Source organism: Sphingomonas sp. 35-24ZXX (genome assembly GCF_000786215.1).
Taxonomy (GTDB): Bacteria; Pseudomonadota; Alphaproteobacteria; order Sphingomonadales; family Sphingomonadaceae; genus Blastomonas.
Genome location: NZ_JROG01000004.1, coordinates 57,143 through 287,828, shown reverse-complemented (window position 1 = coordinate 287,828; position 230,686 = coordinate 57,143). Strand labels below are relative to the sequence as shown.

207 protein-coding genes and 1 tRNA gene (2 of these 208 cut by a window edge) are annotated in these 230,686 nt (G+C 65.7%); 79 read left to right on the top strand and 129 right to left on the bottom strand.

The features are described from left to right. The 4 genes from LI72_RS09540 to LI72_RS09525 all read right to left on the bottom strand — a co-directional run. Positions 1-268, bottom strand: the 5' portion of a protein-coding gene (locus LI72_RS09540; RefSeq protein ID WP_033925660.1) for a hypothetical protein. 62 nt of this gene lie to the left of the window's left edge; the window shows 268 of its 330 coding nt (coding positions 1-268); it begins with the start codon at positions 266-268; its stop codon lies off the left edge, out of view. Between the two features lie 59 nt (positions 269-327). After that, positions 328-933, bottom strand: coding sequence for a DUF3501 family protein (locus LI72_RS09535; RefSeq protein ID WP_197051865.1), 606 nt, complete (start codon positions 931-933; stop codon positions 328-330). Positions 934-938: 5 nt separating this feature from the next. Beyond that, a complete protein-coding gene (locus tag LI72_RS09530; RefSeq protein ID WP_033925659.1) occupies positions 939-2,282 on the bottom strand; it encodes a heterodisulfide reductase-related iron-sulfur binding cluster in 1,344 nt (447 codons plus the stop codon). Positions 2,283-2,397: 115 nt separating this feature from the next. Continuing rightward, a complete protein-coding gene (locus LI72_RS09525) occupies positions 2,398-2,823 on the bottom strand; it encodes a rubrerythrin family protein (protein ID WP_033925658.1) in 426 nt (141 codons plus the stop codon). Between the two features lie 244 nt (positions 2,824-3,067). On the opposite strand from LI72_RS09525, the gene LI72_RS09520 reads away from it, so the two are divergent. Together LI72_RS09520 and LI72_RS09515 are read left to right on the top strand one after the other, a co-directional pair. Then, the gene (locus LI72_RS09520; protein ID WP_033925657.1) at positions 3,068-3,343 is read left to right on the top strand and encodes an HU family DNA-binding protein; all 276 of its coding nucleotides are present in this window, start codon (positions 3,068-3,070) and stop codon (positions 3,341-3,343) included. Positions 3,344-3,471: 128 nt separating this feature from the next. Then, positions 3,472-4,941, top strand: a complete 1,470-nt coding sequence (locus tag LI72_RS09515; RefSeq protein ID WP_033925656.1) for an ATP-binding protein — start codon at positions 3,472-3,474, stop codon at positions 4,939-4,941. A 55-nt stretch (positions 4,942-4,996) separates the two neighbouring features. Here LI72_RS09515 and LI72_RS09510 read toward each other — a convergent pair whose 3' ends face one another. Further along, positions 4,997-6,325 (bottom strand): dihydroorotase, encoded by a 1,329-nt coding sequence (locus tag LI72_RS09510; RefSeq protein ID WP_033925655.1) that lies wholly within the window; start codon positions 6,323-6,325, stop codon positions 4,997-4,999. Between the two features lie 47 nt (positions 6,326-6,372). Here LI72_RS09510 and ygfZ point away from each other — a divergent pair, with 47 nt between their 5' ends. From ygfZ to LI72_RS09495, 3 genes are all read left to right on the top strand, one after another. Beyond that, a complete protein-coding gene (gene ygfZ, locus LI72_RS09505) occupies positions 6,373-7,116 on the top strand; it encodes a CAF17-like 4Fe-4S cluster assembly/insertion protein YgfZ (protein ID WP_033925654.1) in 744 nt (247 codons plus the stop codon). 71 nt (positions 7,117-7,187) lie between these two features. Further along, positions 7,188-7,835 carry a TetR/AcrR family transcriptional regulator gene (locus tag LI72_RS09500; RefSeq protein ID WP_033925653.1) on the top strand — a complete coding sequence of 216 codons (648 nt, stop codon included), beginning with the start codon at positions 7,188-7,190 and terminating at the stop codon, positions 7,833-7,835. Positions 7,836-7,930: 95 nt separating this feature from the next. Then, positions 7,931-8,005, top strand: a tRNA-Val gene (locus LI72_RS09495). A gap of 46 nt (positions 8,006-8,051) precedes the next feature. Here the strand turns inward: LI72_RS09495 and LI72_RS09490 are convergent. The 10 genes from LI72_RS09490 to LI72_RS09445 form a co-directional block, all read right to left on the bottom strand. Next, complete coding sequence (locus LI72_RS09490) at positions 8,052-9,011, bottom strand: DMT family transporter (protein ID WP_081984816.1); 960 nt, start codon at positions 9,009-9,011, stop codon at positions 8,052-8,054. After that, on the bottom strand, positions 9,008-10,024 hold the full coding sequence (locus LI72_RS09485) for a threonine aldolase family protein (protein ID WP_033925652.1): 1,017 nt from the start codon (positions 10,022-10,024) through the stop codon (positions 9,008-9,010). The genes LI72_RS09490 and LI72_RS09485 overlap by 4 nt, the downstream gene beginning before the upstream one ends. Positions 10,025-10,087: 63 nt before the next feature. Continuing rightward, positions 10,088-11,830: a ShlB/FhaC/HecB family hemolysin secretion/activation protein gene (locus LI72_RS09480; protein WP_156139566.1), complete on the bottom strand. Its 1,743-nt coding sequence runs from the start codon at positions 11,828-11,830 to the stop codon at positions 10,088-10,090. Continuing rightward, positions 11,827-14,598 (bottom strand): two-partner secretion domain-containing protein, encoded by a 2,772-nt coding sequence (locus LI72_RS09475; protein ID WP_156139565.1) that lies wholly within the window; start codon positions 14,596-14,598, stop codon positions 11,827-11,829. The genes LI72_RS09480 and LI72_RS09475 overlap by 4 nt, the downstream gene beginning before the upstream one ends. Then, positions 14,595-16,892: a CHAT domain-containing protein gene (locus LI72_RS09470; RefSeq protein ID WP_081984814.1), complete on the bottom strand. Its 2,298-nt coding sequence runs from the start codon at positions 16,890-16,892 to the stop codon at positions 14,595-14,597. The genes LI72_RS09475 and LI72_RS09470 overlap by 4 nt, the downstream gene beginning before the upstream one ends. Before the next feature lie 59 nt (positions 16,893-16,951). Continuing rightward, on the bottom strand, positions 16,952-19,573 hold the full coding sequence (gene mutS / locus LI72_RS09465) for a DNA mismatch repair protein MutS (RefSeq protein ID WP_033925648.1): 2,622 nt from the start codon (positions 19,571-19,573) through the stop codon (positions 16,952-16,954). Positions 19,574-19,668: 95 nt separating this feature from the next. Beyond that, complete coding sequence (locus LI72_RS09460) at positions 19,669-21,291, bottom strand: GMC family oxidoreductase (protein WP_033925647.1); 1,623 nt, start codon at positions 21,289-21,291, stop codon at positions 19,669-19,671. Positions 21,292-21,311: 20 nt separating this feature from the next. Next, a complete protein-coding gene (locus LI72_RS09455; RefSeq protein ID WP_052129696.1) occupies positions 21,312-21,797 on the bottom strand; it encodes a GNAT family N-acetyltransferase in 486 nt (161 codons plus the stop codon). A gap of 4 nt (positions 21,798-21,801) precedes the next feature. Next, positions 21,802-22,749: a sterol desaturase family protein gene (locus LI72_RS09450; protein ID WP_033925646.1), complete on the bottom strand. Its 948-nt coding sequence runs from the start codon at positions 22,747-22,749 to the stop codon at positions 21,802-21,804. A 12-nt stretch (positions 22,750-22,761) separates the two neighbouring features. Then, a complete protein-coding gene (locus LI72_RS09445; RefSeq protein ID WP_156139564.1) occupies positions 22,762-23,331 on the bottom strand; it encodes a hypothetical protein in 570 nt (189 codons plus the stop codon). On the opposite strand from LI72_RS09445, the gene pheS reads away from it, so the two are divergent. The 5 genes from pheS (at position 23,314) to LI72_RS09420 (ending at position 30,232) form a co-directional block, all read left to right on the top strand. Then, positions 23,314-24,405: a phenylalanine--tRNA ligase subunit alpha gene (gene pheS, locus LI72_RS09440; protein WP_033926238.1), complete on the top strand. Its 1,092-nt coding sequence runs from the start codon at positions 23,314-23,316 to the stop codon at positions 24,403-24,405. The genes LI72_RS09445 and pheS overlap by 18 nt on opposite strands. Beyond that, complete coding sequence (gene pheT / locus LI72_RS09435) at positions 24,402-26,831, top strand: phenylalanine--tRNA ligase subunit beta (protein WP_033925645.1); 2,430 nt, start codon at positions 24,402-24,404, stop codon at positions 26,829-26,831. Before pheS ends, pheT begins: the two co-directional genes overlap by 4 nt. Beyond that, entirely contained in the window at positions 26,824-27,705 is an 882-nt protein-coding gene (locus LI72_RS09430; protein ID WP_033925644.1) for an aldose 1-epimerase family protein, read from the top strand. Before pheT ends, LI72_RS09430 begins: the two co-directional genes overlap by 8 nt. Before the next feature lie 118 nt (positions 27,706-27,823). Then, positions 27,824-29,389, top strand: coding sequence for a peptide chain release factor 3 (locus LI72_RS09425; protein ID WP_033925643.1), 1,566 nt, complete (start codon positions 27,824-27,826; stop codon positions 29,387-29,389). A 39-nt stretch (positions 29,390-29,428) separates the two neighbouring features. After that, complete coding sequence (locus LI72_RS09420) at positions 29,429-30,232, top strand: 3'(2'),5'-bisphosphate nucleotidase CysQ (protein WP_033925642.1); 804 nt, start codon at positions 29,429-29,431, stop codon at positions 30,230-30,232. Here LI72_RS09420 and LI72_RS09415 read toward each other — a convergent pair. Next, positions 30,229-30,588 carry a DMT family transporter gene (locus tag LI72_RS09415; protein WP_033925641.1) on the bottom strand — a complete coding sequence of 120 codons (360 nt, stop codon included), beginning with the start codon at positions 30,586-30,588 and terminating at the stop codon, positions 30,229-30,231. The two genes, LI72_RS09420 and LI72_RS09415, sit on opposite strands and share 4 nt — an antisense overlap. A 13-nt stretch (positions 30,589-30,601) precedes the next feature. Next, on the bottom strand, positions 30,602-31,405 hold the full coding sequence (locus LI72_RS09410; protein WP_033925640.1) for a MerR family transcriptional regulator: 804 nt from the start codon (positions 31,403-31,405) through the stop codon (positions 30,602-30,604). A 239-nt stretch (positions 31,406-31,644) separates the two neighbouring features. Here LI72_RS09410 and LI72_RS20675 point away from each other — a divergent pair, with 239 nt between their 5' ends. From LI72_RS20675 to nikE, 4 genes are all read left to right on the top strand, one after another. Next, positions 31,645-31,944 (top strand): excalibur calcium-binding domain-containing protein, encoded by a 300-nt coding sequence (locus LI72_RS20675; RefSeq protein ID WP_081984812.1) that lies wholly within the window; start codon positions 31,645-31,647, stop codon positions 31,942-31,944. 98 nt (positions 31,945-32,042) lie between these two features. Next, the gene (locus LI72_RS09405; protein ID WP_033925639.1) at positions 32,043-32,972 is read left to right on the top strand and encodes an ABC transporter permease; all 930 of its coding nucleotides are present in this window, start codon (positions 32,043-32,045) and stop codon (positions 32,970-32,972) included. 10 nt (positions 32,973-32,982) lie between these two features. Beyond that, positions 32,983-33,771, top strand: coding sequence for an ABC transporter permease (locus LI72_RS09400; RefSeq protein WP_033926237.1), 789 nt, complete (start codon positions 32,983-32,985; stop codon positions 33,769-33,771). Then, positions 33,768-35,312 (top strand): nickel ABC transporter ATP-binding protein NikE, encoded by a 1,545-nt coding sequence (gene nikE / locus LI72_RS09395; protein WP_033925638.1) that lies wholly within the window; start codon positions 33,768-33,770, stop codon positions 35,310-35,312. Before LI72_RS09400 ends, nikE begins: the two co-directional genes overlap by 4 nt. Positions 35,313-35,351: 39 nt before the next feature. Here the strand turns inward: nikE and LI72_RS09390 are convergent, their stop codons facing one another. Further along, on the bottom strand, positions 35,352-37,718 hold the full coding sequence (locus LI72_RS09390) for a TonB-dependent receptor (protein WP_052129694.1): 2,367 nt from the start codon (positions 37,716-37,718) through the stop codon (positions 35,352-35,354). A 197-nt stretch (positions 37,719-37,915) separates the two neighbouring features. On the opposite strand from LI72_RS09390, the gene LI72_RS09385 reads away from it, so the two are divergent. After that, positions 37,916-38,566 carry a TetR/AcrR family transcriptional regulator gene (locus LI72_RS09385; RefSeq protein ID WP_231562419.1) on the top strand — a complete coding sequence of 217 codons (651 nt, stop codon included), beginning with the start codon at positions 37,916-37,918 and terminating at the stop codon, positions 38,564-38,566. Between the two features lie 6 nt (positions 38,567-38,572). Here LI72_RS09385 and LI72_RS09380 read toward each other — a convergent pair whose 3' ends face one another. Next, a complete protein-coding gene (locus LI72_RS09380; protein WP_033925637.1) occupies positions 38,573-39,793 on the bottom strand; it encodes a UbiH/UbiF/VisC/COQ6 family ubiquinone biosynthesis hydroxylase in 1,221 nt (406 codons plus the stop codon). Between the two features lie 140 nt (positions 39,794-39,933). On the opposite strand from LI72_RS09380, the gene LI72_RS09375 reads away from it, so the two are divergent. After that, the gene (locus tag LI72_RS09375) at positions 39,934-42,270 is read left to right on the top strand and encodes a DNA translocase FtsK (protein ID WP_033925636.1); all 2,337 of its coding nucleotides are present in this window, start codon (positions 39,934-39,936) and stop codon (positions 42,268-42,270) included. 21 nt (positions 42,271-42,291) lie between these two features. Here the strand turns inward: LI72_RS09375 and LI72_RS09370 are convergent, their stop codons facing one another. The 26 genes from LI72_RS09370 to LI72_RS09250 form a co-directional block, all read right to left on the bottom strand. Further along, entirely contained in the window at positions 42,292-43,320 is a 1,029-nt protein-coding gene (locus LI72_RS09370) for an AI-2E family transporter (protein WP_033926234.1), read from the bottom strand. A gap of 278 nt (positions 43,321-43,598) precedes the next feature. Beyond that, on the bottom strand, positions 43,599-43,940 hold the full coding sequence (gene erpA / locus LI72_RS09365; RefSeq protein ID WP_033925635.1) for an iron-sulfur cluster insertion protein ErpA: 342 nt from the start codon (positions 43,938-43,940) through the stop codon (positions 43,599-43,601). A 141-nt stretch (positions 43,941-44,081) separates the two neighbouring features. Beyond that, positions 44,082-45,200: an OmpA family protein gene (locus LI72_RS09360; RefSeq protein WP_033925634.1), complete on the bottom strand. Its 1,119-nt coding sequence runs from the start codon at positions 45,198-45,200 to the stop codon at positions 44,082-44,084. Positions 45,201-45,421: 221 nt separating this feature from the next. Beyond that, a complete protein-coding gene (locus tag LI72_RS09355; RefSeq protein WP_033925633.1) occupies positions 45,422-45,865 on the bottom strand; it encodes a DUF2793 domain-containing protein in 444 nt (147 codons plus the stop codon). A gap of 34 nt (positions 45,866-45,899) precedes the next feature. Beyond that, positions 45,900-48,092 (bottom strand): phage tail protein, encoded by a 2,193-nt coding sequence (locus tag LI72_RS09350; RefSeq protein ID WP_033925632.1) that lies wholly within the window; start codon positions 48,090-48,092, stop codon positions 45,900-45,902. A gap of 2 nt (positions 48,093-48,094) precedes the next feature. Further along, positions 48,095-48,508 carry a C40 family peptidase gene (locus LI72_RS09345; RefSeq protein ID WP_033925631.1) on the bottom strand — a complete coding sequence of 138 codons (414 nt, stop codon included), beginning with the start codon at positions 48,506-48,508 and terminating at the stop codon, positions 48,095-48,097. A gap of 1 nt (position 48,509) precedes the next feature. Then, positions 48,510-49,331: a DUF2163 domain-containing protein gene (locus LI72_RS09340; RefSeq protein ID WP_033925630.1), complete on the bottom strand. Its 822-nt coding sequence runs from the start codon at positions 49,329-49,331 to the stop codon at positions 48,510-48,512. Then, positions 49,328-51,661, bottom strand: coding sequence for a DUF2460 domain-containing protein (locus LI72_RS09335; protein ID WP_033925629.1), 2,334 nt, complete (start codon positions 51,659-51,661; stop codon positions 49,328-49,330). The genes LI72_RS09340 and LI72_RS09335 overlap by 4 nt, the downstream gene beginning before the upstream one ends. A 4-nt stretch (positions 51,662-51,665) precedes the next feature. Continuing rightward, complete coding sequence (locus LI72_RS09330; RefSeq protein WP_033925628.1) at positions 51,666-52,232, bottom strand: hypothetical protein; 567 nt, start codon at positions 52,230-52,232, stop codon at positions 51,666-51,668. Continuing rightward, positions 52,232-52,444, bottom strand: a complete 213-nt coding sequence (locus LI72_RS09325; protein WP_033925627.1) for a phage tail assembly chaperone — start codon at positions 52,442-52,444, stop codon at positions 52,232-52,234. The genes LI72_RS09330 and LI72_RS09325 overlap by 1 nt, the downstream gene beginning before the upstream one ends. Beyond that, positions 52,441-52,761 (bottom strand): gene transfer agent family protein, encoded by a 321-nt coding sequence (locus LI72_RS09320; protein WP_033925626.1) that lies wholly within the window; start codon positions 52,759-52,761, stop codon positions 52,441-52,443. The genes LI72_RS09325 and LI72_RS09320 overlap by 4 nt, the downstream gene beginning before the upstream one ends. Continuing rightward, complete coding sequence (locus LI72_RS09315; protein ID WP_033925625.1) at positions 52,758-53,165, bottom strand: phage tail tube protein; 408 nt, start codon at positions 53,163-53,165, stop codon at positions 52,758-52,760. Before LI72_RS09315 ends, LI72_RS09320 begins: the two co-directional genes overlap by 4 nt. A 15-nt stretch (positions 53,166-53,180) precedes the next feature. Next, the gene (gene gp17, locus LI72_RS09310) at positions 53,181-53,573 is read right to left on the bottom strand and encodes a tail completion protein gp17 (RefSeq protein WP_033925624.1); all 393 of its coding nucleotides are present in this window, start codon (positions 53,571-53,573) and stop codon (positions 53,181-53,183) included. Continuing rightward, positions 53,570-53,791, bottom strand: coding sequence for a hypothetical protein (locus LI72_RS09305; RefSeq protein ID WP_156139563.1), 222 nt, complete (start codon positions 53,789-53,791; stop codon positions 53,570-53,572). Before LI72_RS09305 ends, gp17 begins: the two co-directional genes overlap by 4 nt. Continuing rightward, positions 53,788-54,327, bottom strand: coding sequence for a head-tail connector protein (locus LI72_RS09300; protein WP_052129691.1), 540 nt, complete (start codon positions 54,325-54,327; stop codon positions 53,788-53,790). The genes LI72_RS09305 and LI72_RS09300 overlap by 4 nt, the downstream gene beginning before the upstream one ends. After that, positions 54,327-54,608: a phage fiber-tail adaptor protein gene (locus LI72_RS09295; protein ID WP_033925623.1), complete on the bottom strand. Its 282-nt coding sequence runs from the start codon at positions 54,606-54,608 to the stop codon at positions 54,327-54,329. The genes LI72_RS09300 and LI72_RS09295 overlap by 1 nt, the downstream gene beginning before the upstream one ends. Before the next feature lie 41 nt (positions 54,609-54,649). Continuing rightward, positions 54,650-54,808, bottom strand: coding sequence for a hypothetical protein (locus tag LI72_RS20295; protein WP_197051864.1), 159 nt, complete (start codon positions 54,806-54,808; stop codon positions 54,650-54,652). After that, a complete protein-coding gene (locus LI72_RS09290; RefSeq protein WP_033925622.1) occupies positions 54,795-56,141 on the bottom strand; it encodes a tail fiber domain-containing protein in 1,347 nt (448 codons plus the stop codon). Before LI72_RS09290 ends, LI72_RS20295 begins: the two co-directional genes overlap by 14 nt. 130 nt (positions 56,142-56,271) lie before the next feature. After that, on the bottom strand, positions 56,272-57,477 hold the full coding sequence (locus tag LI72_RS09285; RefSeq protein WP_197051863.1) for a phage major capsid protein: 1,206 nt from the start codon (positions 57,475-57,477) through the stop codon (positions 56,272-56,274). 99 nt (positions 57,478-57,576) lie between these two features. Further along, complete coding sequence (locus tag LI72_RS09280; RefSeq protein ID WP_033925621.1) at positions 57,577-57,966, bottom strand: HK97 family phage prohead protease; 390 nt, start codon at positions 57,964-57,966, stop codon at positions 57,577-57,579. Continuing rightward, the gene (locus LI72_RS09275) at positions 57,963-58,271 is read right to left on the bottom strand and encodes a DUF6127 family protein (RefSeq protein WP_033925620.1); all 309 of its coding nucleotides are present in this window, start codon (positions 58,269-58,271) and stop codon (positions 57,963-57,965) included. Before LI72_RS09275 ends, LI72_RS09280 begins: the two co-directional genes overlap by 4 nt. Further along, positions 58,271-59,407 (bottom strand): phage portal protein, encoded by a 1,137-nt coding sequence (locus tag LI72_RS09270; protein ID WP_033925619.1) that lies wholly within the window; start codon positions 59,405-59,407, stop codon positions 58,271-58,273. Before LI72_RS09270 ends, LI72_RS09275 begins: the two co-directional genes overlap by 1 nt. A 1-nt stretch (position 59,408) precedes the next feature. Then, a complete protein-coding gene (locus LI72_RS09265) occupies positions 59,409-60,737 on the bottom strand; it encodes a DNA-packaging protein (protein WP_033925618.1) in 1,329 nt (442 codons plus the stop codon). Continuing rightward, positions 60,734-61,207: a hypothetical protein gene (locus LI72_RS19050; RefSeq protein ID WP_052129690.1), complete on the bottom strand. Its 474-nt coding sequence runs from the start codon at positions 61,205-61,207 to the stop codon at positions 60,734-60,736. Before LI72_RS19050 ends, LI72_RS09265 begins: the two co-directional genes overlap by 4 nt. A gap of 136 nt (positions 61,208-61,343) precedes the next feature. Next, positions 61,344-61,847, bottom strand: coding sequence for an MmcB family DNA repair protein (locus LI72_RS09255; RefSeq protein ID WP_033926229.1), 504 nt, complete (start codon positions 61,845-61,847; stop codon positions 61,344-61,346). An 87-nt stretch (positions 61,848-61,934) separates the two neighbouring features. Continuing rightward, the gene (locus tag LI72_RS09250) at positions 61,935-62,321 is read right to left on the bottom strand and encodes a hypothetical protein (protein WP_033925617.1); all 387 of its coding nucleotides are present in this window, start codon (positions 62,319-62,321) and stop codon (positions 61,935-61,937) included. 258 nt (positions 62,322-62,579) lie between these two features. On the opposite strand from LI72_RS09250, the gene LI72_RS09245 reads away from it, so the two are divergent. Beyond that, positions 62,580-63,419, top strand: coding sequence for a TorF family putative porin (locus tag LI72_RS09245; protein WP_033925616.1), 840 nt, complete (start codon positions 62,580-62,582; stop codon positions 63,417-63,419). A 101-nt stretch (positions 63,420-63,520) separates the two neighbouring features. Next, the gene (locus tag LI72_RS09240) at positions 63,521-64,261 is read left to right on the top strand and encodes a 7-carboxy-7-deazaguanine synthase QueE (RefSeq protein WP_033925615.1); all 741 of its coding nucleotides are present in this window, start codon (positions 63,521-63,523) and stop codon (positions 64,259-64,261) included. A gap of 55 nt (positions 64,262-64,316) precedes the next feature. Here the strand turns inward: LI72_RS09240 and LI72_RS09235 are convergent, their stop codons facing one another. From LI72_RS09235 to LI72_RS09210, 6 genes are all read right to left on the bottom strand, one after another. Beyond that, a complete protein-coding gene (locus LI72_RS09235) occupies positions 64,317-65,942 on the bottom strand; it encodes an ATP-binding protein (RefSeq protein WP_052129808.1) in 1,626 nt (541 codons plus the stop codon). A 185-nt stretch (positions 65,943-66,127) separates the two neighbouring features. Further along, positions 66,128-66,889, bottom strand: a complete 762-nt coding sequence (locus tag LI72_RS09230) for a TIGR02186 family protein (RefSeq protein ID WP_033925613.1) — start codon at positions 66,887-66,889, stop codon at positions 66,128-66,130. Next, complete coding sequence (locus LI72_RS09225) at positions 66,886-67,803, bottom strand: sulfite exporter TauE/SafE family protein (protein WP_033925612.1); 918 nt, start codon at positions 67,801-67,803, stop codon at positions 66,886-66,888. The genes LI72_RS09230 and LI72_RS09225 overlap by 4 nt, the downstream gene beginning before the upstream one ends. A 72-nt stretch (positions 67,804-67,875) precedes the next feature. Beyond that, positions 67,876-69,021 (bottom strand): hypothetical protein, encoded by a 1,146-nt coding sequence (locus LI72_RS19045; RefSeq protein WP_052129689.1) that lies wholly within the window; start codon positions 69,019-69,021, stop codon positions 67,876-67,878. After that, positions 69,011-70,495 (bottom strand): glycosyl transferase family protein, encoded by a 1,485-nt coding sequence (locus LI72_RS09215; protein WP_052129688.1) that lies wholly within the window; start codon positions 70,493-70,495, stop codon positions 69,011-69,013. Before LI72_RS09215 ends, LI72_RS19045 begins: the two co-directional genes overlap by 11 nt. A gap of 46 nt (positions 70,496-70,541) precedes the next feature. Then, complete coding sequence (locus LI72_RS09210; protein WP_033925611.1) at positions 70,542-72,086, bottom strand: DUF389 domain-containing protein; 1,545 nt, start codon at positions 72,084-72,086, stop codon at positions 70,542-70,544. Between the two features lie 209 nt (positions 72,087-72,295). Between LI72_RS09210 and nhaA the strand changes: the two genes are divergently transcribed. Further along, positions 72,296-73,600, top strand: a complete 1,305-nt coding sequence (gene nhaA / locus LI72_RS09205; protein WP_052129687.1) for a Na+/H+ antiporter NhaA — start codon at positions 72,296-72,298, stop codon at positions 73,598-73,600. After that, positions 73,597-74,910, top strand: a complete 1,314-nt coding sequence (locus LI72_RS09200) for a hypothetical protein (RefSeq protein ID WP_033925610.1) — start codon at positions 73,597-73,599, stop codon at positions 74,908-74,910. The genes nhaA and LI72_RS09200 overlap by 4 nt, the downstream gene beginning before the upstream one ends. Positions 74,911-74,916: 6 nt before the next feature. Here LI72_RS09200 and LI72_RS09195 read toward each other — a convergent pair whose 3' ends face one another. The 5 genes from LI72_RS09195 to LI72_RS19040 form a co-directional block, all read right to left on the bottom strand. After that, positions 74,917-75,339 carry a VOC family protein gene (locus LI72_RS09195; protein ID WP_033925609.1) on the bottom strand — a complete coding sequence of 141 codons (423 nt, stop codon included), beginning with the start codon at positions 75,337-75,339 and terminating at the stop codon, positions 74,917-74,919. 16 nt (positions 75,340-75,355) lie between these two features. After that, positions 75,356-75,883, bottom strand: a complete 528-nt coding sequence (locus LI72_RS09190; protein WP_197051862.1) for an invasion associated locus B family protein — start codon at positions 75,881-75,883, stop codon at positions 75,356-75,358. Positions 75,884-75,948: 65 nt separating this feature from the next. Continuing rightward, positions 75,949-92,577, bottom strand: a complete 16,629-nt coding sequence (locus LI72_RS20020; RefSeq protein WP_033925607.1) for an MBG domain-containing protein — start codon at positions 92,575-92,577, stop codon at positions 75,949-75,951. 50 nt (positions 92,578-92,627) lie between these two features. Then, the gene (locus LI72_RS09180; RefSeq protein WP_033925606.1) at positions 92,628-94,295 is read right to left on the bottom strand and encodes a ShlB/FhaC/HecB family hemolysin secretion/activation protein; all 1,668 of its coding nucleotides are present in this window, start codon (positions 94,293-94,295) and stop codon (positions 92,628-92,630) included. 404 nt (positions 94,296-94,699) lie between these two features. Further along, a complete protein-coding gene (locus LI72_RS19040) occupies positions 94,700-95,407 on the bottom strand; it encodes a class I SAM-dependent methyltransferase (RefSeq protein WP_052129686.1) in 708 nt (235 codons plus the stop codon). 160 nt (positions 95,408-95,567) lie between these two features. Between LI72_RS19040 and LI72_RS09170 the strand changes: the two genes are divergently transcribed. Continuing rightward, positions 95,568-96,362: an enoyl-CoA hydratase/isomerase family protein gene (locus LI72_RS09170; RefSeq protein ID WP_033925605.1), complete on the top strand. Its 795-nt coding sequence runs from the start codon at positions 95,568-95,570 to the stop codon at positions 96,360-96,362. Between the two features lie 48 nt (positions 96,363-96,410). Here the strand turns inward: LI72_RS09170 and LI72_RS09165 are convergent, their stop codons facing one another. Then, positions 96,411-98,075, bottom strand: coding sequence for an FAD-dependent oxidoreductase (locus LI72_RS09165; protein ID WP_033926224.1), 1,665 nt, complete (start codon positions 98,073-98,075; stop codon positions 96,411-96,413). 178 nt (positions 98,076-98,253) lie between these two features. On the opposite strand from LI72_RS09165, the gene LI72_RS09160 reads away from it, so the two are divergent. After that, positions 98,254-99,429: an acyl-CoA dehydrogenase family protein gene (locus LI72_RS09160; RefSeq protein WP_033926223.1), complete on the top strand. Its 1,176-nt coding sequence runs from the start codon at positions 98,254-98,256 to the stop codon at positions 99,427-99,429. Between the two features lie 111 nt (positions 99,430-99,540). Then, entirely contained in the window at positions 99,541-100,644 is a 1,104-nt protein-coding gene (locus LI72_RS09155) for an acyl-CoA dehydrogenase family protein (RefSeq protein ID WP_052129685.1), read from the top strand. Here the strand turns inward: LI72_RS09155 and LI72_RS09150 are convergent. From LI72_RS09150 to LI72_RS09140, 3 genes are all read right to left on the bottom strand, one after another. Further along, entirely contained in the window at positions 100,639-101,868 is a 1,230-nt protein-coding gene (locus tag LI72_RS09150) for a threonine synthase (protein ID WP_197051861.1), read from the bottom strand. The two genes, LI72_RS09155 and LI72_RS09150, sit on opposite strands and share 6 nt — an antisense overlap. Before the next feature lie 111 nt (positions 101,869-101,979). Beyond that, entirely contained in the window at positions 101,980-102,780 is an 801-nt protein-coding gene (locus tag LI72_RS09145; RefSeq protein WP_033925604.1) for a sterol desaturase family protein, read from the bottom strand. Then, positions 102,777-103,892 (bottom strand): alkene reductase, encoded by a 1,116-nt coding sequence (locus LI72_RS09140; RefSeq protein ID WP_033925603.1) that lies wholly within the window; start codon positions 103,890-103,892, stop codon positions 102,777-102,779. Before LI72_RS09140 ends, LI72_RS09145 begins: the two co-directional genes overlap by 4 nt. Before the next feature lie 75 nt (positions 103,893-103,967). Between LI72_RS09140 and LI72_RS09135 the strand changes: the two genes are divergently transcribed. The 3 genes from LI72_RS09135 to LI72_RS09125 all read left to right on the top strand — a co-directional run bounded on the left by LI72_RS09135 (position 103,968) and on the right by LI72_RS09125 (position 106,557). After that, on the top strand, positions 103,968-104,876 hold the full coding sequence (locus LI72_RS09135) for a DMT family transporter (RefSeq protein WP_033925602.1): 909 nt from the start codon (positions 103,968-103,970) through the stop codon (positions 104,874-104,876). Between the two features lie 29 nt (positions 104,877-104,905). After that, positions 104,906-105,583, top strand: a complete 678-nt coding sequence (locus tag LI72_RS09130) for a COQ9 family protein (protein ID WP_033925601.1) — start codon at positions 104,906-104,908, stop codon at positions 105,581-105,583. A gap of 149 nt (positions 105,584-105,732) precedes the next feature. Next, on the top strand, positions 105,733-106,557 hold the full coding sequence (locus tag LI72_RS09125) for a ParA family protein (RefSeq protein WP_197051860.1): 825 nt from the start codon (positions 105,733-105,735) through the stop codon (positions 106,555-106,557). 11 nt (positions 106,558-106,568) lie between these two features. Here the strand turns inward: LI72_RS09125 and LI72_RS09120 are convergent, their stop codons facing one another. The 18 genes from LI72_RS09120 to LI72_RS09035 all read right to left on the bottom strand — a co-directional run bounded on the left by LI72_RS09120 (position 106,569) and on the right by LI72_RS09035 (position 123,425). Then, positions 106,569-106,961: a flagellar export chaperone FliS gene (locus LI72_RS09120; RefSeq protein WP_033925600.1), complete on the bottom strand. Its 393-nt coding sequence runs from the start codon at positions 106,959-106,961 to the stop codon at positions 106,569-106,571. A gap of 28 nt (positions 106,962-106,989) precedes the next feature. Then, complete coding sequence (gene fliD / locus LI72_RS09115; protein WP_033925599.1) at positions 106,990-108,387, bottom strand: flagellar filament capping protein FliD; 1,398 nt, start codon at positions 108,385-108,387, stop codon at positions 106,990-106,992. Between the two features lie 60 nt (positions 108,388-108,447). Then, the gene (locus LI72_RS09110; protein WP_033925598.1) at positions 108,448-109,590 is read right to left on the bottom strand and encodes an EscU/YscU/HrcU family type III secretion system export apparatus switch protein; all 1,143 of its coding nucleotides are present in this window, start codon (positions 109,588-109,590) and stop codon (positions 108,448-108,450) included. 4 nt (positions 109,591-109,594) lie between these two features. Continuing rightward, positions 109,595-110,377, bottom strand: coding sequence for a flagellar biosynthetic protein FliR (gene fliR / locus LI72_RS09105; protein ID WP_033925597.1), 783 nt, complete (start codon positions 110,375-110,377; stop codon positions 109,595-109,597). Continuing rightward, positions 110,374-110,646: a flagellar biosynthetic protein FliQ gene (locus LI72_RS09100; RefSeq protein ID WP_033925596.1), complete on the bottom strand. Its 273-nt coding sequence runs from the start codon at positions 110,644-110,646 to the stop codon at positions 110,374-110,376. Before LI72_RS09100 ends, fliR begins: the two co-directional genes overlap by 4 nt. Before the next feature lie 126 nt (positions 110,647-110,772). Next, complete coding sequence (gene fliP / locus LI72_RS09095; protein WP_052129683.1) at positions 110,773-111,705, bottom strand: flagellar type III secretion system pore protein FliP; 933 nt, start codon at positions 111,703-111,705, stop codon at positions 110,773-110,775. Beyond that, a complete protein-coding gene (locus tag LI72_RS09090; protein ID WP_081984804.1) occupies positions 111,702-112,055 on the bottom strand; it encodes a flagellar biosynthetic protein FliO in 354 nt (117 codons plus the stop codon). The genes fliP and LI72_RS09090 overlap by 4 nt, the downstream gene beginning before the upstream one ends. A gap of 81 nt (positions 112,056-112,136) precedes the next feature. Then, positions 112,137-112,487: a flagellar motor switch protein FliN gene (gene fliN / locus LI72_RS09085; RefSeq protein WP_033925595.1), complete on the bottom strand. Its 351-nt coding sequence runs from the start codon at positions 112,485-112,487 to the stop codon at positions 112,137-112,139. Positions 112,488-112,494: 7 nt separating this feature from the next. Next, entirely contained in the window at positions 112,495-113,433 is a 939-nt protein-coding gene (locus tag LI72_RS09080) for a FliM/FliN family flagellar motor switch protein (protein ID WP_033925594.1), read from the bottom strand. A 19-nt stretch (positions 113,434-113,452) separates the two neighbouring features. Further along, a complete protein-coding gene (locus LI72_RS09075; RefSeq protein ID WP_033925593.1) occupies positions 113,453-114,019 on the bottom strand; it encodes a flagellar basal body-associated FliL family protein in 567 nt (188 codons plus the stop codon). A gap of 39 nt (positions 114,020-114,058) precedes the next feature. Next, entirely contained in the window at positions 114,059-116,422 is a 2,364-nt protein-coding gene (locus LI72_RS09070; RefSeq protein WP_156139560.1) for a flagellar hook-length control protein FliK, read from the bottom strand. Between the two features lie 80 nt (positions 116,423-116,502). Beyond that, complete coding sequence (locus LI72_RS09065) at positions 116,503-116,928, bottom strand: hypothetical protein (RefSeq protein WP_052129682.1); 426 nt, start codon at positions 116,926-116,928, stop codon at positions 116,503-116,505. Then, on the bottom strand, positions 116,925-118,256 hold the full coding sequence (locus LI72_RS09060; RefSeq protein ID WP_033925591.1) for a FliI/YscN family ATPase: 1,332 nt from the start codon (positions 118,254-118,256) through the stop codon (positions 116,925-116,927). The genes LI72_RS09065 and LI72_RS09060 overlap by 4 nt, the downstream gene beginning before the upstream one ends. Continuing rightward, positions 118,253-118,936 (bottom strand): FliH/SctL family protein, encoded by a 684-nt coding sequence (locus tag LI72_RS19035; RefSeq protein ID WP_052129681.1) that lies wholly within the window; start codon positions 118,934-118,936, stop codon positions 118,253-118,255. The genes LI72_RS09060 and LI72_RS19035 overlap by 4 nt, the downstream gene beginning before the upstream one ends. Continuing rightward, entirely contained in the window at positions 118,929-119,975 is a 1,047-nt protein-coding gene (gene fliG / locus LI72_RS09050) for a flagellar motor switch protein FliG (RefSeq protein ID WP_052129680.1), read from the bottom strand. Before fliG ends, LI72_RS19035 begins: the two co-directional genes overlap by 8 nt. Next, positions 119,968-121,734: a flagellar basal-body MS-ring/collar protein FliF gene (gene fliF / locus LI72_RS09045; RefSeq protein ID WP_033925590.1), complete on the bottom strand. Its 1,767-nt coding sequence runs from the start codon at positions 121,732-121,734 to the stop codon at positions 119,968-119,970. The genes fliG and fliF overlap by 8 nt, the downstream gene beginning before the upstream one ends. A 3-nt stretch (positions 121,735-121,737) precedes the next feature. Then, entirely contained in the window at positions 121,738-122,082 is a 345-nt protein-coding gene (fliE, locus tag LI72_RS09040) for a flagellar hook-basal body complex protein FliE (protein WP_033925589.1), read from the bottom strand. Positions 122,083-122,105: 23 nt separating this feature from the next. Continuing rightward, positions 122,106-123,425: a sigma-54 interaction domain-containing protein gene (locus LI72_RS09035; RefSeq protein WP_033925588.1), complete on the bottom strand. Its 1,320-nt coding sequence runs from the start codon at positions 123,423-123,425 to the stop codon at positions 122,106-122,108. Between the two features lie 351 nt (positions 123,426-123,776). On the opposite strand from LI72_RS09035, the gene LI72_RS09030 reads away from it, so the two are divergent. The 3 genes from LI72_RS09030 to LI72_RS09020 all read left to right on the top strand — a co-directional run bounded on the left by LI72_RS09030 (position 123,777) and on the right by LI72_RS09020 (position 126,705). Beyond that, positions 123,777-124,601, top strand: coding sequence for a flagellin N-terminal helical domain-containing protein (locus tag LI72_RS09030; RefSeq protein ID WP_033925587.1), 825 nt, complete (start codon positions 123,777-123,779; stop codon positions 124,599-124,601). 161 nt (positions 124,602-124,762) lie between these two features. Beyond that, positions 124,763-125,575 (top strand): flagellin N-terminal helical domain-containing protein, encoded by an 813-nt coding sequence (locus tag LI72_RS09025; protein WP_033925586.1) that lies wholly within the window; start codon positions 124,763-124,765, stop codon positions 125,573-125,575. A gap of 317 nt (positions 125,576-125,892) precedes the next feature. Continuing rightward, positions 125,893-126,705: a flagellin N-terminal helical domain-containing protein gene (locus LI72_RS09020; RefSeq protein WP_033925585.1), complete on the top strand. Its 813-nt coding sequence runs from the start codon at positions 125,893-125,895 to the stop codon at positions 126,703-126,705. Positions 126,706-126,899: 194 nt separating this feature from the next. Here the strand turns inward: LI72_RS09020 and LI72_RS09015 are convergent, their stop codons facing one another. The 8 genes from LI72_RS09015 to LI72_RS08980 form a co-directional block, all read right to left on the bottom strand. Next, on the bottom strand, positions 126,900-127,625 hold the full coding sequence (locus tag LI72_RS09015) for a sigma-70 family RNA polymerase sigma factor (protein WP_033925584.1): 726 nt from the start codon (positions 127,623-127,625) through the stop codon (positions 126,900-126,902). A gap of 44 nt (positions 127,626-127,669) precedes the next feature. Next, positions 127,670-129,781, bottom strand: coding sequence for a flagellar biosynthesis protein FlhA (gene flhA / locus LI72_RS09010; RefSeq protein ID WP_052129679.1), 2,112 nt, complete (start codon positions 129,779-129,781; stop codon positions 127,670-127,672). 5 nt (positions 129,782-129,786) lie between these two features. Continuing rightward, on the bottom strand, positions 129,787-130,581 hold the full coding sequence (locus tag LI72_RS09005; RefSeq protein WP_033925583.1) for a flagellar protein FlgJ: 795 nt from the start codon (positions 130,579-130,581) through the stop codon (positions 129,787-129,789). Positions 130,582-130,766: 185 nt separating this feature from the next. Beyond that, positions 130,767-131,075: a hypothetical protein gene (locus LI72_RS09000; RefSeq protein WP_033925582.1), complete on the bottom strand. Its 309-nt coding sequence runs from the start codon at positions 131,073-131,075 to the stop codon at positions 130,767-130,769. After that, positions 131,075-131,365, bottom strand: a complete 291-nt coding sequence (gene flgM / locus LI72_RS08995) for a flagellar biosynthesis anti-sigma factor FlgM (RefSeq protein ID WP_033925581.1) — start codon at positions 131,363-131,365, stop codon at positions 131,075-131,077. Before flgM ends, LI72_RS09000 begins: the two co-directional genes overlap by 1 nt. Positions 131,366-131,480: 115 nt before the next feature. Next, entirely contained in the window at positions 131,481-132,029 is a 549-nt protein-coding gene (locus tag LI72_RS08990; protein ID WP_231562417.1) for a flagellar protein, read from the bottom strand. 56 nt (positions 132,030-132,085) lie between these two features. Continuing rightward, positions 132,086-132,571: a hypothetical protein gene (locus LI72_RS19030; RefSeq protein ID WP_052129678.1), complete on the bottom strand. Its 486-nt coding sequence runs from the start codon at positions 132,569-132,571 to the stop codon at positions 132,086-132,088. Beyond that, positions 132,568-133,275: a MotA/TolQ/ExbB proton channel family protein gene (locus LI72_RS08980; protein ID WP_052129677.1), complete on the bottom strand. Its 708-nt coding sequence runs from the start codon at positions 133,273-133,275 to the stop codon at positions 132,568-132,570. The genes LI72_RS19030 and LI72_RS08980 overlap by 4 nt, the downstream gene beginning before the upstream one ends. A gap of 268 nt (positions 133,276-133,543) precedes the next feature. Here LI72_RS08980 and flgB point away from each other — a divergent pair, with 268 nt between their 5' ends. The 13 genes from flgB (at position 133,544) to LI72_RS08915 (ending at position 143,879) form a co-directional block, all read left to right on the top strand. After that, positions 133,544-133,870, top strand: coding sequence for a flagellar basal body rod protein FlgB (flgB, locus tag LI72_RS08975; protein ID WP_231562416.1), 327 nt, complete (start codon positions 133,544-133,546; stop codon positions 133,868-133,870). A gap of 3 nt (positions 133,871-133,873) precedes the next feature. After that, positions 133,874-134,278 carry a flagellar basal body rod protein FlgC gene (gene flgC, locus LI72_RS08970; protein ID WP_033925579.1) on the top strand — a complete coding sequence of 135 codons (405 nt, stop codon included), beginning with the start codon at positions 133,874-133,876 and terminating at the stop codon, positions 134,276-134,278. Next, positions 134,275-134,931 carry a flagellar hook assembly protein FlgD gene (locus LI72_RS08965; protein ID WP_033925578.1) on the top strand — a complete coding sequence of 219 codons (657 nt, stop codon included), beginning with the start codon at positions 134,275-134,277 and terminating at the stop codon, positions 134,929-134,931. Before flgC ends, LI72_RS08965 begins: the two co-directional genes overlap by 4 nt. A 53-nt stretch (positions 134,932-134,984) precedes the next feature. Then, positions 134,985-135,815, top strand: a complete 831-nt coding sequence (locus LI72_RS08960; RefSeq protein ID WP_033925577.1) for a flagellar hook-basal body complex protein — start codon at positions 134,985-134,987, stop codon at positions 135,813-135,815. Positions 135,816-135,864: 49 nt separating this feature from the next. Then, entirely contained in the window at positions 135,865-136,605 is a 741-nt protein-coding gene (locus tag LI72_RS08955) for a flagellar basal body rod protein FlgF (protein ID WP_033925576.1), read from the top strand. 24 nt (positions 136,606-136,629) lie between these two features. Further along, positions 136,630-137,421 (top strand): flagellar basal-body rod protein FlgG, encoded by a 792-nt coding sequence (gene flgG, locus LI72_RS08950; protein WP_033925575.1) that lies wholly within the window; start codon positions 136,630-136,632, stop codon positions 137,419-137,421. 15 nt (positions 137,422-137,436) lie between these two features. Next, positions 137,437-138,150 (top strand): flagellar basal body L-ring protein FlgH, encoded by a 714-nt coding sequence (locus LI72_RS08945; protein ID WP_052129805.1) that lies wholly within the window; start codon positions 137,437-137,439, stop codon positions 138,148-138,150. 11 nt (positions 138,151-138,161) lie between these two features. Next, positions 138,162-139,295, top strand: coding sequence for a flagellar basal body P-ring protein FlgI (locus tag LI72_RS08940; RefSeq protein ID WP_033925574.1), 1,134 nt, complete (start codon positions 138,162-138,164; stop codon positions 139,293-139,295). 5 nt (positions 139,296-139,300) lie between these two features. Continuing rightward, complete coding sequence (locus LI72_RS08935; protein WP_081984919.1) at positions 139,301-139,663, top strand: rod-binding protein; 363 nt, start codon at positions 139,301-139,303, stop codon at positions 139,661-139,663. After that, positions 139,660-140,991 carry a flagellar hook-associated protein FlgK gene (gene flgK, locus LI72_RS08930; RefSeq protein ID WP_033925573.1) on the top strand — a complete coding sequence of 444 codons (1,332 nt, stop codon included), beginning with the start codon at positions 139,660-139,662 and terminating at the stop codon, positions 140,989-140,991. Before LI72_RS08935 ends, flgK begins: the two co-directional genes overlap by 4 nt. A 16-nt stretch (positions 140,992-141,007) precedes the next feature. Further along, a complete protein-coding gene (locus LI72_RS08925) occupies positions 141,008-141,859 on the top strand; it encodes a flagellin (protein ID WP_033925572.1) in 852 nt (283 codons plus the stop codon). A 139-nt stretch (positions 141,860-141,998) separates the two neighbouring features. Further along, positions 141,999-142,862, top strand: a complete 864-nt coding sequence (motA, locus tag LI72_RS08920) for a flagellar motor stator protein MotA (RefSeq protein ID WP_033925571.1) — start codon at positions 141,999-142,001, stop codon at positions 142,860-142,862. Between the two features lie 3 nt (positions 142,863-142,865). Further along, positions 142,866-143,879 (top strand): flagellar motor protein MotB, encoded by a 1,014-nt coding sequence (locus tag LI72_RS08915; RefSeq protein ID WP_033925570.1) that lies wholly within the window; start codon positions 142,866-142,868, stop codon positions 143,877-143,879. A 21-nt stretch (positions 143,880-143,900) separates the two neighbouring features. Here the strand turns inward: LI72_RS08915 and ribH are convergent, their stop codons facing one another. The 5 genes from ribH to LI72_RS08890 form a co-directional block, all read right to left on the bottom strand. Then, positions 143,901-144,323 (bottom strand): 6,7-dimethyl-8-ribityllumazine synthase, encoded by a 423-nt coding sequence (gene ribH, locus LI72_RS08910; RefSeq protein WP_033925569.1) that lies wholly within the window; start codon positions 144,321-144,323, stop codon positions 143,901-143,903. A gap of 57 nt (positions 144,324-144,380) precedes the next feature. Then, a complete protein-coding gene (locus LI72_RS08905) occupies positions 144,381-144,974 on the bottom strand; it encodes an ABC-type transport auxiliary lipoprotein family protein (RefSeq protein WP_033925568.1) in 594 nt (197 codons plus the stop codon). A 40-nt stretch (positions 144,975-145,014) separates the two neighbouring features. After that, positions 145,015-145,962, bottom strand: coding sequence for an MlaD family protein (locus LI72_RS08900; RefSeq protein ID WP_033925567.1), 948 nt, complete (start codon positions 145,960-145,962; stop codon positions 145,015-145,017). Between the two features lie 79 nt (positions 145,963-146,041). Next, a complete protein-coding gene (locus LI72_RS08895; RefSeq protein WP_033925566.1) occupies positions 146,042-146,890 on the bottom strand; it encodes an ABC transporter ATP-binding protein in 849 nt (282 codons plus the stop codon). Next, entirely contained in the window at positions 146,887-147,999 is a 1,113-nt protein-coding gene (locus LI72_RS08890; protein ID WP_033925565.1) for an ABC transporter permease, read from the bottom strand. Before LI72_RS08890 ends, LI72_RS08895 begins: the two co-directional genes overlap by 4 nt. A gap of 155 nt (positions 148,000-148,154) precedes the next feature. On the opposite strand from LI72_RS08890, the gene LI72_RS08885 reads away from it, so the two are divergent. Both LI72_RS08885 and LI72_RS08880 read left to right on the top strand, forming a co-directional pair. Continuing rightward, complete coding sequence (locus LI72_RS08885) at positions 148,155-148,871, top strand: HAD family hydrolase (RefSeq protein ID WP_269429431.1); 717 nt, start codon at positions 148,155-148,157, stop codon at positions 148,869-148,871. A gap of 45 nt (positions 148,872-148,916) precedes the next feature. Further along, entirely contained in the window at positions 148,917-150,356 is a 1,440-nt protein-coding gene (locus tag LI72_RS08880; RefSeq protein ID WP_033925564.1) for a M24 family metallopeptidase, read from the top strand. 178 nt (positions 150,357-150,534) lie between these two features. Here LI72_RS08880 and LI72_RS08875 read toward each other — a convergent pair whose 3' ends face one another. After that, positions 150,535-151,446, bottom strand: a complete 912-nt coding sequence (locus LI72_RS08875; protein WP_033925563.1) for a prephenate/arogenate dehydrogenase family protein — start codon at positions 151,444-151,446, stop codon at positions 150,535-150,537. Continuing rightward, positions 151,443-152,543, bottom strand: coding sequence for a pyridoxal phosphate-dependent aminotransferase (locus tag LI72_RS08870; protein ID WP_033925562.1), 1,101 nt, complete (start codon positions 152,541-152,543; stop codon positions 151,443-151,445). The genes LI72_RS08875 and LI72_RS08870 overlap by 4 nt, the downstream gene beginning before the upstream one ends. Positions 152,544-152,986: 443 nt before the next feature. Between LI72_RS08870 and LI72_RS08865 the strand changes: the two genes are divergently transcribed. The 7 genes from LI72_RS08865 (at position 152,987) to ribB (ending at position 169,332) form a co-directional block, all read left to right on the top strand. Continuing rightward, positions 152,987-154,687: a ShlB/FhaC/HecB family hemolysin secretion/activation protein gene (locus LI72_RS08865; protein WP_052129675.1), complete on the top strand. Its 1,701-nt coding sequence runs from the start codon at positions 152,987-152,989 to the stop codon at positions 154,685-154,687. After that, a complete protein-coding gene (locus tag LI72_RS08860; RefSeq protein ID WP_033925560.1) occupies positions 154,687-162,867 on the top strand; it encodes a hypothetical protein in 8,181 nt (2,726 codons plus the stop codon). Before LI72_RS08865 ends, LI72_RS08860 begins: the two co-directional genes overlap by 1 nt. Beyond that, positions 162,864-165,950 carry a CHAT domain-containing protein gene (locus LI72_RS08855; protein WP_033925559.1) on the top strand — a complete coding sequence of 1,029 codons (3,087 nt, stop codon included), beginning with the start codon at positions 162,864-162,866 and terminating at the stop codon, positions 165,948-165,950. The genes LI72_RS08860 and LI72_RS08855 overlap by 4 nt, the downstream gene beginning before the upstream one ends. Before the next feature lie 65 nt (positions 165,951-166,015). Beyond that, positions 166,016-166,366 (top strand): hypothetical protein, encoded by a 351-nt coding sequence (locus LI72_RS08850; protein WP_033925558.1) that lies wholly within the window; start codon positions 166,016-166,018, stop codon positions 166,364-166,366. After that, entirely contained in the window at positions 166,363-167,346 is a 984-nt protein-coding gene (gene ribD, locus LI72_RS08845) for a bifunctional diaminohydroxyphosphoribosylaminopyrimidine deaminase/5-amino-6-(5-phosphoribosylamino)uracil reductase RibD (protein WP_269429430.1), read from the top strand. Before LI72_RS08850 ends, ribD begins: the two co-directional genes overlap by 4 nt. 32 nt (positions 167,347-167,378) lie before the next feature. Next, positions 167,379-167,993: a riboflavin synthase gene (locus tag LI72_RS08840; protein WP_033925557.1), complete on the top strand. Its 615-nt coding sequence runs from the start codon at positions 167,379-167,381 to the stop codon at positions 167,991-167,993. Positions 167,994-168,051: 58 nt separating this feature from the next. Then, positions 168,052-169,332 carry a 3,4-dihydroxy-2-butanone-4-phosphate synthase gene (gene ribB / locus LI72_RS08835; protein WP_033925556.1) on the top strand — a complete coding sequence of 427 codons (1,281 nt, stop codon included), beginning with the start codon at positions 168,052-168,054 and terminating at the stop codon, positions 169,330-169,332. 21 nt (positions 169,333-169,353) lie between these two features. On the opposite strand, the gene LI72_RS08830 is transcribed toward ribB, so the two are convergent. The 13 genes from LI72_RS08830 to LI72_RS08770 all read right to left on the bottom strand — a co-directional run bounded on the left by LI72_RS08830 (position 169,354) and on the right by LI72_RS08770 (position 179,034). After that, the gene (locus LI72_RS08830) at positions 169,354-169,710 is read right to left on the bottom strand and encodes a HesB/IscA family protein (RefSeq protein ID WP_033925555.1); all 357 of its coding nucleotides are present in this window, start codon (positions 169,708-169,710) and stop codon (positions 169,354-169,356) included. Beyond that, positions 169,707-170,180 (bottom strand): DUF59 domain-containing protein, encoded by a 474-nt coding sequence (locus LI72_RS08825; RefSeq protein ID WP_033926206.1) that lies wholly within the window; start codon positions 170,178-170,180, stop codon positions 169,707-169,709. Before LI72_RS08825 ends, LI72_RS08830 begins: the two co-directional genes overlap by 4 nt. 5 nt (positions 170,181-170,185) lie before the next feature. Continuing rightward, positions 170,186-171,409, bottom strand: coding sequence for an aminotransferase class V-fold PLP-dependent enzyme (locus LI72_RS08820; RefSeq protein WP_033925554.1), 1,224 nt, complete (start codon positions 171,407-171,409; stop codon positions 170,186-170,188). Beyond that, positions 171,409-172,167 carry a SufD family Fe-S cluster assembly protein gene (locus LI72_RS08815; RefSeq protein WP_443018119.1) on the bottom strand — a complete coding sequence of 253 codons (759 nt, stop codon included), beginning with the start codon at positions 172,165-172,167 and terminating at the stop codon, positions 171,409-171,411. The genes LI72_RS08820 and LI72_RS08815 overlap by 1 nt, the downstream gene beginning before the upstream one ends. Positions 172,168-172,175: 8 nt before the next feature. Continuing rightward, a complete protein-coding gene (locus LI72_RS08810; protein WP_033925552.1) occupies positions 172,176-172,727 on the bottom strand; it encodes a DUF7010 family protein in 552 nt (183 codons plus the stop codon). A gap of 13 nt (positions 172,728-172,740) precedes the next feature. After that, positions 172,741-173,481, bottom strand: coding sequence for a Fe-S cluster assembly ATPase SufC (gene sufC, locus LI72_RS08805; RefSeq protein WP_033925551.1), 741 nt, complete (start codon positions 173,479-173,481; stop codon positions 172,741-172,743). Continuing rightward, positions 173,468-173,704 (bottom strand): toxin-antitoxin system YwqK family antitoxin, encoded by a 237-nt coding sequence (locus LI72_RS08800; protein WP_033925550.1) that lies wholly within the window; start codon positions 173,702-173,704, stop codon positions 173,468-173,470. Before LI72_RS08800 ends, sufC begins: the two co-directional genes overlap by 14 nt. Positions 173,705-173,765: 61 nt before the next feature. Next, a complete protein-coding gene (locus LI72_RS08795; protein WP_052129674.1) occupies positions 173,766-174,077 on the bottom strand; it encodes a hypothetical protein in 312 nt (103 codons plus the stop codon). After that, complete coding sequence (gene sufB, locus LI72_RS08790; protein ID WP_033925549.1) at positions 174,074-175,570, bottom strand: Fe-S cluster assembly protein SufB; 1,497 nt, start codon at positions 175,568-175,570, stop codon at positions 174,074-174,076. Before sufB ends, LI72_RS08795 begins: the two co-directional genes overlap by 4 nt. Further along, positions 175,567-176,040 carry an SUF system Fe-S cluster assembly regulator gene (locus tag LI72_RS08785; RefSeq protein WP_033925548.1) on the bottom strand — a complete coding sequence of 158 codons (474 nt, stop codon included), beginning with the start codon at positions 176,038-176,040 and terminating at the stop codon, positions 175,567-175,569. The genes sufB and LI72_RS08785 overlap by 4 nt, the downstream gene beginning before the upstream one ends. Before the next feature lie 310 nt (positions 176,041-176,350). Then, positions 176,351-177,253, bottom strand: a complete 903-nt coding sequence (locus LI72_RS08780; RefSeq protein WP_033925547.1) for a hypothetical protein — start codon at positions 177,251-177,253, stop codon at positions 176,351-176,353. A 270-nt stretch (positions 177,254-177,523) separates the two neighbouring features. Continuing rightward, the gene (locus LI72_RS08775) at positions 177,524-178,501 is read right to left on the bottom strand and encodes a diacylglycerol/lipid kinase family protein (RefSeq protein ID WP_033925546.1); all 978 of its coding nucleotides are present in this window, start codon (positions 178,499-178,501) and stop codon (positions 177,524-177,526) included. A gap of 5 nt (positions 178,502-178,506) precedes the next feature. Continuing rightward, entirely contained in the window at positions 178,507-179,034 is a 528-nt protein-coding gene (locus LI72_RS08770) for a DUF2141 domain-containing protein (protein ID WP_033925545.1), read from the bottom strand. A gap of 134 nt (positions 179,035-179,168) precedes the next feature. Between LI72_RS08770 and lptF the strand changes: the two genes are divergently transcribed. The 4 genes from lptF to LI72_RS08750 all read left to right on the top strand — a co-directional run bounded on the left by lptF (position 179,169) and on the right by LI72_RS08750 (position 184,965). Next, complete coding sequence (gene lptF / locus LI72_RS08765) at positions 179,169-180,374, top strand: LPS export ABC transporter permease LptF (RefSeq protein WP_033926204.1); 1,206 nt, start codon at positions 179,169-179,171, stop codon at positions 180,372-180,374. A 9-nt stretch (positions 180,375-180,383) separates the two neighbouring features. Beyond that, positions 180,384-181,481: an LPS export ABC transporter permease LptG gene (gene lptG / locus LI72_RS08760; RefSeq protein WP_033925544.1), complete on the top strand. Its 1,098-nt coding sequence runs from the start codon at positions 180,384-180,386 to the stop codon at positions 181,479-181,481. 9 nt (positions 181,482-181,490) lie between these two features. After that, on the top strand, positions 181,491-183,038 hold the full coding sequence (locus tag LI72_RS08755; protein ID WP_156139558.1) for a lipopolysaccharide biosynthesis protein: 1,548 nt from the start codon (positions 181,491-181,493) through the stop codon (positions 183,036-183,038). A 103-nt stretch (positions 183,039-183,141) separates the two neighbouring features. Continuing rightward, the gene (locus LI72_RS08750) at positions 183,142-184,965 is read left to right on the top strand and encodes an AMP-dependent synthetase/ligase (protein WP_052129803.1); all 1,824 of its coding nucleotides are present in this window, start codon (positions 183,142-183,144) and stop codon (positions 184,963-184,965) included. Positions 184,966-184,972: 7 nt separating this feature from the next. Here LI72_RS08750 and LI72_RS19025 read toward each other — a convergent pair whose 3' ends face one another. The 5 genes from LI72_RS19025 to LI72_RS08725 form a co-directional block, all read right to left on the bottom strand. Beyond that, positions 184,973-185,599 (bottom strand): DUF2306 domain-containing protein, encoded by a 627-nt coding sequence (locus LI72_RS19025; RefSeq protein WP_052129672.1) that lies wholly within the window; start codon positions 185,597-185,599, stop codon positions 184,973-184,975. Between the two features lie 154 nt (positions 185,600-185,753). Then, on the bottom strand, positions 185,754-186,281 hold the full coding sequence (locus LI72_RS08740) for a CarD family transcriptional regulator (RefSeq protein WP_017672703.1): 528 nt from the start codon (positions 186,279-186,281) through the stop codon (positions 185,754-185,756). Positions 186,282-186,631: 350 nt separating this feature from the next. Continuing rightward, the gene (fdxA, locus tag LI72_RS08735) at positions 186,632-186,970 is read right to left on the bottom strand and encodes a ferredoxin FdxA (RefSeq protein ID WP_033925543.1); all 339 of its coding nucleotides are present in this window, start codon (positions 186,968-186,970) and stop codon (positions 186,632-186,634) included. Between the two features lie 131 nt (positions 186,971-187,101). Beyond that, positions 187,102-187,362: a S4 domain-containing protein gene (locus LI72_RS08730; RefSeq protein ID WP_231562414.1), complete on the bottom strand. Its 261-nt coding sequence runs from the start codon at positions 187,360-187,362 to the stop codon at positions 187,102-187,104. A 43-nt stretch (positions 187,363-187,405) separates the two neighbouring features. Continuing rightward, positions 187,406-189,952 carry a helicase-related protein gene (locus LI72_RS08725; RefSeq protein ID WP_033925542.1) on the bottom strand — a complete coding sequence of 849 codons (2,547 nt, stop codon included), beginning with the start codon at positions 189,950-189,952 and terminating at the stop codon, positions 187,406-187,408. A gap of 236 nt (positions 189,953-190,188) precedes the next feature. On the opposite strand from LI72_RS08725, the gene LI72_RS08720 reads away from it, so the two are divergent. Together LI72_RS08720 and LI72_RS08715 are read left to right on the top strand one after the other, a co-directional pair. Beyond that, positions 190,189-191,799 (top strand): M23 family metallopeptidase, encoded by a 1,611-nt coding sequence (locus LI72_RS08720; protein WP_033925541.1) that lies wholly within the window; start codon positions 190,189-190,191, stop codon positions 191,797-191,799. Between the two features lie 84 nt (positions 191,800-191,883). After that, positions 191,884-192,105 carry a hypothetical protein gene (locus tag LI72_RS08715; RefSeq protein WP_033925540.1) on the top strand — a complete coding sequence of 74 codons (222 nt, stop codon included), beginning with the start codon at positions 191,884-191,886 and terminating at the stop codon, positions 192,103-192,105. A 51-nt stretch (positions 192,106-192,156) separates the two neighbouring features. Here LI72_RS08715 and mtgA read toward each other — a convergent pair whose 3' ends face one another. Genes mtgA through LI72_RS08700 form a run of 3 tightly spaced genes read right to left on the bottom strand, consistent with a single transcriptional unit; the run spans position 192,157 to position 193,926 of the window. Next, positions 192,157-192,849, bottom strand: coding sequence for a monofunctional biosynthetic peptidoglycan transglycosylase (gene mtgA / locus LI72_RS08710; RefSeq protein WP_033925539.1), 693 nt, complete (start codon positions 192,847-192,849; stop codon positions 192,157-192,159). 7 nt (positions 192,850-192,856) lie between these two features. Next, entirely contained in the window at positions 192,857-193,363 is a 507-nt protein-coding gene (locus LI72_RS08705; RefSeq protein ID WP_033925538.1) for a DUF192 domain-containing protein, read from the bottom strand. Continuing rightward, a complete protein-coding gene (locus tag LI72_RS08700) occupies positions 193,360-193,926 on the bottom strand; it encodes a regulatory protein RecX (RefSeq protein WP_033925537.1) in 567 nt (188 codons plus the stop codon). The genes LI72_RS08705 and LI72_RS08700 overlap by 4 nt, the downstream gene beginning before the upstream one ends. 207 nt (positions 193,927-194,133) lie before the next feature. Between LI72_RS08700 and LI72_RS08695 the strand changes: the two genes are divergently transcribed. The 9 genes from LI72_RS08695 (at position 194,134) to LI72_RS08655 (ending at position 204,121) form a co-directional block, all read left to right on the top strand. After that, entirely contained in the window at positions 194,134-195,861 is a 1,728-nt protein-coding gene (locus LI72_RS08695; protein ID WP_033925536.1) for a fatty acyl-AMP ligase, read from the top strand. Between the two features lie 70 nt (positions 195,862-195,931). Then, a complete protein-coding gene (locus LI72_RS08690; protein WP_033925535.1) occupies positions 195,932-196,357 on the top strand; it encodes a hypothetical protein in 426 nt (141 codons plus the stop codon). 197 nt (positions 196,358-196,554) lie between these two features. Beyond that, entirely contained in the window at positions 196,555-196,884 is a 330-nt protein-coding gene (locus LI72_RS08685; RefSeq protein WP_156139557.1) for a hypothetical protein, read from the top strand. A 132-nt stretch (positions 196,885-197,016) separates the two neighbouring features. Continuing rightward, entirely contained in the window at positions 197,017-199,200 is a 2,184-nt protein-coding gene (locus LI72_RS08680; RefSeq protein ID WP_231562413.1) for a response regulator, read from the top strand. A 135-nt stretch (positions 199,201-199,335) separates the two neighbouring features. Continuing rightward, the gene (locus LI72_RS08675; RefSeq protein WP_033925533.1) at positions 199,336-200,547 is read left to right on the top strand and encodes a toxic anion resistance protein; all 1,212 of its coding nucleotides are present in this window, start codon (positions 199,336-199,338) and stop codon (positions 200,545-200,547) included. A 13-nt stretch (positions 200,548-200,560) separates the two neighbouring features. After that, complete coding sequence (locus tag LI72_RS08670; RefSeq protein ID WP_033925532.1) at positions 200,561-201,283, top strand: hypothetical protein; 723 nt, start codon at positions 200,561-200,563, stop codon at positions 201,281-201,283. Continuing rightward, complete coding sequence (locus LI72_RS08665) at positions 201,280-201,906, top strand: YqiJ family protein (RefSeq protein ID WP_331378202.1); 627 nt, start codon at positions 201,280-201,282, stop codon at positions 201,904-201,906. The genes LI72_RS08670 and LI72_RS08665 overlap by 4 nt, the downstream gene beginning before the upstream one ends. Before the next feature lie 115 nt (positions 201,907-202,021). Further along, entirely contained in the window at positions 202,022-202,288 is a 267-nt protein-coding gene (locus LI72_RS20715; RefSeq protein ID WP_443018116.1) for a DUF6959 family protein, read from the top strand. A gap of 192 nt (positions 202,289-202,480) precedes the next feature. Further along, positions 202,481-204,121, top strand: a complete 1,641-nt coding sequence (locus tag LI72_RS08655) for a flotillin family protein (protein WP_231562470.1) — start codon at positions 202,481-202,483, stop codon at positions 204,119-204,121. Here the strand turns inward: LI72_RS08655 and LI72_RS08650 are convergent. Next, positions 204,118-204,519: a gamma-glutamylcyclotransferase family protein gene (locus tag LI72_RS08650; RefSeq protein WP_033925528.1), complete on the bottom strand. Its 402-nt coding sequence runs from the start codon at positions 204,517-204,519 to the stop codon at positions 204,118-204,120. The genes LI72_RS08655 and LI72_RS08650 overlap by 4 nt on opposite strands. Before the next feature lie 36 nt (positions 204,520-204,555). Here LI72_RS08650 and LI72_RS08645 point away from each other — a divergent pair, with 36 nt between their 5' ends. Continuing rightward, on the top strand, positions 204,556-204,882 hold the full coding sequence (locus LI72_RS08645) for a DUF962 domain-containing protein (RefSeq protein ID WP_033925527.1): 327 nt from the start codon (positions 204,556-204,558) through the stop codon (positions 204,880-204,882). Between the two features lie 58 nt (positions 204,883-204,940). After that, positions 204,941-205,177, top strand: coding sequence for a hypothetical protein (locus tag LI72_RS08640; RefSeq protein WP_156139556.1), 237 nt, complete (start codon positions 204,941-204,943; stop codon positions 205,175-205,177). 16 nt (positions 205,178-205,193) lie between these two features. Here the strand turns inward: LI72_RS08640 and LI72_RS08635 are convergent, their stop codons facing one another. The 6 genes from LI72_RS08635 to LI72_RS08610 all read right to left on the bottom strand — a co-directional run bounded on the left by LI72_RS08635 (position 205,194) and on the right by LI72_RS08610 (position 211,910). Continuing rightward, positions 205,194-206,429, bottom strand: a complete 1,236-nt coding sequence (locus tag LI72_RS08635) for a NupC/NupG family nucleoside CNT transporter (RefSeq protein WP_033925525.1) — start codon at positions 206,427-206,429, stop codon at positions 205,194-205,196. 109 nt (positions 206,430-206,538) lie between these two features. Beyond that, on the bottom strand, positions 206,539-207,471 hold the full coding sequence (locus LI72_RS08630) for a DMT family transporter (protein WP_081984791.1): 933 nt from the start codon (positions 207,469-207,471) through the stop codon (positions 206,539-206,541). A 95-nt stretch (positions 207,472-207,566) separates the two neighbouring features. Next, positions 207,567-208,493 carry a hypothetical protein gene (locus tag LI72_RS08625; RefSeq protein WP_156139555.1) on the bottom strand — a complete coding sequence of 309 codons (927 nt, stop codon included), beginning with the start codon at positions 208,491-208,493 and terminating at the stop codon, positions 207,567-207,569. 54 nt (positions 208,494-208,547) lie between these two features. Further along, positions 208,548-209,180, bottom strand: coding sequence for a glutathione S-transferase (locus LI72_RS08620; RefSeq protein ID WP_033925523.1), 633 nt, complete (start codon positions 209,178-209,180; stop codon positions 208,548-208,550). Between the two features lie 9 nt (positions 209,181-209,189). After that, complete coding sequence (locus LI72_RS08615) at positions 209,190-210,026, bottom strand: ATP-binding protein (RefSeq protein WP_033925522.1); 837 nt, start codon at positions 210,024-210,026, stop codon at positions 209,190-209,192. Positions 210,027-210,173: 147 nt separating this feature from the next. Next, positions 210,174-211,910: an acyl-CoA dehydrogenase gene (locus LI72_RS08610; protein ID WP_033925521.1), complete on the bottom strand. Its 1,737-nt coding sequence runs from the start codon at positions 211,908-211,910 to the stop codon at positions 210,174-210,176. A gap of 49 nt (positions 211,911-211,959) precedes the next feature. Here LI72_RS08610 and LI72_RS08605 point away from each other — a divergent pair, with 49 nt between their 5' ends. Continuing rightward, positions 211,960-212,925, top strand: a complete 966-nt coding sequence (locus LI72_RS08605; RefSeq protein ID WP_033926197.1) for an L-threonylcarbamoyladenylate synthase — start codon at positions 211,960-211,962, stop codon at positions 212,923-212,925. A gap of 3 nt (positions 212,926-212,928) precedes the next feature. On the opposite strand, the gene LI72_RS08600 is transcribed toward LI72_RS08605, so the two are convergent. Then, positions 212,929-213,990: a class I SAM-dependent methyltransferase gene (locus LI72_RS08600; RefSeq protein ID WP_033925520.1), complete on the bottom strand. Its 1,062-nt coding sequence runs from the start codon at positions 213,988-213,990 to the stop codon at positions 212,929-212,931. Between the two features lie 5 nt (positions 213,991-213,995). Further along, the gene (lgt, locus tag LI72_RS08595) at positions 213,996-214,886 is read right to left on the bottom strand and encodes a prolipoprotein diacylglyceryl transferase (protein WP_081984790.1); all 891 of its coding nucleotides are present in this window, start codon (positions 214,884-214,886) and stop codon (positions 213,996-213,998) included. Positions 214,887-214,953: 67 nt separating this feature from the next. Here lgt and LI72_RS08590 point away from each other — a divergent pair, with 67 nt between their 5' ends. Next, entirely contained in the window at positions 214,954-216,672 is a 1,719-nt protein-coding gene (locus tag LI72_RS08590; RefSeq protein WP_033925519.1) for a class I adenylate-forming enzyme family protein, read from the top strand. Positions 216,673-216,703: 31 nt separating this feature from the next. Continuing rightward, positions 216,704-219,445, top strand: a complete 2,742-nt coding sequence (locus LI72_RS08585; protein ID WP_156139554.1) for a [protein-PII] uridylyltransferase — start codon at positions 216,704-216,706, stop codon at positions 219,443-219,445. Between the two features lie 25 nt (positions 219,446-219,470). On the opposite strand, the gene LI72_RS08580 is transcribed toward LI72_RS08585, so the two are convergent. Beyond that, positions 219,471-219,740, bottom strand: coding sequence for a hypothetical protein (locus tag LI72_RS08580; RefSeq protein ID WP_033925517.1), 270 nt, complete (start codon positions 219,738-219,740; stop codon positions 219,471-219,473). A gap of 84 nt (positions 219,741-219,824) precedes the next feature. Continuing rightward, entirely contained in the window at positions 219,825-221,177 is a 1,353-nt protein-coding gene (locus tag LI72_RS19020; RefSeq protein WP_052129670.1) for an adenylate/guanylate cyclase domain-containing protein, read from the bottom strand. A gap of 85 nt (positions 221,178-221,262) precedes the next feature. Between LI72_RS19020 and LI72_RS08570 the strand changes: the two genes are divergently transcribed. From LI72_RS08570 to LI72_RS08550, 5 genes are all read left to right on the top strand, one after another. Then, positions 221,263-222,441 carry an acyl-CoA dehydrogenase family protein gene (locus tag LI72_RS08570; protein ID WP_052129669.1) on the top strand — a complete coding sequence of 393 codons (1,179 nt, stop codon included), beginning with the start codon at positions 221,263-221,265 and terminating at the stop codon, positions 222,439-222,441. A gap of 109 nt (positions 222,442-222,550) precedes the next feature. After that, on the top strand, positions 222,551-223,669 hold the full coding sequence (locus LI72_RS08565; RefSeq protein ID WP_033925516.1) for a hypothetical protein: 1,119 nt from the start codon (positions 222,551-222,553) through the stop codon (positions 223,667-223,669). 102 nt (positions 223,670-223,771) lie between these two features. Then, entirely contained in the window at positions 223,772-225,010 is a 1,239-nt protein-coding gene (locus LI72_RS08560) for a hypothetical protein (RefSeq protein WP_231562412.1), read from the top strand. Positions 225,011-225,079: 69 nt separating this feature from the next. After that, on the top strand, positions 225,080-225,715 hold the full coding sequence (locus LI72_RS08555; RefSeq protein ID WP_033925514.1) for a glutathione S-transferase family protein: 636 nt from the start codon (positions 225,080-225,082) through the stop codon (positions 225,713-225,715). Continuing rightward, positions 225,712-226,131 carry a GFA family protein gene (locus tag LI72_RS08550; RefSeq protein WP_033925513.1) on the top strand — a complete coding sequence of 140 codons (420 nt, stop codon included), beginning with the start codon at positions 225,712-225,714 and terminating at the stop codon, positions 226,129-226,131. Before LI72_RS08555 ends, LI72_RS08550 begins: the two co-directional genes overlap by 4 nt. Positions 226,132-226,180: 49 nt before the next feature. On the opposite strand, the gene LI72_RS08545 is transcribed toward LI72_RS08550, so the two are convergent. After that, positions 226,181-226,813 (bottom strand): ankyrin repeat domain-containing protein, encoded by a 633-nt coding sequence (locus tag LI72_RS08545; RefSeq protein WP_197051859.1) that lies wholly within the window; start codon positions 226,811-226,813, stop codon positions 226,181-226,183. 108 nt (positions 226,814-226,921) lie between these two features. Between LI72_RS08545 and LI72_RS08540 the strand changes: the two genes are divergently transcribed. From LI72_RS08540 to LI72_RS08530, 3 genes are read left to right on the top strand one after another with little or no spacing between them, the layout of a single operon-like run. Beyond that, complete coding sequence (locus tag LI72_RS08540; protein ID WP_033925512.1) at positions 226,922-227,524, top strand: SCO family protein; 603 nt, start codon at positions 226,922-226,924, stop codon at positions 227,522-227,524. Next, entirely contained in the window at positions 227,512-227,949 is a 438-nt protein-coding gene (locus LI72_RS08535) for a YcgN family cysteine cluster protein (RefSeq protein ID WP_033925511.1), read from the top strand. The genes LI72_RS08540 and LI72_RS08535 overlap by 13 nt, the downstream gene beginning before the upstream one ends. Next, positions 227,946-228,713, top strand: coding sequence for a M48 family metallopeptidase (locus LI72_RS08530; protein WP_231562411.1), 768 nt, complete (start codon positions 227,946-227,948; stop codon positions 228,711-228,713). Before LI72_RS08535 ends, LI72_RS08530 begins: the two co-directional genes overlap by 4 nt. A 68-nt stretch (positions 228,714-228,781) precedes the next feature. Here the strand turns inward: LI72_RS08530 and LI72_RS08525 are convergent, their stop codons facing one another. The 3 genes in view from LI72_RS08525 to LI72_RS08515 are tightly spaced (at most 56 nt apart) and all read right to left on the bottom strand, a layout consistent with a single transcriptional unit that may run on beyond the window. Further along, on the bottom strand, positions 228,782-229,081 hold the full coding sequence (locus LI72_RS08525; protein ID WP_033925510.1) for a type II toxin-antitoxin system RelE/ParE family toxin: 300 nt from the start codon (positions 229,079-229,081) through the stop codon (positions 228,782-228,784). Next, positions 229,081-229,344, bottom strand: coding sequence for a CopG family ribbon-helix-helix protein (locus LI72_RS08520; RefSeq protein WP_033925509.1), 264 nt, complete (start codon positions 229,342-229,344; stop codon positions 229,081-229,083). The genes LI72_RS08525 and LI72_RS08520 overlap by 1 nt, the downstream gene beginning before the upstream one ends. A gap of 56 nt (positions 229,345-229,400) precedes the next feature. After that, positions 229,401-230,686, bottom strand: the 3' portion of a protein-coding gene (locus tag LI72_RS08515) for an SDR family oxidoreductase (protein ID WP_052129668.1). Its footprint extends 2,404 nt past the window's final position; the window shows 1,286 of its 3,690 coding nt (coding positions 2,405-3,690); its start codon lies off the right edge, out of view; the stop codon is at positions 229,401-229,403.

Here is a 230,686-nt window from a genome sequence, read left to right as displayed (position 1 = left end):
GGATACTGCTGGCCGCTGCGATCTTTGCATCGTCGGTCACACCCGGTACAGCGCCGGGGGACGCTTCGAGCGCGCCTGTCGCAGCGCCGGTGGTGACGCCCTCCAGCCAGCCGCCCCAGCCGAGCACCTCTGCGCAATCGACATCCGTGTTCGAAGCGGAAAGCGGCGACACCGTGTTCGGCGCGCCGATGGTGTCAACCGCGCCGATGTCGACCTCCAGCGCCGAACCGCCCCCGATCTTCACCGATCCCGACAGTGCCGTTGCCAATGGCGGCAAGCAGTTCAACGCCAAACCCGGCAGGCCCTATCCCACACCGCGATAGGCGTTCAAAGGCAGGTGCGGGTCAGGTAATTGCGCGTGTCGGCACCGATCAGCGCGGCATGGCCATAGGCAGGGTGCGTGATCTGCACCATCGCGACATTGCCTGCATCATGCCAGGCCGCAAGAGCCACGTCGTCCATGGGAAAATGCAGGAAATGCACCGCGCTGGCCTTGCCCGATGCGCTGGTCCGCTCGACATCCTGCTCGGGCGCCGCTGCCACGCGGACGTTGCCGATGGTCAGGAAGATGTGATCCTCGACCCCGCCGATGGTCCGCAAAAAGGCGTCGCGGCGTTCGGGGTTCTCGATCTCGAACATCAAGGTGGCGGTGAGTTCACGCCCATTGGGGACCATCGGGTTGTACGCCGCCAGTTCGTCTGTCAGTTGCTCGTCGCCGCCCTTCTCGATCCGCAGCATCTCCTGGATCTGCAGCCACATGCTGTCCCAGCTTTCGAAGGTGATCATCGCGTGCGGGCCGATGGCAAGGCGCGAGTATTTCTTGGCAAGAATGCTCTCCTGCCGCTTGTCCTTCCGAATCAGCTCGTAATCGGCAAGGCTCATGATGTCGTCGCGTGTGATCGAACGGCGGTCCTTGGGCATGGTGGTTTCCATATCGGTTAAAGTCCGTAGGCCTTGGCCATCATTTCGATGGGATGGCCGATCCGCTCGGGCACTGTCTCCGCGCCGGCCAGCTCCATCGTCTGCTTGAGGTGCGACCCGGCCAGCGGGCATTCGCTGACCATGTAATCGGGTGCGGTCTTCTGCAGCGCGCGCACCGTGGGCCTGGCGATCTTCACCGCCGTGTCGAAATTGTCCTTGTAGATGCCCCATTTGCCGCCGTGACCCGAACAGCGCTCGGTCAGCACCGGCCGCGCTTCGGGGATCAGCTTGAGCATCTCCATCGCTTTCGGCCCCATGTTCTGCGCGCGCGAATGGCAGGCAAAGTGCACACCGATGCTGGCATCCATCGCCTCGACCGGAGTCAGGCCCGCGGTCTTGGAGAGCTTGACCATATATTCGCTGATATCGTGCGTCGCCGCGGCAAGCTTGGCGATATCGGCATTGTCCGGCTCGATCAGCGGCCATTCGAACTTCATCATCAGCGCGCAGCTGGCGGTGATGGCGACGACATCAAAACCCTGGTCGATCAGCGGCGCAAAATGCGCGGCCACGCGCGCGGCCGCGCTGGCAACGGCGGGAATGTCGCCATTTTCCAGCTTGGGCATGGCGCAGCATTCGGGATGCTCGATCCGAACCTCGATGCCATTGTGCGCCAGCACCTTCACTGCGGCCTCGCCAGGCGTCTGATCATTGAACTGATCGTAACAGCTGGCATAGAGCGCGACACGGCGTCCGAAACCCGGCGCATCGGGATTGGGGGCCGTGACCAGTGCCGGGGCGCGGTTGGTCAGCGGAATATCGGCAAAATCGGGCAGGCGCGCGCGCGTATCAATGCCGAGCATGGATTGCATGATGCCGCGCGTTGTCTGGTTCGCACCATCGGTCGCCCAATTGGCAATATCGGAGAAAACGCTGCCCAACTTGCCGTTGCGATCGGTCTCGGCCAGCAGCCGGTCGGCCTTTGGTGTCTGGCCCTTGCGGTGCTCGACCGCGCGGTAGCGCAGCATCAGATGCGGGAAATCGAGATCGAATTCGTGCGGCGGCACATAAGGGCACTTCACCATGAAGCACATGTCGCACAGCGTGCAGGCATCGACGACGGCCTTCATCTGCCCGGCGTTGAGGTCCTCGACCTCTTCGTTCGGGCTTTCGTCGATCATGTCGAACAGGCGCGGGAAGCTGTCGCACAGGTTGAAGCAGCGACGGCAGCCATGGCAGATATCGAACACCCGGCGCATTTCGGCATCGAGCGCGGCTTCGTCATACCAAGCCTCGTCCCGCCACGGCAGCACGTGCCGCGTGGGTGCATCCAGACTGCCTTCCTTGTAGTCCGCCGCCATCTTGCCCCCTTTTCACATCCCCTGCTCGCCCGGGATGATGCAACCGACAGAAAAATGGCCTGCCCTTTCGTGCCGAAACACGAAGGGGCAGGCCAGGTTGTCGTTCAACTGAAACTCAGGCTTCGGCCAGCAGCGCGTCAAGCGTCTTCTGGAACTTGCCGGCGTGGCTCTTTTCCGCCTTGGCGAGCGTCTCGAACCAGTCTGCGATTTCGTCAAAACCTTCGTCGCGCGCGGTCTTGGCCATGCCCGGATACATGTCGGTATATTCGTGGGTTTCACCCGCGATCGCCGACTTCAGATTGTCGGCGGTGCTGCCGATAGGCTCGCCGGTGGCGGGATCGCCGCACTCTTCGAGAAATTCGAGATGGCCATGCGCATGACCGGTCTCGCCTTCGGCGGTGGACCGGAAAACGGCGGCGACATCATTATGGCCTTCGATATCGGCCTTCTGCGCGAAATACAGGTAACGACGGTTTGCCTGGCTCTCCCCGGCGAACGCATCCTTCAGGCACTGTTCGGTCTTAGACCCCTTGAGTTCCATCGATCATCCCCTCAGCGTTGCAATTTCAACCCGATGACGTAAGGCCTAAAGCCAAGCGGCAGTGGGCGCCATGTGATTTTTTTGCACAGGATGATCGATAAATTCGATTACATTAATTGATATTGTTTCTCAGTTTCGATCAATCTCTCTCATTTTGGGGGAAAACTCCCGCAATCCTCGTGACGAACCGAAAAACTGCCGCTAAACCGCCGCCACCGAAATCAATCAGAAGGGACGTTTCCTCATGAACAACGCTGAACTTGCAGACAAAATTGCTGGCGAACATGGCCTGACCAAGGCGGATGCGCGCAAGCTGGTCGACGGCGTTTTCGCCGCTATCGCCGATGCAGCTGCTGCTGGCGAAGAAATCTCGATCAACGGCTTTGGCAAGTTCAAGGTCAAGTCGACCCCGGAGCGCGAAGGTCGCAACCCCGGCACCGGCGCGACGATCACCATCAAGGCCTCCAAGAAGCTCGGCTTCACCCCCGCAAAGGCGGTGAAGGACAAGCTGAACGGCTGACGTTCCCTCTGGCCGGGCCACAGGCCTGGTCGAGTGCAGATAAAGGCTCCGCCCCTGACGGCGGGGCCTTTTTCGTTTCGGCGCCGCCCGGTTGCAACCATCCGGACAAGACGATAGGGCCTTGAGCCGTGGGCGCATCAATCGACATAGGGCTGGATGAGACGGGGCGACCTGTCGGCATCGACATCGAAGAATTGCTGGCGACCCGATTGCTGGTCCAGGGCAATTCCGGGTCGGGCAAGTCGCATCTGCTGCGCCGCCTGCTCGAAGAGAGCGCCGGGCTGGTCCAGCAGGTGATCATCGACCCCGAGGGCGATTTCGGCACGCTGGCCGACGCCTATTCGCACATCGTCATCGATGCTGGCGACTATAACGAGCGCGAGATCGCCCGGATGGCCGCGCGCATCCGCGAACACCGTGCTTCGGTGATCCTCAACCTCGAATCGCTCGAGCTCGAGGCGCAGATGACCTGCGCCGCCGCCTTTCTGAACGCGATGTTCGATGCCCCGCGCGAACATTGGTATCCCGCGCTGGTGGTGGTCGACGAAGCACAGATGTTCGCCCCCTCGGTCGCAGGCGACGTGCCCGATCCGGTGCGCCGCGCCAGCCTTTCGGCGATGACCAACCTGATGTGCCGTGGTCGCAAGCGCGGCCTGGCGGGCGCCATCGCCACCCAGCGGCTGGCCAAGCTCGCCAAGAACGTCGCGGCCGAAGCCAGCAACTTCCTGATGGGGCGCACCTTCCTCGATATCGACATGGCGCGCGCCGCCGATCTGCTGGGCATGGAGCGCCGCCAGGCCGAACGTATCCGCGATCTCGAACGCGGCTGCTTCCTGGGGCTGGGCCCTGCCATTTCGCGTCGTCCGGTCGCGATCCGCATCGGCGCCACCAGGACTTTCTCACGCACTGGGACGCACACGCTGCTGCCGATGCCCGAGGCTGCGGCCGAAGACCTGCGCGACCGCTTGTTCGCCGATGAAGGCAATGCGCCTGCGCCGATGCCGCCTGCGCCGCGCCCGCAGCCGATCGCGGCAGACGAACTGATCAGCTCTATCGCCCCTGCCCCGATGGCAGCGCAGCCTGCCATATTCGCCGCGCGGCAGGAGGCCGAGGACGCCGCCGATGCAATCGACAGCGAGGCCGTGATCGTCTCCGTGCTGCGCGACATGATGGCCGAAGCCAGCGCTGCCAGCCAGCCCGATGCCTTGCTGTACCAGGATTTCTCGGTGCGCTGCCGGATGCAGCGACTGGTCCGCGCGCCGCTCGACCTCGAGGGTTTCCGCCAGCGGCTGGCGCTGGCACGCGGCGGGGTGTTCGACCCATCGGACCCCGTGTGGGTGCCGGTGCTCGATGCAGCCGCACGGCTGCCGCAGGACATGTATGCCCCGTTTCTGCTGATCGCTCGCGCCGCGATGGACGGCCAGCCCTGCCCCGATGACGCTGCGCTCGGTCAGGCTTATGGCACCAGCTCGCCGGGACGCATCCGCCGGCTGATCGACTATATGGAAAAGCAGGGCGTCATCGTCGTGCGCGCCGATTTCGGCGGGCGGCGATCGGTAGGCATTCCCGAGCTGGGGCTGACCACCGGCGCGGAATAGCCCTCGCGATTACCACAGGGCCATTCCTTGCTGCACCTTTCGTCGGGTGACTAACTCAGAACTCGGTCGCCTCGAACCGCACCGGCTCGCCCACGGCGCTGTCGGCCAGGGTATCCTCCCACATCACCCGGTGCCCGCGGATGATCGTGCCGATCGGCTTGCCGGTCAGCTCCATGCCGGTAAACGGGCTCCAGCCGCAGCGCGACTGCAGCCAGTCCTCGGTCACCGTCCACTTTTTCTTCAGATCGACGATGGTGAAATCGGCGTCATAGCCCGCCGCGATCCGGCCCTTGCCGACCAGGCCGAAGATGCGCTGCGCGCCTGCCGAGGTGAGATCGATCAGCCGCTGCATCGAGAGCCGCCCGTGGTGCATGTGATCGAGCAGCAACGGCAGCAAGGTCTGCACGCCGGGCATGCCGCTGGGCGTGTCCGGATAGGTCTTGCTCTTTTCCTCGATGGTGTGCGGCGCATGGTCCGACCCGATGACATCGGGCACGCCCTGCGCCAGCCAGTGCCACAGCCCGTCGCGATGCGCGCCGCTGCGGATCGGCGGGTTCATCTGCGCATAGCTGCCGAGCCTCGGATATGCCTCTTCGCCCGCCAGCGTCAGATGCTGCGGCGTGACTTCGCAGGTGGCGATGTCCTTGTGCTGCGCGATCAGCTCCAGCTCGGCGGGCGTGGTGATGTGCAGAATGTGGATGCGACGCTTCGCCTCGCGCGCAAGTTTCAGAATGCGGCGGGTTGCCAGAATCGCGCTTTCGTCATCGCGCCAGACCGGATGCGACGAGGGATCGCCGGTCACGCGCTGGTCGGCGCGCGCATTCATCCGGAACTCGTCCTCGGCATGGATCGCGACGCGGCGCTTGCCGCTGGCGAGCACGCGGGCCAGCGCGCCATCATCGGCCACCAGCAGGTCGCCGGTCGATGCCCCCATGAAAATCTTGACCCCTGCCGTTCCCGGGGTCCGTTCCAGATCGACCAGTGACTCGGCATTGACCGAGGTGGCTCCGACATAAAAGGCATGGTCGCACCACATGCGGTGGTGCGCGCGCGCCAGCTTGTCGGCGATCCGCTCTGCAGTGTCGGTATTGGGCTTGGTGTTCGGCATCTCGAACACCGCGGTCACCCCGCCCATCACCGCGGCGCGGCTGCCCGATTCGAGGTCTTCCTTGTGCTCCAGCCCCGGCTCGCGGAAATGCACCTGGCTGTCGATGACCCCGGGCAGCACATGCAGACCGGTGCAGTCGATCACCTGCGCCGCATCGCCGGCAATCGCCCCGATCGCGGCGATCTTGCCGCCGATCACGCCGACATCCGCAGCGACCGGCCCGCCGGGCAGGTATACGGTGCCGTTCTTGATGATGAGGTCGAAGCTTCCCGTCATGTCCGTCTCCGCTTGATTAGTGGCGGTTGATACGCATGTAGTTGGCTATGTCCAGCCATAGCACATTGACGCAGCGCGCGCTCATCCGCCTCTCCCCCACCGCCGAAACCGAAGACGTCCGCGGCTTCCTGCAGGGTCTGGTGACGCAGGACATGCGCCTTGTGGTGCCGGGAAAGCCGCAATATGGCGCGCTTTTGAGCGCCCAGGGCAAGACACTGTTCGATTTTCTGCTGTGGGATGACGGCGCGGACATCCTGATCGATTGCGCCCGCGAGGTGGCAGGGGATCTGGCCAAGCGGCTCACTCTCTATCGCCTGCGTCGCAACATTTCTATCGCCCGCGAAGAGGCCCTGTGCGTGCACTGGTCTCCCGAGCCAACAGAAGGTGCCTCCCCCGACCCCCGACTGGCCGCACTCGGCTGGCGCTGGCTGGCGCCCGCCGGGGCGGATGGCGACCAGGGGGCTGACGATGCGTGGCGCGCGCATCGTCTCGCGCTTGGGGTGCCTGAAGGGATCGCCGAACTGGGCGACATCCTGTGGCTGGAAACCAACGCGGTCGAGCTCCACGGCGTCAGCTTCGACAAGGGCTGCTATGTCGGCCAGGAAAATACCGCGCGGATGAACTGGCGGCAGAAGGTCAACCGCCGTATCGTCGTGCTGCCGATTGTCGTGGCCGATCCGAAGCGCCAAAAGGTGGTCCATGAAGACCTGGGCCTGTCGGTTGAGCACCGCCGGACCGAGGATCTTGCAGCGCTCGATCTGCCCGGATGGCAGCGCGCTGCTATCGGGTGAAGCAACATTTGATAATCTTGAAATTTTATCGTATAACCGCTTTATCCCCATAAGTCAGTCAGGCTGATTCCATGTCTCGCCCCCTCAACGACCATGATGCCATCCGCGCCCAGTTGATGGAGGCGGCCGAGGAAATGGTGCGCGCGCGTGGCGCGATCAACCTGTCCTTGAGCGAAGTTGCTGCTGCCTGCGGCATGTCGCAATCCAGCTTCTATCGCTATTTCTCCTCCAAGGAGGCATTTTTCGAGGCGATCGCCGGGCGCTGGTTCGAGGAACTCAACCAGATCATGGAAGAGGTGGTGGCATCCGATCTGCCGCCGCGCGAAAAGCTGTTCCAGTTCTTCGCGCGCCGCGTCGCCGTCAAGCGGGCACGCTACGAGGCGGATGCCAATCTGTTCCGCGCCCATATGGACCTGGGGGACGAACATTGGGAAGTCATCCGGGGCTATGTCGATCTGGCCGATCATTACATGGCGATGATCCTCGGAGAGGCGATGGCCGAAGGTTATTTTGCCGGCTATGACCTTGACCATGTGATTTCGCTGACCAATTTGGTGGTGCAGCCCTTCTGCAATCCGGCGCTCATGATGGACATGATGCGGACCGCGACGCCCGACAATCTGCGCATCGTCATCAACACCCTGTTCGATGGCCTGGGTGCGCAGCAGGCCGCGTCTGCCGATGCCGCCAATGTGACGCCGCTGCGCGCGATTTCCTGATCGCATCCCCGGCGCATCGGGGGCCTTGCCAATCGCGCGGCCTTCTGGCAATGGGGCGCTCCGCACGACACCGCACAGCCGGTGATTCCGCATGCGGGCGCGTAGCTCAGTGGTAGAGCACACCCTTCACACGGGTGGGGTCGCAGGTTCAATCCCTGCCGCGCCCACCATCGTTCCGGCCGGGCCGGTCCGATGGCACCACCGCCCTTATCCGCATCATCCCGTCAGCCTTGGCGTCCTGGGGCTTCTGGCGCGCATCGCGATGACTAGGCCGATCATGCCCAGTGCGGCGCCGGCGGCGGCCAGGGTGCTCCAGCGATAGCCTTCGAACAGGGTGGACAGGATCATCGCCACCACCGGCACCAGCACGCTGCTATAGGCTGCGCGCGCCGCGCCGATGTCGCGGATCAGCGCGAAATACAGCGGGAAGGTGACGACCGACCCCATCAGGCCGAGGTACAGGATTCCGCCCAGATAGGCGGGTCGGCTTTCGAACACCGGCGGGCCGTAAAGCGCCCAGCCGAGCGCCGCGTTGCCCAGCGCGCCCCACAGCATCGCCCAGGCAAGCAGGGTGAGGATCGGCATCGTGCGCACCCGTTCGGCCGACTGCATGACATTGGCAATCGATGCAGACATGATCCCGCAGAGCGCCAGCCCCAGCCCCATCATCACATCGCCCAGATCCGCCGGCATCACGCGATATTCCTGCACGAACAGCAATGCGATCCCAGCCAGCGCCACGATCGTGCCGACGACAAACCCGCCCGCGATCCGTTGGCCCAGGAAGACCCGCGACAGCAGTGCGTTGGGCACCATCAGCATCGCGAACAGCACTGCGAGCAGCCCGGAGGTGATGTACAGCTCGGATCGGTAGACGAAATTGAAATTGGCCGAGAACTGGAAGAAGCCCAGGGCCAGCGCGATCATCTGCCCCTGGCGGTCCAGCCGCAGCGGTGCCTTGCGCCAACAGGCCAGCACGAACATGCCCAGCGCCGCGACGCCAAACCGGTAGCTGACCGACCAGGTCGGCGGCACGCTGGAAATCTGGTCCTTGATCACCAGCCAGGTCGAACCCCAGATCAGCGATACCAGCAGGAACGGCACCAGCACCCGCGCCGAGAGCAGCGACGGTTCCTCGTGAGCCGCCTCAGGCGTGGAGGCCGTCGTCGCGGTCACAGTGCGGCAATGGCGGCGGCAAGCGGCGCGACGACGCTGGCATCCTGATCCCAGGCGGTGACAAAACGCGCTTCGCCGCCGTCTGCCGTCATCTCGCCCCAGTCGTAGAATTCAAAGCCCTGCGTGCGCAGCGCGGCAGCTTCGGCGGCGGTGAGCTTCACGAACACCTCGTTGGCCTCGACCGGATAGAGCAGCCGGTCGCCCGCTGCCTCTGCGATCGCCCGTGCGCCAGCATTGGCGGCCGCCGCGTTGGCCAGCCACAGGTCGTCCTTGATCATCGCCAGCAGCTGCGCAGCCAGGAACCGCCCCTTCGACTGCAGCTGCCCGGCGCGTTTGCGCAGATAGGGCAGGTCGCGCGCCAGGCAGTTGTCGAAAACGATGATCGCTTCCGCATTCATCCCGCCATTCTTGACGCAACCGAAGCTCAGCACATCGACACCGGCGCGCCAGGTAACATCCGCCGGGTGCACGCCGGTAGAAGCGATCGCATTGGCAAAGCGCGCGCCGTCCATGTGCAGCTTGAGGCCCTTGGCCTTGCAGACCTCGGCAATCGCCGCGACTTCCCGGGGGCTGTAGACCAGCCCATATTCGCTGGCATTGGTGATCGAGACACAGGCAGGCTGCACCTGGTGGACATCGTCGCGGATATTGCCCGCTACCCTCGCGACTTCCTCGGCAGTCAGCTTGGCGCCCTCGCCATCGGCCAGGATCAGCTTGGCCCCGTGCAGGAAAAAGCCCGGCGCGCCGCCTTCGTCCTGCTCGATATGCGCCATCTTGTGACAGATCACGCCCTTGTGGGGCGGGCACAGCGCAGACAGCCCCAGCACATTGGCCGCGGTGCCCGTCGCGACCCAAAGCGCGCGTACCCGCGTGCCGAACAGCTGGCTGAACCGGTCGTCCAGCGCCTGGCTCAGAGCATCGCCATCATAAGGCGAATCGAGCTGGTTCGCAGCAACCAGAGCTTCCATCACGCGCGGGTGGACGGCGGCGGCATTGTCGGAAAAGAACTTCATGGGCCGGTGTCGTAATGCCGTGCGGGCCAAGGTCAAGCGGTGCAATGCGCTGGCCATGCAGCTTCAGAACCGGCGGTTCCAGCTGAGCGCGAAGGACAGGCCATCATCCTGCACATCGCGGCTGCCGGTGATGGCGGCATCGACCAGCGCATGACCATAGGTCAGCCGCGCCGACAGCGTGGGCGACGGCGTCCAGGTCAGTGAGGCACCGATGCTGGCGATCTCGCCCGGGACCGGCTGGAAGCCGCGGGTGGCATTGCGCATCACCGCGCCATCGGCGAACAGTGACGGCGTGAAGCTGCCCCAGCGCAGTCCGAGCGGACCGACCGCGCCCGAACCAAGCTGCAGGGGTCTGGCAAGTTCCACCGATCCGATCACGCCCCGGTCTGCCAGCAACAGGCTTTCGCGATAACCGCGCACGGTCTGGCTGCCGCCGGCCACGAAGCGCTCGCCCGCATAGAGCACGCCAACACCATATTGCCCCGCCAGCCGCGCACGGACCTCCCAGCCCCCCTGCCCCAATCGCCGCGCATGGCTGAGCTGGCCAGACAGGCTGCGAAAACGCGGTGAGGGGGCGGCGATGCCGACGATATCCGAACGGCCGCCCTCGATCCCTTGGGTGAAGCGCAATTGCCCGATCCAGACCGTGCCCGAGCTGCGACGAGTCCATTCCGCCCCCAGCCGGAGCGCCGAATATTCCGCGAGGCCCCGCACTGAGCCGGGGCTGAACGAGAAGGGCTCGCCGAGCAGGAACGTGCGCGTTTCGCGGTGGATGACGCCTGCGCGCAGGGTGACGGCCTGCGCGCTGACTTCGGGCGTCCCATCGAGCGCTGCGGGGCTCAGCGGGCGCTGCCAGATAGTGAGAGCAAAGCCGCCTTCGACGAACCAGTCGCGCGCGCGGATATCGAGATTGCGCAAGGGGGCATCGACCACCGCCGCGCGGTTGTAGCCACCGCGCACCTCCATCTGCAGCGCGGGGTGGATGAACGGCGCGGCATAATCGACCAGCCCATCGGGCCGCCCCGCCGTCAGGCCCGCATCCACGCCGACCCGATCGCCGGCAAACAGCGTGTTGCGAATGGCAACGCCCGTCCCGATGCGCAGGCCGCCGACCGCGGGCGAACGGCTGTTGGCGATGCTCGCCTGCACCGCAAAGCGCGGCGCGGGATCGACCAGCAGCGACAGGTGCGCCTCGCCCGGCTGCGTGCCGGGCTGCAGATCGGCCTTGACCGTCGCGATCGCCTCGTCGGCGGCGAGCGTGCGAAAGTCGCGCTCGATGGCAAGGCCGTTCAGCGGCACCGCCCGCGCCGAGGGCATCCGGCGCAGCACATAAGACTCGTTCAGCCCACGCCGATGACCGTCCTGCCAGGTGACCGCCGGTGCACCACCGGCAAGCCGACCGGCCACCAGCCGCAGCACCAGCGGCGATGCGCCGGCAGGATCGGTCGCCGGATCAATCAGCACGCCCGAATTGACATAGCCATTGCGCACATAGGCCAGGCTGATCTGCTGGACGGCGGCCGCAATGCGATCGAGCGCGACCGGCGCGCCCGTGAGATGATTGGCGATCACCTGCTGGCGCACCCATTCGCCATCGAGCCGCTCGCCGGGGCGATAGCGCACCGCGAACCCGCCGAAATCCAGCCCCTCGCTGTCCGCCGTCGCCACGGCGACCGCATCGGGTTCTGCATGCACCTCGACATCGCAATAGGTCACCAGCCCACTTTGCGCGGCATCGGGACCAGGCGCGCACATTGGGGGCAGATGGGGCGCGGCTTGCAATGCCAGCGCGTGCAGCAGGCTCAACGACAGCCTCCCGCGCGCGAAACGCCTGCAGGATCCAGCGCCAGCGGGCCGACGAGGTCGATGGCGAGGCGGCTAACCGACCCGCTGCTGCGCGCAGCGCGGCACTGGCCCGCGAGCACGCCTGCCGCATCGCCAAAGCTGATATCAGGGGTGTCGATGCCGCTGCTGACATTGCCGACCTGGCTGTCGACGACCAGATCGCCATCGACCAGCAACAGGTTGCTGTTGTCGGCGGAGCGGATGAAGAAATCGGTCGCCAGCTGGACGTTGGCGCCGCGCTGCTGGCCCAGCGCCTCGATCCGCGCGCCATCGGCAATCAGCGCATAGGGACGGCTGATCACGATCCGTCCGCCGGTGCCGGGGCCGGACGAAGTGGCGATGACCGCTGGGTTGGCACCGCCCGACAGCCGCAGCAATCCCGTTTCCGGCAGCAGCAGCTCGATCTGCCCGGCCGCGCCTGCCAGTGAACTGGTGGTGATCGTGCCGCCCGGCCCGAGCGTGATTCGGGGTGCAGACACCAGGATATTGCCCGCCGCTCCGCCGCTGCCGCCGCCGGTACTGCCTGCGCTGTTGGTGCTCGCGATCCGGCTGCCCGCGCCGGTGATGGTGATGCTTTCTTCTGCCACCAGCCCGACACCGCCTGCGCTGACAACGTTGGCCGATCCGGTGGTCACCTCCGCGCCATCGGCCAGCGCGATCTGCCGCGCAAACAGCAGCACGGTGCCGGCCTGGCCGGGGGCGAGTTCGCCTGCATCCGAACTGATCCGACTGCCCGCGCCCAGGTCGATGCGATCGGCCCGCACGGTCACCTCCCCGGCAGCGCCAAAGCCTTCGGTCGCGGTCGAGATGGTGCCGCCGGCGACAGCCAGCGTGCCGGCCACCGCCAGAGTGATGGTCCCCGCCCGACCGGGCCCCGGCACCACCTTGAGCTCGAGCGGCATGTCGAAATCCGCCAGAACCTCCTCGCGCGAGGGCGGAACCAGCAGCTTGAGCGCAGACGACGTGATCTCGGACAGGCCCGTCATCGTGATGCTGCCTGCGGTAATGGCGATGTCGCCGGCATTGCCCAGGCTCGAGCTGGAGGTCGTGATCGTGCTGCGACCGATCATCTCCAGCCTGCCCGTATCGATGACGATCCTGCCAGCGGACCCGGTGTAATCGCTCAACCGGGTAAACTCCTGCGCGCGGGGAAGCTCGGTCTCGGAGGAAATGCTCGGGCCGCCCATCGTATCGATCATGCGGATCGCGCCTGCGCGAATGGTGATCGATCCCGCATCGCCCAGCCCCTGGCTCACCGACTGGATGCCGCCGAACCCGGTCATCTCCAGCAGGCCCCGCACCGTGATGTCGATCGGCCCGGCGGCGGTCGAGCTGGCGGTTCCGGTCGAAATCAACCCCAGGCCGATTGCCATGCTGTCGGCACGCAAGGTGATGCTGCCGGGGCCCGATGCCGTGCTCGACTGGCTCTGCGCAAGGATCAGCCCGGTGGTGTCGATTTCGATCCGACCGGCATCGATGACGATATTGCCCGTCGTCCCGGTGGGTGCGGCACTGTCCAGGGCCTCGAACAGGGTGGTGGAGATCAGGCCGAATTCGGTGATCCGCAGCCGCCCTGCCCGCACGGTGATATCGCCCACCGACCGGCCCGGTGCCGAAAGGCCGGTGGCGGTGACGCTGCCGCCTTCGATATGCACCAGATCGCCATCCAGCGTGATCGTGCCGCCGCCGCCCGCCAGCACCGATTCGGTGCGGATCGCACCCATGTCACCAACGTAAAGCTCCCCCGCCCGGATGCGGATATCGCCGCCCCGCGCGGCAACGCCTGCAACCCCGGTCACCCGCAGTTCGCCACTCGCCAGATCGACCCGATCGGCGCGAACGTCGATGGCGGGGGCGGTGCCCGCGCTGGCGACCACGCTGATCTCGCTCAACGTGTCCAGCCGGACCGCACCGGCTGCGAGCGAGACCTGGCCATCGGTGTCGATGAAGATGCGGCTGTCATCGAGATCGATCCGCCCGCCCCGCATCCCCTGATCGGGGGTGGCGAGGATTGCCACGCTGCCGCTTGCCTGCCCCACCGTGCGCAGCGCCAGGCGGGTGGCAGCAAGACTGGTGCTGGCGAGCGTGATATCGCTCGCGCTCAGCGTGAGCCGCCCCGCAGCCACGCCCCGCGCCACGCCATCGCCGAGGCCAGCCGAAGCCACCAGCTGGATCGGCGCGTTGTTGCCCAGAAAACCGAAGCGCGCAGGCTCGGCCATGCTGAAGGTCGATCCGGACGCCGTGCCCGAGACCAGCACCGAACCATCGGCGAACCCCAGCTGATGCGCGGTCGAAAAATGCGCGGTTCCGCCGACATCGACGAATGCGCCGTCGCCGAAGACGATACCCGCCGGATTGATGAAGTAGAAGTCCGCTCCCGGCATTGCACTTGCATCGATGGTCCCGGCGATGAACGATCGCTCGCCGCCGGTGACGCGGTTGATGACGTTGCGGATCGTTGCGGCGTCGCTCGCGGTCCATCGAGCAATGTCGCCGGGGCCGAGGTTGAAGCGCGCAAAGCTGTGGAACAGGTTGTCGCCTGCGCGCGCACCGCCGCCGATGATCGTGGTCGCCCCATCGGTCACCGCTGTCGTTCCGGTGGCGAGCGAGGGCAGGGTATCGGGCGTGATCGCAGTCTGCGGCGCAGGCATGTCCTGCGCGGCCAAGGTCACCTGCAGCAGGCAAACGGCGGATGCCAGCAGACAGAGCGACCGGGGGGCGTGCCTCACCGCCAGCTCCCCACCATCGTGAACGCGCTCCAGATGCCCGGATCGGCCCACTGTCCGTCCGCGCTTCGCGCCAGCTCAATCTGCGCCAGCTGGAGCGATCGCGCGCGCCCCTCGCCGCGGCGGTAGTGCGTGTAGAATGCCTCCATCAGCGCTGCCGTCCCTGCATCGCTGACCTCCCAAAGGGACGCAAGCGCGCTGGCCGCGCCCGCTTCCACCGCCGCGCCGGCCAGCCCCATCGCCTGGTCGTCATCGCCCACCGCCGTTTCGCAGGCGCTCAGCACCAGCAATTGCAGGCCTTTTCCGCGAAGGCTGTTGGCGCCCAGCATCGCGCGCAGCTCGGGCAATGTGATCGCCTCGCCATCGGCGACGATGAACGAGCGCTCGGTGCGGCCGTTGAAGGCCGCGTGCGTGGCCAGGTGCAGCACGCTGGCCGGGCGCCGCGCCAGCGCGGAGGCGAGGTCGGCACGATCGAAATCGGTCAACAGCACGCCATCCTGGCCTGCCGCCATCGCCGCCTCGGAGGCAGTTCCCTCCAGCCGGGTGAAGCGGCCCACGGGAAGCTCCAGCTCCTTTTCCAGCGAGGCGGCAATGATCTGCGGGGCGAGGTCGCGGATGCCCGGGGCCGCGAAGCTGAGCGCGGGAACCACCGCCAGCCGCGCCTGCTCCATCAGGAAGTTGCCCTGCGCATCCATCAAGGCGGCAAAGCTGATCTGGCGCAGCGGGCCATCGGGCACGATGATCAGCGTCGCATCGGCCTTGAGCAGACCCGCGATCGGCGCGATCAGTGCGGCGTGGAGCGCGCGCGATGCGGCCTCCCAGTCGTTGCTCGCGCCGCTCAGCGATGCGGTCATCCGCTGCGCCAGCGCGGCGATGCCCGCCCGGTTGCGGGTGCGGTCGGGCGCCATTCGCCGATAGCCCAAGGCCTTGGCATCGCCGGTGGCATAGAGCAGCTCGATCCGGTCCTCGAGCAGCAGCGGATAGAGCAGCACTTCGCCCGGCTGCAGGTCGGCGGGCGTCACCGGATTGCGCAGCGGCACGCATTCGGCCCCCAGGCTGTTCTGCAGTTCGGCCGAGCGATAGGCTTCGGCAATCTGCTGGGCCTGGCCCAGAGTCGATGGGTCGGTTCCGGCGTTCGCAAGCGTCGTGCCGATGGCGCGCTCGAACACCGGGCGGACGATCAGATCGAAGCGGCTTTCCTCGGTCAGCGGGTCGACCGGCATCAGCACCATCCGCACCTGTTCCAGCGCACGATAGGCGGCGAGCACGTGCTCGCCCGCCCGCTCGGGCTCGGCATCGGCGAGATAGAGGCTGTATTGCGGCAGGTTCTGCGGCAGCGGCTTCTGGCTTTCCAGGAACACCGCCCGGCGCAAGTGTCCGCGCGCCTGTGCGGCATCGCCGCCGGCCAGGGCCACGCGGCCCTTCAGCGCGGCGACCGCTGAAGCATCGCTGGCACCCATTCTTACCGATTTGGCGAAATCATCGGCCCCTTTGATAACCAAATCGGATTGACCCAAGCCAGCATCGCACGCCAGCATCAGCAGACCGAGCTCCAGAGCGGCGCGCTTCTCGGATGCCACCCGGGCCGCAGCACCAAGCCCGGTGGCGATGTGTCCGCTGACATCGAGCCGCCGCGCCTTTTCCAGCCGCGCCAGCCGCAGCGCCGCCAGCGCGGTGAGCTCGGCATCCCCGGCGCGGATCGCCCGGTCGAGCGCACAGGCGAATGCCGCTTCCAGCCGCCGCCCTTGGCCCTCGATCTCGCCGATCGCACAGCCCGGCACCGGCTGCGATGGTGGTTGCGATGCGCTGCCGGCCCTGCGCCGTGTTCCCGCCGTGCTGGGCGGCGCTCCCCCTGCCAGCGCAAGCGCGCCCTCCCATGCCGCGCGCGCGGCGAGCGGGGCATCCCCCGCACGCTCGGCCAGCACCAATGCGGTGCGCAGAAAATCCTGCGCGCGCGCCTGGCTGCCCGAGCGCGCGCGGCGCATCGCTTCGCCGGCCACCAGGCAGTATTCGGCGCGCTGACGATCGGTGGCGGATTCGGCTGTGGTGGCCGTTGGCGGCGAGGTGCCCGGCGCGCCCTTAGCTGCCAGCAGCACCTGCAGCGCGGCTTCCGCGCCGGCTTCGTCGCCACCACGCATCAGCGCCCGGGCGCGCGACGCACGATCGGCACCGATCAGCAGCGGGGACGACGCCTCAGCCGGGCTGCTGCACAGCAACACGGGCTCGGGCACGCTGGCGCCCGCGCCATCGGCCGACGCCAGCGCGAACGCCAATCCCCATGCTGCTATTCCTGCCATGATGGCCCCTGCTCATTAACCGCTTGCAGGATAACCGGATTTCACTGCCGATTGAACGCCTAATGCGGCGGATCGTTCGCCAGCCCCTTGAGCCGGTACAGCGCTTCCAGAGCATCGCGCGGGCTGAGGTTGTCGACATCGATCCCGGCGAGCGCCTCGCGCAGCGCATCGACCGGCTCCGGCTCCTTGGCGAGCGCAGCCGCGAACAGCGGCAGATCGTCAAGACCGGCGGCCAATCCGCCAGTCGCCTGGCGCCCCGCTTCGAGCTTGGCGAGCACCGACTTGGCCCGCGCCACCACGACGGGCGGAACGCCGGCGAGCTTGGCAACGGCCAGGCCATAGCTGCGGTCGGCAGGGCCGTCGGCGAGCTCGTGCAGCAGCACCAGATCGCCCTTCCACTCGCGGGCCCGGACATGGTGCAGCGACAGCGCATCAAGACGGTCGGTGAGCCTCGTAAGCTCATGGTAATGCGTTGCAAACAGGCAGCGGCAGCGGTTGGTATCGTGCACCGCCTCGGCAATCGCCCAGGCAAGCGCAAGGCCATCATAGGTGGAGGTGCCGCGCCCGACCTCGTCCAGGATAACGAACGAGCGCTCGGTCGCTTGGCTGAGGATCGCGGCGGTTTCGACCATCTCGACCATGAAGGTCGATCGGCCCCGCGCCAGATTGTCCGATGCGCCCACGCGGCTGAACAGTCGGTCGACAATGCCGATCCGCGCCGTCCGTGCGGGCACGAACGCGCCCGCCTGCGCCAGGAGCACGATCAGCGCGGTCTGGCGCAGGAAGGTCGATTTGCCCCCCATATTGGGGCCCGAGACCAGCCACAACCGGTCGCGCTCGGACAGCGCGCAGTCATTGGCGACGAACGGCTGCCCCGCCTTGCGCAACGCCGCCTCGACCACCGGATGCCGCCCGCCTTCGATCGCGATACAGGGCTCGTCGGTCAGTTCGGGGCAGCTGAAATCGCCCTCCGCTGCCATCGCGGCATGCGCGGCGGCGACATCGATCCGGGCGAGCGCGGCCGCGGTGCGGGCGATGCCCTCGCGCGCGGCGATCACCTCTTCGCACAATCCCTCGAAATGCGCCTCTTCCGCCGCCATTGCATGGCCGCCCGATTGCGCGATCCGCATCGCCTCGTCGTGCAGCGCGGGCGAATTGAACCGCACTGCGCCTGCCATCGTCTGACGATGGGCAAAGCCGCTATCGGGCTTCATCAGCGCATCGGCGCGCGCGGCGGGGACTTCGATGAAATAGCCGAGCACCGCGTTGTGCCGGATCTTGAGCGCCTGCACGCCGGTCTGCGCCTTGTAGTCCGCCTCCAGCGCAGCAATTGCACGCCTGGCATTGCCCGAGGTGTCGCGCAAAGCATCGAGCGCGGCATCGTAGCCGCGCGCGATATAGCCGCCCTGGCCACGCTCGGTGGGCGGGCTTTCGACCAGAGCGCGGCTCAGATGATCGACCAGCGCGCCATGGCCCTGCATGTCGGGGAGCAGCGCCTGGAGCAGCGGCGGCAGATCATCGCCGCGCGCCAGCCGCTCGCGCAAGCTGCGCGCGCCGCCAAGGCCGTCGCGTAGCTGGCCCAGGTCGCGCGGGGACCCCCGCCCCGCGACGACGCGGCCCAGCGCGCGCGCCAGATCGGGGATCGCCTTCAGCGCCTCGCGCACGCCATCGCGGCGCAGCGAATCCTCGTGGAACCACTGGACCAAAGCCAGCCGGTCGCGGATCGCGGCGATGTCGGTCAGCGGCGCGCCCAGGTCACTCGCCAGCAGCCGCGCGCCCGCGCCCGTCACCGTGCGGTCGATCGCATGCACCAGCGAGCCTGCGCGCCCGCCCTGCTGGCTGGTAAGAATTTCGAGGGACTCGCGGGTCGCCGCATCGACCGCCATGTGCTGCGCCACCTCATGGCGGCGCGGCGGGGCGAGGAACGGCATGCTGCCGCGCGAGACATGCTCGAGATAGGCCATCAGCCCGCCCGCTGCCGCCAGCTCGGCGCGGCTGAAACTGCCGAAGCCGTCGAGCGTCGCGACACCGAAATGCGCCTTCAGCCGCTTTTCGCCCTCCAGGCTGCTGAACGCGCCTGCCGGCCGCAGGATCGCATCATCGGTGAACGGATCGGTGCGATCGGACTGGATCAGCTCGCTGGCAGAAAGCCGCGCGATTTCGGCGGACAGATCGGCGGCGCTCGCCTGCATCAGCTCGAACCGGCCGGTGGAGATATCGCACATCGCCAGGCCATAGCCGCCCTCGGCGCTGGCCAGCGCGACCAGCCGGTTTTCGGCACGCGAATCGAGCAGCGACTCCTCGGTCAGCGTACCTGCAGTGACGAAGCGGACGATTGCGCGCGCGACCAGGGCCTTCGATCCGGCGCGCGCTTTCGCTTCGGCGGGCGTCTCAGTCTGTTCGGCAATCGCGACCCGGTGGCCCGCCTTGATCAGCCGCGCCAGATAGCCTTCTGCGCTGTGCACCGGCACGCCGCACATCGGAATGGGATCGCCGCCATGCGCCCCGCGCGAGGTCAGCGCGATGTCGAGCGTGGCCGCGGCGGCCTTGGCATCATCGAAGAACAGCTCGAAGAAATCGCCCATCCGGTAGAACAGCAGGCAATCGGGGGCCTCGGCCTTGAGCGCATGATATTGCGCCATCATCGGCGTGTGGGCGCTGTCGGAGGGAGGTTGGCTCATCCCGGTTCAACTAGCCGAGCCTGCACACCGGTGGAAGGGCGGAATTGGTCCAAAAATCCTCCCCCAGCTTGCTGGGGGAGGATCTAAAGGGAGCGTTACGCCGCCGCCATCGCTCCGACCCGCAGGTCTTCCGCGACAAACGCGGCGCAGCGTTCGCCGATCATGATACTGGGGGCGTTGGTGTTGCCGCTGACGATCTTGGGCATGATGCTGGCATCGGCGACATACAGCCCCTCGACACCGCGCAGCTTGAGGCGCGGGTCGACGACGCTGGCCTCGTCCGATCCCATGCGGCAGGTGCCCACCGGGTGATAGACGGTGTCAGCGCGGTTGCGGATCAGTTCGTCAAGCGCGGCGTCGTTGTAGAGGTCCACCGGGTGGCGATCGACCGGATCATAATCCGACATCGGCGGGGTTTCGAAGATGCGGTGCATGAAGCGCACCCCTGCGCGCAGCACCGCCATGTCGCGCTCGTCGGCAAGGAAATTGGGGTCGATGCGCGGGGGAGCGGCAGGATCGGCGCTGTTCAGCGTGACCGTCCCCTTGCTTTCGGGGCGCAGCACGCAGGCGTGGCACGAGAAACCATGCCCCTTCACATTCTCGCGGCCATGGTCTTCGAGCACCGCCGGCACGAAGTGGAACTGCACGTCGGGCGCTGGAGCATCGGGCATCATCTTCCAGAAACCGCCCGCTTCCGCCCAGCAGGTGGTGAGGATACCGGTACGTTTGCGCCGATGCTCGACCACCGCGCGCGCCATGCGCGTCACACCGGTGAGCGAACTGCCGAAGCTGTCAGTCGACTTGGTGGCAAAGCCCGAGACATAGTCGATATGGTCCTGCAGGTTGGCCCCCACCTCGGCACGGTCGGCGAGGACCGGAATGCCATGGTCCTTCAGCATCCCGCCGGGGCCGATGCCCGATAGCTGCAGGATCTGCGGCGATCCGAAGGCGCCTGCCGACAGGATGACCGCGGCGCGCGCGAACACCTGCACCACCTGCCCTGCCCGCTCGAACTCGACGCCGCGCGCGCGGCCGTTCTCGATGATGATCCGGCGGACTAGCGCATGGGTGCGCACATCCAGATTCTTGCGATCGGCGGCGGGCTCGACATAGGCGCGCGAGGCGCTCCAGCGTTCGCCATCCTTCTGCGTGGTCTGGTAGATGCCGAAGCCTTCCTGCCTGGCTCCGTTGAAGTCGCTGTTCAGCGGCAGCTGCAACCGGCGCGCCGCCTCGACAAAGGCGTGGCTGCCGGGGTTGGCCCATTTCTGGTCGACCACCGACAGCGGGCCATCGCCGCCATGATGGGCATCGAATTCCGCCGACGATCCAGCGCGGGCATTGCCCTCGGAGCGGCGGAACCAGGGGAGCACATCCTTGTGGCTCCATCCGGTCGCGCCCATGGCCTCCCAGTTGTCGTAATCCCAATGGTTGCCGCGGATATAGACCATCGCATTGATCGCCGAGGAGCCGCCGAGGCCCTTGCCCCGTGGCTGATAGCCGGGGCGGCCGTTGAGGCCTGGCTGGGGAACGGTCTCGAACTTCCAGTTGGTGTTGGCCGGCAGGAACGGCATGAACCCCGGCGTCTTCACGCGAATGCCGTTGTTGCGGCCGCCCGCCTCGATCAGGCAGACCGACAGCGAGGCATCCTCGCTCAGCCGTCCCGCAACCGCGCAGCCGGCAGACCCGCCGCCGATCACGATGATATCATATTCGCTCATGCTCTCTCCCATCTGTGTCTTTATGCCCGTTCGGGCTTGTTCTTCAGTATCTTGCGCAGGATCACCATCATGTGCCCCGCGTCGCCCGCCTCTACCCCGACGATCTGGAATCCGGCCTTGAGGTTGACGATGATCATCCCGTTGTTGCTGGCGCACGTGCGGGTCTCGACTTCGGCAAAGCCCTTGGCGGCCGCCCAGTCGTGCTGGGCCTGCATCAGATGCGCCGCCAGACCCTGACCGCGCGCTGCGGGGATTACGCCGCCGAGCCAGGAATAGAGCAGCGCCGGTCCGCGCCGATAGGCGAGCTTGAACCCCAGTGCGGTGCCATCGCTGCGCTGGGCAAGATGCAGAACCGGATCGACCAGATGCGCCAGCCGCTGGGCCAGATAATCCGGGTCGAAGCTCTCGAAGACTTTGGTGCACAGCGCGGCGAGCATCGGTTCGGCAGACGCAATCGCCGCGCCTTCCATCAGCACGATTTCGGTCGTGGCGCCGCCCGTTGCCACAGGCCTATTCCGCAGGCTCTAATGCGGTGTCCGGCCGCATATCGGGTGGCGCTCGCCGGCCCTGCCGCGCGGCCCAGGCGGCCTTGATCGTGTCGCTGGTCTCGCGGCTGCCATCATGGCTCCAGCCCGGCGGGCGCAGCAAATAGCCAAGCTTGTTGGCGATGCTTGGCGCACTCCACATGTCGCGCGCGATGCCGACCCATTCGTGGAACGCCGCCCAGATCAGGTTGAAGCTGCCCAGCTGCTTGACGATGCCATAGCGGATCGGCTCGTCGTCGCGCTCGGGCACGAAGGTGCCGAACATCTTGTCCCAGATGATGAAGACGCCGGCATAGTTCGAATCGAGATAGCGCGGGTTGATCGCGTGATGGACACGGTGGTGCGAGGGCGTGTTCATCACCGCCTCGAACCAGCGCGGCAGCCTTTTGACCGCCTCGGTATGGATCCAGAACTGGTAGATCAGATTGAGCCCGCCGCAAAACGCGACCATCAGCGGATGAAAGCCCAGCCAGAACATCGGCAGGCCGATCAGCAGGCCGGGGGTGAAGAAACCGGTCCACGTCTGCCGAAGCGCGGTCGAGAGATTATAGTGCTGGCTCGAATGGTGGATGACATGCGCCGCCCACATCCAGCGGACGCGGTGACCCAGACGGTGCGACCAGTAATAGGCAAAATCGTCGATCACGAAGGCCACCGGCCACGCCCACCAGACCCAACCGATGTCGAAGATCCGGTGCTCGTAGACCTGGAACGCCAGCAACAGCGCGAGGCCGCCGAACAAGGCGCCCGCGACCGTGCTGCCGAGGCCCAATGCCAGCGATGTCAGCGTGTCGCGCGGCTCATAGGCGCGGGCATCGCGCCTGCGCACCCACCAGATTTCGATCAGGATCAGCAGCACGAATGCCGGGATCGCAAGCTCGGTCGGGTTGGGCAGATCGGGCGCCGTGGTCATGGTCTCAGCTGCTTACATCATTGTCAGCAGCTTGTCTCCATCCTGTTTTGACAGTGCGAGTGAAACATGACCGAAGCGCGGATCACCGGTTTCCACCTTCCAGCCCTCGCTGCAGCGGTGCGCGCGCAGCGGCTTGGGCAGGACCCGCCCGGCGCAATGTGCGCCGTGGCGCTTGAGGATCACGATCCGTCCATCGGTGCCTTCGACCAGCGCCGCCTCGCCATCGCCCGACATCAGCACCGGCCCCGCCTCGAAGCCGGCGATCTGCTCTTCGGCGATGCGCGCGGCATCGGCGGCATCGCCGATCCGGTTTTCCCCGAGTTGCAGCAGCCAGACCAGCCCGGCGACCGCGAGAATCGCGGCCAGTGAAGCGAACAGCAGCATCATGTTCATCGGCATCGTCCCCTTGCCCAGCCAGGTCTTTGCCCGGTCTGGCCTGCAGGATAGCACCCCAGCCAGCGTCATGAAAAGGCCGCGAACGTGCGGCAGGGGTTGATTTGTGACGCGCGGCGTGACTACGGCACCCGCACCCTCAATTTCTCGACCGATAAGGACATCCAGGCCGTGGCCGACGTTGAACAATTGCAGCAGGATTATCTGGCGCGCATCGCCGATGCCGATCTTGCCGCACTGGAAGAAATCCGCATCGCCGCGCTGGGTAAGCAGGGCGCGATCACCGGGCTGCTCAAGACGCTGGGCGGCATGAGTGCCGAGGAGCGGCAGGACCAGGGCCCGCGCATCAACGGCGCGCGCGAGGCAGTGACCGCCGCGATCGCCGCGCGCAAGGATGCGCTGGAGAGCGAAGTGCTCAACGCACGGCTCGCCTCCGAAGCGATCGACCTGACGCTGCCCGTCGCCCCGAGCCCGCAAGGTTCGGTGCACCCGGTTGCCCAGGTGATGGACGAGCTCGCCGAGATCTTCGCCGACCTCGGCTTTGCGGTTGCGACCGGTCCGGAAATCGAATCGGGCTGGTACAATTTCACCGCGCTGAACATGCCCGAGACGCACCCGGCGCGCGCGATGCACGACACCTTCTACTTCCCCGATCGCAACGCGGCGGGCGAGGAGATGCTGCTGCGCACGCACACCTCGCCGGTGCAGATCCGCACGATGATGGGGCAGAAGCCGCCGATCCGCATCATCGCGCCGGGCCGCACCTATCGCAGCGATTCGGACGCCACGCACACGCCGATGTTCCACCAGGTCGAGGGCCTCGTGATCGACAAGGGCATCACCATGGCGCACCTCAAGTGGACGCTGGAGACCTTCGTGAAGGCGTTCTTCGAGCGCGACGACATCGTGCTGCGGCTGCGCCCCAGCTATTTCCCGTTCACCGAGCCTTCGGCCGAAGTCGATGTCGGCTTCACGGTCGAAAAGGGCAAGCGCGTGATCGGTGGCGACCCGACCGGCCCCAATGGCGGCTGGATGGAGATCCTGGGCAGCGGCATGGTCAACCCCAAGGTGATCGAGCATTGCGGGCTGGACCCTGACGAGTGGCAGGGCTTTGCCTTTGGCTGCGGCATCGACCGGCTGGCGATGCTGAAATACGGCATGGATGACCTGCGCGCGTTCTTCGATGGCGACCTGCGCTGGCTGAAGCATTACGGCTTCTCGTCGCTGGATGTCCCCACTTTGAGCGGAGGAGTGAGCGCATGAAGTTCACGCTGAGCTGGCTGAAAGAGCATCTCGATACCGATGCGAGCCTCACCGAAATCACTGATCGGCTGACCGCCATCGGGCTGGAGCTGGAAGGCGTGGAAAACCCCGCCGACGTGCTGCGCCCGTTCAAGGTCGCGCGCGTCATCGAGGCCGGGCCCCACCCCAATGCAGACAAGCTGCGGCTGCTGAAGGTCGATGACGGCTCGGGCACGCCCTGGCAGGTCGTCTGCGGCGCGCCCAATGCGCGTCAGGGGCTGGTTGGTGTGTTCGGCCCGCCGGGAACCTATGTCCCCGGCCCCGCCTTCACGCTGAAACCGGCGAAGATCCGCGATGTCGAAAGCTTCGGCATGATGTGCTCGTACCGCGAGCTGGAGATGGGCGAGGACCACGACGGCATCATCGAACTGCCCGAAGATGCACCGGTCGGCACCAGCTTTGCCGATTATGCCGGGCTCGACGATCCCGTCATCGACGTCTCGGTGACGCCGAACAAGCAGGATTGCATGGGCGTGCGCGGCATCGCGCGCGATCTGGCAGCCTCGGGCATCGGCACCTTGAAGCCGCTGTCAGAGGTCTATCGCAGCGGCGTCGATCCGGTTGCCGGCACCGGCGAAGCCCCCGATGTGCGTACCGACGATAGCGCCGGATGCCCCGCCTTCCACGCGCAGAACGTCTCGGGTCTCACCAACGGCGCTTCGCCCAAATGGATGGCCGACCGGCTGAAGGCGATCGGGCAGAAGCCGATTTCGGTGCTGGTCGATATCACCAACTTCGTCTCGATCGATCTCGGCCGCCCCTTGCACGTCTATGACCGTGCCAAGCTGACGGGTGGCCTGGTCGCGCGCAAGGCAGTCGATGGCGAGCAGGTGCTGGCACTCAACGGCAAGACCTATACGCTCGACGCCAGCATGACGGTGATCGCGGATGATGCTCAGGTGCATGACATCGGCGGCATCATGGGCGGCGAGGATTCGGGCGTGTCGGACACGACCACCGATGTGCTGATCGAATGTGCCTATTTCGACCCGGAGCATATCGCACGCACCGGCCAGAAGCTGATGCTGACGTCAGATGCGCGCCAGCGCTTCGAGCGCGGCGTGGACCCTGCATTCCTCGATCAGGGCCTCAATATTGCCACGCGGCTGGTACTAGAGCTTTGCGGCGGTACCGCCAGTCCCGTGACCCGGTCGGGCACGGCGCCGGTGGAGCCGCGCACGGTGACCTATGACCCCGCCTATTGCGCGGCTCTGGCCGGCATCGATGTTGCGGCGGCCGAGCAGCAGGCGATCCTTCAGCGGCTGGGCTTCGGCGTGGACAGCGCCTCGACCCCTTGGACGATCACCGTTCCCAGCTGGCGGCGCGATGTCGCGGGCAAGGCGGACATCGTCGAGGAAGTGGTGCGGATCACCGGGATCGACGCGATCCCCTCGACCCCGCTGCCGCGGCTCCCCGGTGTCGCCAAGCCCACCGCCAGCGTAGGCCAGCTGCAGGAGCGGCGCGTGCGGCGTCTGGCAGCGGCGCGCGGGCTCAACGAGGCGGTCAACTGGTCGTTCATTTCGGACAAGGAAGCTGCCCCCTTTGGCGGCGGCGACTGGACGTTGGCTAACCCAATCAGCGAGGACCTCAAGGTCATGCGGCCCTCGCTGCTGCCAGGCCTGCTCTCGGCGGCCAAGCGCAACCTGGATCGCGGCGCAGGCTCGGTCCGGCTGTTCGAGGTCGGTCGGCGCTATTTCAAGGCCGAAGATGGCACCAGCCTGGAACGCGCAACGCTCGGCATCGTGCTCGCGGGCGACAAGGTCAGCCGCGACTGGCGCTCGGGCAAGGCGCAGGCCTTCACCGCGCACGATGTGAAAGCCGAAGTGCTGGCACTGCTCGAGGCCGCAGGCGCGCCTGCCACCAAGCTGATGGACTTCGCGCCCGATGCGGCAGGCCCTGGTGATCACTATCACCCGGGGCAAGCCGCGACGCTGCGGCTAGGGCCGAAGAACGTGCTCGCAGCATACGGCACGCTGCACCCTTCGACCGCCAAGGCGTTCGGCTTCAAGCCGGTGCACGGGGCGGTGATGGTCGCCGAGCTGTTCCTCGACGGCATCCCGCTGAAGCCGCGCGGCTCTGCGATGCGCGAGGCCTTTGCGCCGCCCGCACTGCAGGCCGTAACGCGCGACTTCGCGTTCCTGGTCGATGCCAAGACGCCTGCCGGTGATCTGGTGCGCGCGGTCAAAGGCGCGGACAAGAAGCACATCACCGATGCCCGCGTGTTCGACAGCTTTGCAGGCCAGGGCGTGCCCGAGGGCAAGCTGTCGCTCGCGCTGGAGGTCACGCTGCAGCCGGTGGACAAGAGCTTTGGCGATGACGAGCTGAAAGCCATTGCCGACGCGATCGTCAAGGCCGCGGCAAAGCTTGGGGCGGAGTTGCGTGGCTGATCTGGTCGCCATCGCCTCGGACAGGCTGACCGCCGGCATCCACCCTCTCGGGGCGGAACTGCGGTCGCTGACCGACGGCGAGGGACGGCAGTTGATGACCGATGCCGACCCCGCCTTCTGGGCGGGCCACGCGCCGTTGCTCTTCCCGATCATCGGCGCGATGGCAGGGGATGTGTACCGGCTGGGTGAGCGCAGCTTCGCCATGGCGCGGCATGGCTTTGCCCGGCGCTCGGAATTCGCGCTGGTCGAGGCGGACCACGGCTCCGCGCTGTTCCGGCTGGACGCAAGCGAGGCCAGCCGCATGCACTACCCGTTCGATTTCCGCCTCGACATGGGCTTTGCGCTTGCGGGCGCGACGCTGGCGATGACCGCGACGGTGAGCAATCGGGGCGATACGCCGATGCCGTTCAGTTTCGGCTATCACCCCGCCTTTGCCTGGCCCCTGCCCGTTGGTGGCGCAGCGGAAGATCACCGGATCGTTTTCGAGCGTGACGAGCCCGCGCCGATCCGGCGGCTCGACCCGGCCACCGGCCTGGTCATTCCTGCGCCGCAGCCCAGCCCGGTCAACGGCAAGGTCTATGCGCCCAAGCAAGCCGATTTCGAGGCCGACGCGCTGATCTGGGACCAGCTCGCCAGCCGCTCGCTCACTTATGGCGTGCCCGGCCAGCCGCAGCTGCGCATCGATTTTCCCGACACGCCGATGCTGGGCATCTGGCAGAAACCCGGCGCGCGCTTCCTGTGCATCGAACCCTGGGCCGGCATCGCCGACCCGCTCGGCTTTACCGGCGATTTCGCCGACAAACCGGGCGTGATGAAGCTGGCCCCAGGTGCACAGCAGCGGTTGCGGATGGATGTGACGCTGCTAGAGAGCTAGCGCGTTCCGGTCCCCTGCGCACGCAGGGGTCCATCACCCCTCCGATTTCACCAGATGCCAACCTCTGGAGATGGATGCCTGCCTTCGCAGGCAACCAGATAATGTGTAAAGCCCCGATATGACCGCCCTCAACCGCCGCACCTTCGCCATCATCTCGCACCCCGATGCGGGCAAGACCACGCTCACCGAAAAGCTGCTGCTCACCGGCGGCGCGATCCATCTGGCAGGCGAGGTCAAGGCGCGCGGCGCGGCGCGGCGCGCCCGGTCGGACTGGATGAAGATCGAGCAGCAGCGCGGCATCTCGGTCACCTCCTCGGTGATGACCTTCGAGCGGCAGGGGATCACCTTCAACCTGCTCGACACCCCGGGCCATGAAGACTTTTCCGAAGACACCTATCGCACGCTGACCGCGGTCGACTCCGCGATCATGGTCATCGATGCTGCCAAGGGGATCGAGCCGCAGACACGCAAATTGTTCGAGGTCTGCCGGTTGCGCTCGGTGCCGATCATCACCTTCGTCAACAAGGTCGACCGCGAGGGCCGCGATCCGTTCGAATTGCTCGACGAGGTCGCCGATGCGCTGGCGCTCGATGTCTGCCCGATGAGCTGGCCGGTCGGCATGGGCGGCCAGTTCGAGGGCGTGTACGACCTTGCGCGCAACCAGCTGATGCAGCCCGAAGGCCCGTCGCGCGAATACGACGGATCGGTCACGCAGCTTTCCGGTCTCGATGATCCGGCGCTGGCCGACAAGCTTTCCGCGCAGGCGCTCGAACGGCTGACCGAGGAAGCCGAGCTCGCGCAGGGCGGCTATGCCAGCTTCGACCTGGAAGCCTATCGCCACGGCGACCTCACCCCGGTCTATTTCGGATCCGCGCTCAAGCAGTTCGGCATCGACGAGCTGATCAACGCGATCGCCGACCACGCGCCGCCGCCGCGCAGCCAGCCCGCGCAGCCCGAAGCCGTCGAGCCGACGCGCAAGGACGTTACCGGCTTCATCTTCAAGGTGCAGGCCAATATGGACCCGCAGCACCGCGACCGCATCGCGTTCATGCGGCTGGTCTCGGGCACGTTCAAGCGCGGCATGAAGCTGGTGCCGTCGGGCCATGGCAAGCCGATCGCGGTGCACTCGCCGATCCTGTTCTTCGCGCAGGACCGCGAGCTTGCCGACGAGGCCTTGCCCGGCGATATCATCGGCATTCCCAATCACGGCACATTGCGCGTCGGCGATACGCTGTCCGAGAAGAACGATGTGCGCTTTACCGGCCTGCCCAATTTCGCACCCGAGATCCTGCGCCGCGTGCAGCTCAAGGACCCCACCAAGACCAAGCAGCTGCGCAAGGCGCTCGACGATCTGTCCGAAGAGGGCGTGATCCAGGTGTTCTACCCCGAGATCGGCAGCCAGTGGATCGTCGGCGTCGTCGGCCAGCTGCAGCTCGAAGTGCTGATCAGCCGTCTGGAGGCGGAATACAAGGTCGAGGCGGTGCTCGAAATGGCGCCGTTCGATACCGCCCGCTGGCTCAGCGGCCCGGCCGATGCGCTCGAAGCGTTCAAGCGCATCTCGATGAACAACCTCGCCAAGGACCGCGACGGCAACCCGGTGTTCATGGCGCGATCGGCGTGGGATGTCGGCTATCAACAGGAAAAGAACCCCGAACTGTCGTTCAGTGCCACGCGCGAACGTTAAGGGGCTGTTGCAGCGCAGCACAGCGCGCTAAGGCGGGCCATGGCGTCGCGCACCAAGGTCTCTCCCGATACGATCCGGCATATCGTCGAAGAGGCGAGTGGCATTGCCATCGCCGCCTTTGCGCGCGCCGGGGGCGACCTTCAGGTGTGGGACAAGCAGCCGGGCGATCCGGTGAGCGAAACCGATCTGGCGGTCGACAATTTCCTGCGTGATCGATTGGGCGCCTTGGTTCCCGATGCGGGCTGGCTGTCCGAAGAGACCGCCGACGACACCAACCGGCTGGACTGCGAGCGCATCTGGCTGGTCGATCCCATCGACGGCACCCGCGACTTCGTGCGCGGCCGCGCCGGCTGGGCGATCTCGGTTGCCCTGGTCGAGGATGGCCGCGTGGTAATGGGCGTGCTCGCGGCCCCTGCCCGCAATGAATACTGGATCGGCGCGCGCGGGCGCGGCGCGTTCCTCAACGGCAAGCGCCTCAAGGCCAGCCGTCGCACCGAATTTTCGGGATCGCGCGTGCCCACCGACAGCCTGCCCAAGGCGGATATCGACCTCACCGTCGTCGAAAAGCCCAACAGCATCGCCTTGCGCATGGCGATGGTCGCTGACGACCGCGCCGACCTGCTCGCCACCTTGCGCTGGGGCTATGAGTGGGACATCGGCGCTGCCGCGATCATTGCCGAAGAAGCGGGCGCGCGGGTCACCGACGCTTTGGGCGGCGAACTGCGCTTCAACAAGCCGCGCGCCAATGCCTTCGGCGTTTTGTGCTGCGCGCCCGACATCCACGGCACCGCGCTCGAACGCCTGCGCGAACGCGCGGTGCGCCTGTCGGCGGATGGCGCTTAGGCCTCGGCCGCCACGTTCGGCTTATCGCTCTCGGCATCGGGCGTGGTCAGGTACAGACCCGTCGTACCGATCAGCGTCAGCACGATGAACCCGGCCTGGGCGAGGCTGATCGACTGGCGGAACACCAGCCAGCCGATCACCGCCACGGCCACCACGCCGACACCCGACCAGATCGCATAGGCTATGCCCATCGGGATGCGGGTGAAGGCAAAGGCGAGCAGCCAGAAGCACAGGCCATAGCAGCTCATCGACGCCATGCCGAACAGCGGCCTGGAAAACCCCTGCGAGGCCTTGAGCAGGCTGGTGCCTGCAATCTCGCAGATGATGGCCAGAGCCAGCAAGACCCATGCATTCATGACTCGCTCCCCTTCATTCGGCTTTCGGCACGGCAACCGGATCGCCCTTGAGCATCCGCGCCGCTGTTGCCTGTTTCATGAATGCCCAGACCTCGGCATCGAAGCCGGGATCGGCCTGCGCGGGCCAGTTGGGCATGTCGTCGTACATCTTCATCGTGCCGGTCCACATCGCGGGCGTGGCGACATCGGTGAAGGGTTTCAGCAGCGCGAACCAGCGCTGGACAAAGCCTGCCGCCGCCTCGCTGCCTGGGTCCATCGGCAGCGCCGCCTTGATTTCGTCGCCGAGCGCCTTCCATTGCGCGGCATAGCCTTCCTGATCGAAATCCTCGCCCAGCGCGCCCATGCGGTCGGCCCATTCGGCCTGCTCCTGGGGGGTGAAATAGCGGTCGGTCACCGCTTTCCATTGGTCTTGTGACATGCTTGTACTGTCCTCTTGTTCGGTTCGGATCAGCGAGCAGAAGGTCTCTGCATCGATGGGCTCGCCGCGATCGATGCGTGACTTGACGGAGATGAGCAGCGCCTGCGCTTCGGATATCCGCCGCGCCTGCGCCTCGAGATGATCGAGCTGCGCCGTGATCAGGCCTTGCAAGTCGATCCGCCGGTTGGCGGTCAGCCGCTGGATCTGCGCCAGCGTCAGCCCCGCCTTCTTCAGCGACAGGATGAGGTTCAGCCGCTCGAGTGCCGCCGCATCATAATGCCGCCGCCCCGACGCGGTGCGCAACGGCTCGACCAGCCCCCGCGCCTCGTAGAAGCGCAGCGCGCGGGCGGTGAGACCGGTGAGCCGGGTGACGGCAGTAATGTCGAGCGAATCAGCCATAAGCGGCTTATGCCACTTGACGCTGCGTCAGCTTCAAGGGGTTTTTGTAGAGCACCTATTGCAACGGGGCCGCCTCCGATGTGACAACAGTGCGTATTTGCAGTTTAGAAAAAATATGCCTCCACATCGGCACAATATTTCATTCACAATTCGCCCATAATATTCGTGTCGTGAGAACGAGAAAACCTTTCAAGTCACCCCTAGGTAAACGTGGGCGACCTTACCAACGTCAGCGAAAAATGACGAGGAAGACAGGTGTTGTGGACCTGTTGATGACGGCGGCGGTGTTAGGCTTTGTTGCGGGTCTTGGTAGTATCTTTGCAAATGAGCAGGGGGTCACGCAACTAGCCGCCATTGTGCGACCTTTGTCCGTCAAGGCAGGAATGGCGCGCGCCAGGGAACCACAACCTGGCGATTTCTGGCTAGGGTGCAATGATGCCCGCCGCGTTGGCACAGCGCCAATATACCTTGGGGAACCAGGTTATCGCGAGGAGATGGACGGTGATTCAGATGGAATTGCTTGCGAGCCATACTACTGAGTGAACCTCTAAATCTTACGCCAGCCCTCTTTTTGCGGCGCCGATGCGCTTCATTTTCCGCATGACGCCGTCCACCCGATCCGCCATTGTCGCAAGCGATGCGTGCCCTGATCCTTCGCCGGTTGTTGACCGCAATACCGACGCTGTTGCTCGTGCTGCTCGCCTCGTTCGCGCTGATGCGCTTTGCGCCCGGCGGGCCGTTCGATGGCGAGCGGCCGTTGGCTCCGGAGACCCGGGCGGCACTGGAGGCGGCGTATGGCCTCAACCTGCCGATGGGCGAGCAGTTCGCGCTGTTTCTGCAGCGCACGCTCACCGGCGATTTTGGGCCGAGCCTCGTTTATCGCGATTTCACGGTCACCCAGTTGATCGCCGACAGCCTGCCGGTGTCGCTGACCTTGGGTGGGCTGGCGATAGTGCTGGCACTGGCACTTGGGCTCGCCGCAGGAACCATCGCCGCGCTGCGCCCGGGCGGCTGGGCGGACGAGGCGCTAATGCTGTGCGCCACTATCGTCACCGCCCTGCCGAGCTTTGTCACCGGTCCACTGCTCGCGCTGATCTTCGGGCTATGGTTGGGGATGCTGCCGGTGGGTGGTCTGGGCGATAGCCTCATCAGCGCACCACAATTCTGGGTGATGCCGGTGATCGCGCTGGCTCTTCCAGTGGCCGGCGCGATCGCCAAGCTGGCGCGCGCGGGGCTGGCGGCAGCGCTGGCGCAGGAGCATATCCGCACCGCGCGCGCGCGTGGTCTCAGCACCAGCGCGATCGTTCTTCGCCACGCGCTGCGGCCTGCGCTCGTTCCCGTGGTCAGCTATCTGGGCCCGGCGGCGGCGGGACTGCTCACCGGCGCGGTGGTGATCGAGACGGTGTTCGCGCTGCCCGGCCTTGGCCGCTATTTCGTACAGGGCGCGCTCAACCGCGACTATCCGCTGATCATGGCGGTGATCCTGCTCTATGCGGCGCTGATCATCGCGTTCAACCTGATCGCAGACCTGCTCTATGGGTGGCTCGACCCCCGGAGCCGGGCATGAGGTGCCGGGCATGAGGCGTTTCGTCCTCCCCGCCGCGATCGTCGCCCTGATCGTCCTCGCCGCGCTCATCCTGCCTGCACTGCTCCCGTGGAGCCATGACGCGATCGACTGGGATCATGTCCGCGCCCCCGCCGGGTCGCCGGGGCACTGGCTGGGCACCGATGAACTGGGCCGCGACCGGCTGGCGCGGCTGGCGGTGGCGAGCCGGATCACGCTGCTGGTGGCGCTGGCCGCCGCGCTGGTTTCGATGATCGTCGGCATCGCCTGGGGGATGGTCGCAGGCTGGGCCGGGGGCCGGGTGGACGAGGCGATGATGCGGATCGTCGATGCGCTCTATGCTTTGCCCTTCATGTTCATCGTCATCGTGCTGATGGTGGTGTTCGGTCGTTCGATCCTGCTGGTGTTCGTCGGCATCGGCCTCGTGGAATGGCTGACGATGGCGCGGATCGTGCGCGGGCAGGTGATGACGCTGCGCCAGCGTCCGTTCGTGCTGGCGGCTGAGGCGAGCGGCGCGCCCGCGCGTGTGATCCTCTGGCGGCATATCCTGCCCAATATCGCAGGCGTGGCGATCGCCTATCTCACGCTCACTTTGCCCGGTATCATCATGATCGAGAGCTTCCTGTCGTTTCTCGGCCTGGGCGTGCAGGAGCCGCTGACCTCGCTCGGCATCCTGGTCAAGGAGGGCGCGGACGACATGGATGTGGAGCCCATGGGGCTGCTGGTCCCCGGCGGGGTGATGGTGACGTTGCTGGTGTGCCTGACGCTGATCGGCGAGCGCCTTCGGGACCGGTTCGCATGAGCCTGTACCGGCTCGACGCGATGTCGGTGACGATCGGCGATCGCACGCTGGTACGCGATGTGTCGCTGGAGATCGAACCGGGCGAATGCGTCGCGCTGGCGGGCGCATCGGGATCGGGCAAGAGCCTGACCAGCCTGTCGCCCTTCGGCCTGTCCGCCGGATGCATCGGCGGATCGGCGATGCTGAATGGGCAGGAACTCGCCGGATTGGATGAAGCAGCGCTGCGGATGGTGCGCCGCGACACCGTCGGTTTCGTCTTCCAGCAGCCGTTGACCGCCCTGACCCCGCACCTGACCAGCGCGCAGCACCTGACCGAAAGCGCGATGCAGGCCGGTGGCCCGCGCCCTAATCGCGCCCACCTCGCCGATATGCTGGGTGCGGTCGGGCTGGCCGACCCGCTGGCCAAGCTGCAGCGCTATCCGCACCAGCTTTCGGGCGGCGAGCGGCAACGGCTGATGATCGCCTGCGCCATCGCCCACCGCCCCAAGCTGCTGATTGCCGACGAGCCGGTGTCGGCGCTGGATGCGCATCTGCGCGGCGAGATCATGGCCTTGCTGACCCGGCTGCGGCGCGAAACGGGAATGGGTGTGCTGCTGGTCAGCCATGACCTTGCCTCGCTGGAGCATCACGCCGACCGGGTGCTGGTGATGCAGGGCGGCACGGTGGTGGAGGCAGGCGCGGCGCAGGCCATCGCGCGCGCGCCGCAGCACGCCTACAGCCAGGAGCTGTGGGCAGCGACGCCTAGCCTGAAGGCCCCGCTGCCCGATGATCTGCCTGCACCAGGCGCACCGCTGGTCGAGGTGCATGGCCTCACCGTGCAATTTCCGGGCAGCGGCCTGTTCGCTCAGCCGATGACGGCGGTCGATGGCGTCGACCTGAGCGTGCGAGAAGGTGAAGCGGTCGCGCTGATCGGCGGATCGGGATCGGGCAAGTCGACCATCGGGCGTGCCATCGCCGGGTTGGGGCCGGTCAGCGCAGGCGCGGTGCTGTGGCGCGGCAAGCCGCTCCAGCAGCGCCGCAGCCGCGACCAGCGCCGCCTCATCCAGCCCGTGTTTCAGGACCCGCTTGCGAGCCTCGATCCGCGCTGGCGGGTGTCGGACATCATCGCCGAGCCGCTGGCGCATCTGCGCCCCGACCTGACCAGCTGGGGCCGGGCAGGTCTGGTCAAGAAGGCGCTTCAGTTGGTCGAACTGGACGGCGCGTTGGCCGACCGGCTGCCATCGGGCCTGTCCGGCGGCCAGGCGCAGCGCGTCGCCATCGCCCGTGCGCTGGTTTCAGAACCGCAAATGCTGGTGCTGGATGAAGCGACCAGTGCACTCGATCCGCTGGTCGGCGCGCAGATCGTGGCGTTGCTCAAGCGGCTGCAGCGCGAGCAGGGCATCGCGATGCTGGTGATCACGCATGATCTCGCGCTGGCGGCGCAATTCTGTCACCGCGCGCTGGTGCTCGATGCCGGGCGGATCGTCGAACAGGGCGCGATGGCCGATCTGATCGCGAGGCCCAGGGCCACGATGACTCAAAGGCTGGTGGCCGCAAGCTGACGCCTGCGACCACCTCCCCCCTTGCAAAGGATCAGCGGGTCAGAACTTGACCGTACCGGTGACGAACACCTGGCGCGGGTTGCCGTAGAAGGCAGTCGCAACGCCTTCGGTCCCCAGCGTCGGCACGAAGTTGCCCGCCGCATTGCGCGTCGGCGTGCCGTCGGGCGCGGTGGCCAGGAACTGGTAGCCCGAGGTGATATACTGCTTGTTGAGGATGTTCTTGGCGTTGATGCCGAAGCTGAACCGGTCCTCCTCATCGCGCCAGATCAAAGCAGCGTCCCAGAGCGCAAAGCCTTCCTGGTCGAGGAACGGGCTGGGCGTTTCGAACTGGAAGGTCTTGCTGCGATAGCTGAGCGTGGTCGATGCGGTGAACATGCCCGAGAAGGCCGGGAACGCGCCCGAGAAGGTGCCCGATGCGGTCCACTTCGGCGTGTTCTGGATGCGGCGCAGATTGGCGACGTCGATGTTGCGGGCATCGATGAAGCGCTTGTACTCGCCATCGATGTAACCCAGCGTCGCGTTGAAGCTCAGGAACGAGCCGGTTCCGGCGAATTCCTGCGCGAACACCGCATTGCCTTCGAACTCCAGGCCCTTGAACTCGGCCTTGCCGGCATTGGTGGTGACGCCGATGAAGGTATCGTTGACGCCGTCGCCGTTCGAGTCGAACCCGGCGGAGCCCGGCACCTGGACGTTGGTGTAATCGGCATAGAAGCCGGTGACCGCCAGGTTGATGGCATTGTCGGCAAAGCTGCCCTTCCAGCCCAGTTCATAGCTGTCGACTGTCTCGGGCTCGAAGCTCAGGAAATCGAAGATCTCCTGCTGGCTGCGCACGCCATCGCGGTTGAGGTCCGGCGCGGCGGTGGAAAGGCCGCGCGGATCGAAACCGCCGCCCTTGAAGCCCTGCGAATAGCTGGCGAAGAACAGATGGTCGCTGTTGGGCTTGAAGCTCAGCGATGCGCGCGGGTTGAAATCGGTGAAGCGCGCCTCGCCGTTGAAGTTGGAAGTGGTGGCCAGCACCACCGGGTTACCACCGAACTGTGCCGAGCGGCCCAGCTTGGTCTGGCGCAGGATGGTCGAATTGCGCTTGTCGACCGTGTAGCGACCCCCCAGCGACAGCGAGAGCTGATCGGTGAAATCATAGGTGAAGTCGCCGAACACCGACCAGGTATCGGTGCGCACATCGCCGGCGGTGAAGGCGTTGAGGTTGGCGAGCGTGGTGAACAGCAGCACGTCGAATGCTGTTGAGGCCTTGGCATCGAGATAATAGAAACCGACCAGACCCTTGAGGCGGCTGCCTTCATAGAGCAGCTGGACTTCCTGGCTGACCTGCTCGTTGCGATACAGCGCGGGCACATCGACATCGATCGCGGGCAAAGCATCGAAATCGATCGGGGTGAAGCTGTCGTCCTTGCGCCAGGCGCTGATCGAGCGCAGCGTCAGCGTGTCGGTCAGCTCGGCCGAGATGTTCATCGCCAGGCCAAAGGCCTCGATGTCCTGACGGGGCGCGTTCAGCCCGGCGCGGGTATCATAGACATCGCGCAGCACCGGGGTGCCGCTGCGAATGCCCGGGATGAGACGGTGGCCGTTGCGCGGATCGGACTTGTCGCGGGTGTAATCGCCCGAGATGCGGATCAGCACCGGCGCGCCATAGCCGCCGATTTCCAGCGTGCCGCGCCCGGCATAGACATCGCGGTTGTAGTTTTCGAGACCGCGGATGTTGAGATTGTCGCCAAAGCCGCCGCGCGACAGCCGGGCCAGCGTTCCGCCGACGCGAACGATATCGCCGATCGGCGCGGACACGGTGACGACGCCCTCGGCCTGGTCATACGTGCCATAGGTGCCGCGCACCTTGAGGCTGAAGTCCTGCGGAAGCATCTTGGTGACATATTTCACTGCGCCGCCGATCGTGTTGCGACCATAAAGCGTGCCCTGCGGCCCGCGCAGCACTTCGATCCGCTCGACCTCGTAGATATCGAGAACCGCAGCCTGCGGGCGGTTGAGATACACGTCGTCAAGATAGATGCCGACGCCCGCCTCGAAGCCGGGCACCGGATCCTGCTGGCCCACGCCGCGGATGAACGCGGTCAGCGTCGAGTTGGTGCCGCGCGAATTCTCGAGCGTGGTGTTGGGGGTGATCTGCGAGATGTCGGTGATGTCGAGCGCGCCCTGGTTTTCCAGCCGTTCGGCGGAAAACGCGCTGATCGCGATCGGCACGTCCTGCAGGTTTTCCGCGCGGCGGCGCGCGGTAACGACGATGACGCTACCATCGATGCTGGTGGTTTCTGCCTCTTCCTGGGCGTCCTGCGCCTGAGCGGCGGCGGGAAGCGCGGTCAGCGCGGCTGCTGCAACGCCCAGCGCCAGCGCGGCGCGCGCGGTGGCAAAGCGGGTAAACCGAAACGACGACATAGCAATCCTCCCATCATCCAAACCTGCCGCTCCACGATGCGCCGGTTCATCGATTGACCGGTCTTGCGCAGAACGTGACGATCCATTAGTGAAAGTTGAACCATCTTTCAACTCTTATCGCATAAGGGGAGACAGGCGGGGCAAAATCGGTCAGGTGTGTTGCATCGACGCATCATGTCCGGCAGCGGGAGTGGAGTATGGCGGCTAAGGCACCGGCAGCGGATGTGCAGGGTTTACCGGCGGGGGCCGCACCCACAGATCGTCCCGACAAGACGCCGCGCACCGCGCGTGGCCGCGCCACGCTGCGCAAGCTGCTCGATGCTGCGGCAATCGAATTCGGCGAGCGCGGGTTTCACGAGGCCTCGGTCAGCGGCATCACCCGCCGCGCAGGGACCGCACTCGGCAGTTTCTACACTTACTTCGATTCCAAGGACGAGATTTTCCGGGCGCTAGTGCAGGACATGTCGGCGCAGGTGGGGGTGCATGCCGCATCAGCGATGCAGGATGCGACCGGTGCGCTGGACCGGGAGCGAGCGGCGCTTCAGGGCTTTCTGGAGTTCGCGCGCGAGCACAAGGAAATTTACCGGATCATCGACGAGGCCGAATTCGTCGATTCAGACAGCTACCGCGCGCACTACCAGGTCACCGCCACCCGCATTCTGAGCCGCCTGAAGGCCGGTGCAGAGGATGGCGAAATCCGGCCCGATGTCAGCGAGCTCCACGCCTGGGCGGTCATGGGGATGAACGTGTTCCTGGGGCTGCGCTATGGCGTGTGGTCCGAGGACATGACCCCCGATGCCATTGCCCAGGCCGCCAACGACTTCATCACGCGCGGGCTGAAGCCCTGAGCCTCGTCAGTCGCTCGCCATCAGCAGCTGAGGCAGGTCGCCACTGGTGCCGCGAGCTTCGTCGACGATAAGGCGGCGGATCAGGCCGGTGCGTCCGACCAGCTGCATGCCAACGCGGCGCACCAGCGAAGGCGTGCCTCCGGGCAGGCCATAAAGCCGGTTCAGCACATCGGTCGCCGCTGCCATCATCATGTTGTCGAGCATTCGCCAGCTCTGATACCGCTGCAGCTGCGCGAGATCACCCGGATCGAGCCCCAGCCGCGCGCCTTCGCCCAGCACATCGGCCAGCGCCGCGACGTCGCGCAGACCCAGGTTCAGTCCCTGCCCGGCAATCGGGTGGATGATGTGCGCACTGTCGCCGATCAGCGAAATGCGGGGCGCCACCATGTCACTCGCCTGGCACAAGGTCAGCGGCCAGCTGCTGCGCGGTGCGATCGGGGTCATTTCGCCCAGAAAGCCGCCGCTGGCGCGGGTCAAGGCTGCCCCGAAAGCGCGATCGGACAGCGACGTCCAGGCATCGGCCTTGCCTTCCGGAACCGTCCAGACAATCGATGCCATCGGACGGCCATCGTCATCGTCGTTCAGCGGCAGTACGGCGAGCGGGCCGTCGGGATAGAAAATCTCGAACGCCGTGTTCTGATGCGACTTTTCGAGCGTCACCGCAGTCACGATGCCGCGCTGACGATAGGACCACTGGCTGAGCGTGATCCCTGCCAGATCACGCGTCGGCGATACACGCCCTTCGGCCCCGACCAGCAGCGATGCGGTGAATGTGCGACCATCGGCCAGCGTGACCGTCGCGCGGTGCGCGTCGACCGTGCGGTCCGTCACCGATGCTGCCATCACCAGGTCGATGTCACCGTCTGCGCTGGCCGTTTCGTAAAGCGCTGCCCGCAACAGGCTGTTGGGCAGCATCACCCCCATGCCGTCGACGCCAGCATCGAAATCAAGCGCGCCCTGGCGCAGGCCGTCGCTGACCGCGATCCGGTCGATCGGGCAGACATCGCGCCAAAGACGATCGCCCAGGCCCAGGTTCTGCAGCATCTGCCAGCTGGTGCTGGCTAGCGCCGAAGCCCTGCCATCGAAAGCGGTGTCGGCGAGCGTCTGAGGGGTGATCCGGTCGATCACGCGAACGCTGAGGCCATGCCGGACGGCGGCTAGGGCCAGCGAGAGGCCGACAGGCCCTGCGCCCATGATGAGAATGTCGCTGTGGTGGATTTGGGTCATGCCGCCAATGTAGGGCGTCGCACCCGGCCTGAACAGAGGCTTTGCCGCGCGGACTCGCGCCCAAGTCCTTGCTTGACGCGGAGTCCGTCCTCTGCGCAAAATGGCCCGGCATTTACCATATATCCGGAGTTGAACAGGTTATGGCCACCCGCGCCGCCAGCAGAAACGCGCCCGACTGGCGCGACCTGATGCGTCAAAGCCTGATGCGCAGTGGAAGCCTGATCCTTGCCTTGGTGCTGTTTGCCCTGACCGCTTATGCCGTGCTGGCGCTGGTCACCTATCACCAGACCGATCCTTCGTTCAATACCGCCGCTGGCGGAGCAGCCGAGAACTGGATGGGTTCCAGCGGCGCATGGATCGCCGATTTCATGCTGTTCGTCGCAGGCCCCGCCAGCGCATGGCTGCTGCCGATCACCGCGGTTCAGGCGCACCGCCTGTGGATCAACCGCCCGCTCGGCCACTGGCGCAGGGCTGCGGCGGCAACGCTGCTAAGCATCGTGCTGATGGCTGTCGCTGCAGCAGCGTTTTTCGGGGAATCGGCCCAGCATTTCCCGGCGGGCCCCGGCGGCCTAGTCGGCATGATGGGCGCGCGTGGGCTGGAAGCGCTGGCATCACTGCTGCCGCCAGCCGGTGCGGCATGGGCGCTGTATGGCAGCGCCGGAGTGCTGGGGCTGTTGGGAGCGGTGCTTGGCTGGAAGGCGCTGGGGCTGGAGCGCGGACTGCTGCGTCTGCCCGCGATCAAGGTGACCGTGCCCGACGCCCTGTTCCGTCGCCCGATCGGTCCGGTGATCGACGAGGACGATGCTGGCCTGATCGAGGACCTCGAAGAGGCACCCCGCCCGGCGCTGGCCGCGCCGCGCAAGGAGGCGGTGCCGGACAATCGTCCGCCGCCGGAAATCACCGAGCCCTCGCTGCGCCCGGCCAAGGCCCAGCTCGGCCCCAAGAGCAAGCAGGGCGACTTCTTCGGTCCCTACGACCTGCCATCGGTCGATCTGCTCGATCCGCCGCCCAGCAGCACTGGCCCCGCGCTCGACAAGATCGCACTGGAACGCAACGCGCGGCTGCTTGAGACCGTGCTGAGCGACTTCAACGTGAAAGGTGAGATCACCGCCGTGCGCCCCGGCCCTGTGGTGACGCGCTACGAGCTGCTGCCTGCGCCCGGGATCAAGGCCAATCGCGTCATCCAGCTGGCGGACGATATTGCCCGCAACATGTCGGCGCGTTCGGCGCGCGTCGCGGCGATCCCGTGCCGCAAGGAGCTGGGCATTGAGCTGCCCAACCAGCATCGCGACGCCGTGGTGCTGCACGAGATGATCGGCTCCAGCCACTTTGCCGAGAACACCGGGCAGTTGCCGGTGATCCTGGGTAAGAACATTTCGGGCGATCCTGTCATTGCCGATTTGGCGCCGATGCCGCACTTGCTGATCGCGGGCACGACCGGATCGGGCAAGTCGGTCGGTCTGAACGCTATGATCCTGTCGCTGCTCTACCGGATGACGCCCGAAACGCTGCGGATGATCATGATCGATCCCAAGATGCTCGAGCTGTCGATCTATGACGGCATCCCGCACCTGCTCTCGCCAGTGGTCACCGAACCGCAGAAGGCGATCCGCGCGCTGAAATGGGCGGTCGAGCAGATGGAAGAGCGCTATCGGATGATGAGCGAGCTCAAGGTGCGCAGCCTCGTCAACTTCAACGACAAGGTGCGTGTCGCCAAGGCCAAGGGCTTGCCGCTGGGCGAAGAGGTGCAGACCGGCTGGGATCCGGTGAGCGGTCAGCCGCAATACGAGAAGAAGCAGCTCGATTACGAGCCGATGCCCCAGATCGTGGTGATCGTCGACGAACTCGCCGACCTGATGATGACGGCGGGCAAGGAAGTCGAATTCCTCATCCAGCGGCTGGCGCAAAAGGCGCGCGCCGCGGGCATCCACCTGATCATGGCAACACAGCGCCCGTCGGTCGACGTCATCACCGGGGTGATCAAGGCCAACCTGCCCACCCGCATCAGCTTCCACGTCACCAGCAAGATCGATTCCCGCACCATCCTGGGCGAACAGGGTGCCGAGCAGCTGCTGGGCAAGGGCGACATGCTGTACATGTCGGGCGGCAAGCAGGTCGAGCGCGTTCACGGCCCATTCGTGTCCGACGAGGAAGTGCGCCGCGTGGCCGACCACTGGCGTTCGCAGGGTGCGCCCGATTACATCCAGGCGGTCACCGAGGAGCCGGAGGATGGCGGTTTTGCGCTGGATGGCGCCAGCCTAGACGACAGCCCCGAAGAGCAGATGTATCGCAATGCCTGCCAGATCGTGTTCGAAAGCCAGAAGGCATCGACCAGCTGGCTGCAGCGGCAGCTGCGGATCGGTTACAACAGCGCCGCCCGCCTGGTCGAACGGATGGAAGAGGATGGCTATATCAGCGCACCCAACCATGTCGGTCGGCGCGAGGTGTTCCGCGACAAGGACGGAAACCCGCTCTGATGTCCCACCGCCGGGGCAGGATCACTCCTGCCCGGCGATGCGGATCGGCTTGCCCAGCATCGTCTTGACGTACAGCCGCTGCACCATCACGTAGATCACCACGGTCAGTGGGGCTGACAGCAGCACGCCCAGGAAACCGAAGACCAAGCCCGCGGCCACGACCGCGAACAGCAGCACGGCAGGCGGCACGTCCACGGCCTGTTTCTGGATCATCGGCTGGAGGAAATTGCCCTGCAGCTGCTGAACGAGCAGGAACAGGCCCACGGTCCACAATGCGGTGGTCGGCGAGACCGTGAAGGCGAGCAGAACGGCAGGGATGCCGGCAATCACGGGCCCGACCATCGGAATGATGTCGAGCAGCCCTGCGATGATGCCCAGGCCGCCGGCGGCCGGTACATCGAGGACCCAGAGCCCGCCTCCAGTGAGAAGCGCGACGACGACCGACGACACCGCCTGGCCCATCATCCATCCGCGCAGACCGCGCGAAGCATCATCCAGCGCCGCTCCGACGGGCGGCTCGGCCTTGGCCGGCATCAGCAACAGCAGACCCCGCCGATAGACCTGCGGGTCACTGGCAATGAAGATGGCGCCGACAAAGACCAGAACGAAATTGGCGATGCCGTTCGTCGCGGTCATGGCGAAGCCACCTAGGCGCGAGGCCAGGCTGGAAAGGTCGCCACTGCCCTGACGCACGATCTGGCGCGCCTGATCGCCCAATCCGATATCGTTGAGCTGCGATTCCACGCGGTCGATCGCAGGCGGGATGCTTTGCTGGATCGTGTCGAACTCGCTGGCGATCTGCGAACCGAACAGCGTGAACGCACCCGAAAAGACCGCCAGCAGCAGAAACACCGAGATCGCCAGCGCCGGCCCCCGTTTCATTCCCGTCAGCCGGCAGACCCGCCGGGCCATGGACGAGAAGACGGCAGCGAGCACCAGCGCGGCAAACACGAGCAGCAGGAACTGGGTAAGTTCGACCAGCAGCCAAGCAATTCCGATGATCCCCAGGATCGTCAGGGTAATGGCCGCAACCTGCCCGGGAGGCGGCATCTTGTTCGCCAATTCCACCGGGATCATCGCTTCGCGACGAGGGTTGTCGTGCCCAGGCTCGGGCTGTGCAGAAGACGGATCAATCACAGGGCTTTGACTTTCACGACAGGAGTGGGCCGGGCCGGATCACGGACCGCTGCGACAGGGCGGAAATTCCGCAGACCATCATGGAAAGTGATGAACATGGATAGGCCCCCGCAACGGCCGCATCAGGCCGCATCGCTCTGCATTACGTTGCAAGGCTGAGCAGGTTCCACTCCAGCCGGCAGCGGGCCCGGTCAGATGGAAAAGCTCGAGCCACATCCACAACCGGAAGCGGCATTGGGATTGGTGACCTGAAAGGCAGCACCACCCAGCGATTCCACGAAATCGACCGCGCTGCCGCGGACCAGATCGAGGCTCATCTCGTCGACGACAAGCGAGACATCGTCCTGCACCGCGACCGTATCCCCCGCCTCAGGGGCGTCGGCAAGGCCGAAGCGATACTGGAAGCCGGAACAGCCGCCACCTTCCACCGAAAGGCGCAGAATGGCCGGCTTCCCCTGCTTGGCGGCAATGGCGGCCACGCGGCGGGCCGCGCTGGGGGTGAGGATGATGGCTTCGTTCGCTAGGGTGTCCATGGCTCTTACATAAGCCCTGGCTGGCCGTCCGGCAAGCAATCGCGCAGCAACACGCCCGGCCGCGCCTCAGCGCACAAAAAAAGGGCCGGTCCGAAGACCGACCCTCTTTTGCATTCCAGACCCGAAAGTCCGGAAAATGGCTTACATGCCCGAACCCGGACCGTACGTGATTTCCACGCGACGGTTCTGCAGTTCGCGAACGCCATCGGCGGTCTGAACGCGGTTCTTGGTTTCGCCGAATGCCTGGGTGCTGATGGCAGCAGCCGGGATGTTCCGCGAGACCAGGTAGGCCTTGACGGATTCGGCGCGACGCTGGGACAGACCGACGTTGTACGTGGCTGCACCCGAACGGTCGGCGTGACCTGCGAGCATGACCGGAACCGAACCACAGCTGCCATAGGCTGCCACGGCGTTGTCCAGAATGGTCGCTGCTTCCGGCGTGATGTTCGACTTGTCGAAGTCGAAGAACACGATGTACGGACCCTTCTCGCAAACCGGCGGAGGCGGCGGCGGAGGAGGCGGGGGAGGCGGCGGCGGCGGGGGCGGCGGCGGCGGGGGAGGCGGCGGCGGAGCCGCTTCTTCACCACCGAAGTTGTAGATGATGCTGCCCAGGATCGAGTGGCTGCGGAAGCGGCCATCGAAATCGCGACCACCGACGTCGATCAGGCTGACCGAGTCGCTGTTGAAGAAGCGATACTTCAGACCCACGTCCCAGCTGTCGCTGATCGGTGCGCGGATGCCGGCCAGAACCTGCCATGCAAAGCCGGTGTCCGAATCGTTGATGAACGCCGCGCGGCCCGGACGGGTCGCTGCGATGGTCATGTCGGTACGAGCAACGCCGACACCGCCGCCGACGAAGCCCTGAAGGCCATCATCGGGACCGAAATCGATCAAGCCGTTGAGCATGAACGACAGAGCGTTGGCCGAGCCAACTGCTGCCGAACGGCCAACGAGGGGACCAACGCCGGGTCCGCGCGACAGAGCGACCTGCGACTGGACGTCGGTGAGGTCGGCTTCGCGATAGCTGACTTCGGCTTCCATGCGGAACGGACCGAAGTCGTAACCGACGATCGCACCGAGGTCATAGCCGGTGTCCGAATCGACGATAGTGGCGTTGCTCAGAGCGCCGACATCGAATTCGATGTCCTCGACGATCATGGCGCCACCTTCGACGCCGACATACCACTGACCGTCACGGGCGAAGGCCGGCGTGGTCAGGGCGGTAGATGCCAATGCCAGTCCAATGACTAACTTGCGCATGTTTATTCCCCTTATAATTAGGATTTGGAACGACAACTCGGCAACGTTACTAACGCCATCAACCTGCACGCGCAAGCTTGGTTTTAGCCCGAGTGTTGCCGAAATGTCGCCATTTCAGGGGGTGCCAGACAAAAAATGACGCTGCCCGGGGCACGATCGGTTGCTTTGCGCCCAACGCGGGTAACACGCCGAATCATGTCCTATATTGTACGTGAGATCAATCATGTAACGGGCAGCAGGCCCATCTGCCGCAAGGCCGTCAGGACAGCGCCCAGCGTCGCGCGGGCCTCTGCATCGACCATTGCGCCGCCCGTCGGTTCGCTGATCGCGGAGCTGGCGACCCAGGCCGTCCCATCATGGCGACGCACGACATTGGCGGCACGATCGAACAGCCGCATCCCTGCCACCGGCGGCGCAAACCGCCAGCCGCCCTCGGTATACACGGCAATATTCGATGCCCGACCTGCCCATGCCGCAACCGGTGCACTCCCGACGATCCAGGCCTGCCCGGACAAGGGCGTGAGCCCGGAAGGGTCATTGGCCTGCGCCATGACCACGCCGGGCAGCAGTGCATCAATCAGCACCAGCGCCTCGTTGTGCGTGATCTCTTTCTGAGCCTGCGCGCTGAACAGCAAGGGCAGAGCAAAATTGGGGGTGTGCGACATGACAGGCTTCCTTGAGGCAACAGGACCAAAGAGATCATAGCGGCAGGAACAGCCGCAACGGTGGTGACAGGCCCAATCCGCCGCGCTGGGAGACGGCAGCCTCGATCACGGTTGGAGCCCCTTCGCGAAGGGTGGCCATTGTTACGGTATCAAGGGTGAGCGCGAGCTCTGCGACGTCATGGTCGGCCCGCACGACACCATCGACCAGCACCGTCACGCGATAGGCCTCGATGTCCTCGCCGATCGGTACGTCGAGCTCGTCGCGCCACGCAAAGCCGGCGCGGCTGCGGCGCGTCCAGCGGATGGTCACCTCCCCGCTTGCGCCCTGTTCGACACGGCCATGCACCGGCGACAGCGGGCGAACGGCGCGACCATGGCGCGGCAGGTCCGCAAGCACCGGCGCATCGTCACCCCTGCCTTGTGCAGCCGCGCGAAAGCCCGGGCCAGCACCGATGCGGTCCGGATCGACCAGCCCGAGCGCCTCGTTGACCATCACGAACACCTCGCCGGAGGCATGGCCCGCGATCTCGTCTTCGGTCCCGGCGCGTCCCCGCCACAGGCCCGAAAGCCTGAACTGCCAGTCGCCCAGCGCCTGGACACGCGCAAACTGGATCAGCTCTGCACCGACCATCGCCATGTTGGCCCCGCGCGACAGAGCGTCGTCATCGGCGTTGACCAGGGCAAACGGCGCATCGCGCACCAACTGGACGGTAAGGGTGTTGAGATCATCGCGCAGCAGGGGCGTGCCCGTCCCCAGAGGCGAAAGGACCATCCCCATGGTAGCTCCGATCCGCAGGAAATCGAGCGCTTCACCCAGCGACCCATCCGCTTCGACCGCATAGACATGCGCGCCGCGCCATCCCCCGGAAGCCCCGGCGACACCCAGCGCGATATGCGAATGCGCCATCGGCCGGTCGAGCGGCGAAGGCAGGTCGAAAAGGGCCAAACGGGTGGTACCGATCGGATCATCGGGCGCATTGATGCTGCGTCCCGGATCGCTGGATACAGGTACGACGGCCAGCCCGCGCCGCTGGCTGACAAGTTCGACATCGGTGCCCTCGGCAGACCAATGCCAGCGCCGCACGCGCCACGAACCGGCGACCCCCTCGATCTCCACCGCCCGTCCGGGCAGCATGGCAGGGTCGATCATCGCCAGACGCAGCTCGATCCGCTCCAGCCCATCCCGCGCCAGCCCGGCCAGCCGTTCCACCCGGTTCTGCGCCATTCCCGCTTCCATGACTGCCGGAACATCGACCTGTCGGGCGTGTCCGCTGGCGCTGGTGCCGCTGCGGCGGAGTCCGGCCTGATAGTCGCGCTCGGGTTCGTAATAGCGCAGCGCCAGCGCTTCCGGCACCGGTGCAAGCCGCTGGTGATGGAACAGTCCGCTCGCCTCCGCCGATGCCGGCAGCAACGCGCTGCGGGGGATCAGAACGGCCGCATCGTCCGGCAGCTCGCGCCATGCTGGTTGCACGTCACCGCCCGCGTCGCGCAGTGCCAGCGGGAAACCGGTCGAGATCGCCTCCAGCGCCTCGCGACGACTGGCTGCGGCCAGGCTCCATCCGGTGACGCCCAACCCTCCGGCAGGGGGGCTCTCCGACCCAGCAATCTCTGCGACCAGCGGGCCCAGTGCCACCTCGCCCTCGTCGGCCAGCACCTCGAAGGTCAGCGAAGGAATCCGGTTGCCGAACTCCTCCAGCGCCATGTCCTCGAACACCGCGTAAGCAAGGCCGCGATAGGCGGGGCACATGTCCATGCCCTCGGCGGCAGCGATCAGCGGATCGCACGGCTGATCGCCATGGCCGTGATGCAATCGAAAGCCCGTCTCGCTGGTAAACACGCCATCCTGACCGCGCAGCAGATTGCCTTCGGCCCAGATCCGGCCCACCCCGGCGATCGGACGCGACGATAGCGCCACGGCAAACGACACCGAGTAGCTGTACCGCGTGGTCCCCGGCCTGCCCTTGCCGCCGCCTTCGCGGATGCGCCTTTCCTTGAGATCGGTCGCCCAGATGACGGTGCCTGCGATCCTCACGCGCCCATGCACGCGGGCCACTGCGCTGCCGTATTGCGAGCTTTGCACGGCAAGGTCGGTCAGCCGGGGCCCCTCGCGATCCTTCGGCCGAAACAGCACTGTCTGGTCGATGGTACGTCCGATCAGGGCGCCCAGCGCGCCGCCCAGCGGTCCGCCGACCAGCGTCCCCACCGTGCTCAACACCAATGTAGCCATGATCAACCCTTTTGCTGAAGCCGCCAGCGCCGCCGGACCGGCCAGGGCGCAGGCGCAGGACTGGCAACGACCCGGCCGAGTGCGATGTGCGCGTGGACCATCCGGTCCCCGGCATCGATCATCACATGGAACTGCAGCGGCGCGACTTCGCACAGCAGGACATCGCCGGCTCTGGCGGGCACAGCGTCGCCGAGCGGTTCCAGCCCTGCCGCCCGTGCCCAACCGTCGAACCGCGGCAGCGATCCGCCACGCAACCGATAGTCAGCCGGCACATCGACTGACCGGCCGATGCCCTCCAGCGCGGCTGCGACCAGCCCGACACAATCCAGCCCGGTTTCGGGATCGCGACCATGCATCCGGAACGGCGCGCCCACCATCCCCAGCGCAGCGACAGCCAGGCGGTCACCATCGGTCATGTCAGAAGGTCGCAAAGCGGGTCAGCAGGTCGTTGCCGGGCAGATGCGGCTCGCCGCGGAAGTTGGCGGCGTTGCCGAAGCGTCCGGCGCAGGTGGTCAACGACTTGTCGCAACCCTGGATCAGCAGCGCCCGGTCCCCTGGCTGCGGGATAGCCGCCAGCCTGGCGTCGACCAGCAGGGCGACGTCATACTGCGCGATGACGGGCCCACCCAGACCCGCATTGGGGCCGCTGATCCAGCGCAGGCTGCCATGGACATGGGACCCAGCGTCGGCGGCATCGAGACCACCGAACAGCAGGCCGTCCTCGCCCGCTGAAGCGAGTTCGACAATCCGTTCGTGGCTGGCCCGGCTGAGGCCGCACCCCGGTCCGCAAAAGGTCGCGCGGCATGATGGCGAGGTGACGGGCGCATAGGGCTCATCCAGCCGCGCCTTGCGTCCGCGCAGCTCGGCGGAAAAGCTCTGACCGTGCATCGACACCGCACCCAGATGGCCATGCCAGAACCAGAGCACGGCCTCTTCTGGACGCACCCAGTCGGTCAGACCGATCCGCACCGCAGCATGGTCCCAACGCCCGGAATCGAGATCGTCGGCGCGGATCAGGCGGTGGCTCATCACCCCGCCGATATCCATGTCCAGCGGATCAAAGCCGTCGTCCATCTCGATGGCCGAAGGCAGCATGCCGGGGGCGGCGTGATAGACGACGTGCGCGCGTGTCAGGTCGCGATCGTGCGCGGCAAAGCCCAGCGCAATGCCATCGGTGCGCTCCACGTGCCACAGCATGGCAATCGTCTCGAGCGGGCGATCGAACCAGCGGGTTCTCATGTCGCCTCGCGGATCTCGATCAGCGGCACCGAGGCCGCTTCGCCCGCCGCGAACGTCGCCGCGCTGACCGTCAGCTCATCCGATGCGAAGCGGACCGGCACATCGAACAGAAAGCCGGCGCGGACTTCCACGCCCGCAGCGGGCGGATCGGCAAAGGCGATGATGCCGCCTGGCTGCAGGGTCCATCCGCTCGCGGGCGCTCCGCCAAGCGAGACGCTGACCGAACCAGCCACAGGGCGCGTGATGCGCCGCTGCTGACCATCGGGCGGATCACCATAATGCTTGATCAGCGCAAATTCGGAGCGCACGCCATCGCCCTCGCCCAGCAGCTGATCGGCAGGATGCGGTGCTGCTGCACCCTCGCCAGAGCTGCAATCCAGCGGGTCGCGCAGCCTGAAGCCCCGTGCTGCACCGCGCCGCGCGCGAAAGAAGGCGAGCAGTTCGGCACAATCGGCCTCGGACCGGATGCCGGGTCCGACATCGAAGCTGAGGCTGGCGTCGGCCCACAGGCTGTTGCGCGTCTCATGCCCGCTCACCGACTGGAAGACCTGGGTCGAAAAGCGGCTGGTGCTCTGCGCCTCGCGCCCGATCGGCAGCGGAAAGCTCACATCGTCAAACGCCTGCACGTTCGCGTCTCCTTCTGCTTCGAGATCGAAATAGACAAAGCCGTCGCGGGTGACCTGGGGCAGTGCCCAGACGAGTGTCTCTGCCACACCCCGATCCTTGGCGAGATCGGCTGCGCGCGCGATCGACGACCAGATGCCCGCCTGTTCGGGTAGCAACACAAAGCCGCTCATGTAGTGCTGCTGCGCCAGCGGATAGCCCAGCCGCTGCTGCATCAACGCCAGGCCCGTCTGCTGCGCGGCAAAGCGCCCCTCGATCACCCAGTCGTAATCCTCGAGCTGCAGCACATCGAACGCGGGCCAGGCCCAGCCGACAGGCACGTTGGCGCGCCGGGCATCGGGCGCTGCCGCATCGAGCACCGTCGGCAGGTAGACCAATACGAGCGATTCCACCGGCACCGGATCCAGCGCCGCACGCACCGCATCGACCAGCGCCAGCGTGGATGCCGCCAGCATCCCACCGGCTTGATCGAGCATCACCTGCTGCGCGGTGTTCATCGGCGCACGAATGGTCGGGATCGAAACGCTGGCGGTACCGAATGCAGCAGCGGCTGCCTCATCATAGAGGCAGATGCGGCCATCGGGCATGATCCACCACCATGGCTCGCCCACCTGAAAACGGACAGGCAGCCCTTCCTCTGCCATGATCGCGGCAAAGGCGATGCCGACCGCCTGCAGATAGGCCATCGCTTCGCCATGGGCGGGGCTGAGCAGGGTGGAAGGCGGCACCCAGCCGGTGAGCGCCGGATCGCCATTTTCGGCGCGCTGCTTCCAGCTTGCGGGGCAATGTGCGTCGAACAGCTCGTAGGACAGCGACATGATCGGGGTTAGACCGAAGAGCCTGGCCTCGCGCGCGAGGCTGCGATGCCACACGGCGCACGGCGGGTTGATCGCACCCCCCTCGGTTGTCACCAGCCATTGCTCACCGACGTGCGCCAGCGAGAAATAGTGGCTCATGCCGACATAATGGTTGATTGATCCGCGATAACCCAGCCCGATGATGTTGCGCACGATGCGTGCGGGCGTGAGGTTGAAGCTGTCGTCATAGGCCGTCGCCATTGCAAGGCCGTGCGGCGGTACCAGCACATCGCCGATCTCAAGCATGCTCCGTCCGCCCCCACAGGCGATACCTGTGATCTCCACCCAGCCGTCCAGCGGCTCGGCAAGCGGCCCGGAGGATCCATCATAGCTGGGAGGTACCAGCGAGATGAACATCCGGTCGATGTCACTGGGGTGCAGCGGGTCCGCCTCCCCCGGCAGCACAAAGCCGCCTGACAGCGCGGAGAACGGGAGCGTGATCACCGCATCCTCGGGCGTTCCGCTGGCATAGTTCCACAGCCGCACATACCAGCTCCTTGCCGCGCCGGTGGCATCGCGTCCCTCGATCGTCAGCGTGGGCCCATGCACCGCATCCAGCGGCTTGACCCCTGACGAGCGCCAGTGGAACGTCAGCGTGGTCCGGCTGTAATCCCGGTCGGTGGCATAGCCGAGCAGCGCATGATCGAACCGGTCCTCGCTTTCCCAGATCAGCCCGGCCAGCGCATTGCGATTGTAGAACTGCACATCGACGCGCAGCGCATCGGGCGCTGTCGTGACGACCGACGCCATCATCGGGCGCGGAAAGTTCACCGTCCAGAAGCGCGGATCGAATCGCTGGATATGGCTTGCCGCCTGGTCACGACGGGCATCGCACAGCCAATAGGGCATGGCCTCACCCCTCCATCAGCGCACGACGTACGGCGCGCGCGACCTGGCGGCTGGATGCCTGGAGCGCCGCCGGAGCCGCCTGCGCCGGAGCATGGATGCTGATCGCGATGCGCACATCGCGTCCGCCCCCCTGGCCGCGCGGCTCGATCCGGCCAAAGCCATGGGGCACGAACAGCTCGGGTCCGCGCTCGCCCACCAGATACGGCCGCCCGGCCGATACCGGGCCACCCGTTGCGCGGCCCGGCAGCCCGAGAAGACCCGATAGCAGGCCGACGACGGGGGGAGTTCCTCCGCTGCCCGTACCGCCCAAGCCGATCGCCGCCAGCCCCTTGTTGATGGCCGCTGCGGCGATCTCTTCGATCACGGCCAGCGCAATGCGCTTGAGGTCCTCGAAGCCCAGCGAGCCGCGCCGCAGCGCCGCCAGCAGCCCGCGCTCGAGCACCTGGCCCGCACGACCCAGCCCTTCGATCAATGTTCCGTCGATCTGACCGCGCATCACGCCGCAGTCGCGGGCAAACCCTTGCGTGTCGGCGCGCACGCTGACCAGCAGCTGCTCGATCTCTTCATCCATCAGGTGTCTCCGCAGGTGTCGGGAAACTGGGCACGCAGCGCGGAAATCGCTTGCGGTTCAGGCGGCTGGACGTCGGGATCGCCCGGCACGGTCAGCGCCGCCGCCAGCTCATCGGGGGTCGCCGCCCAGAACTCGTCGGGCCGCCAGCCCAGCACGCGCGCGGCGATCCCGGCCAGCGTGCGCGCCGCATCAGCGAAACGCTCAGCGCTCATCGGCCCTGCAGGATCTGCCGGAGCAGGGTCTTGAGCGCCGGCGTCACCGCGACCAACCCCACCTCGGCGAGCGCCTCGGCAAAGGCCTCGCGGTCCAACGGGCAGCTCTCTGCAACGCGGCAATGCCACATCAGGGCAGCCAGCTCCGCCAGCCCCATCCGCCCACCCGCCGCGCGTTCGACCAGATCGAACAGCGGTCCGATTTCCTGCTCGGCGGCTACCAGGGCGGCAAAGCCGGGGCGCAGGACGATGGCGTGATCGCCCAGCTGCAGCATCGCCTCGCCGCGCGCAGGGTTCGCGCTCGCAGTCCCGCTCACAGGCTGGTCACCGCGCCCGAGCTTTCGAGCGCGAGCGTGTAGTTGCGCTCGCCGTTGAAGTCGCCGGCATATTCGAGCCTCGCGACCAGAAAGCGCCCGCGCATCCGAGCCCCACTTTCGAAGCTCAGTTCGTAATCGTCGAGCGTGCCGTTCATGGCATGCACGCGGACCGCGTTTTCCGCGTCGGATCCCAGAAACAGCCCGGCGGCCGATACCGAGACCGAACGCACGCCTGCGCCCGACAGCAGCTCGCGCCAGCCGCCGCTGCCCTTGTGGGTGATAACCACCGGCTCGCCGTTGATCGCCAGCTGCGTGGTGCGCAATCCGGCGACGGTGCGATAGACAGGCGGGCTGGCGCCATCGCCGATCTTGAGCAGGAAGGCGCTGCCTTTTTCTGCGGTCATTCGATTATCCTTTCATCACAGGCTGAGGAGACGCGCCCGGTAGTCGAGCGTGACAAGCCACAGGTCGCCGATCCGCACGGTGCGGCTGCGCAAGGGTACAAGGCTGACCAGCCGGAAACCGGTGCCGGTGCGCGGCATGGTCAGCAGCCGCGCCTCCAGCGCCGAGGCGATCGCGGAGACCGGCGCAGCGTCATCCGATCCATCGCGGACCGTGAAGGCGAGACGCGCCTCGCGCCCCGCGCGGTCCTTGGTGCCCCAATCGGTCGCCAGCACGTCGTCGAGCAAAACATAGGGCGCCGCGATCCGCGCCGGGCTGCGGTGGAACACGCCGTTCACCTGCACCATCAGCGCCGCATCGCCGGCCAACCAGTCGATGGCGGCGCGTGCGAAATCCTGTTCCAGGCTCATCGCAGCAACCTCCCCAGCCAGCGCAGCGCGGCATCGCCGATCCAGCGGCGCAGCAATCCGCGCCCCCAAAGACGCACGCGCCCGCTCTCTGCCAGGATGCACACATCAGGCAGCATCACGCCGATCTCGTCACACAGCCGCTCCGCCACGCGTTCCGCCCGACGCTCGCCGATGCGCGTGGCCTGCCGCAGCAGCACCGAGCCGAAGCGACGCGTCACAGCCGCACCACGCGCCAGGGGCGCCATAATGCACTGACCATTGCGGGCGGCGTGGCATCGCCGGCGTCGCGCGCCAGATGCACATGCGCAGCCAGCCGGACGATGCCCTGCCGCAACGGCTCGGGCAGATCGCCCCAGTGCGCCGCCAGTCCGGCGACATACAGCACCTCGATACGGCTGGCCGAACCACGGCGCAGCACGCGCACCCGCCCGCCTCCGCCTGCATCGATGTCGATCGCAAAGGCGTCGCTCGCCAGCGCGAACCGTTCGCCATCGGCGGACAGGCCGCTGACCGAGTTGATGGCGATCACCGGCCGCGCGCTCAGGCGCTGCCAGTCGCGCGCCACCGCCAGCGTCTCGCGGTGCGGACGGACCAGCAGCGCCTGGCCGATGAACTGTTCGCACATGCCGGCAGCACTGCGCAGATGTCCGGTCAACACGGCATCGTCCTCGTCGCGGGTGACCCGCAGGAACGCCTTGACCTCTGCCAGGGCGAGCGGCGCGATCGCTGGAGGTTCGCTGGTGACATGGCTCATCAGCGTTGCTCCACCCTCAGGGCGATCGAGCGCTCGTCGATCTCGCCATTGGTCAGGGTGACGCGGTTGGTCAGCGCATAGCTGGCCCCGGCACGCCCGCCGGTCAGCGTCACGAGCGCGCTCAGGCCATCATGGCCCGATGCCGCAACCGCCACGCCGCCTTCTTCCTGCGGCGATACCTGCCACTGGCTGCTGGCGATCAGGTTCGCGCCCAGATAGGCTGCGCCCCAATCGACGCGATAATCGATCCGGCTGTCGGGATCCTTGATGAACAGGCTCATTGGCTGCTCCTTGGTTTCTGCGGGATATTGCCTCGTCCCGGTCAGGGACGGCGCGGTGCGATCGTCTGGGGCGTGGCGGTTGCGGCAGCGCCGTGCTGCGATCGAACCGTCTGCGGCAGCGGGCCGGTTGCCGCTGTCGTGCCGCGACGCACGGCCACGCTGCTGATGGCAGCCGCAGCCAGCGCCTCACGCCCCGGCATCGGGCACCTCGGTGACATCTGGCGAAAGATCGGCCATCTGCTGGGCCAGAACAGCGATCAGAAACAGCGCCAGCTGATCGGACCGGATACCGAACCGCTCGCACGGCCCATCCTCATCCTCCCACGCGTCATGGCAGCACCAGGCATAACGCCGCCAGTCGAGCCCGTGCCGCGTCAAAATGGCAAAGGCATTCTGCGCGCGCACGCCAAAGTGGAGGCGCGCTTCGTCGGGGCCCTTGGCCTCGCGCGCGGCAAGCCACTGGAACAGGCCCAGTTCGGCAATGATCTCGCGCCCGGCCGCCATTTCGGCATGGCTCAGCGCACCCAACCAGTGCTTGTCGCGCGCGTCAGAGGTGTTGATCGTTCCGGTCGCGGCATAAAGCTGGGACCAGCGTCGGCTGGCATGACCCAGCGCCGCGGCAGAATCCACCACCGGCTGCAGCACATTCTGCCGAATCTCCAGGGCAGCGGTCAGGCCGGATTCGCCAATCCCGACAATCAGGCTGAAGCCGGAGTCGGCGGTCCAGAAACCGGCCGAAGATATCCCGTCCTTGAGCAGCAGGCCGCCGCCGAAGGTGCCACTCAGGACAACTGCGGCATTCAGGTTGAGGTCGGGCTGCCAGCCGTTCCAGGCAAAATGGGCCGCGCCCATCGGCGATATCGTCCCGACACCCAACCGCCCATCGGCAGTGAAGCGGGCGCGTTCGGCACCCCCGGTGCTGATGGCAAGCGCATCCGCACCTGGAGCAAAGACGCCGGTATCGGGATCGGCCGCAAACGACAAAGCCGGGCTGGCCGCCGTGCCAGCCGCCACCTGCAGGCTGGCATGGTCATGGCTGGCGGCCGCATAGCTGCCCGCCGGTTGCTTGCCCTCCAGCGCCGATTGGAGCCCGGTCACATCGGCAATGCCGTGGCCATGGCTGGCGCTGGCATAGCTGCCCGCAACCTGCTTGCTATCAAGCGCCGTCTGCAGACCCTCGACATCGGCGATGCCATGCGCATGATCTGATCGATCCTCCCGCGCGGCGAACCAGTCTGCCGCCACGGTCAGCGTAATGATCTTGAGACCGGGCGAGAAATCGACCAGGCCGTTGCCGGACGAGGACGCCAGGACGCTGCGATCGGTCAGTGCACCATCCGCAAAGCTTCCCTCGCCCACCTCCCATTGCTGCTCATGGGTCACCCCTGCAATGCTGTAATGAAACCGGCTGCCCGGCAGGACTGCTGCCGCAAAGCTGCGGTGCCCGGGGACCGCGCCTGCCAGCGCCAGCGAGGACGTTCCGGTCGCGGTGCTCGTCTCGCGCACCAGATCGGCAAAGAAGAGATGGGGCATCAAAATGCCTTTCCTGTTGGATCGAACTGCAGGACCGGTCAGGGAAAATGCCCGCGCGGCGGGGGATAACCGCGCGGGCATCCTGCCGGCCTCCGCCAGGGGCTGCCGGCAATCGGGGGCTTTCGCGTGATCAGCTCGCGGCGAACTTCATCAGCTTGATCGCCTCAGCGTTCATCACCTGACCGCCGATCCGCTTGGTCGCGTAGAAATGCACGAACGGCTTGTTGGTGAACGGATCGCGCAGGATGGTCGTCGCGGTGCGTTCGGCGATCAGATAGCCGGCGCGGAAGTTGCCGAACGCGATCGACAGGCTGTTGGCGGCGATATCAGGCATGTCCTCGGCCTCGACCACCGGATAGCCGAGCAGCGTGGCGGGCTGGCCAGCCGCGAGTGACGGCTGCCACAGGAACGCGCCGTCATCGCTCTTCATCTTGCGGATCCGCGCCAGCGTCGACGAGTTCATCACGAAGCTTGCCCCCTGGCGATAGGCGGGGCGCAACGCATGCACCAGATCGACCAGCCGGTCCTGCGGATCGGTGCTGGCGAAATTGCCGTCTGCGCCCGAGGCGATATACTGCAGAACGCCGAAGGCGCGTGCGGCATCATCCTGCGTCGTCGGCGTTCCGTTCAGGAACCCGCGCGGCTGGTTGGTGCCGGTGCCGTTCACGAACGCCGCGCCTTCTGCCCGGGCAAATTCCTCGGCGATCTCGCCCGCCAGCCAGCCTTCGACATCGAACGCGGCATCGTCGAGCATCGCTTGGCTCGCCGCCGGATTGGCATAAAGCTCGCCGCTGGGCGGAGCGATCTCGGCAAAGGCAGGGGTGTCGGTCTCGGGCCGCGCGGCCGTCTCGCTGACCCAGCCCGACGGCGTGCCGCCGGTAGTGACCAGCTTGCGATAGCCTGCGGTCCCGGTCTGCACCACCTGCGCAATGGCACGGATCGGCGAGATGTCGGTGAGGGTCCGCGCGATCATCGCGTCGATCTCGCGCGGCACGGCAAAGCCGCCATCGGGACCAGTGGTGGCGGCAAAGCTCTTCACCCCGGTTTCCAGCCCGCGGCGCAGATACTGGTCGACAAAGCTCTTGGTTTCGGGCGCCGGTCCCTCGCCACCGCCCAGCGAGGGGCGTGCGCCGGTGCGGGCAAGCCGCTCGATCCGCTCGCGCATCGTCATGCTCTCGGCCTGGATCGCTTCGACCTCGCCCTTCACGCCATCAAGACCGGTTTCGAGCGCGGCGATCCGTTCCTCATGCTCTTCGGCCTGCAGGATCGCATCGAACGATGCTTCCAGCGGATCGGCATCGGCCTTCAGTTCGATCGGATTGGGGGGCATTTCCATCACTTCATCCTTCCGTTCAGGGATCACACGGGGACCACCCCCGGATTTCGAGCACAAAAAACCCCGCCGGAGCGGGGCAAGAACGCGGGGCTACGGGCTTCAACGCAGCATATGGACCTTGGCCCCCGGCATCATCGGCACGCTGACCAGGCTCACCTCGACGAGGTCGAGTTCGAGCAGTTCGCGCGGGTGCCGGCCCGACGCTTTGCGGACGCGGTAGCCGAAGCTGAGGCCGGTCACGGCGCCGCTGCGCAGCGCTGCCAGAGCCTCGGTCGCAGCCTCGTCGAGCAACGCGATGATCCGCAGTCCGCGCTGGTCCTCATGCGCCAGGTCGATCCGACCGATGCGCTGGTCCGGACGGTGCTGCCACAGGAACGGCAGCCTGTGGCCGGCATCCAGCGATCCGGCAAACGCACCGCGTCGCAGGATGTCACCGCCGCGATCGATCCGGTCGAACAGCGCGGCATAGCCCGCCACACGGATGCTCACTGGACCAGGTCACCCACGCCCAGCTGCACCGCCAGCGCGGCCAGCAAGATGGCCATCACGGCACGCACAAATTTGTCGAACATCGCGCCCCAGACACCCGAACGGGCATCGCGCCACGCCTGCAGCAGCTCGCGCAACTGGCGCAGATCCTCGCCTGCGCTGGCGTCTGCAAGCCCGATCCGTGCCAGCGCACGGCCAGCGCCCAGATCGCCAGCCTCTTCGACGACCGCGCGCAGCGTCGCCAGGTCCGCGCCTTCCTCCGCCGCCTGCGCCAGCAGGCTGGCGAGCATGTCTTCGCTCTCCATCATGATTTGGTAATCCCCAGCATCGCCCGCTTTTCCTCAGGCGAAAGAAAATCGGCCGCGCCCACCTGCGCCCATAGCCGCTCGCGATCCTCGGACAGGGCGGGCACACGGTCCTGATCGACACCGATCGCGGCATCGGGCCACCAATGCTGCAAGCCCTGGGCAATGCCGGCGGTGATCTTGTCCGCCAGCGGCAGCAGCGTCAGCCGCCACAATGCGCGGTTGGCCTCGCGATAGTTGGCATAGGTGTTGTCGCCCGGCAGCCCCAGCAGCATCGGCGGCACGCCAAAGGCCAAAGCGATCTCGCGCGCGGCGTTCGATTTGAGCGCCACGAAGTCCATGTCGGCGGGCGACAGCGCCATGCTCTGCCAGCTGAGGCCCCCTTCGAGCAGCATCGGCCGCCCGGCATTGGCGTGCCCGGCAAAGCTCGCCTCCAGCTCGGCCTTCAACCGGTCGAACTGGTCGGGCGAGAGCACCCCGCCGGGCTCATCGGGCCGATAGACCAGAGCGCCCGAGGGCCGCGCCGCGTTGTCGAGCAACGCCTGGTTCCAGCGGCTGGCGGCATTATGCACCGCCACCGCGCGCGCCGCCGCGCCCAGGCACCCCAGGCCATAATGATCGTCGGTGGGGTGGAAGGCCTTGATATGGACGACCACCGGCGCGCCATCGCCTTCCTGCGCTGCCAGCCGGGTGGCACTGTCGCCGACCCGGTAGACATAGGCGGCGGGCCAGCCGCGCGCGTCGGGCTCGATCGACACGCGGTCGGGGCGCAGCGCAAACAGCTCTGCCGGGCGGCCATCGGCATCGCGCAAGATCTGCACATAGCCATTGCCGTGCAGCAGCAGATGCGCTGCCAGCGTTTCGAGCAGCCCCTGGCCTGCGCTGGTGGCCTGAACCAGAACTCCGATCGCGGGATCGGAGCTGGCGAGCGGTGCACCGCCCACACCTTCGGCGACCAGCCGCACCGCGCGCTGCGCGATCGGATTGTCGCAATAGCCTGCGCGCACCTGTTCCGAATAGGACATCGGAGGGTCGGCGAGCATCACGCTCCACGGGCTGGTGTACGCGCGCGCCAAAGGCGGCCGTTCGCCCCTCGCACCCTTCAGCGCGAGGGCCAGATCTTTCCAATATCCCATGTCAGTCCTCCAGCGATCGGATGCGCGGGGTGCCGCGCCGTCCCAGCATCAGTTCGGTCAGCGCCCACACCAAGGCGTCGGCGCGATCGGGCGAGCGGCCCGGGCCCTGGTATTCGCCGCCCGCCATCAGACCGCACATCTCGTCTTCCAGCCTGGCGAAGGTGCCGCAATGGATGACGCGGCCAGCCTCGTAGAGCGCGGCGACCGGCTCGGCGCGCGCCGCCTTACCCCGGCTGGCGTGGACGAGGCGCACCGGCAGAGCGATATTGGAAGCGCGCAGCACCGCGCCCACCATCTCGCCGCCCTGGTTGGCCTCGGCGATGATCCGGTCTGCGCCCCAGGCATCGGACGCTGCCGAGACTGCGCGCGCCCAGCCTTCGGGCGAGGCGCGTTCGACCGAACAATCGGCCAGCACCGCGGCACGATCGTCTGCCTGCAGCGCACACACGATGATGCCGCACGCATCGCCTGCCGACCCCGCCGGTGGGTCGACGCCGATGACGATGCGGACAAAGCCTTCCGCGCTCCAGCGGACGCGGCATGACTCGATCAGGCTGCGATTCCACAGCGCCCCTTCGATATCGTCGAGCAGATCGCCGTCCAGCTCCTGCCGGCCCAGCGCCGTCCCGCCGTAATGCCGCTCGACCGCGGCCAGAAACGCAGGCGGCAGGTTCGCGCGGTTGGCGTGGCTGCTGCCCCGGCTAACCACCACCGATGAGTCGGCAAGCAGGTGTCGCACCAGGGGCACCGCACGCGGCGTCGTGGTCGCTGCCACCTGCGGCAGCGGCCCGACGCGCAATCCCAGCTGCAGATTATCCCAGGCGGCCATCGCCCGGCCCGAGGCATTCTCCCATTTGGCAATCTCGTCGCACCAGGCATGGCTGTGCTCGGGCCCGCGCAGGCTTTCGGGTTCGGCAGCCGAGAACAATGTCGCCTGTGCCCCGCCCGGCCAGCGCAGACGGCGCAGCGAGGGCTCCCAGACCGGGCGCAGCGAATCGGGTGCGATCGCCAGCAGCCCGCTTGGCCCTTCGACCATCACGCTGCGCGCCTCCGCCAGATTGGCCGCGATCAGGGCGATGCGCGCGTCTGGCGCGCTCTCGCCGATCGAGCGCACCCATTCCGCACCCGCCCGAGTCTTGCCGAAGCCGCGCCCCGCCATGATCAGCCAGATGCGCCAGTCGCCGGGAGGCGCCATCTGCTCGGGCCGCGCCCAGAACCGCCAGTGATGCGCCAGTTCCTGCGCTGCTCCGTCCGATAGCCCATCGATATAGCGCCGCATCGCATCGGCAGGCATCGCCGCCAGCCTTTCGGCCAGCGAAAGGCCGGTCATGCCGGGTCTGCCGTCGCAGCTTCATCTGGCCTCGGCACGCCGATGGCGGTGTCGAGCCGCTGGCGGATCTGCTCGAGCGTGGCAGCCAGCTGTTCGCGCGCGCCCTTCGCCGCCAGCGGGTCGGGCACCGGATCGCCGCGCGTCTTCTCGATGCTGGCCTTGTACGCCATCAGCAGCTTGAGGCCCTGCGCATCATCGAATTCGGTGGCGCGCCCCATGCTGCCATCGGGGCGTTTGACCGGCTTGATCGTGCCGAAGCGCGCGGTCTTGAGCATGCGAAATTCCAGTTCATCATAGCCGGTGGCGATCGCGGTCTGCCAGCCATTGCTGAACGCAGGGCTGGTCGCGCGCAGCCGGTAGACCGCCGAGCGCGACACGCCGGCGCGCTTGGCCGAAACCGAAACGTTCGACGTTTCAGCCAGATGATCGAGAAACGCCCGCAGGCATTCCTCCGACAATGTATCGGACAAGAGGTTCTCCGCGCTGATGCGTAGGGGCCGAGAAAAGCGGGCGGAACGAAAAGGCCCCAGGCGACTCGCTTTTTCTCGATGTTCCGGATTTGTACCTAATCAGCGTGACGATGTCAAGACAAATGAACCTATCTGGTTAGTATACTTCGTCGGGTGGTGGCGGGTCCTGGATCAGGTTGAGCCGGCGCAGCGCCAGCGCGGCAAGCCGCTGGGTCTCGCTCTTGCGCCTTGCGGCCGCCAGCGGACGGGTGGCGGCAGGCCGAATGATCTCTGCATCATAGGCATCTGCAACGATCAGCCCGGTGACCTCGGGAAGGAATGCGTCGGTTGAGGCAAGCGCCGTATCGAGCGCCGGGCACAGCCCCCAATAGAACCGGTCGCAATGATCAAGATACTCGCCCCATTTCGCGTCGCCCAACAGATCAGCGCGGGACACCTTGATCTCGACGATGACGATGCCTCCGCGCGAATCGATTCCCATCAGATCGGCGCGGCGGCCATTGGGAAGGGCCACTTCGGACGCGACCCAGATCTGGTTCCGGCGGAACAGCCGGGCAATGCCGCGAGCCACGGCCGCAGCACCGATTGGCGGCCCCGCCGTTCCGACAGCGCCGGCGTCGGAAAGCAGGTCGGAATTCATGGGCGAGACGGCAGGAGGATAGGCATCGGTCATGCCCATGTGCTAATACAAAAGGGGAACAAAGGGAAGCCGCGAGCGTATCGCGGGTCACATTCCGATGGGGCGGGCCCTTGCTGCGGCCAGAGTGACGCCGAACGCATCGCGCGCCTCGGCATGGAGCAGCCGTGCTGCAGCCTGCGCGAAATGCCCCTGCGAACGGGCCTTTTCGATCGCCAGGAAGCCCGCCTGCAGAGCGGCTGCAGTAGCATCAAGCTCGTTTGCGACATGCGCGAGCCGCGTGGGGTTCAGATCGGTCATCGCCGCCGCCAGCTCGGCCCGCTGACCCAGCCCTTGCAGATCAGGCGCAGCTGCCTCCCCCGCCATGCGCGCCAGCGCGGTAAGAACTGTCTGAATGGCCTGCACCCGCGACAGAACAAGTGCCGCCGCCTCATCGGACGTACCGGCAGAGAGAATCGGGGTGACGGGCGAGAACATGGCAAGCAGGGTGTGGCACCCAGCAGTTAACATCCACTAAAGGGCCGATCCGGTCCCATGGCGTGGCGGGAAAGACACAATGTTTCACTTAAGTTAGTTTTCTTGTCACTTTTCTCTTGTGCGGCGCAACACGACACGGCAGCATCCCTGTCGCTGATTGTGAGCACCCCGTATATGGCGACCAGGGACGCCAGTTCAAACAGAGGGTCGCCATTGCAGCGCAGGCGGGACGAAACGCATCCAGTTGAAAGGAAAAACATGCGTACGTCCAAATTTCACCGGGGCCTTGCTGGCCTCGTCCTCCTCGGGTCGTCGGCCATTGCCAGCCCTGCCTTTGCGCAGGAAGAAGAGGCATCGCCGCCGGTAACCATCACCGGGTCGGTTGGTCTGGTGTCCGATTACCGCTTCCGCGGGGTTTCGCAGTCCGATGAAGGCGTGGCGATCCAGGGTGGCTTCACCATCAACCACGAATCGGGCTTCTATGCCGGTACCTGGGCGTCGAACTTGGCAGGCTGGGGCACCTTTGGCGGCCCGAACCTCGAGCTCGACCTCTTCACCGGCTACACCAAGACGTTCGACAGCACCACGATCGACGTCGGCGTGACCTGGTACATGTATCCCAACGGATTCGATGAGACCGATTTCTTCGAAGGCTATGCCAAGCTCAAGGGCACCGCAGGTCCGGCCACGCTGACCGCTGCGGTCTATTATGCGCCGAAGCAGAACGCGCTCGGCAACTTCAGCAACACCCCGTTCAGCCGCGGCCAGAACGAGGACAACCTCTATCTTGCCGGTGATGCCAGCTTCGGCATTCCCGATACACCGGTGACCATCAACGCCCATATCGGCTATTCCGAAGGCAACCCGGGTCTCGGCCCGAACGGCACCAGCGTCTCGCCGACCGGCGAATACTGGGATTGGTCGCTCGGCGCTGCGGTCAATGTCTATGGCCCGCTCACCTTGGGCGTCGCCTATGTCGACACCGACATCACCGCGACCGAATCGGCCTATCTGCAGCCGAACTTCAGCCGCGTGCGTGGCGGTGGTGGGCAGATCGCCGATGCTACCGTGGTGGTCAGCCTGACCGCCGCATTCTGACCTGATCCGACCAGTTTGGGGGGCCGTGGCCGCATCCGTTTCCAGCGGGTGCGGCCACAGACTTTTGCATGGCCCGCAAATTGCGCTAATGGCGCCAGACCATGACCCGCTTGCGCCTTGCCACCGTTCGCCCGGAAGAGCCCGAAATCTTCCATTCGCTGCAGGGCGAAGGCATCTCGCTGGGCCGCCCATCGGTGTTCGTGCGGCTGTCGGGCTGCAACCTCGCCTGCCAGTGGTGCGACACGCCCTATACCTGGTATTTCTCGGGCCATAACGGGCTGCATCGCGGCGGCCAGACCTATGACCGGCGCGAGAATGCGGTCACGCTTGATGTCACCGACGTCGCGCGGCGCATCGCCGCGTTCGATTGCCGCCATATCGTGTTCACCGGTGGCGAGCCCCTGCTGCAGCAACCTGCGCTGGCCGCGCTGTGCGACATTCTGGGGCCGGACTATCATATCGAGATCGAAAGCAACGGCACCGTGGCGCTGACGCCCGGCTTCGCGCCGCATGTCGACCAGCTCAATCTCTCACCCAAGCTGCGCCATTCGGGCAACGAGGACCGCGCGCGGCTGAACGACAGCGCGCTGCGCCTGTTTGCCGCCGACCCGCGCGCGTGGTTCAAGTTCGTGATTGCTGCGCCCGAAGACGCCGAGGAGGTGGTGCAGCTCGCCAGCCGATATGCGTTGCCGGCCGATCGCATCCTGCTGATGCCCGAGGGGACCAGCGCGTCCGTGCTGCGCGAACGCAGCGGCTGGCTGGCGGCCTTGTGCCAGAGCCACGGCTGGCGGTTCACCGACAGGCTGCACATTCACCTGCACGGCGATACGCGCGGCACTTGACGCGCCAGAGCACTGTCCGACCAGTCTGGATCACCGTGATGGGTCAGAAAGTGCGCTAGCGCTGGTTGTTGCCCTGGTTGCGCCAGCGGCTGATGACACGCGCGACCATATCGCTCTCGCCGCCGCGTTCCTTCCACAGATCGCTGAACAGCGGATCGTCCGAAGCCGGACGGCGCTCTTGCACCAGATCGTCAAAGGCCACGCGAATCGGGATCGAGACGCCTTCGCCGCAGATGATGCATTCGCGATTGCGGAGCGCGGGGATCGATTCGAGAAATCCGCGCGCGCCTTCGGGCATCGCGGAGCGGACATGCGCCTGGTCGCGGTCGTTGTTGAGGCGCATCGCGATGATCGTGCCGCACTGCGACAGCACGCCTTCGGAAAGGTCGGACGGGCGCTGCGTGATCAGGCCCAATGACACGCCGTATTTGCGGCCTTCCTTGGCGATCCGGCTGAGCACATCGCGCACCGCGCTGCGCTCGCTCACTCGGTCGGAGGGAATATAGCGGTGCGCCTCTTCGCACACCAGCAGCACGGGCCGGATCTTCTCCTTGCGGCTCCAGATCGCGAAATCGAAGATCATGCGGCTGAGCACCGCCACCACAGTCGAGGTGATGTCCGACGGAACTCCCGACACATCGATGATCGAGATCGGCTTGCCATCGGCGGGCATGCGGAAAATCTTGGTGATGAAATCGGGCATGGTATCGCCCACCAGCATGCCGGAGAACATGAAGCTGTAGCGCGGATCGACCTTGATCTCCTCGATCTTGCCCTTGATCCGCAGGAACGGCGCGCTCGAGGTCGCCTTGTCGAGCTTGCCCATCTCGTTCTGGATGTTGGTCACCAGATCGGACAGCATATAGGGGATCGGCGTGTCCACGGTGACGCGCGCGGTGCCCTGCGCAGACTTGCTCTTGAGGCGCGCCGCCAGCAGGCACTTGGCGAGAATTTCGGCATCCGTCTGTCGGTCGGCCCCATGCGAGGTGAGGAATACCTCGCAATGCTCTTCGAAGTTCATCAGCCAATAGGGCATCGCCAGATTGCCGACATCGAACAGTTCGCCGTTCTGCGCGAAGGCACTGCCATATTCGCCGTGCGGGTCGATCATCACGATATGGCCATCGGGCATCATGTCGCAGATGCGGTGGAGGATCAGCGCCGCGGCGGTGGATTTACCCGTACCTGTCGAACCCAGCAGCGCGAAATGCTTGCCGAGCAGCGCATCGACATACAGCGCGCCGCGCGTGTCGCTGGTGGGATAGACGGTGCCGACCTCGATATGCGGACGCGCATCGGCGGCATAGACCTGCTTCAGATCGGCGCTGGTCATCGCATAGAGCGGCGTGCCGGGGACGGGATAGCGCGTCACACCGCGGCGGAAATTGAAGATGCGGCCGGTGAGCTTCTCTTCCTCGCCCTCGCCCAGAAAATCGATCTGACAGACGATCAGCCCGGCTTCGCGCTGGTGCATGCGCTGGGTGCGGACATTGGCCACCAGCCAGCGGGTCCCCATCCGGATCTTGACCTGGCTGCCGACCTGCCCGGCCATCGAGACGCTGGGATCGTTATGGTCGATCAGCGCATTGAGGCGGCTGGAATCGAGCAGCACCTGCGAGCCGGAGCCGGCAATCTCGATGACCTCGCCGATGCGCAGCTGTTCTGCCGGCCGTTGGCCCATGCGGGGAAGTTCGGGAAGATCAGCGGGGGCGGCGGGCCGGCGATCGTGGAAACTGCGGGGATTGAGCTCGACCATCGCGCTGTCTGCTGCCTTGCTAGTTGTGATTGCCACGTCAGCGTTAGCGCGATCGGGTAAATTTTCCCTCTATGCTCCGGCACATGGCTGCAGAGCCGCCGTGCATCGCATCAGATCTTGCGGAACACCACGCCGCCCAGCCAGCCCAGCGCCAGCGAGATCAGCACCGCACTGACGCCATAGGCAAAGGGCTGATATTCGGCCATTACCGCGACGAACAGTTCGAAGCCGAACTTGCGGACCTCGATCTCGCGCACCGCTGCCGCCAGCACCTGGCCATCGCGCACCAGAAAGGTTTCCGCGGTATAGGTCCCGGTGGGCACGCTGGCGGGTATCGAAAGCCGCGCCTGATAGAGCACGCCTTCGAGAATCTCGACGCTGCCCTCCTGCTGCTTGTAGAGCCCTTCCCGGGTGTTCAGATCGACGAGGCCGGAGAGGAACCGACGCTGCTCTGCCGGATCGATCGATCCGGCCGGAGAAAGCTGCAGATTGCCCAGGCCGAATTCGTAAATGGCAGCCGTCCGCTTGTCGACGATCTTGTCGATCGGGCGCGAGGATGCCACCGCGTAATAGCCCGGCGCAGACCGGAATTCGGTGCTGGCGGCGTTGATCCAGATGCCGGCGATCTTCTGCTTTTCGCGCAGGATGATCGATTGCGGCGGTCCCTTGAGGATCACCACGATGTCGCTTTCGCGCGAGGGTGGCGTGCCACCAGGATAGACGATCGCGCCGAACAGCAGCAGCTCTGCGCCGGTAAAGCCGTACTGGATCTGGATGTCGCGCTGGGACACTTCGGGCACCAGCACCGGCTCTGTGGCGGCCGTCAGCAGCGAGGCTCCCAGCATCAGAGCCAGCAGGCGCAGCCACATCATTGCAGCAGCTCGACCGTGTAGATTTCCGCCGGGCGGAAGCCAAGACCGATAGCCAGCCGCGCGGCCACCAGCAGCACCAGCGTGGCAAGCAGCAAGCGCAGATATTCGGGCGGCAGCTTCTGCGCAAAGCGTGCGCCGACCTGCGCGCCGGTCACGCTGCCGATCAGCAGCAGCACCGCCAGCACGATATCGACCGCCTTGGTCGTCAGACTGTGCACCAAAGTCGAGGCGAGCGTGACGAACAGGATCTGGAACAGCGATGTGCCCACCACCACCTGCGCGCCCATGCCCAGCAGATAGAGCATTGCTGGCACCATCACGAAACCGCCGCCCACCCCGAGCAGGATCGTCAGGATGCCGGTAGCAAAGCCCAGCAGCAGCGGCGCCAGCGGCGAGATATACAGGCCCGACCGGTAGAAACGCCAGCGCAGCGGCAGATTCGCCACCAGCGGATGGTGCCGCCGCTTCTTGGCGGGCAGCTTTTCGCCGCGGCGCATCGCGAGCACGCTGGCGAGGCTTTCGCGCGCCATGATGCCCCCGATCGATCCCAACAGCAGCACGTAGACGATGTTGATCACGGTATCGATCTGGCCGAGCTGCTGCAGCGCGCGGAAGAGCGCCGCCCCTGCCAGGGTTCCCAGGATGCCGCCGACCACCAGCACGCCGCCCATCTGGTAATCGACGCCCTTGCGCCGGCTATAGGCGATGACCCCCGAGACGCTCGATCCGGTGACCTGCGTCGAGGCCGACGCCGCCGCCACGGTGGGCGGAATACCGTAGAAGATCAGCAGCGGCGTGGTGAGAAATCCGCCGCCCACGCCGAACATGCCGGACAGGATGCCGACGAGCCCCCCTAGCCCGATGATGACGAGCGCGTTGACCGAAAGATTCGCGATGGGAAGATAAACATCCATGTGTGCCAGCAAGGCTAGCCGCTTTCACGCACCAGCAGAAGGGGGCACGCGCCTTCGGGCACGCGCTCTGGCTCAAAAACCGGCGGATAAGGTGAGCGCCGCACCGGACCTGGGGTCGGCATCGCCATCGATCCGTTGCCGCCAGTCGAGCGCCAGCGACAGCGAACCTCGCTCGACCGGAACCGCCACCGCAGCGCGGGGGCCCAGATCAATCCGATGCGCCCATGGCTTGCGCCCCTGCGCGTCGGGATTTTGCTGCCCCCCGGCCCAGAGGCCGCCACCCAGCGACACCGCCAAGGCATCGGCGACATGCACCGGCCGCGTCGCCAGCATCTGCAGATCGAAAAATGCCTGAGGATCGGCGAGCCCTACCACACCCGCCTGACCATAAGCCTCGAGGTGGACCTGGGTGCGCCTGTCGGTCCAGGCGCTGCCCGCCACCATGAGCGCTGCAAAGCGGTCCTTCTGGCCGCGCGCCAACCCGAAGCGGCGCTCCAGCGCCAGATCGATCGGGAGCGTTGGGATGGGCCGCGCCGAGACCCCGAACGCCACGCTGCGATCATCCGCGCTCGCCAGCGCGGTGGTGGCGCGCGCATAAAGCATCGGACGGTGCGATACATCGGCCAGCGCCATCTGCACCACCAGCCCCGCCTGGCTGCCGCCATATTGCGCTGCGGGGGCCAGCGCGCGGGCTCGGCCACCTTCGCGCAGCAGCGACCAGCCATAGACCGACCAGCGGCCGCTGCCTGGCCGCACGATGCGCACACCCGGCGGAAGGGACGCCTCTGGCGCCGACGGCTCTGGTGCCAGCATCAGCGGGCGATCGATCAGCGGCGACCTGGCCTGGCCCGCACCTGCGGGACCTGCCAGGCCAAGGCTTTCGATCCAGAGCTGCTGGTGCGCCATCGCGACATCGAACGGCAAGGCGCGCGATGCTGGAGCGGGCGGGACAGGCGCGGGCCGGGACCATGCGCGTGCCGGCCGCTGCGGGGGTGCGTCGCGCGATCCTGGCGGCATTGCGCGCGCCTGGGTTGCCCCGACGGCGGCCACCAGCGTGGGCCATGCCGCCTTTTGCTCCGGCATGGGTGGCCCGGTGTCAGGCCAGTGCTGCACGATCCGCGCCACGCTCCACAACAGGACGACCGTGACCAGGAAGACGAGGGGCTGGCCCCGCATCCGCCCGTCGGCCCGATCGGCCTCCTGCGCGCTACCGATCACCGCCCGCCCCCTGGACCATGCCGACCTGCGTCGGCCCGGCAAAATCCGGCGCGGCGGGAATGTGGTGGCGCGTCTTGTCCCAGCGCAGCGCCCCGCCCCGAAGGCTTGCAGCATAGGCAGCCAGCGCCCGCCGCGCCGACATCACTGCGATGACATTGCCGACGAACGCCCTGGGCAGCGACCAGCACGCCTGCCACCAGCCATAATGCCAGCCGGTGCAGCCTGCCCGGATCGCCAAGCGCCACGCCAGCATCGCTCCGTTGGTGATCAGCAGCGCGCGAAAGACCGGGTCGAGCGGTTTGGGCCGGTAAAGCCCCGCCGCATCCGCCAGGCTGACGACCAGCCACAGCACCAGCCCCAGATAGCCCGCGACGAGCACCAGTGCAGCCAGCGCCGATCGGCGATCACGCGCGCGCATCCAGATGTCGGCCACACCGCTGCCCCAGCCAGTCCGGTCCCAGCCGCTAAGCGCAATGCCGATCATCCAGCGCGTCTTCTGCCGAACCGATGCGGACAGATCGCCCGGGAAATACGCATGCGTCGCCACCAGATCGCCTGTCTCGTCGCGAGCGCGCACGAAAATCCCGCGCCCGCCCGCTTCATGGATGCGCAGGCCCAGCTCGTAATCCTCGGTGAGGCTGTCGGTGGCGAACGGAACGCCCTCGGGCGAGGCTTCGCCAAGCAATTGCAGCATCGCCCGGTCGAACGCGCAGCCCACGCCCGCGCAGGGCATCGCCACCCCCAGGCGGCTTCGCACCGGCATATTGCGCGCATGCGCCTCGGCAAACTCATCGGCATAATGGCCGCTCACCAAAGGCGCCGCCCGATTGATCAGAGGCGCGACGGGAATTTGCACGAAGGCGAAGTCCGGCAGCAGCCGGTCGTAAAGGCGCAGTTCGGCCGGGTGGACGACGTCTTCGGCGTCATGCAGCACCACCGACCTGTAGCAGAACCCGGCCGCGGCCTCATCCTGCCGCATGGCCTGCCAGATGCGGTTGAGGCAATCGGCTTTCGAGCTTGGCCCTGCGATGCCGAGCGCAACGATCCGCAACCTCTGGTCATCCCCCGCCCGGCGGAGCGCGGCCAGGGCCGTGTAGGGATCATTGGCATAGACCCCGACATACAGCCGGTAGTCGTCGCCCGGCCATCGCCCCAGGCAATGCGCCACCATGTCGCCAATCACATCCGCCTCGTCCCAGGCGGGCACGAACACCGCGTGCCGGGGCGTTTGCGTCGCCGCGTCGCTGGCCTCCGGAGATGGGGGCCCAAGCCGAATCGCCTCAGCCGCGCGAGGTTGGCGGCTCCGCCACAGCCATTGCCCGAACCACACCAGATCCAGGGCAAGATCGTCTGCGGCGCCGATCAGAAACCAGACGCCAGCAAACAGCAGAAGTTCAAGACCTAGAAGATCACCAATGGAAACAAAGGCATGGACGAACGCGAAAGAAATTCCCTCCTCCGCTGCCCCGCCCATTGCGCCCAAAGCCTTGCCCCCCAGCAATCCGTTGCACAATCACGATTCAAAGTCCCCAGGCCAGACTCACCTCACCGCCTGATGCTGCCGAACCGTTACTTTCCACAGAAATGCCTGCTTCACGCATATTGGTCAAAACAAAATCGGATGCGGCCGAATTGCCTGCCACCGTTACTGCAAGTCCCGTCCTGCGCGCCGCCCAGATCGCCAGCGCAAGATCGGCGGCTCCTTCGGTGGTCGGTGCATCGCCATCAAAGGCAATGGTGGGCAAGGTGAGCGGCGGCGGGATCAACTGCATCTGCCATTGCGGCTCGGCGGCCGACAGGCGCTGCTCGAGCGCGCGATAGGTGGCAAGCGTAGCACCCGGCAGCGCCGCAGCGCGCACCTGCGCCAGCCTCTTGTCACGATCGACCAGCACTGCCTCGGGCGAGACCCCCGCCAAGATCGCCAGTTCGCGCCCGACCAGCGCTGCGGTGGCGCGTTCCTTGTTCGACTGTTCGCGCGCCGAGGCAGAGGCCAGCTGCGCTGCTTCGGCGTCCCCGGCCGCTGTGCCGACCCGGAACTGATCGAGGCTGAGCTTGACCGGGCGACCCAGCGCCTTGGCCAGGCTTGCCTCGCCCAATTGCCCCGCCTTTGCGCGATACTGCGGGGTCAGGATCGTCGCGCGGATCGCCAACGGTTCGGCCGAAAAGTCGATCTCCAGCTGATCGATCTTCGCCTGGCGGGGGAACTGATCGGTCAGCACGTCGCGCGCCTGGCGCTGCGCTCGCGCTTCCCAGGCGATCTGGCTGAGCGAATAACCCAGCGGAATGGCCAGCGCCAGCAGCACGCCGATTATCACCGCCGCCTGCATTCCGCTCTGCCGACCGGAAAGCTTGGGGCCAAAGCCGTAGAGCCTCGCCATGATCGCCGCAGCGATCGCGATCGTCATCAGGTTGGTGACGAACAGCAGCAGCGCGCCGAAAAAGACGGTCGCATTCAGCGTCGCCAAGCCAAAGCCCACGGTCGCCAGCGGCGGCATCAGCGCAGTGGCGATCGCGACACCGACGATGGTGCCTTCGCGCCCCCGGATCATGGCATAGGCACCAGCCAGTGCGGAGAACAACGCGACCAGCAGATCGAACAGATTGGGGCGCGTGCGCGCCGCGATCTCGGACGTGATGTCCTTGATCGGCGAGAAGAAGACGATCAGCGCGGTAAACAGCACCGCCAGCAGCACGCCCCCTGCCAATGTCATCGCGGTGCGCCGCATCTCGTTGCCATCGACCAGCGCCATGCCGAAGCCCAAGCCGATGATCGGCCCCATCAGCGGCGAGATGAGCATCGCGCCGATGACCACCGCAGGCGACGACAGCAGCAGACCGAGCACCGCGATGCCCGCCGACATCAGGATCATGAAGGCGTAGCGCGGGGTGAGGCTGGCCTCGTCGTCGACCTTGGCGATGACCGCGCGATGTTCGATCGAGGGGATCACCGTTCCGCGCCACCAGCTGCCCAACGGGCCTGCGACGCGTGCGGCAAACCGGCCGAGGCTGGAACCGGCAGCGGGGCTTGTCGATGACGTCACGGCTGGATCAACCCTTTGGGACATGCAATTTCACCTCAGTGTGGTTCGGCCGGGGGTGGACCGGTGGGTCCTTTGCCGATAGACCACGACAGGCAAGCACGCCAGCCACGCGCAGCCTTTGCCAGGCCCGTGCGTTGGCGCATTGCAGATCACCCGGCCCCGCATGGACCGGGGATGCCTTTTCCAGGCGCGTCTGGTCAAGCACGTTCGGGCCATCAAACACGGGAGCCAACATGGTCGCACAGGGGCACAGCGGCGCCGGGCACAAGTCTGCCCTGCGGGAATTTCTCAGCAGCGAGGCAGCAGGCGGCATCATCCTGATCCTGTCGGCGGCGATCGCGATGATCATCGCCAACAGCCCGCTGTACGACCTGTACCACCATGTCCTGCACGACATTCAGGGGCCCGTGCTGACCGCCAAGCTGGGCCCGATGACCCCGCATCTGTGGATCAACGATGGCCTGATGGTCATTTTCTTCCTGTATGTCGGGCTGGAGATCAAACGCGAGCTTGTCGACGGGCGTCTGTCGACCTGGGACAAGCGCCGCCTGCCGGTGATCGCGGCAGCCGCCGGCATGGCCATGCCCGCCATCCTCTATCTGGTGGAAACCGGGTTCGACCCCGCGCTGATCAACGGCTGGGCGATCCCCGCCGCCACCGACATCGCCTTTGCCATGGGCGTGCTCGCCCTGCTCGGCAAGCGCGCGCCGACGTCGCTCAAGCTGTTCCTGGTCACCGTCGCGATCGTCGATGACATGGGCGCGGTGACCATCATCGCGCTGTTCTACACCGAAGGGCTTGCGCCGATCTGGCTGGGCGCAGCCGCCGTGGTCATGGCGGCGATGTATGGCCTCAACCGCGCCCGGGTGATGAGCCTGATCCCCTATCTCATTCTGACCGTGGCGCTGTGGTATGCCATCCTGCAATCGGGTGTCCATGCGACCATCGCGGGCGTCCTTGCAGCTTTCATGATCCCGATCATCAAGACGCCTGGCACGCCCGACGCCACCGACAGCCCGCTGCACCGGCTGGAGCACGGCATTTCGCCCTGGAGCGCCTTCCTGATCATCCCGCTGTTCGGCTTTGCCAATGCTGGCGTCTCGCTGCAGGGGCTGGGCCTGGACGAAGTGTTCGCACCGGTGCCGCTGGGCATCGCCGCAGGCCTGTTCTTCGGCAAGCAGATCGGGATCTTCGGCAGCGTCTGGTTGTCGGTGAAGCTGGGCATCGCCAGCAAGCTGCGCGGAGCCACCTGGCTGCAGATCTATGCTGTCGCAGCGCTCTGCGGTATCGGCTTCACGATGAGCCTGTTCATCGGCGCGCTCGCCTTCCCCGGCAACGCGTTGCTGATCGACGAGGCCAAGATCGGCGTCATCATGGGCTCGGTCGCCTCGGCTCTGCTGGGCTATACCATCCTGCGCGTCTGTCCGCTGCATCCGCAGCACGAGCGCGAAGAGCGTGAGCAGGAAGACGAGGTCGGCGCCGATGGCGATGTCGAGAGCCTGGAAGACGACGAGGAAGACGACAAGGTGCCCGCATGATCAGAAGGACCCGTTTCGGCCTGCTGGCGCTGCTGCTGGTCTGCGTCGCCTGCGCGCCAAAGCCCACACCGCAAGTCGCAGCTCCGGCCGATCCGCTCGACGATATCGCGCGCCAGTATGTGATGCTGTCGCTCGAGATCGGCACGCACGAAGAGGGCTATATCGACGCCTATTATGGCCCTGCCGAATGGAAGCAGGCAGCCGAGGCTGCGCCGCGCGCGCTGCCTGCGCTGGCTCAGGCCGTCGATGCGCTGGATGCAAGTCTTGCCAGTGTCGATGTTTCGGGCCGTGAGACATTGGTGCAGCGCCGCGCGACGTTCCTGCGAGCGCAACTGAATGCCGCGCGGACTCGGCTGAAGATGCTGCGCGGCGAAAAGCTGAGCTTTCGCCAGGAATCTTTGGGCCTGTTCGGCGCGACGCCTGATATCCGTCCGCTGGAAAGCTATGACCCGGTACTGGCCGAGATCGAGGCACTGCTGCCTGGCGCCGGCACGCTGGCCGAACGGGTCGATGGCTTTCAGGAACGGTTCGTCATCCCCGCAGACCGGTTGGAACCAGTGTTCGAACGCGCGATTGCCGAATGCCGCGCGCGGACGGCCGCGCATATCCCGCTGCCCAAAGGCGAAAGCTTCCGCATGGAGTTCGTCACCGGCAAGCCGTGGAGCGGCTACAATTACTATCAGGGCAATCTCGCCAGCCTGATCCAGATCAACACCGATCTTCCGATCCGGATCAGCCGCGCCGTGGATCTGGGCTGTCACGAAGGCTATCCCGGCCATCACGCGCTCAATTACCTGCTCGAACAAAGGCTGATGCGCGCACGCGGCTGGATGGAATACAGCGTCTACCCGCTCTACAGCCCGCAATCGCTGATCGCCGAGGGTTCTGCTAATTACGGCATCGACCTCGCCTTCCCGGATGACGACAAGCTGACCTTCGAGATGCGCGAGCTTTATCCGCTGGCCGGGCTTGCCACCGCCGATGCCGCGCGGCTGGCGCAGCTGCAAAAGGCGCTGGCGGGTCTGCGCGGGGCGCGTTTCACCATCGCGCAAATGTATCTCGACGGGCAGATCGATCGTACCCGCGCAATCGCGCTCACCCAGAAATACCAGCTGATGAGCGAAGCGCGCGCGAAACAGTCGATCGGCTTTACCGATACCTATCGCAGCTATGTGATCAATTACGGCCTGGGGCAGGACATGGTGCAGGACTTCGTGGAAGCTGCAGGGCCCGATACCAAGGCGCGCTGGGCCGCGATGGAGCGCGTGATCAGCGAGCCGACTCTGCCTGCGGATCTGGCGGTGAAATAAGCGCGATCAGCTGGCGAACAGCATCGCGTCGTCGGCAAAGGCCTTGAATTCCAGCGCGTTGCCCGCAGGGTCATGGAAGAACATCGTCGCCTGCTCACCCACCTGGCCTGCAAAGCGGATGTGCGGCTCGATCACGAACTGCGTATCCGCCGCCTTCAGCCGATCCGCCAGCGCCTGCCAGTCCGGCATCGTCAGCACCACGCCGAAATGCGGCACCGGCACGTCATGCCCATCGACCGGATTGTGGTGAGAGCGCTTTGCCTTGGCGGACGGGTCCAGATGGGCGACGATCTGGTGACCGAACAGATCGAAATCGATCCAGTGATCGGACGAGCGCCCCTCCCCGCAGCCCAGCACCTCGCGATAGAAGTGCCGCGCTGCAGCCAGATCATCGACCGGAAAGGCGAGGTGAAACGGCCGGATGGTCATGCGGATCAAACCCGGCTCAGAAGCCCGTCAGCGCGGCGGCGAGGCCCGTCGAGACCACGTTGATCACGATCGGCTTGCCTTCGAGATCGAGAAACACCAGCTCCAGCTTCTTGGCCTTTTTCAGGTTGTCGATATCCGCCGCAACCAGCGGCTTTTCGCCGATGCAGCCTTCGGGCAGGCAGCGGCTGAACACGATCTTGTCGATCGCCTTGGTCTGCTCGCCATCGACCTGGACCAGCGCGCCGGTATCGAGCCGAACGCCGAGCGGCACCTTGACCAGCAGCCCGGTCTTGCCGGTGGTCTTCTGCCGGGCGATCGCGACGCGGATCACTTCCTTGCCATTGGCCTCATCGATCAGCGACTGGACGGCATCGCAGATTTCCTGCTCGCCAGTCCCCTTGCAGCCCGAGGTCCACGGCTTGGCGCCGTCCGCCGCCATCTTGGGCGTGATCGCGGGCGTGGCGGCAGGCGCAGCGGGCTTTGCAGCCGGCGCGGTCTGGGCCATCAACGGGGCCGCAACGAACGCGGCAAAAGCGAGGATCATCGGACGGAACGCAAGCGACATTGCAGACAGGCTTTCTTCACTGGGCAGGTTTCACCCGCCGGGCTTCATGGGGCAGGCTGGTAGGTCCACAGGGGAACCGGCGCGCCGTTGCACAGGCTGATATACGCGCAGGCCGTGCCCTGTCCATCGCCCTGAGCGGGATCACGCCCCCCGGCAGCATCGTCCGGACGCGATTCGGGCGCCACCAGTACCGGCAGCGGTGCTGACAGACCTTGCAGCAGCTGCATCGGGTTGAGGTTCTCGGGCGGGACCGGAACGATCACCGCACCCTGCACCGGCATGGTGGTGAACGGCACGGCGACGATCGGCGCGGCAGTGTTGCCCGCAGGCTGCGGCGCGGCAGGATTGGCCGGAGGAGTGGCAGCGGGTGCAGGCGCAGCGCCCGAGGCCGTATCCGCAGGCGGATTGGCGGCGGGCGGCACAGTGCCACCGACCGGCGGGACGAAGGTGAAGACCGGCGGCGGATTGGCCGTCCCCCCGGTCGCGGGCGGTGTGCTGCCGGTCGCAGGCGGATCGGCCGCCGGCGGCGTGGCGGGCAGCACGGTCATCACACCAGGGCGATAGGTGATCTGGTAATTGCGCGCGGTCCCGCGCGAGGCGTTGATGATATACTGGCCAGGCGCTGCACTGCCGCCGCCCGAGGAACGCAGCACCAGCCCGGTCACGACATCGGCGGTATCGCCGTTGCGCAGGCCGGAATAGCTGACGGTCAGCACCGGATCGCCGCTGCCCTGCGTCATCGTCAGATTGGTCGCCGTGATCAGCAGCCGCGCCTGGTTGATCGTCAGGCGGCCGGGCACATAGCTGAAATCATAGTTCAGTGCCGATGCGCCCGAAGCCGTGATCGCATAATTGCCGACATCCGAACCGATCAGGGCGGGGGTGCCGAACGTCAGTCCAGAGATGACGCTGGCGTTGTCGCCATTGCGGAAACCCAGGATGCGGGCGCTGAATTCCGGATTGGCAAGGCCATATTCGCGGCTGGCATTGTTGACCCGCACCTGCAGCAGCGCCTTGGTGATGGTCAGCGTGCCGGGCAGATAATCGAAGCGGTAGTTCGCCGCGTTGGCACCCGATCCGGTGATCAGATAGCTGCCGACATTGCTCTGCACCAGTGCTCCGGTGCGCAACCGCAGGCCAGAGACCACGGACGCGTCGTCACCGTTGCGGAACCCCGTGAGGCTGGCGGTCAGCTCGGGATTGGCCGAGCCATAGACCCGGGTCGCATCAGCGATCGCCACCGTCAGCGTGGCAGGCGTGATGGCCAGGGTTCCGGGCACATAATTGAAGTCATAGTTCAGCGCGCTGCCGCCCGACACGCTGATCGCATAGCTGCCGACACCGGTGGCCTGGGTTGCGCTGGTGGCGAGCACCAGACCGGTGACCACCGCGCTGCTGTCGCCGTTGCGCAGGCCGCTGATCATGCTGGTCAGTGCCGGATTGGCTAGGCCATATTCGCGCGTCTTGCTCTCCGCCGTCACGGTGAGCAAGGCCTTGGTGATCGTCAGCGTACCGGGAACGTGCGCAAAGTCATAGTTGGTCGCCGCGCCGCCAGAGGCGGTGATCGCGTAATTGCCGACATTGCTGGCCGACGTGGCGACCGATCCATAGACCAGACCGGAAATCACGCTTGCGGTATCGCCCGCACGCAGGCCACTGATGCTGCCGGTAAACACCGGGTTGGCAAGGCCGTATTCGCGGCTGGCATTGTCTGCCGTGACCGTCAGCAGCGCCTTGGTGATCGTCAGCGTACCCGGGACATAGGCGAAGTTGTAGTTCGCCGCCGCGGCGCCCGATCCGGTGATCGCATAGGCCCCGACATTGCTCGCCGCTGTGGCGACCGAACCATAGGTCAGCCCCGAAACGACGCTGGCGGTGTCGCCCGCACGCAGGCCGGTGATCGTGCCGGTAAACGTCGGATTGGCGAGACCGTATTCGCGGCTGGCATTGTCGGCGGTGACGGTGAGCAAGGCGCGCGTGATCGTCAGCGTGCCAAGCACGTAGCTGAAGTCGTAATTGGTCGCGGTCGCGCCCGAGCCGTTGATCGCGTAGGTGCCGATGCCCGAGTTCAGCACCGCCGTGCTGCCATAGACCAGCCCGTTGATCACGCTGGTTGTGTCGCCGTTACGGAAGCCCGTCACGCTGCCCGTGAACACCGGGTTGGCCAAGCCATATTCGCGCATGGCGTTGTCGGCCGTCACGGTCAGCAGGGCCCTGGTGATCGTCAACGTGCCCGGAACGTAGGCGAAGTCATAATTTGTGGCAGATCCACCCGACGCGGTGATCGCGAACGTTCCGACGTTGCTCGCGGTCGTCGCCGACGTGTCATAAACCAGGCCGCTGACCACCGCGTTGTTATCACCATTGCGCAGGCCGCTGATCGTGCCCGTGAAAACAGGGTTGGCAAGACCGTATTCGCGGCTCGCGTTGTCTGCAGTCACGGTCAGCAGTGCCTTGGTGATCGTCAACGTACCCGGCGCATAGGCGAAGTCGTAGTTTGCCGCCGCGCCGCCCGAGGCTGTGATCGCGAACGTGCCGACGTTGCTCGAGGCCGTGGCCGCCGTGCCGTAGACCAGGCCGCTCACCACGCTGGCGGTGTCGCCCGCACGCAGGCCGCTGATCGTGCCGGTAAACGTCGGGTTGGCAAGGCCGTATTCGCGGCTCGCATTGTCGGCGGTCACCGTGAGCAAGGCGCGCGTGATCGTCAGCGTGCCAGGGACATAGCTGAAGTCGTAATTGGTCGATGTCGCGCCCGAGCCGTTGATCGCGTAAGTGCCGATGCCCGAGTTCAGCACCGCCGTGCTGCCATAAACGAGGCCGCTGACGACGCTGGCAGTGTCAGAGTTGCGGAAGCCGGTGATCGATCCGGTAAAGGTCGGATCGGCCAGGCCATACTCCCGGGTGGCGTTGTTCGCCGTGACGGTGAGCAGCGCACGCGTGATCGTCAATGTGCCGGGGACATAGGCGAAGTCGTAATTCGTCGCGGTCGCGCCTGATCCCGTGATCGCGAACGTTCCGACGTTCGACGCCACTGTGGCTGCTGAACCGTAGACCAGGCCGCTGATGACGCTTGCGGTATCCGAGTTGCGGAAGCCCGTTACCGAACCGGTGAACGTCGGGTTGGCAAGGCCGTATTCGCGGCTGGCGTTGTCGGCGGTCACGGTGAGCAAGGCCTTGGTGATCGTCAACGTACCCGGCGCATAGGCGAAGTCGTAGTTTGCCGCCGCGCCGCCCGAGGCTGTGATCGCGAACGTGCCGACGTTGCTCGAGGCCGTGGCCGCCGTGCCGTAGACCAGGCCGCTCACCACGCTGGCGGTGTCGCCCGCACGCAGGCCGCTGATCGTGCCGGTAAACGTCGGGTTGGCAAGGCCGTATTCGCGGCTCGCATTGTCGGCGGTGACGGTGAGCAGCGCGCGCGTGATCGTCAGCGTGCCGGGGACATAGGCGAAGTCGTAGTTGGTGGCGGTCGCGCCAGAACCATTGATGGCGTAGGTGCCGATGCCCGAGTTCAGCACCGCCGTGCTGCCATAGACCAGGCCGCTGACGACGCTGGCTGTGTCGGAGTTGCGGAAGCCAGTGATCGACCCGGTGAAAGTCGGATCGGCCAGGCCGTACTCCCGGGTGGCGCTATCCGCTGTCACCGTGAGAAGCGCCTTGGTGATCGTCAGCGTACCCGGGACGTAGGCGAAGTCGTAGTTCGTCGCGGTCGCGCCGCTGCCGGTGATCGCATAGGTGCCCGCATTCGAAGTGATGCCGGCAACGGTGTTGTAGACCAAGCCCGAGACCACGCTTGCGGTATCGCTGTTGCGGAAACCGGTGATCGATCCGGTGAAGGTCGGGTTTGCAAGGCCGTATTCGCGGCTGGCATTGTCTGCAGTCACGGTCAGCAGTGCCTTGGTGATCGTCAGCGTGCCCGGCGCATAGGCGAAGTCGTAGTTCGCTGCCGCGCCGCCCGAGGCTGTGATTGCGAACGTGCCGACATTCGATGCAGCGGTCGCCGCCGTGCCATAGACCAGGCCGCTGACCACGCTGGCGGTGTCGCCCGCACGCAGGCCGCTGATCGTGCCGGTAAACGTCGGATTGGCAAGACCGTACTCGCGGCTCGCATTGTCGGCAGTCACCGTGAGAAGCGCGCGCGTGATCGTCAGCGTGCCGGGGACATAGGCGAAGTCGTAATTGGTCGATGTCGCGCCCGAGCCGTTGATGGCGTAAGTGCCGATGCCCGAGTTCAGCACTGCGGTGCTGCCATAGACCAGGCCGCTGACGACGTTGGCCGTGTCGGAGTTGCGGAAGCCGGTTATCGACCCGGTAAAGGTCGGATCGGCCAGGCCATATTCGCGCGTGGCGTTATCCGCTGTCACCGTCAGCAAGGCCTTGGTGATCGTCAGCGTACCCGGGACATAGGCAAAATCGTAGTTTGTCGCGGTCGCACCGCTGCCGGTGATCGCATATGTGCCGGCGTTAGAGGTAATGTCAGCCACCGAGCCATAGACGAGGCCCGAGATCACGCTGTCGGTATCGCTGTTGCGGAAACCGGCGATGCTGCCCGTGAAGGTCGGGTTGGCGAGGCCATACTCGCGGCTGGCGTTGTCCGCCGTCACCGTCAGCAGTGCCTTGGTGATCGTCAGCGTGCCGGGAACGTAATCGATGTCATAATTTAGGGTGAAGATATCGCCCAGAGTGATGGCGTAGGTTCCGACGTCCGAGGTGATATCGGCCAGCGTATCGAAGCTGGGTCCGCTCAGGATGACCCCTTCGTCATCGCCATTGACGAAGCCGGAATAGGTCACGGTGAAGGCGGGGTTGGCATCGCCATACTGGCGCGTCTGGTCGTCCGCCCGCGCGGTGAGCAGCGCGCGCAGCGTCGTCAGCGCTCCGGCGACGAAATCGAAGCCATAGCCGACATCGGAAAACAGGCTGCCCTGTTCGATGAGGATCGAATCGATACCGGCGTTGCCCGACCCTGTGTCGAACAGGTTGGGCATCCCGCTGAACGCGTAGAAATCGCTGTCGCCATTGACCAGCCCGGTGAACTGGAAGGTATAGGCTGGCGAGCCCTGGCCGTAGGTGCGGGTGGCATCATCGGCGGTGAAGGTCAGGATCGGCTGGCGCGAAAAGATGAACAAGTTGCCCGCAAAGCCGCCAGGTGACACGTTGTTGTACAGATTGTCGCCAACCAGCCCGCCGCGATCGATCACCTCATAATCGGTGGAATAGACGAGGAATCGGCCCCCGCCGGTCAGGTTGAAGACGCCCGCCCCGGCGAGGTTGGTGAAGATATCGCTTTCGACGACAATCGCATCGCCCGCGCCGCTGGCGGTGAGCAGAGCGTTGGCATTGAGGTCAACCGCACGGTTGCCCGAAACTCCCAGATTCTGGATCGCGATGGAACTCGCGGTGATTGAACCTACGCTGATCCCGCCGCTGCTGGAAAAGGTCTTGTCGTCGCCGGCCAGGATGCTGAGGCTGACGGACCCGCTGCCTGCATCCACAAAGCCATCCGGACTGAACGAAATCACAGCATCACCGGGATCCCGGAACGCATCGATCACGCCACCTGTCAGGAATTCATTGGCGACCGCTGTGAAATTGCCGCCGTCGGTGGCAATACCGGCGTTGATCAGAATAGAGCGACCGGCGCGGAACGTGAGATTGCCGCCGTTGCCCGAAGGATTGTCGACCAGGATCGCAGAGGTGACCGTAATGTCGTTGTTGGCCTGCAGTTCGACCGCGGTTCCACCCGCAAGGATCGTCGCGAGGGCACTCGCGCTGATCGTGACATCCGCACCGGGATTGTCGGCAAAATTCAGGCCCGGAAGCGCGCCGCCGCTGAGTGCGAAGAAATAGACCGCACCCGAGCCGGTAACCTGATTGTCCGGACCGTCATCGCCGACCGCGCCGATGACCAGCCGGCCCGTGTCGATCGAGATCGCGCTGCCGAACAGGTCCCCGTCGGCGATCCCCGCGACGTCGATATCGCCCTCTGTCTCGAAGCCATTGCCGAAACGGTTGTTGCGCGCCGGATCGGCGACAAAACCGGTGTCGGAGAACGAGAACAGATGGACCACGCCTGCCTTGACGAAGCTGCTGGCAACGGGCTGATCGAAGGTCGCACCGACCGCCAGCAGATTGTCCTTGAGCGCCACCGCGCTGCCGAAGCGCTCGTTCGCCGCAAGCCCGTTGACTCCGTTGGCGCCTGTATATTGCGCGCCGAGGGTCCGCGCCAGCGCGGGCGTCGAAAACGCGCTGTCGGCGAAGGTGAACAGGTAGACCGCGCCCGCATTGGTCACGGCATCGGCCAGCCCGTCATCCAGCGCCGCGCCCACGGCCAGCCGGTCGCCATCCAGCGAGACCGACGAACCAAAGGCGTCGGAAATGCCGAGCGTTCCGGTCAGGTCGAAATCGCCTGCCCCGGAATATCCGCGGCCGATATTGCCGGCGAGAGTTGGCGTTGAAAACGCCATGTCGGCAAAATTGAACAGATAGACCGCGCCCGTATCCGGTGTGCCGTCGTCGATGCCGTCGTCACCGACCGCGCCGATGGCGAGGCGCGTGCCACTAAGCGAGATGCCCGAGCCGAGCTGATCTCCGGTATCCAGGCTGATCCCGAAATTGTTGCCGCCTGCATAGCCCAGGCCGATGATCGACGCGAGCGCAGGTGTCGTGAACGCCGCATCGGCAAAGGTGAACAGATAGGCCGCACCTGCCCCGCCCCGGCTGGCGCTGGCGCCCGCATCGCCGCTGGCACCGACGGCCAGCCGGTCGCCGTCGAGCGAGACCGCGGTGCCGAACAGCGTCCCTTCACGAAGCTCTGACACCGAGAGGTTCTTGCCGCCGGTATAGCCTGCGCCAATGATGCCCTGCAGCGAAGGCGCGGCGAAATCGGCATCGGCAAAGGTGAACAGATAGACCGCGCCTGAATCAATGAGGCTGTCGCCCAGGCCATCGTCGCCCGGCGCGCCGACCGCCAGCCGGTTGCCGTTGAGCGAGATGGCCGCACCAAAGGCATCGGCCGCCGCCAGCGGGTTGACCGACGTGTTTACCCCGCGCGTGTAGCCTGCCCCGATATTGCCGCGAAGCTGCATGCTGCTGAAATTGAGCGGATTGAAGTTGAACAGATAGACCGCGCCGGAGTCGGTCGATGCTGCTCCGTTGCCAAAGCCGTCATCGCCCGCCGCGCCCACCACCAGGCGGCCGCCCTTCAGCGATAGCGCAGATCCGAACTCATCGAAGGCGTCGAGCTCGACATCTAGATCAAGATTCGCGCCGAAATTGGGAGCGCCCTTGGCCAGAACTTCGGCGATGGTGCCGCCGCTGAACACTGTGTCGGTGAAGGTCAGCAGATAGACCGCACCCGATCCGGCGGGACTGGCGATCGCGCTGACGATACCCGGCCCGCCAATGGCGAGATTGGTGCCATCCAGCGCGATGGAGCTGCCGAAGAAACTTCCGGATGCAAAGCCGAACGGCGTCAGCACCGTATCGACATCGCCAGCGCCGGAGTAGCTGGCACCGACGATACCGCGCTGAACCGCGTTCGTGAAATTCACGTCATCGAACGTGAACAGATAGGCGGCGCCCGACTCGATCAGGCCATTGCCGCTGCCATCATCGCCGCGCGCACCCACCGCCAGCCGGGTGCCGTCGAGCGACAGGGCCGATGCAAAGAGGTCGCCGACGTCCAGCGCCACATTGAAGTTGTTGCCGCCGGTATAGCCCGCGCCGAGGGTGCCAGCGAGCGTACCGCTCAGGAAAAACGCGTCGGCGAAGGTGAAGAGATAGGCGGCGCCGCTGTCGGCGAGGCTGTTGCCATTGCCATCGTCGCCGGGTGCGCCGACCGCCAGGCCGAAGTCCTTCAGCGATACCGAACTTCCGAACTGGTCATTATCTTCCAGCGTCGAGGCGAGGCTGACATTCTTGCCGCCGGTATAGCCCGAACCAATGATCCCCTCGAGCGCGCCTCCGGCAAACAGCACATCGGCAAAGCTGAACAGATAGACCGCGCCACCCGCCGTCAGCCCGTTACCGGCCCCGTCATCCCCGGGGGCGCCGACCGCCAGACGATTGCCATCGAGCGAGACCGCGCTGCCGAAATTGTCGTTGGCATCGATCTGCGTCACGAACAGATTCTTGCCGCCGACATAGCCATGGCCGATCACCGCTTCCAGGCTGGCGCCGCTGAAGTCCGAATCGTTGGCAAAGGTGAACAGATAGACCGCACCGGCATTGGTCAGGCCATCGATCGACCCGTCGTCATTGGGCGCACCGATGGCGAGGCGGAAGCTGTCCAGCGACAGCGCGCTGCCAAACCCGTCCCCGCCCCCGACCTGCGCGGATGTCGGCGTGACCGGGGCTGCCAGATCCAGCCCAACAGTCGAGCGGTAGCCTGCGCCAATCGTGCCCACGAGCTTGCCGCCGTTGAAGTCGGCATCGGCAAACGTGAAAAGATACATCGCGCCTGTATTGGTTTGCGCGTTGTTCGGCCCGTCATCGTCTCGCGCGCCCACTACCATCCGGTTGCCATCCAGCGCCACCGAGGTACCGAACAGATCAAATACATCCAATGGGACAGCAATGGTCTTGCCACCGGTGTAACCCGAACCGATCGTCGCCTCGCGCACAGCTCCGCCAAACGACTCGTCGGCAAAGCTGAACAGGTAAACCGCCCCGGGATCGGGCAGGCCGTTGCCGAAGCCGTCGTCGCCCGGCGCGCCGACCGCCAGCCTATTGCCATCGAGCGACAATGCGCTGCCGAACCCGTCGAAGGTATCCAGCGTCGCTATGTCAAACGCGCTTCCGGGCACATCAAAGCCCCGGCCAATGATGCCTGGAAGATTGACTCCGCCAAAGTCCGCATCGGCGAATGTGAGCAGATACACTGCGCCGCTGTCTGCAGAGACGTTGGCAAAACCATTGCTGCCCGCAGCGCCGCCAGCCAACCGCAAGCCGCTCAAGGCAACGGCAGAACCGAAATTGTCGCCAGGCCTCAGCCCCTGGTCGCCGCCCGAGATATTGATACCCGGGCCGGTATTGTATCGACCGATCCGAACGGAAACGGCGGGTGCGTTGAACAGGTCATCGACGAAACTGAACACATAGATCGCGCCGACGTCCGCACTATCACCGTTTTCGCCGTCATCGCCCGTGGCGCCAACAGCAAGCCGGAATCGCCCGAGCTGCTGGTCAAGCGACAGCGATGCGCCGAACTGATCACCTGTTTCGAGCCCGGCCACATCCAAGCTGCTGCCGCCGGCATAGCCCTGACCCAGAATGCCGCGTTGCTCCGCATCGGAAAAGGCGAGGTCGGCAAACGAGAACAGATACACTGCGCCGGCATTGTCTGCGCTGTTTGCCGCCCCATCGTCACCCCTTGCGCCGACCGCCAGCTGCGTGCCCCGCAATGACACCGCGCCGCCGAAAAAGTCGTCGGCATCGAGGCTTGCAACGGAGAGGTTCTTGCCGCCTGTATAGCCGTTGCCGATAGTCGACTGCAGCACCGGCGCGCCGAACGCCAAATCGGCGAAGGTGAACAGGTAGACCGCGCCGGAAAATGGCAAGAGGCTCGATGCACCGGCATCGAACGATGAGCCGATGGCAAGCCGTAATCCGTCCAGCGCCACGGAAGTGGCGAACTGCTCGTCAGATGCGATGCCCTGCGCCGCCAGCGAACTGGCGACCCCGTTGCCATAGCCGCTGCCGATCGTTCCGGCGAGCGCCAGCCCGCCACCCAGGCCGTTGCTGGCCGCCGTGAACAGATAGGCCGCGCCCATCGCTGAGCGGTCCTCAAAGACGCCATCATCCCCGGGAGCGCCCACCACCAGGCGACCTGCATTGAGGGTCAGGCCCGTGCCGAACCGGTCCCCGCTTTCCAGGCCGGACACCGACAACTCGCCACCGCCGGCATAGCCCCGCCCCACCCTGCCCAGCGAAAAGATGAACGTGTAGCTGCTGTCTTGGAATGCCAGCTGATAGACCGCACCGGTGTTGGGGCCGGAGCGGTTGCTGGCTCCTTCATCGCCCGGTGCACCAATGACCAGTTGCAGACCGTCGAACGCCAGCGCTGCGCCGAAATCATCGCCGACCTCGAGGCTTCCGATCGAGACATCGAACGGCGTGCCCGAACCGACGACATAATCGAGACCTATGGTGCTGTTGAGCGTCGGGCCATCGAAATCGACATCGGCGAACAGGAAGGTATAGACCGCCCCGACCGGGCCGGGCGCCACGTTGAAATTGCCCTGATCCCCCGGAGCCCCGACGACAAGCGCCAGCCCGCTTTGTGCCACGGCGGTTCCGAACCTGTCGTTGGCGTCCAGAGCGGTGAGGTCAAAGTCGCCCGCTAGTCCGCTGTAGTTGACGCCGATCGTCCCGGCCCGCTCCCCGCCATTGAAGCCAAGGTTGGTGAAATTGAACAGGATGGCGGCACCGGCATCGGTAGCCACATTCGAAACGCCATCATCGCCCGGCGTGCCCACCGCCAGCTGCGTCCCTGCCAACGAGACGCTGGTGCCAAAGGCATCATCCGCATCGAGCGCCACCGCGACATTCTTGAAGCCGGTATAATCCCGGCCGACGCGCGCCTCGAGCACGGGGCTGCCAAAGCTGGTATCGGCAAAGCTGAACAGATAGACCGCGCCGGCACCGGTCGTGTCGTTGTTCGCGCCGTTGTCGCCTGGGGCGCCGACCGCAAGCCGCAAGCCGTCGATAGAGAGCGACGCGCCGAAGCGGTCGCCGTTTTCCAGCAGCGAGACGTCGAAATTGCCCGCGCCGCCATAACCGCGGCCCAGTATCCCTGTAAGCGTCGGCGTCGAAAAGGCGGCATCGGCGAAGGTGAAAAGATACACCGCTCCGATGTCGTTGCCTCCGCCGCCAGCCGCAGGCGCACCAGGCACGCCGATCGCCAGCCGGTTGCCGAGCAGTGCCACCGAAGCGCCGAGATTGTCGTCCAGATCCCCCAGCAGATCCAGATTCTTGGCCGGACCATAGCCGGTGCCCAGAGTTCCGGTCAGGGAAAGGCTGCCAAAGCTGCTGTTGGCAAAGCGGAAGAGATATACCCCGCCGGCATCGCCGGTGGTGTTCTGCACCCCGTCATCGCCGATGGCGCCCACCGCCAGCCGGTTCTGGTTCAGCGAGACCGACGAGCCGAAAAAGTCGTCGACCTCCAGCTTGCCGATCGGATGGTCGTTGTCGCCGCCATAGCCCGCGCCCAGAATGCCGAACTGGCCGTAAGTGTCGCCGCTGTCGAGGAACAGATAGACCGCGCCTGCACTTTCGATCGACCCCGTTAGCCCGCCATCGCCGATGGCACCGATAGCCAGCTGGTCTTCGAACACCGATACCGAACTGCCGAAGCGGTCGAAATCGGCGACGCTGGTGACGTTGGTATCGTTGGTACCAGTATAGCCCGCGCCGATCGTGCGGGAAAGGCTTGGCGTACCGAACAGCAGGGTACCGAATTGGAACCCATAGACCGCACCGGCGCTGGAGAGCGAATTGCCGGCCCCCCGGTCACCCGGCGCCCCTGCGAACAGCCGCAGCCCATCGAGCGCGACGCCAGTCCCGAAAAGGTCCAAGCCGTCCAGGCTCGCCGAGATATCCAGATCCTTGAGACCTGCAACATAGCCCAGGCCGATCGTACCCTCTAGCACGCCGCCGCTGAACACGCTGTCGGTGAAACTGAACAGATAGACCGCCCCCACATCGGAGGCAGGATTGGTGAAGCCGTCATCGCCCGGGGCGCCGACAGCCAGCCGATTCTGATCAAGCGACACGGATCGGCCGAAGCCGTCGTTCACGGCAAGGTTCGCAACCGCTATGTCCCTGATGCCGGCATAGCCCGACCCGACCGTCGCCTCCAGCGCGCCGCCGCCGAACAGCTGATCGGTAAAGGTAAACAGATAGACCGCACCGGTGCCCTCGCCCGCACCGTTGCTGGCGCCCTCGTCGCCCGGCGCGCCGACCGCCAGTTGCAGGCCATCGAGCGACACCGCCGAACCGAACAGGTCGGATGCTTCCAGCTGGCCCATCGCGATGTTCTTGCCGCCGGTATAACCGCTGCCGATAATCGCCTGCAGCACCGGCGAACCGAAGCCCAGATCGGCAAAGCTGAACAGATAGACCGCCCCGGACTGGAGCTGCCCTTCGCTGGCACCATCGTCGAACGGCGCACCGACGGCCAGGCGGGTTCCGTCGAGCGACACACTGCCCCCGAACTGGTCGCCGGAATCGAGCCGCCCGACCGAGACGCCGCGCTGCCCGGAATAGCCCGCGCCAAGCGTATCGTGGAGCCGGACACCGGAGAAATTGTTGCCGGCAAAGCTGAACAGATAGGCTGCACCCGAGCTGGGTGCGCTGTTGAGCAATCCAGGATTGCCGGGCGCGCCGACCACCAGCCGACCGGCATCGAAGGACACGGCGCTGCCAAAGTCTTCACTCTTGGCGAGCTTGACCGAAAAGCCCGCGGCATAATCGGCGCCGATGATGCCCGGCTGGGCAATCCCGTTGAAGGCGATGTCATTGGAGGTGAACAGATAGACTGCGCCGGCATCGTTCTGCGTGTCGAAGCGGCCGTCGTCGCCCGGGGCACCCACGACCAGCTGCAGCCCGCTAAGCGACACCGCGCTGCCGAACGCGTCGCCCGCAGCGAGGTTCAGCGGTATGAAATCGCTGGCCCCGACATATCCGATACCAATCCGCGCGCTGACCGTGCCGCCGGTGTAGCTGCTGTCGCCAAAGGTCAGCAGATAGACCGTACCCGACCCGGATGCGCCATTGCCGAAGCCATCGTCGCCCGGCGCGCCGACCGCCAGACGCAGCCCGTCGAGCGACACCGCGCTGCCGAACAGGTCTGCTTGCTCGATGTCGACCACATCGACATTGGTGCCGCCGTCATAGCCCTTGCCGATGGTCGCAAGCAGGCTGGGATTGGTGCTGCCCAGATCAATGATGTGGACCGCGCCCGCACTGTTCAGCGGTGCCATCGGGTCATTGCCGGGATCGCCGGTTGCGCCCACCGCGATGACATTGCCGCTAAGCGACACCGCGGCCCCGAACTGGGCGCCCTCGCTGGCGATTAGACCTGGCGCAAAGGATTCGAAACTCAGCACGCTGGTGGCCAGCCCCGCGAAGAAATCGGGCGAGTCGAACGCGAACAGGTAGACCGCGCCCGCCCCCAGCGCATCGTTGTTGCGGCCATTGTCGCCGGGCGCGCCGACCGCCAGGTTGAGGCCATCGAGCGAGACCGAGGTTCCGAAAAAGTCGCCGCTCGCCAACCGCGGGACCGACAAGTTCCTGCCGCCGGTATAGCCTGCGCCGATCGTCGCCTGGAGCGTGGGGGCGCTGAACAGCGCATCGCCGAAGGTGAACAGATAGACCGCGCCAGCGCCCGGCTTGTCGTTGAACGCTCCGCCATCGTTGGCGGCGCCCACCGCCAGCCGGTTGCCATCGAGCGACACCGCCGCGCCAAACCGGTCGAAGTCATTCAGCCCGCTGCCAATCAGCGACACCGCGTTGAAATCGGCATAGCCCGCGCCCAATGTGCCGACCTGACGACCATCGTTGAAGTCGCCATCCCCGAAGGTGAAAAGGTAGACCGCGCCGGCATCGGTGAGCGCATTGCTGCGCCCGTCATCGTTGCTGACGCCCAGTACCAGCCCGTTGAACCCGAGAGACAGCGAGAAAATCGTATCGCCTGCCTCCAGCCCTGCAACGCTCAGGTTTCTGCCGCCGAGGCTGCCATAGTCTGCCCCAATGATTCCAGCCAGCAGCGGCCCCTGGAAAAAGGGAGCGGAGAAGGTGAACAGATAGGCCGCACCGCTATCGGTTGCGGTGTCGGCCAGACCGTCGTCCCCATCGGCGAGAACCGCAAAGCTTGCCCCGCCGATCAGCCCCAGCGACGCACCAAACCGGTCTTCGGCCTCCTGACCGAGCGCAACGTCGTTCGGGCCGGAATAGTCGAAACCCAAAGTCGATTCGAGGGACGCGCCGGTGAAGTCGAACGACGAGAAGCTGTAGAGATAGGCGGCGCCATAATCGAAGGTGCCGCCGCCCTGGCCGCCGCCCTGGCCGTCGTCGCCGGGCGCTCCCACCGCCAGACCCAAGCCCGACAACGAGACCGCCGTGCCGAAGAAATCGCCGGCTTCGAGCGTGACATCGACATTCTTGCCGCCGGTATAGCCTGCGCCCATGATGGCTTCGAGCACCGGGGCGTTGAACAGCGAATCGGCAAAGGTGAACAGATAGACCGCGCCGGCATCCATCACGTTGTCACCAGCGCCGTTGTCGGCCAGCGCCCCTACCGCCAGACGGTCGCCGTTGAGCGAGACACTGCTGCCGAAACCGTCGAGAACTTCCAGATTGGTGACATCCAGGCTGGCCGACCCGCTGAACCCGGAGCCGAGGATCCCGCTGACCGCGCCGCCATTGAACGCCAGATCGCCGAACGCGATCAGATAGACCACACCGGAATCGGCGGCGCCGCCCGCGAGCGGATTGCCGCTGGCAAACGGCGCGCCGACCGCAAGCCGCGTGTCCGCGAGCGAGACCGAAAACCCGAATTGTTCGCCCGCGTTCAGGGACGCGACAGAGACGTTCTTGCCGCCGGTATAGCCCCTGCCGACAATGCTGCTCAGGATCGGAGCGCCGAAGCTTTCATCCTCGAAGGTGAAAAGATAGACCGCACCGGTGTCGTTGCCGGCGCCGTCCGCGCCGTCATCCAGCGGCACGCCGACCGCCAGCCGATTGCCGTCGAGCGACACGGCGGTGCCGAAGCTGTCGCCTGCCTTCAGCCCAGGCTGCGGCGCTGAAGGTCCGGGAAAGCTGCTGGCAAAGGCCTGCAGCACCAAGCCATATTGGCTGGGCGAGTTAGTGGCATCGGCGATGATGATGTTCTTCGGGTCGAGCAGCAACTTGCCGCCGCGCTGGCCATCGCGCGCGGTTTCCACCGTGCCGCGATAGACAAGCGTTTCCTTGCCCGAGATCTCGATCTGTCCGCCAAGCCCGCCGACCAGACCGCCGCGCGCGATCGCATTGCCAAGGAACGTCGTCTTCTCGTCCGACCAGACGACGATCTCGCCGGCATTGCCGCGCATGCCGATCGCGGACACGTCGATGGTCACCGCATCGGTCGCCACCAGGGTGCGCGCGTTCAGCAGCTCGTCCACGGACAGCGCCTTGCCGCCCTGGAACTCGCCGCCCAGCCGGACACGGCCGCCACGAATGCCCCCCTGCGCGTAGAATTGCGCCGAGAACAGGTCGAGCCTGGGCGCGCTGACATCGATGTTGCCGCCAAAGCCGTGGCTGCCCGAGGCGCGGAACTTGCCCGAAGAGATGATCTGCTGATCCGACGTATAGCGGATCGTGCCGCCGTGCAGGCCGCTTGCATCGATGAACGCATCGCCGGTGTCGATCGCCCGGCGCGTGGTGTGGATATCGACGCTGCCGCCCTTGCCGAGCCCGGCATTGACCGTGATCCGCCCTGCCAGCGAAAAACCGCCGGCATCGAGCTTGATCTTGCCGCCCGCCTCGGCACCGCTGGCCGAAAGGATCGAGCCGAACGACAGGAAATCGCTGCCGGTGATATGCGCGGTGCCGCCGGTCTTGCTGCCATCCAGGTTGATCGTGCCGTCAAGGATGGTGCGCGCGGCGTTGATGCTGAGCGTGCCGCCGGTGCCGTTGGTCGCCATCGCCTGGCCGGGAGCCGATCCGGCATCGCCGTCGAGCGATCCGACCCATCCGATGTTGCTGCTATTGCCATCCTTGGCCGAGCGCGCCGCGGCCACCGCCGCATTGGTGCCCGACGACAGGTCCATTGCGACATTCTTGCCGACCTGCACCTCGCCCGGCGCGGCGATGGTTACCTTGGCAGCGACCAGCGAAACCTTGCCGTCCGCACCGACCTGCATCGCCGACGCCTGCGGCGTGCCGATGCGCACCGACTGGTTGACCAGATCGCGCGCCGCCGACGCGGTGATCTGCAGCGATCCGCCGCGGGCATCGACCACGCCGTCGATCGCGACCAGCGCGCCCTTGTCGTCGATCTGCTTCACCGCATCGCCGACCTGGAAGCGGATCAGGTTGTCGCCGTGCAGATCGAGCGTGAAGGCCTGCGCTCCGCCGAAGGCGATGCGGCCCATCTGCGCGGTGATGATGCCGTCATTGGCGACCTGCGGCGCGACAAAGGCGGCAATGCCGGCATCGCGCACGGTGATCGTGCCGTGATTGATGACCTTCGCCCCGGCGCGGCCCGGCGTGCCGAAGCGCAGCGCCCCGCCGCCCATGAACGCCTCGTTGGCGATGTCCGCACTGCTCGCGACCAGGCTTGCGACATCGACCTTCGCATCCTTGCCGAAGACGATGCCGTTGCCGTTGATCAGATAGATCTGACCATTGGCGGTGAGTTCGCCCATGATCTGGCTGATTTCCGGCCCGGTCACCCGGTTGAGCGCGATCGAGCGCGCATTGGGCTGGCGGAAATCGACGCCCTGCCCGAGATTGATCGAGAAATTGTCCCAGTTGATGACCACCCGGTCGCTCGACTGGTCGATCCGCACCCGGTCGGTACCCTGGCCGTTGATCGACGCGCTGCCCGCCACCACCGTGCCGCCGCTGGGATTGGCCATCGCGGTTTGCGCGGAGACGAACGCGAGCCCCGCCACCCCGGTCCGCAATGCCATCTGCCAATGGGCCAAGCGTCGGGCGCGCTGGTCAATCGTGCGGTAAATGCTCATCGCGTCGCCCCGATCGAGAAGAAGATTCGCGGATCGCTGCTGCCGTCCGGCGTGAAGCGCGACTTGCCCGGCCAAGCGGCATAGATCTCGCCGAACAGGCCGTAGGGCAGCGCGACGCGCGATCCGCCGCCCGCCGACCACAATTCGGTGACGCGCAGCTCGGCAAAATCGAGACGGCCGCTCTGGCGCAGGATGCCCGCATCGACGAACACGAACGGCTGCAGGGTGACCGGCCCGAAGGTCAGGCGGTCGTTGAGCTCCATCGCGACATTGAAACAATGGTCGCCGCCGGCGGCACCATAGTCATAGGCCCGGCCGAACCGGTCGCCGCCGAAATTGCACTCGCGCGAGGCCGAGGCGCCGCCGTTGAGGCCCATTTGCGCCTCGGCATTGACCCGCACCCGGGCCGTGCCGATCAGCGGCGCGGTCCATACCAACGAGGCGTTGGCCGCGGTGAATTCGGGATCGCCCTGGGTGCGGCTGCGCAACGGGTTGAACCGCCCGGTCGCCCCCAGACCATTGAGACCCTGGCTGACGCCCAGCCGCAGCAGCCCGGTGCTGCCATCGGCAGATGCCCAGTCGTAGCTACCGTACAGCTCGTAGAAGCGGCTGCGGTCATCGATCAGCGTCACACCGAAGATGCCGCTGTCCGAATTGATCGCGGTGCCTTCCAGCCCGACGATCAGGCTGGAATTGCGGGTTCGGCGCAAGGGATAGCTCAGCCCTGCACGAACGACCTCTTCCTCGCCGCGGAACTGCAGGATCGAGAGGAAGCCGCGCACGGCGCGCGACCGGGCGCGCGAATAGGATATCGTGCCCACCAGCCCGTCATCGGTGATCGGCGCGCTGTACTGCGCATATCCCGAAATGAAGCCATCTGTCGGCAGGGTGGCGCGTGCATCGAGCACCAGCTGGTCGCCCGGCACCAGTAGCGAATTGGCGGTCGCGCCGGCACGGTAGCGGCGCTCGCCGAGGTTGTCGCGGATGCGGTTGTCGAACTGCGCTTCGAGCACCACCGGATCGAGATCGACCACCACCAGCAGATTGGCCGCCCCCGGCGTGGTCTCGGACGGACGCACCACCACCGAGACGTCCATGCCACCGAGGTCGCCCGCGGTCAGGATGGCGCGTTCGAGCTCGTCGACCATCACCGGCCCGCGCTTGATCAGCGGGGTGAACCGGCGGCGGATCATGTCGGTCAGGCGGGTTTCACCCACCAGCCCCGCGCCCGACTTGAGCTGGACTTCGAGCGCATCGACGCTGCCCTCGACCACCTGCAGTACGACGACGCCATCGGCGACCTCCTGCGCGGGCACGATGGCAAACGACAGCGCAAAGCCGGCCTCGGCATAGACACGGGTCAGCAGATCGGCGGCGCGATAGATGTCCGCCAGCGTCAGCTCCTGGCCCAGAAACGGCGCGAGCGGTGCCTGCAGCCGGTCTTCATCCAGATAGTTGAAGCCCAGGATGCGAAATTTCGTGACGCGGACCTTGGCGGTATCGTCGACGGTGCTGGGGTCGGTGCGCGGCCGGTCGATGGTAAAGGGCGTGCGCGGTGTCGAGAGCGGAACCTCCGGCGCGCGGTTCTCGCGCTCGAACGTTCCTGCAGGCGGGCGGACCGCCCCGGGAAATGCCTGCGCGGATACGACAGAGGGAAGCAGCATGTCGCAAAGACCAGCGGCCACAGCGCACACGCGTATCATGGCGGACAGCCGTCCGCGCCCTTGAATCAATGTCCGCGAGATCGCCATGCGGTTATCATGTTCCATAACCCCGAAGGGCAAGAGAGGGTGCGACCCCGTCTCGGAACGTCAGAAAAGGACCCGGATTTCCGGTACCAGATCCCGAGTATCTGCCGAGTGCGGCAGGTCACTCGGGGCTGACGACCGGACCTTCATCCGATAACCCATATCCTGCAAGGATGAACCGCTTCGTTATGAAATCAGCAAACCCCGCCCCTGGGCGCGATTAAGCATTGTGGGCAGAAAAACGCAAGCAGATGTGCCACCTGTTCAGTGCCATTTTGTCGATTGCGGTATGGTTCTGCAGGTTCAGGCAATGGCCCGGTTCAGCGCGCCAGCGCGGCGGGATTGCGCAGCACCAGATTGTCGACGCTGACCCCCTCGGTCCAGCGCCCGGATCTGCGGAACTGGCCGATGCAATTGGGCTCCAGATAGATGATCGACACCGGCTGATCGAGCGCCGTCAGGCGGTCGGCGACCGGTGCCATCACCGCATCGCCAAACGGGTCGTAGAAAAAGCAGACGAGATCAAGGTCGGTCGGCGGCTCGTAGCGCCCGGCATCCATGCACACGAACTCGACCGGCGCGGCCAGCGCGCCCCTGGCCATCATGATCGCCCGGTTGCGCTCGGCAATCTCGACCAGTTCAGGGGCGAATTCGACCCCGATGACTCTGGCAAAGGGAAAGCGCGCGGCTTCCAGCACCGCACGGCCCTTGCCGCAGCCGAAATCGATGAATGCGGTCCGGGCAAAATCGACATTCAGGTCGGCAAACCAGGTGGGCATGTTGCCGCCATTGCTCGCCTGATAGCGGCGGGCATGCACGGCAAGGTCGGGATCGACCGACAGCGTGTGCAGCTCGCGCATGCCGAAGGTATCGGTGCCCCATTGCGCGTCAAAAGCGCGGAACTGGCGATTGCGCCGGCGTGCCTGCGGCGTCATCTCGCGCGCATGATAGGCGATGTTGTGCCCCACCAGCTGCACGATCTGGGCCATGGAGCGGCCCTTGAGGCGCTGGGTGATCGAGGACAGCATTCTGGACAAGGCCCTTTGTGGTTGACGCGGGTCGGCAAGATTCGGCAAGCCTGACCTCCTATCGCAGCGTCCGGGCGCTTTAAACCCGGTTAACCACGAAAGGCCGGACCGTCGGGCGATCAAACCCCGCACGGAACCGGGAACGCAGAGGATTCGAAAAATGAGCGAGGCCATCCAGATCACATCGCACGGTGCCGTTGAGACGGTGACGCTCCATCGGCCCGAGGCACTCAACGCCATGGACGAGCCGATGATCATGGCGCTGCAGGACTATTTTCGCGGCCTGCATGATCGGCATGCGGTGCGGTTGGTGATCCTGCGCGCCGAAGGCCGCGCGTTCTGCGCCGGGCTGGACCTCAAGGGCTGGGCGCCGCGCGAAGGCGAAGGCGCGGTCCACGGCGGCTGGCGGACGCAGCGCGCGATCGCCACGGTGATGCAGCTGATGCGCAGCTGCCCGCAGCCGATCATCGCCTGCGCGCAAGGTGCGGCGTGCGGCGGCGGCATGTCGCTACTGCTGGCCAGCGACGTGCGCTATTGCACCCCCGATTTCCGGATGAACGCGGCCTATATCCGCATCGGCCTGGGCGGCTGCGACATGGGGTCGAGCTATTTCCTGCCGCGGCTGGTGGGCAGCTCGCTCGCCGCCGAGATGATCCTGTCGGGCCGGTTCGTCGGCGCCGAACGCGCGCTGGCTGCCGGGTTCGTCAGCGAGATCGCCGAGGGAGAGACGATGCTTGCCAAGGCGCAAGACCTCGCCGCCGACATGCTGCTGGCCAGCCCCATGGGCCTGAGGCTGAGCAAGGATGCGCTGAATCGCAACATCGACGCACCCGGCTTCGAGGCGGCGCTGGCGCTGGAAGACCGGCAGCAGATCCTGCTCAGCATGACCGAGGATTATACCGAAGCCCGCCGCGCGTTCCAGGAAAAGCGCGCGCCGGAATACAAGGACAGGTGAGCCCTGATACATCCTCCCGAGCTCGTCTCGGGGAGGATTTTTAAAGGGTCAGCCCATCTCCTCGATCTTCTGGCGCTCGATGAAGCGGTGAACCGCCTGGATCACCACCGACCCCTCGCCCACGCCCGAGGCGACGCGCTTGACCGATCCGGAACGCACGTCACCCACCGCAAACAGGCCGGGACGGCTGGTCTCGAACGGCGAGCAGCCATCGCCGGTAATGATGAAGCCGCTGTCGTCGAGCGCCGCACATCCGGCGAGCCAGTCCGAGCAGGGCTGCGCGCCGATCATCACGAACAGTGCGCCCGCTTCGATCTCGGTTCGCTCGCCGGTGCGGCGATCGTTCCAGGCCAGCCGTTCCAGATGGCTTTCGCCCATCAGCGCGGTGATTTCGCTGAACGGGTGCAACGTGATGGCATCGGACGCGGTGATCCGATCGATCAGATAGCTCGACATGGTCGCGGCGAGCCCTTCGGAGCGCACCAGAATGTGCACATGCGCGGCGTGGCGCGACAGGAACACCGCCGCCTGCCCGGCCGAATTGCCGCCGCCGACCACCACTACCGGCCGATCGGCGCACAGCTGCGCCTCCATCGCGGTGGCGGCATAATAGACGCCCGCGCCTTCGAACCGAGCGTAGTCTGGCAGATCGAGCTTGCGATAGCGCGCGCCGGTGGCCGCGACCACCGCGCGGCCCTGCGCCAGAGTGCCGTCCTCCAGCATCAGCCGGAAATGCCCGTCGCTGCAGTCGAGCCCCGTTACCGCACGCGAGACCGCGAGCCGCGCGCCGAATTTCTGCGCCTGCACCTGCGCCCGCCCGGCCAACGCCGGGCCCGATATGCCGGTGGGAAAGCCGAGATAATTCTCGATCTTGCTGCTGGTCCCCGCCTGGCCGCCGGGGGCGGTGGATTCGACGATCAGCGTGTCGAGCCCTTCCGAGGCGGCATAGACCGCGGCAGCCAGCCCGGCGGGCCCCGCACCGACGACGATCACGTCGTGCAGCCGCTGCTGGTCGATCGCCACCGCCACACCCAGCGCATCGGCCAGACAGTGCGTACCGGGGTTGCGCAGGATCTGCTGCTCTGAAATCACCACCGGCAGATCGGCATCGGTCAGCCCGAAGCCTTCGAGAAACGCAGCAGCATCGGGATCGGACGCGGAATCGATGGTGCGGTGCGGATAGCCGTTGCGGGTGAGAAACGCGTTGATCCGCACCGTGTCCGCGCTGCGCGCCGGCCCCACCAAGGTCACCGCGCCCTGCTGATGCTGCATCAGCGCGACCCGGCGCAGGATGAAGGCGCGCATGATGATCTCGCCGATATCGGGCTCTGCGACGATCAGCCTGCGGAAGTCGGCGCGCTGTACCCGGATCGCTTCGGCCGGTCCGACCGCGCGGCCGCTGACCAGGATCTTGCGGTCGTTGAACAGGTCGAGCTCGCCGGTGAACTGGCGTTCGCGGTGGATATGGACGATGTTCTCCTCGCCATGGTCTCCATGGTCGATGATCGCGATCTCGCCCGAACACACGAGGAAGAAATCCACCGCGCGCTCGCCCCGGCGGAAGATGAAATCGCCATCGGCCAGCGTTTCCAGGCTGCCGAAACGCGCGATTCGCGCCGCCATCTCGGCATGCAGAACCGGAAAGGTCTGTTCCGGCCGCGCATAGGGATCGCTGCTGTCCTGCGGATCGCCGGAAATCGCGGATTGGGCCATGGTTTTTCCATCCTTTCGGTCGACCTTAGTGCGCCGTAGCGTCATTGCGCGCGCGAAATCGACAAGCATGCTAGGCTAGCGGCACAATGCGTCAGTTTCTTGGCGATATCGCCTTGCATTTGGCCATTGGCGGTGCAGATTGAATGGCAACAAGCCCATGCAGGATAAGGTGAGGACAATGACCGAAGACGAAGACCTGGAGAGCTTCCGCGCCGAAGTGCGCGCGTTTCTCGACGCTGAACTTCCGCCCGAAAAGCGCTTTGCCGCCGATGGCTTTGCCAACAGCAGCAAGGAACTGACCGCCTGGTGGCAGGGCGTGCGCGCCAAGCGCGGCTGGGGCGCTCCGGGCTGGCCCAAGCAATATGGCGGCTGCGAATGGTCGCTCGCCAAGAAGCGCATCTTCGCCGATGAATCGACCAAGGCTGGCGCGCCTTCGTACAGCCCGTTCGGCATCACCATGGTCGCTCCGGTGATCTACACCTTCGGCACCGAAGAGCAGAAGGCCGAGCACCTGCCCCACATCCTCAATGGCACGCGTTTCTGGTGCCAGGGCTATTCCGAACCCGGCGCGGGCTCTGACCTTGCCAGCCTGAAGACCCGCGCGGTGCGCGACGGCGACGATTATGTCGTCAACGGTCAGAAGACCTGGACCACCCAGGGCCACTGGGCCGACTGGATCTTCTGCCTGGTGCGCACCAACACCGAAGTGAAGCAGCAGAACGGCATCTCGTTCCTGCTGATCGACATGAACACGCCCGGCATCGAAGTTCGCCCGATCCGCACCATCGATGGCATGCACCACCTCAACGAGGTGTTCTTCACCGATGTGCGCGTGCCGGTGAAGAACCTGGTCGGCAACGAGAATGACGGCTGGACCTATGCCAAGTTCCTGCTCGGCAACGAGCGCGCAGGGATCGCGGGCGTCACCCGCACGTCGGGCGATATCGCACGTCTGCGCGAATGGGCAGCGTCGACCGAGCATTTCGTCGATCCGCCGATCAACGATCCCCGGATCGCGCAGCGGCTCGATGATCTCGAGCAGCGGCTCGCCAAGCTGGCGGCGCTCGAGGCACGTGCGCTGGAATCGCCCAGCCAGTCGATGGAAGCAGTCCGTCTGGTCGCGCCGCTGAAGCTGCTGGGCACCGAACTGTCGCAGGACGTGTCCGAACTGGCGCTGGATATCGCGGGGCCTGCAGCCCTGCCGCGTCCGGCGGAGAACCCGGCGCACCCCTATGGCCAGGAAGGCGAACACGCGATGTCGGTGTTCCTCTTCGGCCGTGCGCAGTCGATCTATGGCGGCACCAACGAGGTGCAGAAGAACATTCTCGCCAAGATGATGGCCGCGGGGCTCTAAGGCCAGCTTCAGCTATCTCCGTTTGTCCCCAGCGAAGTCGAGGGACGTACGCACAAGACCTGGCGCGGATGACTCCATCCGCGCCAGGCAGATATTCAGGACAAGACATTCATGTTTGCACCCAATGATGACCAGCAGCTGCTGGTCGACAGCGCCCGCCGCTTTACCCAGAAACATTATGCCGACGACAGGCTCGGCCAGATGGGCGAGGCTCCGCTCAACACCGCGCTCTGGGCCGAGATGGCCGAAGCCGGATGGCTGATGCTGCCCTTTGCCGAGGCCGATGGCGGCCTTCAGCCCGAGGGCCAGTCGGGCCTGGGCGATTGCGTCAGCCTGTTCGAGGTGCTGGGCGAAGGTCTGGTGGTCGAGCCGGTGCTGGCGAGCACGATCCTCGCCGGCGGCCTGATCGCCGCCAGCGCAGACTCGCAGCAGCGCAGCGACCTGATCGAAGGTATCGTTGCAGGCGGCGCGCCGATCGGCGTGGCGCTGCACGAGCCGCGCGCGCGCCATGACATCTGGTATTGCGAAGCGCGCGCCACGCAGAGCGGCGACGGCTGGACGCTCTCGGGCCACAAGTCGCTGGCGCATGGCGCGGCGGCGGCCGAGCACATCATCGTTCTGGCGCGGATCGAAGGCGAACCCGGCAGCGGTGGTGCGGGCCTTGGGCTGTTCCTCGTGCCGGCCGACGGCGCGGGTGTCACCGTGACCCCCTATCGCCTGCGCGACGACCATTGGGCCGCCGACGTGGCGCTCGACCAGGCTGCAGTGGGTGCGGACGCGCTGCTGCTGGGCACTGGTGCTGCAGCAGAGGCCCTGCAGAAGGTCATCGACAAGGCCCGGCTGCTGCTGGCGGCAGAAGGCACCGGCATCATGCGGCGCCTGTGCCTCGCGACGCAGGCCTATACCGTCGACCGCAAGCAGTTCGGCGTCGCACTCGCAAGCTTCCAGGTGCTGCAGCACCGCATGGTCGACATGTCGGTCGCCTTCGATCAGGCGCGCTCGCTGGTCTATGAAGCGGTGACGCACGATCTGGCAGGCGATGCCGAAGCGATGACCCGCGCCGCACGCGCCGCCTATCGTGCGGTCAGCGAGGATGGGGTCGAGGTCGGCAAGCAGGCTATCCAGCTGCACGGCGGCATGGGCATGTCCGAGGAACTGCCGCTGGGCCGCGCGCTGCGCCGCCTGCTCGCGATCCGTCAGGCGTTTCCTTTATAAGGCGTCGAAATCGATCGGTGCGTGCCGGTCGAGATGCCGTGAGGCATCGGCCATCGGGTATTTCAGCCCGGTGGCGCAATTGAACAGCACCACCCTGTCTGCCGTGCTCACCAGCCCGGCTGACAGGGCCTGGTGGTAGGCCGCAAGCGTAGCGCCGCCTTCGGGACACAGCAGCAGCCCGTCCTGCCGCGCTGCCTGTTCGACCGCCGCTTCGATCGCCGCATCCTCGACCGCCAGTGCCTTGCCGCCGCTTTCCCGAACAGCGCGCAGGATCAGGAAATCGCCCACCGCGCGCGGCACGCGGATCCCCGCTGCCACCGTCTGCGCATTTTCCCAGCGCTCGGCATGCTCGACGCCATCGTCGAACGCCTTGACGATCGGCGCGCAGCCCGCCGCCTGGACCGCAAACATCTTGGGCCGCTCCGGGCCGATCCACCCCAGGGCCTCGAGTTCGTCGAACGCCTTCCACATGCCAATCAGCCCGGTGCCGCCGCCGGTGGGGTAGAAGATCGCATCGGGGAGGCTCCAACCGAACTGCGCGGCCAGCTCCAGCCCCATCGTCTTCTTGCCCTCGATCCGATAGGGCTCCTTCAGCGTCGAGAAATCGAACCAGCGGCCCTGCCTGGCGCCCTCGCCGACGATCGCGCCGCAATCGTCGATCAGCCCGTTGACCCGCCACACGCGCGCACCCTGCAGCGCGATCTCGCGGACGTTGATGTCGGGCGTATCCTCGGGGCAGAACACCACCGTCTCGATGCCGCAGCGCGTCGCATAGGCGGCGAGCGCAGCGCCTGCATTTCCATTGGTCGGCATGGCGATCCGCGTGATGCCCAGCGCCTTGGCCATCGCGACGGCCATCACCAGCCCGCGCGCCTTGAACGACCCCGTGGGCAAGCGCCCTTCGTCCTTGACCAGCACGTGTGCGCCCCCCGACACCGGCAGCGGCACCAGCGGCGTCTCGATCTCGCCCAGGCTGACGATGTCGCGCGTGTGCCGCACCGGCAGCAGTTCGCGCCAGCGCCACAGATCGGTCTCCCGCGCCGCCAGTGCATCGCGATTGAGATGCGCGGCGATGGCGGGCAGGTCATAGCGCACCAGCAAAGGCCGTCCGACGCGCGACAGGCCGTGCACCTCGTCAGCGGGATAGATTTCTCCCGTCATCGAGCATTCGAGATGCGTGACAAAGCTCTGGCGGTCGGCGGTGATGTTGGTCAGCAGGGACATTGGTTGGGGGTTCTCCATGCCCGGCGGGGCAAAAGGGACGGGCAGGCGCACCTGCCAGATGTGAAATTCAAACGGATGTTCAAGGGCTTACCACGCGCCCTGAGCGCCTGGTTAGCGAAACGGCAGCAGCATCGCCCAGGTCCAGCGCGTGGTTTCCGGCCCGGGATAGTCGTTGAGACCGATCGCCATCGTCTCGTGTCCGCCGCTGGGCCGCGGGCGATAGGTGCGGAACATACGGTCCCAGACCGATAGGCAGAAACCGTAGTTGCTGTCATGCTCGACCCGGCGGGTGCTGTGGTGAACGCGGTGCATGTCGGGCGTCACGATCACCCACCGCAGCACACTGTCCAGCCATAGCGGCAGCGCCAGATTGGCGTGATTGAACATCGGCAGCACCGCCAGCAGCAATTCGAACACGATCAGCGCCCAGAGCGGCGCACCCAGCGCCAGCGCGACGCCCATCTTGAACAGCATCGACAGCCCGATCTCGACAGGGTGAAAACGCAAGGCCGTCGACAGATCGAGATCGCGGTCGGCATGGTGCACGCGGTGCAGCCGCCACAGCCACGGCAGCCGGTGCGTCGCCCAGTGCTGCGCCCAGACGGCGAGGTCGAGCAGCGCGATTGCCAGCACGCCCTGCGCCCAGCCGGGAAGACCCGTCAGCGGCAGCAGGCCGAAATCGGGCTGCTCGGCATAGCCGGTCACCGCGCCGAACAGACCGATGAAGACCAGAGCCTGCACCCCGCGCTCGACCGGCATATTGACCAGCACAAACCCCAGATGCGTCGGCCAGCGGCGCGATACGGCAAGGGTACGACGGCGGCGCGGGAACAGCGCCTCGGCCAGCAGCAGCGCCAGCGCGGTGCCCAGCAGCACCAGGCTGATCAACCACGGCTGGCCGCTGGCGATCATGACGCGGGGACGGCCTCGGCGCTGACAGCCTGCTGCTCGGCCATCGTCGGGTAATCGGTATAGCCCTCGCCGCCCTGGCCGTACCAGCGCGCGGGATTGTCCGGCGTCAGCGGCGCATTGATGGCCAGACGCGCGGGCAAATCCGGGTTCGCCAGGAAGGTGCGACCAAAGCTGATCGCGTCGGCGCGGCCCTCGGCCATCGCTGCGGCGGCGTTTTCGAGCACATAATCGCTGTTGAGCACGAGGGGGGCGTTGAACACCTTGCGGATATGCGGGCTCACCGGCGGCGTGTCGCTGGCGCCGAACGTGCCGTTGGCGGGCGGTTCGCGCAGTTCGAGGAACGCGATCCCGATCCGGTCGAGCAGCGCGGCGGCCGCGGTGAAGGTCTGCTCGGGCGTGGCATCGTTGACGCCCTGGGTCTCGCCATTGGGCGACAGGCGCACCGACACATGGTCGTGGCTCCACACATCGACCAGCCGCTCGGTTACTTCACCCAGCAGCCGGATGCGGTTCTCGATCGCGCCGCCATAATCGTCGTCGCGCAGGTTGGAGGACGAACGGATGAACTGGTCGATCAGATAGCCGTTGGCGGCGTGGATCTGTATGCCGTCGAAGCCTGCCTTGCGCGCGTTTTCTGTCGCGCGGGCATAATCGTCGATCACGCGAGGAATCTCGTCCACCGGCAGCGCGCGGGCGGTGTCATAGGGCTTCAGCCCCTCATAGGTGTGCGCATGATAATCGAACCGGGTGGCCGAGGCCGAGATGGGCGGCTTGCCGCCGATGAAGTCCGAGTGCACCAGCCGGCCCATGTGCCACAACTGGCAGATGATCCGCCCGCCCGCCTCGTGCACCTTCTCGGTGATCGGCTTCCAGGCCTCGACCTGTTCGTCGTTCCAGATGCCCGGCGCAAACGGGGTGCCCAGGCCTTCAGGGCTGATCCCGGTGGCTTCGGAGATGATCAGGCCGGCGCTGGCGCGCTGCGCATAATATTCGCCCATCAGCGGGACTGGAACGTGCGCCTTGGTCGAACGGCAGCGGGTGAGCGGCGCCATCAGGATGCGGTTGGGGCAGGCAATCGCGCCGAGCTGGATGGGATCGAATAGAGTGGCCATGGGCATCGCATCTCCGTCTGGGGCTGCCGGGCATTTTGCCGAGACAGCGTTTGAGCGATTGGCTAAGGCCCCGCGATGACAAAAGCAACCGAGCGCGGTGGCGGCTTTGCCCTGCTGGCGCTGATCATGGCCAATGTGGCGCTGGCGTTCGGCCCGCTGTTCGTGCGGATGGCCGATACCGGCCCCGTGTCCGCCGGCTTCTGGCGGCTAACCCTGGCGCTGCCGGTGCTGGTGATCATCGCGCTGCAGCGGCGCGAGCCCTTGTCCGGCTTTCGCAGCGGCACCTGGTGGATGCTGGCGCTGGGCGGCTTTGCCTTCGCGCTGGACCTTGCCAGCTGGAATTTCGGCATCGAGCGCACCAAGCTCGCCAACTCCGTGCTGTTCGGCAACATGGGCAGCGTCATCATGGTGCTCTACGGCTTCGTGATCAGCCGCGCCTGGCCGCACAAGGCGGAAATCGGCGCGGTACTGCTGGCGATCTTCGGTGCATCGCTGCTGATGGGCGCTTCGTACGAGCTTGATGTCCGCAACCTGATCGGCGACCTGTTCTGCCTGGCCGCAGGCGTGCTGTATGTCGTCTATCTGCTCAGCATCCGGCATGTCCGGGGCGATCTGGGCAGCTGGTCAGTGCTGGTGTGGTCCACCGTGTTCGGCATCGGCCCGATGCTCGGGATCGCGCTGCTGCTGGGTGAACCCGTCTGGCCGACCGACTGGACCCCGGTGCTGATGCTGGCTTTGGTCTGCCAGCTGCTGGGCCAGGGGCTGATGGTCTATGCGGTCAGCCACTTTTCTCCGGTCGTGCTGGGGATCGCCTTGCTCGGCCAGCCGGTCATCGCCTCGATCGTCGGATGGGTGGCGTTCAACGAAAGCCTCTCGCTCACCGACTGGATCGGCATGATCGCGATTGGCGTCGCTCTGGTGCTGGTGCGCCTGCCCGAGGCGCGGCGCGCGGCACGGCTTGCAGGTTCGCCCGCGGCTTCCTAATTGAAAGGCATTCAAGGAGGCTCACGCCGATGTACCGTCCCACCAAGCTCGATGCCCTGCCCGCCGACCCGACGCTGGACGAGGTGCGGTTGTTCCTGCCGCCGTTCATTGCCGATGAGGCGGTGTTCGATGGCTGGACCCCGGCGGCACGCGATGCGGCTGCCAGCGCCCAGGGTGTGGACGCGGGATTGGGCCAGCTGGCCTTCGATCAGGGCCCGATGGACATGATCGACGCCTGGATTTCGCATGTCGACGCGCAGATGATCGAGGCGTTTCCACCCGAGCGCATCGCCGCGATGAAGATCCGCGAACGCATCCGCGCGCTCGTCGCCTTCCGGTTCGAGGCCGTGGCGCATCAGCGCGAGGCGCTGCGCCGTGCCACCGCGATCATGGCGCTGCCCGCCAATATCGCTCGCACCGCGCGCATTTCGTGGCGCTCGGCCGATCTGATGTGGCGGCTGGCCGGCGACACCGCGACCGATTACAACCATTACACCAAGCGCACGATCCTGTCGGGCGTCTATGGCTCGACGTTGATGGCCTTCCTCGACGACGAAAGCGCCGACTTTGCCGATACCCACGCCTTTCTGGAGCGCCGCATCGACAATGTGATGCAGTTCGAAAAGGCCAAGGCGAAATGGACCAGCAAGGGCGAGAGCTTGAGCCTTTCGCGCTTCCTGGGCCGGCTGCGCTACCCGGCGCGCTGATGCGTCCAAACGCCGGCGCCCTGCCGCCGGGTTAACATATTGCCCCAATCCTGTTCTGTCCCGGGACGTTCGCCGCGCGCGCTGCGGACCGCTTGCCTCGACAGGCTTGCCGACGTATTCACGATAGCGTCATATCGGGGGGATTCTTGGTGGCAGCGATCGCGATCTTCAATCCCAAGGGGGGTGTCGGCAAGACCACGCTGGCGGTCAATCTGGCCTTTGAATCGGCGGCCCTGGGAAACCGGACGCTGTTGTGGGATCTGGATGGCCAAGGCGACAGCACCGCATTGCTTGTCACCAGCCGTCTGCCGCTCAGGATGGACGCGACGCGGCTGATGCATGGCATCGGCGATGTCGAAGGGCATATCGTCGCCAGCAGCATCCCCGGGCTCGACGTTTTGGTGCCCGAGGAGGACATGCGGCGGACCGACAACTGGTTCATGCACATGGCGCAGCAGCAGCGGCTCAACCGTCTGTTCCTGCAGCTGAAGGATCGGTACGACAGGATCATCATCGACTGCCCACCCGGACTGGGCGATACCGCCCGCAAGCTGCTGCTGATCGCCGACCTGATCATCGTACCGGTGATCCCGGCGCCCCTTGCAGTCCGTGGGCTTGAGCGGGTGCGAACCTACGTGGCACAAAAACGGGGCAGGCATGCCCCGATCCTTCCTGTGTTTTCGATGGTGGACCGACGACGCACCCTGCACAAGGCCGCGCTCAGCGACCATCCCGACTGGCCGATCGTGCCCATGTCGAGCGCAGTCGAACAGATGACCAGCCGCAGACTTCCGGTCGGGGGCATCGCGCCAGCTTCCGCTGCGGCGCTGGTTTTCAGACAACTGTGGAGCGGGATCGACAGCAAGCTGTGCCGAATGCGATTGGCGCGCAAGGCACCGGGAGTTGCCGGTCTGGGCAGTCGCACCTCGCCACAACCGCCGAGCGCCCGGTCCACCCCATCGCCGCTCCAGTAAGGCGAGGTCGGTTACTGCGGGCCGATGGTCCGCCAGGCTTCGGCGATTTCGGCGAGCATCTGGCGCGCGGACATCAGCAGGTCGACCTTGTCCGGGCTCATCGCATCGTTGATGCGGCGGCTGGCTTCGCGATAGATGCGGGCCAGAGCCAGCGCGAGTTCCCCGCCCTTTTCATAGTCCAGGCTCTCTTCCAGCGCGATGACGATGGCAGAGGCACGGGCGCGCGACTGGATCATCGGGATGGTTTCGCCGCGCTGCGCGTGGCGGATCGAGGCATCAAGCCGCAGCAGCAGCTCGTCGAACAGGATCAGGACCAGCCGGTGCGGGCTCGCGCCTTCGACGCGGCTGACGGTGTCGACCGCCTTGTAGCTGACCATGTTGCGCCGGGGAGAGATGAAGCTCATTCGATTTCCCTTGTCATTCAATCTGTTCTTAGTTGTCGGTATTGTTCCAGACCGACACCTGCTGTTCGATATAGCTCTGGGTCGAACGCAGGATGGTCAGCTGTCGGTCCATGTCGCCGAAGGTCTTTTCCAGCAGCTCGCGGTAGCGCTCGCTGTCTTCCTCGACCTTTTCCAGCGCCTTGGTGAGGTTCGCGGCCAAGTCGCTCAGCCGCTTCTGGGCCCCTGCCAGCGAACCTTCGGGCGATTTCAGACTGGTCTTGATGTCCTCGAACGCCTTGGCGAGGCCGGGGCTGGTCGCGGTCGGAACGGCAGGCTCCAGCATCTTGGCGACGCCTTCGGGGTCGGCGGCGAGCGCGCGATCGAACTTGGCGTTGTCGAGGGTCAGCGTACCGTCGCGGTTGGTCTTGACGCCGATATCGGCGAGCGAGCGATAGGCACCGCTGTCGGTCAAGGCCTTGGTGGTGAGCGATGCCATCGAGCGCATCATGTCGCGCGCGGCGCGTTCCCCTGCCAGCGGGCCGCCGGACGCGCCTTCCAGTCCGGGAGCGGTGGCCGAATTGAGCGCGGTGCGCAGATCGTTATAGGCCGTGACGAACTCGTTCAGCACGTCCTTGACGGTCGATGTCGGCTGGTCGCCGCTGATCACGATATTGGTGCCGGGCGCGGCTGCGAGCAGGTTGATGCGAACGCCGGGCACGGCGGTATCGATCTGGTTGCTGCTGTTGGTCACCGAAATGCCGTTGACGCGGATGATGCTGTCGCCGGCGCTGGTCACCGAGGTCATGCCGGCGCCACCTGCAGGCGGAAACGCAAAGGCATCGAGCGCAGCGGTGCCGCCCGAACCGGTCACCGTGAAGGTATTGGCCGATCCTTCCTTGCCGCGCAGCACCAGCCGCGATCCGCTGTTGTCGGTGACGATGCTGGCGGTCACACCGCTGTCGGTGGCGTTGATCGCATCGCGCAGGCCGCCCAGGCTGTTGTTTGTGGAGTCAATCACGACATCGAAGCTACCCGCCGACGTTGCGATCGTCAGCGTGCCCTCGCCGACCTGCGCGCCTGCAGCATAGGACGTTCCCGACACCATGCTCTGCGCCGATGCCAGCTGGCTCACCTGCACCGTGGCGGGCAGACCCTGCGGCTTCTGGCCGGGAATGAAATTGGCGGTAGCAAGGTCGCCGCGGCTGGAGAGAAGCGTGCCTGAAAACTGGCGGCCGTTGAGCACTTCGGTCAGCGCCTTGGAGAAGGTGTCGAGTGCGGACGAGGCCGATGCCAGCGCCGAGATGCGCGCCTGGTTGAGGTTCTGCTTCTGGCGGACATCCGACTGCTTCGGCTCGAGCGAGGCGTTGACGAGATCGTTCACCAGCGAGGCGCTGTTGACCCCGGTGAAGCCGGTGATGAGATTGGAAATTCCGCTATTGGTGACCATGGCCGTATCCTCTTGAAGGGGTTAACGGCGAGCGTGCCGCGCGCTTAAGCGATTTTGACCTCAAGTCTGCTGCTTTCCGTCCATGTCGAAGCGCAGGTCTTCAGGCACGTCGAGCTCGGGCTGACCGAAGCCGACATCCATCTGTTCGTTGATGCGGAAGACGAAGGCGAGCAGGGTGGCGACAGCCATGTACAGCCGCTCGTCGATCAGCCCGCCGGGCTTGGAGGTGAAGTAGATGGCGCGGGTGAGTTCGGGGTAGCGCAGGATCGTCAGCCCCTTTTCCATCGCCAGTTCGCGCATCGCCTGGGCAATCGCACCACGGCCCCGCGCCAGCACCACCGGGGCCGGATCGCGCAGCCGGTCATAGCGCAAGGCAATCGCGAAATGGGTCGGGTTGACCAGCAGCACGGTGGCGTCTTCCACGGCCTTGCGGGTCGATCCGTTGAGCACCTCGTACTGCCGGCGGCGGACCGCCTGCTTGAGCTCGGGCGAACCTTCGGTTTCCTTGTGCTCGTCCTTGACCTCCTGCTTGGTCATCATCAGCTTCTGGTTGCGCTGGAACCACTGCGCCGGCACGTCGATCAGCGCGATCAGGCCCATGCAGCCGGCCATAACCATCATCGTCATCGAGAACATGTCGCCGAACGCGCCGATGCCGGTGCGGACATCGCCATGGCCAAGTTCGGCCATCTGCGGCAGCATCGACATGATCATCATCACGCCGACCGTGCCCATCAGCACCACCTTGGCGATCGACTTGGCCAGTTCGATCAGGCCATGCGTGCCGAACATGCGCTTCAGCCCCGACATCGGGTTCATCTTCGATGCCTTGGGGGCCACCGCGCTCCAGCGAAATCCCAGCGAGCCGAGCGATGCGGGCGTCGCAACCGCAGCGACCAGCAGCATCAGGAACAGACCGCCAAAAGGCATGGCGAGCGGCGTGATCAGCGTCAGCGCGCGCTGGCCGACGTTGAAATCGGTCGTCTCGTGAATGTCGAACACCAGGCCTGCGCGCAGCATCGAGGCGATCGAGGAGACCATGAGATCGCCGAACAGCACGAACGCCAAAGTCCCGCCGATGATGATCATCGCGGTACCGAGTTCCTTGGACTGGAGGACGTCACCCTTTTCGACCGAATCGCGCAGGCGCTTTTCGGTCGGTGCTTCGGTTTTTTCACCGCCACCTGTGGGCTGTTCAGCCATCGCTTCAGCCCTCCCCTGCCATCACTTCGGATTGCTCGAGGCCCAGTTCCATGGCGCGCATGATGCCATCGGCCAGCACCGGCGCGGCGATGGCGAGCAGCACGATCCCGGCGAGCACGGCAACCGGGATACCGACAGAGAAGAGGTTGAGCTGCGGCGCCGAGCGCGCCAGCATCGCCATGACCAGCTGCACGATGATCAGCGCCGCACCCACCGGCATGGCGATGATCAGACCCATCGAGAACAAGGTGCCGCCAAAGTCCACCAGATCGAAGATCAGCCGGGGCGAGAGCATCGCATTGCCGGGCGGCAGCGATTCATAGCTGTGCACGATGATCGCGATCAGCATCAGGTGGCCGTCCATCGCCAGCAGCAGCAGCACCGCGATGATCGACAGGAAGCTGCCGATCACCGGGCTCGACTGGCCGCTCTGCGGATCGGCCATCGAGGCAAAGCCCAGGCCCATCGCGTTGCTGATGACTTCGCCCGCGACAAAGGCGGCCGAATAGCCGATCTGCAGCGCAAAGCCGATCGCGATGCCGCAGATCATCTCGCCGACGATGAAGACGAAGCCGGCATAGCTGACCAGGCTGCTGTCGGGCAAAGTGATCGGCACCGAATTGCTCGCCGCGATGCCGATCATCGCCGAGAGGATGATGCGCACCTGCAGCGGCACGCTGGTCGCCCCGAAAACCGGTGCGGCAAACAGCGCCGCGCCGGGACGGATCATCGCCATGATCCAGATCCACAATTGCGCTTCGACAGAGGCAAAGCCCGGTGCGATCACAGCAGAAGATCCGGAATGCGGCTGTAGATCTCGACGGTGAAGTCGGCGATCAGATACAGGATCGATCCGCCGAACAGCGCCAGGATGACCGCGATCACGACCAGCTTGGGCACGAAGCTCAAGGTCGCCTCGTTGATCGAGGTCGCCGCCTGCACCATGCCCAGCAGCACACCCACCAGCAATGCGGGGATCAGCAGCGGGGCAGAGGCCAGCGCGGTGATCCACAGCGTCTGCTGCGCCAGGCCAATGAAATAGTCGGTCTGTTCCATGTCAGCGGGCAATCTCTGCAATTTCCCGTCTGTCCCGAGCGAAGTCGAGGGACGTCTGGAAAACGGTGGCGCGGACGTCCCTCGACACACTCGGGACAAACGGATGGGAGGTGCGCGGTATCATTGCTAGTTCACGAACGATCCAGCGAGCGAACCCATGGTCAGCGCCCAGCCATCGACCAGCACGAACAGCAGCAGCTTGAACGGCATCGAGATGATTGTTGGCGACAGCATCATCATGCCCAGCGCCATCAGCGTCGAGGCGACGACGAGGTCGATGACGAGGAACGGCAGGAAGATCATGAAGCCGATCTGGAATGCGGTCTTGAGCTCGCTGGTCACGAACGCGGGCAGCAGGATCGAGAACGGAATGTCCTTGGGCGTCGCCACCGGCTTGGCCTTGGCGAGGTCCATGAACAGCTTGAGGTCCGTCTGGCGGGTCTGCTTGATCATGAACTTGTGGAATTCCTGGCCCGAGATCTCGATCGCGGTTTCCAGCTCGATGGTGTCGGCGGCATAAGGCGCGACCGCGCGGGTGTTGATCTCGGTAAAGGTGGGCGCCATCACGAACATCGAGAGGAACAGCGCAAGGCCGATCAGCACCTGGTTGGGCGGCGTCTGCTGCAGGCCCAGCGCCTGGCGCAGGATCGACAGCACGATGATGATCCGCGTGAAGCTGGTCATCATCAGCAGCATCGAGGGCAGGATGGTGAGCAGACCCATCAGCACGAGGATCTGCAAGGAGAGCGTCAGCGGCTTGCCGTTGCCCGAGATATCGTTGAGCGCCTGACCCAGCGCCTCGGAAGCTCCGGGCGCCGCAGGGGTGCCGAGCGCTGCACCATTGGCCGACGGGGTCGGCGCTGCAGCGGCAGGGGCGGCTGCGGCAGGACCGGCAGCGGCAGGACCGGCAGGCGCGGCAGCGGCAGGCGCAGCGGGCGCCGGGGCCTGCTGTGCAAGGGCGGGGGTCGCCAGGCTCGCGGCCAGCAGCATCAGCGCCACCAGCCAGCCGGTCTTGCGTCGCACCGATTGCGACAGGTCACGAAAAGGCAGGCCGCTCATGCGCCGCGTGCCCGGAAAGCGGCGAGCAGGTCGCGTTCGGATCCGGCCAGCGCCGTCGGGGGGGATGAGACGCTGGCCGGCCCGTTTTCGGCATCGGCCCGCGCGATCGTGTCGATCCGCGCACGCGTCACCGAAATCAGAATTTTCTGTCCGGCGAACTCGACCACGGCGAGCTTGCCGGAAACCCCCATGCTGACCGTTTCGGTGACCTTCAGCTCGCGCTGCTGGCCGCCCATGTCGAGCCTGGCGATCATGCCGGGCTGATATTTGCGATAGAGCCAGAGGCTGCCGTAGATCATGCCCGCCATCACCGGCAGCATGATGAGAAGTTTGATGATGTAATAGGTCATGCCGGTCCGCTTCCAAATCCTTGTCGCCGGCCGCCGGGTGTTCCGGCGCTGGCGATCAAGGACCTTCAGCGGACCCTTGTGTCAGACGCGCCGTTCGACCCGTGCCTGGCCGACGTTCTTCGTGATCACCTCGGCCACCCGGATTCCGAACCGGCCATCGATGGTCACGACTTCCCCTCTTGCAACCAGCGTGCCATTTACGTTGATATCCAGAAGCTCGTTGGCCTGGCGGTCGAGCTCGACCACCGATCCTTCGGAAAGCTCCATGATTTCCGCGAGGCGCAGCGATGCGCTGCCCACCTCGACCGAAAGCCGGACGGGGATGTCGGCAAGAAAGCGGTAATGATTTGCCGCCTCGTGCAATCCGTTGCCGCCCAGATCCATCAGCTCTGCAGGGGCACCCAGCATCGGGGCTTCGGTCATGTCGCTCATTGGTGGCTTATCCTCTTTCAATGGTTTCGATGCGGAACGCGGCCAGGCCGTTCTGTTCGCCCAGGCTGCCGCGCGCAAAGATGCGGTCGCCGATGATCAGCGGCAGGTTGCGCGCCGGTGGAATGGGAATGATGTCGCCGGGCTTGAGATCAGCCAGCTGCGGCAACGTCAGCACCGGGCGCGCCAGCACCGAGCGGGCCGGCAAGGTGACCTGCGCCAGCGATTTCGACATCTGGTCGCGCCAAGCGGGATCGGGCAGCCGTTCATCGGCAAAGCCGGCGGGCGTCAGGCACTGTTCGGCGGCCTGAAGGCCATCGAGCGGATAGACGATCTCGAGCTCGTACCGCACATTGGTGGGCAGCGTGATGCGAAAGCGCTGCGCCACGATCCGGGCGGTCGGCGCTGCCACCCGCGCGCCATCGACGGTGGTCGAATGGCCTGCGGTATGGCACGAAAAGCTGCCGACCTCGTTCCACGATCCACCGATGCGCTCGCCGATGGCACGGGCAAGACGGCCGATCAGGCGGATGTCGGTCTGGGTGAATTCCTTCTTGAAGGCGGTCGATTCGCGCGGAGATCCGCCAAAGAACGCATCGAGCATCGCCGAGACGAAGGCGGGTTCCATGCGCAGCAGCACCCGGCCCTGCATGGGATTGAGCACGAACTGGCTGATGCTGACAAGCTCGGCCTGGCGGTCGCACCATGCATCGAATTGCGTGAATTCGGCATCGGGCGCATCGACGCGCAGCTTGACTCCGGCGATGGGTTCCAGCGCGCCGCGAAGGCCCACGCACAGCGACCGCGCGACCCGGCGCAGCACCGGCACGACCGTCTTCTGGTCGGCATCGGCCTTGGCAAAGCTGTGCTCGGCCGTGCGCCGCTCTGCCAGCGCAGCCGCGGTGCCATCGAGGCCATCGGCCAGGGAATCAGGGTTGATCGTGGTCATGTCTGCTGATCGCCCTGACTTACTGGACCACGAAGCTGGTGAAATAGACGTCCTCGACCCCGGCAAAGCCGGTCTTTTCGACCAGGGTGTTGTTGATCACCTTCTTGATCTCGCCCTTGAGCTGTTCCTTGCCCTCCAGCGTTTCGAGCTGCATCGTGTCGAATTCGCTGATCGACAGCAGGATGGCCGAACGGATCGCGATATTGTGTTCGGTCAACGCGGCGGGAACCTTGTCGTCAAAATAGGTCGAAACCGCGAGCGACATCTGGGCAAAGCCGCCGCCACCGCGCAGATTGGCGGTGAACGGTTCCTCGATCGGCAGGTAGGTCACCTTGAACTTGGCATCGAGATGGCTGCCCGAGGCGACCTGCTTGAGGCCTGCCGCCTTGGCCGACACCGTCGTGCCATCCTTCAGCACCACCTTGGGCGCATTGGGGTCTTCATGCTCTCCGCCGCCGACCATTCCGGCGGCAAAAAAGCCTGCCGCCGCACCGCCGCCACCCAGGACGACGACGGCGATCAGAGGAATAAGCAGCTTCTTGACCAAGCCACCCTTCTTCTTCGGTTCCTTTTCGGTGTCAGCCATCTTTAGAGTCCCTCAAGAAAAATTCACTGGTTCAATTGGTTAAGCGTAACGAACATTGCCGCGCGGTCGCCGTGCGGCCGGCGCTGCATCGGCTGCAGGGTCACCTGCGGCCTGGCGCTGGCCCGCATCGCGCGCCGATGCGGTGTCCGCTCCGGCCTGGCTGCGCTGCTGCTGTTGCTGGGCCGATCCGTTCTGCGTGCCGGGCGACTGCTGGCGAAGCTCGACGGTGACTTCGGTCGGACGCTGGGCATTGCTGCGCAGATCCTGTTCGAGCCGGTGCTGCGAGCTCACCAGAGTGTCGCGCACCGCATCATGTTCGGTGACGATCCGGACCTGATCGCGCTCCGGCCCGGCCAGCATCTCGATATCGATGCGGCCCAGGTTCTCGGGCATGATCTGCATCCGCACCGTCTGTCCGCCATTGGCGACGCGGGCGATCTGGGTCTCGATATTGGCGACGAAGCCCGCATCGAAGTTGAGCGTTTCCATCGGCGTTGCATTGGCCTGAGCTGATGCCTGCGGCGCTGCCACGCCTGCCAGCTGCTGCGAAGGCGAGCTGACCGCGTTGAGCGCGGCGGCCCAGGACGGCGGAATGGCTTCCATCATCGGCGGTGCGGCAAAATCGGTCCGGGCGAGCGATGCTGCCGGATCGATATCCAGATCGGCGCGATCGAACACCGCCGCCAGCGCTTCGGCAGGACGCGCCGACTGGACGGCAGCGTCGACGACGCGGCGAGCCGCGGGGGTGAAGGTGGCGCGCGGTCCGGCTGCCGTCGTGCGCAGGGCCGTACCTGACGGGACCGACTGAACCTGAGCCGACTGAACCTGAGCCGACTGAACCTGGATTGCGGCTTGGGCCTGAACCGCGGGTTGAGCCAGGACAGGCGGCGCCTCGTTGACCAACGGGGCCTGGGCGTTCTGGACCTGGGCGTTCTGAGCCTGGGCGTTCTGGGACTGCGCATTCTGGGCCTGGGCTGGCTGCGCAACCTGCTGTGGCGCGTTGGCTACCACCGCAATGTCGTTGGCCAGAGGCGCGGCATTGCTGACCAGAGGCGCGGCGGGGGTGGCAGGTGCCGCGGTCTGCATCACGGCATCGACCGGTGCCGCAGGCGCAGGCACGCTGGTTGCGGCGGCGGCCGGAACAGCGTCCGCAGCGACCCGGTTGACCGACGCAGACGCTTCAGCAGACGGCATGGCCGGTGCTGCGGTCGGGACGGAAACGGGCTCAGCAGCCGCGCTTGAAACGGGTGCGGCGGGCGCCGTCAGAGGCGAGGCCGAAGCCGACTGTGCGACAGCCGCGCGCGTCCGGGGGGGAGCGAACTGCGCGGTCGCTACCGGTGTGGCGCCGACCGCTGCGGGCCGCGCCGGGGTGGCGGAGACGGGTGCGGAAACCGGAGCAGCAGCGACAGGCGCCGCGACTGGAGCGGGGGCGATCTCGGACGGGATGGTCGCTTCGGGCTGCCGGTGCGGTTGCGGGGTCGGATCGACCGGATCGGTTGCAGGCTGCGCCAATGGCGCGCGATCGGCCTGATCAGCGACGGGGGCCAGATCAGGCTCGCCGGGCAGCGCCGCAGCCTCGTCCAACGTCTGCTGGCGCGGAGCCTGCAGCGCCGCCTTGGCGAGGATGCGGGTGGTGCCAAGGTCGGTCTCGGGCGCAGCAATCGGCGTCACGGGCTGCGCCACCGGGGCCGGCACGATCGCGATCGCAACGGGCGCTTCGGCTGTGATCACGGCGGCTTCGGCCCTCGCACGGCGCTGCGGCCGGGGGGTATCCGAAGCCAGCGCGGCGGTATCGTCATCCGCCGCAGCCTCAGGCTCGGCAGCCGGAATCACCGACGCTTCGGTCGGCATCGGCGCATTGATCGCGGCGACCGGACGTGCTGGAATGTGCGCGACCGGAGGCACCGTCACGGGTGTGGCCGTGCCGGCTGGGGTGGCGATTGCGGGGGTCTGCGGCGCGACAGCAACAGGGGTCTGAGCCTGGGGTGCAACCTGCGTCTGGACGCTCGCCGCGCGCTTGTCAGTCACAGGGGCTGCAACAATCGGGGCATCCAGCGATGCCGAACCGGTCAACGCGGCTTCGATGATCTGGCTGGCGCTGGCATCTTCGGGCAGCGCGGCGACGATCTGGGGGGCAACGCCGAGCGGGGTTGCGGAACCGGGGACAGCGCCGATCGGGGCTGCGGTCGGAGCGATGGCGCCAGGGGCTGCAGCATCTGCCAACCGTGCCTGGACGGGTGCATCGGCCAGCACGGGCGGAGCAACATCGTCGAGAGCGGCGGCGAACGCCCCCTCGCCCATCGCCGGTGCGCTGGCCATGGGCGCAAGCGATCCCGGCACGGCAGCATCCGTTCCGGTCATCAGCGCCAGCTGGCTGGCAAAGGGGTTGGCGTCAAGGCTCATGCCCTGCCTTCCAGCAGGAAGCGTGCCAATTGACAGCGACAAGATAGACGATCCCGAAAGCGCCTGCATCAGATCCTGGCTCATTCCTCTGCCTCCTTTGTGTTTTTGCGCCTGAGCGGCAGGCGGGCGGCCTTGCGTTCGGCGGTTTCATCGGCTTGCGCGATCGCACGATCGAGCAGCTTCGATGTTGTTTCGCGGTCGATATAGGCGGCAGTGCGTTGCCGCTCGACCTGGGCAAGGTGTTGCCGCGCGCGGACCAGCGCCGTGCTGATCTCGCCATCGGCACGGATCAGCCGCTGCGCGAGCTCGAGCTGCGCATGCAGCGACGCGCCATTCTGGCAGTGTCCGGCGTCGAACGCGTTGTCGCGCAGCTTCTTCAGCCGCTCGGCATTGTTGACCAGGGTTGCCTCGTTGCGCATTGCCACCGCGGCCGCGCCGATCGCCAGCTTGACCTGGGCATCGCGCACCGCATGCACCCGCTTCCACGATTTGGGCTTCAGGCTCATGTGCCAAAGCCCTGCAACAGTTCAGCGACGCTCGCGTCCAGCTCGATCCGGTCGTGCGGGGCCTGGCGGATGAAGTCGAGCAGGTCGGGCCTGCGCGCCACCGCCTCGTCGATATTGGCATCTGTCCCTTCGCGATACGCGCCCATCAGCAGCAGATCGCGGTTTTCCTCATAGGCCGACCAGATGCGGCGGAAGTTCGCCATCGCGCGGCGATGCTCGTCGGGGATGATGTCGGTCGCGACGCGGCTCAGCGATTTGCCGATATCGATCGCGGGAAAGATCCCCTGCTCGGCCATCGAGCGCGACAATATGATGTGCCCGTCGACGATCGCGCGCGCGCCATCGACGATCGGGTCGTCCAGATCGTCGCCATCTGCCAGCACCGTATATAGAGCCGTGATCGAACCGCCGCTTTCGCGGTCGTTGCCCGCACGCTCGACCAGCTTGGGGATCAGCGCCAGCGCCGAAGGGGGATAGCCCTTCATCGTCGGCGGCTCGCCCAGTGCCAGGCCGATCTCGCGCTGGGCATGCGCGATGCGGGTGAGGCTGTCGATGATCAGCAGGACCTTCTTGCCCTGCTTGCGGAAATATTCGGCGATCGCGGTGGCACGATAGGCCGCGCGCAGGCGCAGGATCGGACTGTGATCGGCGGGCACCGCGACGGTGACGGTGCGCGACTTCATCGGCCCCGACATCTTGGTCTCGACGAAATCGCTGACCTCGCGGCCGCGTTCGCCGATCAGCCCGACAACGATGATATCGGCCTCGGCAAAGCCGATGATCTGGCCGATCAGCACCGATTTACCGACACCCGAGCCTGCTGCGACGGCAATGCGCTGGCCGTGCCCTGCCGTGAGCAATGCGTTGATAGCGCGCACGCCCAGGTCAATCGTCTTGGTGACACGGCCGCGGTTGAGCACGTTCTCGCGCTTGCCGGCGAGCGGCCAGCGATCGTGCGCGATCACCGGTCCCAGTCCGTCGAGCGGTTCGCCCATCGGGCCGATGACGCGGCCGAGCAGGCCTTCGCCCACCACCGCCATGTTCGCCTGCGCATCGGGTTCGACGCGTGCGCCGCTGCGCAGCGCAGCGTCGCTTTCCAGCGGCACCATCATCGCGCGCGAGCCGCGAAAGCCTGCGATTTCCGCGCGGATGCGGCGGCCATCGGCAGCGCGGACCGATCCACCATAGCCGATCGGATAATCGAAACCGGTGACTTCCAGCATGCCGCCTTCATGCGCGACCAGGCGCCCGACGCGGCGGGGGCCCGCCTCGAGCGTCGCGATCTTGTCGGTGAACTGGCGAACTGCCTCTTCCTGTGCCGCGATCATTGGTCGCCCTCCATGTCGTCGATCAGCCCCTGCAGGGCATCGAGCATCGGCTGGGTTCCTTGCTCAATCCATCCATCGGCGTGGTTAAGCGAAACCGTACCGCGCCGGATTGTCGGATCAGGGGTCAGCACCAGGCCGCATTCGGCATCGCCGAGCAGCTTCATGTCTTCGGGATGGAGGTGCAGCGCGCTGCCGCGCATGTCGCGGGTGACCAGTGCGGCGAGCGAGCGACAGTGCTTTTCCAGCACCGCAGCATCAGGCTCGACAAAGCCGCTCGACCGCTCGAGCATCTGCTTCATCGTGTGCAGCAGCATCGCGCACAGACCCTGCGAGAGCTGCGGGCGCAGCGCGAGAACCGCCTGGGCCAGCGCCTGCGTGGCCGCCTCGCTCGCCTGCATTTCAGCCTGTGCCTGGGCGATGCCATCGGCGACGCCCTGATCATAAGCCTGGACCAGCAGCTCGTCTGCGCTGGGGCCCTCGTCCACGATCATCTCGTCGCCGAAATCGTCGTCCAGACCGTAATCGGCGGCAGGATCGGCCGACGCATCGGCGCTGGCGAAATCGGACATCGACGAGAAGATCTGCGACGGCCGGAAGGCGGCAGGTGCGGCCTGCATCTGCCATACCGGCATGAACTGCGCGGCGCCATCGGGCGCGATGGTGATCGGGCGGTCAGACATATTCGTCGCCACCGCCACCGATCACGATATCGCCGGCATCGGCCATCCGCTTGGCGGCCTGAACGATCGCCTTCTGCGCATCGATAACCTCGGACATCGGCATCGGGCCGCGATCGGCCAGCTCGTCGGCGATCGACTGGGCCGCGCGGCTGGACATGCAGCCGAACATCTTGTCGCGCAGCTTGTCTTCCGCACCCTTGAGCGCGGGGACCAGCAGCGAGGATTCGATCGCGCGGACCAGAGTTCCCAGATCCTTGGGGTCGAGCCGCAGCAGATCGGCAAAGACGAACATCTCGTCCTCGATCTGGCGGGCGACGTCCTTGTCGCGCTTGGTCACCGCCTTGATGATGCGGGTGCTCTCGCGCTTGTTGATGATGTTCATGATCGCTGCGGCATCCGATGTACCGCCCGACGACGCTCCGCCGCCACCGCGCGGGCTGGCGCCCTGGGTCATCAGCAGCGCCTCGATCGTCTCGACCGCCTCGGGGCTCACCGGACCCAGCGTCGCCAGGCGGAAGACCACGTCTTCCTGCGCCTCGGCGGGTAGCAGCTGCAGCACGTTGGCAGCCACTTCGGGCTTGAGGAACGACAGCACGACGGCCGCGATCTGCGGGTGTTCGTTCTCGACCAGCAGCGCGATTTCCACCGCGTCCATCCACTTGAGCGCTTCCAGCCCGTTGCCGGACTTCTTGGGCGCGATGCGGGTAAGCATCGTTTCGGCGCGGCGGTCGCCCAGAGCGCGCTTGAGCATGCCTTCGATCTGTTCATTGGCCTTGTAGCCCAAGGTCGTGCGGTTGCGCGCCTTGTCGATGAACATGTCGAGCACCTCGTTGATTTCCTCGGCGCCGATATCGGCGACCGTGTACATCAACTCGCTCAGCTGGCGCACTTCATCGGGCTCGAGCCGGGTGAGAATTTCTGCGGCCTGCTCTTCCGAGAACAGCAGCATCAGGATGGCAGCGGCCTGGCTGCCGGGGATCGGCCGGCGGCCTTCGGGGGCAACGCCGTCTTCGACAACGGCATCAAGGGCGTCAGGCATTGGCTTTTTCCTTCTCGGCATTACCCTTCAGCAGATCGCGCACGACCAAAGTGGCGTGATCCGGGTTCTGGCGGACGAAATTCTGGATGAGCAGCGCGCGTTCCTGATAGGTCGACGCGGCGTTGATCATGTCGAGCGTGACCGGTTCGCTGTCCTGCGCGGCGCGAGCGGCGCTGCGCGGGTCCATGCCATCGCGGGCCAGAGCCTCTGCCAGCATGCCCGACGGGCCTTCGACGGCTTCGGCGGCGGCGGCCAGCTCGGCGGCCTTGTCGTCGGCCTTCTGCTTGGTGTAGCGCTTGAGCAGCGGACGACCGATGCCGAAGATCAGGGCCAGCGCGACCAGCAGTGCAGAGACGTTGCGCACCAGCATGTTGAACCAGCTGGTCTCGTAGAACGGCTCTTCCAGCTTGGTCACCGGTTCGAAATTGCGCGAGGAGATCGCCACCTGGTCACCGCGGGCGGTGTCGAAACCGATCGCACCCTTGACCAGAGCCTCGATCGCCGCGATTTCAGCCGCGCTGCGCTCCTTGCCGCCGGGCAGGTTCTTCACCGCCACCGCGACCGAGATGCGGGTGACATTGCCCGAAGGATCGCGGGTGACGGCAATCTGCCGGCCCAGTTCGAAATTGCGGTTGACCTGTTCGTTGCGGGTGGTGGTGGTGCCGGGGGCTGCGCCTTCGGCACCGGCCAGCTGCGCACCAGCCTCGGGCGTGATGTTGGGATCAGCCGGCGGCTGGTTGGCGATCGCTCCGGGCACGCCGCCTGCAGCGGCCGGATTGTTTTCGGTCTGAACCACCGTCTGCTCGCTGCGCACCCGCGCCTCGTCAGCCGGAAAGCTCTCGGTCGTCGCCTGGCGTTCGGCAAAATTCACCTCGGTCGAGACTTCGGCGACGAAATTGCCTTCGCCCAGCACCGGCGTCAGCAGCGCGGTCAGCTGGCGACGATAGCGCTCCTCGATGGCTTCCTTGACCTCGATCTGGCGCTCAGCCTGGTCTGCGCCGCTCGCGCCGCCATTGTTCGACAGCAGCCGACCGTTCTGATCGACCACCGAGACATTGTCGGCGGACAGGCCGGGGACCGAGCTGGCGACGAGATGCACGATGGCCTGGACCTGGGATTCGGGCAGGCGGCCGGCATTGGCCAGCTGCAGCACGATCGAGGCGGCAGGTTCGTTGCGGTCGCGGATGAAGACGCTGGGCGGCTCGACGGCAAGATGGACCCGGGCGGACACCACCGATTCCATCGCCTCGATACTGCGGGCGAGATCCAGTTCGCGCGCGGCGCGGAGCTTTTCGTTCTCCACCGCACGGCTGGCGCCCATCGGCATTGCAGAGATCAGCTCATCACCGCTCGGCGCGCTCTTGGGCAGGCCCTGCGCGGCGAGCGCGATCTTCGCCTTGTGGTAATCATCTTCGGACACCATGATCGTACCCGAGCTTTCCTCGAAGCTGTAGGGGATCGTCGAGCTGTCGAGCGCGGCAATCACCGCGGCCTTGTCGTTGTCTGGCAGGCCGCGGAACAGATCGCGCTGCGGCGGTTCGCGCAGGGCGGCCCAGGCGAGGATCGCCAGCATCACGACGCCGAGGAAACCCATCAGCGGCATCGCCTTGGCGACTGCCGGCTGGCTGATGAAATTGCGGACCTGATCCGGAATGGCGGTGCCATTGAGCACGCGCGACGAAGCGCCCGCGGCGGGAATGACCACCGGGGCGGCAGCTGCGCCATCGGATGCGTTGGGGGTGATGGTAATCTCTGACATGGATTATACCGGCATGTTCATGATGTCCTGATACGCGGACAGCAATTTGTTACGGACCTGAAGGGTCGCTTCGAAACCGATCGACGCCTTCTGCTTGGCCATCATCACCGCGGCAATGTCGGTCGTCTGGCCCATTTCGTACGATGTCGCCGCGTCCGAAGAGGCGTGCTGGACCTGGTTGACCTGGTCCAGCGCGGTCTTCAGCGTCCCGGCAAAGCCATCGGGCCTGGTCTCGGTCGCCTCGGTGCCCAGCATGGGCGATTTCTTGGACAGTTGCTGCAGCGCGCTGTTCTGCTGGAGGATGGCGTTGCGCGCGGCCATTATCGAGTTGCTGATGTTGGTGCTCATGGTCTGGCTTTCTCAGGCTTCGATCAGGCTGCGGCGGCCAGCTCGCGCATATTGGCGAGACGGTAGCGCAGGGTGCGTTCGGAAATGCCCAGCATGCGGGCGGTCTCGCGGCGGTTGCCGCCGTTCTCGTCGAGCGCGCGCTGGATCGCGTCATGCTCGACCGCACGCGACAGGCTGTGCAGGTCGCTGCCGCGCATCAGGCGGGCAGAGCCCGTGGCCGGCACCGGATCGGCGCGCGGTGCGGTAAATGCCAGGGTGGGCGCGGCCGCAGGCTGAGCCACGGGCTGCGCTGCGGAGGTGAACGGACGGGCCGGAGCCAGGCCCAGATCCTCGGCTTCGATGCAATCGCCCTCGCGCAGCACAAGCGCCCGCTGCAGCACGTTGCCCAGCTCGCGGGCATTGCCCGGCCAGCTGTGCGCCTGCAGCGTTTCCAGCGCTTCGGCGCTCAGCCAGGCGAAGTCGCTGGCATCGTTCTGCATGCGCAGCAGCATGGCGGCGGCGATGGCGCGGACATCCTGACGGCGATCGGCAAGGCGGGGGAGTGCGATCGGCATCACGTTGAGGCGCCAGTAAAGGTCTTCGCGGAACTCGCCGGCAGCGACCAGATCAGCCGCGTCGCGGTTGGCGGCGGTGACAATGCGGACATCGACCTTGATCGAGCGGGTTTCGCCGACAGGCAGAACTTCGCCTTCCTGCAGGGCGCGCAGCAGCTTGGCCTGCAGCGCCAGCGGCAGTTCGGTGATTTCGTCGAGGAACAGGGTGCCGCCATCGGCAGCACGGAACAGGCCTTCGCCATCGGCCGAGGCGCCGGTGAACGCACCCTTCTTGTGGCCGAACAGGATGGCTTCCACCATGGTTTCGGGCAGGGCTGCGCAGTTGACCGCGATGAACGGGCCGTTGGCACGCGGGCTCTGATCGTGAACCAGCCGGGCCATGCCCTCCTTGCCGGTGCCGGTTTCGCCCTGAATCAGCACCGCAGCCTCGCTGCGTGCGATGCGGGCGGCATAGCCCATCAGCTTGGTCATCACAGGTTCGCCGACAGCAGGACCGCGTCCGGCGCGCAGCATTTCGGCGATCAGCGCCAGGCCCAGCGCCATGTCGTCAAAACCGAAGGCGATGCGTGCGGGAAGACCGTTTGCAGCGCGCACGAGCGCGGGTGCACCTTCACGAAGATCAACAAGAATGTCACGATGGCTGGCCGAAGCAATCTCATTTGCCAACAAGACCTTAACTGTGTTGGCAGCACCCGGTGTTGCGACCGGATTGATCCAGGCCGACTTGAGCCAGCTTTCCAGCATCGGCAGCGTGTCACGAACCGCCTGGCTGAGTGTGCATTCGATCATTTTTAGTCCCCCGACTTAATGGATCGCGGGGACTGCCGTTAAAGAGCGGCCCCGCCACTCCCATCCTAGCAATCCCTGTGCCAAATCGGGAGAACGGCAGAAAATGGCCACTCACACCCCCCTATATATAAGGCCTCGAACCCCGCCGTCATTTTCTTGACGAAAAACCCCTCGAAACGGGTGTCAAATTTTTGACGCCGCCAAAGAAATGACAACCTCTTCGAAAGGTGTGTGAATTTGACGAAAAGGTGTGTGAATTTGTCTTAATGGGTTGGCGAGCCCGCCGTTAACCATGTCGAGGCCGCCGGAAAGTCAGCGCGCCGCCAGATTAACGAAGCAAAGGAACGACTGATGACTGTTATTGGAACGAATGTCTCGGCCATCCGCGCCGCAAACGCATCCACCGCCGCTCAGGGCATGCTGGCCAAGTCGATCGACCGTCTGTCGACCGGCAAGCGGATCAACTCGGCTGCAGACGACGCCGCCGGCAACGCGATCTCGACCCGCATGACCTCGCAGATCCGCGGCCTCAACCAGGCTGTTCGCAATGCCAATGACGGCATCTCGCTCGCCCAGACCGCAGAAGGCGGCATGAACGAGATCACCAACATGCTGCAGCGTCTGCGGGAACTGGCCGTTCAGTCGGCTTCGGGAACGCTCAGCGACGGCGACCGCGACAATCTACAGGCGGAAGTTGCAGCGCTCATCCTGCAAGTCGACGATGTCGCCGACAAGACCAACTTCAACGGCGTGCCGCTGCTCAACGCTGCTGCTGCAGGCGCTCCGGTCGACATCCAGACCGGTCTTGCTGCAGGCGATGTCGTCAGCATCGTGCTGGAAGATGTCACCACCACCGGCCTTGCGGTCGATACGCTCGACATCAGCACCGTTGCTGGCGCCGGCACCGCGCTTGGCCTGCTGGACACTGCACTGAATACCATTTCCACTGCCCAGGCGAACCTCGGCGCCAGCCAGAACCGTCTGCAGGCGACCGTCTCCAGCCTGATCAACCGTGCGACCAACCTGTCGGAAGCCCGCTCGCGTATTCAGGATGCCAATTTCTCCGAAGAATCGACCAGCCTCGCCAAGGCACAGATCCTGAGCCAGGCATCGACCGCGATGCTCGCCCAGGCGAACCAGAGCCAGCAGGGCGTTCTGACCCTGATCCGTGGCTAAGAAGGGAGGTTAAACTGATAACAGAAACGTCGGGAAAATGACGGGCGTCAAATAACTGGTGAGATTTTCACTTAAGGCCCGTCACCCCCCACCGTTAACTCATCTGTGGCCGCTTTGGTGGGACCGAGCCGCCCCGATTTCGAAATGAAAAGGAACAACAGATGACTGTTATCGGAACCAACGTGGCGGCTCTTCGGGCTGCGAATGCTTCGACCTCGGCTCAGGGCATGCTGTCCAAGTCGATCGATCGTCTCTCGACCGGCAAGCGCATCAACTCGGCAGCTGACGATGCTGCCGGCAACGCGATTGCCACCCGCATGACCTCGCAGGTCCGCGGTCTGAACCAGGCCGTCCGCAATGCCAACGACGGCATCTCGCTGACGCAGACGGCCGAAGGCGGCATGAACGAAATCGTCAACATGATGCAGCGTATGCGTGAACTGGCCGTGCAGTCGGCTTCGGGCACGCTGGCTGACAGCGACCGCGACAATCTGCAGGCTGAAGTTACCGCCCTGCTCGCGCAGGTCGATGATGTTGCCAACAAGACCAACTTCAACGGCGTTGACCTGCTCAACACCGCTGGCCCGGTCGTGATCCAGACCGGCATTGCCTCGGGCGATACCGTCGACATCGATCTGGCCGACGTGACCTCGACCGGTCTGTCGATCGACGCCGTCGACATCAGCACGGCAGCTGGTGCCGGCACCGCGCTGACCGCACTCGACACCGCGCTGGACTCGATCACCACCGCACAGGCCGCCCTGGGTGCCAGCCAGAACCGTCTGCAGGCGACCGTTTCGAGCCTGGTCAACCGTGCGACCAACCTGTCGGAAGCCCGCTCGCGCATCCAGGACGCCAACTTCTCGGAAGAATCGACCAACCTTGCCAAGGCGCAGATCCTGGCCCAGGCGTCGACCGCGATGCTGGCTCAGGCGAACCAGAGCCAGCAGGGCGTGCTGAGCCTGATCCGTTAATCGGTCCGGCAGCCTGATGCGGCCACGGCCGCAAGGGTTCTTCCCGATGAAGGACGCGCCGACAGGCTGATCCCAGCTTTCAAGATTCCCGGGGGGAGGACGACGCACAGTCGCCCTCCCCCCTTTGCTGTGAGGGTCCTGCGGCGCGGCCCGCAGCGTCGATGGCGGCAGGCCGTCGTTAACCGTCAAAAAACCGACGGATTTTCCAAAAAGCGTCAATCTTTCGCTTAATCCGCCTTCTTGGCCACCGTTAACGCTGGTGAGGCAGCTCTGGTTGGACCGGGCCGCCCCGACGGAAGAAGTGAAAGGAACAACAGATGAGTGTTATCGGAACCAACGTCGCAGCGCTTCGCGCCGCGAACGCATCTACCTCGGCGCAGGGCATGCTGTCCAAGTCGATCGATCGTCTCTCGACCGGCAAGCGCATCAACTCGGCAGCGGACGACGCTGCTGGCAACGCGATTGCCACCCGCATGACCTCGCAGGTCCGCGGTCTGAACCAGGCCGTCCGCAATGCCAACGACGGCATCTCGCTGACGCAGACGGCCGAAGGCGGCATGAACGAAATCGTCAACATGATGCAGCGTATGCGTGAACTGGCCGTGCAGTCGGCTTCGGGCACGCTGGCTGACAGCGACCGCGACAATCTGCAGGCGGAAGTTACCGCGCTGATCGCGCAGGTGGATGACGTTGCCGGCAAGACCAACTTCAACGGCGTTGACCTGCTCAACACCGCTGGCCCGGTTACCATTCAGACCGGCATTGCCTCGGGCGATACCGTCGACATCGATCTGGCCGACGTGACTTCGACCGGTCTGTCGATCGACGCCGTCGACATCAGCACCGCTGCTGGTGCCGGTACCGCGCTGACCGCACTCGACACCGCGCTCGACACGATCACCACCGCACAGGCAAATCTCGGTGCAAGCCAGAACCGTCTGCAGGCGACCGTCTCCAGCCTGGTCAACCGTGCGACCAACCTGTCGGAAGCGCGTTCGCGTATTCAGGACGCCAACTTCTCGGAAGAATCGACCAACCTTGCCAAGGCACAGATCCTGGCCCAGGCGTCGACCGCGATGCTGGCGCAGGCGAACCAGAGCCAGCAGGGCGTTTTGAGCCTGATCCGTTAATTCGGTCAGGAACCTCAACGCGCTTCAGCCGTAGAGGCTCCGCAACGGCCAATAAACGACAACTCATTGGCCCGAGCCTTTAGATATTCGATCAACCCTCTTCCCCGTCCAACGGGAAGGGGGTTTTTCGTTGTCTGGAGGGCCACATACAAAAAATCCTCCCCGAGCATGTCCCGGGGAGGATGGGCCAAGGCCTAGCGCGAGCTCGCCAGCCGCTTTCGCAGCGTTTCGAGCGCGGATTTCTTGATCTGGCAGACACGCGCGGCGGTGATGCCCAGCACCAGGCCGATCTCGTCGAGGTTCATTTCCTCGATATAGTGCAGCTGCAGGATCAGCTGTTCGCGTTCCTTCAGCGTGCCGATGCTGGCGTTGAGCAATTGCTTGAGGTTGTCCGCCTCCATCCGCGTCTCGGCCGAATCCTCGCTGTCGGCAAACCACATCGAATGTTCGGAATAGACCTCGTCCATCGATTCAAAGCGCACATCCTGCGCAGCATCATAGCGCATGCGGAAATCCGCCCCGTCCATGCCCATGGCGACCGCGAGCTCGGATTCAGTCGGGTTGCGACCCAGCTTGCCGATCAGCTGCTCCTGCGCCTTGCGCAGTTTCTTGCGGAAATCCATGGCCGAACGGCACATGTTGCTGTTCGATCGCAGATGGTCGATCAGCGCGCCGCGGATGCGCATGCTGGCGTAGGTGGCAAAGCCGTGCCCGCGATCCTCGTAATGGTTCGCTGCCTCGACCAGCGCGACCATGCCGATCTGGATGAGATCCTCGATCTCGATCACGCCCGGCGCCATGCCGCGCACATGCCAGGCCAGTTTTCGGACCAGCGGCAGATGCGCCTCGATCAGCTTGCCGGGCGGCACCGCCGCCGGCTTGCGTCCATAAGTGATCGTTTCGATGGGTAGATGCTGCATGTTATCTGTCCAGCTTCATGGGAATGTCGGGCTGCGGCTTGTCATCAGCCGCGCGAGAAGGAATGTTCGGCCTGGGGCGTGCGGTATCCGGTCTGGCCGCCGACCGTGGCGACCACCTCGACCGGCTTGTCGTCGGGCAGCTCGCGGAACGAGAGCACCGGCGTGTCGGGGAAACGCGGGCGCAGAAGATCGGCGAGCGGCTTGCGGGCAAGCGGCGAGGTGACCAGGGCGTAGTTGCGCTGTTCGAGCATCAGCGGACGGGCCGCCTGTTCGATCGCGCCGAGGATGCGTTGCGCCAGCCCCGGTTCGATCGGGAAGGCGGCATCGCCGGCGACGCGCAGTGACTGGGCGAGCAGGGTTTCGAGCTCCGCATCCAGCGTCACCACCGGCAGCGGCAGGTTCACCGGTACCAGCGACTGGATGATGATCGAGCCGATCCGCTGGCGCACGCCTTCGACGATCTGCGCGACCGTGGTGCCTTCGGCGGCAGCCTCGACCATCGCCGAACAGATGCGGCGGAAATCCTTGAGCGGAACGCCTTCGCGCAGCAGCTCGCGGCATACGGCAGAGATGGTGAACAGCGACAGCGGTTGTGGCGTGAGGCCGTCGACCAGCTGCGGCGAGCTTTCCTTGAGCGTCTCGAGAAGCTTCTTGGTTTCGTCCATGCCGAACAGCTGCGCGGCGTTGAGGCGGACCATCTGGTTGAGATGGGTCGCCATGACCGTGGAGGCATCCACCACCGTATAGCCCTGGACGATCGCCTCGGCGCGCTTGTCGGCGGAAATCCACACGGCATCCATGCCGAAGGTGGGGTCCTTGCACGCGCGGCCGGCAATCGGGGTATCGATATCGCCGCTGTCGAGCGCGAGCAGATCATCGGGCCAGATCTCGTCTTCGGCGACGATCGTGCCGCCGATGGTGATGCGATAGGCATTGGCCGCCAGGCTCATGTCGTCCTTGATCCGCACCAGCGGGATGACGAAGCCGAGTTCCTTGGAGATCTGCTTGCGGATGCCGGTGACGCGGCGCATCAGCGGGGCGTCGCGGCGCTCGTCGACCAGCGGCACCAGGCCATAGCCGACATCGATCCCCAGCATCGCGCCATCGGACACGTCCTGCCAATCGATGGCATTGGGGTTTTCGGGCGCCATGGGCGCCAGGGCTTCGGCCACCGGAGCCTTGGGCCGAGACAGCTTCCAGGCGATGAACCCGGCAATGGCGGCTGCAGGCAGGATGATCAGGTGCGGCATGCCGGGCAGCAGGCCCATGATGCCCAGGATCGCCGCGACCGGCACCCATGCCTTGGCGATGGCGAACTGGCCGGAAATCTGGCCGGGCAGGTCGAGCGGCGAATTGACGCGGGTCACGATCGATGCGGCGGCAATCGACAGCAGCAGCGCAGGAACCTGCGCCACCAGCGCGTCACCAATGGCCAGCATCGTGTAGTTGGATGCCGCTTCGCTGATGCTGAGGCCGTGGCTGGCCATGCCCAGGATGATGCCGCCAACGATGTTGACCACCAGAATGAGGACACCGGCGACCGCATCGCCCTTCACGAACTTGGACGCACCATCCATCGAACCGTAGAAGTCGGCCTCGGTCGCGACTTCCACACGGCGGGCCTTGGCCTCTTCGGGCGTCATCAGGCCGGCGTTGAGATCGGCATCGATCGCCATCTGCTTGCCGGGCATCGCATCCAGGGTGAAACGCGCCGACACTTCGGACACGCGGCCCGCGCCCTTGGTGATCACCACCATGTTGATGATCATCAGAATTGCGAACACGAAGATGCCGACAATATAGTCGCCGCCGATTAGCAGGCTGCCGAACGCCTCGATGACATGCCCGGCCGCAGCGCCGCCTTCATGGCCGTTGACCAGCACCACGCGCGTCGATGCGACGTTGAGGCCGAGGCGCAGCAGCGTGGCGAACAGCAGCACGGTGGGGAAGCTGGAAAAGTCGAGCGGCTTGGTAACGTTCAAGGCCACCATCAGCACCGCAAGGCTGATCATGATGTTGAAGATGAATCCGATGTCCAGCACCAGCGCCGGCACTGGCAGGATCAGGAACACGACCAGCAGCAAGGTGGTCAGCGGCAGGATCGCGCCGCGTGACAATGCCATGATTCCACCAAGCTTGGAGGGGGCAGTGGTCATGAAATTCAGGCTCCCATCGACGCGAGCAGCATGTAAGCCAGCCGCGCATTATCGTTTCCGCCCAGAGAGGCGGCGTCAGGTCGGGTGGCGCGCGCGCTGGCGAGCCGGACGTAATCGGCAGGCTGGACCTGCGGCAGATCATTGCCTTCGCGCGGCAAGCGGCTGCCACCTGCCGCTGCCGCCCCGCCGAGCTTGTCGGCAAAGCGGCCGCGGATTTCGGCAAAGCTGCGCGGGCTGCCCGAGCGATCGTAGAAGATCGACCGGTTGGCCCCGGCGGCGCGGCCGAACATCGGCGCGGCGGCGGCATCGGGGTTGGCATCGTGCGCCGCCAGGAACTGGCGCGCGCCTTCGGGGCCGAGGAAATGGGCGAGATACAGATCGACCGGCGCAGCCTGGCGACCAAGGTTCGATTCCAGATAATCGCGGTTGTCGGAGGCGAATTCACCCGCCATCAGCGCCGCGATTTCGGGGTTCTTGCGCAGCGCGAGGATCGACTGGCGCGTGTCAGGATCGGCCACCCGGTAGCGGCCGCGGCCATCGCGCTCGATGGCGTTGGCGGCCCAGTTCAGGCCGTGCTTGGCGCCGTGCTTCTCGACAACGCCGAGCCAGCTCTGGTCGATGAACTGATACAGGCCCGTGGCTGACGAGGTCGCGGCCTTGGCCTGCGGGTTGAGCCCGCTTTCGATCCGCGCCTGGCCGAGCAGATAGTTGAAATCCACCCCCGTGCGGCGCGCAGATGCGGCAATCGCGCTGGTGACGCGATCTCCACTGTTGCCGACACTGCCAAGATACGAGGACAAAACGCGTCTCCAGAGTTACTGGAGGTCGTCACAGCAAGGTCTGTGCCAGTTTGATCGGCTCAATTCCGTTCTCTTGCCGGCTGCGGGTGGGGCGAAGACGGGGCAAGCATCGGCCAAGGCCCAGAACGCGAAAAACCCCCCGCCCGCGGACGGGCGAAGGGTCAGGTCATGCTCACGAGAAGGGTTTAGCGGCGCGGTATGGCGTTCGCGTAGGTATTGGCAGCCTGTTCGCCCTGGATCGCAGCAACGCGGCGCTCGACATGATCACGCAGGAACCGCAGCCGCTGGGCCGCGGCGGTGTTGAACTTCATCAGCGATTCAAGCTGACTGCGGGTGCTGGCATCGGCCCGCAGCACGCCCTGGGTGCGCAGCGCGTCGGTGATACCGCCCAGATCGCGCGTGTACGCGATCATCGCTTCGGTGTCTCCGGCGTCGAGCGCGGCGATGAGCGCGCTTTGCGTATCGGCAAAGCGCTCAAGCAGTTCGCCCTGCATCAGTTGGCCACGACGCCGAGGTCGAGTTCCAGCATCTTGGCGGCGAGCTTTTCCGCATCGATGACATAGCTGCCATTGGCCAGCGCCTCGCGGATCGCGGCGACACGGCCCTCGTCGATGGGGGCGGAGGCAGAGGCCGTCTGCAGGAAGCTGGTGGTGCTGACAGGCGCGTTGCGGACCGAATTGTCGGTGGGAGCGGCGGCTGCCGATGCTCCCACGGCCTTTTCGGTGCTGCCACCCTTGCGGGTCGCTCCCAGTGCCGGGCTGCCATATGCGTTAATACGGGACATGGTGTTGAAACCTCGTTCTAGCATGACTTACGTCCTTTAACGGCCTTCGCACCGGTTGCTTAAGGCGATTTTTTGATGAAAGGTTAACGCGGTTTTGCCCGCATTGGTAAACGGCTTAGTTACTGAGTATCGTGGCGCGGCCCGGTTCGACGATCCGCACGAAAATCGGCTTGCCCTTGGGCTCGTCGCGCACCGAGATTACCTCTCCGACGCGGCCGTCCTTGTCGGCGATCATCACCCGCGACAGCGAGAACATCGGCCGGTCGACGGTCAGCAGAATGGGCTCGCCGCGCTTGATGCCTTCCTGGCCCTGCTGGCCGGATCCGCTGCGGGCTTGCGGTGCGCGCGCCGCTGCCGCCTGGGCGCGTTCGGCGGCCAGATCGAGCGGGACACGGATGCGCCAGCCGAGCGACGGGCAGCGCACGGCTGCAGCCCCCAGGTCCGGCCCCGTGACTTCGAGCGCGACCGGGCAGGCCTTCAGCTTCAGCCGGCGATCGACCGGGGCGCGGGCGCCGCCCGGCTCTCCGATCTCTGCGCCCATGGTGGCCGCCACCAGCACGTCGATTTCGCCCAGATCCTGCGTCGCCTGCCCCAGAGCGGGCGTGGGCAGGACGAACAGCGGCATCATCAGGCTGATGGCCAAGGCGGTTGTGCGAGCGGGCATGTGCGGTCCTTTGATGACTGTGCCCCAGTCACAGCAAAGTCCGTGCCAGATTTGGACTATCTTGCCCTTGGCCGGTCGCGGATGGTCAGCCGCACCGTCCGCGCGCCAGAGGCGCTGCCCCCCTGCCCCGGCCGCGCCAGATCGGGAACCATCGCGCCATCGGCGACGCCTGCATCGGCCAGAACCCGCATGATGGCGGCGGTGCGCGCGGCGGCGAGCTCCCACCGATCCAGCCGCGATGCGGCCTCCTGGGTGACCACCGGAACGGCAATCGCGAATTCGGCCTGCCGGTTCTTGCCGCCCAGAGCGGCAATCGCCTGCACCCCCTTTGCCGTCATCCGCGCTTCCTGCGGTTCGAACAGATCTGCAAGCGGCAGCGCCACGATTCGTGGCTGCGCGGCGGTGTCTGTACCGAAACTGTCGGAAAAGGCTTCTGCGACTGCGGCATGACGATCGCCGACGCTGGCGATCATCGCCATCACCCCGGTCATGATCAGCGCAAGGTCGAGAAAGGATACGGTGGTCCGCTGGGCGGGCGTCATACCGGGTGCACCGGCTGGCGGACGGAACGGGCGTCGTCGGGCGAAGCCTGATGGCCCGCTGCTGCGGCGGCGACATCGGCATATTCGCGCCGACCGATGTCGAACAGGCGCCGCGCCGCATCTTCTTCCCAGCCGATCTGCTCGCCGGCAATGCGTGCCAGGCGCTGCGCAATCGGCCCCGCGATCAGGTTGGCGAGCACCAGCCCATATAAGGTGGTCAGCAGGGCGACCGCCATCGCCCGGCCGATCGAGGCGGCATCGCTGACATTGCCGAACAGCATGATCAGCCCGATCACGGTGCCCAGCATGCCCATCGCAGGCGCGCAATCGGCAACATTTTCCCAGAAGCGGACCATCGCAGTCAGCCGTGCGCGGCGCTGGCTGGCAAGGCGGATCATCGCGGCCTGAAATCCGTCGAGCGAGCGCTGGTTGGCCATCGCATCGGCCGCAGCGGCGACGAACGGCCCGCCGGTCTTGACCCGGTCGGCGCAGCTGATGCCCCGGCTTTCGACGACATGTTCGATGCGCAGCACGGCGCGATGCGCCTCATCCGCCTGGTCCTGAACCTTCAGCCACAGCTCGCGGCGCAGCGCCGCCAGGCCGCCGAGGGCCGCGGTCGTGCCGTTCTGCACCCAGGCGACGGCAAAGCTGCTGCCAAAGACAAAGGCCAGTGGCAGCGGATCGATGAAAGCGGCAATCGTCATTGCGTATCCCTGTAAACCCATCGATTGCCGCCGCGCGCAGGCGGCAAGAAGTTGCCGCCCCACCGGCAGAACTTTGCCGCCCCGCCCGGGGCTTGGCCCCAGCATCCCGGTACCTGAACCCCCGAAACGCCCGGAAATCCGGCAATTTCGCGAAATGGCACAGCCTTTGCTTTCCATCTGGGCGACGCATTCTGTCCATCGCTTAAGACGGCAGGTGCAGCCAAACGTTAAGAGGAATGGTCCCATGGGGGCAGACAGGATTTTCGGAATGCACGGCACGGCGCTGCAGCTGCGATCGCAGCGGCTGTCGATGCTGGCATCGAACATCGCCAATGCCGCGACGCCCGGATACAAGGCGCGCGACCTGGATTTCGACAAGGCCATGCAGCGCGTGCAGGGTGGCGACAGCCTGGAAGGCGCGCTGGGCGACAACGCCGGCTATCGCGTTCCGCTGCAGCCGTCGATGGATGGCAACACCGTCGAGCTCTCGACCGAGCAGACGCTGTTTGCCGAAAACGCCATCGGCTATTCGACCACATTGTCGTTCCTTGAGGGCCGCGTCGCGACGCTGACCCGCGCCATCAAGGGAGAATAAGCCATGCCCGGTCCCATGAACATCTTCGACATCTCGGGCCGTGCGATGTCGGCGCAGCTGTCGCGGCTGAACACCACCGCATCGAACCTGGCCAACGCCCGCACGACCTATTCGAGCGAGGCCGAGGCCTATCGTGCGATCAAGCCGGTGTTCAAGACCATTCAGGAAAGCCCCGGCGTTGCCACCGTGTCCGTCGACAAGGTGATCCAGTCCGACATCAAGCCGACCAAGCGGCATGACCCCACCAATCCGCTGGCCGATGCCGACGGCAATGTCTGGGATGCCGGTGTCGACGAGACCGCAGAGCTGATCGATATGCTGGAGACGGCCCGGCAGTACCAGAACAACGTGCAGGTGATGCAGACCGCCAAGTCGCTGATCCTCGATACCGTGAGGATGGGCAAATGACGACGATTACGGGTGATTACGCATCGACCCTGCAGAAGCAGACCCAGGCGGTTGCCGGCAAGAACACGCAGGACTCGCTCGATCAGACCGCGTTCCTGAAGCTGATGACCACGCAGCTCAAGTTCCAGGATCCGTTCGATCCGGTCGATAACCAGGCGATGGTCGCGCAGATGGCGCAGTTCAGCCAGGTCGCCGGCATTTCGGAAATGAACGCTTCGCTGAAAGCCATCACCAGCTCGTTCAGCACCTCGCGCCTGTCGGAAGCCGCCAGCTTCATCGGCCGTTCTGTGCTGCAGGATGGCGATACCGCCTATGCCGATGCCAACGGCCGCTATGGCGGCGAATTCACGCTGAACGCGCCGGCCAGCAACGTTTCGCTCGAATGGCTCGATACCGCGGGCAACGTCGTCCACACCCAGAACCTCGGCAAGCTCGAGGCGGGCAAGGTCCCCTTCGAACTGGTCAGCGAGGACGAAGCCGGCAATCCGGCGGACATCGGCCCGCTCAAGGTCCGCATCGCGGGTGCTTCGGCCTCCACCCTTTCCACCTGGCTGCCGGTGACGGCGGTCGAATCCAGCAGTGTCGGCGCGGATGCCAATCTGGTCACCCCCGCCGGTTCGATTTCCGTCGGCAGCGCCAGGCGCATCGCCTGATCTGCCAGATCCCAGCCCCCCACACGACCTAGTTTCACTGAGGAGTAGCCCACATGTCCTTCATCACCTCGCTCAGCGGCCTCAAGGCGGCGCAGACCGATCTTTCGGTCGTTTCCAACAACATCGCCAACGGCAATTCGACCGGCTTCAAGAAGAGCAAGGCGACCTTTGGCGACCTGTTCGCTTCGGCCCCGACGCAGAGCACGCGCTCGGTCGCCGGTCAGGGCGTCCGCCTTACCGGCATCGTCCAGCAGTTCACGCAAGGGTCGCTCAACTCGACCGATCGCACGCTCGATCTTGCGATCGCCGGCGACGGCTTCTTCGTGGTGGAGGGCCCGGCCCCGCGCCAGGTGCAGAGCTACACGCGTAACGGTGCCTTCTCGGTCAACGTCAACCGCGAAGTCGTCGACAACATCGGCAACAAGGTGCAGATGCTTCCCGTCGATGCGACCGGCCAGGTCACCGGCACCACCCCGGCCGACATGTTCGATTTCGTGCTGCCGCAGTCCGATCCCGCCGATCCGAACGCCGTTCTGGCGAACATCACCATCGGTGACGAAGGCGTGGTGACCGCCACCTTCTCCAACGGCAGCTCGACTCGCCTGGGCGCGATCGCCATGGCCAGCTTCGCCGCCGTCGAAGGCCTTCGCCCGATCGGCGATGCGCACTGGCAGGCCACCGGCGTTTCGGGGGTTCCGCTGGTCAACCAGGCTGGCAACGGCCCGCTGGGCACGATGCGCTCGGGCACGCTGGAAGCCGCCAACATCGACCTGACCGAAGAGCTGGTGTCGCTCATCGCCGCCCAGCGCAACTTCCAGGCCAATGCCCAGGCGCTCGAAACCGCCAACACGCTGACCCAGACGATCGTCAACCTGCAGGTCTGATGATCGGCTGATCGTTCAAGACTGACACGAAAGACAATGGTGCCCTGACATGGACAAGATGATCCACATCAACCTGAAGGCCATGCAGGGCATCATGAACCGGCAGACGGCCATCGCCAACAACATGGCGAATGCCGACACCACCGGCTTTCGTGCAGAGATCGTCAACGCTCGCGCGCTGTACGTCCATGGTGCCGGGCTCGACAGCCGGGTTTCCACCAGCGAGGCAGTGGTCGGCGCAGACATGAAGGGCGGCACGGTGGAAAACACCGGCGGGCCGCTCGACATCGCACTCAACGGCGATGCCCTGCTGGGCGTGCAGGCCCCCGATGGAGCGGAGGCCTATACCCGGCGCGGTGACCTGATGGTCAACGAAAGCGGTCTGCTCACCACCGGCGACGGACATCCCGTGCTGGGCCAGGGCGGTCCGATCACGCTCCCTGCCGCCGACAAGATCACGATCGCTGCCAACGGCGCGATCTCGATCGTGCCGGTGGGCGGCGATCCCGCGCAGCCGGTCGAGGTCGGTCAGCTGAAGCTGGTCAGCCCGCAGGGCAGCGAAATTCGCAAGGGCAAGGACAACCTGTTCCGCGTCCCCGGCGATGGTGCGCTTCCCGAAGACCCCGACGCCACGGTCACCACCGGCGCGCTGGAGGGATCGAACGTCAACATGACAGAAGCGCTGGTCGACATGATCGAGGCCAGCCGGGCGTGGGAAACCCAGGTCAAGATGCTGACCTCGGCCCAGGAAATGGACGACAGCGGCGCCAGCATCATGCGGATGCCCTAATGAACCGGAACGGAGTAGAATAAGATGAGCAACGGAGCCCTTCAGGTCGCCCGTACCGGGTTGGACGCGCAGAACACCAAGATGCGGGTGATCGCCAACAACCTGGCGAACGTCAACACCACCGGATTCAAGCGCGACCGCGCCAATTTCGAAACGCTGGCCTATCAGCAGCAGATCGCCGCCGGCGCGCGCGCCGATGCCCAGAACCAGTTTGCCACCGGCCTGTCGGTCGGCACCGGCGTGAGGATCGGCAGCACCAGCCGCATCGACACCCAGGGCACGGCGCAGATGACCGAAAATGCGCTCGACATGATGATCGACGGCAAGGGCTATTTCCAGGTCCAGCTGCCCGACGGCACCAATGCCTATACCCGGGCGGGCAATTTCAACCTGACCGCCGAAGGCCAGATCGTCACCGCCGAAGGGCTGCCGCTGATCCCCAATATCCAGGTTCCCGAAGGCGTGACCGGAATCACCATCGGCGCCGACGGCACCGTGTCCGCCACCTTGGCCGGGCAGGCCGAAGCGAGCGAGCTGGGCCAGATCGAGATCGCCAGTTTCGTCAATCCCGCCGGCCTCAAGTCGCTGGGCAACAATCTGCTGGCAGAAACCGCCGCCAGCGGCGCGCCGGTGATCGGCGCAGCGGGCCTCGAGGGTCGCGGTACGCTGCGCCAGGGCGCGCTCGAAGGATCGAACGTCAACATCGTCGAGGAGCTGGTCGACATGATCGAAACGCAGCGCGCCTATGAGGTGAACTCGAAGATGATCCAGTCGACCGACGAAATGCTCCAGTTCGCCAACCAGCAGATCGGCTAAGGCTAGATGACCCAGATGCCCGCTCCCACCACCGCCCGGTCATCCGCCCCCCTCCGGGGTGGACTGGTGGCCGTGCTGGTGCTCGCGCTGTGCGCCGGCACCCCTGCCTATGCCAAGAAGAAGAAGCAGCCGATCCAGCCCGATCCCGACTTCGCGCCGACCCTGTCGGTGCCGATGGCACCACCGGCTGTCCCCAATGGCTCGATCTTTCAGGCCAGCAACGGCTATTCGGCGCTGACCAACGGCGCGCGCGCCGGGATGGTGGGCGATGTGCTGACCATCTCGCTGGTCGAGCGCACCCAGGCGGCCAAGTCGAACGGCGCCAACACCGATCGCAACGGCAGCATCGGCCTGACCCCGCCTGCAACCGGTCCGCTCAGCCTGTTCAACCCCACCGATATCGGCATGGGCGGCAACACCACTTTCCAGGGCACCGGCACCGCGCAGCAGTCCAACTCGCTGCAGGGCCAGGTCACCGTCACCATCGCGCAGGTCTATCCCAACGGGACGATGCTGGTCCGCGGCGAAAAGCTGATCAGTCTCAACCGTGGTGCAGAGCATATCCGGTTCAGCGGCATCGTCCGCGCGGTCGATATCGGTCCGGACAACGTCATCCCCTCCTCGCGCGTCGCCAATGCGCAGATCATCTATGGCGGCACCGGCGAAATCGCCCGCGCCAGCCAGAAGGGCTGGCTGCAGCGCTTCTTCGACATCCTCAGTCCGTTTTGAAGGCCCCTGACATGACCCTGTTCGGCATCACCAAGCCCCTGCCTGCCCTGCTCCGTGCGATTGCTGCGCTGGCGCTGGTGCTGATCGCTGCGATGCAGCCTGCCTCGGCCGAACGGATCAAGGATCTGGGCGCGTTCCAGGGTCTGCGCGGCAACCAGCTGACCGGCTATGGCATCGTCGTCGGCCTTGCCGGCACCGGCGATGACAGCCTGGAATATGCCACGCTTGGCATGCGCGGGGTCACCAACCGCTTCGGCCTGTCGCTGCCGCCGGGGATCAACCCTGCCACCAAGAATGCCGCCGCCGTGCTGGTGACCGCAGAGCTGCCGCCGATGGCCAAGCCCGGCCAGCGGCTCGACATCACCGTGTCGGCGCTGGGTCGCGCCAAGTCGCTGCGCGGCGGCACGCTGATCATGATGCCGCTGCTGGGCGCCGATGGCCAGATCTATGCGATGGCACAGGGCAACCTGGCGGTCGGCGGTCTGGGCGTCAGCGGTGCCGACGGATCGAGCACCGTGGTCAACATTCCCTCGGTCGGCCGGATCGCAGGCGGTGCGACCGTCGAACGCGCGGTCGACACGGGCTTTGACCAGACCCCCTATCTGCTGTTCAACCTGGCCGATGCGGATCTCACCACCGCAATGCGGGTGGCCGACGCGATCAACAGCCAGTTCGGCTATGCGCTCGCGGTCGCCAACGATGCGGTGTCCGTCCGCATCGCCGCCCCTGTCACCGCGCAGGAGCGGGTGATGATGATGTCCCGAATAGAGAACATTCCGGTCACCCCTGCAGAGGCCCCGGCTAAAGTAATTGTTAACGCGCGCACCGGTACGGTCGTCATCAATGGTGCGGTGCGGATCGGCCCTGCGGCAGTGAGCCATGGCAAGCTGACCGTAAAGGTTCAGGAAGCGCCGACCGTCGTCCAGCCTGCGCCGTTCAGCCAGGGCCAGACCGCCGTCGAACAGCGCAGCCAGGTCGCGATCGAGGAAGAAACCAACCCGGCGTTCGAGATCAAGCGAGGTGCCAACTTGTCCGAGATTGTTGAGACAGTGAACGCCATCGGAGCGTCGCCGAGCGATCTGGCCGCGATCCTCGAGGCCTTGAAGCAGGCTGGCGCGCTGAAGGCGGAGCTGGTGATCCTGTGACCGTCATGCCCGCCTCTGCCGCGTTCCCGCTGGCGCGCGCCAGCGCTGCGCCGCCGCTGGAGCTCAAGGCCAGGGCGGCCGCTGCGGCCGTGCAGGCCAGCGACGCGAGCGCCGCCACCGGCGAAGCTGCGGATGCGGCCAAGAAGGCGGAACTGCGTAAGGCAGCAGAATCGTTCGAGGCGATCTTCCTGCGCCAGATGATCGGTGCGATGCGCAGCGCGACCACCGGCGACACTTTGCTGGGGTCGAGCGCATCCGATCAATTCCGTGACATGATGGACGCGCGCGTCGCCGACGACATGGCCGACAAGCACAGCTTCGGCATTGCCGAAATGGTGCTCAAGCAGTTCGGAGTCGATAAGCCATGACCGATCTGCTCAGCATCGGACGGTCGGGCCTCAAGGCCTATGCCCGGTCCATGGCTGCGGTGTCGCACAACATCGCCAATGCCGAAAACCCCGATTACGTCCGGCGCAGCGTCGAGCTGACCGATGCCACGGTGGTAAGCGCGCTCAACCCGTCCTATCTTTCGCAGCAAGGACTCAACGGCTCGCGCGTCAGCCAGACGGTGCGTTCGTCCGACGAGTTCATCGAGGCGCAGGTTCGCCAGACCGGCGCGGCGCGGTTGCGCACCGAAACCCAGCTGGTCTGGCTGGAGCGGCTGGAAACCAATCTCGACAACGCCGGATCGAATGTCGGCACGCGGCTCAACTCGTTCTTCGGGCGGGCCGAAGAGGTTGCGGCAGCACCCTTCGACAGCTCGCTGAAGCTGTCGTTGATCAGCGATCTGGAGGCCGTGGTCGATGCATTTCGCCGGACCGCCGGCAATGTCGGTCTCACCGCCCAGCAGGTCACGCAGGGCGCGGAGCTGGAAGTCAGCACGCTCAATGCTGCGCTCGAGAACCTCAACAAGATCAACCTCGATATCACGCGGACCAAGGTGGGAACCGATGCCCATGCCGGCCTGCTCGATTCTCGCGATGCGATGCTCGAGACGATCACCGAAAAGCTCAACGCCAACATCAGCCTCGCCCCGAACGGAACCGCCACGATCACTTATGGCGGCGAGACACTGGCGGCGGTAAACTTCTTTGCCACCGTCACGGCATCGGCCAATGCCGATGGCAGCCTGGCGCTGGCGGTGGATGGCACTGCTGTTGCCGTGCCCAGCGAAGGATCGCTGGCCGGATTGAGCCGCGCTGGTGCCACCGCACAAGGTCGCCTCGATGACCTGACCGCCCTCGCGCAGCAGTTTGTCGATGACATCAACGGCTGGCAGGCCAACGGCCGCACGCTCACGGGGGCCGCAGGCGCGCCGCTGCTGACGATGACCGGCAACGTCTCCACGCTGGCCCTGACGACTACGGATGTGGCGGCTCTGGCCGTCGCGGGTGCTGACGGCACGCCCAACGGCAATCTGCTGACGATGCCCAGCCTGCGCACGACAGATGGCGTCGAGACACGCTGGAACAACCTGATGTCCGGCTTTGCCACCAACGTGTCGGCCGTCCGCAGCGAAGCCGATGCCGCCACCGCGCTGGATGAAGGCGCACGCCGCCGGCGCGATGCGATCTCCGGGGTCGATCTCGACCGCGAGGCGGCGGATCTGATCCGGCTGCAGCAGGCCTATGAGGCATCGGCGCGGGTGATCCAGGTCGCGCGCGAGACGATGCAAGCCATTTTGGGCGTATTCTAGGATCGGATGAATAGACATGGTCCAATCGGTTAACCGCTATCGCGCCCCCTCGGACGTCAACCAGCAGGTCAAGCTGAGCAAGCTCATTGCCGAGCAGCAGGCGCTGGTTAGCGGCCGCAGCCGCGTGGCAACGCCTTCCGACGACCCGAAGGCATGGCTGGAAGCCGCCAACATCTCGCGCTTTCAGTCGGACGAGGAGGCCTGGGTCAACAACCTGAGCCGCGCCGATACCCGCGCCAGCCAGGCAGAGGCCAGCCTCGACAACATCGTCAACGGTCTGATCCGCACGCGAGAACTGCTGCTGCAGGCCAATAGCGGCACCATCAGCCCGACCGACCCCGCCGTGCTGGCGATCGAAGTCGACGGGATCGCCAGCGATTTCGTCGATGCCTTGAGTCAGCGCGACAATTTCGGCGGCCAGCTTTTCGGAACCGGACCGCGCATCCGCATGCCGATTGGCGATGCGCGTTATGTCGATGCCGCCCCCAATCTTGCGGAGGTGCAGGACAATATCGACATCGGCGGCGGCGTCACCGCCAGCCTTGGCGATATCATGGCCGACACGGCCGCCTCGATCCGCACCGGCAACGGCGCCGATCGCGCCGCGCAGCTCACCGCGCTCGACGGCGCGATCGACCGCATGACCCAGCTGCTCACCCGGCAGGGCGTGGTGAAGGGGTCGATCACGTCGGCGCGCGAAGAGCTGACGCAGAGCAAGCTGTCATTGGCGGAGCGCAAGTCGCAGCTTGTCGATGCCGATGTTGCCGAGGCGCTGACCCGGCTGCAGACGCTGCTGACCAATCTGCAGGCGACCCAGGCGGTCTATGCCAAGATCTCGCAGCAGTCGCTGATCGACTTCCTGCGTTAACCAATAAAGCCACGCTGTTAACCCTGTTTTGCCCTTAACCACGCCGGGCAAAAGCCGTTCTACGATCTGAACGGGCCGGTTTTCGGCCCACCGTTGCACCACCGTCCGGTGGGCATCCGTCACGATCAAGGGAACCGCCATGTTCGCAGTTATTGGCTTCGTCGTTCTGATTGGCATGGTGTTCGGCGGCTTTATCATCGCCGGGGGCAGCATGGGGGTGATCCTTCACGCCCTTCCGCTCGAAATGATGATCATCGGCGGCGCGGCCGCAGGCTCGATGCTGATCGGCAACTCCGGGCCGCACCTCAAGGCCATCGGCGGCGGCGTCAAGACGGCGATCAAGGGATCCAAGTACAAGAAGCAGGATTTCCTCGACTGCATCTTCCTGGTGTCCAAGCTGATGAAGATGCTGCGCACCGAAGGTCCGGTGGCGCTGGAACCGCATATCGAGGATCCCAACAGCTCGACGGTCTTTTCCGAATATCCCACGCTGCTCAAGGATTCGACGCTGATCCATCTGATCTGCGACTCGTTGCGCCTGGTGGTGGTCTCGTCCGGCCAGCTCGATCCGCACGCGGTGGAAGATGTCGTCGATCAGGCGATCAAGACGCATCACCATGAAGCGATTGCGCCCGCCGATGGCCTGCAGAGCCTGGCAGACGCCCTGCCCGCGCTCGGGATCGTCGCGGCCGTTCTCGGGATCGTCAAGACCATGGGCTCGATCGACAAGCCGCCGGCCATCCTGGGTGAAATGATCGGTTCGGCGCTCGTCGGAACGTTCCTCGGGATTTTCCTGGCCTATGGCCTTGTCGGTCCGCTGGCCAACCGCTGCAAGCAGGTGATCGATGCCGACGGCGCAATCTATCACGTCGCCAAGCAGATCATCATCGCGTCGCTCCACGGCCACCCGCAGCCGCTGGTGATCGAAGCCGCGCGCTCGAGCCTGGGCCATGCCAACCAGCCGACCTTCGCCGACGTGTTCGACGGCATGCGGGGCCGCTAAGCCATGGCCGCCAAGCGCAAAGCCGATCCGGTCGAGAATGTCCGGCCGATCATCGTCAAGAAGATCATCGAGGAAGGCCATGGCGGCCATCATGGCGGCGCCTGGAAGGTGGCCTATGCTGACTTCGTGACGGCAATGATGGCGTTCTTCCTGCTGATGTGGCTGCTGGGCGCGACCGAGGAGAAGGATCGCAAGGCGATTGCCGACTATTTCGCGCCGACAATCGTCGAGCTGAAATCGGGCAGCGCCGGCTCCAACGGCCTGTTCGGCGGAGACTCGATCGTCGGGCGGGATGACTATCCCAACCGCGCCGGGCAGACGGGCACCCGCACCATCACCATCCCGCAGGACGCGACCGGCACCGCCGATGACAAGGGCAGCAGTTCGTTCAGCTCCGCAGAAGAGGCGCAGCGTTCGAAAGAACAGCAGAGGGCCCAGTTCGAGGAACTGAAGAAGGAAATCGAGAAGCGGCTGGGATCGAGCGAAGGTCTGGAAAAGCTGATGGAGAACGTCCGCTTCACCGACACCCGCGAAGGGCTGCGCATCGATCTGGTGGACAAGGCGGACTTCAGCATGTTCGCGCTGTCGACCGACATGCTCGTGCCGCGCGCCGCCGAACTGCTGAGCGAGGTGGCACAGGTGGTCAACGGCATGCCCAACCCGGTCATCATCCGCGGACACACGGATGCGCTGCCCTATGCCTCTGGCAAGACGATGAACAACTGGATGCTGTCGACCGCCCGCGCCGAGGCGACCCGCAAGGCGCTGGTCGTGGGAGGAATGAACGCCAGCCAGGTCTATCGGATCGAAGGTGTCGCCGACAAGGAACCGTACAACCCGCGCGATCGCAACGATCCGGCCAACCGCCGCATCTCGATCACCCTGGGCTTTGTCGGCGCAGCCAAGGACGCTCCGGCGGTATCGCCCTCGCGGCAGGCCGGGGGTGGTCTGGGTGATCCGGTGCCATCGCGCCCGGTGCCGTCCCGTCCGGTCCCGCCGCCGCTGCCCAAGGGCTGAACCGCGCCCCGGACGCGGGGATCAGCTCGCGAGACGTTCGGAAATCTCGAGCATGGCAATGGCGGCGCGCGCGGCGTCGCCGCCCTTGTCCTTTTCATGCCTTTTCGCGCGGGTCAGCGCCTGCGCCTCGTTCTCGACGGTGAGGATGCCATTGCCGATCGGCATGCCATCGAGCGTCAGCGCCATGATCGCGCGCGCGCTCTCGTTCGAGACGACCTCGAAATGATAGGTCTCGCCGCGGATGATCACGCCGATGGCGACATAGCCATCAAAGCGCTGGGTATCCGATGCCATCGCGATGGCGGCGGGAATTTCGAGCGCGCCGGGAACGGTCAGAACCTCGCAGCTGTGCCCCGCCTGCTTGATCGCGGCCTTGGCGCCTTCGATCAGCAGATCGTTCAGATGGTCGTAGAAGCGAGCCTCCACGATGAGGAAATGCGCCATGTGTCTTGCCCCTATGCAATCAGGTGAGAAAAATCGGTACTGGGAAGGCAGGCGAAGTCAGTTCACCGCCCAGGCGGCAACCTGACCTGCGACCGTGTTGGCCGCACGGTTGAGCGCGGCGCCGACGGTCACGGCATCGACGGTGCCGACCGGCTCGCTCGCCTCGAAGCGCTGCTTGCGCAGGCCGCTGCCCGGCTTGCGCACAACCGCATCGAAGCGGACGACGACCGCGCCAGCGCTCTCGTCATAGCCGAAGCGCTGCAGCTGGCCCGACAGCATCGTGCTGCGTTCGGAGCCGGTTTCGACCTGGTCAAGCACCAGCCGCCCGCTCTTGGCCGCCAGCGTTTCGGCGAGCACGGTGCGGAACAGCCGCGCCGGCTTGTCCGCCCAGATGGCATCCTCGACATAGGCGATCGCGCTGTCGCTGACCTGCACCGGGACCCGCACCTGATCGAGCGTGCGCTCGACCGTCGGCACATCGACCACGATCGCATCCGTCACCGATGCGGAGGCCATTGATCCTGCGCCGGGCGAAGCATCCGAGGTCAGCGTGAGAAGCTGCGGCGGTGCCTTGGCACCAAAGCTCACGCAGGCCGACAGCATCAGGCTCACCGCTACGGCAGCCAGCAAGGGACTAGGTTTGACGGTCATCGGGCTGGCTTTCCTGTTGGGCGGCACGGACATGGCCCGCTCACTTCTTGGGCTTGTAATCAGGCAGCGGCGGAGCGCTGAGCAGACCGCCTGCGCCTTCCTGATCGATCTTTTCGGTGATCGCCGACAGCGCCTTGGCGGTCACGCGCAGGTCGCGCACCAGCGCCTCGGTTTCGGGCAGGGTGGTGGTCGAGAACTGGCGCAGGCCGGGCTTGGCCTCCTCCATCGTCTCGGTCAGCTTGGCGAGCGCCTTGTCGGTTTCCGACAGCGTGCGCGCCAGCTGCTTTGCCAGCGGACGCCCTTCGGAATCGAGCACATCCTTGGTCGATTGCGCCGTCATGCCCAGCTGCTCTGCTGCCACGCCCGCCTTGGTCAGCGTCACGCGCAGTTCAGCGAGCGCGGCGCGCAGCTGCGGCGCGGTATCGGACAGTTCACCCGTCAGACGTCCCGAATTCTTGAGCAGCACCGAAATCGACTTCTGGTTCTCGTCGGACAGCACCTGGGTGAAGCGTTCTGTCAGCGTCGCCAGCCGCTCGAGCAGCAGCGGCGCGTTGTTGAGCAGTTCGCCCAGCGCGCCCGGCTTGGTAGGGATGACAGGCACGCCTTCGGGACCCGGTTCGGTGATCGCCGGTGCACCCTGCTTGGCCCCATCGAGCTGAATCTGCGACACGCCGGTAAAGCCCACGCCCTGGATGGTGGCGGTGGTGCCTTCGACGATCGGCACGTGCGCATCGACTTCGATCCGCACCCGAACGAACTGCGGATCTTTCGCCCAGAGCGCGATTTCGGTCACCTGACCCGAGGGCACGCCCGAGAAGGCGACGACCGAGCCCTTGGCGATGCCATCGACCGATGTCTTGAAGAAGATGTCGTATTTGTGGCGATCGGTCTCGCCCAGGCCGGCCAGCCAGATGACGAAAGCGGCGATGCCCGCCAGGAGCACCAGGGTGACGGCCCCCACCCAGACATGATTGGCGCGTGTTTCCATGGCTTTGGTTATGCCCCTGATGTTCTGATGCTGTCTACCGCCAAAGCGGCACGGTCGTTCCCCAGAGTGTGATCTGGCCTCATCGCATGAATCCCCGGCTCTTGGTCTGCACCGGGTGACGGTTCTTGCGCCGTTCCTCGTCGGCATGGCTGACGGCTGCGGCACGGCCGCGCGGGCCGTTGAAATATTCCTGGATCCACGGGTGGTCGAGCGCCAGCAGCTCGGGGATCGTGCCGACCGCGATCACCTTGCGATCCGCCAGCACCGCGACCCGGTCGCAGATCTCGTGCAGGGTATCGAGGTCGTGGGTGATCAGGAACACGGTCAGCCCCAGCGTCCGCTGCAATTCGCGCGTCAGCTCGTCGAAGCGTGATGCGCCGATCGGGTCGAGCCCGGCGGTGGGCTCGTCGAGGAACAGGACGTCCGGGTCCAGCGCCAGCGCGCGGGCAAGGCCAGCGCGCTTCTTCATGCCGCCCGAAAGCTCGGAAGGGTATTTGTCGGCCGCGTCCTCGGGCAGGCCGGACAGCGCAATCTTGTACAGCGCGATCTCGCGGCGCAGGCGGGTATCGATCCCGGGATAGAATTCTGCGAGCGGCACCATCACGTTTTCGGCCACGGTCAGCGTCGAGAACAAGGCTCCGCCCTGAAACAGCACGCCCCAGCGGCTGCGGATCGAGACATCCTCTTCCTCGCCTTCCAGGATCGATTCGCCCAGCACCTCGATCTTGCCCGCATCGGGGGTCTGCAGCCCGATGATCGAGCGCATCAGCACCGACTTGCCCGTGCCCGATCCGCCGACCACGCCCAGAATCTCGCCATGGCGCACATCAAGCGACAGATCTTCGTGCACGATCTGGTCGCCAAAGCTGTTGGTCAGCCCGGTGATGCGGATGGCGACATCGCAGTCCTTTTCGCGCGCGGCACTCATCCCCAGCCGATCTCCGTGAAGAATACCGCGAAAAAGGCATCGAGCACGATGACCATGAAGATCGCCTGCACGACCGCCGCGGTGGTCCGGGCGCCGACTTCCTCGGCATTGCCGCGGACCTGCATGCCCTGATAGCAGCCGGCCAGCGCGATGATCAGCCCGAACACCGGCGCCTTGATCATGCCGACATAAAAGTCGGTGATCGGCACCACTTCCTGGATACGCACGATGAAGGTCGCGACCGGAATTTCCAGCACGATCCAGCACAGGAACGCGCCGCCGGCCATCGCCACCATCATCGAATAAAAACCCAGCAGCGGCATCATCAGCACCGCCGCCGTCACGCGTGGCAGCACCAGGGCCTCCACGGGAGACACGCCGATGGTGCGCATCGCATCGACTTCCTCTGTCAGCTTCATCGTGCCGATCTGCGCGGCAAAGGCGCTGCCCGAACGGCCTGCGACCATGATCGCGGTCATCAGCACGCCCAGCTCGCGGATCGTCAGCCGCCCGACCAGATTGACCGTGAACACCTCGGCACCGAACTGGCGGAGCTGAACCGCGCCCTGCTGTGCAATGACGATGCCGATGAGAAAGCTCATCAGCCCGACGATGCCCAGCGCCGACACGCCCACCAGCTCGAAATGGCGCACGGTGGCCGCCCAGCGGATCCGGCTGGGGTGGAGCATCAGCGCAAAGATCGCGCGCACCAGCGCGCCGAAGAAGCTCAGCATGCCCACCATCGAGCCGAGCGCCATCATCGTGGCCTCGCCGACACTGGCCAGCACGCGGTTCACGACATTGGGACGCTCGGGCACGGCAAGATCGCCCATATCCGATTTGCCGACCGCTTCGACCAGCCGGCTGCCCGATTCGCTCAGGTTGACGATCTCGCAGCGCTGATCGCGCGCCAGCCGATAGACGATCCATGCGCCGACCGTGTCGATATGCCCGGCATCGGCCATGTCGATCAGCCCGACAGGCTGGTCGATCTGCTGCAGACGCTTGTCGAGCGACGCGATCGTGGTGATGTCCAGATTGCCGGTAAAGCGCAGCACCGCGCCGGTCTCACCGCGCTCTTCGATCGCAAAGTCGGCCGGGGCACCCATATCGCCGCCATCTTTGTGCGATAAATGGTGGGATCACAAGCACATTGGCGCACCATCCGTCGCAGCCGTCCATTGGTGGTGCCGGGGCAACAAGTTACACGGTCCTGCCATGGCCACGCTTGTGTCCGGCCGATTTGAGTTTATTGCTCCCGGTCGTGGGGGAGAAACTGGCCTTTTATGACATGGATCGGACGATTACCGTCCATCCGACCTATGCGCGCTTCCTGCTTTGGATGGCACTGCGCAACAAGCCCTGGCGGCTGCTGTTGCTGCCACTGTCGGCGCTGGCATCGGTCGCCTATCTCCTGCGCCTGGTCAGCCGCGATGAATTGAAGCAGATCAACCAGCGCCTGCTGCTGGGCAGCTTGCGCGTCGCGCGGCTGGCCGAGCCGATGGCGGCGCATGCCGACCATGTCATGGCCGGCAACATCCGCCCCGGGGCGCTGGCCAAGATCGCCGCCGACCGGGCGGAAGGCTATCGCATCGTCATCGCCACCGCCTCCTACCGGCTCTATGTCGAGGCCATCGCGCGGCGGCTGGGGATCGACGATGTCATCGCCACCGACCTGCACGTCTCGCGCGGCATGGTGCAAGCAAGGATTGCCGGGCACAATTGCTATGGCCCGCACAAGGCCGAGATGATCGCCGACTGGATGGCGGAACACCATCTCGATCGTGCAACCTGCCACATCCGTTGCTATTCGGACCATGTGTCGGACGTCCCCATGCTCGAGCTGGCCGACGAGGCCTTTGTCACCAACGCGCACATGCCGATGCGGCTGGTCGCGCGCGCGCAGGGCTGGCCCGAACTCGACTGGCCAGCAGGAACTGCGGCACCGGACGGGCTAGCGCCGCCCCGGCTCTCGCGCTAGCGTCGCCCCAAAGGCGCGCACCGCGCCCATAGCCCGGGGAATTGCATGAACATCGTCGCCACCGTCCTGTCTGCCACGATCGCTGCCTGTCTTGCGTTTGCGGCGCCCGCCGCATCGGCGCAGGCCACCGGCAATCTGGCTGAAGCCGAAGCGCCCGATTACCCTGCGGTGCTGCCGTTGCGCGAACAGGCACGCTTGCGCGATGCATGGCTGGCGCAGCGGCTGGAGACGGTGGTCCCGGCGCTGATGCGCGAACAGGGCGTCGATATGTGGGTGCTGATCGCGCGCGAATATGTCGAAGACCCGGTGGTCGCGACCATGCTCGACGCGCGCTCGATGCACGCGCGGCGGCGCACGATCCTGGTGTTCTTCGATCCGGGCGAGGGCAAGCCCGTCGAACGGCTGACGGTCAGCCGCTATGGCCTCGCCGGCATGTTCGCGCCCGTCTGGACGCCCGAGCAGCAGCCAGACCAGTGGAAGCGCCTCGCCGAGGTGATCGCCGAGCGCAACCCGAAGAAGATTGCGCTCAACGTCTCGGGCCAGACCGCACTTGCCGACGGGCTGACCCACAGCCAGCACGAGGACTTCATGGCTGCTTTGCCCGAGGAGCTGCGCAGCCGTATCGTGCCCGCCGGGCCGCTCGCCATCGGCTGGCTGGAAAGCCGCATCCCGGCCGAACTCGAGGTCTATCCCTCGATCGTCCGGCTGGCGCACGCGATCATCGCCGAGGGCCTGTCCGACGCGGTGATCACGCCGGGCAAGACCACCGCCGAGGACGTGCAATGGTGGATGCGCGAAAAGATAAGTGCATTGGGCCTCAAGACCTGGTTCCACCCCTCGATCAACATCTTCCGCGCAGGGCAGACCGGAGAGCTCACCGGCGATGCCATCATCCAGCCCGGCGACATGCTGTGGACCGATTTCGGCATCACCTATCTGGGGCTCAACACCGATACCCAGCATCTGGCCTATGTCCTCAAGCCCGGCGAGAGCGACGCGCCCCAGGGCCTGAAGGCGGGGCTCGCTGCGGCCAATGCGGTGCAGGACATTCTCACCTCCGAGTTCCGCGTCGGCCTGACCGGCAACGATCTGCTCGCCGCGACCCGGGCCAAGGCGATCAGCTCAGGCTATCAGCCCAGCATCTATTCGCATCCGATCGGCTTTCACGGCCATGGCGCAGGCCCCGCGATCGGCTTCTGGGACAATCAGGACGGCACCCCCGCGGGCAACTATCTGGTCCGCGCGAGCACCGCATGGTCGATCGAGCTCGCGGTCACCAACAACGTCCCCGAATGGGGCGACCAGGCGGTCTCGTTCCGCACCGAGGAGGACATGGTGTTCGACGGCGAACAGGTCAGCTATCTCGATGGGCGGCAGGACCGGTTCCATCTGATCAGGGGGGCATCCGATTCGATGGCCGAGGCGCCTATGCCCGTACCCGAAGCGCTGCCCACCGAACCCGTCGCGGATGTGGGGGAAGAGTAACCTGACCACCTCCGTTCATCCTGAGCCCGTCGAAGGACCCGCGCCCACGCCGGCCGCATAGCGGGGCCTTCGACAAGCTCAGGCTGAGCGGAATTGAGAGGCTGAGCGCGCAACCTGCGCCTTTTGCGACTACTTGGTCCCCTCCCTCGCAGGGAAGGGAACGCGCGATCAGCAACCCCTATTTATGCTCGCGCCCGAAGTCAGGCTTTGCATCATCCTGGCCCTGTTCGATGATCGAGCGGCGGATGGTGCGGGTGCGGGTGAACAGTTCTTCGAGCTCGTCGCCCTTGTCCCAGCGAATCGCGCGTTGCAGCGCAGACAGGTCCTCTGAGAACCGCTGGAGCATCTCGAGCACCGCGTCCTTGTTCGACAGGAACACATCGCGCCACATCACCGGATCGCTGGCGGCAATGCGAGTGAAGTCGCGGAAACCGCCAGCGGAATATTTGATCACCTCGCTCTGCGTCACGCCCTCCAGATCGCTGGCGGTGCCGACGATGGTATAGGCAATGAGGTGCGGCAGGTGGCTGGTGACCGCGAGCACCAGATCATGGTGCGCGGCGTCCATCGTCTCGACATTCGCGCCCAGCGCCTGCCAGAAGGCGGCGACCTTGCCGCAAGCCTCGGCATCGGCGTCGGCATCGGGCGTCAGGATGCACCAGCGGCCCTTGAACAGCGATGCGAACCCGGCCTCGGGGCCGCTGTTCTCGGTCCCGGCGACCGGGTGCGCGGGGACGATGATGGCATCGGGAAGCGCGCTGCGCAGCGCGGTGAGCACGCTCGCCTTGCACGATCCGACATCGCTGATGATCGCCTGTGCCGACAGATGCGGTGCCATGGCAGCGGCGGCGGCGGACATCGCGCCCACCGGCACGCACAATATGACCATCTGCGCCTCGGCAAGCTCAGCGCCAAAGGCTGGCAGATACGCATCGCACAGCCCGATCGCCTCGGCCCGCGCGCAGACGCCTGCGTTGCGGTCATAGCCCAGGATGCGCGTATCGGGCAGGCTCTGGCGCACCGCGCGCGCGATCGACGATCCGATCAGCCCCAGGCCGACAATCGCGATGGTATCGAAAGGCGCGGTCATGCGGTCACCAGATCGCGCAGCACGGCAGCGATTGCGCGCATGTGCGATTCCTCGCCGATGGTGATGCGCAGCGCATGGCCCAGCCCCTGGCCCTTGGGCCAGCGCACGATATAGCCCGCCTGCATCAAGGCGCCATAGGCGGTCTCGGCACTGACATCGCCCTCGAACAGCACCAGCAGGAAATTGGCGTGGCTGGGCACCAGCCGCACGCCGTGATTGCCGAGCTGCTCCAGCTCGCCCGCCAGCCACTGCCGCCAGACCGTGTTGTGATCGCGCGAACGGATAACGAAATCCTCGTCCGCAACGGCGGCGAGCGCTGCGGCCTGGCCGGTCAGCGTCACGTTGAACGGGCCGCGGATGCGGTTCAAGGTATCGATGATCCCCTGCGCGCCATAGCCCCAGCCGATCCGCTCGCCAGCCAGGCCATAGATCTTCGAGAAGGTCCGCGTGACCAGGACATTGTCGTGCGCGCTGGCCAGCGCGAGGCCGTGATCATCCTCGTCCTCGCTCAGATATTCGGCATAGGCCTGGTCGAGCACCAGCAGCACATCGGGCCGCAGCCCGGCGTGCAGCCGCGCGATCTCCGTGCGCGGCGTCAGCGTGCCGGTGGGGTTATTGGGGTTGGCAAGATAGACGACCCGCGTGGCATCGGTGACGCAGGCCAGCAGCGCATCGACATCGGTCGCATAGAAGTTGTCTGGCGCAACTACCGGCGTCGCGCCGCAGCGGCGGGCCGCGATGTCATAGACCGAAAAGCCGTAGCGGACGTAGATCACCTCATCGCCCTGCCCGGCATAGCCTTGCGCGGCCAGATTGAGCAGTTCGTCAGAGCCGGTGCCGCAGACGATGCGCGCCGGGTCGAGCCCGTGCCGCCGCCCGATGGCCTCGCGCAGCGCCGCGCTGTCCGGATCGGGGTACAGCGAGGGGGCCAGCGCAAGACCGTGCAGCCGGGCGTCGAGCGCTGCCGCGCTGCAGCCCAACGGGTTCTCGTTGGCGGACAGCTTGATCAGCGGCCGGCCGTCGTCGCTGGTCGATTTTCCGGGGACATAGGCATGGATCGCTTCGATCCAGGGTTTGGGCTGGGGCTGGCTGGTCATGGGGCGCGCGCATAGCGCGAACAGCGCGAAGAGGGAAGCGCGCGCAGCGGTGTCCCGCGTTGTTACAGGGGCCATCCGGACTGCGGCGACGCTGCCTTTCACGTCAAAGCGCGTTCACGAAAATGCTTAACAAATTCAATGGTCAGCGCCGTTCACCCGGCGCAACGCCCTCGGCTGTTACAAATGTATGTTAAGCTTGGAGAATTTCAAAACCTATGGATATTTGCAGGTTGCCCCCGCTTTGAGGGTGAGTTAAGACACCCCTCAAGGTCGCCCGGGAATGTACAAGCGGAAAAAGCCGCTGTGCGCTCCAGCATACGGTCCGGGGTGATGGGTTAGTGTCCGTTCCTTCCCGGTGTCCGCACAGGCTACAGGGGGTGACTTTGCCGACGCGACCTTTCCGCACACGCCAACTGATTCTGGGGACCGTCGCCGGTGCCGCAATGTTCTATGCGACCGCTGGCCAGGCCCAGCAGGTCAATGTGCCGTCGCCTCCCACGCGCGAGGAAATCGAGCGGCCCGTCCAGCCGCGGGCCGAACGCCCCAGCCGACTCACCGTCGAAGGCGATATCGAGCGCGCGCCCTGCCCGCTGGCCGACCCGGCCTATGCCAATGTGCGGTTGCGGCTGACCGAAGCCCGTTTCAACAATCTGGGGCCGGTCGCCCCGATCGAGCTGCGGCCGCTGTACGAACAGTATATCGGCACCGATCAGCCGGTCGCGGTGCTCTGCGACATCCGCGATGCCGTCGCCACGCGGCTGCGGCGCGATGGCTATATCGCCGCGGTCCAGGTGCCCACCCAGCGCATCGACAATGGCGTGGTGCAGTTCGAGGTTCTCTACGCCAAGCTCACCTCGATCCGCGTGCGCGGCGATGCCGGCAATGGCGAGAAGCTGGTCGCGAATTATCTGGAGCGGCTGACCGACGGCACCGTGTTCAACCAGCGGCTGGCCGAACGCTATCTGCTGCTGGCGCGCGATCTGCCCGGCTATGACATCCGGCTGACGCTGGTGCCGGCCGGCACCGGCCCGGGCGAGCTGATCGGCGATGTCACCGTGCGCCGCACCCCGTATGAGGTCGACCTCAACGTCCAGAACATGGCCGCGCGCGATGCAGGTCCCTATGGCGGGCAGCTGCGCGCGCAATTCTATGGCCTGACCGGCATGGGCGACCGCACCTATATCTCGGCCTATTCGACGCTCGATTTCCAGGAACAGCAGATCTTCCAGGCTGGCCATGAATTTCGCGTCGGCAGCGAGGGCCTGACGCTCGCCGGACGGTTCACCTATGCGTGGACCGAACCCAATATCAACCTGCCCGCCGGCATCGGCGCCAAGATCGATGCGACGACATTGCTGGCCAGCGCCGAGGCGCGCTATCCGCTGGTGCGCAGCCAGGCGGCCTCCGTCTATGGCGCGGTCGGGCTGGATTATGTCGATCAGGACATCGATTTCATCGGCCCGCTGTCGCGCGACCGGCTGCGGATTGCCTATGCCCAGCTGACCGGCGAGGCGATCGACATGGCCAATGGCGCAGAGCCGCGCTGGCGCCTCGCGGGCCAGCTCGAATTCCGCCAGGGCCTCTCGATCCTGGGCGCGAGCGATCCGTGCAACTTCGTCTGCGCGCTCGTCCGCACGCCGACCACGCGCGGCGATGGCGACCCCACCTCGACATTGATCCGCGGCGAGATTTCCGCCGAAGCGGCGCTGGGCGACAATGCCTCGGTCTTTGTCCGCGGGCGCGGCCAGCTGGCCTTCAATCCCGTTTTGAGCTTCGAGGAAATTTCGGGCGGCAACTTCACCATCGGCCGCGGCTATGATCCGGGCACGATCGTCGGCGACGATGGCGCGGGCTTTCAGGTGGAGCTGCGCGGACCGCAGGTCTCGCCGATCAAGGAGACCGATTTCTCGTTCCAGCCCTTCGTCTTCATGGACATGGCCTGGACCTGGGATGACGGCCGCCCCGGCGATCCGCAGCGGCTCTCGTCGATCGGCGGCGGCGTGCGCGCGCGTTTGAACGACCGGTTCCGCCTCGACGTGATGGTGGCGGTGCCTACCGAGCGCGCTGGCCTGCTCACCGACACGCCCGACCCGCGCATCCTGTTCACCCTCACCACCTTGCTTTTGCCCTGGGGAGCCCGCTGATGGCTGATAACCGCACCTTGTTCGCGCGCCGCGTCACGCTGGCGAAGGCGACCTCCGCGCTGGCCCTGGCCACGGGCCTCACCTTCGCAGGATCGGGCAGCGCGCATGCGCAGGCGTTCGAGGGGACCCCGACCGTGGTGTCGGGCGGGGTAGTGATCAACCGCACCACCGGCCAGGACAATATCCGCGTCGATACCAACCAGGCGGTGATCAACTGGACCACCAACGACACCGCCATCGGCGGCGGGGTGATCAACTTCCTGCCCAACGGCCGCACCGCGTTCTTCCGCAACAATCCCACCGCGCAGAACCAGTTCACGGTGCTCAACCGCATCATCCCGACCGATCCCACCCGCGCGATCGCAATGAACGGCACGATCATCAGCCAGCTGCAGACCGGTGCAGGGCTGGTTTCGGGGGGTAACGTCTATTTCTACAGCCCCGGCGGCATCGTCATCGGCGCGACCGGTGTGATCGATGTCGGCGGCCTGCTGCTGACCAGCGCCGATCCGGTGCGCGACGGCGCCGGCAACTTCATCAACGCAGGCGGCTCGCTGACCCTGGGCCCTGCGGCATCGGCCACCAGCTATGTTCAGGTCGATGCCGGCGCGCAGGTGCGCCTGACGCCGCAGAACAGCTATGTCGCGATGGTCGCGCCGATCATCCGCCAGAATGGCAGCGTCAACGTCAACGGAACCGCCGCCTATGTCGGTGCAGAAGCTGCCACCATCACCTTCGGCAGCGGCGGCCTGTTCGATATCCAGGTGACCACTGGCACCAATGGTGATTCTGCGGCGGGCAACACCGCGATCACCCATAGCGGCAGCACCACGGGCCCTGCCAGCAGCGGCGCGGGCGACAACCATCGCATCTACATGGTGGCGGTGCCCAAGAACAACGCCATCACCATGGCGATCACCGGCGGCAGCCAATTGGGCTTCGATATTGCAGGCGCGGCCAATGCGGTCGGCAACTCGATCATATTGTCTTCGGGCTACAACGTGTTCGGCGACAACATCGATACCGCCAACCGGGTCAATCCGGCGCAAACATCGAGCGTGCTGATCTCGGGCGGCAATTTCACCTCGGCGTTCAATGCGGCCTCGGCAAACGCCCTGTCGATTGTGGCGGGATCGCCCGTCACCTTTGCCGGCGATACCGATCTTTACGCCCGGCAATTGCTGAACATCCAGAGCCAGTCGGCCACCGGCATTGTGCAATTTGGCCGCAATCTGAACGCATCGACCGCCGTCACCGCCTTTGGCAGCGGCGAGAATGCCGTCGGCGGCAACCTCAATCTGTTGTCGCAGAACAATGGCCGGATCACCGTTGCGGGCAACGTCTCGCTGAATGCGAGCGCACTGGGCGGCAGCAACGTGGCAACCGGTTCGGTCGGCAGCGGGACCGGCGGCAACATCAACGTGCGGACGCTGAGCGGCGGGCGGATCGACATCACCGGCAATGTCAGCGCGACTGCCGAGGGCGTCGCCGGTCTCGCCGGCACCACCGGGATTGGCAGCAATTTTGGCCGCGGCGGAACGATCCAGTTCAGCAGTCTCGATTCCAACGGTGTGCTGGCCATCGGCGGCAACCTCAACGCATCGGTCAACGGCTTTGGCAGCAATGATTTCGGCACCGGCACCGGCGGCGCAGCCTTCGGCGGCACGATCCGCATTGGGGCTGGCGGCACGGCGGCCACCAGCGGCAATTCGCTTTCGATCATCGGCACCGCCACCCTCAACGCCGAAGCCGTTGGCGGCAACTCTGCCTTTGGCAATGGCGGCGCAGCGACCGGCGGGATCGCGACCTTCGGAGCGGGCACCGGCGGCAGCGCCAGCGTCAGCGGCAACCTGCATCTGACTGCATTCGGCTTTGGCGGTGCCACCAACTTTGCGACCGGCACAGGCGGCGCGGCCACCGGCGGCACCACGCAGTTCGGCGCGTTCAGCGCAGGCGGCATCACCACGGCGGGCGCAAATGTCCTGTTGCAGGCGACCGGCAGCGGCGGTTCCGGCAATACGGCAGGTGGCAACGGTGGCGCGGCCACCGGCGGTACGGCGCAGATCTTCATCAACGGTGCAGGCGGTTCGATCACGGTAGCCGGTTCGTCGACCGTCGAGGCGCTGGGTCTTGGCGGACAGGGTACCGTCGGCGGCAATGGCAGCGGCGGCCTGGCGCTTGTGAACACCGCGACCAGCGGCACGATGACGCTGCACGCGCTCAACATAAGTGCCGGCGGCGTGGGCGGCAATGCCATCACATCGGGCCGGGGCGGCTCTGGCAACGGCCTTGGCGGCACCGCGCAGATCGTGGCGCTGGCCAGTGGCGCGATCACGATCAACGGCGACGTCGATATCAACGCCAATGGCGCGGTGTTCAGCTCGGGCGTGACCGGGATCGATGGTGGCAACGGCACTGGCGGCGCGGCCTCGATCTCGCAGAACACCGGCGGCACCATCTCGATCATCGGCAACGCGCTGGTCCGCGCGACGGGCCAGGGCCATGACAACTCCGGCGGCGGCGATGGCATTGCCGGCAATGGCACCGGCGGCGATGTCCGCATCGCGGTCAACGATCGCACCATCACCATCACCGGCGATGCGACGGTCGATGCCCGCGGCTTTGGCGGCAGCAACGTGGGCGGCCTGCGCGGCGGCATCGGCACCGGCGGCCTCGCCAATCTGGGTGCGGGCGCCGGCACGCTGGCGATCGGCGGCGTCGGCACCGCCAATGCAGACGGCAATGGCGGCAGTTCGATCGGGATCGGCTCGGGCGGCGACGGCATCGGCGGCCAGGCGATCATCGGTTCGATCCCCGGCGGCATCATCCAGATCGCAGGCGTTGCCGATGTCAGCGCTGAAGGCTTTGGCGGCAACGCATCGGGCACCGGCAACGTCGGCGGCCTCGGCGATGGCGGCACCGCGCAGATCTTTGCCAACAACGGATCGGTCAGCGTCGGCGGGATCACGACGGCCAGGGCCAATGCCTTTGGCGGATCGGTATCCGGCGGCGCCAACAGCGGGGCCGCGATCGGCGGCACCACCAGCCTGCTCACCCAGGGCACCGGCCAGATGGTGCTCAACCAGGATACCTTCCTCTCCGCGCAGGCGCTCAGCGGCAATGTCGATAGCGGTGCGGGCAACGCAGCTGCCGCCACCGGTGGATCGGTGTTCGTCAACGCATCGGGCGCAGGCAGCCTGATCCGCGTCAACGGCAGCCTGCTCGCCAACGCGATCGCAGGCGTCGGTTCTGCCGTCACGGGCACCATCGCCGATGCCCTGGGCGGTTCGGCGCTGATCGATTCGGCATCGGGCACCGTCACAGTGACCGGGGGCGTATCGCTCGATGCATCCGCCTTTGGCGGCGAAAGCACGCTTACCGGCAACGGCGGCAACGCCACCGGCGGGCGTACGGCCGTGGTCGTGGGCGGCGCAGGCGGAGCCAGCATCAACCTGGGCAGCACGCTGACGATGGTGGCCAACGGCTTCGGCGGCTCGGCACAGACCGGCAATGGCGGCACCGGCATCGGCGGCCTCAGCGAAGTCGGCACCATCGGTGTCATCGCCAGCTTTGCCTTTGGCGGCGATATCAGCATGGCCGCAGACGGCTTTGGCGGGGAATCGCTGGTCGCCGGCAATGGCGGCAACGGAACCGGCGGCATATCGCGCCTCGGTTCCGATGGCACGCAGATGGTAGGGCAGAACGTGTTCATCGGCGCCGTCGGCCGCGGCGGCAATGGCGCGCTGGGCGGTTCCGGCGGCAATGGCACTGGCGGCCGTGCCTCGATCTTCGCCGGCAGCGGCGCGGTGACCGGCTTGCTCGATTTCAATGATATCTTCCTGTCTGCCGATGCATTCGGCGGCACCGGCGGCACCGGAGCCAGCGGCACGGTTGGCGGCGCCGGCGGCGTCGGCGGCAACGCCACGGGCGGCCTCACCATTGCGACCGCAGCGGCGGGCAATGGCCAGCTCGACATCAACAATCTGCAGATCACCACCAGGGCCTTTGCCGGCGCAGGTGGTGCAGGCGGCGTCGGCACCGCTGGCGCAGGCGGAGCAGGCGGCGCTGGCGGCATCGCGCTGGGCGGGTTCAACCAGTTCGGCACCGAAAGCGGAACCGGCACAGTGACGGCGAATGTCGGCACGATGCGATTGCTCGATGCGGTGGCCGATGCCAGCGGCTTCGGCGGCACCGGCGGCGTAAGCGGTACCGGCACGACCCTGGCGGGCAACGGCGGCGCGGGCGGCGTGGGCGAAGGCGGTGCCAACGTGCTGCTGGTGCGCGGTGCTTTGGTCGATATGCGCAATGGCACGATGGTCGCGGACGGCTTTGGCGGCAACGGCGGCGCAGGCGCGATCCTGGGTGCGGGCGGCAACGGGATCGGCGGAGGGTTTGCGTTCGCGATCACCGATCGGTTCATGATCCCCGCCAATCGCGGACGCCTGCAGGCCGGCGATCTGCTGGCCACGACGCGCGGCGTCGGCGGGACGGGCTCGTCACGGGGCCTTAACCTCTACGGCACCGGTTCGAACGTCGAGATCCGCAATGCCGATGCACAGATCGGCAGCCTGGTGGTCAACATCGCCGGCGATGCGCCCAATCCGGTGGGCATCGTCGAAGACTTCGTGCGCATCACCGATGGCGTGGCCAACATCACCAACAGCTTCACCTATGTGACCCCGGGCCAGCTTTCAGTGCTGGTCAACAACGGCGCGGTCAATGCGGGCGCGTTTGGCGTGCGCGCAGGCGTCTTCGTGCCCGATACGGTGATCACCGCGCCGGCGAACGTCGGGACGATTACCGCAGGCGCGGTCGACCTGCAGTCGGCAGGCGCCATCACCGTGACCGCCAACTTCGTGACAGCCGGCAGCCTGACCGCGGTCGGAACCGGCGCGATCACGCTGCGCAACATCAATGCGGGCGGGGTGATCGGCATGCAGGGCGCGTCGCTGACGCTGGGCAACGTCACGTCGGGCAACCACATCAACCTCACCTCGACCAGCGGCGCGATCAACGCGGGCATCATCAGCGCCGCCAACTTCATCGCGATGACCGCAGCCAACGGCCTCACGCTGACTACCGCGACCTCCAGCACCGGCTATATCGACCTGCTGGTCCAGGCGGGCAACATGACCATCGGCAATCTCAGCGCGGGGACCTATATCGCGCTCGAGACGCTGGGCGGCAATATCGCGGTGGGCAATACCCGCTCCGGCGCAGAAACCGACCTGGCAGCTGCAGGGTCGATCACCTTCGGCGACGTTGATTCGGGCATCGATCTCGGCGTCACGGCCACCGGCAGCATCACCGGCGGCGCCATCGTCACGCGCGGAGTGCTGCCCGGCACCTTCTTCGGGGTGGGCCTGGTCAGCGGACAGAATATCCAGGTCGGCGCAATCCAGTCGGCGCGCAACATCGGCGTCATCGGCCGGGGCACGTTCACCTCTGGCGCGCTCTCGACCGGCGAAAGCGCCGTCCTGCTGGTGGATGGCAACATCCAGATCAACGGCGGCGTCAGCACGGCCACCGGAAGCGACCGCTTCTTCTATGTCGGCAATTCGTCGATGGCGTCGCTGCTCGGCGGCGGCAGCGGTGGTGGAAGCGGCGACGCGGGCGGCAATGTCTCGTTCGTCGGTGGCGATCCAGCGCCGATCTTTGCCGCCGCACCGGTCCGCACCTTGGGCAGCCTGGCCGTCAACGGCCCGATCCAGTCCGGCAACGTGCTGGCGGGCATCGGTACGGCGTTCAGCACCACCGGCGCGATGACCGCCAATGGCGGCCGCGTGAACATCACCGCCAACAGCATCGCGGCCCAGGCGATCACTTCCTCGCTGTTCACCTTCCTCAATGCCACCAACGGCAATCTGGCTGCTGGCAACATCGCTGCAGGCGGGGCCGTGACGCTGCAGACCACCACCGGCACAATCGCGGCTGGAACGCTGGCGGGCAGCCAGGTCTCGGTCGACGGTCAGGGTGCCGTCAGCATCGGCGGCGTGACCACCACCGGCGCGGCGCAACTGCGCTCGCGGGCGGCAAGCTTCACCTCGACCGGCGCGATCACCGGCGGCACGGTGAACATCGGCGGTACCGCGATTTCGCTGACCAACGTCACCAGTACCGCCGGTGCGATCGCGACGGCGGCCACCGCCGGCAACCTGACCTTCGGCACGCTGACCTCGTCGGCGAACACGCAGTTCAGCGCGACCGGATCGGTCACCGGCGGCAATATCACCGCTGGCACATGGATCGGCACCACGGTGGGCGGCAACATGACGCTGGGCAACCTGCGCACCACCGGAGCGGGCACGTCGCCCAACGGCTTCAGCATCGGCCTCGGCGCACAAGGCACGATCGTCACCGGCACCATCGACAGCTTCGGCCTGCTCGGGATCGGATCGGATGACGGCCAGGGCAACCTCGGCAATGCCGTCAGCATCACCACCGGAGCGATCACCGCGGGCGGTAGCGCCTTCCTGCGCAGCACCCAGGGCCTGACCACCGGCGCGATCACCTCGACCAACGAGATCCGCGTGCGCGGCGGCACGGTCACCACCGGCGCGCTGCAGGCGACCAACGCCATCCTGGCAGCGGCGATGACCGGAAGCCTCAACACCGGCAATGTCACCACCGGCACGTCGGCGCTGCTGCTCTCCGCGCAATCGGTGAACACCGGCGCGATCAGCACCGGCACGACAGGCACGACGCTGATCTCGAACAGCTCGGCCATCTCGCCCACCGGCCTCATCTCGACGATCGATCTCAACGCGCTGCTGGCGGCCACGCCGGTGCGTGTGGGCGGCAGCGTCTCGATCGGTGGGCCGGTCACCACCGGCACGCTGCTCTCCGCCTCCACCGGCGGCTTCTCGGCGAGCAGCGCGATCCAGGCGGGCACCCGCATCAGCCTGGATGTCGGCGGCACCGCCGTGTTCGGCGGGCTCGCGGTCGCACCGACGATCGCGATCAGTTCGGCCGATATCGCCTTCTCGCAGGCAGGGGGCCTCGGCAACGCCAGCACCGGCACGCTGACCCTGACCGCCAACCGCAGCGGCGCGGTGATCATCGGCGGCAGCGGTGACAGCCAGAGCAGCACCAGCGGCTACACGCTCGACGGCAGCGAAATCGCACGCATCCGCGCGCAGAACATCGTGATCAATGCGCCCAATGTCTCCTCGACGGGCACCGGGGTCGAGATCCGCGCGCTGACGATGAACGGATCGGCGGCGACTAGCGGCGTCAACCTCAATGGCTCCGAGGGCAGCCTGACGATCAACACGTCCGGCACCATCCGGGTCAACGGCAATGCCGTGTTCAATTCGATGGCCACCACCAACCGCGTCGCGCTCAATGCCGGACGGGTGGAAATCAATGCGGATACCGGCGGTCTCTTCCTCAATGGCAGCTCGCCAGGGGGCACGCTGTCGATCAGTGCGAACAACATCCATATCGCCAGCGCCGAGCTGCTCGGCAGGCTGGCGGAGAACGTCAACTTCACCGGACGCGACACCGCGCTCGGCCTGCCGATCGCGACCTCGCGGCCCGATGGCGTGATCCAGGCATCGCGGCTGCAGTTCAACGTCGGCAGCACCTTGCTGATCCAGAACACCGGCACCAGCCTGCTCAATGCCGGGTTCTTCGGCCGCGTCGGCAGCTTCGAGATCGTGCCGCGTTCGTCGCAAAGCAGCACCACCAGCCCGATCGATCTGGTGATCTACGGCCAGCTGCTCGACACCGGCGACATCGTCCGCAACGGCACCTCGGTCCGCGACCTGATCTTCCCGCGCTCGACCAGTGCCGGACAGGATGGCCCATCGACCATCACCGGCTTTACCGCCAATTCCAGCGTCAATGGCTGCCTGCTCAGCGCCGCAAGCTGCGGTGGTGGCGGCATCAGCGAGCAGAGCCCGACGGTCGTGGTCCATGCCGGACCGCCTCCGCCCAAGCCTGCTGCCGAACGCGAGGCCGAGCGCGAGCAGGAAGAGGCCGAGGCAGCGGCCGAAGAGGCAGCCCGCGGCGAAGCGGCTCCGCGCCGTCCGATCATGCCGCCGGTCACCATCGTCAACACTCGCCGACTGGGCGTCGAGCCGATCATCGACGAGCCGGTAACCAGCGGCGGCAACCCCAACCTGCAGCTCGACCAGCCGCTTCCCAATCCCGCGCCCGATACCGGAGGACAGCCATGATCCGCACCCCGTTTCTGCCCCGCGCCCTGCGGCGCTCCGCCCGGCAGGCCGGGTGCGCGATGCTGGCGCTGGCTGCGGCCATGGCGTCCCCAGCCTATGCGCAGGGCGAACAGTCGATCGCGCTGCGCGACAGCTTCCGCGTCGGAACCGCAGGCGTGCTGTGCACCGCGCAATACCGGCCGACCGATGCCGTGCTGACCAGCATGTTCGATCGCGGCTACCGGGTGGTGTGCCGCGATGCCGCCAGTCCGGTCGCATCGCTCTATGCGCTGCGCGGCGGCGAGGGTGACCGGCTGGAGGCCTATCTCCAGATGCTCGCCACCCGGCTGACCTGCGGCGCTAGGCAGGTGACCGAGGTCGAAGGCGTGGGCGGCGCCACCGTGATCGAATGCAGCGACCCCAAGGCATCGGTCGACTACCGCGTCTATATTGCCGTGCGCGGCGACACGGTGTTCGTGGCGGAGGGTCTGTCGGGCTATGATTCCGCGCTCAAGCTGGCGCTGGTCTCGCTGATCACCGACCGGGCTGCGGTCGGCACCGTGGACGTGGCCACCACCAGCGTCAGCGATCCGGCCGCGTTCGCGCGCATCCAGGCCGGCACGCTCGACGAGGGATCGGCGCGGGTCGAGGCTTATGTTCGCAACAATTACGGCGCCTATGCCGAATCGGCCGAGTTCTTCGAGACGCTCGCCGCGCGCGAGCAGGGCAGCACCGAGCGCACCGCCGAGTTCCTGGCCAACCAGGCGCTTCAGCAATCGAACCTCGGCGATTTTGCCACCGCAGGGGCACTGTTCGCGCGCGCCGACCGGCTGGTGGCATCCAGCGACGGCGTGACCCAGCGCATGATCCGCAATTTCCGCGCGATCGACGCGATCAACCAGCGCGATCCGCAGACGGCGATCACCGTGCTCAACCGACCGGTCTCGATCGACACAGACATGATCGGCGAAACCCGGCTGTCGCAGGGCGAGATCACCAAGATCCTGGCCGATCGCATCAACCGCGAGAATTCCGGGCTCAAGCGGCTGGGCGGTGTCGATTCGAGCCTGACGGGCGCCGAGCGCGCGCAGATTCTCGACGGGCAGGCGCTGCTGCTGCGCGGCACGGCGCTGCGACTGGCGGGCGAGAGCGATGCCGCGCTGACCGCGCTGCAGCAGGGCATCGACACCATCGTCGCGGTGCGCAACGGGCGGATCAGCTCGACCGGCTGGCTGCGCGCGGAAGTTGCCACCCAGCGCGCGCTGATCCAGGAATCGCGCGGCGATTTCGCCAATGCGCGCGCCGGATTGACCGAAGCGCTCGACATCTATCGGCTGAACTATCCGCAGTCGCCCGGGCTGCTCAGCGCCAAGGGGCGTCTGGCAGCGTTCCTCGCACGGCGCGGCGAGGCCGATGGCTCGATCGCGCTGTACGACGAGATCGTGGCCGAGGGCGAGGCCGTGCCCAGCGCGCGCGCCACGATGAAGGAAATGCTCGGCCCCTATTTCGCGCAGCTGGCGGTGAGGGCCGATAGCGATGCGGCGGTCGCCGCGCGGATGTTCAACGCCAGCCAGTTGCTGCAGCGCCCCGGCGTTGCGCAGACGCAGGCGGTGCTGGCGCGCGAGCTGTCCGAAGGCAATGACGAGGCCTCGGCGCTGTTCCGCCTGGCGGTAACCCGCACCCGCGAGATCTCGCGCACCAGCGCCGAGATCCAGCGGCTCGAGGCCCTGCCCTCGCCCACCCCCGAGGACACCGCGACGCTCGCCCTGGCGCGCGAATCGCTGACCACCCAGCAGAACGAACAGACCGCGCTGCAATCGCGACTGGGCCAGTATTCGCAATATCGCGTGTTGTCGCCGACATCGGTGACGCTGCCCGAACTGCAGAAGCTGCTCGGCCCGCGCGAGGGCTATTACAAGGTCAGCTTCGTCGGCCAGCAGGTCTATGGCCAGCTGATCACCGCCGACAGGGTGCGGACGGTGAGCATCGCGCTGACCCGCGCCGATCTCGACAAGACCGTCGCCAAGCTGCGCGATTCGATTGTGGTGATCGAGAACGGCCAGCCCACCAACTATCCGTTCGACGTGGTCGAGGCGCGCAAGCTGTACGATGCGCTGTTCCCCGACCTGACCCCGGATCTGGCGGGCATCGAACATCTTGTCTACGAACCCGATGGCGCGCTGCTGCAGCTGCCGCCGGGGCTGCTGGTCGAGGACCAGAAGGGCGTCGATGCCTATCTGGAACGGTCTGCCGCGCTCGATTCCGATCCGTTCGACTTTACCGGCGTGGCCTGGTTCGGCCGCGATCGGCGCTTCTCGATCGCGGTGTCGCCGCGCTCCTTCGCCGATGTGCGCACCATCGCGCCGGCGCGCGGCCAGCAGGCCTATCTGGGCGTCGGCGAGAACGCCGCCCCGCCCGAGCGCATCCGTCTGGCGTCTGCCAGCCGCGAGGCCGATTGCGAATGGCCGATCAACACCTGGCTCGACCCGATCTCGCCCAACGAGCTCAAGCTCGCGCAAAGCGTGCTGGGTGCAGGCCGCGCCAACGTCCTCACCCAGTCGAACTTCAGCGATACCGCACTGCTGGGCCGCGATGACCTCGACGATTACCGCATCCTGCATTTCGCCACGCACGGGCTGGTCACCGCGCCACGCCCCGAATGCCCCGCCCGACCGGCGCTGGTCACCTCGTTCGGCGATGCCAGTTCCGACGGGCTGCTGAGCTTCAAGGAGATTTTCGACCTCAAGCTCGATGCCGATCTGGTGATTCTTTCGGCCTGCGACACCGCGGGCCTTGCCACCGTCTCCGCATCGCGCGAGGCGGGGATCGAGACCGGGGGCAATTTCGCGCTGGATGGCCTTGTCCGCGCCTTTGTCGGCGCTGGCGCTCGCTCGGTGCTGGCCAGCCACTGGCCGGTTCCGGACGATTTCAACGCCACCGAGAACCTGATCTCCTCGCTGTTCAAGGCGGCCCCGGGTACGGCGATGAACAAGTCTCTCGCCGATGCCCAGCGCGCCGCGATGGACGATCCGCTGACATCGCATCCCTATTACTGGGCGGCGTTCATTCTGCTGGGAGACGGCACCAAGCCGCTGGTGAAATGATCGGCTGAACGCTTTGCCCGCCGCGATACTGGTCAAGACGGGCAAAGCCGCCTATCTTGGGCGCTATGGGATTCTTTCGCGATATTTCGCCGGTGCGGGCTGCGGCCGACCTCAAGGCTTACTGGTTCGACCAGCAGGAGCACAAATGGCGCTTTCTGGCGCTGTCGCTGGCGTGCACCTTTGCCGTGTTCGGCGCGTTTTTCGGCGAATCCGGCTTCGAGGTCGAATGGAAGCGGCCCGAGGTTACCTGGGTGACAAGCTTCGATCCCGGGCGAAGCGACCAGCAGATCGCCGCTGAGAACGTCGCCAATCAGGAAGCCAAGGAAAAGCGCGAGGCTGCAAGGCTGGCGCGCGAGGAAGAGCGCAAGGCGCAGTACCGCCGCCTGGCCGAACAGCTGGGCATGGATACCGAGTGATCGCATCCGCGCGGTCTGATGCCGACTGGATGCGCGCGGCCATCGCGCTCGCGGGCCGGGGCCGGGCGCTCTCCAGCCCCAATCCCGCCGTTGGTTGCATCCTGGTCAACGATGGCCGCGTCATCGGACGCGGGTGGACCGACCGGGGCGGCAGACCGCATGCCGAAGCGATGACGCTCGATGCCGCAGGTGATGCGGCGCGTGGCGCGACCGCCTATGTCACGCTGGAACCTTGCGCCCACCAGAGCGCGCGCGGCCCCGCCTGCGCCGACCTGCTGATCGCCGCAGGCGTGGCGCGCGTCGTCATCGCGGTGCAGGACCCCGATCCGCGCACCAATGGCAACGGGATCGCGCGGCTGCGTGCAGCAGGCATCGCGGTGGATACCGGCATCGCGCAGGCCGAGGCACGGGCCAGCCTCGCCGGGTTCCTCACCCGCCAGACGCTCGGCCGCCCGTTCGTGACGCTCAAGCTGGCGACCTCGCTCGACGGGCAAATCGCCCTGGCCGATGGCACCAGCCGCTGGATCACCGGCGACGAGGCTCGCGCGCACGCGCATCTGGAGCGCGCGCATCATGATGCGATCCTCGTCGGCGGCGGTACCTTGCGCACCGATGCGCCCCGGCTGGATGTCCGCATCCCGGGGCTGGAGCACCGCTCGCCGCGCCGCGTGCTGCTCAGCCGGATGGGCGACGCGCCGCCGGACTGGACCGCGATCCGCTCGCCGCACGATATCGGATCACTCGATGGGGTCGATTGGCTGATGGTCGAGGGCGGCGCGGAGGTTGCTGCGGCCTTTCTGGCAGCGGATATGGTCGACCGGCTGCTGCTTTACCGCGCGCCCGTGCTGATCGGCCAGGGACGCGGCGCCCTGGGCGACATCGGGCTCACCGACCTTACCCGAGCACACGGGCGGTGGCAGCTTCAAGACACACGGCTGCTTGGCAACGACCGGATGGAAAGCTACCAGCGGGTGCGCTGACGCATCCGCGCTTCAAGGATACGAGGACGACCATGTTTACGGGAATCATCACCGATATCGGCACGATCGACCATGTCGAACAGCGCGGCGACCTGCATGCGCGGATCCGCTGCGGCTATGACATGGCGAGCGTCGCGATCGGGGCATCGATCGCGTGCTCGGGGGCCTGCCTGACGGTGACCTCGAAGGGCGATGACTGGTTCACCGTGGACATCTCGGCCGAAACCGTCAGCAAGACCAGCGCGGGCCAATGGGTGCAGGGCACCCGGCTGAACCTCGAGCGCGCGCTGAAGATCGGCGATGAACTGGGCGGGCATATCGTCACCGGCCATGTCGACGGCATGGGCATAGTGGCGGCACGGGAAGCCGAAGGCGATTCGATCCGTTTCACGATTTCGGCTCCGCAGGCGCTGGCGCCTTATATTGCCGCCAAGGGGTCGATCACCGTCGAGGGTGTGTCGCTGACGGTCAACAGCCATGCCGACCAGGCCGACGGCAGCGTACATTTCGGCCTCAACATCATCCCGCACACCTGGCAGATGACGACGCTGGGTGATCTGCAAGTCGGCGATCCGGTCAATCTGGAGATCGACGTGCTCGCGCGCTATCTGATGCGAATGAACGAGGCAAAATCGCTTTCGATGTGATTTCTCACTTTTGACTCACACTGTAATGTGATATCGGAATCTCCGAAAGGATATTCCCATGTCATCGCAGTTGATCGAACGCATCGTCGAAATCATCGAGACCGGCCAGGAAAGCCGCGCCGGGCTCGCGCGCGCCGCCGGGCTCCACGCCAATTCGCTGCGCAAGCTGGGCGAGGCCGACTGGAACCCCACCGCCGAGACGCTGGGCAAGCTCGAGCGCTATCTGTCGCGCGATCCCGCAGGGGTGATGGCAACCGCCGAGGAGATCATCAACGAGGCGCGCAACGGGCGGATGTACATCCTGGTCGATGACGAGGACCGCGAGAACGAGGGCGATCTGATCATCCCCGCGCAGATGGCGACCCCCGATGCGATCAACTTCATGGCCAAATACGGCCGCGGCCTGATCTGCCTTGCCATGACCCGCGACCGGGTCGAGCAGCTGGGCCTCAACCTCATGTCGCGGCAGAACGGCACGCGGCACGAAACCGCCTTCACCGTCTCGATCGAGGCGCGCACCGGCGTCACCACCGGAATCAGCGCGGCGGACCGTTCGCGCACCGTCACCGTGGCGATCGATCCTAGCAAAGGCCCCGAAGAGATCGTGACGCCGGGCCATGTCTTCCCGCTGATGGCGCGCGATGGTGGCGTGCTGGTCCGCGCAGGCCACACCGAAGCTGCGGTCGATGTCTCGCGGCTGGCCGGCCTCAATCCTTCCGGCGTGATCTGCGAGATCATGAACGACGATGGCACCATGGCACGGCTCGACGACCTGATCGAATTCGCGCACATCCATGGCATGAAGATCGGCACGATCCGCGACCTGATCGCCTATCGCCGCCGCAACGACCATCTGGTCGAGCGCCGCGCCGAAGCCCGCTTCACCAGCGAACATGGCGGCGACTGGAAGGCGATCGTCTTCTACAACAAGGCCGAGAGAAACGAACAGATCGTGCTGCAGAAGGGGCATGTCGATCCCGACAAGCCGACGCTGGTGCGCATGCATGTGCTCAGCCCGTTCTCGGACATTTTCGGCGAGACCGGCCCGCGTTCGGGGGTGCTGGGCAAGGCCATGGACATCATCGGCGCCGAAGGATCGGGGCTGGTGGTGCTGCTCAACCGGCATGGCATCAACAGCCTCAGCCAGGCAGTGCGCATGAAGTCGGGCGAAGCCGTGCCCGACATGGAGGAGCTGCGTGATTACGGCATCGGGGCGCAGATCCTCACCGAAATGGGCGTCAACGAGATGGAGCTGCTCACCAATTCGCACCACAGCCTGGTAGCGCTCGACGGCTATGGCCTGTCGATTGTCGGTGAACGCGCGATCCCGATGGAATGATCGCGCTGCAGCGCGGGAGCTTCAGACCGTGAAGCTCTCGCCGCAGCCGCAGGCCCCCTTGGCATTGGGGTTGGCGAACACGAACCCGGCAGTGAAATCGTCTTCCACCCAGTCCATCACCGATCCGATCAGGTACAGCACCGATCCACCATCGACATAGAAGGTGCCGCCGGGCGTCTCGATCTTCTCGTCGAACTTCGCCTCTTCGGTGACGTAATCGACCGAATACGCCAGGCCCGAACAGCCCCGGCGCGGGGTAGAGAGCTTCACGCCGATCGCACCGGCAGGTGCGCTGGCCATCAGGTGCGCGATACGCGCCTCGGCCGAAGGGGTCAGCGTCAGCGCGGCAGGACGGGCGCGGGTGGCAGTCGTGGTCATAACATTCCCATTTCAAGCTTGGCCTCATCGGACATCTTGCCCGGATCCCACGGCGGGTCCCAGACCAGATTGACCTCGGCATGGCCGACACCGGGCACGCCGCCCACCTGGAGTTCGATTTCTCCGGGCATGGATTCAGCGACCGGGCAGTGCGGCGTGGTCAGCGTCATCGTGATGATGGCATGGCCGTCATTCACCTCGACGCCGTAGATCAGCCCCAGGTCGTAGATGTTCACCGGGATTTCGGGATCATAGATGCCCTTGAGCGTCTCGATCACCGCTTCATAGACGGCGCCGCCCGGCTCGCCGGGGGAGACGCCCTGCGGCTTTTCGGCGAGGAAGCCGTCGAGATAGTCGCGGCGGCGCGGTTCGTCCGATGCGGCGGGCTCGGCTACATCCTGCACGCGCGCCTTGGGCGGCTTGGTGACCGCCTCGACTTCATCGACCATGATCTTGCCTGTCTCTTCCATGTCCATCACCCGAAAATCCTGCGCACCCGTTCCAGTCCCCGCACCAGAGCGGAAACGTCATCGCTGTTGCTGTAAACGCCGAAGCTCGCCCGTGCCGTAGCGGGCACACCGAGATGATCCATCAGCGGTTGCGCGCAATGGTGCCCTGCGCGGATCGCGACGTTCGCCTCGTCCAATATGGTGCCGATATCGTGCGGATGCACCCCCTGCATCTCGAACGAGAGGATGCCGGCGCTGTCTTTGGGCCCGAACACGCGGATCGCATTGATGCCCGCCAGCGCCTCCTGCGCCTCGGCCACCAAAGCGCATTCATGCGCGTGGATCGCCGCGACGCCGATGGCTTCGACATAATCGATCGCGGCAGCCAGTCCGACCGCGCCTGCGATATGCGGCGTGCCCGCCTCGAACCGCTGCGGCGGCGGAGCATAAGTGGTGCGCGCAAAGGTCACTCGGTCGATCATCGCGCCGCCGCCCTGCCAAGGCGGCATCGCATCGAGAAGCTCGGCTCTGCCCCACAGCACACCGATTCCGGTGGGGCCATAAAGCTTGTGCGCGCTGTAGACGTAGAAATCGCAACCTAGCGCCGCGACATCGACCGGCAGCCGGGGCACCGCCTGGCAGCCATCGAGCAGCAGCAGCGCGCCGACATTGTGCGCCAGATCCGCCGCGCGGCGCGCATCGAGCACGCTGCCCAGAACGTTGGAGATATGCGCCAGCGCGACCATCTTGTGCCGCTCGGTCAGCATCGCCTGCATCGCGTCCAGATCGATCTGGCCATTGTCGGTCAACGGCGCGACATCGATGACGGCGCCGGTGCGCTCAGCCACCAGCTGCCAAGGCACGATATTGCTGTGATGCTCGAGCTGGCTGAGCATGATGCGGTCGCCAGGCTTGAGGTTCGCCAGGCCCCAGCTGTGCGCAACGAGGTTGATCCCCTCGGTCGCACCGCGCACGAACAAGGTCTCATCCTCGCGCCCGCCGATGAACGACGCTGCCTTGCGGCGCGCATTCTCATAGGCGATCGTCATGTCCGCCGAACGTGCATAGACGCCGCGGTGGACTGTCGCATAGTCGGGACCATAGGCACGCGCGATCGCATCGATCACCGCGCGCGGCTTCTGGGCGGTCGCGGCGGTATCGAGATAATGCCAGGGCTTGCCGTCGGCCGTGACCAGCCCGGGAAAATCGGCGCGGTGATCCAGCAGGCGGGTGGGGGCGAGCGTGGCCATCACGCCAGACCCTCCAGCGCCGCGAGTGCCCGCGTCTCGATCGCCTCGCGCGCGGCATCGTCTTCCAGCGACACGAACGCATCGGCGATGAACGCCTGCAGCATCAGCTTGCGCGCGACCTGCGGCGGAAGCCCGCGCGCGGCCATGTAGAACAGCGCCTGTTTGTCGAGCTCGCCCACGGTCGCGCCATGCGCGCATTTCACGTCGTCGGCATAGATTTCGAGCTCGGGCTTGGCATTGGCGGTCGCGGTGCGGTCGAGCAGCATGGCTTTCACCGACTGCGAGGCATCGGTCTTCTGCGCATGCCGCGCGACCGCGACCTTGCCGAGGAACGATCCGGTGGCGTGCCCTGCGAGCACGCTGCGCACCACCTGATTGCTGGTGGCATTGGGGTGCGCGTGGTTGACGCTGGTGACGATCTCCAGCGTCTGATCGGCATGTCCCAGGATCGCGCCGCCCATCTCGAAATGCGCGCCTTCGTGCAGCAGCACGTTCACGCTCATACGGCCATAATCGGCATCGGTGGCGAGCAGGTGCAGCGCAAAGGTCGCGCCTGCCTCGATCACCACATCCAGATCGGTGATCGACACGCCCGACATCGCCACCGGCAGCACGATCTGCTTGGCCAGCGTTTCACCGGCGGGAACGACGATCCGTTCGGGCCCTTGCGGCACATCGCCCCAGACGCGCGCGAGCGCATCGAGATCGGCATAGCGCCAGGCCTCGTCCTTGCGGGTGGGGAGCGGGAGAGTGTGGATCGACGCCATCAAACGGGTCTCTTCATGCGTAAAAAGGTGAACATGTAGCTGGCCACCACCACCGCGCTGACGGCGGCTGCCTTGTAAGGCGCGGGGGCGAACCAGATGGCGAGGTAGCAGGCGATGCTGCGGCCGACGGCGTGCTGCATGCCGACCGGATCATCGGCGGCGGAGCCATAAGGGATCCACACGAGGGCCATCAGCACCGCACCACCCAAGATGATGATGTTCGGGTCCTCGGCAATCTGCGCGGCAATGATGACCAAAGGCCAAGTGAGCACCACGACCGCGGTGCCCTTGATAAACATCGGCATCAGCGGGTTCTTGGGGTCGCCGCGCTGGGTCTTGTTGAGGCCCCGCGCCTTGTCGAGCAGCAGCCCACCGGGCAGAATCATGCCGCTGCCGATCAGCACGATGTAGGCCACGGTGTTGATGGGGAGATAGAGCGATGCAATAAGAACCACCAGCCAGTAGACCGTGCCGACGATCGGCATGGACGTCGAGCTGCCCGCCAGAAAATCGGCCTGCAGATCCTTCAGACTGGTGTTGGCGTCCATCATGCTCGCACCCCCATCACGCTACGGCTTCATAACCCTGTTCTTCGAGTTCGAGCGCCAGTTCCGCGCCGCCGCTGCGCACGATGCGCCCGCCGGCGAGAACATGCACGAAATCGGGCTTCACCAGATCGAGCAGCCGCTGGTAATGCGTGATCAGCAGCACCGCCTTGTCGGGCTTGCGCATGATCGAGTTGATGCCCTCGCCGACGATGCGCAGCGCGTCGATGTCGAGGCCGCTGTCGGTCTCGTCGAGCAAGGCCAGCTTGGGATCGATGATCCCCATCTGCACCATCTCGTTGCGCTTCTTCTCGCCGCCCGAAAAGCCGACGTTCACCGGCCGCTTGAGCATGTCCATGTCCATCTTGAGCAGCCCTGCCTTCTCCTTGGCCAACCGGATGAACTCCGCGCCCGACAGCGGCTCTTCCCCGCGCGCGCGGCGCTGCGAGTTGAGGCTCTCGCGCAGGAACTGCAGGTTGGACACGCCGGGGATTTCGACCGGATACTGGAAGCCGAGGAACAGGCCAGCCGCCGCGCGCTCGTGCGGTTCGAGGGCGAGGAGATCCTGGCCGTCGAAGGTCGCAGAACCTTCGGTCACTTCATAGCCTGGCCGTCCGCCCAAAGTATAGGCGAGCGTAGACTTGCCCGCGCCGTTCGGCCCCATGATCGCGTGGATCTCGCCCGCGTTGATGGTGAGCGAGAGGCCCTTGAGGATCGACGTTTCGCCGACTTGGGCGTGGAGATTTTCAATCTTGAGCATGGGATACAATCTTCATCCTGGTCGTCTTGTAGGGGGCACCGTCGGCATCATAGGTCGTCCATATGTCGACCTGCTCGCCTCGGTTGAAATGACCGGATCGCTTCAGCGACCCGTCCTTGCGATACCATTCCCAGTATCCGTGAAATTTCCCATCCAGCATCTGGCCTTTGGCGCAGACAGTGCCTTGGCGATGGTATTCGACATGATCGACCGCGCCGCTCACGCCACGCACTCCTCAAACGAACTTCTCCCCGGCACGGGGAGGCTTAAGGATGTAAAGCCCATCATTCGCTTGTCTCCGCAGCGCTGCGGCGGTCCATATAGAACGCCAGCACCTTGTCGGTCGAGCAATCGGCGAGCGGCTGGCGCTTGACCGCGCCTTCGGCCATGCACGTGCCGATAGCTTCGCAGGCATAGCCATCGATCACCGGATCGCCGCTCGAGACACGCACGCGGCAGCTTTTCAGCACGCCCTTCTTGCGCGACAGCCGCAGCTTGATCCGCTTCATCCGTTCGGCGACCACAACGATCTCGTCCGCCGGGGCGGGCGGCACCATCGCGGGCTGCATCACAGTCAGGGCGGCGAGCAGGATCAACCGACCGAGCCTTCCAGCGAAATCCCCAGCAGCTTCTGCGCTTCGACCGCGAATTCCATCGGCAGCTGCTTGAGCACCTCGCGCGCGAAGCCGTTGACGATCAGCGCCACCGCGTCTTCGGACGAGAGCCCGCGCTGCATTGCGTAGAATAGCTGATCGTCGCTGATCTTGCTGGTCGTCGCCTCATGCTCGATCTGCGCCGAAGGATTGCGCACCTCGATATAGGGCACGGTGTGCGCGCCGCACTGGTCGCCGAGCAGCAGGCTGTCGCACTGGGTGAAGTTGCGCACGCCCTCCGCGCCGGGCGCAACCCGCACCAGCCCACGATAGGTGTTGTTGCTGCGCCCCGCGCTGATCCCCTTTGACACGATGGTCGAGCGCGACCCCTTGCCGTTGTGGATCATCTTGGTGCCGGTATCGGCCTGCTGGTAATTGTTGGTCACCGCGACCGAATAGAACTCGCCGACGCTGTCCTCGCCGTTGAGCACGCACGAGGGATATTTCCACGTCACAGCAGAGCCGGTTTCGACCTGGGTCCAGCTGATCTTGGAGCGCGCGCCTTGCGCCAGGCCGCGCTTGGTGACGAAATTGTAGATGCCGCCCTTGCCCTCGGCGTCGCCGGGGTACCAGTTCTGCACGGTGCTGTACTTGATCTCGGCATCGTCCATCGCGACGAGTTCGACGACGGCGGCGTGGAGCTGGTTCTCGTCACGCTGCGGTGCTGTGCAGCCTTCGAGATAGGACACATAGCTGCCCTTGTCGGCGATGATCAGGGTGCGTTCGAACTGGCCGGTGTTCTCCGCGTTGATGCGGAAATAGGTCGACAGCTCCATCGGGCAGCGCACGCCTTTGGGGATGTAGACGAAGGTGCCGTCGGAAAAGACCGCGCAATTCAATGTCGCGAAATAGTTGTCGCGCACCGGAACGACCTTGCCCAGCCACTTCTTGACCAGATCAGGATATTCGCGGATCGCCTCGCTGATCGACATGAAGATCACGCCCGCGCGGCTCAGTTCCTCGCGAAACGTGGTGGCGACCGAAACCGAATCGAACACCGCATCGACCGCAACCTTGCGCGCGCCTTCGACATTGGCGAGCACCTTCTGCTCCTCGATGGGGATGCCGAGCTTCTTGTAGACTTCCAGGATCTCGGGATCGACCTCGTCCAGACTGCCCAGCTTGGGCTTGGCCTTGGGCTCGGCGTAATAATAGGCGTCCTGATAATCGATCGGCGGCACGTTGAGCTTGGCCCAGTCGGGCGTCTCCAGCGTCTGCCAGATGCGGAACGCCTTCAGCCGCCAGTCGAGCATCCATTCGGGCTCGTTCTTCTTGGCGCTGATATAGCGCACGGTGTCTTCGGTCAGACCCTTGGGCGCCATTTCCTGTTCGATGGCAGACGAAAAGCCCCATTCATAGGTGCTCGCCTTTTCCGCCGCCGCCCACGCATCGGCGTCGCGCACCTTGGTGTCTGCGGGAGTGTTATCGTCGGTCAAGAGACGGTCCTTTTGAGATCAAGCTGATGTTCGGGCCGCGCGGGGTCGAGGCCGAGAGAGGTTGGAATGTGCTGCCCCAGGCTGGCGAGGGTCACGCTGGAGAGCGCCGCGCGGATGGTGCGGTTGACGATCTGCCAGTGCGGGCGGACGTGGCAGCTGCCTTCCATCGCACAATCGCTGGCATGATCGCCCGCGCACACAGTGATCTCGATCGGGCCGTCGACCGCCTCGACGATATCCGCCAGCGTGATGGCAGCGGGCGGGCGCGACAGGCGGAAACCGCCGCCTGCGCCGCGCACCGATTCGATCAGCCCGGCCGCCGACAGCTTGCTCACCAGCTTTTGCGCGGTCGGCAACGGCAGGCCGGTCTCGGTCGCCAGAACGCGCGCATTGCAGCGCATTCCGCCGCAATGGCGGGCAGCGGCGCTCATCAGCACCACGGCGTAATCGGCAAGACTGGACATGCGCATAAGGCGGTTCCGGCTAATCGGAGTGAATCGTTCCGATTACCAGATGGCTGTTTTGGCTGCGAAAATCAAGGGTGAAGAGTGGCGCTCCCAATCTGCCAACCCGCTTGCGGGAGGGGGGGCCGCTTAAGCCCTCCCCCTCGATGGGGGAGGGTTGGGTGGGGGGTGATCCCTCCTGATCGGACATTGGCTGCGACACTCTGCCTTCGCACCCAGCCGCACCATCACCCCCACCGTTGCGACTAGATGGCACGCCACCACGTCTCGCTGCCTCTCCCATCAACGGAGAGCCGAATAGGACGACAGCTGACCGCTATTTCACCGCGCCGCTCTTCAGCAGCTTCGGCACCAGGAACACCGCGGCGACCAACGGCCATTTGCGCTGCCAGGGCTGGATGTCGATCTGCGTGCCTGCGTGCCGGTTAATCTTCCAGGCAAGATAATCGATCCCGCCGGCAAAGGTGAAACTCGCCTTGGCGAGCCTTGCCACGGTGAGGCGCTTGCCGCGGCGCCGGAGCTGCGCCCAGCGGCTTTCGGCCTCGGCGCGCGGCAGGCTGGCGATATCGGGGTGCGCGCGGGCGATCGCCTGCCCCACGGCGGCATAATGATCAGGCGCGAAATCGACGACCTTGTCGGGTCGGTCACCGCGTTCGGCGCGCAGTTCGGCGCCATAAGTGCGGGTGAAGCCGGTGCGCCAGATCGCCAGCGGATCGCTGGCGGCAGCATCGGTGAGCGGCGCGGCGTGGCGCATCAGGGTCACCGGCGCCTCGCAGAGCGCGGCCAGCGCGGTCTCGCGCGCCGCAGCATCCGCGCTCCACACCAGCCGCACCGGCTGCGCAAAGCGCGCCCATACCGAGACATCCCCCGCCTGCATCGAGCAGGCCTTGGCGAGGTCGGCTTCGGACAGCACGGCGTATTTCGCGGCGAGATTGTCATGCGCTGCGGGAAAAACATTGGGCGGGATCAGCGCATTGGCGCGCGCCATCCATCCCCCTTTGCCTGCCGCGCGATAGGCCTCGGCATAGTCCGACACGATCACATAGAAATCGAGCATCAGCCCGTCGAGCTGCGCCTCGCGCAGGCACGAGCCATAGAAGATCACCGCGCGCCCAGTCGGCCCGAACGGGCGCACCAGCTCGGCGGCGAACGCAGACACGCGCGGGTCCACAGGCTGCAGCGCCTCGGCGGCGATCAGGGATTGGAGCGTGGCGGTCATGACAATTCCTCTCCCCTACCGCTTGCGGGAGGGGTCGCGCGGCGGCGAAAGCCGCTGCGCGGGGGTGGGTCTGATCGGGGGACCGGAGGGACTATCATCATCGAAATTGCGCATATCTACAAGGAGCAACGTACGCATTTCTTATCTTGACGGGCGGCTGCGCGGTTCATGCCCACCCCGACCTGGCTGCGCCAGCCCTTCCCCTCCCGCTTGCGGGAGGGGAGAAACTAACTCGGCCCCTCCCGCCTGCGAAAATGACGAATACAGCTTTCAGGCCGCCAGCCGCAGGAACGGCACGGGATCGGTCGAGCGCAGGATGATCGGCTTGCCCGCGCTGGCCTCGAAGATTTCGCCGTCGAGCACGACGCGGCTGCGGCTGCGATCGCTGTCGATGCGGATCATGTCCTCGCGCGCCAGATGCACGCCGCGCCCGCGCCGGGTGCCGAAACGGCCCATCAGCGTGTCGATCAGCATGGTGGTCAGCCCTGCCCGGTTATGCTCGACCGCGATGAACTTGAGGTGCCCGGTGGGTGAGGTGCCGCTTTCCGCCTTGCTGCCCAGCAGCAGCTTTTCCAGCGTCGTCACCATCACCACGATGAAGCTGCCGTTGAGCTCGCCCTTCTGGAAGTACGAGATGCGCAGCGCCGACCGCGTGATCGGCAGGAACTTGGCGGTCAGGCCGAACAGCATGGTGAGCAGCCCGGCCACGGCCGCGATGAAATGACTCACCGAATTGGGCAGGCCCAGAGGATAGATTTTCTGGCGGCAGTACAGGATGATCTCGGCAAGCCCTGCGCCGCCCATGAACATGCCCAGCACCGGGCGGCCGTCCTCGCCATCGGACAGCGCGATCAGCTGGCGCACCACGATATGGCTTTCCAGATCGGTCTTGGCGATCTCGACGATCCGGTCGAGCGTCGCCAGCGGCTTGCCGCGCGCGCCCAGATCGAGCGCGATCAGGTTGGTCTTGCCGTTGGGGAGCACCGCCACCGCGGGCGGAGTCTTGCCAAAATGGCCGCCGTGATAAAGCTCGGTCAGCGTGGCCTGAACGGTGCCATCGCCGCCGTTGATCACCAGCACCCGCGGCTTGACGAGCGCAATGGCGCGCAGCGCATCGGCGATCTGGTGCACCTCCTCCACCTCGTAATGGAAGATATCGGGGTTGCGTGCGCAATAATCGCGCACCGCCGGCAACAGGGCCTTGTTGCCGGTGGAACGCGGATTGGAAATGAGCGCCACGAGAGTCATTCAAGTCATCCTATCGGCTTGATCGCCATCCCTTGCCGGTAGTTGAGAACCACCGAGATGCGCGTAACGCCGGGACCCACCCGGATGGCGGTCTTGCCCGCAGAGGGCTTGAGACTGAGCAGAGACAATGAAGGGTTGTTCGAGAAACCGCCGCCGTCGTTCCAGCCCGATTTGCCGCTGCCATCGACATCGTGGCGGACCGCAATGCCATAGGCGCCCGCTTCGGGCACGGGCACGCAGAAGCTCATCTTGCCGCCGCGCGGTGCCACGGACGTGTCGATCCGGTTGATCCATGCGCCCTTTTCGAGCCAGCTGGCCTTGGTCGCGGGATAGGCCTGAACCCGGATGCGCCCGGTGTTGGCCTTGAACCCGCTGACCTCGACATGCACCGCAGGACCCGATGCACCGGGCCCGCATTTGCGCATGTCGTTGGAAATTTCCTGTCGCTGCGCGCTGGCCACGGGCACGGACGCTGCAAAGGCGATGCCGCCCGCAGCCACGAAGGCCAGTGATTTTGCCGCAATTTTGAACATGACGTAATCAATCCCAGAAGCTATAGCCGGTCCGCTCCAGACGGTGCGGCCAGGCTGATGAGCCCCCTTTACCCGTCTGCTTATGGGAAGCGTTTGCGGCCAAATCATGGTGACAGGGCGACAATAAGTTGAAACTGCTAACCGCCACAGACGCTTACATCGCCCGTCTCGTCTTCTTTCCGCTGGTCGGCACGCTGGTCATCGCCGCGATGCTGCTGGTGCTGGACAAGATGCTGCGGCTGTTCGATTTCGTCGCGGCCGAAGGTGGCCCGGTCAGCGTGGTCTGGCGGATGCTGGCCAATCTGCTGCCCGAATATCTCTCGCTCGGCATCCCCATCGGCCTGCTGCTGGGCATCCTGCTCGCCTTCCGCAAGCTCGCCATGTCGTCCGAGCTCGACGTGTTCCGCGCGGTGGGCCTCAGCTACAACCGGCTGCTGCGCGTGCCCTATATGTTTGCGGTGGCGCTGATGCTCGTCAATCTGGCCTTGGTCGGCTATATCCAGCCCAAGGCGCGCTATGCCTATGAGGAACTGGGCTTCGAGCTGCGCTCGGGCGCGCTGGGCGCATCGATCAAGGTGGGCGAGTTCACCCAGCTGGGCGACCGGATGACGCTGCGCATCGAGCAGAGCCGCGATGGCGGGCGCGAATTGTTCGGCATCTTCGTGCGGGCAGAGGCCAAATCGGGCACGACCTTGTCGGTCAGCGCAGAGCGGGGCAAGTTCCTCGCCACCGACGACCCCAACACCATCATCTTCCGGCTGACCAACGGCACGCTGATTCATGACGCGCCGGATTACAAGACGCCGCGCGTGCTCACCTTCTCCAACCACGATCTGCCGATCGACCTGCCCAAGATCGAATCGTTCCGCAGGCGGGGCGGCGGCAAGGACCGCGAGTACACGATTCCCGAGCTGGTGCGGATCGGCGCGGATGCGAGCATCCCCGAACCCCTGCGCAACCAGAGCCGTGCCAATTTCCACTTCCGCATGGTCGAGGTGGTCATGATGCTGCTGATGCCGCTGCTCGCGGTGGCGCTGGCGATCCCGCCCAAACGGTCGACATCGGCGCTGGGCGTGTTCCTCTCGATCGTGATGATCGTGACCTATCACAAGATCAACGAATATGGCGAGGATGTCGGCGCGCTGGGGCTGGTCGATCCGATCCTGGCGCTGTGGGTGCCGTTTGCCGCCTTCGCGGCGCTGATCGGCTGGATGTACTATCAGGTGGCATTCGTGCCCGGCGGCCAGCCGATCGGCGCGCTGGAAAAGCTGTTCGCCAAATCGGGCGCGGCGATCCGCGGGCTGTTCAGCTTTGGCCGCAAACGGTCTTTTCAGGAATAGGCCCGGGTCATGCAGATGGAGTTCTTCCCCTCGCGCACGGTCGCCGTTTACATGGCGCGCAAGTTCCTCACCAGCATCCTGGCGGTGGCGGCCTTGCTGTTCCTGGTGCTGCAGTCGCTCGACCTGCTCGGCGAAAGCGGCAAGATCCTGGCCTATCCCGGCAATGGCCAAGCCCAGCTTCTGACCTATATCTCGCTGCGCGCGCCGCAGATCATCGACCTTGTGCTGCCGTTCTCGGTGCTGCTGGCGACGATCATCACGCTGGCGACGCTCAACCAGAACAGCGAAGTGGTGGCGATGAAGGCAGCCGGGCTTTCCGCGCACCAGGTGCTCGCGCCGCTGCTGATCGCGGCCTTCGCGGTCTCGGCGATCACCTTCGTGTTTTCCGAACGCATCCTGAGCCGCGCCACCGCGACACTGAGCGCATGGGAGGCGGCGGACTTCGGCCCGATCCCGCGGGATTCGAACGTCAAGGCGAACATCTGGGTGCGCGAAGGCGACAACATCATCCAGGCCCAGACCGTCGAGGGCACCGGCGCTGCGACGCGGCTTACGGGCGTGGCCGTTTATGCGCGGGACAGCCAGGGCGGCCTGGCGCGCATCATCCGCGCCCGCGAAGGCGTGTACACCAGCGCCGGGTGGAAGCTCAGCGACGCCAGCCAGTTCGACGTCGCCACCGGGCAGAAGCAGCAGCTGGGCGATATCACCGCCGCAAACGGCGTGCGCCCCGACCAGTTCACCTTGAGCAAGGTCAATCCCGAGGGGCTTTCGTTCCTGCAATTGTGGCAGGCGATCGACGAGCTGAAGGCCGCCGGACGCCCTACCGCATCGCTCGAATCGAACCTGTGGCACAAGCTGTCCGGGCCGCTTTCGGCACTGCTGATGCCGCTGCTCGGCGCGGTCGCCGCCTTCGGCCTGGCCCGTTCCGGCCAGCTGTTCCTGCGCGCGATCATCGGCATGGGGCTGGGCTTTGCCTATTTCGTCGCTGACAATTTCGCGTTGGCGATGGGCAACCTGGGTGCCTATCCGCCGATCCTCGCGGCCTGGTCGCCGTTCTTCCTGTTCCTGATGGTGGGCGAAACCGTTCTGATCCGGACCGAGGAATAGGCCGCGATCGTGGCCCCCGACCCCGACCAACCCCCATCTCAAGCCGCTATCGCCCCTGTCGTCAGCCGCGCCGATGTGGCGAGCGGCGCGGCTTTGTCTGGCCTGGCGCGGATGGGCGCGATCATCGAGATCGTCACCCAGCCCGCGTTCGTGTGGATGTTCGGGCTGGCGACCTATGGCACCTATGTCGTGCTATGGGCCGCAGTGAACCTGCTTTCGACGCTGACGACATTGTCGCTGGCACAGGGCCTGCAGCGCTCGGTCCCAACTGCGCCTGACCGGGAGAGCGAACATGGCGCGGTGCGCTATGCGCTGCTGGTGACGGTCCTGCCGTCGGCTTTGGTCGCATTGATCATTTCGTTGAGCGCAGGCTGGATCGCGCCCGCCTTTGCCGTCGATGCGGCGATGCGGCCGCAGCTGCCCGCGATGATCGCGCTGTTCGTCTGGACGCTGCCGCTGACCGTCGCACTGGAAATCGCGACCGCGGCCGCACGCGCCAAGCGCGCCTTTGGCCCCGAGATTCGCCTGCGCATCTTCTGGGAGCAGATCGCGCGGCTGATCGTCGCGTTCGCACTTTATGCCTTGGGGATACGCCTGTTCGGGCTGTTCATTGCGCATATCGCCTCGCTCGCAGTCACCGCCTGGCTGTCGGTGCGGCTGCTGGGGCGCTATTACGATCTTGCCCTGCTGTGGCGCGCACCGATGCCGAAGAACCTGCGCCGCGACACGCTGAAAAGCGGGCTTGCCACGATGCCGCCGAATCTGGCGCGCCGCGCGTTCAACGATCTGCCGCCGGTGCTGCTGGGGCTGGCGCTCAGCGGATCGGGCGGCGCGGTGGCGGCGGGATTGTTCGGCATTGCGCGCAAGATCGCCTCGGTCCCGCTGATCGTGCGCCAGACCTTCCTTTATGTGCTCGCCCCGCTGAGCGCCGCCCAGCGCGCGGCGGACAAGGCGCAGATCGCCCCGCTATACCGCTTTGCCAACCGGCTGGCGGCAATCATCGTGCTGCCGCTGACCGGGGTGATGATTGCAGGCGGCGATGCGATCCTGCTGCTGTTCTCGCCTGAGGCCGCCGCCGCGCTCCCCGTGCTGATCGTGCTGCTGGTCGGCCGCGCGGGCGAGACGATCCTGGGGGCGGCGACACCGATTGTCGAAATGACCGGCCACCGCCTGCTGCCGCTGGCCAATTCGCTGGCGGGGCTGGCGGCGGCCGGTCTGGTCGGCTGGCTGACCGTCGCGGACTGGGGCGCTGTCGGCATGGCGCTGGCGGTGAGCGCAGGGGTGATCGTGTCGAGCTGGGCGGCGGTCGGCGAATTGTGGGTGAGCGACCGGCTGGGCCCGTTCGACCGCCACTTCATCCGCGCGCTCTTCTGCGGCCTGGGCGGTTTTGCCGGGCTCTGGCTGGCGGGCCTTGCGCTGGCGGCCGTTCCCATGGTGGCCCGCGCCGCGATCCAGTTTGCGCTGTTCTTCCCGCTGGTCTGGCTGGGCCTTAAGCTGGGGCTGGACTCGAACGACAAGGCCGCCCTGGGCAAGGCCGGCCGCAAGCTGTGGCTGTAGGGCGAGGCGCGCCGCACTGATTGCCCATCGCCGCAAAGCCCGCTAGACCCGCAAGGCCAAGACCGTGCGCGCCAAGCACGGCGCCAAGAGGAGCCTGACCCCGGTGATCGCCAACACATCTCTCGACCAGTTTTCCCGCTTCAACAACCTGGTCGACCTGTTCTTTGCGCGGGCCGACGAGCTGGGCAACGCCCCCTTTCTGTGGGCCAAGCGCGGCGGAGCCTGGACGTCGATCAGCTGGAACGAGGCGGCAGGCCAGGTGGCCGAGCTGGCGCATGCGCTGAAAGACATGGGGCTGGCACGCGGCGACCGGGTAATGCTGGTCAGCGAAAATCGCCCCGAATGGTGCATCGCCGACCTTGCGATCATGGCGGCAGGCTGCATCACTGTGCCGACCTACACCACCAATACCGAACGCGACCACCAGCACATTCTCGACAATTCGGGTGCACGTGCGGTGATCGTCTCTGACGCCAAGCTGGCGCGCACGCTGCTGCCCGCGGTGCTGCGCGCGGGCAATGCATGGCACGTGATCGGCATGGAACCGCTCAAGATCGGCCAGGCCAGCCGCTTCCGTGCGCACAGCTGGTCCGATCTCGTCACTGGCGATGCCGAGCGGCAACGGCAGCTGATGACCGACGTGCGCAGCCATGCCGCCGCGCTTACCCGCAATGACACCGCGTGCATCATCTACACCAGCGGCACCGGCGGCGCGCCGCGCGGGGTGATGCAGCACCATGGCGCGATCCTGCACAATGTCGCCGGGCCCACCCGCGTGATTGCCGAGGATTTCGCCTGGGAAGACGAGGTGTTCCTCTCGTTCCTGCCCTTGTCCCACGCCTATGAACACAGCGCGGGCCAGTTCTTCCCGATCGGCCTCGGCGCACAGATCTATTATTCCGAAGGGCTGGAAAAGCTCGCCAGCAATATCGAGGAGGTGCGTCCGACGCTGATGGTCGTGGTTCCACGGCTGTTCGAGGTGCTGCGCGCGCGCATCCTCAAGCAGATCCAGAAACAGGGCAAGGTCGCCAACTTCCTGTTCGAACGCGCGATGGCGCTGGGCGAAAAGCAGCTGGGCGGCCGCGCGGGAATCATCGACAAGCCGATGGACTTCATCCTGTCGAAAAGCCTGCGCCCCAAGATCCAGGCGCGGTTCGGCGGGCGGATCAAGGCGATGGTCTCGGGCGGTGCGCCGCTCAATCCCGAGATCGGCGTGTTCTTCCATTCGCTCGGCCTGACGCTGCTGCAGGGCTATGGCCAGACCGAGGCCGCGCCGATCATCGCGTGCAACCGGCCCAGCGTGGGCCTGAAGATGGATACTGTGGGCCCGCCGCTCGCCGATACCGAAGTGCGCATCGCCGACGATGGCGAGATTCTGGTGCGCGGCGAACTGGTGATGCACGGCTATTGGCAGAACCCCGAGGAGACCGCGCGCGTGCTCAAGGACGGATGGCTGCACACCGGCGATATCGGCCATATCGACGAGGCCGGCCGCATCGCGATCACCGACCGCAAGAAGGACCTGATTGTCAACGACAAGGGCGACAATGTCTCGCCGCAGAAGGTCGAGGGCATGCTGACGCTGCAGCCCGAAATCCACCAGGCGATGGTGGCGGGCGACCGGCGGCCCTATCTGGTGGGGCTGGTGGTGCCCGACCCCGAATGGACGATGGAATGGGCCACCGCGCAGGGGCTGAAGGTCGATTTTGCCGCGCTGCAGGCGAACCCCGCGTTCAAGTCTGCGGTCCGCGCGGCCATCGACCGCGTGAATGCGGATCTGTCGGTGATCGAGAAGGTGCGCCAGTTCACCTTCGCCGAAGAGCCGTTCAGCATCGAGAATGGCGAGATGACGCCATCGATGAAGATCCGGCGCCACATCATTCGCGGCCGGTATCAATCGCGGCTGGACGGATTGTACAAGAGCTGAGCAAAGGTCAGCGGGCGGGGATGCGGCGGTTCCACAGCTGAAGCCCGGCCTCGGCCAGAGCCAAGGGCGCGACCCAGTAGAGCCAGATGCCCAGCGCAGGGGCCACGCCTTCGAAATCCTCCAGCCGCTGGGCGAGGCGGCAGAAGACGAAGGTCCAGGTCAGCACCATCGATCGGATCATCCACATCTGGTGGGATCGCCAGCGTTTCTGGCTGCCGCGGCGCCAGCCCATGCTGGTCGCGATCAGCCACACGACCGCCAGCGTTCCGGTCGCCCAGCCATTGGCCGGGCTGCGGTGAGGATCGCTGATCGCAAGAAACAAGGCGACGAACGCCATCGTCATGCCTGCACCGACATAGGTGCATCCCGTGTGCCGGTGCCATTCGAACCCTTGCCGGGTCCAGCCCATCCACAAGGCAACAAAACCCGATGCGAGCGTGAGCAATCCGGTCAGCGCGTGCAGCACGATCCACAGCGAATGATCGGCATGGCCTTGCCGCGCACCGCCGCCCAGCGCCGGCAGCACGTTGAGCCACAGGACCGGAAGCGTCGAGAGCAACGCGACCCAGAACAGCAGTGTGGGAATGGTGAGGCCGGGGCGGTGATCGATCGGCGGCCATGGCTGGCTGGTCACATCCGCCTCCCCCGGCTGTTGATGATCGGCTTGTCTTTGGATGATGCAACAAGCGCCAAAGCCGCGCAACCCAAACGAAAACCCCCGGGTCCACTGCTGCGGAACCGGGGGTTTCGGGTAGCTTTTTCCGGGTTAGAACCCGGAACGGAGCGGCTTATTCGGCCGCTTCGTAATATTGCGGCGCAGCCTCGTTCAGGATCTCGAGGATCTTCTTGAGCGCGGCGGGCTCGTCGGTCTTTTCCATCGCGGCCAGTTCGCGGGCCAGGCGGCTCGACGCGGCTTCGAAGATCTGACGCTCCGAATAGCTCTGTTCGGGCTGATCGTCGGGGCGGAACAGATCGCGGGTCACTTCGGCGATCGACACGAGGTCGCCCGAATTGATCTTCGCTTCATATTCCTGCGCGCGGCGCGACCACATGGTGCGCTTGACCTTGGGCTTGCTCTTCAATGTTTCCATCGCTTCGCGCAGCGTCTTGTCCGAAGACAGCTTTCGCATGCCGATGCTTTCAACCTTGTTGACCGGAACGCGAAGGGTCATCCGTTCCTTTTCGAAGCGCAGCACGTACAGCTCAAGCTGCATGCCGGCAATTTCTTCCTTCTGAAGTTCCACAACACGGCCGACACCGTGCTTGGGGTACACCACATAATCGCCTACATCAAAAGACAGCGCTTTGGCGGCCATTCAAAAACCTTTCTCAATTCAGGGGAAGTGGGAGTCTTTTCGAACTTGCGGGCATGCCGTTCGAGTGAATCTCCTCAAATATGTACCGAAAGAGGGACACGGATCAGCGTTCATCTGCAGCGCTGATGAGCGGCACTTAACAGATTCGTCACAAAATAGCCACCCTGTAATGGCCATTCCGGTCCCAAATGGGGTCTAGAACCCCCAAAAACAAGGGTAGAGTCCGTGCGAGCGCGCGGCGACGCTACAAAAACTGCGAACGTTTGCAGCCACGCTGTCCAACGCGTTCGACTTGCATCGCAATCCTCTTCCCGATCAGGGAAGAGGATGCGCTGAATGCGGGAAAAGGATCAGTCGCCTTCGCCGGGTTCGGGCGAGAAATAGGCTTCGTACTTGCCTTCCTTGCCCTTGTACTCGTCGGCATCGGGCGGCGAATCGCGCTTTTGCGTGATGTTCGGCCATTCCGCGCTGTACTTGGTGTTCAGCTCGAGCCACTTTTCGAGACCATCTTCGGTATCGGGCAGGATCGCCTCGGCCGGGCACTCGGGCTCGCAGACGCCGCAGTCGATGCATTCGCTGGGGTTGATCACCAGCATATTGTCGCCTTCGTAGAAGCAGTCCACCGGACAGACTTCGACGCAGTCCATGTATTTGCACTTGATGCAGGCGTCGGTGACTACATAGGTCATCGGCTGTGATCGCTCCCCTGTGTGGCGCACCGGAGCTTTGACCGGTGGGGCATGGTGATTCTGCGGGCCTTGCTATTGCGACAAGGCCGGTGCGTCAATAAGGCGCTGCCTTGGCCGCCGATAGCCGGGCTTTAGCCCATGGCCTGCCGCTCGCCGGGTTCGCTGTAGCAGGCCATCGCCTCGGCGAGCGGGCCGCGCCGCCAGGGCAGCTGGTCAATCTGCAGCACCAGAACGCGCGTCCCCTGCGGGACGGTGAGCACATCACCACAGCGCACCGCGTGATGCGCCTTGACGACGCGATGGCCGTTGCTGCGGATCAGCCCCTGTTCGGCCAGCATCTTTCCCTGGGATCGGCTGCGCACCAGCCGCAGATACCACAGCAGCAGGTCCATGCGCATATGGCCGCCGGTTCCCGATGATGCTGCTCCGCCCTTTTCAACCAATCGCCACCTTCCATTCCTTTAGCGCCGCGAAATGTCCTGCCGCTGCGACCTCGGGGGCCGCGTCCTGCTTCTTCCTGCGCCCCAGCCCGCGCCAGCGCCACAGCGGTGCAGCCGGCAGGCCCGAAGCCGCGCCGTCGCGGCGGAAGCCGGCAGCCCGCATCAACCGTTCGGCATTTTCCGCGCTCAGCCCCATCGAGATAGCGAGCGCCGGATCGATGGCGAAGGTGGCGGTCTGCCCCCGCCGGTCGTGCGCGGCGCGGATCAGCTTTTCCGCCATGTCGACTCGCAAGGCCTGGTCGCCCAGCACGCGATAGGCCGGGTGCGTGCCGGAGGGCAGCGTGCCCGAGGGCACCACCGTACGCAGCGCCTCGATAGCGGGATCAGCCTCCGATGGCATGAGTCCGCCTGCCTTCACGGCAGCGATCAAGCGCAGCAGCCGCTGGCAATCGGGACGGATCATCGCGGGGCAGAAGACATCGAGACTGCCCAGCCGGATGCCCAGCCGCTGCAGCACCTGCCGCCCGGCGGCATCGATCGACCCCAGCAGCGGCTCGGCGGTGGTGCGCTCCATCGCTCCCCCCGCCTCGATCACCTGCACCAGCAGGGCGCGAAGCGGCCCTGGGCAGCGCCGGTCGTCGGCGGCCTTGGCGAGCGCGCGCACCGGCGCCAGCGGCTTGCGCAGATGCTCGTCGAGCCAGGCAGCGACGTGCGCCAGCAGCGCCTCCTGATCGGCCCGGGGGATGGCCTCGAGCGCGCGGTCGGCCTGGAAACGCGGGCTCGCCAGCGATGCTCCGCGCACCAGCAGGCCGATGCGCTGGTCGTGCCAGAACAGCGCCGGACGGCCCTTTTCATCCGCACGGATCGAAAGCGCGTCGGCACCATCGGCGATCAGCGCCCGCGCCCGCTGTGCCAGCAGGCACGGCAAATGCCGGTCGGCAGCCGCGACCAGCAGCTTGCGGTCCGCCAGCCGTGCCTGCGCATCGACGACGAACGCAAAGCCGCGCAAATGGCCGATCGGCTCGCCATCGACGCAGATGGAATCGCCCTCTTCCAAGGTCACGGGCAGCAGCGAGGCATCGCCGCCGAGCCCGCGCAGCAGCACGGCTGTGCGGCGGTCGACAAAGCGCTGCGCCAGAGCGCGATGCAGCGCATCCGACAGGCGCTCTTCCACCGCGCGCGCACGACCCGCCATCTCTTCGGGATCGGCCAGCCAGTCGCGGCGCTGCGCGACATAGGCCCAGGTGCGGATCGCCGCGATCCGCGCGCCCAGCTTCTCGACATCGCCCTGCACCGAGTCCAGATCGGCGATGCGCCGCGCAATGAAATCGACGGGAATATGGCCGCGCCCCTGGCCCAGATGCCGCCAGAGCTGGGATACGAAGCTGGCGTGATGCTCTGCGCCGCGATGCTGGAAATCGGGCAGGCTGCACACCGACCAGAACCGCCGCACCGCCGCGGTCCCGCGCACGCTGGCGGCGATCTGCGGGTCATCGGCAAGGCGGCGCAGCACGGCCAGATCGATCGCCTCGGGCGCGGGCTTCAGGACCGGGCTGGACGGCGAGCGCTCCAGATCGCCGATCAGATGGCCCAGGCTGTCGAACCGAAGCCGCGATTCGCGCCAGAACAGCGATTTGAGCGGCGGGAACTGATGCTGCTCGATCCGCTCGATCTCTTCATCGGTGAACTGCGCGTCGTGATGTCCCGCGACCGATCCGAAGGTGCCGTCGCGCTGATGCCGCCCGGCGCGCCCGGCAATCTGCGCCATTTCCGCCAGCGTCAGCCGTCGCCTGCGCGCACCATCATATTTGTGCAGCGAGGCAAAGGCGACATGCTCGACATCCATGTTGAGACCCATGCCGATCGCATCGGTGGCGACGAGATAATCGACCTCGCCGGCCTGATACATCGCCACCTGCGCGTTGCGCGTCGCGGGGCTCAGAGCCCCCATCACCACCGCAGCCCCGCCGCGAAACCGGCGCAGCATTTCGGCCACGGCGTAAACCTCTTCGGCCGAGAACGCGACGATGGCGCTGCGCGGCGGCAGGCGCGAAAGCTTCTTGATCCCGGCATAGCTCAGCGTCGAAAAACGGGGGCGGCCAATGATCTCGGCATCGGGCACCAACGTGCGGACCATCGGGGCCAGGGCTTCGGAGCCCAGGATCATCGTCTCGTCACGCCCGCGCGCGTTCAGCAAGCGGTCGGTGAAGACATGGCCCCGCTCGGGATGCGCGCCCAGCTGCGCCTCGTCGATCGCGACGAATGCGAAATCGCGCCCCTGGTCGAGCGGCATGCTTTCGGCGGTGGAAAGGAACCAGCGCGCGCCCGGCGGCACGATCCGCTCTTCGCCGGTGACCAGCGCAACCTCGTTGGGCCCCTTGATCCTGACCACCCGGTCATAGACCTCGCGCGCCAGCAGGCGGAGCGGAAAGCCGATCAGGCCGCTGGAATGCGCGCACATCCGCTCGATGGCGAGGTGCGTCTTGCCGGTGTTGGTCGGCCCCAGCACAGCTGTCACGGAGCACGGCGAAAATCGGGTCATGGGAGCAGCCTCCGACCCCTTACATCATGGCCGTGCCGCCAAGTTGCAAGAGCCTTTCGACGGCCCGCGCAATCACCTGTGGACAGGTTGCGCCGCTGATCTGGCATAATGCACCGCTCGTCCCGGCCTTCCGGTTTTGGCGCGCGGGTTAATTTGACTTTAACCGGCGTTCTCCACAAGATTCCCGGGCGAGGGAAATCGCCATCACGCCCGTTCTGCGACGCGGTGTGGGAGGAATGGCGGTAAAAGGGTCGGTCTTGTTTCAGCAACGCGAACAGCTTTTGGGGGCCGGCGCCGCCAGTGCCAGACTGTCACTGGCCGATGCGCTGCCTGCGCCCGCCCTGCCCGCGCCCGCGACCGGCCTCAAGGCCCTGCGCGCGCGCCTGGAGCGGGCCCGCGATGTCATCCACGAGACTAACTGGACGCCGGACCTCGGCCAGAACATCGGCAGCCTCGAATGGTTTCGCGGGCTGGCGACGCTGTGCCTGCTGTGCACCGGCGCCTATGCCGTGTGGCCTGGCATCCACCCGCTGGGGGCGGCTGCAACGCCGCCTGCACCCGTGGCGCTGGAGGAACTGCGCAGCCAGATGATCATGCCGATGGCGTTCGGCAGCGACACCGGGCGCGCGATGGGTGCAACCGATGCCGTGGTCGCGCTGCGCCAGGCGCCCGAGCGTCCGACGATCGAACTGGCCGCCACCATCGGACGCGGTGACAGCTTCATGCGCGTGATGCAGCGCGCCGGGGTCGGCAGCGGTGACGCGCAGAATGTCGCCAATCTCGTCTCGTCGGTGGTACCGCTGGAGGATATCCGCGACGGCACCCGCATCGACATCACGCTGGGCCGCCGCTTCGCCCGCAACCAGCCGCGCCCGGTGGAATTGATCACCTTCCGCGCACGGTTCGACATGAACGTCGAGATCGTCCGCGCCGGATCAGACCTCGACCTGATCAAGAAGCCGATCCTGGTCGACGCGACGCCCTTGCGCATCCGCGGCACCGTCGGCTCCAGCCTGTATCGCTCGGCCCGCGCCGCAGGTGCGCCGCCGGCCGCGATCCAGGCCTATCTGCGCACGCTGGGCAGCCAGCTGTCGATCGGCAACGACATCCGATCGACCGACGAATTCGACATCATCGTCGACTACAAGCGCGCCGCCACCGGCGAGGTCGAAATGGGCGAACTGCTGTATGCCGGCCTCGAGCGCAGCGGCAAGCCACGCGCGCAGATGCTGCGCTGGAAGAGCGGCAACGGCATGCAATGGTTCGAAGCCTCGGGCGTGGGCGAAGAGCGCGGCGAGTTCGCCCGCCCGGTCAACGGCGCGATCACATCGGGCTATGGCTATCGCCGCCACCCGATCCTGGGATTCCGCCGGATGCACAGCGGCATCGATTTCCGCGCCCGCAGCGGCACGCCGATCTATGCCACCGCCGATGGCGTGGTGAACTACGCCGGGCGCAAGGGCGGATACGGCAATTTCGTGCGCATCGCGCATGGCGGCAACATCGCCAGCGGCTATGGCCATATGAGCCGTATCGCGGTGAGCAGCGGCACCCGCGTGCGACGCGGCCAGGTGATCGGCTATGTCGGGTCGACCGGGCTTTCGACCGGGCCGCATCTCCATTACGAACTGTATCGTGGCGGCCGTGCGGTCGATCCGGGTTCGGTCCGCTTCACCACCCGCGCGCAGCTCTCGGGCAGCGAACTCGTCAATTTCCGCGCACGGCTCAAGCAGCTGCAGGGCGTGACCCCCGGCGCAGCGCTGCAATCGCTGACCCCGCCAGCCAGCGCCGCCCCCGCCGAGCCCAAGCGCGAAATCGAGCGGATCGCAGGGACGACCATCGCCTGATCGGGCGACCCGCTGCGGAACGTTTCACGGCTTCGGACGGTAATGCATCAGGATCAAGCTGCTGCATCCCGATGGAGATCGCCGATGACCACCAACCCCACCAACCCGAACACCGCAAGCGAGCCGCTGGCCAAGGACGCTGACGAGCCCGCCGAAGGTGCAAAGACCCAAAAGCATCAGGGCGGAGGCCTTGCGCCGAACGATTCGCGCAATGTCACCGGCACCGCGGTGACCGAGGACGGGCGGTGGACCGGAGCCGCCGTCAAGCCGGAAGAGGGTCCGAGCGTACCGGAGCCGAAAGACTGATACGCCTGTCGGCGGTGCGGGAGAGCCCGCCGCGCCGCCATAGGCCGAATGTCAGGGCCGCGCGCAGGCATCCAGCCCGTCGCGCTGGACGATGCGGATGCGCCGCGCGATATTGTTGCCATAACGCCGAACGAAACCGCTGGGGTTCTTGACCGACCGCTTCTTGGGCAACGGCAGCGCCGCCGCCATGCGCGCGGCTTCGTCACGGCTGAGCGAGGCTGCGCCCTTGCCGAAATAGCGCTGCGCCCCTGCCTCGACGCCATAGGTGCCGATTCCCGTTTCGGCGACGTTGAGGTAGACCTCCATGATCCGCCTTTTGCCCCAGATCGCCTCGATCAGCACGGTGAACCAGGCTTCCAGGCCCTTGCGGAAAAAGCCGCCATTCTGCCAGAGGAAGACGTTCTTGGCGGTCTGCTGGCTGATCGTCGAGCCGCCGCGAATTCGCCCGCCCTGGGCATTGCGCCGCACAGCCTCCTCGATCGCCTCGCGGTCGAAGCCGCTGTGCGTGCAGAACTTGCCATCCTCCGCCGCGATCGCCGCCGAGACCATGTTGCGGTCGATGGAATCGAGCGAGGTCCAGTCGCGCGTCGCGCCATTGGCGTCGCTCAGCATGGTGATCGTCGTGGGCGGCGGCACGAAACGATAGAGCACCACCATCACCAGTGACAGCGCCACGAAGCCGAAGACAAGCTTGAAGATGAGGGTGACCAGACGGGCGATCACCCCGCGTTTGCGTGCCGCCATGCCAGCCTCAGCCCCTGTCGCGCCAGGTTACGGTATCGCCGGGCTTCAGCCCCAGCTCTGCCGCGCGCCCACCGGCCAGCTCGAGCACCGCTGCCACCGGCTCGCCCGAGCTGATCGGATCGAGCGAATAGGGCTCTGCATTGGCCGCAATGCTTTCGATCGTGCCGTCGGAGCGCACGAACAGCAGATCGAGCGCAATGACGGTGTTCTTCATCCAGAAGCTGGCGGGCTTGGGGCGGGGGAAGGGAAAGAGCATGCCCATGTCCGGCGCCAGTTCGGTGCGAAACATCAATCCCTTGGCCTGCTGCTGCGATGTGCGCGCCATTTCCACGGTGAAGGCATGCGTCTTGCCGCCGCTCGTGATGGTCAGCGGCACGAGATCGAGCCCGGCGGGCGACGCGGCAGGCTTGTCCGCCACCGTGCCCTGCGCCACTGCATCGCCGGGGGCAGAGGCATTGCACGCCACCAGCGCCAGCGTCGCCAGCATCGCCCCGCAATATCTGATCACCATCATTCTTTCCCGAAGTCCTCTTCCAGCCCCGCGATCTCGTCCATGCTATCGGCGAAAACGAGTGTGCGGGCGAGTGCAAAATCATGGCCCGCGCGGATAAAGGCCTGCAGCTGCTTGCGCCTGCGGTCCGGGTCGGCACCCTCTTGCGCAAACGGGCCGATGCGCTTGCGGCGGGCAAAGGCGATGGCCGCACTTGCCGCCTGATCACGCCCTGCATCGCGCAGCGGCACGCGGTCCGCCTCGCTCACGCCCGCAGCCTGCAGCGCCTGCTCGACGCGGCGCGGACCGAAGCCCCGGCGCAGCAGGGCCCCGCCCTTCATCTCGGCGAAGGCAGCATCGTTGACATAGCCCAGCTCCGCACAGCGATCGGCGATGGCCTCGCAGTCGGGCGTGCCGTCGCCAGCCCAGCCGCGCTCGCGCAACTTGCGCTGCAGATACTGCACCAGCCGTGCCCGGGTGGTGGCAAACCGCCCCAGATAGTGCAGCGCCAGATCCTTCAGCGCCTGCTCGTCGAGCGGCTTGGGCGGGCGCTTTTCACGCTTGCGCTGGCGGGGGGGAGCGGTCATGCGCCTTTTTTGTGCCACAGTCGGGTCGAAATTAGAACGTCTCTCTTCGGCTAGAGCCATAGCTGGGGTATTGCGGGGCGATGCGGCCGTCACAAAAGCCGTTCATCCCCGATCCATTTGAGCATGGGCAGACCGCGAGGTTCTGGCCATGCAGCGCGAAAGACCGGACAACCGGCAGCGCGCACAGGAAAGCAACGGGTAATACGGATGACGCAATTGCAGCCAACACCAACAGCCGACAGCCTGACGCGCCGGTTCGCCGATTTCGCGACGCTGGGCGAGGCGCTCGATTATGCAGCGCTTGGGCAACGCGGGTTCAACTTCCACGATCCGCGCGGCACATTGGTACGGCCCTATCCCTATAGCGAACTGCGCACCGATGCGCTGGCCCACGCCCGCCGGCTGATCGCGCGCGGCGTGCGCAAGGAAGACCGGATCGCCATCGTCGCCGAAACCGGCGCGGAATTCGCCGCGCTGTTCTTCGGCGCGGTCTATGCCGGTGCCTGGCCGGTGCCGCTGCCTTTGCCCACCAGCTTCGGCGGCAAGGAAAGCTATGTCGAGCAGCTGAGCGTCCAGCTGCGCTCCAGCGACCCCAAGTTCCTGTTCTACCCGGCAGAGCTCGCCGAAATGGGCAGCGAGGCCGCGCTGCGCTGCGGCGTCGAGGGGCTGGACTGGGAGAGCTTTGCCAGCGAAGCCGCGCCCGAGGCCGAGCTTCCTGCAGCGAGCACCGACGACATCTGCTATCTGCAGTATTCGAGCGGATCGACCCGCTTCCCGCATGGTGTCGCGGTGACGCATGCCGCATTGCTCAGCAACCTGGCGGCGCATTCGCACGGCATGCATGTCTGCGAGACCGACCGCTGTATCTCGTGGCTGCCCTGGTATCACGACATGGGCCTGGTCGGTTGCATGCTCTCGATGGTCGCCAACCAGGTCTCGACCGATTATCTCAAGACCGAGGATTTCGCGCGGCGTCCGCTGGCCTGGCTCGACCTGATCAGCCGCAACCCCGGCACATCGTGCAGCTATTCGCCGACCTTCGGCTATGACATCTGCGCGCGCCGCATCGGCAGCCAGTCGCGGGTCGAGGAGCGCTTCGACCTGTCGCGCTGGCGGCTGGCGGGCAATGGCGCGGACATGATCCGCCCCGATGTCATGCAGGCCTTTGTCAACGCATTCGCGCCGGCGGGGTTCAAGGCCAGCGCCTTCCTGCCGAGCTATGGTCTGGCAGAGGCAACGCTCGCGGTGACGTTGATGCCGCCGGGCGAGGGCATTGTCGTCGATCTGGTCGAGGAACAGCGTCTGTCGGGCGCACCGGTCGATGCCTCCAAGCCCCGCCGTTACCGCTCGATCGTCAACTGCGGCAAGGCCTGCCGCGGCATGTCGATCGAGATCCGCGACGGCGATGGCCGCGTGCTGGCCGACCGCGAGATCGGCAAGGTCTGGACCGCAGGTCCCTCGATCATGCACAGCTATTTCCGCGATCCCGAAGCGACCGAGGCGTGCCTGGTCGACGGCTGGCTGGATACCGGCGACATGGGTTACATGGTCGACGGCTATCTCTATATCGTCGGCCGCGCCAAGGACATGATCATCATCAACGGCAAGAACCACTGGCCGCAGGACATCGAATGGGCGGTGGAGCAGCTGCCCGGCTTCAAGTCCGGCGACATTGCCGCGTTCTCGATCACCACGCCTGCCGGTGAAGAAGCGCCTGCGGTGCTGGTGCAGTGCCGCACCACCGACGAGGGCGAACGCCGTCGTCTCAGGGACGAGATCCGCGAGAAGGTCCGTTCGATCACCGGCATGAACTGCGTGATCGAACTGGTGCCGCCGCGCACCCTGCCGCGCACCTCGTCGGGCAAATTGAGCCGTGCCAAGGCGCGCAACCTGTATCTGTCCGGCGAGATCCAGCCCTACGAACTGGCGGCCTGACCACAGCGACGGCTGCCCGATCCGGCCGCACGGGTTTACCGGCGGCACCTGCAGTCCTATAGGACCGGCGATGGCTGAGCCCCTGAGCCCGATACGCCCCGTCGCGGCCGAACCGGATCCACCGGTATCACGGCATCGCGCCTGCGCGAGCGGGCTCATCGTTGCGCTGTTCATTGCGCTTGCCAGCGCTCTGCTGCCCGGCTCGGTGCCCGCCAGCCAGATGGTGGGGTCGGCCTTCAACCCGGCGACCACCCAGGTGGCGCTCAACCGCGATGAAAACGAGCAGGCCTCGGTCTATGCGCCACAAGAGCGTCGCCAGCGCCCGGCGCTGACCGGCGGCGGTGACGTGGCCGCACTCCTGCCACCACCGCCCCTCCCGTTATCGAGTCAGCCCTATGCGCTGACGGCCATTTTCCCATCCGACCAGCCGCAGGCCAGCCGGCACACCTTCGTTCGCGCAGGCTCGGGGCCCAGAGCGCCGCCGGCCACCGCCTGATCGAGCGCGCCGCGGTTCACTGACCGACCGGCCCCGCGACGCCGATCGCGAGGCCTGTGCGCCTGAGCGTTCCATGCAGCGCCCGATTCCGCGCGCACATCCGTGTGCGCCATCGCCTGGCTGCTGCCATCCGCATGCGGTGCCGCGCGCTGAACACGCGCGCCGGATGCGACCTCCCCATTTCCGAAAGATCTGCCATGACCGAACACCAGTCTCTTGCGGCCACGCCCGCAAAGCCGGACACCGATGACGCCCTCGCCCGCAAGCAGCGGATCAGGGCCGTGTTCGCGCGATACCCCAACATCAGCAACGACGAACGGCAGCAACTGACCGACTTTCTGAAGTCCGGACCTTTGCTGGACATCGGATTGCTCAAGGGTGACGAGGCCATCCGCTACAAGATCGCGGCCTTCGAACAGGAACAGGAAAAGGCGCTGGCCAATGCACCGATGCAGATGGTCGTGCTGCTGGTGATCTTCGTGCTGCTGGCGGTGGTGTGTTCCGCGCTGTGGGACATGGGGACCTGAACCATGTGGCGTGCGGGCCTGGCTCGCCCGCCCCTGCTGCCCGGCAGCCTAGGGAACCTGCAGCGCCGCCAGCGGTAGGATGCGGCGTAAAATCGATGATCGATTCGGAGGAAACATGTTAGCTGTCACGCCGTGACATCGATTCCGCCGCCCGCCTGCAGCCCGCCCCCCGTTTGGTCAGAAGCCGAACGGCTGGCGGCCCTGCTGCGTTACGGCATCATCGACACCCCCAAGGAGCCCGAATTCGAGGATATCGTCAGGCTGGCGAGCGATGTCTTCGACGCCCCGATCTCGGTCGTCAACCTGATCGCCTCGGACCGCCAGTGGTTCAAGGCCGAGATCGGCATCGGCGCGCGCGAACTGCCGCTTGATGTCTCGATCTGCGCGCACGCGATATTGCAGGACGACCTGTTCATCGTCCCCGACACGCTGCTCGACGAACGCTTCCGCAACAATCCCTTGGTCAATGTCGATGGCGGTCTTCGCTTTTACGCCGGGGCGCTGCTCAAGACCCAGGAAGGCCTGCCGCTGGGCACCGTGTGCGTGCTCGACACCTGCCCAAGGCCCGAAGGCATTACCGATCGCCAGCGCCTGACGCTCGAGGTCCTGGCCCGCCAGGTGATGACCCAGCTGGAGCTGCGCCGTGCGGTCGCCCAGCGCGATGAACGCTCGCACGTCCTCGAAGCAGAAATTGCCAGCAGGATGCGGGCGGAAGCCGCGCGCAGGTCCAGCGAAGAGCATTATCAGCGCCTGTTCGATGCGATTGATGCAGGCATATCCGTGCTGGAGATGCGCTACGATGATCTTGGCCGTGCCGTTGACTATCGCTTTGTGGAGGTCAATCGGGCGTTTTCGGACCATACGGGCCTGGCTGACGTTGCAGGGCGTTGGGTCCGCGATGTCCTGCCCGGGATCGAACAATACTGGCTTGATCTATATGGAGAGGTCGGGTTGTCCGGCCAACCCCAGAGGGTACAGCACAGCGCCAGCGTGCTCGACAACCGCTGGTTCAATGTCCACGCCTTCCGCATCGGCGATCCTGCAGACCGGCAGGTGGCCGCGCTGTTCACCGACATCACCGCCAAGCGCGAATCGGAGCAGGCGCTGCAGATGCTCAACGAGACGCTCGAGCATCGCATTGCCGAGGCGATCGCCGAGCGCGAAGCGACCGCCGAGGCGCTGCGGCAATCACAGAAGATGGAAGCCATCGGTCAGCTGACCGGCGGGCTCGCCCACGATTTCAACAACATGCTCACCGGCGTGATCGGCAGCCTCGATCTGATCCGCCGGTTTCTGGATGCCGGCAGGCCCGAGCAGGTGCTGCGCTATCTCGATGCGGCAGAGACGTCCGCCCAGCGCGCTGCGGCACTGACCGCACGGCTGCTGGCCTTCGGACGGCGCCAGTCGCTCGACATCCGCCCGACCGATGTCAACCAGCTGGTGCTGGGCATGGAGGATCTGCTGCGCCGGACTTTGGGCGAGCAGGTGGATATGGCGGTCGAACTCGCCCAGGCGCTGCCACCGGCGAGCACCGATGCCAACCAGCTGGAAAACGCGCTGCTGAACCTGTGCATCAATGCGCGCGATGCGATGCCCAGGGGCGGTCACCTGACCATCGAGACGACGACGATGCATCTCGATGCGGGCTTTGCGCAGACCGGCGAGGACCTGCAGCCGGGCAGCTATGTCGTGCTGAGCGTCTCCGACAATGGCCAGGGGATGAGCGAGGACACCATGACCAAGGTGTTCGAACCCTTTTTCACCACCAAGCCGATCGGCCAGGGCACGGGCCTCGGCCTGTCGATGATCTACGGCTTTCTCAAGCAATCGGGCGGTCATGTCCGCATCTACAGCGAGCTCGGCAAGGGCACCAGCGTCAAGCTGTTCGTGCCGCGCAGCGGCGAACCGGTGATGGCAAGCGCACCGAACAGCGTCGCACGGCCCGGCGGCGCGGGCGAGACCGTGCTGGTGGTGGAGGACGACCCCGCGGTGCGGATGGTGATCGTCAACGTGCTCGAAGAGCTGGGCTATGCCGCCTGCCAGGCCGAGAACGCCCAGGAAGCCCTGCTGCTGCTGCAATCGGGCCGCGCCATCGACCTGCTGATCTCCGATGTCGGCCTGCCCGGGCTCAATGGACGGCAGCTGGCCGAAATCGCGCGGCAGGACAGGCCCGATCTGAAGGTTCTGTTCGTCACCGGCTATGCGCAGGGCGCGGCGGTGCGCAGCGGCTTTCTCGACCATGGCATGGATATGCTCACCAAGCCGTTCCAGATTGATACGCTGGCGGTCAAGGTCCGGCAAATGCTGGCACCCTAGAACCGTTGCAAACGCAGCATTTCCCTTGCACTTTCCCACTGTATTGATATCTTAACACAGTAACACTTATCGCTTGCCTGAAAAGGCGTATCGCCTCATTTTGGGCGAAAAGCGAAACACGGGAGCGCGAACGGCATGGCGACGCAAACTGCGATTGCGGACAAGAAACTCACGCTGGAGGCTCCCGATCCGGTGCCCGTCGTCACGGCTGCAGATGCGACCGGCCTGGTGCCGGTGTCGGATGACGTGAAGTCCAAGCTCGACGAAAAGGTCGATGGCTTCATCAATGACCTGGTGGCGCAGGACGTCAACTCGCCCGAGTTCGGCAAGCGCGTCGATCAGATCACCAACATGGGCCGCAAGGAAATCACCGATGCGGCGGGCCAGTCCAACCGCTTTCTCGATCGCCCGGTCAAGGCGATGGACAGCGACAATTCGGTCGGGGCCAACCTCGCCCAGCTGCGCCGCACGGTCGAGGATCTCGACCCCGGCAAGAAGGGCGACCTGTTCACCCGCAAGAAGATCTTCGGCATCATCCCCTTCGGCAACAAGATGCGCGACTATTTCGACAGCTACAAGTCGAGCCAGGGCCATATCCAGTCGATCCTGGGATCCTTGCAGAGCGGCAAGGACGAGCTGCTGATGGACAATGCCGCGATCGACGTCGAACGGCAGAATCTGTGGGCGGCGATGGGCAAGCTCGAACAGATGATCCACGTGTCCAAGACGCTCGATGCGCGGCTCGAGGAAAAGGCCGCCGAGCTGGAGATGACCGATCCGGCCAAGGCCAAGGCGATCAAGGAAACCGCGCTGTTCTATGTCCGCCAGCGCACGCAGGACCTGCTGACGCAGATGGCGGTGACCGTGCAGGGCTATCTCGCGCTCGATCTGGTCAAGAAGAACAATGTCGAGCTGGTCAAGGGCGTCGACCGCGCCAGCACCACCACGGTCGCGGCGCTCCGTACTGCTGTCACGGTCGCGCAGGCTCTGGTTGGGCAGAAGCTGGTGCTCGAGCAGATTACCGCCTTGAACACCACCACCGCCAACATCATCGATTCGACCGGAACGATGCTCAAGGAGCAGACCGCCAAGATCCACGAACAGGCCGCCTCGGCGACGATCCCCGTCGAGACGCTGCAGCGCGCCTTCCAGAACATCTATGACACGATGGACAATATCGACACGTTCAAGGTCAAGGCGCTGGACAGCATGAAGCAGACGGTCGACACGCTGAGCAAGGAAGTCGAGAAGTCCAAGGGCTATATCGCGCGCGCCGAGGGGGCCAGCCAGGGCCAGATCAGCGGTGCATCGTCGGGCCCGTCGCTGCTCAGCTCGCTGGAGGCCTGAGGCAGCGGACCGCATGAGCAAATCCCTGACCAGCCAGTCCGACCAGATCCTTGCCGATGCCGCCGCGGTCAAGCGCCGCGTGCAGATGGGCCCGTCGATCGGCAGCAAGTCACGCGCGCTGAAACGCGAGCACCTGTGGAAGAAGATCGCAGCGATCGCGATCAGCATCGGCGTGATCCTGGTGACCGCGGGCGTCGTTGGCGCGATCATCGACGGCATCGGCTTTTACGGCGTGCTGCTCACCGTGCTGGCGGCGGTCGTCGCCACCGTGGTGCTGGGCAGTTCGATGAAACTGCGCATCCCCACGCCCGAGAAGCTGGCGAAGGAGCCGTTGAAGGTCCTCGCCGGCAAGACCGAGATCTGGCTCGAAAGCCAGCGCCCCGCGCTGCCCGCGCCCGCGATCACGCTGATCGACAATATCGGCGTGCAGCTCGATATGCTCGCCCCGCAGCTGCAGACGCTGGAAGAGAACAGCGAACCCGCGCGCGAAATCCGCAAATTGGTGGGCGAGCATCTGCCCGAGCTGATCACCGGCTATCGCAAGATCCCGGCGAGCATGCGCCAGGAAAAGCGCGGCGAACGCACGCCGGACGAACAGCTGGTGCATGGCCTTGGCGTCATCGAACGCGAAATCGCCACCGCCACCCGCACGATTGCCGAGGGCGATGCCGACAAGCTTGCCATTCGCGGGCGTTTCCTGGAACTGAAATATGATGGTGTTGCCGACAGCCAGTGACTAGTCTGGCGCGCATGCTCGACTTTTTCCTCGCCATCCAGAACACCCCCTTTTCCGCCGCCATCGTGCTGATGCTTCTGATCGGGGCCTTGCAAGCCGCTGGCCTCGGCGATCTCGACGCCGATAGCGACTTCGGCGATGCGGCGAGCGATGGCCTGCTCGCATTGCTGGGCCTGGGCCGCCTGCCTTTGCTGCTGTGGCTGGCGCTGTTCCTGATGATCTTCGGTGTGCTGGGCTATGCCGGGCAGCAATTCTGGCTAGCGCTGACGGGAAGCCTCGCGAGCGCGTGGCTGGCAGGGCCGGTCGCACTGGTCGCCTCGCTGCCGATCACCGGCGGCGCGGCCCGATGGCTCGCGCGCGTGATGCCGCAGGACGAGACCACCGCCGTCGCCGTCGACTCGCTTGTCGGTCGCTTCGCCACCATCCAGACCGGCACCGCCCGCCCCGGCTCCCCGGCCAGAGCCCGCGTCACCGACGTCCACGGCCACCCGCATTTCGTGATGGTCGAACCGGATAACGCCGATCAGGTGCTGCACGAGGGCGAGGAGATCCTGCTGGTGCGCCGCGACGGCGAGACGTTCAAGGCGATCAGCAAGGGTGGCCATTTTCTGCCGGGGTTGTGAGGGAAGCGGGTGTCCAGCGTACAATGTATGCTCCGCGACAACCACGATCTCTGAACGCCTCGCCCCCATTTCGATCATCGAGGAGCGAAGGCATTGCTTACGGAGCGACGTAAATATGCGAACAGAATCAGTCGAATTGTACTCTGAAGCTACTAACGTTGCCATAATCCGACTTCCGGGGCGCCAGTTCCCGGGAATGCTGATTCAGGGCGATACGTTGCATAACCTCAGCAGCATGGCAGCACATGCACTTGCTGGTGCTGAGCCTGGGTCAGATCACTGGCATGACATCAAGGAGCTTGCTGACCAGCTTCAGTCGCGGGTCAGTTATTACACGCAAGTCCTTCGTGAGCATGGAATGGAGTTACCTTTTCCCGGCTAAAACCAATAGCGGGGCCTTCGACAAGCTCAGGCTGAGCGGGTGAAGGAATGCGCAAATCACCACCAAGGCTGCTCCGATTGTCCTCGCAACGCGCATGGTCAACGGTTAGCCTCGCGGACGAAACCACCGATTCCTGCCCCAAAAGGAGCCCCCATGTCCGATATCATCCCCAGCGGGGTCATCACCATCGCCATGCTCGTCGGCGTGGTGTTCGCGTTTCTGCTGATCTTCGGGCTGATCATCACCCGGCTGTATCGCCGCGCGACCAAGGAGATCGCGTTCGTCCGCACCGGCTTTGGCGGCGAGAAGGTCGTAATGAATGGCGGGGCGCTGGTGCTGCCGGTGCTGCACGAGACGATGCCGGTGAACATGAACACGGTGCGGCTGGCGGTGGAGCGCAAGAATACTGACGCGCTGATCACGCTCGACCGGTTGCGGATCGATGTGAAGGCGGAATTCTATGTGCGCGTGCGGCCCGATGCGGGGGCGCTGGCGATGGCGGCGCAGACTTTGGGCCTGCGCACGATGCAGCCGGAAGCGCTCAAGGATCTGGTCGAGGGCAAGTTCGTCGATGCGCTGCGTTCGGTCGCGGCGGGGATGACTATGAACCAGCTGCACGAACAGCGCAGCGACTTTGTGCAGAAGGTGCAGCAGGTCTCGTCGGCTGATCTGGCGATGAACGGGCTGGAGCTGGAATCGGTCTCGCTCACCGGGCTCGACCAGACCAGCATCGAGCATTTCAACGCCAACAACGCCTTTGACGCCGAGGGCCTGACCAAGCTGACCGAGCAGATCGAGCTGCGCAAGAAGGCGCGTAACGACATCGAGCAGGATACCCGCGTCCAGATCGAGACCAAGAATCTCGAGGCCGACAAGCGCTCGTTCGAGATCGCGCGCGACAACGAGTTCGCGCGGCTGGAGCAGGAGCGCGAGATCGAGATGCGCCGCGCCGAACAGGCGGCAGAGGTCGCGCGCGAACAGGCCCTGCGCAACCAGGAGGCCGAAGCCGCACGCATCGAGGCGAAGAAACTGGTCGACAGCCAGCAGATCGAGGCTGACCGCGCGGTGCAGCAGGCGCGGATCGCACAACAGCAGGCGATCGAGATCGCCCGGCAGGAACAGCAGATCGCCATCCAGAACAAGAGCCGCGAGGAAAGCCAGGCCAAGGGCGAGGCCGATACCGCGCGCGCCACCGCAGTCGCCGCCGAGGAACAGGTGACCACCGCGCGCGAGACCGAAATTGCCGAGCGTTCCAAGCGCATCGAGCTGATCGAGGCGGCCAAGCAGGCCGAGCGCGACGCGATCCGCGTCAAGGTCGAGGCCGAAGCCGAGAAAGCCGCCGCCGCCAACCGCGCCGAAGCCGTACGGCTTGAAGCCGAGGGCGAATCCGAGGCCGAAAAGCTGCGCGCAGACGCTGCGCGGGTGCGCTTCGAGGTGGAAGCGGCGGGCCAGCGCGCGGTCAACGAGGCGGCGAACCTGCTGTCCTCCGATCAGATTTCGCTGCAAACCAAGCTCGCGCTGCTCAAGGTGCTGCCCGAAGTCATCCGCGAGGCGTCCAAGCCCTTGGAAGCCATCGATTCGATCAAGATCGTCAAGGTCGATGGTCTCGGTCAGTCGGGCGGATCGAATGGCGGGAGCGGCATGGCCAGCAGCGGCAACCTGGCCAGCGATGCGGTCTCTGCCGCGCTCAGCTATCGCGCGCAGGCACCGATCATCGACGGGCTGATGAAGGAACTGGGCCTCAACGGCGCTTCGCTCGACGGGCTGGTGGCGGGCGCAACGCAGATCGAGGCCACACCCAATGCCGACGAGGCGGACCCGGCGGCGACTTAACCCGCCAGCCAGTCCCCGCCCGGCATCCTCTCCAGCCCATCGAGCGGGAGGTTCCAGACATAGACCATTGCGAGCACCGGACCGTTTGCGGTCATGACCGCAGCCATCTCGCGGCGGTAATCATGCGGCGGTGGATCATCGGGGCCGCAGCTTTCGAACGCGTCGAGCCACGGCAGGCTGGCTGTCGGATCGGTGAGGCGCAGCAGGTCGCCCGTGACCATGTCGTCGCCCTCCAGCACCAGCGCCGGATGCCAGCTGACACGGTAGAGCGTGCCGGTGAGCGTGGCCGTGCCCAGCCATTCGCTCTCGTGCGCCAATCGCGCGGCGTTGGGATGGTCACTGCCCCGGCGCAGCGTACCATAGACGAAGAGCAGCGGCGGAGTCTGGATTGACGGCATGATCTGTGCCTATCATGCGCGCGGGAGAACATCGATATGCAACGCTACACCAGCTTCGCCGAATTCTGGCCCTATTACCTGTCCGAACACAGCCGCCCCCTCACCCGCGCCTGGCATTATGCGGGGACGTCGCTGGTGGTGCTGCTGGGGCTGGCCGCCTTGCTGACCGGCAATAGGCTGCTGTTCGCCGCGATGCCGGTGGCGGGATATTTTTTCGCCTGGGTCAGCCATTGGCGGATCGAGCGCAACCGGCCTGCAACCTTCACCTATCCGCTCTGGTCGCTGGCGGCGGACTTCCGGATGTGGGGACTATGGCTGACAGGACGGCTGGGGCCAGAGCTGAAACGCGCCGGGGTGGGCTGATACAGGGTGAGGAACCAGGACTTGAGACCGGCGTATGCTCATCACCAAGGAGAGCCTTATGACCGACATCGAAGACCACAAACCGGCTGACAACGATGACGCTGCCAACGAACCTGTCGATTGCACCGAGGAAACCGCCCAGCGCGCCGGTGCCAAGCAGACCAGCCTGAAGCAGGATGACGAACCATCGACCGAGCCCGACATGGACAAGGACGATGTCAGCGAAGCCGATCTGGACGAAGCCATCGAGGAATCGATGGACGCCTCCGACCCGCCATCCTTCACCCAGCCCTGATGCCAGCCTGAACCCATCAGACCGTGATGAGCAACCCCGCGAGAGCGGCACTCATCAGATTGGCAAGGCTGCCTGCTGCTAGTGCCTTCAACCCCAGCCGTGCGATCATCGGTCGCTGGCTGGGCGCCAGCCCGCCGGTCACCGCCATCTGGATGGCGATCGAGGAGAAATTGGCAAAACCGCACAGTGCAAAGGTGACGATGGCGATCGTGCGCTGAGACAGGCCCGCGTCAGGCCCGCCCAGTTCGATGAAGGCGACGAACTCGTTGAGCACGATCTTGGTGCCGAACAGGCCGCCCGCGCGCAATGCCTCGTCCCACGGCACGCCGATCAGGTACATGATCGGCGCGAACACATAGCCGACGATCCGCTGGAACGACAGGTCGGCAATATTGAACCAGGCGCCGATGCCGCCGAGAATCCCGTTGGCGAGCGCCACCAGCGCGACGAAGGCCAGCACCATCGCGCCCACCGCCACCGCCAGCTTGACGCCGGTCTGTGCGCCCATGGCCGCTGCCATGATGACATTGGCGGGGCGTTCGTCCTCATATTCGACATCGAGCGGCATCACCGCCTCGTGTGCGATATCGGCAGGATCGTCGGGCATGATGATCTTGGCCATCAGGATGCCGCCGGGGGCCGACATGAACGCGGCGGCGAGCAGATAGTCGATGCGGATTCCCATTGCGGCATAGGCCGCGAGGATCGTGCCGGCGACGCCCGCCATGCCGACACTCATCACCGTGAACAGCTGCGCGGGCTTCAGCGCCGCAAGATAGGGCCGGATCACCAGCGGCGATTCGCTCTGGCCGACAAAGATGTTGGCCGCGGCGCACAGGCTTTCCACCTTGGTGATGCCGATCAGCTTCTCGATCGCGCCGCCCACCCATTGAATGACGCGCTGCATGATGCCGAGATAATAGAGGATCGACACCAGCGCCGAGAAGAAGATGATCACCGGCAGCGCGGCGATGGCAAAGCTGTTGCCGCCGACATCCGGGCTGGCAAGCGGGCCGAAGATGAAATTGGTGCCCGCCTGCGCATAGCCCAGCAGATTGGATACACCGCGCGCCATGCCCTGGATCGCAGCGCGCCCGGCAGGAATGTACAGCACCAGCACCGCGATGCTGGTCTGCAGCGCAAAGGCGGCGCCGACCACGCGCAGCCGGATGGCGCGGCGGTTGTTCGACAGCAGCAAAGCAATCGACAGGATCAGCGCAATGCCTGCCACCCCCAGCAAAATCCGTGTCATGGCTTGCGCTTGTACCCCATTGCCTGAATTGTGTGATTGTCCCCCTGCCTGCCTAGCCAGATTGCGCCAGCGGGGGAAGCGCGAACTGCGCTGCGTTGCGGCAGGCCGGTCAGCCCGGCTGCTTGCGGGTCACCTGCCAGCAGCCTGCGATGATCAGGCTGGCCCCGGCCAGCGTCGTCCAGCCGATCGTCTCGTCGAACACCAGCCAGCCGAACAGCGCGCCCCAGACGAACATCGAATATTCCAGCGGCACCAGCGCCTGTGCCTCTGCCCGCGCATAGGCATAAGACAGGAGCGAGAGCGAGACGATGGCCAGCACCGCCGCCAGCGTCAGCAGCGCCCAGCCCATGGGCGCGGCCATGGCGGCATCGCCGGGCATCATGCCGACAAAGGGCATTGCAAGGCCAATCCAGAAAGCCATGATCAGGTTCTGCACCAGCACGATTTCCTGCGGGCTGGCGATCTGCGCCTGCTGGCGCTGCAGCACGAGGTTCCAGGCATAGAGCACCGCCGATGCCGTGATCGCGGCAATCCCCTGCCATTGCGCCCCGCCTTCATCGGCAACCTCGCCACCCAGCAGGCCCAGCCTGCCGCCCGCGATCACCAGCACGCCGCCAAAGCCCAGCACCGAAGCCAGCACCGCACCGCGGCCGATCCTTTCCTTCAGCAGCACCGCCGCCAGAAACAGCGCGATGATCGGCGCGATGAAGGTGATCGCGACCGTTTCGGCCATCGGGGTGAGTGCCAGCCCCCAGAAGAACAGCACCGCCATGCCCGAGACCACCGTGCCGCGCAGCGCGTGCAACTTCAGCGCAGGCCCCCTGGGCAAGCGGCGGTTTCCCTTGGCGAGGAAAAGCCCGCCTGCGATCACCGACCCGATCGTGCAGCGCCAGAACAGCGCTGCAATCACGCCGATATCGATCGTCACCGCCTTCATCGCGCTGTCCATCGCGCCGAAGAACATCATCCCGCCCAGACAGGCGAGCACCGCCAGCCATGGGGCGGATTTGATGACAGGAATGGGAACGGGTCCGCTGGCCATGGCCCAGCGCTATCGGCCGAGGCGGCGGCGGTGTCTAGGGGGCTAGCGCGCTATGGGGGGGATGGCGTCCAGCGGCCGGGATCGCAGCGGCCGTGTCAGCGATCCATCTTCGCAAGGGCAGCGCGGGTCGCATCGCGATAGGCGGTGCCGTCATGACGGTGCGCGCCGACAAAATGCATGAACCGGCAATCGGCATCCCAGGGGTCCGCCCAGTAATTGCCATATTGGCGATAGGGCAGCAGCACCGGATCGGGATCGTTGGCGACCACGAAGCTCGACGTCACCTGTTCGCTGCCCCATTCGGCCATCGCCTCGCGGCCGAGCAGCCGGGTCATCTCGTCGGCGAAAAAGCGCGCGAGTTCGCGCCCGTTGCCGCCGCGTGCAAAGCCCGCAAAGCCCGCGCACCCGCGAATATAGCGCAGCCGCTCGGCATCGGCGATGCTGGCCAGCGACCGTTCCATCCGCGACTGGATATGGCGTTCGTCCGATGCGGTCCGCGCGACCGGCGGGGTGAAGCTGGTGCACGACCGGGCGCCGATATCCCATTCGGGCCCGCCCAGCAGCGTGAAACTGTGGTTGGCCGCAATCGCATCGGCGACCACGCCGGGATGACCCAGAGTCACGGTATCGCTGTCGAGCTGAATGACATAATCGTCACCGCGGCGGTCGAGGATCGACAGGAAGCGTTCCCATGCCCCGCCCGCAGGAAAGCCGGTGTGATCGACATCGGCGATATCGATGATCTCGGGCGACCCGCAATGCCAGGCCAGCACTTCGCGATCCTCAGTGGTCAGCGTGCCATCCGACAGGATCACCACCCGGCCCCGGCGCAAGTGGCCCCAGAAGGATTTGACCGCGACCAGATAGGGCAGCAGCACGGCAGTGCCCATCATCGAGAAGATCACCAGCCCGTCCTGCGCCGGAACGATCGGCGCGGTGCCCAGCACCGGACGGCACGCGGCATCATGCCGCCAGTTGTCGAGGCGGGCTTGCAGGCGGAAGGGTAGCAATCTGCTCAACATGGATCGGGCGCTCGGGTTTCGTCCGGGTCGGTCCTGTGGCTTAGCATGCCCGAGTTAACCGGAGGCAAACAGCACGGGCGCATCGCCCGGCTGCCAGGGCGCAAGGCGCAGCATCGCCCGCTCGAACAGATCGGACCCTGTCAGCCTTGCCAGCCAGGCCTGGACATGGGGCAAAGGTTGCGCGTCGAACCAGGGCTGGTCGGTCGCGGCGAGCTGCCGGATGAACGGGAACAGCGCGATGTCGGCCAGCGTCCTATGCGGCCCGCACAGACAGGCCGATGGGCTGAGGCGCTCGTCCAGCGTCGCCAGCAGCGCCAGCCCGGCCGCGCGGTGTACCAGCGGGTCCTCGCCATGACGCGAGGGATATTTGTAGCGATCGAGATGGTGCTTGAAGCGCCCGTCGAAGGTCTCGATCAGCGCACGGTCATCACCCGCCAGCCAGGCTTCGGGATCGTGCCGCTGCAACGCCCAGCGCATGATGTCGAGACTCTGGTCGATCACTGCGCCATCGCCCTGCACCAGCACCGGGACCGTGCCCTTGGGCGAGGCTTCCAGCATCGCCTCCGGCTTGGCGCGCAGCAGGATCTCGCGCAGTTCGACCGTCTGGCCGCTGACCAGCAGCGCCATGCGCGCGCGCATCGCGAACGGGCAGCGGCGGAAGCTGTAGAGGATGGGAAACGCGCGCATCGCCGCGCCTCAATCGAGCGACCGGCCCGCGCGGCCCGCCAGCTCGGTGACATAATGCCAGGCGATCCGCCCCGAGCGGCTGCCGCGCTGCCGTGCCCAGAGCAACGCGTCCTCGGGATCGAAATCGAGCCCATGGGCTTTGGCGTAGCCGCTGATGATGTCGAGATAGGCGTTCTGGTCGCAGGCCGGGAAACCCAGGCTGAGCCCGAATCGGTCAGCCAGCGCCAGCCGGTCGTCTACCGCATCGCGCGGATTGATCGGATCGTCCTGTTCCGCCAGGTGGCGCTCGACGATAGCGCGGCGGTTGGACGTCACGGCAAGACGCACATTCGCCGGGCGCGCCATTGCCCCGCCTTCGAGCAGCGAGCGCAACGAGCGCGCCGCGCTGCTGGCTTCGGGCCCGTCAAATCCGATATCGTCGATGAACACCAGGAAGCGCCGGTCGGTATCGCCGAGCTGCGAAAACAGCCGCGGAAGCCCGGACAGCGCGTCGGCTTCCCCGCCCACCTGCACCAGCGCCAGCGAACCGCCGCTGGCCTGGATATCGGCGATCGCCGCCTTGACCAGCGCGGACTTGCCCATGCCTCGCGATCCCCACAGCAAGGCATCATGCGCCGGGAGCCCCGCAGCGTGACGACGTGCGTTTTCGGTAAAGCTGGCCTTTTGCGCATCGATCCCGCGCAGCCGGTCGAGCGGAACGGCCTGGAGGCTCGGCACCGCCAGCACGCTGTCTCCGCTCCAGACATAGGCGGGCGCAGCCAGCCAGTCGGTCGGCGGCAGCGCGGGTGGCGCCATCCGCTCGAGCGCTTCGGCGATGCGGACCAGGGGGTCGGTGTCCTTGCCCATCTCAACCCCTTCCGTGTGTCGCGAGCGTGTCGAGGGACGTGGCGCAACCATTCCGAATACGTCCCTCGACTACAGTTTGCCGTGAGCAGCTGGCTTGCCAGCCAGCCGAGGGGCTTGGGACAAACGGTGATGGGGTACGCAATCGTCTCAAGCCGCGAGCGCCTCGGCATCGAGCGCATAGAGCAAGTCCGAACCCGCCATCGCCGCTGCCTTGAGACCACCTGCCTCGGGCACCATCCGCTCCAGATAGAAGCGGCTGCTCACCAGCTTGGCCTTGAGGAACTCGGCATTGCCTTCGTTCGCATCGAGCATCGTCTGCGCGGCGCGCTGCTGCTTCAGCATCAGCCAGCCGCTCGTCATCACCGCCATCATCGTGCAATAGGGATAGCTGCCCGCCAGCCGGTCATCGACGCTGGCGCCCACCATATATTCGGTGACCTCGGCGCAATCGCCCGCCAGCTGCGACAGCGCGGGGTGGTTGCCACAATCGGCCTGCACCTGGGCGATCAGGCCGCGCACGACATCACCGCCGCCCATGCCGAGCTTGCGCCCGACGAGGTCCGCCGCCTGAATGCCGTTGGTGCCTTCGTAGATCTGCGCGATGCGGATATCGCGGTAATATTGCGCCGCACCGGTCTCCTCGACATAGCCCATGCCGCCGTGCACCTGCACGCCCAGCGAGGCGATCTCGCTGCCAAGGTCGGTACCATAGGTCTTGGCAAGCGGGGTCAGCAGGTCGACCATCTCGCGCGCGCCGTCGACGCCCAGATTGGCGCGATCGACATAGCCCGAGGCAAAATACAGCAAGGCACGGATCGCTTCGGTGCCGGCCTTCATCCGCAGCAGCATGCGGCGGACATCGGGATGCTCGATGATCGCAACCGGATCGCGTCCCGCCCCGGCCCGCGCCGACTGCACGCGTTCGCGCGCAAACCACATCGCCTTCTGCGTCGCACCCTCGGCAATCTGCACACCCTGCAGGCCGACGTTGAGGCGCGCGTTGTTCATCATCGTGAACATCGCGCGCATGCCGCCGAATTCCGGGCCGATCAGCTCGCCGACACTCTCGCCTTCCTCGCCGAACTGCAGCACGCAGGTGGGCGAGGCATTGATGCCCATCTTGTGCTCGATCGACACGGTCTTGACGCCGTTGGCCTCACCGGGATTGCCGTCTGCATCGAGCCGGTACTTGGGCACCAGGAACAGCGAGATGCCCTTGGTCCCTGCCGGTGCATCGGGTGTGCGGGCGAGCACCAGATGGATGATGTTGTCGGCCATGTCGTGATCGCCGAACGAGATGTAGATCTTCTGGCCCTTGATCGCATAGGTGCCATCGCCGCGCGGGGTCGCAGTCGCCCGCAGCGCGCCGACATCGCTGCCTGCTTGCGGTTCGGTGAGGTTCATCGTCCCGGTCCATTCACCGGTAGCGAGCTTGGGCAGATACAGAGCCTGCTGCTCGGCATTGCCATGATGGTGCAAAGCCTCGATCGCGCCGACGGTGAGGATCGGGCAGAGCGCGAACGCCATGTTGGCCGCCCCCAGCGAATCGAGCGCCACGGTGGCGAGCGAGAACGGCAGACCCTGGCCTCCGTGATCGGCAGGCGCACTCAAGGCGCTCCAGCCAGCCTCGACATAATGCTGATACGCGTCGCGAAAGCCGTCGGGCATCTTGACCGATCCATCGATCAGACGCGCGCCGACGGTGTCGCCGATGCGATAGAGCGGCGCGAACTCGCCTGCGGCAAACTCGCCAACGCCCTCGACGATCGCCTCGACCAGATCGGGGGTCGCCTCGGCGAAGCGTTCAAAGCCTGCCAGTTCGTCGATCCCGGTGATCGTCTTGAGGACGAACAGCTGTTCGGTGGTCGGTGCGCTGAATGTCATGGATTTTTCCCTGCTGTCCCTTGCGTTCCTGCGCTGTATAGGCAGCATCATGCCCGCTTCCAAGCCTTGTGACCCGCGGATTGCCCCCGCCGACGACGCATCGGTGGCGCGCGCGGTATCGATCCTGCGCGCAGGCCAGGTCGTCGCGCTGCCGACCGAGACGGTCTACGGTCTCGCCGCCGATGCATCGCGCGCGGATGCCGTAGCGGCGATCTATCGCACCAAGGGCAGGCCCGATTTCAACCCCCTGATCGTGCATGTGCCCGACATGGCGGCGGCACGCGAGATTGCGATTTTTGATGCGCGCGCAGAAAAAATTGCCGCTGCCTTCTGGCCGGGGCCGCTGACCCTGGTTCTGCCGCTGGCGGATGGGGCGAAAATCGCGCCCGCCGTCACTGCGGGCCTGCCGACAATCGCGCTGCGCTGCCCGGCGCATCCGGTGATGCGGGCGGTGCTGCAGACCGGCGGAATGGCGCTGGCCGCACCGTCGGCCAACCGGTCGGGCGCGATCAGCCCGACCGAGGCGCAGCATGTCGCCGCGAGCCTAGGCGGTGGGCTGGGCCTGATCCTCGACGGCGGGCCGTGCACCGCGGGGCTCGAATCGACGATAGTTGCGCTGCGCAACTTGGGGCACGCGCCTGCGGGTTGGCAGCTGCTGCGCCCCGGCCCGGTCGATCCGGCGGCAATCGAGGCGCTGCTCGGCGAACCGCCGCTGCCGCTGGTCGACCATGCGATAGAGGCCCCCGGCCAGCTCGCCAGCCATTATGCGCCCGGCAAGCCGTTGCGGCTGAACGCAACGTCGGGAGCCGATGACGAATGGCTGATCGGCTTTGGCGCTGTTCGGGGCGATGACACGCTTTCGGCGGCGGGCGATCTCGCCGAAGCGGCAGCGAACCTCTATGCCGCTTTGCACCGCGCCGATGCGAGCGAAAAGGCCCGCATCGCGGTTGCCCCGGTGCCAGATGGCGGCATGGGCGATGCGATCAACGACCGGCTGAAGCGCGCGGCCGCCTGAGCCCTATCGGCCAAACCCTGCGCCCGCCGGCCAGCCGGGGCCGCGATAGGCAAGCGCCTTGAACAAGGCGCCCATCTGGTCGGGCGACACAAGCCGGTCGAGCGCGGCCATCATGTCATCTGCGCGCGACGGCTGCGATTTGGCGAGCATCGCGGCGCGCTGGGCGATGCCCAATGCCATCAGCCAGTCGCCCTGCCCGACCGGCCCGAGGCAATCGACATCGCCCGCCAGCGCGATCTGCTTCAACTGCGAAAAATCGACCAAGGCGGTGAGATCGGCGAGGCCCGGCTCGGCAAACGGATCCACTTTCTGATGCGCGCGCACCGCTTGCAGCGTGCTGCCAGTCTGGGGAGCGCAATAACCATAATCGATGAACAGCGCCGCACCGCCCTGTGCCTTCAGCCGCGCGGCGATTTCATAGGCCATGCCGGCAGCGGCCGGGCAGCTTTCCAGGATCGTCCCCGGCGGGCTGTCTGCCAAAGCGGGTGGCACAGCCGTGTCCATCGGCCGGGCGCCAGCCACCGGCAGAAAGCGCTCGCCATTGTGGACCACCACCCGCTCGCGCCAGCCCTGCTCGGTGCGCACGATCTGCCGCACCGGCAGCGCATCGAGAAATTCGTTGGCGACGATCAGCAGCGGCCCCTCGCGCGGCACGCTGTCCAGCCCGTCGTGCCAGGTCGCCTGCGGCACGGCCAGCTTCTGCGCCATGCGCAAGGCGGTGCTGCCCTCGATCAGATGCACCTGCGGACGGAAATCGAACTGTGCCATCGCGCGCAGCGCATCGGCGGCAAGCGTGCCGCGTCCGGGGCCGAACTCGACGAAATGGCACAGGCCGGGCTTGCCCGCCTGCTGCCACTGGTCCGCCAGCCACAGCCCGATCATCTCGCCGAACATCTGGCTGATCTCGGGCGCGGTGATGAAATCGCCGCCGGCCCCCAGCGGATCGGTGCGGTTGTAATAATGCGCGTTGGCCTCGGCCATGTAGTGCGCGACGCTGATCGGGCCGGTGGCGCCGATCAACCGGCGGAATACCGCCTCCAGCCCGTCAGGCCCTGCCTCTTGCATGCGCGTCAGGCGATGGCGGGCTGCGGGCCCTTCATCCGGCCGCGCGAGGTGAAGATGAGATACAGGCCGATCAGGATCATCGGCACGGTCAGCCACTGGCCCATGCTGAGCCCCGTCTGCTCGGCAAATTCGATCAGATGCGCATCGGGATTGCGGAAATATTCGACGAAGAACCGGCTGGCGCCATAGCCCGCGAGGAACACGCCGCCCAGGAAGCCCGGCCGGTGGCGCACGTCGGTCTTCCAGAACAGCACCGCCAGCACGACCGCAAGCAGCGCGCCTTCCAGCCCGGCCTCGTAAAGCTGGCTGGGGTGACGCGGCAGCCCATCGGGATCGGTGGGGAAGATCACCGCCCAGGCGACATCGGTCGGACGGCCCCAGAGCTCGGCGTTGACGAAGTTCGCCAGCCGCCCGAACAGCAGGCCGAACGGAACGACGCAGGCGACATAGTCGCCGACGCGAATGTAGCTGAGCTTGTTGCGCCAGACGAGATAGCCGATCGCCAGCAGCACGCCGATCAGCCCGCCATGGAACGACATGCCGCCCTGCCAGACCTTGAACACCTCGAGCGGTGTTTCGAACAGGTCCGGGCGATAGAAGGCGACATAGCCCAGCCGTCCGCCCAGGATGATCCCAAGCGTCGAATACAGCATCAGGTCGTCGGCATGGCGCTGCGCCATCGGCGCGCCGGGCTGCTTGAGCATCCGGCCCATGTACCAATAGCCCAGCAGGATGCCGAACAGATAGGCGAGGCTGTACCATTTGAGCTGGAATGACCCGATGCTGAGCGCCACCGGCGACAGCCCCAGCTCCTCGAAGCGGATCGCGGTGTTGGCAGCAGCGGCGCCAGCGGTCGAGGCGATGTTGGCGGCTAGCGCCGAAATGGGCAGGATCAAGGCTTTTCCCCAAGGGTTTTCCCCTCCATAAGGGCTGGCAAGCACAAGCGAAAGAGGAGAGATTTCGATGGCAACCGAACTGGACCAGATGATGGATGAAGCCATCCAGGCGCTGACCGGTGAAGGAGGCATGCTGCCTTTGACTCATTTCGAGAAGTACGGCCAGAAACTGCCCATGATTGCGTCGGCACCGCCCGCGCTGTCGCATTTCTTTGCCTATTTCTGCATGCAGCACGCCGATGCCGAATTTCTTGTCGATGGCGATACCCGGCTGACCTTTGGCCAGAGCTACGCCGCTGCACGCAAGGTCGCCGCCGCGCTGATCGCGGGCCATGGCATCGCCAAGGGCGACCGGGTCGGAATTGCCGCGCGCAATTCGGCCAACTGGATCATCGCCTATATGGGTGTGCTGATGGCTGGCGGCGTCGCCACCCTGCTCAACGGCTGGTGGCAGGGTGCAGAGCTGTGCGCCGGGATCACCGATGTCGGCTGCACGCTCGTGCTGGCCGATGATCGCTGCGCCAGGCGCATCACCGAATGCGGCGATACCGGCAACGCGCGCGTGATCGTGATCGGCCATGATGGCCCGCCGGAACAGGGCCTTGCCTCGGTGCTGTCGGCAGGTGGCGATGCCGCGACGGAATTGCCCGAGCTGACCGGCGACGACCTGGCCACCATCCTGTTCACCTCGGGCTCCACCGGCCAGTCCAAGGGCGCGTTTTCCGACCATCGCGGTGTCGTGCAAGGCACGTTCAGCTATGTTGCGCAGACGCTGATGGCGCTCAACATCGTCACCCGCCAGGGCAAGCCGCCCGAAGGCCAGCCCGCCACCCTGCTCAACGTACCACTGTTCCACGTCACCGCCGAAGTTCCGGTGCTGCTGCAGAGCTTCGTCATCGGGCGCAAGCTGGTGCTGATGCCCAAATGGGATGCAGAAGAGGCGATGCGGCTGATCGAGGCTGAGAAGATCAGCTATTTCGTCGGCGTGCCGCTGATGAGCTACGAGATCGCCCAGCATCCCAACCGCGACAAATACGACCTCAAGAGCTGCGTCACCTTTGCCGCAGGCGGTGCGCCGCGTCCGGTCGAGCACGTCAAGCGCATCCGGGAAACCATGGATTGGGCGTTCCCGATCCTGGGCTATGGCCTGACCGAGACCAACGGCGTGGGCTGCGGCAATTTCAACGAGAATTACATCGCCAAGCCCAACAGCACCGGCCAGGCCTCGCGCCCGCTGGTGGACCTTGCGATCCTCGACGACAACGGTCATCCGCTGCCCTCCGGCCAGGTCGGCGAGGTCGCCATCCGCTCGGTCGCGAACTTCCTGGGCTATTGGAACAACGAGGGCGCGACCCATGCCGCGATCATGCCCGATGGCTATTTCCGCACCGGGGACCTCGGCTATATCGATGCCGACGGCTATCTGTTCATCGTCGATCGCAAGAAGGACATCATCATTCGTGGCGGCGAGAACATCAGCTGCGTCGAGGTGGAATCGGCGATCTATGCGCACCCCGACATCGCCGAGGCCAGCGTGTTCGGCATTCCCGACGAGCGCTTTGGCGAGATCGTCGGCGCGGTTTATGTCGTGCGCGATGGTGCCAGCCTGACCGACGCCGAGCTGACCGAGTTCCTCTCGGGCCAACTGGCCGCGTTCAAGGTGCCCGCGCGGCTGTGGCACAGCGCCGACGCCCTGCCGCGTCTCGGCACCGCCAAGATCGACAAGGTGTCCTTGCGCAAATCCTATCAGGCCGCCGCCATGGCCGGAACGGGAGCGGGCACCTGACCTTAACCCGTATCCTGTATCGATCATGCCCATGAGCACCGTCGCCAACCAGCGCGCGATCATCGATCGTCGCGCCATCGATGATCGCATCGCACAGCTTGCCACCGAGCAGGGCGACAAGGCGCGTGGCCAAGTGGTGACGCTGCTGCGCGACGCGCTGGCGGCGGGCCGGGCCGAGATCGCCACGCGGCTGGTCGCCAACCCGGCGGCAGGGCATGACTGCGCCGCGGCACAGTCGTTCCTGATCGATCAGATCGTGCGGCTGATCCACGATTATGTCGTGCGCTTCCAGTACCCGGTCGCCAACCACAGCACCGGCGAGCATTTCTGCATCGCGGCGGTGGGCGGCTATGGCCGGGGCGAGATGGCGCCGCACAGCGATGTCGACATCGCCTTCCTCACGCCGATGAAGAAGAACAGCTGGACCGAGCAGGCGATCGAGGCGATGCTCTATATCCTGTGGGATCTGGGGCTGAAGATCGGCCATTCCAGCCGCTCGATCGACGAGATGGTCCGCCAGGCCAAGAGCGATCTCACCATCCGCACCGCATTGCTCGAAGGCCGCTATGTCTGGGGTGACCAGGATATCTATCGCGAGGCATCGGTGCGATTCTGGAAGGATGTCGTCACCGGTACCGCGCGCGATTTCGTGTCGCAGAAGCTGGAAGAGCGCGACGCGCGGCACAAGAAGATGGGCGACAGCCGCTATGTCGTCGAACCCAATGTGAAGGACGGCAAGGGCGGTCTGCGCGATCTGCACACGCTCTACTGGATCGGCAAGTACATCCACCAGGTCCGCTCGGCGGCCGAACTGGTCGACGCCGGCCTGCTGACGATGACCGAGTTTCGCGGGTTTCGCCGCTCGGCCAATTTCCTGTGGGCGGTGCGCTGCCATCTGCACGACATCACCGGGCGGGCCGAGGACCGGCTGACCTTCGATCTGCAGCGCGAGGTGGCGACGCGCATGCGCTTTGCCGACCGGCCGGGCAAATCGGCGGTTGAGCGGTTCATGCAGTATTTCTTCCTCAACGCCAAACGCGTCGGCGACCTGACCGGCGTGTTCCTGGCGCAGCTCGACGACCAGTTCGCCGCACGCGACCGGCGCTTCATTCCCGCGATCCTGCGGCGGCGGCCGCGCAAGCTTTCGGGCTTCATCCTCGATCGCGGGCGCCTCGCCCTGCCCCGGCCCGATTTCTTCCGCGAAGACCCGGTGCGGATGATCGAGATCTTCCAGCTGGCGGACAAGCACAAGGTCGAGATCCACCCCAGCGCGATGCGCCAGGCGAGCCTGGATGCGGTGCTGATCGACAAGCATGTTCGCGCCGATCCGCGCGCCAATGCGCTGTTCATGGATGTGCTGTGCAGTCCGCGCGATCCCGAGCTGGTGCTGCGCTGGATGAACGAGGCGACGGTGTTCGGCCGCTTCGTTCCCGATTTCGGCCGTGTCGTCGCGCAGATGCAGTTCGACATGTACCACCATTATACGGTCGACGAGCATTCGATCCGCGCGATCGGCCTGCTCGCCCGGATCGAATCGGGCGAGCTCAAGGACGACCACCCGCTCGCCTATGATGTAATGCAGAAGCTGATCAGCCGCCGCGTGCTGTTCGTCGCGACGCTGCTGCACGATATTGCCAAGGGCCGGCGCGGCGACCACAGTGTGCTGGGCGCCGATGTCGCGATGAAGCTGTGCCCCCGGCTTGGCCTGACCGAGGCCGAGACCGAGCAGGTCGCCTGGCTGGTGCGCTATCACCTGCTGATGTCGGCCACCGCCTTCAAGCGCGACCTCACCGACTACAAGACCATCGCCGATTTCGCCGCGATGGTGCAGAGCCCCGAGCGCTTGAAGCTGCTGCTGGTGCTGACCGTGGTCGATATCCGCGCCGTGGGCCCGGGCATCTGGAACAGCTGGAAGCGCCAGCTGCTGGGCAATCTGTTCGAATCGACCGAGGAGGTGCTGCGGCTGGGCCACAAGCAGCATGGCCGCCGCGAGCGGGTGCTGGCCAAGCAGGATGCGGTGCGCGCCATGGTCGCCATCGACGAGGGCCGCTTCGTGCAGATCGCGCGCAAGCTCGACGATGCCTATTGGATTGCCGAGCCCGAAGACATCATCGCGCAGAACGTGCGGCTGATCGATGCGCACGACACCGAACCGCTGACCGTCGCGGCTGAATTCTACCCCGCTCGCGGCGCGACCCTGGTGACGGTGAGCGCCGCCGACCATCCCGGCCTTTTCTATCGCATCGCAGGCGGCATCCATCTGGCGGGCGGCAACATCATCGATGCGCGCATCCACACCCGGCGCGACGGCATGGCGCTCGACAATTTCCTGGTGCAGGATCCGTTGTGCCGGCCGTTCATGGAAGAAAGCCAGATCGCCCGGCTGAAGACCGCGATCGCCGATGCGCTGGCCAACCGCATGGCGCTGACCCCGCGACTGATCGCGCGGCCCACCGCGCGGCCGCGGAGCGAGGCGTTCAACATCGCGCCAGTGGTTCTGGTCGACAACAAGGCGTCGAACCGCTTCACCGTGATCGAGGTCAATGCGCTGGACCGGCCCGCGCTGCTCAACCGGCTGGCGTTCGCACTGTTCGACCTCAAGTGCATCGTTCATTCGGCGCATGTCGCGACCTATGGCGAGCGCGCAGTCGATACCTTCTATGTCACCGATCTGCTGGGCGACAAGATCGACAGCAAGGTGCGGCTGAAATCGCTGGAAAAGCGACTGCTGGCAGCAGCATCGCCGCAGACCGAACAGGCAGTCGCGGCCTAGAACCTGCCCGCCCGGAATCTGCCGTCTAGAATCGGCCGGTGAGGATCGCCCAGCCAGCCACGCCGTTCATCCCGGTATAGACGATATAGGCGGGCAGCGCGATCGTGTAGCCGAGCGCAGCAAAGCTGAGCGCCGAGAGCAGGATCAGATATTCCAGCAGATAGGTGCCCCAGCCGCGCATGAAGTGGCGGAAGATGCCGCGCATCTGGACCGCCATCGGATGGTCAGATTCCATCGTGGCCTTGTGCAGGGCAAAGTTGATGATGCCGCACAGGAAGATGAGGATGATTGCCATGGCGTTAATCTAACGCGATTTGGCAGGCGACGGGAAGCCCCGGCGTGATGCTGGACGATTTCGGGACGGATTGGCGGTGCGGGGTTAACCCACCAGGCGGATGATCTCGGCCGAAGGCTTGTCCGCCAGCCGGTAGACCGGCATGTCACCGACGCCCTTCAGCGTGATCACCTGCGGCAGTTCGAAATGCCGCTCGCCGCGTCCGCGCAGCCAGGTGGTTTCGGAGACCGCGATGCCATCGGGATGCGCGGTGCCCTCGATGCGGCTGGCGATGTTCATCGTCTCGCCCCAGTAATCATAGGCCATGCGGGTCTCGCCGATCACGCCGCCGACCACCGGGCCGGTGTGGATGCCCACGCGGATGTGCAGATCGATACCCGTGGCCGCGCGCAATTCGGGGAGCCCGGCGATCACCCCCTCGCCAAAGCGGATCGCGGCATCGGCGCTGTTGTGCGAGGGGCTGTTGCCGCCGCTGATCGCGAGATACGCATCGCCGATGGTCTTGACCTTTTCGACGCCGGTCTGCGCCGCGCATTTGTCGGCCAGCAGGAAGAAGCCATTGAGCAGATCGACCAGATGCCCGGGCGAGATCCGCCGCGACAGATCCGAAAAGCCGCAGATGTCGATGAACACCACCGAGACATCGGGGTAGCTGTCCGCCACCACCTGCCCCGCCTTGAGCCGCGCCGCGACCGCAGGCGGCAGCACGTTGAACAGCAGTTCCTCGGTCTTGGCGCGCTCTGCCTCCAGCGCATCGGACAAAATGAAGCTCTGCCGGTGCGCATGCCCCACCGACCAGTTGAGCAGCACCATCACGGCCGCGCTGGTGCAATAGGCGAGGGTCGCATAGATGAGCGGGATCACGTCCGCCTCGGTCACCAGCATGATGCCGAAATAGACGCACGCATGGCAGCCCAACCAGGCCGCAAACCAGCGCAGCTGCCCGGCAAAGGCGATGGCGGCAAAGGCCATGACGATCAGCCCGTTGATGGCGATCGAAGCGTGCAGCTGCACCTGAGCGCGGTGCATTTCTTCGAACAGCAGCGTGTTTTCTGCCATGATCAGGAACGCGACGCCCAGCAGGCTGGCAAAATCGATCATCGGCCGGGCGGCATAGCCGCGCCAGGCGGTGGCACCGGCATAGCCTGCCAGAATGGCGAGCGCAGGCAGCAGCAGCAAGGTGAAGCGCAGCTCGTCTGCACGCGTGAAATAGAGCGGATTGACCAGAGCATAGCCGATCAGCATCGCGGCCAGGAAGCCGGCAAACAGCCGCATGTGGACGACGCGCGCCTGGCGCTCGCCGGTGACGAAGCGGCTTTCGAGCGCCGGATCGACAAAGCGCCCGGTCATTGTCTGGACGCCCTGGATTTGCGCAACCTGGTGCGGCGTGTGGTCCTGCTGCATCGTCTGCCCCTTGTCGGATGGCGGCCCGGCCATTCCGACAAGGGCATAGCAGCGATGGATTGACAAAGCGGTAACGCCGCCGGAAGCCTGCGCACAAAGCAAAGAAGCCCAGTGGAGGATGACCTTGACCGATTTCGACGATTGGCGTGCGCGCTCGCCCTTTTACGACGAGAGCCACGAGGCGCTGGCGCAATCGGTGCGCCGTTTCGTCGAACGCGAGGTTGCCCCGCATATCGACCAGTGGGAGGCCGATGGCGAGCTGCCACGCGCGCTGCACCGCAAGGCGGCCGAGGCCGGCATTCTGGGCCTGCGCTATCCCGAACAATATGGCGGCCATTCGGAAGGCTTCGACATCTTCCATGGCATGACCCAGACCGAGGAACTGGCCGCCGTCGGTGCGGGCGGCTTGACGGCATCATTGATGACGCACGGCATCGGCCTGCCCCCGGTGCTCGCCTTGGGCAGCGAGGAGATGAAGCAGCGGGTCGCGCCGCCGGTGCTGGCGGGCGAGAAGATCATCGCGCTCGGCATCACCGAACCTTCGGGCGGATCGGATGTCGCCAATCTCAAGACCCGCGCCGAGCGGGTAGGCGACCATTATGTCGTCAACGGCTCCAAGATGTTCATCACATCGGGCATGCGCGCCGACTGGCTGACCTGCGCGGTGCGCACCGGCGGTGCGGGCGCTGCCGGCATATCGCTGCTGCTGATCGAGATGGATTCGCCCGGCGTGACACGCACCCGGCTCGACAAGATGGGCTGGCGCTGTTCGGATACCGCGGCGATCTATCTGCAGGACGTCAAGGTTCCGGCCGAAAACCTGATCGGCCCCGAAAATGGCGGCTTCATCGGCATCATGCGCAACTTCAACAGCGAACGGCTGGGCATGGCGATGGGCTGCTGCGCCTTTGCGCGGGTGTGCCTGAAGGAAGCGGTGGAATGGGCGCAGGCCAGAGAGACCTTCGGCAAGGCGCTGGTCAAGCACCAGTCGATCCGCATCAAGCTGGCTGACATGGCGCGACGGATTGCCGCCACCCAGGCCTGGGTCGACCAATGCGCCTGGGCGGTGGAGCATGGCCGCGATCAACCGGCGGATTTCGCGATGCTCAAGGTGCAGGCAACGCAGATGCTCGAGATCGTCGCGCGCGAGGCAGCGCAGATCCTGGGCGGTGCGAGCTATATCACCGGATCGAAGGTGGAGCGCATCTATCGCGAGGTCCGCGTCAACGCGATCGGCGGTGGATCGGAGGAGATCATGCTTGATCTGGCCGGGCGGCAGCTGTTCGGGGGGAAATGATCGGAAACGGAGCCGGTTCGCGTACCTTGGCTCGATAACGGTCCGGCAAACACTGGCGAATCCGAAAGGACTTGCGCCCAATGGCCACCTGTCCGGGGGAGGCCGTGCCATGACCGTTTCAAGCGACGAAAGCTCGATTGCCAGAACATATTACGAATCCCTTCGCGATGAGTTCGAACGCTATGCCTGGGAGGACGATCCCGCCACGCCGGGGTCCAGACGGATCAACACCGAAAAGGCGGAGCAGCTCAAAGCCGTCCGTGAAGAATTCGAACAGCTGGACCCGCTCAAAGGGGCGAAGCCTTCCTTGGGTCAATTGTACAAGATCGAGTTGGATCTGACATCGCTGATACCGGAAATGGCGCTGCGGACCCGCTACTGGGCCATCGAGAACCGTTTCCGCAGGGTCGTGCCGAAGGGTGTGGCGGAGGCGTTTTTCGCGCGCCATACTGTCAACAAGGTCGAGGACCACCCGGAAGACGAATTGCGCCATCTGGCCCGGTCAATGCTCGACACGATCCACGCCAATTATGGAGTGAATTTTGACCGGGAAATCCTGATCAGGCGACTGATGCGTTACGTAGCGGTAGCGGCTTTGGTCCTCATCATATTCACTCTTGCACTGGCAATAAAGGTACTGCCCGTAGAAGCGCAGCAGGGGCTGGCGATGATTACCATCATCGGCATGGCAGGCGCTGCCATCTCCACCATCCAGCGGCTGCAGAAGGCAACGTCACGCGACGCCATGGTGGACGACGGCATTTTCGAGCTGATGAGCCTGCGCATCGGATGGGTCAGCATCCTGATGCCCATCGGCATCGGCGGCGTGTCTGCATTGTTCATCTACGCGCTGATTTCGGCGGGCCTGCTCGATTCGGTGGTTCCACAAATGGCCCCGGAAACTGGACCGCCGCCACCCCCTTCCGCGCCAGCCCAGCCAGGCACGCTGATTCCACAGATAGCCCTGGAGAATGAAACGCTAGCTCCCCCTGCCACGCTGAACCAACCCCGTACGCCCGCGACGCCCGTGCCGGCCTGCGTTCCGGAATCGGGTTGCCCGAATTGGGCCGATACCATCTACATGGAGCTGGGCCTCGAAGAGCGCAGCGATCTGTTCAAGCTCAGCGTCTACGCCTTTGTCGCCGGCTTTGCCGAACGCTTCGTACCGGACACGATCAACAAGCTTGCCAAGGGGGTTTTCAAGGACCCGAAGCCCGACGTGAGCTGAACCCCTTATGACCTGGCGCACTGACGGCGGGACTCCCTGAAACTACACGACAATGCTATCAGGCGACTCGCCTGCATGTCTGTGTCTTGTCGGGAGCAAACCATGCCCTTTTTCGCACGCCGTCACGCCGCCCTCAGCCTGTCCGCTGCCACGATCGCGGTCCTGGTCGCCAGCCCCGTCAGCAGCCAGCAGGCCGCCAGTCCGGTGGCGCGCTACGACATGGATGTCGGCACCGTCACCGGCCTTGCCGCGATGGGCAGCGGGCTGGGCGGCGGATTGTCGATGATGTTTGGTGGCGGCGGCAACAAGCAGGCGCATGAGCTGGTGCTGCGGCTGGGCTCGTCCCGCGCGCCTGCGGCCGGAGGCCCCAAGGCCGACCATTTCATGCCGCCCGTGGCCAAGCTGGGCGCATCGGTGCCGCTGCTCAGCCCCAGGCCGGACACCCGCACCGACGAAGTGCCCGAAGACCTGCCCAAGGACTTCCAGCGTCCGAAGGGTCGGTTGCTGATCTATTGGGGCTGCGGCGCGAAGGCAGGGCCCGGCCAGCCGGTGGTGATCGATTTTGCCAAGCTGTCCGCCGGCCAGGTGCCGCCCGATCTGTTTGCCGGATCGATGCCGATCGACCGATCGGTGAGCACCGGCAATTCCAAGACCTATGGCGAATGGCCCAATGCCGAAACGCGCAAGCTGCTGAGCGCGGACAGCTCGCTGCTGGGCGAACACCGCATCGCCGGCAATTATTCGCCCGAGATCAAGTTCGCGCTGGCACAGGATTTCATGCCCGCGATCACCGGCAAGGCGACCCCTGGGCCCGGTGGCGCAACGCAGATCAGCTGGAACACGGTCACCAATGCCACCGGCTATTATGCCTGGGTGATGACCGCCAAGGCCAACAGCAAGGGTGAGTTCCAGGACATGGTCTGGTGGTCGTCATCGGCCTCGCGCCAGTTCGGCGGCGCGCTGTGGGACTGGATCGCGCCTGCACAGGTGGCGAGGCTGATCCAGCAGCAGGTGGTCATGCCGCCATCGCAGACCAGCTGCACGGTTCCGGCTGACGTCACGGCGGCGGGCGGCGAATTCGCGCTGGGCAATCTGTACGCTTATGGGCCCGAGGCGAACTTCGCCTATCCGCCGCGCCCGGCCAACGCCAAGACGCCGTGGAAGCCCGAATGGACCGCGCGCGTGCGCTATCGGTCGAACTCCACCTGGCTGCTCAACGGCCCCGACATGGGCGCGATGATGAACGGCAGCGACGAGGCCGAACCGCCCAGGAAGAAGAAAAAGTGCAAGGGCGGGCTTGGCGGCCTGCTCGGCGCGGTGGTCACCGGCGAGGGTTGCTGAAGGATTGGCGCAGCTCTTTGTTCATGGTATGTTCCAGTCATCATCCGAGTCGGTTCGAGGGGAAAACGCATGAGCAGCCTGATTTTCTATACCAATCCCATGTCGCGCGGGCAGATCGCACGATGGGCGCTCGAAGAGGCGGGCGCGGCCTACGAGCAGCGCATCGTCGAATACGGACCCGACATGAAGGGTGAGGCCTATCGCGCGGTCAACCCGATGGGCAAGGTTCCCGCGATCGTCCACGATGGCCGGGTCGTGACCGAATGCGCTGCGATCTGCGCCTATCTGGCCGACGCCTTTCCCGAGACGGGCCTCGCCCCGCTGCCAGGCGAGCGCGCCGATTACTACCGGTGGATGTTCTTCGGCGCAGGGCCGCTCGAACAGGCGATCACCAACCGGTCGATGGGCTGGGAAGGCCCGGAGGACAAGCAGGCCATGCTGGGCTACGGCCATTTCGATCTGGTGGTCGATGCGCTGGCCGGATGGCTGGACAGCCGTGATTATATCTGCGGCGATCGTTTCACCGCAGCCGATGTCTATGTCGGCGCGCAGGTCGACTGGGGGCTGATGTTCGGGACCTTGCCCGATCGCCCCGCCTTCAGCGCCTATGCCGAGCGGCTGCGCGCACGGCCCGCCTATATCCGCGCCAAGGCAATCGACAATGAGCTGATCGCTGCCGCCTCGCCAGAAGGCGCAGACGCATGAGCGCGGCAGAGGGCGGATGCCATTGCGGCGCGGTGCGCTTTGTGGTCGAACCTCCGGTGAATGCGGAGGAGGCACCGCGCACTGCCTTGTGCCATTGCAGCGACTGCCGTCGCTGCGCTGGGGCCCCGGTGGTCGGCTGGACCGCTGTTGCCAGCTCGACCTTCCGGCTGACCCAGGGCACGCCTGCGGTCTATCGGTCGTCGGAGCTGGCAGAGCGCAGCTTCTGCGGGCATTGCGGCACCGGGCTGTTCTACATCAACGAAACCGTGCTGCCAGGGCTGGTCGACATCCAGACCGCGACCTTCGACGATCCCGGCGCGTTTCCCGCCATGGCGCATATCCAGGCAGCCGAGCAGATCGGCTGGATGAAGAGCGCGCATGAGCTGCCCAGCTTCGATCGGTTTCCCGAATTCTGAACGCCTAATCCTCCCCCGCTGGTGGGGGAGGATTCATGAAACCGATGGCTCAACCGGTCGGGCCGAACACCTTGGGTGTCCCCGTTCCGGCCTTGCGCTCCTTGTCGTTGGCGGTGATTGCCTCGAGAATCTGAGGATTGCGGAAGTCGCCGCCGGCATAATCGCGCGCCGACTGGCCGGCGATGGTATCCTGCTTGTCCGGGTTGGCGCCATTCTTGAGCAGCAGGCGGACCATCGCCAGATCGCGCAGCTGCACCGCGCGGATCAGCGCGGTCTCGCCCGAGTTGTTGGTCGCATCGACCTGCGCCTTGCGCGCCAGCAGCGTTTCTGCACCATCGACGAAGCGCAGGTTGACCGCGGTCATCAACGGGGTGACGCCGTTCTTGTCGCGTGCGTTGGCATTGGCCCCGCGCTGCAGCAGAAAGCCCATCCAGGTGAGGTCGCGCCGCGCCGTGACGATGTGCAGCGCCGTCTCGCCCGAGGTGATGTCCTTGGTGTTGACGATGGTGCTGCCCGGTTCATTGAGCATCTGCGTCGCCTTGTCGCCATCGCGCTCGCGCACCGCTTTCAGGAAATTGTAGCTGTCGGAAAACTGCGCGCTGGCCGCGGCAGGGATCAGCAACGCCAGAGCGGCGATCGCCGCGATCCACAGGCGCGCAAACGGAATGAAACGGGCTGTCACGGGTTGCTTCGTCCTTGAAAACTTGCACCGGGGATGCGGCCAAATGGGCGTATCGGTCGCCAATCCCCCTTGAAAGCGGTGGCATAGCAGAGCACAGACAAACCTGTCATGAACAAAACCCCCTTCTTCTCGATCGCGCTGGCGCTGGGCGCCGCCGCGCTGACCGCCTGCTCGGGCACCGCCACCAAGCCCGAGGCTCCGCTGGAGGGTGCCCGCATCGGCGGCGCCTTCACGCTCACCGATCAGGACGGCAAGACGGTGAAGGACACCGATTTTGCAGGCCAACACCGCATCATCTATTTCGGCTACAGCTATTGTCCCGATGTCTGCCCCATCGACCTGCAGAAGATCGCGGCGGGCTTTGCTCTGTTCGAAAAGCAGCAGCCTGAACGCGCCAAGGCGATCCAGCCGATCTTCATCACCATCGATCCCGAGCGTGATACCCCGGCGGTGGTCAAGCAGTATGTCAGCGCCTTCCATCCGCGGCTGATCGGCCTCACCGGCACGCCTGCGCAGATCAAGTCCGTCGCCGATGCCTATCTGGTGATGTACAAGGCGCAAAAGCCGGTGGGCGCCGATGCCAAGGGCTATCTCGTCGATCACAGCCGCCAGGCGTATCTGATGGGCCCCAAGGGCGAGCCGATCGCGCTGCTGCCCTACGACGGGAGCCCGGAGCAGATCGCCGCCGAAATCGACAAATGGACCGCGTGAACCCTTTTTGGGAACAACCGCTGGCCAGCCTCGACCGCGCGCAATGGGAAGCCTTGTGCGATGGCTGTGGCAAATGCTGCCTGCACAAGGTCGAGGATGAGGACACCGGGCGCATCTACCCCACCAATGTCGCATGCCGCCTGCTCGACACCCGCACCGCGCAATGCGCCGATTACCGCCATCGCCGCGCCCTCGTGCCCGATTGCCTGCGGCTGACGCGCGGCAATGTCGAGGAGATCAGCTGGCTGCCTTCGACCTGCGCCTATCAGCTGCGCGCACAGGGCCTGCCCTTGCCCGATTGGCACCATCTCAAGACCGGCAGTCGCGACGCCATGCACGCCGGCGGACACTCGGTGGTCGGCCGCGTGATATCCGAGGTACACGCCGGCCCGATCGAGAACCACATCATCGAGGCGGAGCTGTGAGGGCGGCAGCGCCGGCGACCATCGCCCGGCTGTTCTCGCGCAAGTCCAGGCCCGCTCCCTCCGACACGCCCGACCGGCTGACGATCAACGGGCGCGATTATGCGCTGGTGATCCGCCGCCATGCCCGCGCGAACAACATCCGGCTGCGCACCGATCCGGCCAAGGGCGCGCTGCTGCTGACGCTGCCCGGCCATGCCCGGCTGGGCGAGGCGATTGCCTTTGCCCGCGCACAGGCCGACTGGATCGAGGCGAGCTTTGCCCGAGCGGGCAGCCATGTCGCGCTGGAGCCGGGTGCGGCAATCCCGTTTCGTGGCACTCCCCACCGGATCGACTGGGACGTGCGCCATGGTCGCAGGGTCATCGTCGCAGACGGCGTGATCACGCTGGGCGGCGCGCGCGATTCGCTCGAAGCCCGGCTGGTCCGCTGGCTGAAGGCCGAAGCCAAGCGGCTGTGCGCGGCGGATCTGGCGGAATATTGCAGCCGCGCGGGCGTCGCCGTCCCTGCGCTCGCCATCAGCAACGCCGCGCGCCGCTGGGGCAGCTGCTCGGCCAATGGCACGATCCGGATCAACTGGCGGCTGGTGATGGCCCCCGACGAAGTCCGCCGCTCGGTCGTCGCGCACGAAGTCGCGCACCTGCGCCACATGAACCACAGCGCGGATTTCTACGCCTGGCTCGACGCCTTGTTCGAAGGCGACCGCCAAAGCGCCGACCGCTGGCTGAAAGCGCATGGCCGCGGGCTGTATCTGGTGGGTGGGGGCTGAACCCCGCCGGGCTTCCGAATTTGACAGCAGGTCGCGAGACGCCGCGCTGCCAGCATCGAGCCCATTGACTAGCTTGGCCACTCATCCTCGCGCCAATCGCGTGACGTGTGGATGACGCGCAGGATGGCCACCGTCAGGCCATGATCAGTCAGGGTATAGGCGATGATATAGGGAAACTGCCGCACCGACTTTTCGTAGGTGCCCGCAATCCGACCCGGATGACCGGTAGCAAATTCTCCCAATTGCTCGCCGGTCTTGTGAATGGCGCGCCCCACCCTTTCGGCCGCATCAGGATCGTCTGCGGCGATATGACGAAGCACCGCAAGATAATCAGCCTGCGCCCGCTCCGACCAGACCACCTGCCGCATCAGCGTTTTGCTCTGGCCTCGCGAGCTTCCGCGATGATGGCCTCAGCGCGAGCGACCACCTGCTCATGCGGGATGACGCGGCCTGACTCCACATCGGCAAGACCCTGCTGGATGCCTTCGATAATCTCCAGCTCCCGATCCACATAGGCAGAAAGAGCTGCGGCAGCGAGATAGGAACGGCTCCGGTCGGTGCCCTTGGCAAGGCGAGAGAGCTTGTCGCTGACGTCCAGTGGCAACCGGATCGTCATGGTTGTGCTGGTCATACGTCCCTCTTGTGTTCACGTGTATACAAGCTAGCACAACCATGGGTTGATCACAATCACACCGTCATCGACGTGCCCCTGTAGATCCGCGCACGGTAGCGCGAATCCTGTGCATCGGGCAGCGGGGCGCCGACCAGCAGGACCGCGCGGGCGAAGCGCTTGAGCTCCTCCTGATGCTCGACCGCGTTGCGCGGTTCCTCGGAGCGGATGCGGCGGGTGAGGTTGATCTGGTTGGTGGGCACGTCGTGGACCAGCCGCTCGTTTTCGACCGCCAGCGTCGCCGTGAACGCATGCAGCGTCGTCTTGACGAAATTGGCGAGCGCAAACGCGGGGCCGCTCTGGCCGAAGGGCACATCGGGCGAAACCAGCACCAGCTGGCAGCCATCATAGAGCGAGGCCTTGCGCCCGATGCGGAAATGATGCGTGAGATTCTCCTCGCACAGATCGCGGAACTCCTCCGGGGCCAGCATCGCACCATCCTCGAACAGCCGGTCGGGCAGACCCGCCATCGGGGTGGAGACGACCGTCGTGGGCCGTCCGAAGTCGGTCAGCGCTTGGTCCATCGCGCCTTCGATATCGGCACCGCACACGCGCACCGTCACCTTGTCGGCGACTTCCTTGTCCAGCACCGCCAGCACGCCGGCACCGCCAGCCTCGCTGCGGGTGAGCAGCACCATGCGCGCCACGCCCAGACCGCCGATCAGATGGTTGGCGGTTTCCGCGATATAGTCGGCCAGATGCTCGCCGATCACCCAGACGGTGGTGCCCTTCATCCGGTCGAGCCGCTCCTGCTTGGGGCTGCCGAACATCTCGCGCTCGGTGTACGAGCGTTCGACGCTGAGTCCGCCCGACGGCATGAAGGTCTCGCCGCTGACCGCGCGATCGGCAAGGTAGAACACGGTTGCCTGGGCCACTTCGCTTTCCTTGGGCATCGCGCCCAGATGCAGCTGCGAGAGCACGCCGCGCCCGACCTTGTCGGCCTCCTTGCCGATGCGGTCCTGCGGCAGATACGGCATGTCGTCGGGCGGCGTCACCATCAGCCAGCCCGTCAGCCCTTCGGCGGTGCCGCTGCGCTCCTGCCAGTCAGCATTCTGCAGCAGATAGCCGGCCGAGCGCAGCCGCGCGAGCAGCCGTCCGGCGATGTCGGGGGTGAGCAGATAGCGATCCCAGGTACAGATGCCGTCGCCCTCGCGCGCGAGCTCAAGGCACAGCAGCCGCAGCGGGTCGGGGGTCGAACGATCATGGCTGAGATAGCCGGTGTCGTTGCGCGCCAGTCGGCCGAGCACATGCGTCACCTCCGCCCCCTCGCGGATCGATTCGATCACCGCAGCATAGATCGCGT

What these genes read in the sequence shown, in the direction of transcription:
- LI72_RS09420 (WP_033925642.1), top strand. Translation starts at nt 29,429, where the DNA reads ATGGCGTCGCGCACCAAGGTCTCTCCCGATACGATCCGGCATATCGTC.
- LI72_RS09170 (WP_033925605.1), top strand. Translation starts at nt 95,568, where the DNA reads ATGAGCGAGGCCATCCAGATCACATCGCACGGTGCCGTTGAGACGGTG.
- LI72_RS08730 (WP_231562414.1), bottom strand. Translation starts at nt 187,362, where the DNA reads ATGGACCTGCTGCTGTGGTATCTGCGGCTGGTGCGCAGCCGATCCCAG.
- LI72_RS09535 (WP_197051865.1), bottom strand. Translation starts at nt 933, where the DNA reads ATGGAAACCACCATGCCCAAGGACCGCCGTTCGATCACACGCGACGAC.
- LI72_RS09355 (WP_033925633.1), bottom strand. Translation starts at nt 45,865, where the DNA reads ATGTCGCACACCCCCAATTTTGCTCTGCCCTTGCTGTTCAGCGCGCAG.
- LI72_RS08670 (WP_033925532.1), top strand. Translation starts at nt 200,561, where the DNA reads ATGAGCAAATCCCTGACCAGCCAGTCCGACCAGATCCTTGCCGATGCC.
- LI72_RS08600 (WP_033925520.1), bottom strand. Translation starts at nt 213,990, where the DNA reads ATGCAAGAGGCAGGGCCTGACGGGCTGGAGGCGGTATTCCGCCGGTTG.
- LI72_RS09290 (WP_033925622.1), bottom strand. Translation starts at nt 56,141, where the DNA reads ATGCCCCATCTCTTCTTTGCCGATCTGGTGCGCGAGACGAGCACCGCG.
- LI72_RS08650 (WP_033925528.1), bottom strand. Translation starts at nt 204,519, where the DNA reads ATGCCGTCAATCCAGACTCCGCCGCTGCTCTTCGTCTATGGTACGCTG.
- LI72_RS09525 (WP_033925658.1), bottom strand. Translation starts at nt 2,823, where the DNA reads ATGGAACTCAAGGGGTCTAAGACCGAACAGTGCCTGAAGGATGCGTTC.
- LI72_RS08810 (WP_033925552.1), bottom strand. Translation starts at nt 172,727, where the DNA reads ATGATGGACGCCAACACCAGTCTGAAGGATCTGCAGGCCGATTTTCTG.
- LI72_RS09315 (WP_033925625.1), bottom strand. Translation starts at nt 53,165, where the DNA reads ATGACCGCAGAAAAAGGCAGCGCCTTCCTGCTCAAGATCGGCGATGGC.
- LI72_RS09500 (WP_033925653.1), top strand. Translation starts at nt 7,188, where the DNA reads ATGTCTCGCCCCCTCAACGACCATGATGCCATCCGCGCCCAGTTGATG.
- LI72_RS08535 (WP_033925511.1), top strand. Translation starts at nt 227,512, where the DNA reads ATGGACCGCGTGAACCCTTTTTGGGAACAACCGCTGGCCAGCCTCGAC.
- LI72_RS09200 (WP_033925610.1), top strand. Translation starts at nt 73,597, where the DNA reads ATGATCAGAAGGACCCGTTTCGGCCTGCTGGCGCTGCTGCTGGTCTGC.
- LI72_RS09015 (WP_033925584.1), bottom strand. Translation starts at nt 127,625, where the DNA reads ATGCAGCATCTACCCATCGAAACGATCACTTATGGACGCAAGCCGGCG.
- LI72_RS09300 (WP_052129691.1), bottom strand. Translation starts at nt 54,327, where the DNA reads ATGAGCCATGTCACCAGCGAACCTCCAGCGATCGCGCCGCTCGCCCTG.
- LI72_RS09075 (WP_033925593.1), bottom strand. Translation starts at nt 114,019, where the DNA reads ATGGCTGACACCGAAAAGGAACCGAAGAAGAAGGGTGGCTTGGTCAAG.
- LI72_RS08705 (WP_033925538.1), bottom strand. Translation starts at nt 193,363, where the DNA reads ATGATGGTGATCAGATATTGCGGGGCGATGCTGGCGACGCTGGCGCTG.
- LI72_RS08550 (WP_033925513.1), top strand. Translation starts at nt 225,712, where the DNA reads ATGAGCGCGGCAGAGGGCGGATGCCATTGCGGCGCGGTGCGCTTTGTG.
- motA (WP_033925571.1), top strand. Translation starts at nt 141,999, where the DNA reads ATGTTCGCAGTTATTGGCTTCGTCGTTCTGATTGGCATGGTGTTCGGC.
- fliP (WP_052129683.1), bottom strand. Translation starts at nt 111,705, where the DNA reads ATGAGCGGCCTGCCTTTTCGTGACCTGTCGCAATCGGTGCGACGCAAG.
- LI72_RS09335 (WP_033925629.1), bottom strand. Translation starts at nt 51,661, where the DNA reads ATGCCCTATTGGCTGTGCGATGCCCGTCGTGACCAGGCGGCAAGCCAT.
- nhaA (WP_052129687.1), top strand. Translation starts at nt 72,296, where the DNA reads ATGGTCGCACAGGGGCACAGCGGCGCCGGGCACAAGTCTGCCCTGCGG.
- LI72_RS08900 (WP_033925567.1), bottom strand. Translation starts at nt 145,962, where the DNA reads ATGGAAACACGCGCCAATCATGTCTGGGTGGGGGCCGTCACCCTGGTG.
- LI72_RS09400 (WP_033926237.1), top strand. Translation starts at nt 32,983, where the DNA reads ATGAGGCGTTTCGTCCTCCCCGCCGCGATCGTCGCCCTGATCGTCCTC.
- mtgA (WP_033925539.1), bottom strand. Translation starts at nt 192,849, where the DNA reads ATGGCGGCACGCAAACGCGGGGTGATCGCCCGTCTGGTCACCCTCATC.
- LI72_RS09340 (WP_033925630.1), bottom strand. Translation starts at nt 49,331, where the DNA reads ATGAGAACCCGCTGGTTCGATCGCCCGCTCGAGACGATTGCCATGCTG.
- sufC (WP_033925551.1), bottom strand. Translation starts at nt 173,481, where the DNA reads ATGCTCAAGATTGAAAATCTCCACGCCCAAGTCGGCGAAACGTCGATC.
- flhA (WP_052129679.1), bottom strand. Translation starts at nt 129,781, where the DNA reads ATGACCACTGCCCCCTCCAAGCTTGGTGGAATCATGGCATTGTCACGC.
- LI72_RS08615 (WP_033925522.1), bottom strand. Translation starts at nt 210,026, where the DNA reads ATGGGCAAGGACACCGACCCCCTGGTCCGCATCGCCGAAGCGCTCGAG.
- erpA (WP_033925635.1), bottom strand. Translation starts at nt 43,940, where the DNA reads ATGGACACCCTAGCGAACGAAGCCATCATCCTCACCCCCAGCGCGGCC.
- LI72_RS08935 (WP_081984919.1), top strand. Translation starts at nt 139,301, where the DNA reads ATGCCCGCCTCTGCCGCGTTCCCGCTGGCGCGCGCCAGCGCTGCGCCG.
- LI72_RS20715 (WP_443018116.1), top strand. Translation starts at nt 202,022, where the DNA reads ATGCGAACAGAATCAGTCGAATTGTACTCTGAAGCTACTAACGTTGCC.
- LI72_RS08585 (WP_156139554.1), top strand. Translation starts at nt 216,704, where the DNA reads ATGAGCACCGTCGCCAACCAGCGCGCGATCATCGATCGTCGCGCCATC.
- LI72_RS09390 (WP_052129694.1), bottom strand. Translation starts at nt 37,718, where the DNA reads ATGTCGTCGTTTCGGTTTACCCGCTTTGCCACCGCGCGCGCCGCGCTG.
- fliE (WP_033925589.1), bottom strand. Translation starts at nt 122,082, where the DNA reads ATGAGCACCAACATCAGCAACTCGATAATGGCCGCGCGCAACGCCATC.
- LI72_RS09135 (WP_033925602.1), top strand. Translation starts at nt 103,968, where the DNA reads ATGACAAAAGCAACCGAGCGCGGTGGCGGCTTTGCCCTGCTGGCGCTG.
- LI72_RS08965 (WP_033925578.1), top strand. Translation starts at nt 134,275, where the DNA reads ATGACGACGATTACGGGTGATTACGCATCGACCCTGCAGAAGCAGACC.
- LI72_RS19035 (WP_052129681.1), bottom strand. Translation starts at nt 118,936, where the DNA reads ATGTCTGACCGCCCGATCACCATCGCGCCCGATGGCGCCGCGCAGTTC.
- LI72_RS09530 (WP_033925659.1), bottom strand. Translation starts at nt 2,282, where the DNA reads ATGGCGGCGGACTACAAGGAAGGCAGTCTGGATGCACCCACGCGGCAC.
- LI72_RS08635 (WP_033925525.1), bottom strand. Translation starts at nt 206,429, where the DNA reads ATGACACGGATTTTGCTGGGGGTGGCAGGCATTGCGCTGATCCTGTCG.
- LI72_RS09470 (WP_081984814.1), bottom strand. Translation starts at nt 16,892, where the DNA reads ATGGCAGGAATAGCAGCATGGGGATTGGCGTTCGCGCTGGCGTCGGCC.
- flgK (WP_033925573.1), top strand. Translation starts at nt 139,660, where the DNA reads ATGACCGATCTGCTCAGCATCGGACGGTCGGGCCTCAAGGCCTATGCC.
- LI72_RS09140 (WP_033925603.1), bottom strand. Translation starts at nt 103,892, where the DNA reads ATGGCCACTCTATTCGATCCCATCCAGCTCGGCGCGATTGCCTGCCCC.
- LI72_RS08990 (WP_231562417.1), bottom strand. Translation starts at nt 132,029, where the DNA reads ATGCCCGCTCGCACAACCGCCTTGGCCATCAGCCTGATGATGCCGCTG.
- LI72_RS09180 (WP_033925606.1), bottom strand. Translation starts at nt 94,295, where the DNA reads ATGCTGCTTCCCTCTGTCGTATCCGCGCAGGCATTTCCCGGGGCGGTC.
- LI72_RS08825 (WP_033926206.1), bottom strand. Translation starts at nt 170,180, where the DNA reads ATGGAAGAGACAGGCAAGATCATGGTCGATGAAGTCGAGGCGGTCACC.
- LI72_RS08880 (WP_033925564.1), top strand. Translation starts at nt 148,917, where the DNA reads ATGAACATCGTCGCCACCGTCCTGTCTGCCACGATCGCTGCCTGTCTT.
- LI72_RS08780 (WP_033925547.1), bottom strand. Translation starts at nt 177,253, where the DNA reads ATGACCGCCACGCTCCAATCCCTGATCGCCGCCGAGGCGCTGCAGCCT.
- LI72_RS09265 (WP_033925618.1), bottom strand. Translation starts at nt 60,737, where the DNA reads ATGACCGGCCTTTCGCTGGCCGAAAGGCTGGCGGCGATGCCTGCCGAT.
- flgC (WP_033925579.1), top strand. Translation starts at nt 133,874, where the DNA reads ATGCCCGGTCCCATGAACATCTTCGACATCTCGGGCCGTGCGATGTCG.
- LI72_RS08520 (WP_033925509.1), bottom strand. Translation starts at nt 229,344, where the DNA reads ATGACCAGCACAACCATGACGATCCGGTTGCCACTGGACGTCAGCGAC.
- lptG (WP_033925544.1), top strand. Translation starts at nt 180,384, where the DNA reads ATGCAGATGGAGTTCTTCCCCTCGCGCACGGTCGCCGTTTACATGGCG.
- LI72_RS09070 (WP_156139560.1), bottom strand. Translation starts at nt 116,422, where the DNA reads ATGAGCCTTGACGCCAACCCCTTTGCCAGCCAGCTGGCGCTGATGACC.
- LI72_RS09150 (WP_197051861.1), bottom strand. Translation starts at nt 101,868, where the DNA reads ATGTCCCTGCTGACCAACATCACCGCCGACCGCCAGAGCTTTGTCACG.
- LI72_RS09520 (WP_033925657.1), top strand. Translation starts at nt 3,068, where the DNA reads ATGAACAACGCTGAACTTGCAGACAAAATTGCTGGCGAACATGGCCTG.
- LI72_RS09250 (WP_033925617.1), bottom strand. Translation starts at nt 62,321, where the DNA reads ATGTTCTCGCCCGTCACCCCGATTCTCTCTGCCGGTACGTCCGATGAG.
- LI72_RS09210 (WP_033925611.1), bottom strand. Translation starts at nt 72,086, where the DNA reads ATGTCCCAAAGGGTTGATCCAGCCGTGACGTCATCGACAAGCCCCGCT.
- LI72_RS08555 (WP_033925514.1), top strand. Translation starts at nt 225,080, where the DNA reads ATGAGCAGCCTGATTTTCTATACCAATCCCATGTCGCGCGGGCAGATC.
- LI72_RS09370 (WP_033926234.1), bottom strand. Translation starts at nt 43,320, where the DNA reads ATGCCGCCTCCCGGGCAGGTTGCGGCCATTACCCTGACGATCCTGGGG.
- LI72_RS09240 (WP_033925615.1), top strand. Translation starts at nt 63,521, where the DNA reads ATGACCCGCTTGCGCCTTGCCACCGTTCGCCCGGAAGAGCCCGAAATC.
- LI72_RS09380 (WP_033925637.1), bottom strand. Translation starts at nt 39,793, where the DNA reads ATGACCCAAATCCACCACAGCGACATTCTCATCATGGGCGCAGGGCCT.
- LI72_RS09410 (WP_033925640.1), bottom strand. Translation starts at nt 31,405, where the DNA reads ATGGCTGATTCGCTCGACATTACTGCCGTCACCCGGCTCACCGGTCTC.
- LI72_RS08830 (WP_033925555.1), bottom strand. Translation starts at nt 169,710, where the DNA reads ATGACCACGACTGCCACCCGCGCCCGTCCTGCCGCGCTGACGCTGACC.
- LI72_RS09385 (WP_231562419.1), top strand. Translation starts at nt 37,916, where the DNA reads ATGGCGGCTAAGGCACCGGCAGCGGATGTGCAGGGTTTACCGGCGGGG.
- LI72_RS09110 (WP_033925598.1), bottom strand. Translation starts at nt 109,590, where the DNA reads ATGGCTGAACAGCCCACAGGTGGCGGTGAAAAAACCGAAGCACCGACC.
- fliN (WP_033925595.1), bottom strand. Translation starts at nt 112,487, where the DNA reads ATGAGCGACATGACCGAAGCCCCGATGCTGGGTGCCCCTGCAGAGCTG.
- LI72_RS09345 (WP_033925631.1), bottom strand. Translation starts at nt 48,508, where the DNA reads ATGACCGATGGTGACCGCCTGGCTGTCGCTGCGCTGGGGATGGTGGGC.
- LI72_RS09275 (WP_033925620.1), bottom strand. Translation starts at nt 58,271, where the DNA reads ATGGAGAGCGAAGACATGCTCGCCAGCCTGCTGGCGCAGGCGGCGGAG.
- LI72_RS19040 (WP_052129686.1), bottom strand. Translation starts at nt 95,407, where the DNA reads ATGCTGTCCTCGATCACCCAGCGCCTCAAGGGCCGCTCCATGGCCCAG.
- LI72_RS09145 (WP_033925604.1), bottom strand. Translation starts at nt 102,780, where the DNA reads ATGATCGCCAGCGGCCAGCCGTGGTTGATCAGCCTGGTGCTGCTGGGC.
- LI72_RS09245 (WP_033925616.1), top strand. Translation starts at nt 62,580, where the DNA reads ATGCGTACGTCCAAATTTCACCGGGGCCTTGCTGGCCTCGTCCTCCTC.
- LI72_RS09165 (WP_033926224.1), bottom strand. Translation starts at nt 98,075, where the DNA reads ATGGCCCAATCCGCGATTTCCGGCGATCCGCAGGACAGCAGCGATCCC.
- LI72_RS09360 (WP_033925634.1), bottom strand. Translation starts at nt 45,200, where the DNA reads ATGCGCAAGTTAGTCATTGGACTGGCATTGGCATCTACCGCCCTGACC.
- LI72_RS08840 (WP_033925557.1), top strand. Translation starts at nt 167,379, where the DNA reads ATGTTTACGGGAATCATCACCGATATCGGCACGATCGACCATGTCGAA.
- LI72_RS09415 (WP_033925641.1), bottom strand. Translation starts at nt 30,588, where the DNA reads ATGAATGCATGGGTCTTGCTGGCTCTGGCCATCATCTGCGAGATTGCA.
- LI72_RS08865 (WP_052129675.1), top strand. Translation starts at nt 152,987, where the DNA reads ATGTTCTATGCGACCGCTGGCCAGGCCCAGCAGGTCAATGTGCCGTCG.
- LI72_RS20675 (WP_081984812.1), top strand. Translation starts at nt 31,645, where the DNA reads ATGACGAGGAAGACAGGTGTTGTGGACCTGTTGATGACGGCGGCGGTG.
- nikE (WP_033925638.1), top strand. Translation starts at nt 33,768, where the DNA reads ATGAGCCTGTACCGGCTCGACGCGATGTCGGTGACGATCGGCGATCGC.
- LI72_RS08945 (WP_052129805.1), top strand. Translation starts at nt 137,437, where the DNA reads ATGCCCGCTCCCACCACCGCCCGGTCATCCGCCCCCCTCCGGGGTGGA.
- LI72_RS08540 (WP_033925512.1), top strand. Translation starts at nt 226,922, where the DNA reads ATGAACAAAACCCCCTTCTTCTCGATCGCGCTGGCGCTGGGCGCCGCC.
- LI72_RS08630 (WP_081984791.1), bottom strand. Translation starts at nt 207,471, where the DNA reads ATGGCCAGCGGACCCGTTCCCATTCCTGTCATCAAATCCGCCCCATGG.
- LI72_RS09285 (WP_197051863.1), bottom strand. Translation starts at nt 57,477, where the DNA reads ATGGAAATGCCCCCCAATCCGATCGAACTGAAGGCCGATGCCGATCCG.
- LI72_RS09025 (WP_033925586.1), top strand. Translation starts at nt 124,763, where the DNA reads ATGACTGTTATCGGAACCAACGTGGCGGCTCTTCGGGCTGCGAATGCT.
- LI72_RS09255 (WP_033926229.1), bottom strand. Translation starts at nt 61,847, where the DNA reads ATGAATTCCGACCTGCTTTCCGACGCCGGCGCTGTCGGAACGGCGGGG.
- LI72_RS09485 (WP_033925652.1), bottom strand. Translation starts at nt 10,024, where the DNA reads ATGAAGTTCTTTTCCGACAATGCCGCCGCCGTCCACCCGCGCGTGATG.
- LI72_RS09100 (WP_033925596.1), bottom strand. Translation starts at nt 110,646, where the DNA reads ATGGAACAGACCGACTATTTCATTGGCCTGGCGCAGCAGACGCTGTGG.
- LI72_RS08620 (WP_033925523.1), bottom strand. Translation starts at nt 209,180, where the DNA reads ATGCGCGCGTTTCCCATCCTCTACAGCTTCCGCCGCTGCCCGTTCGCG.
- ribH (WP_033925569.1), bottom strand. Translation starts at nt 144,323, where the DNA reads ATGGCGCATTTCCTCATCGTGGAGGCTCGCTTCTACGACCATCTGAAC.
- LI72_RS08895 (WP_033925566.1), bottom strand. Translation starts at nt 146,890, where the DNA reads ATGAGTGCCGCGCGCGAAAAGGACTGCGATGTCGCCATCCGCATCACC.
- LI72_RS09035 (WP_033925588.1), bottom strand. Translation starts at nt 123,425, where the DNA reads ATGATCGAATGCACACTCAGCCAGGCGGTTCGTGACACGCTGCCGATG.
- LI72_RS09065 (WP_052129682.1), bottom strand. Translation starts at nt 116,928, where the DNA reads ATGAGCCTGAAGCCCAAATCGTGGAAGCGGGTGCATGCGGTGCGCGAT.
- LI72_RS09230 (WP_033925613.1), bottom strand. Translation starts at nt 66,889, where the DNA reads ATGATGTGGCTGCGCCTGCTGGCTCTGATGCTGGGAGCCTCGCTGCTG.
- LI72_RS09020 (WP_033925585.1), top strand. Translation starts at nt 125,893, where the DNA reads ATGAGTGTTATCGGAACCAACGTCGCAGCGCTTCGCGCCGCGAACGCA.
- LI72_RS09425 (WP_033925643.1), top strand. Translation starts at nt 27,824, where the DNA reads ATGACCGCCCTCAACCGCCGCACCTTCGCCATCATCTCGCACCCCGAT.
- LI72_RS09350 (WP_033925632.1), bottom strand. Translation starts at nt 48,092, where the DNA reads ATGGCTACATTGGTGTTGAGCACGGTGGGGACGCTGGTCGGCGGACCG.
- LI72_RS08785 (WP_033925548.1), bottom strand. Translation starts at nt 176,040, where the DNA reads ATGCGCATGTCCAGTCTTGCCGATTACGCCGTGGTGCTGATGAGCGCC.
- LI72_RS08625 (WP_156139555.1), bottom strand. Translation starts at nt 208,493, where the DNA reads ATGTTGAGCAGATTGCTACCCTTCCGCCTGCAAGCCCGCCTCGACAAC.
- LI72_RS09195 (WP_033925609.1), bottom strand. Translation starts at nt 75,339, where the DNA reads ATGACCATCCGGCCGTTTCACCTCGCCTTTCCGGTCGATGATCTGGCT.
- LI72_RS09235 (WP_052129808.1), bottom strand. Translation starts at nt 65,942, where the DNA reads ATGGGCCAACGGCCGGCAGAACAGCTGCGCATCGGCGAGGTCATCGAG.
- LI72_RS09160 (WP_033926223.1), top strand. Translation starts at nt 98,254, where the DNA reads ATGACCGAAGACGAAGACCTGGAGAGCTTCCGCGCCGAAGTGCGCGCG.
- LI72_RS19020 (WP_052129670.1), bottom strand. Translation starts at nt 221,177, where the DNA reads ATGGCCGGGCCGCCATCCGACAAGGGGCAGACGATGCAGCAGGACCAC.
- LI72_RS08740 (WP_017672703.1), bottom strand. Translation starts at nt 186,281, where the DNA reads ATGGCCGCCAAAGCGCTGTCTTTTGATGTAGGCGATTATGTGGTGTAC.
- pheT (WP_033925645.1), top strand. Translation starts at nt 24,402, where the DNA reads ATGAAGTTCACGCTGAGCTGGCTGAAAGAGCATCTCGATACCGATGCG.
- LI72_RS09375 (WP_033925636.1), top strand. Translation starts at nt 39,934, where the DNA reads ATGGCCACCCGCGCCGCCAGCAGAAACGCGCCCGACTGGCGCGACCTG.
- LI72_RS08940 (WP_033925574.1), top strand. Translation starts at nt 138,162, where the DNA reads ATGACCCTGTTCGGCATCACCAAGCCCCTGCCTGCCCTGCTCCGTGCG.
- LI72_RS08675 (WP_033925533.1), top strand. Translation starts at nt 199,336, where the DNA reads ATGGCGACGCAAACTGCGATTGCGGACAAGAAACTCACGCTGGAGGCT.
- LI72_RS09215 (WP_052129688.1), bottom strand. Translation starts at nt 70,495, where the DNA reads ATGGGCGGGGCAGCGGAGGAGGGAATTTCTTTCGCGTTCGTCCATGCC.
- LI72_RS08695 (WP_033925536.1), top strand. Translation starts at nt 194,134, where the DNA reads ATGACGCAATTGCAGCCAACACCAACAGCCGACAGCCTGACGCGCCGG.
- LI72_RS08980 (WP_052129677.1), bottom strand. Translation starts at nt 133,275, where the DNA reads ATGACGATTGCCGCTTTCATCGATCCGCTGCCACTGGCCTTTGTCTTT.
- LI72_RS08905 (WP_033925568.1), bottom strand. Translation starts at nt 144,974, where the DNA reads ATGACCGTCAAACCTAGTCCCTTGCTGGCTGCCGTAGCGGTGAGCCTG.
- LI72_RS08525 (WP_033925510.1), bottom strand. Translation starts at nt 229,081, where the DNA reads ATGCGGCAGGTGGTCTGGTCGGAGCGGGCGCAGGCTGATTATCTTGCG.
- LI72_RS08915 (WP_033925570.1), top strand. Translation starts at nt 142,866, where the DNA reads ATGGCCGCCAAGCGCAAAGCCGATCCGGTCGAGAATGTCCGGCCGATC.
- LI72_RS09155 (WP_052129685.1), top strand. Translation starts at nt 99,541, where the DNA reads ATGTTTGCACCCAATGATGACCAGCAGCTGCTGGTCGACAGCGCCCGC.
- LI72_RS08770 (WP_033925545.1), bottom strand. Translation starts at nt 179,034, where the DNA reads ATGTTCAAAATTGCGGCAAAATCACTGGCCTTCGTGGCTGCGGGCGGC.
- LI72_RS09060 (WP_033925591.1), bottom strand. Translation starts at nt 118,256, where the DNA reads ATGATCGCGGCACAGGAAGAGGCAGTTCGCCAGTTCACCGACAAGATC.
- LI72_RS09330 (WP_033925628.1), bottom strand. Translation starts at nt 52,232, where the DNA reads ATGGATGAAGAGATCGAGCAGCTGCTGGTCAGCGTGCGCGCCGACACG.
- fliG (WP_052129680.1), bottom strand. Translation starts at nt 119,975, where the DNA reads ATGCCTGACGCCCTTGATGCCGTTGTCGAAGACGGCGTTGCCCCCGAA.
- LI72_RS20020 (WP_033925607.1), bottom strand. Translation starts at nt 92,577, where the DNA reads ATGGCATTGCGGACCGGGGTGGCGGGGCTCGCGTTCGTCTCCGCGCAA.
- LI72_RS09450 (WP_033925646.1), bottom strand. Translation starts at nt 22,749, where the DNA reads ATGACCACGGCGCCCGATCTGCCCAACCCGACCGAGCTTGCGATCCCG.
- LI72_RS08560 (WP_231562412.1), top strand. Translation starts at nt 223,772, where the DNA reads ATGCCCTTTTTCGCACGCCGTCACGCCGCCCTCAGCCTGTCCGCTGCC.
- LI72_RS08890 (WP_033925565.1), bottom strand. Translation starts at nt 147,999, where the DNA reads ATGGGTGCCCCGGCCGACTTTGCGATCGAAGAGCGCGGTGAGACCGGC.
- LI72_RS09325 (WP_033925627.1), bottom strand. Translation starts at nt 52,444, where the DNA reads ATGAGCGCTGAGCGTTTCGCTGATGCGGCGCGCACGCTGGCCGGGATC.
- LI72_RS08700 (WP_033925537.1), bottom strand. Translation starts at nt 193,926, where the DNA reads ATGACCGCTCCCCCCCGCCAGCGCAAGCGTGAAAAGCGCCCGCCCAAG.
- LI72_RS08570 (WP_052129669.1), top strand. Translation starts at nt 221,263, where the DNA reads ATGACCTTGACCGATTTCGACGATTGGCGTGCGCGCTCGCCCTTTTAC.
- LI72_RS08685 (WP_156139557.1), top strand. Translation starts at nt 196,555, where the DNA reads ATGACCGAACACCAGTCTCTTGCGGCCACGCCCGCAAAGCCGGACACC.
- LI72_RS08820 (WP_033925554.1), bottom strand. Translation starts at nt 171,409, where the DNA reads ATGGCCACGCTCGCCCCCACCCGCCTGCTGGATCACCGCGCCGATTTT.
- ribB (WP_033925556.1), top strand. Translation starts at nt 168,052, where the DNA reads ATGTCATCGCAGTTGATCGAACGCATCGTCGAAATCATCGAGACCGGC.
- LI72_RS09405 (WP_033925639.1), top strand. Translation starts at nt 32,043, where the DNA reads ATGCGTGCCCTGATCCTTCGCCGGTTGTTGACCGCAATACCGACGCTG.
- LI72_RS08955 (WP_033925576.1), top strand. Translation starts at nt 135,865, where the DNA reads ATGGACAAGATGATCCACATCAACCTGAAGGCCATGCAGGGCATCATG.
- LI72_RS08855 (WP_033925559.1), top strand. Translation starts at nt 162,864, where the DNA reads ATGATCCGCACCCCGTTTCTGCCCCGCGCCCTGCGGCGCTCCGCCCGG.
- LI72_RS09190 (WP_197051862.1), bottom strand. Translation starts at nt 75,883, where the DNA reads ATGATCCTCGCTTTTGCCGCGTTCGTTGCGGCCCCGTTGATGGCCCAG.
- LI72_RS08960 (WP_033925577.1), top strand. Translation starts at nt 134,985, where the DNA reads ATGTCCTTCATCACCTCGCTCAGCGGCCTCAAGGCGGCGCAGACCGAT.
- LI72_RS08590 (WP_033925519.1), top strand. Translation starts at nt 214,954, where the DNA reads ATGGCAACCGAACTGGACCAGATGATGGATGAAGCCATCCAGGCGCTG.
- LI72_RS09295 (WP_033925623.1), bottom strand. Translation starts at nt 54,608, where the DNA reads ATGAGCCTGTTCATCAAGGATCCCGACAGCCGGATCGATTATCGCGTC.
- LI72_RS08565 (WP_033925516.1), top strand. Translation starts at nt 222,551, where the DNA reads ATGACCGTTTCAAGCGACGAAAGCTCGATTGCCAGAACATATTACGAA.
- flgM (WP_033925581.1), bottom strand. Translation starts at nt 131,365, where the DNA reads ATGTCCCGTATTAACGCATATGGCAGCCCGGCACTGGGAGCGACCCGC.
- LI72_RS08605 (WP_033926197.1), top strand. Translation starts at nt 211,960, where the DNA reads ATGCCCGCTTCCAAGCCTTGTGACCCGCGGATTGCCCCCGCCGACGAC.
- LI72_RS09225 (WP_033925612.1), bottom strand. Translation starts at nt 67,803, where the DNA reads ATGGATGTTTATCTTCCCATCGCGAATCTTTCGGTCAACGCGCTCGTC.
- LI72_RS09270 (WP_033925619.1), bottom strand. Translation starts at nt 59,407, where the DNA reads ATGGGATATTGGAAAGATCTGGCCCTCGCGCTGAAGGGTGCGAGGGGC.
- LI72_RS08640 (WP_156139556.1), top strand. Translation starts at nt 204,941, where the DNA reads ATGACCGACATCGAAGACCACAAACCGGCTGACAACGATGACGCTGCC.
- LI72_RS09030 (WP_033925587.1), top strand. Translation starts at nt 123,777, where the DNA reads ATGACTGTTATTGGAACGAATGTCTCGGCCATCCGCGCCGCAAACGCA.
- flgB (WP_231562416.1), top strand. Translation starts at nt 133,544, where the DNA reads ATGCACGGCACGGCGCTGCAGCTGCGATCGCAGCGGCTGTCGATGCTG.
- LI72_RS09090 (WP_081984804.1), bottom strand. Translation starts at nt 112,055, where the DNA reads ATGACCTATTACATCATCAAACTTCTCATCATGCTGCCGGTGATGGCG.
- LI72_RS08925 (WP_033925572.1), top strand. Translation starts at nt 141,008, where the DNA reads ATGGTCCAATCGGTTAACCGCTATCGCGCCCCCTCGGACGTCAACCAG.
- fliF (WP_033925590.1), bottom strand. Translation starts at nt 121,734, where the DNA reads ATGTCAGAGATTACCATCACCCCCAACGCATCCGATGGCGCAGCTGCC.
- LI72_RS08775 (WP_033925546.1), bottom strand. Translation starts at nt 178,501, where the DNA reads ATGACTCTCGTGGCGCTCATTTCCAATCCGCGTTCCACCGGCAACAAG.
- fliD (WP_033925599.1), bottom strand. Translation starts at nt 108,387, where the DNA reads ATGGTCACCAATAGCGGAATTTCCAATCTCATCACCGGCTTCACCGGG.
- LI72_RS09120 (WP_033925600.1), bottom strand. Translation starts at nt 106,961, where the DNA reads ATGAGCTTCATCTCTCCCCGGCGCAACATGGTCAGCTACAAGGCGGTC.
- LI72_RS08690 (WP_033925535.1), top strand. Translation starts at nt 195,932, where the DNA reads ATGGCTGAGCCCCTGAGCCCGATACGCCCCGTCGCGGCCGAACCGGAT.
- LI72_RS09460 (WP_033925647.1), bottom strand. Translation starts at nt 21,291, where the DNA reads ATGAGCGAATATGATATCATCGTGATCGGCGGCGGGTCTGCCGGCTGC.
- mutS (WP_033925648.1), bottom strand. Translation starts at nt 19,573, where the DNA reads ATGAGCCAACCTCCCTCCGACAGCGCCCACACGCCGATGATGGCGCAA.
- LI72_RS08850 (WP_033925558.1), top strand. Translation starts at nt 166,016, where the DNA reads ATGGGATTCTTTCGCGATATTTCGCCGGTGCGGGCTGCGGCCGACCTC.
- LI72_RS19030 (WP_052129678.1), bottom strand. Translation starts at nt 132,571, where the DNA reads ATGACGCCCGCCCAGCGGACCACCGTATCCTTTCTCGACCTTGCGCTG.
- LI72_RS08610 (WP_033925521.1), bottom strand. Translation starts at nt 211,910, where the DNA reads ATGACATTCAGCGCACCGACCACCGAACAGCTGTTCGTCCTCAAGACG.
- flgG (WP_033925575.1), top strand. Translation starts at nt 136,630, where the DNA reads ATGAGCAACGGAGCCCTTCAGGTCGCCCGTACCGGGTTGGACGCGCAG.
- LI72_RS08725 (WP_033925542.1), bottom strand. Translation starts at nt 189,952, where the DNA reads ATGACCCGATTTTCGCCGTGCTCCGTGACAGCTGTGCTGGGGCCGACC.
- LI72_RS09130 (WP_033925601.1), top strand. Translation starts at nt 104,906, where the DNA reads ATGTACCGTCCCACCAAGCTCGATGCCCTGCCCGCCGACCCGACGCTG.
- fdxA (WP_033925543.1), bottom strand. Translation starts at nt 186,970, where the DNA reads ATGACCTATGTAGTCACCGACGCCTGCATCAAGTGCAAATACATGGAC.
- LI72_RS08645 (WP_033925527.1), top strand. Translation starts at nt 204,556, where the DNA reads ATGCAACGCTACACCAGCTTCGCCGAATTCTGGCCCTATTACCTGTCC.
- LI72_RS08860 (WP_033925560.1), top strand. Translation starts at nt 154,687, where the DNA reads ATGGCTGATAACCGCACCTTGTTCGCGCGCCGCGTCACGCTGGCGAAG.
- LI72_RS08655 (WP_231562470.1), top strand. Translation starts at nt 202,481, where the DNA reads ATGCTCGTCGGCGTGGTGTTCGCGTTTCTGCTGATCTTCGGGCTGATC.
- LI72_RS20295 (WP_197051864.1), bottom strand. Translation starts at nt 54,808, where the DNA reads ATGCCGGGGCGTGAGGCGCTGGCTGCGGCTGCCATCAGCAGCGTGGCC.
- LI72_RS08870 (WP_033925562.1), bottom strand. Translation starts at nt 152,543, where the DNA reads ATGACCAGCCAGCCCCAGCCCAAACCCTGGATCGAAGCGATCCATGCC.
- LI72_RS08580 (WP_033925517.1), bottom strand. Translation starts at nt 219,740, where the DNA reads ATGGCAATCATCCTCATCTTCCTGTGCGGCATCATCAACTTTGCCCTG.
- ygfZ (WP_033925654.1), top strand. Translation starts at nt 6,373, where the DNA reads ATGTCCAGCCATAGCACATTGACGCAGCGCGCGCTCATCCGCCTCTCC.
- LI72_RS09510 (WP_033925655.1), bottom strand. Translation starts at nt 6,325, where the DNA reads ATGACGGGAAGCTTCGACCTCATCATCAAGAACGGCACCGTATACCTG.
- LI72_RS09000 (WP_033925582.1), bottom strand. Translation starts at nt 131,075, where the DNA reads ATGCAGGGCGAACTGCTTGAGCGCTTTGCCGATACGCAAAGCGCGCTC.
- LI72_RS08875 (WP_033925563.1), bottom strand. Translation starts at nt 151,446, where the DNA reads ATGACCGCGCCTTTCGATACCATCGCGATTGTCGGCCTGGGGCTGATC.
- LI72_RS08715 (WP_033925540.1), top strand. Translation starts at nt 191,884, where the DNA reads ATGACCACCAACCCCACCAACCCGAACACCGCAAGCGAGCCGCTGGCC.
- gp17 (WP_033925624.1), bottom strand. Translation starts at nt 53,573, where the DNA reads ATGAGCCTGGAACAGGATTTCGCACGCGCCGCCATCGACTGGTTGGCC.
- LI72_RS09080 (WP_033925594.1), bottom strand. Translation starts at nt 113,433, where the DNA reads ATGACCACGATCAACCCTGATTCCCTGGCCGATGGCCTCGATGGCACC.
- LI72_RS08720 (WP_033925541.1), top strand. Translation starts at nt 190,189, where the DNA reads ATGGCGGTAAAAGGGTCGGTCTTGTTTCAGCAACGCGAACAGCTTTTG.